Raw genomic sequence first — 230,686 nt, 5'->3', positions numbered from 1 at the left:
CTCTAACGGTGCAAACATTGCTGGTAGCCTTCTGTTTCATTATAAGGACATTTTCCGCGCGGCAGTGCTGTTGCATCCGATGGTGCCATTACGCAATGTGGAGCTTCCTTCTCTTGAAGGGGTGTCTATCTTTATTGGGGCAGGTACGAATGATCCGCTAATAACATCTACGGAAACTCAGGAGCTAGAGGGGATTCTGCAGAAAGCAGGCGCTGAGGTTACAACCCATTGGGGCAACCAAGGTCACCGCTTGAGTATGGCGGAAGCCGAAGCCGCCAAAGATTGGCTACAGGGGTTTAGTACATCTCAAAATGCATAAAACAATTAGGATAACCGCCTTTTGGCGGTTATTTTTAAGTTATTAGCCCCGAATGAGGCCTTATAAAAGGATTGATCATTTGAGTTCCTTTACGTTAGTATGAAGAATACAAAAAAAGGCCCCCGGGTTGCTTTAGAAAGGTTGACGTAAGGATCATGATTGGAATGCAAAATGCTAATAAACTTGCTGCAGATGGACCCTCAAGGAAGCAGAGATTGCAACTTGCTGTTATTCTGGGCTCCATTACAACCATTGGGCCGTTATCGATTGATATGTATTTGCCGGCGCTGCCTACACTTGTCGACGATTTCGGTACGACGGCTGCTTTGGTGCAGCTAAGTCTCACCTTCTTTTTATTGGGACTGGCCTCAGGTCAGTTAGTAGCTGGACCACTGAGTGATGTATATGGACGTCGCCGTCCACTGCTTATAGGGATGTTCATCTATGCCGTTTCCTCAGTGCTATGTGCTTTTAGTCCTTCGATTGGACTTTTAATTATTTTGCGGTTTATTCAAGGTCTTGCTGGTTCAGTGGGTGTAGTTGTCTCTAGGGCGGCTGTGCGTGATCTGTACAGTGGCTCTGAACTAACGAAATTTTTCTCTTTATTGATGATTGTTAATGGTCTGGGTCCGATTTTGGCTCCAGTCATTGGAGGCCAGCTCTTAAGAGTGACTACATGGCAGGGGATATTCCTCGTATTATTTGCTGCCGGAATTATCTTCTGCTTGACGATTCTCCTGCGCTTGCCTGAGACATTGCCGAAGGAGCGGCGCTCCAAGAGTGGGTTGAAGGGTACTCTGCTTACCTTTAAGGTGTTACTTGGCAACCGCAAGTTTATGGGTTATGCCTTGTCCCAAGGTTTTGTTACAGCGTCTATGTTCGCTTATATCTCAGGGTCATCTTTTGTTTTGCAAAATATTTTTGCAGTTACTCCGCAGGTATACAGTTTGATCTTTGCTGTGAACGGGATTGGGATTATTATTACAGGTCAAATCGCCGGCAGACTAGCTGGTAAGGTGAGTGAGACGAAGTTACTGCTTAGCGGGTTGCTGCTCTGTACAACGGGGGGCGTCTTGCTGCTGCTTACGATCCTGGTAGGGGGAGGGCTGATCCCTATTCTAATCTGTCTGTTCGCCGTTGTCTCCAGTGTGGGGATTGTCGGAGCGACCAGCTTCTCACTTGCGATGCAGGACCAAGGAGAGGCCGCAGGCAGCGCTTCGGCCTTGATAGGGCTGATCCCATTGCTGCTTGGTAGCTGTGTAGCACCGCTTGTGGGTCTTGGAGGCGTAGATTCAGCCCTTCCAATGGCGATTGTGATTGCCTGTACGGGTGTTCTCTCTATTCTGTCTTATCTTCTGTTGGTCAGACGGGAGAATTCCAATTCCTAACAGTTTATCCTTATAACCTTGAAAGAGAGCAATACTTTCAGCAAACTTTCAGCCGGTTTTAACGTTCCTTATCTGCAAAAGGATTATATTGGAGGTAAGGAAGGGAGGGATGATTATGAGTATATCCGCAGTCTCAGGTTCTACATCGTATACTACCTCAACGTCTAGTACTACAGATACCAGCGCGCTCGAGAAACAAAAAGCGAAGCTGGAAGCCGAATTGGACAAGATTGATGCCAGCTCGGATGACGCGAAGACTAAAGAAACGAAAACGAAACAAATTGAGCAGCAGATCAAGCAGATCGAGGCACAGATTTCCCAGAAGTCGCAGAGCAGTGCTTCCGCAGCAAGCAGTAGTGCAGAAGCACCTGCCAAACCTGCAAACAACGCGCTTGCTGCGGCAAGCCCGCAAGAAATCGCTACCGCAACAACGAATAGCCAAGGCAGATTTGATATTCGTGTATAAACCATACTAAGTCGTGTTACATAACAAAAAGGGCATCCTTTGCCGTGAGGGATGTCCTTTTTGTTATGTATTTTTAAGTTTAGACTACAATTTAAATGTTCTTTTATCACATTGTTGGCCAATACTAGAAAGATACCCCTAAAATAAAGTTCCGTCATATTGATCTGTCCAGCTTCGTAATATATTAACTATGCTTATCCTCATTTCCCAAAAAATCTTTAACTGTTGCAGGGGTTAGGGATTTGCTGGCAGTCTAATAGAGTAGGTGTTGATTATCACGGGTCTTCTATTCCAAGAATTGCTATAATGGACTAGTTGTAAAAATTGTCTAGCACAACGTGTGTCAGCGGTAAAGGCAGGTGGGCTCATGCATTCAAAGCAACAGACATTAGAAAGATTCAAAATTGTAAGACTGATCTTATCTATCTATCGGATCCGGGCGGTCAGAGCTCTTTTTCCAGTGGCTATCATAGCGTTCGTATACTGGGAGGGGCAACATGAGCTGAAGCAGGTTCATTTAGGACTTATAATGCGTGAACTAAGGCGAGTACCTACGTCTGCTATTTTGCAAATGATTGGTTTTGCACTTCTTTCCGTAGCTGTGATGAGTGCTTATGATTATTTGATTCGGGCACATTTTCGTTTAAAAGTAGGGCTGTGGAGTACCTTTCGGTATGCATGGATTGCTAATACATTTAATAATTTGATTGGGTTTGCAGGACTGGCTGGAGTTGGTTTAAGGACGCTGCTGTATAAAAAAAGCGGAGTGCCGACCTCCGTGCTAACACCCGCCATTGTATTTCTGTCGCCGCTTATGATTACCGGGTTATCACTACTTTCATGGGCGAATATCTTTGGTTTACTCCCGGCAACGGCTTTGCTGGAAGAACATCGCTGGCTGGTATTTGCAGTATGGGGTATGGCGCTTTATTTGCCGGTTTTTGTGTTTGTGCAGCGCTCATCGCTTTATGCGAAATGGATTAACCGGGGAAAAGGCAGAACATCCTGGCTTACAGTCGTTAACTCCGTCGGTGCTTCCTTTCTGGAATGGAGCTTTGCTGGCGTGACGTTTTGGACCATCAGCAGCCATCTCTTGGATGAGGTCCATTTTATAGCTATCTTTGGTATATTTACGATTGCTGCTATTGCCGGAATCTTGAGTATGGCACCCGGCGGTATCGGTGCATTTGACCTTATCGCCTTGCTCGGGCTGACACAGCTTGGCTACCAGACCGATAAGGCGATGGCGGTGCTTGTCATCTTTCGATTGTTTTATTATGTCATTCCTTGGTTGATTGGATTGGTGCTGGCTGCACTGGAAATTGGTCTGCAAGGAAAAAAGGATCAAGATCGTTCAGTTCCAGGGTTCGAACCCGCTCTTAACAAATGGCAGAAGATCTGGGGCTGGCCGGGTCAGTATACCTTTCTGAGCGATCTTGGGATGTGGGCTCTTGGCAAGCTGGTACTAGCTAGCGGGCTTATTCTCTTACTATCTGCAGCAGTACCCGGATTGCTGTATAGGTTGAAGATTACGGAGGAAATATTGCCGTTTCCGGTAATGCAGCTTTCTCATCATCTGTCTGTACTTATTGGTTTTATGCTGATTTTATTGTCGCGGGGCATTACATTGCGGGTCCATAGTGCATATGTATGGACTAGCATACTTCTGTTTATTGGATCATTGTTTGCAGTCACTAAGGGTTTTGATTATGAAGAGGCGCTTTTGCTACTTATAGTAGCGCTTATTCTTTGGATATCCAGATCGCGGTTTTATCGGATTAGTGCGCCAATCAGCAGACAGAGCGCGATCCGGTGGTTTGCCCTCACTTCAGTAATTGCACTAAGCTACTATCTGATGGGCTGTTATGTACATCGTGGATTTCTGAAGCATCTGCCTCCGGGAGTACAGCCTGAATGGTTGCAGCGATATAGTCATGTTGCATTTACGGCAGTGGGAGGATTGGTCTTGTCTTGGGTACTGCTCATAATGTGGGTAAACCTCAGGCCCCATCATAAGGAGAACGAGCTGTTCGGGACCTTGGATGTAGCTAAGCTGAAACATTTTCTAGATGGAGTTCAAGGCAATACCTTAACTCATACTTTGTTTTTGGGTGATAAGGGCTTCTTCTGGGCTCAGAACGATAAAGTGCTGCTCGCTTTCGCCAGGGTTAGGGATAAACTCGTTGTGCTGGGTGATCCGCTGGGAGAGAGAAGCTTAATAAGTGAAGCCGTCAGTGAATTTAGACAAGCTGCAGATCAGTATGGTCTGGTTGTAGTTTTCTATCAAGCTTCACCTGCTTTTTTATCGGTCTATCAGGAGCAGGGCTATCGCTTTTTTAAGCAGGGTGAAGAGGCAGTGATAAGCCTTGATAACTTTGCACTCAGTGATCTGAAGAATGGTGATCTGCAAAGGGTAAGCGATCGTTTTGAACGGGAAGGCATGATTGTTGAAATTACAGAAGCGCCGCATGCTGATAGTTTGCTGAGAGAACTGCGAACGATTTCGGACGAGTGGTTGAATGGCCGAGCGGAAAAGGGTTATTCGTTAGGGTGGTTTAAGGTCGAGTATCTGCAACGGGCTCCCATTGTGGTGCTGCGGAACACCAAAGGTACAATACTGGCATTTGCTTCTATTGCCCCAGGGTATGATCAAGGATTGACCCTGTCCGTAGATTTGTTGCGCCAGCGGAAGAATGTGCCAAACGGGACGGTAGATTATTTATTGGTTTGTTTGCTGGAATGGGCGAAGTCCAAGGGGTATCGGCGATTTAATCTAGGCAACACTCCTCTATCATCCAGTGGGGGTCAGGACCCCGGAGCTCTGAAGGAGGAGAAGCTGGCTCATCAAGTGTTTAATAGAGGTGGGCATGGGCATGGTTACGGTTTTGCCAGATTGCGTCGTTACAAGGAAAAGTTCAATCCGGAGTGGGAGCCGCGTTACTTGGCTTATCCAGCGTCCCTAACATTACCCGTCTTAACGCTGGATCTGGTGAGGCTTGTATCCCGCCATCCGGAGCATAAAACGAATAACTAAAAAAAGGTGCCCAACGCCAAACGGCGTTGGGCACCTTTTTAATCAGGTTTACTTCTTGTCAGCTTCTGCATCTGGCAAAGCCCAGACGGAGACGCTACCGCCATTGACCGGGAAGGTCGCCCAACCATCTTTTTCAATGGTTATGGTGGCTTTATGGTTATGGGTGAAATCCACCCATGCTTCACCGGCGCGATGTTCTCCTACGAACATTCTCTTCTGGCCATTCTCACCATTACTGATCACAACCGCACAACCGGAGTGTTCAATATCCTCCACGCCGAGCCGTGTCCAGCCAATCGTGTTAGGATGATCGAAATAATCCTTCTGTTCACCATAAGCTTTGTGATAGCGGGTATACAGCAGAGGGTCAATCGCATCTTTTTTACCTGCTACAGGTGTTGGTCCTTCGATCCCATAATAATCCCCGTAAAAGACCACAGGATATCCATCACGTCGCAGCAGGATAAGCGCGTAAGCACTTTGCTTGAACCAATCATCTACCCAGGATTCCAGGGCTTCGTGAGGCTGAGAATCATGATTGTCAACGAAGGTTACAGCATTGGTGGGATGAGTCTGCACCAGTGTGTCATCAAGAATTTTGGTCAGATCATAGTTTCTGCCCTCCAAAGAAGCTGAATGCAGCTTGTAGTGAAGGGATACATCGAAGAGGTCAATTTTATAATCGACGGTATTCAGAAATTGTCGACAGGACTCTAAGTCGGAATTCCAGAATTCACCGACGATATAGAAATCCTTCTCGCATTTATTAAACATCTCTACCGCGAATTCTTTAACAAACTCATGGTTGATATGTTTGATGGCGTCCAAGCGGAAGCCGCTGCAGTGGAGGGTGTCCACCAGCCATTTTCCCCATTGGATCATTTCTTTTTTGACTTCCGGATGGCTGTAATCAATATTAGCGAACATTAGATAATCATAGTTTCCGAACTCGTCGTCAACATTCTGATTCCACGCTTTATTCTCGCCTACTATACGGAATACGCCGGTTCGCTCTTCTTTGGCGTCAAAGTCAGTGCCGTTAAAATGATTGTGATTCCACTTAAAGGCAGAGTGTTCATTCCCGCGGCCAGGGAAGGTGAATTTTGTCCAGCCCTCAATCTCGAAAGGTTTCGAAATTTCTTTCATCCGATCATTGGGGTCGACCTCGATGACTTGGAATACTTCCTTTTCATCCGCGCCAGCCTTATGATTCATCACCAAATCAACGTAAACGGCGATGCCATTCTTTTGACATTCCGAAATTGCGTTGATCAGTGCTTGTTTGGTGCCATATTTGGTGCGTACCGTACCTTTTTGGTCATATTCGCCCAGATCGTATAGATCATACACGCCATAGCCTGTATCTTCAGCGGAGACGGCCTTTGTCACAGGAGGTACCCAAACAGAATCAATGCCTACGGCTTTTAGCGCGGGTGCAGTTTCTTTTAAGCGATCCCAGTGTTTCCCGTCCGCAGCAACATGCCATTCAAAAAACTGCATCATTGTATGGTTCCTCATTATTTCTTACGCCTCCATATCCCATCAAGCAAATTTTACTCTCAACACTCTGATTAGTTTTTCAGATAACTCTTATTAAACTTAAAAACAGACTATGAAAAATAAGGCCAGTTGTTGAATGCGCAGGAAGGGACATGATTGTCATTAAACAGGCTTGAAAAGAATGATTTCTGACCTTTGGGAGAGATGCACAGCGTTGCGTCCATTCCGTTTAGAGCTATACAGAGCATGGTCGGCTTCAGATAGCAGTTCTTCTAGAGTGGCCTCTGGATTTAGGGCCTCCACAACTCCAAAACTTGCGGTCACATTAATGGGCCCGATGACGGTAAATAAGGTACTTTGTTCAATATCCGCGCGGATAGTTTCGCAGAGCAATGCTGCTTGCTTCAGCGACGTCTCTGGCAGACAGATCACAAATTCCTCGCCACCATAACGGCCAAAGAGATCTCCCTCCCGCAGATGTCTGCTGCACACTTGGACAATATGCTGTAGAGCTTGATCTCCATATTGATGGCCATAGCGGTCATTAATGCTCTTGAAGAAGTCCACATCCAGCAAAATCATAGATAATGAGCTTCGCAGGCTGCCAGCCCGGGCAAGCAATGCTTGACTAAGCTCCAAAAAATAGGAGCGGTTATAGATACCCGTAAGGCTGTCCATCGTAGCCAATTGACGCAGCTTCTCCTGAAGCAGTATTCGTTCAGTCACGTCAATCAGCATGATCATCTGTCCTGCTATGTGCCCTTCTTGTTTCTGTACCGGAGAGGAGCGGATTTGATAATAGCAGATCTCCTCTGCTTTGTTCCAAGCCACTTCCCGTTCTTCGCGCAACAGTGGCTCGGCATCCATCACATAGGACAAGGCATCTTTGCCTGCGTTAAGAAACAATTGTGCTAGCGGTTTGCCAATCGATGAGGAGTTGAGCCCCTCTATCATATTCGCGGCTGCACGATTGTAATCGACGAGCATGTCCGAGCGGTCGGTGACAAGCACTCCCTCCCGCATGCTCTCGAACAGATTCTCACGAGCAATAGGTGCAGCCGTTAACATGCCCCGGGATAAAATAGCCCAAATATATAGGGAGGAGGTTAGGCTCATAATGATCGGGACGGGATCCATTCCGTAAGGAGTCAAGCCTATCAGATACAAAAAAGCGCCGAGGGTTGGAAGGCTTAACCCGATTATTATTGTGATGATCTGCCTGCGGTATACCCTTTTCATCCGGTTCCACTGCCATATCATGAGGCAAATGGCTGCCAGCAGACAGCCGAAAGTAAAGCTGCCGTGAACGATATACCAAGGTCCCATCACAACATCAACGAGTGGGGTGGGCGTATTTTCCCGTAAATAAATGGATTTATAGAAGAGATGATGGTAATCATTGGTCCAGACCAGCAGCGTTGTAATGAATGGAATGATAAATAACGCCGCCCGTATGCCTTTTTTAAACAGCGTCTCCAGCCCAACGAAATGGATCACCATGATTAGACTAGCCGGGGCAATAAAGGGCATCCCCAGATATTCTAACTTAATCCAGAAGCTGATTTCCTCCAGAGTTTTCCCCGATAATTCTAATGCGAAACCGAAGGTGTAAATAGCAGAGGTAAAGGAGCTTATAACAAAAGCCCTGATTCCTAAGAAATCAGTTTTTTTATAATAGGCGAAAAGGGCTAGTAAGACACTCAGCACACCTGATATAGCAACAATTACAATATAATTCGAGATTATAGATCCCATGGGTCTATTGTCACCTACTCGGGAAAGATATGGATAAATATTACCACATATCTGCGGATATAAAAAAAATACTTCGGGTTTGTGGTCAAAAAAATGTCTCCTAGACAAAATGACGCAATTTAACAGGAGCTATTTTACTAATTGTCTAGTGAGAGTCCAGTGAGCAGCGTGTAACATGTTAGTTAATACTACATGCAACAGAAGTTTTCTTTATTTTATCTAAATAGCGTCAGTTTATATAACATTATAAACATGGCTTATTTTGAAAAGGGGGGCTGAGGATGTCATCACTAGCGACAAATATTCCTGAGATTCAGCTGGAGAATGTTGAAATGCGTTATCGGACAGAAGCTGCGGAAGTGCTTGCCCTGCATCAGGTGAGTCTTGATATTGCAAAAGGGGAGTTCGTCTCCCTGCTCGGACCTTCCGGATGTGGCAAAACGACGCTGCTTAGACTGATGGCCGATCTCATAGCACCAACAGGCGGGAACATTGTGGTAGCTGGGAAAAGTGCCAGAGAAGCCAGGCTGGCGCAAAAATATGGCATTGTTTTTCAAAGTCCAGTGTTATACGACTGGCGGAAAGTGAAGCATAACATCACATTGCCACTGGAGCTGATGGGGGTAAAGAAGTCAATCCGTGAGGAAAAGGCGATGGAGCTTCTTGATCTGGTGGGGCTGCAGAGCTTTGCGGATAAATATCCGTGGCAGCTCAGCGGCGGGATGCAGCAGCGTGTAGCGATTGCCAGAGCGCTATCGATGGAGCCGGAAATTCTGCTCATGGATGAGCCGTTCTCTGCGCTGGATGAATTTACGCGTGAGCGATTGAATGAAGAGTTATTGTCTGTCTGGAGTAAAGTGCAGAACACAATTGTTTTTGTAACTCATAGTATTCCTGAATCTATATTCCTCTCTGACCGGGTGTTTGTTCTTTCCCCGCATCCAGGTCGCTTGTCCGCTGTGGTCGAAATTCCTCTGCCACGTCCGCGAACGGCGGAAATGAGAAATAGCCCAGAGTTTTTCGAACTGATCGCACGTATTCGCGACAGCTTCGAAGGGGTGTAGTGATGAAAGGGGGCAGTATCTTTGTGCGAGGTCGTCTGCTGCCGTTGTTCGTCTGGATTTTTGGCCTGCTGCTAGTCTGGGAAGGGACTTCCTGGATGCTGCTCCATGTGGTGGAGACGCCGTTAGCACAGTCCAAGCTGCCATATGTTCATGAGGTGTTAGCTACCTTATGGCAGTATGGAGGCACGCTCTTGAAGGAGGGGGCTGCGACCTTCGGTAATGCTGGTGTTGGCTTCCTGATTGGAGCGGTAGCTGGTGCCTCATTGGCGGTGCTGATGAGCTTGTCGAAGACAATAGAGCAATTAACTTTTCCTTATGCTATTGCCTCGCAGATGATTCCGATTCTGGGGTTGGCACCCATCATCTACGGGATTGTGCGCGATGAACAGACCTCACGGATTATTATTTCGGGATATATCACCTTTTTCCCGGTGGCTCTGAACATGCTGCGCGGCTTGCGGAGTGTAGATCCATCAGCGCTCGAATTGATGCATTCTTACGCGGCGAAACCTTGGGCGGTCTATTGGAAACTCAGATTCCCGGCGGCTTTGCCGGGTTTGTTCGGTGGGCTTAAGATAGCTGCCCCACTTGCTGTGACTGGAGCTATTCTGGTGGAGCTTATGGGTGCCCAGCATGGCATTGGTGTAATTATGCTGCGCAATCTCTATTATGGAAGCTCTCACACCTATATGTTCTGGTCTACGGTGATTGTGGGTGCCTTGCTGGGAATCGTAAGCTACTGGTTAATCAGTCTGATAGAACGCCTGGTAACGCGTTGGCAGCCTGAATATCGTCCGAAAGGAGGCAGCCGCTAATGGAAACTAACTCCGTTCGGGAGACCACGTTTATAGGCTCTACTGGTAAAGAAATGGCTCAGCCGGCGCTAACGGCTACACCCAAGAATGCTGTAGCCGTTCCGAAACCTGCGGAAGCTACGGCGAGTAGAGGCGGCTCACGAATGCTGAATAGGATATTTAGCGCAGGGGTGCTGCTGCCAGTACTGGCAGGTCTGTTATTTCTTGCACTATGGGAATTTCAATTTTTCCATAAGATCTTTGATCTGAAAAAATATCAACTCCCGCTGCCTACAGCCATCGCCGAAACCATGCGGGATAATTTCAGCTTGTTGCTGTCCTATACCGGATACACTCTTGCTGAAGCTGTGCTGGGAATGTTGGTTGGTTCTGCTATCGGCTTCCTGATCGCTTTAGTCGCGACAGCTTGGCCGCGCTGGGGGAGTGGAAGCTTGACGCTGGTTGCCGCCCTAAATGCTGTGCCTATCGTCGCCCTCGCGCCCATCATGAATCTGTGGTTTGGAGATGGGATAGGCTCAAGAATTGCCATAGTAACCGCAACTACAATGGCAGCGATGGCGATCAACGCCTATAAAGGTATGGCGGCGATTGATCCATTGGCGCTGGATCTGATGCATTCCTATGCGGCAGGTAAACCGGCAGTGTTCCGTTATCTGCGGATTCAGAGCAGTCTGCCCTATGTATTTACAGCACTGAAGATTAATGCTACTGCCAGTATGATTGGCGCCATTGTTGGGGAATTCTTTTTCTCCTCAAAAGGGCTTGGATATCTGCTCTCCAATTCCATTAAAGTTGCCAAAATGCCACTGGGTTGGTCCTGTATTGTGTTGGCTGCGATTGCAGGCGTGCTCTTCTATTTAGTGGTTGAGCGGCTGGAGAAAGTATTCATTAAGTGGCATCCTTCGCAGCGTACTTAATCTTCCCCTCATTACATCCGGCCATAGTGGGAATGGAAAAGAGAAACCGCCCACGGCTGTATGCATAAACGCACCACGATGATTGTCCATACTGTGCTTGTTACAAACTTAAATTACGATAGGGGGAGTTCGATTGATGAACGGGAAAAAACGCAAATTTCGTGGTGGTTTGTTGGCAATCGTGATGATGTTGAGTGTTTCTTTAATGGCGGGTTGCGGTGGCAACAATAATAACTCGGCAGCTGAAGCTACGACTGCCCCTGAAGCTTCAGCAGCTCCTGAAGCAAGTGCTGCTACTGAACCGGCTGCTGATCCAGTTACAGTGAAGCTACAGCTGAAATGGGTGCCGCAGGCGCAATTCGCTGGGTATTTTGTGGCGCAGGATAAAGGATATTACAAGGAAGAAGGCTTGGATGTAGAAATTCTGCCGGGTGGGCCTGATATCGTTCCGGAACAGCAAGTGGCAGGTGGCTCCGCAGATATCGGTGTGGGTTGGGTAGCCAGCTTGCTGCCGAGTCTTGAAGAGGGAATGCCGCTGGTGCAGATCGCGCAAATCTATCAAAAGAGCGGATTGGTCCTGGTCTCCAAAAAAACTGCTGGCATTAATTCAGCCGCTGATCTTAAGGGTAAAAAAGTCGGCAACTGGATGGGTGGCAACGAATTTGAACTATTAGCGTTATTCGATAAATATAAGTTCGATCCGAATAAGGATCTAAGCTTTACGAAGCAAGGGTTCACGATGGATCAGTTCTTGGGCGATCAGATCGATGCGGCCTCAGCGATGACTTATAACGAGTACCAAGTGGTGTTGGAGTCAGGCATTAAGGCTGAGGATCTGAATGTCATTGACATGAATACAGAAGGCGTTGCAATGCTTGAGGATAACTTGTTCGCGAATAAGGAATGGCTTGCGGAGAACAAAGAGACTGCGGCAAAGTTTGTGCGTGCCTCCCTGAAGGGCTGGAAAGATGCAATTGCTGATCCTGCAGCTGCCGTGGACAGTGTGATGAAACAAGCGGAAGACGGCAGTACGACGAAGGAACATCAGCTGACAATGATGACTGAGGTTGCCAAGCTGATTCTGCCTGAAGGCTTTGACAGTGCCAAGATGGGATATACCGATGCGGCGGCGTTCCAGCAAACCGCTGATATTTCGCTTAAATTTGGTGTCATTAAAGAACCGGTTAAGGTAGATGAGGCTTATACGAACGAAATCGTAGAAATGGCGGCAAAATAACCAATTGAGCTTAATGTTATAGTGGATGGCCGCCTGATCTGGCGGTCATCTATTATAATCAGCAGTCCATCAGTGCATCTGAAACAGAGAAAGAGGTGCGAGCTATGTCTCTCCTAGTAACGCAGGCTGAAAGAGTTAAGAATTATGTGAATGGAGCTTGGGTAGAATCGTCGTCCGGGCGAGATGAAGAGGTTTATAATCCGGCGACAGGTGAAGTGATTGCTTATGTGCCCATTTCCAGTAAGGAAGAGCTGGGTGCGGCGGTAGAAGCGGCTGCGGCGGCATTTCAAGCGTGGAAAAGGGTCGCTGTGCCGCGTCGTGCCCGCTACTTTTTTCAATATCAACAGCTGCTGGTAAAGCATTGGCATGAGCTGGCCGAGCTGATTACGCTGGAGAATGGCAAAAGTCTGGAAGAGGCGCAAGGTGAGGTGCAGCGTGGAATTGAGTGTGTGGAATTTGCCGCAGGCATCCCCACGTTGATGATGGGCAGTCAGCTTCCGGACATTGCTACCGGTATTGAATCCGGGATGTACCGTTATCCATTGGGGGTGATCGGGGGAATTGCCCCGTTTAATTTTCCAATGATGGTTCCTTGTTGGATGTTTCCGCTTGCCATCGCTTGTGGAAATACCTTTGTGCTGAAGCCTTCTGAGCGTACGCCGCTGCTGGTTAATCGACTGGCAGAGTTATTTGCCGAAGCGGGCTTTCCTCCAGGTGTACTGAATGTGATACATGGGGCGCACGAGGTTGTGAATGGGCTGCTGGAGCATGATGAAGTGAAGGCGATTTCGTTCGTGGGTTCGCAGCCGGTTGCGGAATATGTATATAAGACAGGGACAGCGCAGGGAAAACGGGTGCAGGCGCTAGCTGGAGCCAAGAATCACTCGATTGTGCTGCCTGATGCGGAGCTGGACAATACGGTCAAAAATATCATTGCGGCTTCCTTTGGTTCGGCAGGTGAGCGTTGTATGGCGTGCTCGGTTGTGGTGGTTCATGAGGATATCGCTGACGAGCTAGTGGGTCGTCTGGCTGCGGCTGCGGATGAGCTTAAGATTGGTAATGGCGCGGATGACGGGGTGTTTTTGGGTCCGGTAATTCGCCAGTCGAATAAGGAGCGGACGCTTTATTACATTGAGACTGGTGAAGCTGAGGCAGCCAAGCTTGTGAGAGATGGGCGGAAGGATGCGGCTACGGGTGGTGCGGGTTATTTTATCGGGCCGACGATATTTGATCATGTGCAGCCGGGAATGACCCTCTGGAAGGATGAAATTTTTGCGCCGGTATTGTCTGTGATTCGTGTAAAAAGTCTGAGTGAAGCGATTGCGGTAACGAATCAATCCCCATTCGCGAATGGGGCGTGTATTTATACAGATAGCGCAAAGGCGATCCGTGAATTTCGGGAAGAAATTGATGCAGGGATGTTGGGTGTGAATCTGGGTGTGCCTGCCCCCATGGCATTTTTCCCCTTCTCGGGTTATAAGAAATCGTTCTATGGAGACCTGCATGCCAATGGGCGTGATGGGGTGGAGTTCTATACGCGTAAAAAGATGATCACTGCCCGTTATTAGAGAAAATGAGCTGCTGAGAGGAGAAAATGTTATGCAGAGTCTGGGGAATGATAGTGAGCTTGCGGTGAAGAAGGATCAGAAATATTTATGGCACAACATTACACCTTATAGTGAAAAGAATCCGCCTATGATTGCCGCCTCGGCAAGTGGGTCGTGGATTACGGATATACAGGGCAATCAATTTTTGGACGGGATGTCTGGCCTGTGGTGTGTAAATGTGGGATACGGGCGCAAGGAGCTGGCGGAAGCTGCTTACAATCAATTGCTGGCCCTGCCATATTTTCCTCTGACACAAAGTCATCTCCCGGCGATTGCGCTGGCGGAGAAGCTGAATGAGTGGCTCGGAGACGATTATGTGATCTTTTTTTCCAATAGTGGATCGGAAGCCAATGAGGCTGCTTTCAAAATGGCCCGCCAGTACCAGCAGCAAATCGGCCAGCATTATCGCCATAAATTCATTGCCCGTTATCGTGGGTACCATGGCAGTTCACTTGGGGCATTATCTGCAACGGGCCAGGCCCAGCGCAAATATAAATATGAACCGTTGGCGGGTGGTTTTCTGCATGTAGCTCCCCCGGACAGCTATCGCCGCCCGGCCGGGATGACTGTGGAAGAATTCAACCTCCAGTGTGCACAGTCCATAGAGGATATGATCATCTGGGAAGGCGTGGAGACGGTAGCTGCGGTGATTATGGAGCCTGTAATTACGGGTGGTGGCGTCATTGTACCGCATCAGGTTTATTTGGATCGGGTGCAGGAAATCTGCCGTAAGCACGGTGTGTTGCTCATTATGGATGAGGTGATTTGTGGATTCGGACGTTCTGGACGTAAGTTTGGTCATCACAACTTTAATGTGAAGCCTGACATCGTAACGATGGCTAAAGGACTGACTAGCGCTTATCTTCCTCTATCTGCCACTGCTGTTCGTAAGGATATCTATGAGGTATTTAAGGACAATAGCGATGACTATGGGCATTTTCGCCATGTGAATACTTTTGGTGGTAACCCTGCTTCCTGTGCGCTGGCGCTGCGTAATCTGGAAATTATCGAGCAGGAGAAGCTGGTGGAACGTGCGGATCTTTTAGGTAAAAGAATAAATACAGAATTTACTGAGCTGCTTGATCACAAGCTTGTAGGTGATGTCCGCAGCTTTGGTTTGGTGACAGGGGTTGAGCTGGTTGAAGACAAGGTCGGTAAGAAACCGGTAGATCTGAGTATTGTGAAAGGAATTATTGCCGAATGTAAGTCCAAGGGGCTTATCATCGGCAAAAATGGCGATACCGTAGCTGGGTTCAACAACGTGCTTACCTTCGCCCCGCCGTTATCCTCCACGGATGAAGATATAGAATTTATTATCGATACCTTTAAATCTGTGCTGAACGGGGGCTAGGTAAAGTGATTTTGTCTGGATATAGAAATTGGTAAGCGCGCAGGGCGACTTGAATGGAGATCCGATTCTCTGGCTGCATGAAGTCTTCACCCAGTAGCTCTGTTATTTTGTCCAGGCGATAATAAAGGGACTGTCTGACAATGAATAGGTTTCGAGCGGCAATTTGTTTGGAACCATCATGATCCAGATAAACACGAAGGGTAAGCAGCAGCTCGCTGCCTTTGGTTTGGTCGTGGTCGATTAGCGGGCCGAGATAACTGCGAATGAAGTTCTGCAACGTTTTTCCGTCATTTAAGCTCAACAGCAACTGGAATACACCCAACTCTTCATAGAAGAGTAGTGACTTCTGGTAACAGGAGTATAACGACAATGCCTGTAGGGCTTCCTTATAACCGGAATAGGCTCGTTTTAGGCGCTTATGCGATTTGCTGACTCCAATGACGAGCTGCAAATCCTTGAGCTTCTCATCGGAGCGGATGTTCTGCAGGGCTTCAAGTGCTTGTTGAAGTCGCATTTTTCCAGGCATTTTCGATTGGATATCGAGGGCGATGACGGTGAGGCGATTGTTCTTAAGGGTGATCAGCGGACGTAAAGAATACTTCTCAAAGATGGAACGCAGGATGAGCGAAAGGTGGAAGGTAATGGACTCCCATTCGTTCTCCGAGCTGTTCCATTTTACATCTCTGGGATTCTTGATCTCTATAAGGCATACACGGTAAGGGAGCTCGTTGACCACGTTGAAATTGGAGCCGATCAGGCCCTTTAAGCGGTTATCATCTTCGATGCGGCCATTGATCAGCTCGTCGACCCATAGATTTTCTGAAAAAAGCTTACGCTCCTCCATATACCGCGTCCGCAGCAGCTCTTGTGCAATGGACAAAGAGGCGGAATCCAGCAGCAGACAGTCGAACTCCTGTGGTTTGTGATTGCATACCATCAGAATGTAAGCCCAGGTCTGATCCAGCGCACCTACAGGCTTGAGCGCGATGGTCTTCTGTCCATATTCCCGGATATAGGGGGCAACGTCAGGTTGAATTCCTTCCAGCTCGTCGCCGAAGGCGGTGAAAAAATTCAGCAATGGAGCCTGCTCTTCCGGCGGAAGTGCCGGAAAAAATAAGGGTTTGCCTTGCAGCTGCATATAGACAATTTGTGTGCGGGTACTTTTGCACAATAATTGCAGCACTTTCAGCGTTCCTTGTGAAGTTAAGGTCAGGCGGTGGAATTCACGTGAGATTTTTTCAAGTTCTTGGAGCATCCGGTGATGCCGGTTAATGATAATCGAGTGAAGATCCAACGTGATATCTACGAAACGAACCGTGCTGGTGAAGATGATTAGCGGAAAGTCATGCCTGTCGGCTAAGTCGATCATCTCTTGCGGGATGGTGCTGAAATACGTACCTAACTCAATACATAGGCAAGCTGCATTTTTGTCGATCAGGTTCTGCATAAACTCCAAGGAGGAAGGGAGATCGACACTTGCACCAATCCCCGTAGTCAAAATCATTTCTTCGCCATGAATCAGAGTCTCGAAGTTGGCACTTTCCAGCACATGCACCCAGCGAATGGCACGGCTTAGGCCGCTTTTCCCGCCGATCACCTCGGCTTCTGCGAATAGTGGTCTTTTTAAAGCGTCACGAATGGTTAATACAAGCTCCCAGTCCATAGTTACTCCCCCTCGATCTTCTGCGCTCTGGCCTTCGGCTAACGCCTTGTTATTCTCAGCCTATTCTCACACGTAAAAAATACAGTTTTGAAATTAGACAAAGTGTCTAATGCAACGAAAATTCGAAATGACTATAGTTTGATTAACGGATGTCAGTATATATAACCTAGTCAGGAAGAACGTTGAGAGATAATTTCTGTTAATGCTTATATTACTACAATAAATTAAAGATGTAAGCAAAATATTCAGACAAAACTTGAAATAATGTTATATTATATAACACTAATATGAAAAATTACCCATAAGGAGGGACTAGTGATGGAGCATTCATCTCCGTTAACAGCATTTACACCTGATATGTTCATGCGCAATTTCGCCGAGGCTGAGCCGCCTCTGACCCATAAAGGTGCCTTGGATGAGTCTAATCGCTGTCTATATTGCTACGATGCCCCATGTATAAAAGCATGTCCGACCAGCATTAATATTCCCTCCTTTATCAAACGGATCGCTACTGACAATTTGAAAGGCTCGGCACAGACGATTATGGATTCCAATCCTGTGGGTGCCAGCTGTGCTCGTGTTTGTCCTACAGATGAGCTGTGTGAAGGAGCCTGTGTGTTAAATGATGCCTCGGCGCCGATCCAAATCGGACTGCTGCAGCGTTATGCGACAGATTGGGCGATGAACAGCGGAGTTCAATTATTTAAGGCTGGCACCCCTAATGGGAAAAAGGTAGCCGTAATTGGTGGTGGTCCTGCGGGATTGTCTGCGGCTAGGGAGCTCGCCCGTGAAGGTTTTGCTGTTGTGATCTACGAAGCAAAGGCGTTAGCGGGTGGGCTGGATACACATGGGATTGTATCGTTTCGGCTCCCGCAGTCTGTATCTCTTTGGGAAGTAGAGCAGGTAGAGAAGCTGGGTGTGGAAATACGTACAGGTGTAAAAGTCGGAGTGGATGTTTCTGTAGATGAGCTGAAGTCGAATTATGATGCTATCGTTTTGGCAGCGGGTATGGGATATGTGCCTCCAATAGGGATTGAAGGTGAAAAAATGGCTGGAGTTTATGACGCTATTGCGCTTGTAGAATCTACTAAGACGGGCATTCCTCTGCTAGAGCTGATGGGTCAGCGGATCGCTGTCATTGGGGCAGGGAATACGGCTATTGATGCAGCGACTTGCTCAGTGCGGCTGGGAGCCACCAATGTGAAAATGGTCTACCGCCGGACCCGCGAAGAGATGACGGCATATGACTTTGAATATGAATTCGCGAAGCAGGAAGGTGTGGAGTTCAGCTGGCTTACCTTACCGAAACGTATCGTGGGTGATGAGCTTGGGAATGTAACCGCACTGGAATGTGTGCAGATGAAGCTGACGGAGGAGCTGGGCAAAGATGGGCGTCCAATACCTATGCCGATCGAGGGTTCTGAGTTCTTGATTCCTGTAGATGCGGTTGTAATAGCTATTGGTCAAAAGCGTCGTCTGGATCTAATAGATTCCTTAGGTCTTATGCATGACCGTGGGGTTGTTAAGGTGGATGAGGTCACCTGCCAAACCTCCGATCCGCAGATTTATGCCGCTGGGGACATTATTTTTGGTTCAGGTAAGGGTGAGGCCATGGTTGTGTCAGCGGCACAGCAGGGAAAAGATGCAGCCCATGCGATTGTTAAACAATTCTCAGGCCAGCAGGAGGTCGTTGTTAGATCAGCGGGCTGAGCGTAGAAATCAAATTGGATTTTACATGACAGGGAGGGAACATCATGGCAGATTTAAGTATTAATCTCGCAGGAATCAAATCACCGAATCCGTTCTGGCTGGCCTCCGCGCCGCCTACGAATACAGGTTATCAAGTGCAGCGGGCCTTTGAAGCAGGTTGGGGCGGTGCGGTGTGGAAGACGCTCGGCGATCCGATCATTAATACCTCATCGCGTTTTGCGGCAGTAAATTTCAATGGGCAACGGGTTGCGGGCTTTAACAATATTGAACTGATCACCGACCGTCCGCTTGAAGTTAATCTGAAGGAAATCTATGAAACGAAAAAAAGATTCCCGAATCATGCGATTATAGCCTCCCTGATGGTAGAACCATCGCAGCATAAATGGCATGAGATTGTTAAGCGGGTAGAGGATGTGGGTGTAGACGGTCTGGAGCTTAACTTTGGCTGTCCGCACGGGATGGCTGAGCGTGGAATGGGCGCTGCTTCGGGGCAGCAGCCTGATCTGGTGCAGGCACAGACCACCTGGGTAAAAGAAGTTGCAACGACCCCGGTGATTGTGAAGCTGACGCCTAATATTACGGATATCACCGTCGTTGCCCGCCATGCGGTTAAGGGTGGAGCAGACGCGATTAGTATGATCAACACGATCAACAGTCTTGCTGGTGTAGATATTCATAGCTGGAACACAATTCCGAATGTTGGGGGTCAGGGTGCACATGGCGGTTACTGCGGGCCGGCTGTGAAACCAATTGCGCTTAGTATGGTGGCCGAGTGTGCCCGTGACCGGGGAGTAGGCATTCCTATCTCCGGTATTGGAGGGATTTCGACCTGGCAGGATGTTGTTGAATTCATGCTGATGGGTGCTACGGGCATTCAAGTATGTACAGCGGTCATGCATCATGGCTTCCGGATTGTAGAGGAAATGATCGATGGCCTGAACAACTATTTGGATGACAAAGGTTTGGCTTCCGTAACAGAGTTAATCGGTAAATCGGTATCCCGTTACTCCAACTGGGGTGATCTGGATCTCAACTATAAGGTAGTTGCCCGTATTAATGAGAACAACTGCATCAACTGTAATAAATGCCATATTGCCTGCGAAGATGCTTCACATCAGTGTATTGATATGTTAACTAATGCAGATGGGAAAGCTATTCTACAGGTCCGCGAGGAAGATTGTGTAGGTTGTAATCTTTGTTCTATTGTCTGTCCAGCAGACGGCGCGATCGATATGGTTCCAGTGGATACCGGGGCAGCTCCACTGACCTGGAATCAGCGGCAGAAAGTGATCGGCAGTTTGAATGGCACCTATTCGGAAGTGGAGGTGGTGTAAGGATGAAAAAGATTATTAAAAATGGCATCATCGTTACCGCAGCAGATACTTATACAGGCGATGTGGCGATTGAAAACGGGGTTATTACGGAGATTGGCCTTCATTTGGATGCCCCTGGTGCGGAAATTATAGATGCCTCGGGGTGTTATGTTTTTCCTGGAGGCATTGATCCTCATACCCATCTGGATATGCCTTTTGGCGGCACGGTTACAGCTGATGATTTTGAGACGGGAACTATTGCGGCTGCATATGGCGGAACGACCACAGTCATTGATTTTTGCTTAACCACCAAAGGACAACCGCTACAGCAAGCCGTAGATACATGGCATCATAAGTCGCAGGATAAAGCGGTGATTGATTACAGCTTCCACCTTATGGTCTCAGAATTAAACGATAAAGTACTGGGTGAGCTTCCGGAGATAATTGAGAATGAAGGCATTACCTCGCTCAAAGTATTTATGGCTTATAAGAATACTTTTCAGGCGGATGACGGCACACTTTTTAAGACCCTTCAAGCTGCGAAAAAAGAAGGTGCACTCGTTATGGTGCATGCGGAGAATGGAGATGTCATTGAATATCTTGTTGAGCAGGCCTTGGCCGCAGGCAACACTGATCCGATCTTTCATGCGCTGACCCGCCCGCCGGAGCTGGAGGGTGAAGCTACGGGACGCGCAGCTTATCTAACCGAACTGACAGATTCTCAGCTGTATGTTGTACACGTGACCTGTGCGGAAGCTGCTTGGAAGATTGCTGAAGCGCGTAAAAAGGGACTGCGCGTCTACGGCGAGACTTGTCCACAGTATTTAGTGCTGGATCAGACGGCACTGGAAAAGCCTAATTTCGAAGGTGCTAAATACGTGTGGTCTCCGCCCCTGCGTGAGCAGTGGAATCAGGATGTTTTGTGGGATGCGTTATGGAGCGGCAGCTTGCAGACGATTGGCTCTGACCAGTGCTCGTTTGATTTCAAAGGACAAAAGGATCTGGGGCTAGGCGATTTCTCCAAAATCCCGAACGGTGGGCCGACCATTGAGGACCGGTTTACAATTCTATATTCGGAAGGTGTGCAGAAAGGCCGGATCTCATTGAACAAATTCGTAGACATTATTGCTACCTCTAGCGCCAAGCTGTTTGGCTTGTATCCGCAAAAAGGCACGGTCGCAGTAGGTAGTGACGCTGACCTGGTCATTTTTGATCCTTCTGTAGAAAGAACCCTTTCTGCGGACACGCACCATATGAACGTAGATTATAATGCGTTTGAGGGCTTTGAAGTGAAGGGAGAGCCTGTTTCTGTTCTCAGTCGAGGCGAATTTGTTATTCGTGACAAACAATTTGTCGGCAAAGCAGGTTCGGGAAAATATTTGAAACGCAAACGTTTTGCAGCGGAGGCTCCTCTTCCTTCTAAGGCAGAAATCAGCGGAGGTGTTGTCTAGTGTCTGCTTTTGCGGAATATGCCAAAGAACAGCAGGAGATTGATGGGCTGCTTTTTAAAGGATATACGATTGCCGGCATCCAAGAGGGTTTGGACGGTGCCCGAATAAAGTTTGTCAGAGGGGAGCCGGCTAAAAGCTCGGTAGAGCTGTTACTACTCACAGCGGATGCCCGTAAGTACGTGACAACCCTTGTGGTTGCGGGGCTGAAGGCGGAAGGTGAGCAGGCGGGTTGTTACAGTGGAGAGGTTTGAGGGAAATGGAATTGAAAGCTGAGTAGTGAGCCTGCGCAGGATAGGGGGGGCCTACTGCTCGGCTTTTTATTGTGCTCCTGAAAGGGGGCGAGGAAATAAATTCCCTGAAAATAGCCGATTATCATCGCGGCATACACTTTTTGGGGAAAACCTCCCTAAAAATTACTGAAATACGCCGATTTTGCTCAAATTCGCTGAATATTAGGGGAGGTTTCCCCTAATCTATTTCTGTCGCTGCTGCTCACGCTCTATATACTCATACCGTAATATGGACATGATATGCAGAGATTCAAAATGTCCCTCAACCTTCATACAATCACGTAGAGTCCCTTCCAGTGTAAAGCCACAGCTTTCATAGACATGGCGAGCCCTGTGGTTGTGATCTCTAACATCCAACCATAGCCGATGCGTCTCGGTGTGCTGGAAGATCCAGTCGCTCACGAGACGAAGCGACAGTTTGCCATACCCAAAGCCCTTGGAATGGATGACGATTCGTTTAATACAAACGGTAAGATGAATATCTTGAAGTCCTGATACGATGATATAGCCGACTCTTTTCCCGGACCTCTCCCAAATTGTAAGATGCAGGATATCTGGATCATGGATAGCCGTAATGTGCTCCTCTTTACTCCACTGTCCGATATAGGCACGATTAAGCTCACTTTGTTCAATGGCTAGAACGAACGCTAAATCCTGCTCAGTGGTAGTTTGCAGATCCAACGTTTCTGAATGAATGATCATAACCTTATGCCCCCGTCTAATATGTATTTTTGTCTATAGTAACGAAGAATTTTCTCCCTGTCATTTAATTAGTCCCGGTTGCTCACTCTATATTGGCGGCACTGTAGGAATGAACGTAACTTCGTGTATAATTGAGACCAAGTGTTAAGAATTCCAATCGGATGAGGAGATCAGCTGGTTATGTATTTTCTTGATATTATGTCTTGGCTGACAGAGGATAATCTGCGGCATCTGCTTGAACAATATCGTTCGTTTGGGCCCTTTCCGGGCATTGCGTTAACGTTTATGAAATCATTTATACCACCACTGCCAACTATTGCGATCGTAGGGTTAAATGGGGCCGTATATGGTTTATGGTTAGGTTTTTTGTATTCTTGGATCGGTCTGGTTGCAGGCTGTGTGACTACCTTTTGGATTATCCGCAAAGTAGCCTCCCATCGTTATTTACGAAAATGGGCAGCGCGGCCCAAAGTAGCCAAAAGCATGACGTGGGTGCGGCAAAGCGGATTTAGCTATGTTTTTCTGCTTAGTATATTTCCGGTAGGGCCTTTTGTTGTGATTAATATGGCAGCGGGGCTTGCCGGGATGAGGTTCCGTTCGTATCTTCTTGCGCTCACGGTAGGCAAAGCGATTATGGTATTCGCAGTTTCATACATTGGCAACGATCTGGAACGTTTCATTCGCCAGCCGTGGGAGATTATCTATGTTCTGTTGTTTATCGGGCTGTCGTTATGGGGAGTCAAAGCCATCGAAGCGCGTTTTGCTAGAACAGCACAGGATGGGAACAAGATAGCTTAGCATAGAGTCCGAATTAACTGGAATCCCTAAATTTAAATAGAATAAAGGAGGAAATGATGATGAAATATCGTAAGCTTGGCAGTACAGGAATGAATGTCTCGGTGATTGGCCTAGGGACTTGGCAGTTTGGCGGAGAGTGGGGCAAGGATTTCACTCAGGTTGAAGTCGATGCCATGCTGGATAAGGCTGGAGAGCTGGGTATTAATCTGATTGATACGGCAGAATGTTACGGAGATCACTTGTCGGAGAAGTTCATCGGGGATTATCTGGCGCGCCGCAAACGCGAGGACTGGGTTGTAGCTACGAAATTTGGCCATCATTTTCAGGGGCATTTGCAGCGGGAACAGCTATGGCGTGCTGAGGATGTGCTTAAGCAGCTGGACGACTCCCTCCGCGCACTCCAAACAGAGTATGTTGACCTTTATCAATTCCATTCCGGAACGGATGAGCAATTCGATAATGATAAGCTGTGGAGTATGCTCGACAGACAGAAGCAAGCCGGAAAAATCCGTCATTTGGGCGTGTCGATCAGTGCATCCGGCTCGGGGGTGCACCAGACCTCTGCGGCAGCGGATGTGCAAGCAGAGGCCATACAAGTAGTATATAATCGGCTGGATCGTCAACCTGAAGAAGAGATTCTTCCGCTGTGCATCGAGCATCAATTAGGTGTGTTAGCTCGCGTTCCGTTAGCCAGTGGTTATTTGAGCGGCAAGTATAAGCCAGATGCGGTTTTTGCTCAGGGTGATGTGCGAGCTAACCATAAAGAGGATGTAAGACAAAAGCAGCTGCGCGCAGTAGCAGAAATTGCTGCTAATGAAGTGCCGTCAGGTCTGGATATGGCGCAGTGGGCTTTGGCTTGGTGTCTCCAGCATTCCGCAGTAACCAGTGTAATTCCGGGCTGCAAAAATGTAGAACAGGTCATCTCCAATGCCAGTGCTGCCGATTTGGACATGGTGAAGGGCAACGTGTGATAAGTTAGATTGTTACATGGTGAAGAGTTCTTGGAGCTTCATCTCGGGTGAATGCTGCGCGTAGATATGATTCCAGCTGTTCGTGGAAGTATCGTAAAGGTAGTCCTGCTTCCATTGCTGGACATGGGTCGCAATACTCCTTACAGCGGATACAATTCTCTCTACTTCCTGATTAGTCATAATGGGATGTAGGGAGATGCGAATCCACCCTGGTCTGAAGGATTGGTCGCCGCTCATGATCGCTCCGGCAATCTGAGCGGATTGCGTCCACCCTAATCCAAGCAGGTAATGTCCGTATGGACCTGCACAAGAGCAGCCGCCTCGAGCTTGTATGCCGAAACGGTCATTCAACAGCTGAACAGCGAGGTTGTAATGGATATCACGAAGTGTAAAAGAGACGATTCCATGACGTTCTGTATGATCTCCGGCCAGCAGCGCGCATTCCGGGATGCTGCGGAGTCCTGCCATTAATTCCTGACACAGCTCGTGTTCTCTAATCACCATATATTGACCTTTTCCATTCATCTGCTCCTTCAGCTTAACGCAAAGTGCCGTGCGAAAAGCCTGTAAAAACCCCGGTGTTCCCCCGTCTTCCCGCATCTCAATCGCATTGGTGTAGCGGCGTCCTCCCCAAGGGTTGACCCAGGCTACTGTACCTCCACCCGGTTCGTCAGGAATACGTCCATTGCTCAGTGCTTCATCAAAGATTAGAACGCCATTTGTGCCCGGCCCACCCAGAAATTTATGCGGAGAAAAAAAGATCGCATCAAGCTTCTCCAGTGGAGAAGGGGGGTGCATATTGATAGGCTCGTAGGGAGCACTGGCGGCAAAATCCACAAAGCATACGCCCCCATGACGATGCATAGTAGCCGCTAGCTTTGCGTAAGGCGTCTGAATTCCAGTCACATTAGAACAAGCTGTAAATGAACCAATCTTGAAACGGCGATTGGGGTACAGTCGCAGTTGGTCTTCAAGCTGTTGAGGGTCAATATTTCCGTCCTTTCCGGCGGGAATGGTAACGACGTCACCAAGTCCCTCCTGCCAAGGAAGAATATTGGAATGATGCTCCATATGGCTGGTGAAGATAACGGGGCGGTCTTCCAGTGCACGGTTATTATGTTCCAGTAGCCATTCCGGGAGCCTTAATCCCATGATACGCTGCAGCTTGTTCACGGCTCCTGTTGTTCCATTGCCGCAGAAGAGCAGTACATCCTGAGGGCCAGCATTTACATGGTTCTTGATGATTTGGCGAGCTTCATTATAAGCCTGCGTCATGATTAGTCCGGTGGTGTTGGAATCTGTATGTGGATTGCTGACGTAGGGACCGAAGGCTTCCTGCAACTTGCGTTCGATCGGTTCATATAAGCGCCCGCTTGCGGTCCAATCGGCATACAGAAGCGGCTGTCTGCCATAAGGGGTGTTGATTTGATGCCGAATGCCGATGGTGTGACCACGAAAAGTATCAAAATGGTCTTGTAATGAAGCGGGCGTCTCTGCAGAAGAGGCGTGGATGATGTTTAGCACGGATATTCCCTCCAGCCCGTACGCCGTCAGTGTTAAGTTAATGGGGTGTATTTTCGGCGTGCCAGTAGTTTCTATGGCAACAGTATATGCCTGCATGGGGGATTGGGTTAAAGCCTAGTCAGACTTTAAATAAATAACTGTACATCACTTTCTAAAGCATCTTTTAAATATGCCGCAGCATCGATGATTTCGACCTCTGGCAGCAGTTCCTCGGGCTTAAAGCCCATGATCTCCACAGAGAGCTTGCAGGCATAGAATTTGATGTTTTTTTTACGAGCCCCTTTTAGAAAATGAATCAGCTTCGGTGCGCCTTGTTCCTCCATCATTTCCTCCAGCATCATTCGTCCCAGCCCGCTAAAGTTCAGATGAGAGAGCGGCAGCTGCCCAGGGCCCTTCGGTGTAATAACATCCATCAGCTTCTCGTAGATACTCTTGTCCTCAAGAGTCATTTTCTCCGGATCACGCACTAAAAATAGACCCCAGAATGAAAAAAACATAGTAACCTCGACATCGATATCTCTTGCGGCATTCGCTAGGATCAGTCCAGCCATCGCTTTGTCGTATTCCCCACTGAACATTAGCAGATTGATTTTTTTGCTCACCCTGATAATCCTCCCGTTACTTTTATTAGAATGTCATTAGTATGGTTGTGAGGGGGAGAACTATGCGAAGAAGCTTTCTGAAATTATAAAAAAAAGCCCCCTTTCGGGAGCTTGAGATTTACTAATGTACTTCAGGATCTTTAGATTCTGGACCTGCATTGCGACTGATGTCGTAATAACGGGCGGACAGCCAAATAGCTCCGGTAAATAACACAATGAGTCCAAGGACGATAGAAAAGCGCCAATCGCCTGCTTTAAAATTCAACTGAAGCACCGTTAGTACTAGTGAAACTTGGGTCCAAACCAGTGTTCTTTTGCGAAAAGCCGCAATATCGCCAACCATCTTCGGGATATTCCGAATGATCAGGTAGGCAATAACTGCGAGAATAAGGGCGAAAATAGCAGTTACCGCTAATTCAGAAGAGGACAGGACATGCATAGTCTCAGCATCCTTTCGGCTTGCAAAAGTATTAGTTTCAGATCAGAACAATTTCTATTTTTTGAAGATGCCCAGCGGAGCTCCAATCGGTAAGAAGCTGCGGCCGAAATGAGCGTTTAGCACGGATGCTCCACATCCGTAAAGGGACACGATACCAATACCAAGCTCAGCACAAGCAGCTAGCTTATGGAAGAATTCTGGAGCGATCCCAAAGGAATCAAAGGTTAGTCCGATAAAGAGAAAATCTATCAATACAAAAATGATAAGCAGAACTCTATTTGCCTCAACGGCACCAATCGTCATAAAGAGTGTGAAGATCAAGTAACCCAGAAATACAAATCCGAGCTGCTTAGGATCTACAGCCTCCGCAAGCGTTGGACCAAATACGCCAAGCTTGATTAGCCAGCTGCTAGCCATGCCGAACCAAAAGAAAGCGTAGGCGCCAAAGGCGGTCATACCAAAGGTATTGTTGTGCTTAGCATCCTGAATGGCGGCGAATAGCTGCGCGAATGCTCCCAGGAAGATAGCCCAAGGAATAACGTAGCTAAGTCCTGTTGTAAATTCAAGCTTCTGTGAAGAAGCGACCAATGTGACAATAGCCAGTCCGAATAGCCCGATGGCGCTAGGGTCGGCAGTGACGATTTTGACAGATTGGGTGTTAGGGGATTGCGCTGACATGACAGTAAAAGCCTCCATTATTATATATAGTTTTACGCTCTTAAAAACAGCCCGTAAGGGGCACTGTTCATAGGCTTGCCTATCATATCATATCGGTATGTGCTTGCCTATAAAACAACACTCATTTTTTGTCGTAAAATAGGGGTCCTGCGTGAAAAAAAGGAATGGTTTACATTTTTATCTTCCATTATCAAGATACTTAACCAAACAAACGGAAGTATTATGTCAAGAATAGACATTATATGCAGTGATAATCTTCACAATCTATCGAAAATTGATGTATAATAGTCAGTGATAATTATTATCAAATCATATGAAAAAGGCGGTAAGCTTGAAGTGGACAAATGGACATTATTTACCAAGGCGACCCGGTTTTGGAGTTTTTCTGTTATGCTCATCCCGATTGTTTTGGGGACCGTTGGGGCATATGTATGGGAAGGGACATTCCATCCGGTTTTATTTATTCTTACCTTAATAGGGGCGATTTCGGCGCATTTGTTCTCCAATATGGTGAATGATCTGTGGGACTTCCGCAACGGAACCGATACAGAAGCAAAGAATTCCGCTGGTGAAATCAGCACAAACTCCGGGCTACTGACAGGTGGGATTCTCTCGGAGTCTTTTTATGCAAGGATGACTTGGAGTATGCTGGCGATTGCCCTTATCTGTGGTGGGATTCTTAGTATATATAGCGGTTGGAATATCCTCTGGTTTGTACTTGTTGGTGCTTTAATCGCTTATTTCTATGTGGCTCCGCCACTGCGTTATGGCTATCGCGGCAAAGGTTATAGTGAGATGGCCATTTTTATTGCTTTTGGGATTATGCCTGTATTAGGCTCCTATTTCGTACAAACCGGTCAGTTTAGCATGAAGCCTGTAATTCTCTCGCTGCCTGTCGGATTTTTAACTACATTATTGTTGTTTAATCACCATTTCCTACATTGGAAAGCGGATGAGCAGGCGGGTAAGCTTACGCTTGTTGTAGTATGGGGAGAACAAAAGGCACTTGTATTCTCACGGGTACTTCTTTTCACTGGCTACGCTTCGGTGATAGTCTGTGTGCTGTTGGGTGTACTTCCTGTTTACGCACTGCTGGCGCTGGTTACAGCTTTCTGGCCGCTGCGCATTTACAGTAGTCTCGAGCAACATAATGCTTCGCCGGCTTATATCCCGCTGATGGGCGCTTCACAAAAAGCCTCCGTACGCTGCGGAGTAGTAATGGCAATAACTTTATTAATTCAAGGCTTGATCTGATACTAATAGATGGACTACAGAAGGAGTGAGCTTTCATGGAAAAGAAGGACAAGGAATTGATGGCAGAAGAACAACAAGTTAAAGGCAATCGCATGGTTCTTGGGGATTTCCACTCCATTTTAGAAGAAGGAAAGGTCTGGAAGACGGGTGGATTTACACTGCCTGACGGATCATTTTGGGCTTACCGTGAGCCGGAGGCTGTAGTTATCGTTCGTAATGATACCTTGTATGTACGTGCGAAGTTATCTCGTGAGAACCATCAAGTGCAAATTCTGGACAATGCCAAGCACATGTATTATTCAGCCAAGCCAGTGGAGATTCCGGAAGCTGGAGAGATTAGCATTGAGCTGCAAATTCGTTGCCGTACACAAGGAACTGCACCTGGAGATCTGTATGATGGATATGTATCGCTGAACCTGCTGGATTTCACGACAGGCGCTGCGCTCGATTTCTTCGCGGGAAATGACAAATATGCTAGTGTATATGGTATTTTGCCGTTCCCGGGTGTACAAGTGCCAGAAAGCACTGGAACGAAATATTTCTGCATCTTTAAAGAAAATACGGATTTCAAACCACGGGAATTCAATACGTACCGTATTACCTATCACCGTGGCAATGATGAGGCTGTATTCTATTTGAACGGCAAGGAAGTACGCCGCGAGAAAAATATACCGCTTAAATTCAATAACTTCACTGTAGCGCTCGGAATTATGACAGAGAAGGATCTGAGTCCTGAAGGCAGTGTGTCTGTACATGGACAAACAGTTATTGCAGAATGGTCCCCAGTGACGGTTACAACAACTGAACAGTAATGCCTTGCAGGCTCATTTGACAGATAAGGGTGTATGGTGTGAATATTAAAAGCTTTCTAAGATTTGTGGAGCTGCCGACGAAGGTAGCCAGTATTATTCCGTTTCTAATGGGAACGTTGTATGCCCTGTACCGGTTTGAGGATTTTTACGTACTGCGTTTTGGATTGATGTTCGTGTCTTTGCTTAGCTTCGATATGGCGACGACGGCGATTAACAACTATTACGATTTCAAAAAAGCCTCCAAAACCCACGGCTACGGCTACGAAACGCATAATCCGATTGTTCATTTTAAGCTAAAAGAGCGCACCGTCGTGGCGACGATTGTTATTTTGCTGGCGCTGGCAGCAGGGGGCGGGATTGCGCTTGTCACTCAGACGGGTTTGCTGGTCTTTTTGCTGGGTGGACTGTCGTTCTTGATCGGTATACTTTATTCGTTCGGGCCGATTCCCATCTCGCGTATGCCGTTAGGTGAGCTGTTCTCGGGTTTGTTTATGGGCTTTGTTATTATTTTTATCTCTGCCTATATCCATACGGATGAGCATGTGGTTTCACTGCTGCTTCAGAACGGCTGGGTCAGCTTGAATATCAACATCGTGGAAGTGCTGTACCTTTTCTGGTTTTCCGTGCCCGCTATTCTGGGGATCGCAGGGATTATGCTCGCTAATAATATTTGTGATATTGATGAGGATGTGGAGAATCGCAGGTACACGCTTCCGGTGTACATTGGCCGCCGCAATGCGCTTGTGCTTTTTAAATATCTCTACTATGTCTCTTATCTGGATCTTGTAGTGCTGCTGATCTTAGGGATTAACCCTATTCTGGTTCTGTTGATTCTACTTACGCTGATCCCGCTTCGCCGAAATATTGCCTTGTTCACAGAGAAACAGGAGAAGGCGAGTACCTTTATTCTTGCCGTCAAAAACTTCGTATTGATGAACCTTGCGCGTATAGTTGTGCTGGGTGCGGCTGTGCTGTTAAATGCACTAATATAAACATTCATATTTTATATAAAAGCAGTGTCTATCGGGGTTGGAGCTCCTTTTGGCACTGTTTTTTTGCAATTTGCAGGCTTCTTTCTGTTAGAGAAACGTTTCATTCTATGATAAGGTGGCTTTAAGTATAGTAAGTAATCTATAAGGAAGAAGGTTAGCAACGATGGTGCAAAAACTTCGCTGGGGAATCATGGGCTGTGCGCAGATTGCGACAGGTTCAGTGATGCCGGCTATAATGGATTCGGAGACGGGAATGATTACAGCGGTAGCCAGTCGCGGTTTAGAAAAAAGCAGCGCTGTAGCCGCAGAGTTCGGAATAGATAAAGCTTACGGCAGCTATGAGGAATTACTGGCGGATAAGGATATTGATGCGGTGTATATTCCACTGCCAAATCACCTCCATCGGGAATGGGTAATCCGTGCGGCGGAAGCTGGAAAACATATCTTATGTGAGAAACCGATCGCGATGAACAGTGAAGAAGCGGCTGAGATGGTAAAAGCTTGTAATGATGCTGGAGTCCATTTGGCAGAAGCTTATATGTATCGGCATCATCCTCGGATTGCGGAATTGCAAGAGATTATAGCTAGCGGTGAAATTGGCGAATTACGCTCCATTCGAGGCACTTTTACTTATAATGACGCTACAGATACCTCTAATATTCGCTTTAAATCCGCTTGGGGCGGCGGCTCGCTTTATGATATCGGCTGTTATCCGCTAAGTGCAGCACGACTGCTGTTCGGAGCTGAGCCGGAAGCCGTGACAGTACATGCTATGTTCTCTCCGGAGCATGACAACGTAGATATGATGGCTTCAGGACTGGTAGAGTTTCCGAAGGGGCTAAGCCTGATTTTTGATTGCGGGATGTGGGCATATAACCGCCAGCTGTTAGAGATTCTGGGGACCGATGGAATGGTTGAAGTGCCTATGCCTTTTAATGCTAGAGATGAGGATGCTGAATTTTTTGTGCATACGGGAGAAGGGGTAAGACGGGTTGATGCCACCGGGGCGAATCCCTATACACGGGAGGTCGATGATTTTGCCGCCGCAGTATTTACAGGAAAAAAATTCTTTGCACCTGAGGATGCAGTGCTGGGCATGCAATTGATCGAGACTTGTCTAGCTTCTGCTAAAAAGCGGGAAAGAATTAGTATGCTATAAGAAGATGAATCCAATAGGAATCTATGCAAAAAAAACCTCCGGGCGCTCTGCTTTACGCAGATTCCGGAGGTTTTTACAGTTTCAGCTTTTACACGGTGCTCAAGAGAATATCATCGTCATCATTGCTATTAAACGCTTCGCGGTCAAATTCACCTTCGGAATTAGCTACTAACAGAGCTGTTACAGCTGTTCCAGTTGCGTTTACAGCGGTACGGCCCATATCGATGAGCGCTTCAACACCTGCAACGATAGCGATTCCTTCAAGCGGCAGGCCGAGAGCAGTTAAGACTACTGTGGTGGAGATTACGGCTGGTCCAGGTACGCCAGCTACACCAATGGAAGAAATAATACTTACTAATACCAGTGTAATATAGTCGGTCCAGTTCAGATCAATACCGAATACTTGGGCGGTAAATACAGCCACAATAGCTGGCCAAATCCCACCGCACGCATTAAAGTTCACAGATGCCCCTAACGGTGCGATAAAGCTCGCGATCCGCGGGGAGACATGAAGCCGCTTCGTAATCACTTCTAGATTGACCGGTAGGGTTGCGTAGCTGCTTCTGGTTGTGAAGGCAACGGTAATGGTTGGATACACTTTGCGGAAGAAACGAATTGGATTCACCTTCGCTACTAATAGAACCAATCCGCCAAAGATAAGTACAAAATGTATAATCATTGCTACGTACGAGGTTATAATTACACTGCCTAGCTCCTGCAACGTCTCCCAGCCATAACGTGCGGTGATTCCGGCAATCAGTGCGAATACGCCATAAGGCGTCAGGCGAATAATGAATTTCACAACCTGATGCAGTATCAGTGTCAGGGATTCAATAAGATCACGTACAGGCTTGACGGCTTCCGGTTTCTTGGAGCCAATCTTGATTATAGCCACTGCTAGGAAGATCGCGAAAATGAGTAGAGGCACAACCTTACCCGTAGCTGCTTCATTAACAGGGTTAGATGGAACAAGATCGAGGATAACCTGGGAGAAGGTCGGGATTTCACGGGCTGCAAAATCTGCGGGTACATCTTGTTGTATACCTTGGCCGGGATTGAACAGCAGCGCAACGGATAGGCCGATAATAGAAGCGATGCCCGTTGTTCCGAGGAACCAGGCGAAGGTTTTGATCCCGATTTTGCGTAGATACTCCAGATTGGTTAAGGAAGAAATGCTGTTTAATACGAGTACGAATACTAAAGGAATGACGAGCATGCGGATCAAGCTGACATAAATGCTGCCGAATGTGCTAATAGCTTTGGTCTCTAAATCGAAGTACTGAAAGAATATACCGGCAATAAGTCCGATGCCAAGTCCGATGAGTACCCGGGTACCAAATCCAATTCGTTTACGTGCCAGTAGAAACAAAATTGCAAACACAAATATGGAGGCGACAAATCCATACCAGTTCGTTTCGATGGCGGATAATAAGTTGTTATCTATGTTCACTACCAATACCCCCTTAAACCTAGTTTTTTAATGTGATTAATCCTATTGAGATCAATCTATATAGAATTTATAGTAAAGTCAATGTAATTATATGTTAAAAATAATTAATTCCGATAAAAACCATGTGAAAAATAAAAATTGATTGACAAGGCACTATGGCATGAATAATATGGAACTTAATCACAAGCCAATTGGAATCGACTGGACAGCCGGAGATTCAACGAAAGACGCGTAAATTGCGTCCCGTTGAGTCTCTTTTTTTTTACTTTAGAGAAGGGAGAGTTACGGATTTAAGGTACAAGAATGTAGTGAAGGGGTTTCTTATTTTATTTGAAAAGGATGGTACACATATGAAAAAGCTTTCGATCTCTTTGGTTGCCGCCGCTATCGTCTTCTCCGCATTGACGTATGCCGCGGTATCCGCTAACAAAAAAACAGCAGAGGCAGCACCCATTCAAGAGAGTAGTAATACAGCAGTAACCGCAGCAGCTTTACCAGCAGCTACTTCTGCGGCAGCAGTTGTTGTTCAGGCAGAAGCTACTGCGGCTGCTGTAACAGAAGCTGTCCAGCCGGAAGCTTCGGCTCCAGCAGCTGAGACAGTCACGGCAGAAGCTACTGCGGCCCCAGCCGCAGCTGTTGATTCTGCGGCGAAGGTTGTGGCTTCAGCAGCTCCAGAAGCGGGTGCAGTTCAGCCTAAAGCAGCTGCATCCCCGGCTGCGGACACCGCTAAGACGGCAACAGCTGCAACAACGGTATCTGCATCTGTTAAACCGCAAACCAGCGCGGCAACGCCTGTGCCAACTGCTGCGCCTACGACTGCTCCAAAAGCAAACGTAACCGCTAAAGCCGTTCAGCCGACCGCCGCTCCTGTTTTATCTGAACAGCCTAAGGAAACCGCCGCTCCCGTATCAAAAGCAACGGAGACACCTTCCAAAAAAGCTATAACCTTCTCTACCACAGAGGTAGTTAAAGCGACCCCGGCTCCGGTAGTTGAGTCTTCTCAACCGAAAACATCGTCTTCTGCACCTGCATCCACGGTCAGCGCACCAGCTCCTGCTCCAGCGGAAACGGTTCAGGCACCCGCACCGGCACCAGCCGCTGAGGAAGAGGTTTGTCCTTGATGAGCAGCAGGCTCATTCAGGATTCCTTTCAGCCCATTCTTCCCATAAACCTATTTAAGGCGAGGTGCACATAATGATACGACCATTAACCTTCAAAAAAATTGTAACGCTGCTGCTGGCAGCCTCCCTGCTAATCCTGCCTACTCAGGCAGGAAGAGTTTATGCTAATCCGGATACCGCAGAGGCGATAACCTCTTCACAAGGCGGCGTTAACCAGTTTGACTATTTCAGTCATGTCTATGACCGTCTAAATGATGCTAACCATGTATTTAAAACAGCGACGTATGAAGATATCGTTCATCTTTTTGAGAGTGAAGGCACATACGCTGTTCTGGTTGGCGGTGCTTGGAGCGAGAATACACAGGCTGATATCGGCTTTATCAACGAGGCAGCTAAGGAATATGGCATCTCTACGATTTATAACTTTGATACTAAGCTGGACGGGGACACCCTTCAGATTGCAGACAGCAATAATAAATTTGCCTATAAATATGTTGATCTGGTCAACAAGTATTTGAAGAATTTAAATCTGTCTTCCAAAGATGATCCAGAACGCAATGTCAGCTATACCAATACAAACGGGGAAGTTGTGACTGCTAACAAGCTCGAGTCTCCATTCTTATTGGTATACAACAAGGATCACAAGGATGCACAGGGAAATAGTGCTCCTGTCGTATCCTACCTGGATAAGAGCTATTCGTGGAATGAGTTCCTGACGAACGGAACACTTGATGCGGCGAAGGTTAATGCGTATAAAACATCAGTAAGTGAGGTGCTGGGTGCCGCTACCCAATATGACACTATCGACGAGTCGGCTTATATCAAGGCGGCATTTAATAAGAACTATGAAGGGGAAAATGAGGGCAAACCTACGATCTTCAACGAAGCGGATGGCACGCTTGTTTATGAACATGTGACCTATCATCAGCTGAAGCAAATTTTAGCGAGTGAGGGAAACTATGCGATTTTGTTAGGCGGCTCGTGGTGCCCTAACACGCAAGCGGTGATTAAATATATCAACGAATATGCCAAAAAACATAATATCCATAAGATCTACTTCTTCGACACTAAGCTGGATGCTGGTGTGACCGTTGCTGAGCCTAATAACAACAGCGGCACTAAGGGCAGTGCGAATCCGCATAATAATAATGAGCTTCAGATTAGAACCACCAATCATCCGTATGCGCAGCTTTATGTTGATCTGGTTCGTACTTATCTGACCAATATCAAGACCGAAAACAATACAGCTGCTAAACCAACTGTAATTAGTTATGTAGACGGACTTGGAAACACTGTGAGCGGAGACAGACTTCAGGTTCCATATCTGTTCACTTATAACAAGGACAACAAGGATGCAGGAGGCAAAAACACACCGATTCTAGGGCATGTTGAACTTATGTACAGCTGGACGAATATCCAACCGGATTACGTGCAGGCTAATTACCCAATCGGAGCGAGATACAATAACACTACAACAGCACTGGATAAAATATTCTCCAGGCTCGAAGCTGTGCCGGCAGGACTTACGGGTGTAGCACCAACAACGGCCGACAATAAGGATGGGCAAATTGTAGGCACCAGTGCAGCATTGGAATTTAAGCTTGCTGGAGACGAGGCTTACACCCCAGTTTCGGGATCAGCTATCACAGGGCTTGCACCTGGTGTATATAAGGTAAGATATGCCGCAACATCGGGCTATCAAGGGCCAACCTCCGCAGCTGGACCCACAATCATTCCTTATAATGCTGGCGAAGACGTAAGTGTGGAAGTTCCTGCTTACACGCATCAACAAGCAGCCCCGACAGGACTGGTAGGTGTAGCGCCTACTTCTGAAGCTAATGATGATGGGCAAATTACGGGTTCTGCTGAAGGACAGGAGTATAAAGGCGTTGGAGAAGTTGATTATAAGCCTGTAACAGGTGTAGCCATCACTGGTCTTACTCCGGGCTTCTATAATGTGCGATATGCGGCAAAAGAGGGATACAGCGTTGGTAAAGACGCTACAGTTGAGGTCCCGGCATATGGTGAGCAAGCGGCACCTACAGGATTAGTAGGTGTAGCACCAACCAGTGCAGCTAATGATGACGGTAAAATTATAGGAACTACGAAAGCGCTGGAATATAAGCTGTCTACGGTTACCGATTATGTCTACGCATCAGATGTAGAGATTGTTGGACTGGTGCCGGGTATCTATCAGGTAAGATACGCAGCTAAAGAGGGATTTAACGCGGGTAGAGCAGCAGATGTAATCGTTCCAGCATTCACTGCGGAACAAGCAGCTCCAACTGGGTTACAGGGAGTTGCTCCTACCTCGGCAGCGAACAACGATGGAAGAATTACGGGAACCACGACAGCCTTAGAATATAAGCTGTCTAGTGTAACTAATTATGTGTATGCACCAGATAAAGAAATTACAGGATTAATACCGGGCACGTATCAAGTGAGATACGCAGCCAAAGAAGGTTATAAGGCAAGTCCAGCGACTGACATTGTGGTTCCGGCCTATGTGCCTATTTCAGATCCTGGAACAGGTGGATCGGGTGGCAATTCTACACCGAGCACGACTACACCAACACCATCAGCAAGCCCGCAACTGGTTGCTGCGGCAACAGCAGGGAATACCGTGAACCTATCAGCAACAGCAGTAACTAAAACGGATAAAACCACAGGAGTTACTACTGCAACGATCACAAAAGAAACGGCTGCTGAATTTGTGAGTCTCGCTAAGAAGGCAGAAGCTGATGGGAAGAAGGCTGTTCTTGAAATTAAAGTTGCAGCTACTTCGGATTCTCAAACAGCTGATCTTACTCTTCCAAGAAGCATAATTAATGAGTTAGCCGCCGGAACGAAGGTGGAGATTACCATTGATTATGAGAATGTGGGTACGATTACGTTCGATGCCAAATCATTGGCGAGCATTAGTGCAGCTTCAGATGCCGGAGACATCATTGTTAGAATCGCGAAGGTGTCATTAACGGCAGAAGGCAAGGCGGTTCTCGGAGACAGACCGGTTTATGACTTGTCGGTTATAGCGGGTGAAAGTACGATTTCCACCTTCGGTGGGGGGAGTGTTCGTATCAGCGTACCGTATGTGCTGCAAGCAGGAGAACGGTCAGATGCGGTTATTGTGTATCACATTAACAGCACTGGAAGCTTGGACAATGTACGTGGAAATTACAATGCCGCCAAGGGAACTGTAGATTTCGTAACCACACATTTCTCCCAATATATTATTGGATATAATCAGGTGAGCTTTGCAGATGTTCCAGAGGCATCATGGTATAGCCATGCAGTAGGTTTCTTGGCAGCACGCAGTATCACATCTGGTACGGATGCCGAACATTACAGTCCGAATGCTGCAATCACTAGAGGGCAGTTCATCGTCTTGTTGCTCAAGGCTTATGACATCACACCGGATGCCATTGCTGCTGATAATTTTGCAGATGCAGGCAATACGTACTATACGAATTATCTTGCTACAGCTAAGCGTCTTGGGGTAGCAACGGGTTCGGGAGATAATCAATTCCAGCCAGATATTCAGATCACTAGGCAGGAGCTATTTACACTCTTGTACCGCTCGCTTGTAGCGCTAGGTGAACTGCCATCTGAGAAGACGGCGGCCACGCTTTCTGGCTTTAGCGATGCTGGACAGATCGCTGGTTATGCACAAGAAGCCCTTCAAGCGCTGGTAGAGAGAGGCATAGTGACCGGAGCGAACGGTAAACTCAATCCGAAGGAAGTCACTACAAGAGCAGAAGCAGCACAGGTTATTTACAATTTGCTATCCAAATAATCAGCCACTAAGACATAGCGGACGTCACATAAGTAGCGTCAACTATGAATGCGGCGAATTGGTTTGACTAAGGCAGCAGAGCAGCGATTCCTCCTTTATTGGAGTATCGCTGCTCTGCTTTTTTGTTTGTTAGCTGGCTGGTTGCCCTTGCCCTGTCCGCTTGCCCTCTTGCCCTCTTGCCCGCTTGATTCAGCAGCTCATTCATTATCGGCGCGGCTTTCGGACCCGGATGACGTTATTTTCCGCTTTCCAGCCTTTGGGGCATAGTTTCGGACTCCATGGACCTCTGTCAAGAAAGTGGACAGTCACGCAACAGACATTCTAGTCAATTGCTCAGCAAAACGAACTGGAGAAAGATACCCCAGCGCGCCATGCATTCGCTTGCGGTTATAGTAAAACTCAATATATTGAAAAAGTGTTTGGTAGGCTTGCTCCTTAGTTTTGAATCGCGGATTACAATAAATGAGCTCCTTTTTCAAAATGCTGTGCCACGACTCGATACAGGCGTTATCATAACAGTTACCTCTGCGGCTCATGCTGGACTCCATGCCATACGCTTTCAACTGCTTCGTGTATTCATGAGAAGTATATTGAGAACCTCTATCGGAGTGATGTAATAGACCCTTTTCCGGTTGTTTAGCTTCGTAAGCATCTTGTAAGGCGCCCGAAATTAAGCTAGTTTCCATATGGTTCTCCAAGCGCCACCCCACGATTTCGCGCGTGCAAAGGTCCATCACACTAGCCAGGTACAAGCGCCCTCCCCGGCAAGGAATGTACGTAATGTCGGTAACCCATACTGAATTGGGTCTGCGTATTTTAAATTGCTGGTTCAGCGTATTCGGGGAAATCGGATGGTCATGATTGGAGTCAGTGGTCTGTACCCGATACGTTTTGGAGACAATGGAGCGAAGCTTCATATGTCGCATGTACACACTCACCGTGCGTTCGGTAACGGTATAACCTTCTTGATGTAACAGGCGGGTGATCTTCGGACTCCCATACCGCTTTTGATGGTCTGTAAAATGATACTGAATTCGCTTCATTATCGCAGCCTTACGAAGCATATGCGTACTGGTTTTTTCTGTCCGCCACTTGTAGTACCCGCTCCGTGACACATGTAGGGTCATGCACATCTTCTCCAAGAGAAACTCGGAGCGATGTTTTTCAATAAACTGGAATCTCAGTTCCTTGGTTTGCTGAAGATGTGCACTGCTTTTTTTACGATCGCTAATTCCTCTTCCACATCGGCAATCTTGTTATCTTTTTCTTGAAGTTGACGGCTCATTTCTTTCAACTGTGCCTCGAGTTCCCGTACTCGATCCACGCTAGCTGCCGGTTCATTCTTTAGTTCTCGATACTGGCTCATCCATTGATGCAGGGTACTTTTTGGGATGTTAAGCTCTTCCGCCAAGTCGCCCACTGTCTTTGTTTGCTCTTGAATGAACTGCACTGTCTGTTTTTTAAACTCTTCGTTATACCGTTGTCGATGTTCTCCCATGTGAACACACCTCCGTGGACTCATTATCGCCAGTCTGTTAACTACTGTCCACTTTTTATTCTAGCTTCACCAGCGACGCTATCACTTAGAAAAAGATGCGTTTAGGGTGGTTTTCATGCTGATAGCGACTATGGGGTCCTTTAGCACTCCAAATGTGGGAAAAAGCCGCGTATAAGGTCAGCTGTGTCCGCTAGCGTGCTCGCTCTCTTACTTATAAATGCTACCCGACCAAACGTACGCTGATCTTAGGCCGGTTTGCTCAAATAAAGGGGGTGCCAACAGCCATTTCGTGGCATCGGTGGCGCTGCCTTTCGCTATAAATCTCTAGTGGGTGGCCTAATGGCCACTCTTTTTTTAACTAGACATAAGATTAGCAGACTAAATCATGGAAGAGGATTCTACTAAATGATACAATTATTGTAATTACATAAAGTAGTAATATTTCACATTATTGATTAGTTACTAGAAAGGGGACTGAGATATGGGTTTAGCTGACGATCCGGTCATAGCGATTTCAGGTTTATGGATGAACTATACAGACCGAATGGTGCTAAAGGGAATTGATCTTAAGGTATATAGAGGACAAATTATTGGTTATATCGGCCCTAACGGGGCAGGCAAGAGTACAACGGTGAAGATTATGCTCGGTCTGGTAGAAGGATATAACGGTAAAGTGGAGATTTTCGGTAAGGATATTGCCGATGGAGATGTTTCTTACAAGAAACGTATAGGTTATGTGCCGGAGGTAGCCGAATTATATGATAGCCTCACTGCAAGAGAGTATCTAACCTTTGTTGGCGAGCTGTATGGGTTAGGCCGCGCGGAGGCGGACTACAAGGCCAAAAAATTAACTACACTGTTAGGTTTGGAGAAGTCTTACGATATGCGGATTTCTTCGTTCTCAAAAGGGATGAAGCAAAAGGTGCTGCTTATCTCCAGCATGCTGCATGACCCTGATATTTTATTCCTGGATGAACCGCTGAGTGGTTTGGATGCTAATAGCGTGATGATAGTGAAGGAGATTTTTGCATCGCTGGCAGCAAGGGGGAAGACCATTTTTTACTCCTCACATATCATGGATGTGGTTGAGAAAATCAGCAGCCGGATCATTTTGATTGATGGCGGGGATATTGTGGCGGACGGAAGTTTTGCAGAGCTGAAGGAGAAAGGCCGCGAAGGGACGCTTGAAGATATTTTCAATCAATTAACCGGATTTGATAAATACCGTGATATCGCTGGTGAATTTGTTGCGGTCATGCAGGAGCAAGAGGTATCCTCTTATGACTGATTTCTTCGTGCTGAGGCTGTTGGATAAGCTGCGGGGTGCCTTTATAAGATTTGGAGTCGATTACGACACCATGCGGAGTATTTTACAGATCAAACTGACCATGGACGGAAGAAGAACGCCTACAGCGCTTGCAGGTATGCAGAAAAAGGAGAACGCTAAAGAAGGTTCACCCTTGCGATTACAGTGGATTTATTTACTGTTTGGTTTAATATTAATTCCGCTAACGCTATCCAAGGATCACTATATGCTGCAAATGAGCTTAACCTTTGGGATCATTATGTTTTTTGTCTCCACAACCCTGATCTCTGACTTTTCTTCAGTAATGCTTGATTTACGTGATAAAAATATTCTTTTTTCCAAACCCGTCAACCGTACCACCTTAAATATGGCCAAAACCATCCACGTACTTCTCTACTTAGGGACAGTTACATTGTCGATCACTGGTCCATCTTTGGTATTCAGCCTATTTAAGCAGGGTATCGCTTTTTTTCTGATGTATGCGGTGACAATTGTCTTGTTAGACTGTTTTATCCTCGTAATAACTGCACTGCTCTACCTGATGATCATGCGGTTTTTTGATGGGGAGAAGCTCAAGGATATTATAAATTATACGCAAATCCTTTTGACGATCGGAATAATGGTGGGCTATCAATTCATCTCCCGGTTGTTCAACCTCACTGAGCTTGGCGCTGCTTATCATCCTGCTTGGTGGCAGTACTTTATTTTTCCGGTTTGGTTCGCGGCTCCGTTTGAACTGTTGCTTGGTGGAGCTAGAGAACCCTATTACTTCATTCTTTCAATGCTGGCTTTGATAACCCCACTTGTACTGATCGCAGCCTATATTAAGCTGATGCCGCAGTTTGAACGGAATTTGCAAAAGCTGGCGGAGCAAGGCTCCGGTGGAAAAGACAAGGGCCAGATCGCAGAGTGGCTCTCGCGCAGAGTATGCAAGGAACCGGCAGAGGGGATTTTCTTTCGGTTTACTTGGTCCATGATGAAGAATGAGCGCGATTTTAAGCTGAAGGTCTATCCTGCACTTGGCTTTTCTATCGCATTCCCGTTTATTTTTATATTTGGTATATTGCAGAATAGTTATGATGGTTCCCTTAAAGGTTCAAAAGTGTACTTGTTAATCTATTTCTGCACGATGTTAATGCAGACTGTAATACAGATGCTACGATACTCTACAAGTTATAAAGGAGCTTGGATTTATAGGCTGATTCCTTTACCCGATAGCACGCCTATTTACCGTGGGATGCTTAAGGCGGCACTGCTACGGCTAGTCTTGCCTTTATTTGCTGTAGATGCGGTATTGTTCATTCTGTTGTTCGGTGTGCACATTGTACCTGATTTAGTAGTGGTATTATTCGCCATGCTGATTTTCTCAGTCATCTGCTTTCGTGTTTATCCGCGGAGCTTACCTTTTTCAGAGCGTTATGAGGCAGCCAAACAAAAGGATTACACTGGAGTCGCCTTCATGCTTATGTTTTTGCTGATGGGGATGGCGGGTATTCATTACGTCTTCACTTTATTTACCGGAGGAATTTACATCTATCTGTTAGTTCTGGTAGTTTTGAATCAATGGTTATGGCGAAAGACCTTCCCCAAAACCCCATCAACCACAGGTCACATATCCAACTTTTCGGGGTAAGTGAATGCGTCAAATATGGACATTTTTTGCCGACATAAAAAAAGGGTATAAATTCCAGTATTTTCTTAGACAATCGGCTGAATACAAGGTAGAATACATCTAAAGTTGCTTTTCAGGGATAACCTATAATCTTTACGCACTCTTCCATTTATCTGATATTCGTGTACTGATTTTTTACTTGAGAAATACGCTGCAGCGATTACGGTATTCAAAACCGGTGAAGAGGTTAACTAATGGATAAAATGGGAATCCACTATAACGTTTGGATTGTTTTACTATCATTTGCGCTAGCGGCGACTGCAGCTTATTCCGCGCTGAATCTGATCTCGCAAGTCCCTCGTTCGTTTGGGAAAGTTCGTCGCTTATGGTTAATATCGGGGGCATGTGTACTCGGCAGTGGCATATGGTCGATACATTATGTAGGGATTATGGCGAGCCGTTTTCCTTTTAGCGTGAATTATTATCCAGGCAGGGCTGTATTATCGTTATTGGTTGGGGTGTTGTGCTGCTATTCGGCATTCCGGATTACGTTTGTGCCACGTTTAAGAAAAAGTTGTTTAATAGTTAGTGGTGTTCTTCTAGGCAGCGGAATTTCGGCTATGCATTATATCGGAATGTCCTCCATGAAGATCGCAGCGGAGATTCATTATGAGATATGGACTCAGACATGTGCTGTAATCCTCGTTATGCTCTCGTCTTTTATCGGATTATTTCTATTTCACAAGTTTAAAGACTATGTGGGTTTTAACCGCTGGAAGTTATACTCTGCTCTCTTTATCGGATTTTCGGTGACTGGATTGCATTATACGAGTGTAAGGGCGACTCATTTTGAATATAACGGTCTACTAGGCAATACAACTTTTTTTATGGAGACTGATGTTATTCTTTTAATGGGAGTGTCCTTGGTAACGCTATTTATGCTTGCGATTTCTGGTGGTGCTGTATTTCTGGACCGGCATGTGCTGGAACGGATGGCTTATTATGATCCGCTAACCGATCTTCCGAACAGGCATGGCCTGGTACGTTATTTTAAAGATGAATTTTTCGGGAGTAGATCTGGCGCCGTATTTTTTGTGGATCTGGATCGGTTTAAGTCGATTAATGATACGCTTGGACATGATATAGGGGACTTGTTACTGCGAGAGGTCGCTATAAGATTAAGACGCTCTGTAGGAAGTAAGGGCAAGGTCTTTCGTTTGGGCGGAGATGAATTCCTGATCGCTCTTCCAGATTGTACTGTGGAGGATGCGCAAGAGGAAGCAGAGCACATTTTATATGAGCTTAAGAAATATTACAGTATTCAAGGTAATGAGCTATATGTTACTGCAAGCGTTGGGATCAGTATGACCCCTATGCATGGAACTGACCGCTCAGCGTTAATGAAGGCAGCCGATACAGCTCTTTATACCTCTAAGGATTCGGGTAAGAATAAATTCAGTGTGTTCGATCAGGAGATGAACCGCCATCAGCTGCGACGGATGTCGCTGGAGAAGGATCTTCGTAAAGCGCTGGCACGCTCCGAATTTATGGTTGTGTACCAGCCAAAATGGGATTCGTATATGAACGTTACCGTGGGTCTTGAAGCACTGCTGCGTTGGCGGCACCCTGAACATGGGATAATCTCCCCGGCTGAATTCATTCCCATTGCAGAGGAAACGGGACTGATTGTCCCGATTACCTATTGGATGCTGCATGATGTATGCAGCCAGAACATGCTTTGGCATAAGGAAGAGATAGCAAATGTCGCAGTCTCTATTAATATGTCAGCACGGATGTTTGAGGGCGGGGGCTTATACGATGTTGTAGAAGAAGCACTCACACGTTCAGGTCTAGAGCCGCATTTCCTTGAACTGGAGATTACAGAGTCCATTGCGATGAATAACATGGAAGAGACGGTTGCGCAGCTCTCCAGACTTCGGGCACTTGGGGTAAGGGTATCACTGGATGACTTTGGGACAGGCTTTTCATCCCTTGGTAATTTAGATGAGATTCCAGTTAACACACTCAAGATTGATCAAGTGTTTATTCGTAAGAGCAAGATGCATTCCAAGAAAGCCATTATCAGTAATATCATTGCGATTGCCACCAATCTTAATATGGAGGTCGTGGCGGAAGGCGTGGAGACACCAGAGCAGATTGAGCTGCTGCAATCCTTAGGCTGCAGAGTGATGCAGGGTTATTATTATGGGCGGCCAATGCCGGTGCATGAGCTGGGCCAGTGGTTTATAGCGAATACAGCAGTATCGTAGCAGATGATCTCAATACATAGAATAAGGGGCTAGCGTCTAAGCAGAATATCTCTGCTTGGATGCTAGCCCCTTTGCTATTAAGAAACCTTAAATCGTTCAATCAGAATTTGCAGCTTCTCAGCTAGGGAGGACAGGAAAGCTGCTGCAGACTCAACTTCCTCCATTGCGGCAAGCTGTTCTTCTGAGGAAGCGGATAATGTCTCTGCACTGCTGGCTGTCTGATTAGCGACATTTACGATATTCTGAAGGGTTGTAACGAGACGGTCGGAGATCAGCGAAAGCTGGCGAACCGTTCCTGAGATCTGCTGGCTTTGTGAGGCCATTCCCGAGACAGACATTTCAATCTCCGAGAAGGACTGGCCTGCCGTGGCAATCATTTCTCTGCCGTGCTCCATCTCTTCTGTAGAGCGTTTCATAGTTTCTCCAGCCTGATCCATCTGGTTCACGATGATGTTGACCAGTTGGCCAATTTGTGCAGCGGAATGGGCTGAGCGCTCAGCCAGCTTACGTACGGAATGAGCAACGACCGCGAACCCTCTTCCCTCTTCTCCAGCTCTTGCGGCTTCAATCGCTGCATTCAGGGACAGGAGATTGGTTTCTTCTGCGATGCTGGCAATAGTACCCACGATATTTTCAATTTCTTTGGAATAACCACCCAAGGTTTCAATAATGAGTGCTAGGTCGGTAATACTGTCACTTACGACTCTCATCTGCTGTGTGGTGGAATCCATTGCCTCACGGCCTGTACGTGCTTTATTAGCGTTGCTGACCGCATTATTCATTGCGTTATCTACATTGCCTGCAATCTCTGTGATGAAACGAGACAGGTCTTGTACAGACTTATATTCACCCTCCATATTCTGCAGCTGTGAATTCGCGGTATCGGCAAGTTCAATCGTAACATTGACGCTATATTCACCGGCCCGGTTGGTTTCCTGCGCACTGGCGGAGAGCTCTTCGGAAGAGGAGGCTACCTGCATGGAGGTCTCATTGACCTCGGTAATAAGTAAGCGCAGGCTTTGGGTCATGTCATTGAAATTACGGGCTAATGTACCAATCTCATCCTTGCTGTTGAATAAAATAGGATTATGAGTAAGGTCGCCCTGTGCAACAAGATTGACCCCTTTGGACAGCTTCGTTAACGGACTAATCATTCGGCGGATTAACAGATAAGCTGCCACAATAGCTATAACCAGAATGGAAGCACCGATAATAAAAGGCTGAACAATGATATCTTGAGTTCGGTCTTGAATTATGGAGCCATCGAAATTAATAGCCATCAGCGCAACTATAGGTTTAGATGGATCATGATCCTGATAGATGGGGCCGTAACCTGTCTTAAGTGAGGTACCTTCGTATGTATAAACCTTGGAGTAGGAGGAATGCTTGGACTCAGTGATATGTTGCTTAACTTCAGCTGGGAAATAAAAAGTATCGCCTGCTTTATAACCTCTAGCCTGGAAGCTTGAATCTGCGGCAAGTACTTTTCCGTCTAAGGATAAGATGAATGCCTCTTTAAAAATAGCCTTATGTGCTACAATCCAACCGATTCGATCCTCTACAGCCTCCAGTTTACTTTGATCGCCTGCCAACAATGCGGAAATGTCTGCGGGGTCAATCAGGCCGGTTGTAATATTAGCGCATCCTACCAATTCGATACCTGCGGCTTCGTCTACTTGCTTATAAGCTGTACGGTATCCGAAAAACCCGATGGATGATCCTACAAGAAGTAAGACGACGAACATCATCCAAGTTAATTTAGTTGCTAATTTCATTCTTCGCACCAACCTTGACAAATTATGTTCTCAGTGATAATAGCTCTCACCTCTACGATTATATCGTATTGATATGCTTATAACCTTACATGGAATATAGTATTTCTGTGTCGGAAATTGGAGAATCGTGGAAGTTTGCGCTTTCCATCATGCTTTCAATGGTTTAGTAGACAAAACCATTGAATCATAACCAGTTCTAATGGTACGCTTGAGTTATTAAAAACGGATTGGGGTTGAACAAATATGCCACATCAAATAGATCCGTTAATAGATCGTCTAGGACTATCCATGTGGAGAGTACAGCGTAAGATTATGTCTCAAATGTCTTTGCACAAAGAACTCGGACTTACGGTGCCACAGATGGGTCTGTTAAATATGATAGCGAAAGAAAAGAAGTCGCGGGTGGTACAGCTGGCAGAATGTATGGAGGTCAAATCCAGTGCGGTGACGGTGATGCTGGACCGTTTGGAGGTGCTGGGTTATATCAAACGTGAGCCGGATGGGAAGGATCGGAGAGCGGTTGTAGTGACGATCACCGAAAAAGGTCAGCAGGTGCTCGAAGAAGGACATTTCCGGTCCAAAGAACTGCTGGCGGAGCATTTATCCATACTGAAGCCCGAAGAACTACGCAACTTTGCAGAGTATTACCGTATGATCGAGGACCAGGAGCGTTAGTCAGCTAAGCTTCGGAATGGATATCTTTATAAAAACAGCAGAGCAGCGGTTCTCCTTATTGGAGAATCGCTGCTCTGCTGTTTTTGTTCGTTGGCTGCCTACGCCCTGTAATTTATTGTTTAGGTTGTTTGTCAGGCAACTGAGTGATATAGCTGTGGGAAAGCTGTAAAAGCCTCAAGGCACGGTTATATTCGTCTTCAGTGGCACTCGGCGTTGTTCCATTGTTATAAATAGAGTACTGAGTGTTGTCTTCAAAGCTGTTACCAGGAATAAGCAATCCTGAGCTGGCAATGAATGAACCAGAAGGTAAATAATATCGTTCTGGCAGCAAATTATAAGTCTGACTGAGTAGATCTTGACCAAAATATACGTTATTCTCTAATGAAATCCCAAGCAGACTGGCTGCGGTTGGCATGATATCTACTTCCCCGCCTACTTCGTCAATGGTCTGCGATGCTACGCCAGCACCTGCATGAATAAGCAGAGGGATGTTCATCATATCCGCATAACTGTATTCATGACCATAGATTTCAGTCATCAATTCTTTATCATCATGATCGAGGGAATAAATCGGCAATCCCATATGATCTCCATAAATCATGATTACACTATTGTCCCAGACACCATTTGCTTTAAGCTCTTCTACAAAATGTCCAAAAGCATCATCCGCATAGTTCTGGGAACGGATATAGTCACCAACAAAAGTACCTTCATAACGCTCCGGCAGCTTCATGCGGTATTTTTCTTCCGGAATAGTAAAAGGGTGATGCGCTGACATTGAAATGACTTGAGCGTAAAAAGGCTGCTCCAGTTGGTCCATTTCTTTTAGTTTATCGGCTGTCTTACTGTAGAGCGTATCATCAGAAGCTCCAAAGAAGAAGACATCATCTTCACCAAAAAATTTGCGGTCATAATAATGATCGAAGCCGAGGGAGTCATACAGCTCGCCGCGGTTCCAGAATTCTACGACATTGGTGTGGAAGGTTGCTGTCTGATATCCATTTTCTTTAAGCACGCGTGGCAGACTTGGAAGTACCTTATCCACATAAGACATCGTTGCCGCTCCACGTGGAGGGATGTAGAAGGAAGTGTTAACTACGAACTCTGCATCCGACGTATTCCCTTGGCCAACCATTTGATAGAAATTAGGGAAGTAAAGACTGTCCTTCATTACCTTGTTCAGGTTCGGTGTAATTTCTTGACCGTCTAATTTAAGTCCCAGCAAGAAATTCTGGAAAGATTCCATTTGAAGAATAATAAGGTTCTTGCCTTTAGCGATGCCTTGAAGTGGAGAACTAGCCGCAGTATTAATCCCCTTCAATTTGTTGATGGCATCCTGTGTAATGTCACTTGAATCGACTAGCTCAGGCTCTTCTTTAGCGAAGATCGTATAAGCTTCATAATTAAGAATTCCCATTTCTTGAGCTTTCTTAATTTCGTTCATACTGGCCTTATTAGGCAAGATGTTGAACAAACATAAAGCAAGTGAGACTGCAAACAGAACACTATACTTAAGTTTTCCGCCACGGCGGTGGTTGATATTCTCTTTCTTATAGACCCGGCCTTTTTTATTAAAGAAGAAGTAGACGCCAAGAATAATGATGTCTGTAAAAATCAGCAGGTAGTATGGATCCATTAGTGAGAATACGCTGTTGCTGACGGCGGTGACTTGATTCACCTGCTCCGCTGCATGGTAAGTCACAATAACACCGTAATATTTAAAATACATAATGGCTGCGAAGAAAATGGCTGTCACTAATAAATTTACGGTCATGTAATATCCGAGCTTGCGCTTGGAACCAAAACGTTCAATGATACAGAAGAGCGCCCAAGCAAAGGGGATTTCAGTTAATAATGATTTCCAGGGCAATATATCGTCAAAGATTACGCCCCATGCCAAGAAAGCTTTTAGAATAAAAATTATTGTGAAAAACACAAAAGGTTTAACGATCCACTGTTTAAAGTTAAAGGATGACACAGCTTCGCCTTCTTTCTACATGATAAAACGCCATTTCCCGGCTAGGAAGAAACAGCGCCCAGACAAAATAATTCCATAGTAATTAAATTTATTATGCAGGGCTGGCTATAGAATGTCAAAAATCGAGAACCTAAGTATAAGCTTAGTGAAGCGCGTAAAGTTGAACACAAAGGGTTGAAGCTGACGCTCCTGCTCTCATGCAGGGTTATACAGCGAATTCAGGACTAAAATGGCAATTGGGAACAAAAAGGATATATGGATAATAAAAGGAGGTGATGCTGGATGAGCTCTACAGTAGCTTTATCAGTTAGAACTCTCGTTGAATATGTTTTTCGCAGCGGAAGCATTGAACCTGGCTTTCATGGAACGGGCGCTATGATCGAAGGCACAAGAATTCATCAGAAGATCCAAAAGCAATATAAGGAAGGTGACCGCAAGGAGGTTTATTTGAAAACGGAGATTCCTTATGGAAACCTGCTTTATGTTGTAGATGGGCGTTGTGATGGATTGCTTGTCTCGGAGGATGGGAGCTTTACGGTCGAAGAAATCAAATCAACCTCCGGACTGCTGGATTTACTGGATGAAGGACATGAGGTTCATTGGGCACAGGCGCTGATGTACGCATATATGGTGGCTCTGGAGCAAGAGCTTTCTTCTATTCAGGTTAAGCTTACCTATGTCCACCGGGCCACTGATGAGCAAAAAAGCTTGTACCGAACGTTGTCTTTTGAAGAACTGATTTCATTTGTGAATGACACAGTGGCTAGATATGCTCCATACGCTGAGATGATGGTTCGTCATGATGCTAAGAAGGAGCAGAGTCTTCGGGAGTTGAGCTTTCCGTTCTCCTCTTATCGAAAGGGACAACGTCATTTTGCAGGAGCTGTATACAAGTCCGTCGTGGAAAAGGTCAGTCTGTTCGCTCAAGCCCCCACAGGTATCGGGAAAACAATGTCGACGTTGTTCCCTGTCCTTAAAGCGATGGGCGAAGGACAAGCTAAAGGATTGTTCTATTTAACGGCAAAGACGGTTACCCGTTTTGCCGCGCAGGAAGCCATCTCGCTGTTGCTAACGCAGGGTCTTCAGCTGCATGTCATCACACTTACCGCTAAAGAGAAGGCCTGTTTTCGCGAAGAGGGGATATGTGGTAAGGATTCCTGTCCTTATACGGATGGTTATTATGACCGGATCAACGAGGCATTAATGGATCTGTTAGAGCATGAGACGCTGATGAGCAGAGACACCCTTGCACTGTATGCTCACAAACACAAAGTGTGCCCATTTGAGTTCTCGTTGGATGCAGCCTATGCCTGTGATGCTGTGATCTGCGATTACAATTATATATATGATCCTCGCATCAGTCTGAAACGGCTAACAGAGGAAAGAAAGAGAGAAACGGTACTTCTAGTAGATGAAGCACATAACCTGGTAGACCGGGGACGGGAGATGTTCTCCGCCTCTTTGCTGAAAGCCCCTTTCCTGGAAATCCAGCGCCAATATAAAGAAATGAACCGGAATTTGAGTACAGCCGCTAAATCGGTGAATGCTTTTTTCATCTCCCTTCGCAAAATTTGCAATGAAGAGGGGCAAGGGCAGTGGGACTCGTTCCCGGAGGAGCTGCCGGCTTTGCTTGAGATATTTTCTTTGGAGGCGGAACAGGAGCTTATTAACCCGAGCTCCAGTATTGTCTCACTGAATGGGGAAGGAGAAGGGGAAAATGTCCTCTTGGATACCTATTTTGCAGTTCAGGGCATGCTCCGCACCTTTAAGACCTATGATGAACGCTACATTACCTATGCGGAGGTTCGTAGAGGGGATGTCTATCTCAAGCTATTCAATTTGGATCCCTCGCATCTGCTACGGCAGATGTCCAAGAGCTTTCGCAGTCAGATCCTGTTCTCAGCTACACTTTCTCCATTATCTTACTACCGGGATATGATTGGTGCTGCGGAGGAAGATTACAGTTTAACCGTGTCTTCCCCTTTTCAGAAAGAGCAGTGGGAAGTAACCGTCTTACCTGTCTCCACACGTTATCATGACCGGGAAGCCTCCCTAGTTCCGTTGACTAAAGCACTGAGCCAAATGGTCTCTAAAAAGGGCAACTATCTGGTGTTTTTTCCTTCGTACCTCTATTTGCAAAACGTATATCAGGCCTTTACGGAGTATTACCCTGAAATCCGGACATTGATGCAGGATACTGGCATGAGCGAGCAAGCTAGAGAAAGTTTTTTAGCCGCATTTAGTCCAGATAATGACGAGACGTTATTGGGATTTGCTGTACTTGGAGGGATTTTTTCAGAAGGTGTGGATCTGCCAGGGGATCGCCTCAATGGGGTTATGGTTGTTGGCGTTGGCCTGCCACAGCTTGGTCTTGAACGCAATCTGCTGCGTCAATATTTTAATGCCAGAGGAAAAAATGGCTTTGATTATGCCTATGTCTATCCGGGAATGTGTAAGGTACTCCAAGCCGGAGGCAGGTTGATTCGCAGCGAGACGGATACGGGCATTATCGTGTTGGCGGATGACCGTTTTTTGCAGAGTCCATATATGCATTTGCTTCCCGAAGAATGGAGAGATTATCTTATACGCTCATAAGAGGTTATAATCTACGAAAGGGTATTCATAATCAATCGGCAGGAGGAAATAATATGACAATAAAAGTGGGTATTGTGGGTACAGGTTGGTTCTCTAAGGTACATGCTGATTTGCTGGCAGGGATGGCTGATGTCCAGTTGCAGGCAGTCTGTGGAAGCAGTAAAGCCAAAGGCGAAGATATGGCACGTCCATATGGAGCTGCTGGATATGGTAATATTACAGAGATGTTGGATGCGGAGAAGCTTGATGCTGTTTATATCTGTGTGCCTCCACAATCTCATGGTGCGATTGAACGTTCATTAATCAAGAGGGATATTCCCTTTTTTATAGAAAAGCCGCTTAGTATGACTACTGAAATTCCTGCCAGCTTGCTGCAAGATATTAAAGAACATAATTTATTGACCTCGGTAGGCTACCATTTCCGCTATCAAGAGAATGTTAAAAGGCTCAAGGAAACATTACGTGGTGACAAGATCGGTATGGTCATGGGCCAGTGGATGGGCGGCATGCCGGGCGTAGCTTGGTGGCGTGATCAGGAGCAATCTGGAGGACAGTTCACCGAGCAAACCACTCATATCGTCGATTTGGTGCGTTATCTGGCAGGAGAGGTAAAAGAAGTATACGGCATGTTCGGAAATCGAATTATGCATGAGCAGCATGAAGGTGTGAGTGTAGCCGATGTAGGTACCGTATCTCTGAAGCTTGAGAATGGGATCATAGCTAATATTTCAAATACATGTGTGCTGCCTGATCCGGTAGGAAGTGTAGGTCTTAGTTTCTATAATGATCGGGGATTGCTGGACTGGAACCCGGATCGTCTCTTGGAAGTGCGAAGTGGCAATAGCACCGAATTTGAAAACACAGGAAATCCATATTTAGTGGAAAGTGAAGCTTTTCTGTATGCTGTACGGACAGGAGATCGTTCGCGTATTCTCAGTGACTATGAGGATGGATTCAAGACGCTTAAAGTAACTTGTGCGGCTTACGAGTCCGCACAAAGTGGACTTCCGGTTAAATTCTAAGTTTGGATTCTTAAAAAAAGGACATGCCGCCTTAGATGTGCTAAAGAGACATGTCCTTGGCTCAAGCTGGGTTAGCCTAGTGGAGGAATATTGCGAGTAAAGCTGGCGCCACACCTATGGATAACAGCGCGGACAGAATCATCGCAATACTGGAGATGGTTCCGGTCAGCGAACTAAGCTCGAAGGCCTTGGATGTTCCTGTACCATGCGCAGCGGTTCCCAGCGATACACCACGCGCGATTTCATTGTCAATGCGGAAGATGCGGAGTACTGTAGGGCCCATCATTGTACCGAGTATCCCGGTAATGATGACGAAGACTGCAGTAATACTCGGTACACCGCCGATACTTTGCGAGATGCTCATAGCGATCGGTGTAGTCACCGAACGTGGAACCAGACTGGCTGCCAGATCGCCGCTGACATGCAGCCATTTGGCGAGCAGAATGGAAGAGATCACCGCTGTTATCGTCCCTGACAGCACGCCTGCCGCAATTTCGGCGGCGTGCTTTTTGAGCACCTTGAAGTTTTTATGCAGAGGGATTGCAAAGGCCATAGTTGCCGGTTGCAGCAAATCCGTCAGCCATTTGCCTCCCGCATTGTAAGAATCATAAGTAATGCCTGTGATGAGTAAGAAGATAATCATAAGCACGGGTGTAATGATCAATGGAGAGGTGTACACTTTGCCACTAGAAGCATAAATGCGTTTCGCCAGTAGATATACAGCAACCGTAAGACCGAAGAATAATAGAGCGTTTAACATGATCCTTTCCGCTCCTTTGCTTTGTAAATTCTACTGGTAAGTAATCCGGAACTGGCCATTACAACAATCGTACCCAAAATGACCACCGCGAGGATTCGTAAACCATCAGTTTCCAGAATATTGGCGTATTTCATTACGCCGATAGCAGATGGAATAAAGAACAGCAAGAGCTCAGCCAGTAGCCAAGAAGCACCAACTTCAACCCAATTCAGATGAATGACACCAAACTCAAGCAGAAGAAACAATATAATCATTCCGAGTATGCTTCCGGGAATAGGGATATGCAAAAATGGGGTTACAGCATTGATTAGTAATGAGAATAGGGTGAGTCCCGCTACCTGCAGCAAGCCTATAACAATCTTTTTCATAAGGCTTCGCTCCTTTCATGATAATGAAAGTTTACATCAATTGTTTTCATAGGTAAAATGAATAGATTGAATAAATGACATTCCTTTTGTCTATGGATCGGAGGTTGGAAAATGGATATCCGACAATTAGAATATTTCGTCCAAGCAGCACGAATGAAAAGCTTTACTCGGGCTGCCGAATCCTTATATATTTCACAACCTACGATCAGTAAAATGATCCGGAATATGGAGATCGAGCTGGAAGCTGATCTGTTTTACCGTGAAGGAAAAAGTGTCCGGCTTACAGATGCGGGGGAAATTCTATTCACCAAAGCGCAAAATATCGTGGAGTCGTTCGCCAGCTTGTCTTCTGAGCTGGATAGCTTACGAAATTTGGAGCAGGGCCACATCCGCATCGGTCTGCCTCCAATGGTAGGAGCGAGCTTTTTTCCTTCGGTGATTGGTCAATTTCATAAACGTTATCCCCAGGTTACTATTCGTCTGCATGAGGATGGCGCGAAAAAAGTGGAGGATGACGTGGAAACGGGCTTGCTGGATATCGGAATGGTTGTGCTGCCTGTAAATACAGCCAAACTTCATTGCTTCACCTTTGTTGAAGAGAAGCTGAATCTTATTTTACCTGTTGGACATAGATTGGCCGAGGCAGACCTTGTTCCGTTAAGTGAACTAGCCGAAGAGGAGTTTGTGCTGTTCCGGGAGGATTTCACGCTGCATGATCGGATTATTACGGAATGTGTGAAGGCGGGATTTCAGCCTAAGGTTATCTATGAGAGCTCCCAATGGGACTTAATTAGCCGTATGGTGGCTGCCGGAATGGGAATCGCATTGCTGCCAGAAACCATTTGCCGGGATATGGATCGTTCACGATTGGTCGTTGTGCCTTTGACGGATCCGGTAATTCCGTGGCAGCTTGCTATGGCGTGGCGTAGAGACCGTTATTTATCTTTTGCGGCACGCGAATGGATTGCTTTTGCAAAGGGACTTTTGCGAGAACAGTATCCAAATGAGCTCCCTGACGAACTTGCGGAGGACTCTGAATAAGTAGTAATTCCGTTTTTGTTAGAAGCTCTACAATTTTTCTTTTTTTTGAAAATATGTTTTTTGGTATCATGACTTATGATAGGAGAAGATGTTGATAGAGAGAAGGAGAGAGATGTGACACAAAATCCAAATTCCTCCAAGAATAATCATAGAAAAGATTATAAAGAAGATGAGCTACTTGTAACTATAGAGAGTCTTAGATGTGAATTGCTGGAGGTTGCAGAGCAACGCAGTCTTAGTGACCGTGCTGTTCTAGAGCTCAGTGAGCGATTAGACAGCTATATTTTGCTGGCACAAAATAAGATGATGGAAAATTTGCGCAACCGGAAAGCCGGCATTACATCCTATAGTAGAAGTTCCAAAACCGCCATCACTGTTAGCTAAACTACCAACAACATAGAATTATAATACTATGAAGATGTTACTGATCTAGAGGAGCGTATTAGGCTCCTCTATTTGTCGTACAATCTATTTGTTGTACAATCCATAACTTTCACCTATAATGTCAATTAATAGAATCTTTTCAAGTCAAACTTTGGGGGTGCCGAGTGGAGGGAAAGTTAACAACTATACGCTCAGAAATTGAGAAAAATTTGTCCCGCTCCGGCCATAATCTCGCCTCATTTTCAAAAATTTGTGGCCTGAATCGAGGCAGCCTCAGTGCAATTCTGCATGGAAATCCGCCGAAGCCTATGTCCTTGGGACAAGTAGATGCAATTATAAAAGCCTTTGGTTTTCCAGAAGGTTGGTTATATCCTCTATATGTTGATGAATGCTTCAATGATGAGAAGGTCTCACGCCGTAGAGTGGAGCCTTTTCTGATTCGTTGTGCTGAATTGGGCAAACAGAATTGCATTGATGAAACTATAAGCAGATTATTAGAGTCTACCAAGCCGCTGGATATCATTTATTCTGTTGCTGATAAATTATTCAATAAAGGCAAAGTTCAGGAATCCATGTTTTTTTACAAGATTGTAGTAGAGAACGAGTCGGATAGTTATAGTGAACGTCTCGCGATCAGTCATTATCGTAATTTTAAATTTTTGCAAACACTTGATATGGAGGAGAAGCTACGCGCAGTCATTAGCTTTAGTCCTTTTAGGGGGCGCCTTCCGGAAAATTTGCAATTAGATGGTTTATTGATGCTGACACAGCTATGTTTCGCCCTTCGCAGATGGGAAGAAATGGAGATCTATGCTGATGAGTTGAGAGCTTTAGCCAATGCAGTTTACCGCCAAGAACTGCGGAGGAGCGGAGACAAACGAAGAGAAGAACTCTGTACGGAACGTCCGCTCGTTGTTTATTATGGACACGGATATTTGCTTAAAGCAATTTCGTTGACGAAGCAAGGTCAATATGAAGCGGCGAAGAAATATACCGCTGGTTATGCAGACTTAGGCTGGTTTGAGATGTTGGATGAAGTAGGCCAGCAAGCTGTAGAACAATTCCGATTATTTGCAGTTGGGAACAGTTTCACACTGGAAATGTTGGAGGGAAACGTAAAGGTTGTACCGGACTATGTAGCTTTTTTGGCTGAGCACCCCGGAGAAATATTGCCAGGACTCATTATTATTATGGAATCGGCTAATCATTACAGATTTTCTGTAGACGATGTGCTTAAACGTTTTGCACGGGAAATGTTACGATTTGAACAGTTTGAAGATCCCATTAATATTGACCGATTATATCGGTTGTACTATCAAATTGCCATGTATCTAATAAACAATGGACAATATATTACGGGTGTGGACTATATCATACAGTCTTTAGAGTTATCTATTAAGACTAATAATGGAATAGACTTCATTAAGTGCGTGACCTTGTTTGAGACCAATAGGGACTATGCAACTCTGAATCAACAGGAGAAATACAGAAAGCTGATAAGGGAGGTGAGAAAAGATGAAAAAATCACTATTGATGATGGCAGGCATTTTAGCATTGTTTAGCTTCATCATTATCGGCCCAGTTGGTTCCGGAAGTAACGGACCAATCACAACTTATGAGCACGGAGCAGGATTCTAAAGGTTATCCTTGGCAATATTCTATATACAGATACATATACGCATAACTACTCCCTTGCACTCGTGCTAGGGAGTTTTCTTTTTCGTAATAATTGATAGCGCATTCATAATTTGACAAAGCAATCTGGCGAAAATATAATTAGGTAGCCTAAATAATATAGTGTTTAATAATTAGTTGACCTAACTAAAATAGAGGTGAAGGAAATTGGGATAAACGGAGGAAATACAGAAAATACTGAAAATTCAGTCGCACACGGGCTTTTTGCGGCGATGAAACGCCTGCACAAAGCTCAATGGCAAAAGGGCGTTGAAGGCCACAAGCCAAGTGAGATGACTTTAATGATATGCATTGAAAAATGGAATCATTCTGATGAAGAGGGTCTCAAGGTGTCTGAAATCAGCCGACTACTTGGATTCACTCCTCCTACCATCACGCAGCTGATTAACAGTCTTGAAGCGAAACAGATGGTGGAAAGACGCGCGGATCCTTCGGATCGAAGAGTTGTACGCGTGAAATTAACGGAAAGTGGAAAAGAACTCACACGAAAAGCAGAACATTATCGTGATGTGATGCTTGATAAGCTTGTGCAACACTTAGGCGAAAAAGACACTAAACAGCTCACAGAGCTATTGCTTAAGGTACATGAATACGTTGAGGATAATCCACCACCTGATTGGGATAGGCTACAAATGAACGGAGATGAGAAGCTTGATTAAATTATTTAAACAACTGAAGCCTTTTAGGGTAGCTATTGGTGCTGTATTAATCCTTGTATTTTTGCAGTCCATGGGCGATTTATACCTTCCTACTCTGATGTCCGACATCGTCGACAAAGGGATTGTTCAAGGAGATCGCGCTTATATTTGGAAAATAGGTAGTTTCATGCTCCTGGTTGCAGGTGGCGGTGCTTTATGTTCGGTAATTGCCAGTTACTTATCGGCAAAAGTAGCAGCCGGGTTTGGTAAGCTCACCCGTGCACGAGTATTTAACCATGTAGAAAATTTTACGCTGCATGAATTCGATAAGCTGGGTACAGCTTCCTTGATTACACGTACAACAAATGATATTACACAAGTTCAAACGGTACTTACTATGATGTTGCGCATGATGATCGGAGCACCGATGATGATGATTGGTGGTATCATCATGGCAGTATCTGAAGATGCTAAATTATCATTGATTTTTGTAGTCGTTATTCCTGTACTTGTAGGGGCGATCTTCTTTATTGGGATGAAGGGTCTGCCACTGTTTAAAGCCATTCAGATTAAGCTTGATAAATTAAACCTGGTGCTGCGTGAGCATCTGACAGGTATTCGTGTTATTCGTTCTTTTAACCGGATTGATCATGAGAATAGACGTTTCACCGAAGCTAACCGTGATCTTACGGATACAGCTATCAAGGTCAATAAAATTATGGCCGGCCTGATGCCGCTGATGATGATTGTAATGAACTTTTCTATGATTGCTATTCTTTATTTTGGTGGAATACGAATTGGTGATGGCGACTTGCAAGTTGGGTCCCTGATGGCATTTATCCAATATGCAATGCAAATTATGTTCTCTCTGATTATGGTATCGATGATGTTCGTGTTAATTCCGCGTGCTTCAGCTTCAGCCGTGCGTATCAATGAGGTACTGGATATGCAGCCTGAATTTACTGATCCTACTGAGAGTGAACTGCATACAACAGCTCAAGCTACTAAAAAAGACGGACGCGATTCTTTGCGTGGTTTTGTTGAGTTTGAGAATGTATCTTTTTCCTATCCAGGGGCAGAACAGCCTGCACTTTCGAAAATTAGCTTTAGTGCTCGTCCGGGTGAAGTTACCGCGATTATCGGGGGTACCGGATCGGGTAAATCTACACTGCTTAGCCTGATTCCAAGATTCTATGATGTTAATGAAGGTGCTGTACGCGTAGACGGAGTGGATGTACGTGAGATGACACAGGAAGAGCTGCGGAGCAAAATCGGTTACATCCCACAAAAAGCAGTATTGTTCTCGGGTACGATTAATGAGAACATCCGCTACGGTAAAGAGGATGCTACGGATGAAGAAATCATTCATGCATCTAAGGTGGCTCAAGCCTACGATTTCGTATCCGCGATGAAGGATGGGTTTGACTCGGAAATTGCTCAGGGCGGGAATAACGTCTCAGGTGGTCAGAAACAGCGGTTGTCCATTGCTCGGGCGCTTGTGAGAAAACCTGAGGTTTATCTGTTTGACGATAGCTTCTCAGCTCTTGATTTCAAGACAGATGCCAAACTTCGCGCGGCTCTCAAATCTGAAACTACGGAATCCACCGTATTGATCGTAGCTCAACGGGTTAGCACCGTTATGGATGCGGACCGGATTATTGTAATTGATGAGGGTGAAATTGCTGGAATGGGCACTCACCGTGAACTGCTCGAGAGCAGTGATGTGTACCGCGAGATCGTATCCTCGCAGCTGTCAGAGGAGGAAATAGCATGAGTGAACAAAACAGAGAACATAAACCTGCAGCTCCCCGCGGCCATAAAGGTCCGGGTGGACCGGGTGGTCCTGGAATGAGGATGCCGGCAGAAAAAGCTAAAGATTTTAAAGGTACACTTCGTCGCCTAATCAAATACTTGCGCCCGCGTATGGTTCAATTGATTATTGTACTAATTATGGCGATTGCCAGTACGGTGTTCAGTATCTTCAGTCCAAAAGTTATGGGTAAAGCTACAACCAAACTGTTCGAAGGTGCTTACGGTAAACTGATGGGTGTAGAGGGTGCCTCCATTGATTTTGGATATATTAATGATATTCTGATCCTGCTCGCGGGATTGTATCTGCTTAGTGCTCTGTTTAGTTACATTCAGCAGTATGTAATGGCTGGTGTAGCGCAGAAGGTAGTTTATGACATGCGTGAGCAGATCAACAGCAAGCTGGAGCGTTTACCTTTAAAATATTTTGACTCCCGTACACACGGGGAAATTCTTAGCCGTGCTACGAATGACGTGGATAACATCAGTACCACGTTGCAGCAAAGTTTAACGCAGCTAATTACTTCAATCGTCACTATTATTGGTGTTATTGTGATGATGCTTACCATCAGCCCATGGCTGACGTTAATCACGATTACTACGTTGCCACTCAGCTTTATTGTGATTATGGCGATCTCTAAACGTTCGCAGACTTATTTTGTGAGACAGCAGAAATCGCTTGGCCAGTTGAATGGTCATGTAGAGGAAATGTATACGGGGCACCGGATTATTAAAGCTTTCGGCCGCGAACCGCAGTCGCTTAAAGATTTTGATGAAATAAATGATAAGCTTTATGATTCTGGCTGGCGGTCTCAATTTATGTCAGGTATGATTATGCCGCTTATGATGTTTATCGGTAACTTGGGTTATGTGCTTATCTGTGTTGTGGGTGGTATTTTTGTTACTAAAAAAATGATTGATGTCGGGGATATTCAAGCCTTCATTCAATATTCACGTCAGTTCACCCAGCCGATTGCACAAACGGCTAATATTGCTAACATTATTCAATCCACCATTGCTTCCGCAGAACGTGTATTTGAACTTCTGGATGAAGAAGAGGAAGTTAAGGAAGTTAATACTACACTTGTGAAGCTTGATGAAGGTGCTCCGGAAGGTTCCGTTGAGTTCCGTCATGTGAAATTCGGCTATAAAGAGGATGCTATTCTGATTGAGGACATGAATATTGAGGTTAGTCCAGGTCAGACTATAGCGATTGTCGGTCCTACTGGTGCTGGTAAAACCACTTTGATTAACCTGCTGATGCGCTTCTACGAGCTTAACGACGGGGAAATTATCATTGATGGCGTCAACATTACCGACATGAAACGGAGTGACCTACGTAGCAAGTTTGGTATGGTGCTTCAGGATACCTGGCTCTTTAACGGTACGATTCGTGACAACATTGCTTACGGTCGTGAAGGTGCATCTGAAGCTGATGTGGTGCGGGCTGCCAAAGCTGCACATGCCGATCACTTTATCCGCACACTTCCGCTTGGCTACAATACGGTGTTAAATGAAGAAGCTTCTAATATTTCACAAGGACAGAAGCAGTTGATTACTATTGCTCGCGCTATTCTGGCCGATCCATCGATCCTTATTCTTGATGAAGCAACGAGCAGTGTCGATACACGGACTGAATTGCTGATTCAAAAAGCGATGAATGCGCTGATGCAAAACAGAACCAGCTTCGTTATTGCCCATCGTCTCTCGACGATTCGTGATGCGGATCTCATCCTTGTCATGAATCAAGGTAGTGTAATCGAGAAAGGCAACCACGAAGAACTGCTGGCCCAAGGCGGATTCTATGCGGATCTCTATAACAGTCAGTTCTCTGAAGGAGATTTGGACGTAGGCTAAATTGAAGTGAAGAAAAAAGTATAGATAACCCATAAACCCCTCTTTTCACATGTTGCTGATTTTTTATGTGAAGAGAGGGGTATTTTATATGTGATGATGTGTTTTAATTTTTTGAAAAATAAAAAAAGTTTGATTAAAAATTAAAGCATATATATGATAGAATAAAAAATGACCAGCGGCTCATTTTTAAGGCTGCAAGGTAAAGGAGAGGATGAAGGGAATGTCAGGCTACGGAAAATGGGTGGCAGGAAAAAAGACGAAGTGGATTACTCTTCTCGTATGGATAGTGCTTGTAGGTGCACTTACCCTGTTATGGCCTGCAGTGAATTCTCAGGTTGCTAATAATGCGCCTAACCTCCCAGATGATTCACAATCGGTACAGGCAGCAGCTATTGCAGAGCAAGAATTCCCTAGTGGAAGTGGAGTGCCGGCGCTGCTCGTATGGCATAGAGAAGGTGGGCTTTCACAAGATGATTTAGTACATATCACTGCTGTGTACAAGAAGTTGGAGCAGCAACCATTGCCCCATCAGAATTTTGTTCCCCCATTAGGACAACTGCCGCCACAGGCATTACAAGCCTCGTTATCTGAGGATCTTAGCACGCTGGTAACCCCGGTGCTTTTTGATAAAACGGCAGATAGTGATCAGCTCGGTGAAGCTGTGACAGAAATGAAGAAGATCATAAACACAGAGACGGGTGGAGACCCCTCCGCGGCTAAGGTAGATGGAAAAGACCTGAGTTTACGTGTTACGGGTCCAGTGGGCATCTCTATAGATGCTTCAGGCCTGTTTCAGAACGCAGACGTTTCCTTGTTAATTGCTACGGTTATGCTTGTGCTGGTGTTCTTATTGGTGATTTATCGTTCACCGATCTTGGCTTTTATTCCACTTATTGCGGTTGGATTCGCTTATGGTGTAACTAGTCCGATTCTTGGAAAAATGGCACAAGAAGGCTGGATCACAGTGGATTCACAGGCTGTCTCGATTATGACTGTTTTGCTATTCGGAGCTGGTACGGACTATTGCCTGTTCCTGATCTCACGGTTCCGGCAGTTATTGAAGGTAGAAGAGAGTAAGAGTCGTGCGCTTCTTCGCTCCATTACCGAATCTTCAGGTGCCATTGCTATGAGTGGCTTCACCGTCGTGCTCGCGCTGTTCGCGTTATTGCTGGCTAAGTATGGAGCTTATCATCGATTTGCCGTTCCATTTAGCGTGTCTATCTTCATCATGGGAATTGCCAGTCTAACTCTCGTACCAGCACTGCTGGCAATCTTCGGACGGACCTCGTTCTTCCCATTCATTCCGCGCACACCGCAAATGGAGGTAGAACGGGCTAAGGCTAAAGGCAAACCTGTTCCTGAACCCAAGGTTTCCCGTAAAAAGGGTATTGGCGGCTTGGTAGTAACCCGGCCATGGGCTATCGTGGGTGTGACCGTTATCGGACTGGGGATTCTGGCTTCATTCTCCAGTGGCATCAAATTTACCTATGATATCCTATCCTCTTTTCCTAAAAATATGGAATCCCGCGAAGGTTTCGACCTTATTGGCAAACAGTTCTCTCCCGGAGAATTAGCTCCAGCGAAGCTGATTATTGATACCCAAGGAAAAGCGAGCGGAGAGGATCTAAAGGTCATTCTTGGCGGACTCACCTATGTGGACACGGTTTCCGATCCGCAGCAGGGGGCAGTAAACAAAGATATTGTTGGTTTTGATATTGAATTTAAAAGCAATCCTTACTCACTAGAAGCGATGGGGCATATTCCCACCCTTCTTGATACCGCAGAGCAGGCATTAATCGATGTAGACGTTGCGAACCCTGCGGATCACGTGTGGGTAAGCGGACAGACGGCGACACAGCACGACACTAAAGAGATTGGGGATCGGGACACCGATCTGATTATCCCCGTAGTCATCGGAATGATCACCGTACTGTTGTTGATATATCTGCGTTCAATAGTGGCCACCATCTATCTGGTCGGCACTGTTATTCTCTCCTTCTTCTCAGCGCTTGGCTTAGGCTGGATTATCATTCACTATGTGATGGGAGCAGATGCTATTCAGGGAGCGATCCCACTGTATTCCTTTGTTTTCTTGGTGGCACTTGGAGAAGACTACAACATCTTCATGATCTCGAATATCTGGAAAAAGCGTAAAACCATGCCGCTTAAGCAGGCTATCGCGGAAGGAGTGAATGAGACCAGCTCGGTAATTACCTCTGCCGGCCTCATTCTGGCAGGTACATTTGCTGTATTGGCAAGCTTGCCGATTCAGGTGCTTGTGCAGTTCGGTATTATCACCGCTCTTGGTGTTCTGCTGGATACCTTCGTGGTTCGGCCGTTCCTTGTACCAGCTATTACAACGCTCTTTGGCCGTTGGTCGTTCTGGCCGGGTAAACATCAAGAGGTGGAGACCCCTCTGCCAGATGTAAGTAAATAATGAGTTTATAAACAAATAGGGATGTCTCAGAGCCATATTGGCTCCGGACATCCCTGTTTGTTTTAGGCTTGGGCACAGGACATCGCTGGATAATAGCGCTGCTTGTACCAACTAACTTAATTGTATCTATTAGGCTAATCAGTCTGCTAGACGATAGTTACTCTAAGTATTCACTGTGCTAATTAGTATCTAGAAGCGATAACTGTGTTGATTAGCCCGCTGATTCTCTTAGCCCAGTGGTAAAAGACAATTAGCGTGCTGCATTGGAAAGCCCAGTGGTAGAAGACAATTAGCGTGCTGCATTGGAAAGCCCAGTGGTAGAAGACAATTAGCGTGCTGCATTGGAAAGCCCAGTGGTAAAAGACAATTAGGTGGCTGCATCAATAATAGTCAATTAGCTCGTAGCACCGGTTACCTAGCAGTAATAATCAATTAGTTAACTGTACTTATCGGGCTACCATTCCGTACACACTGCTGGTTCAATCTAGCTACTGCTCTGTTTGGGTGGTCCAAATCCTTAGTTACTGGGCGTGCGGCTGATCATTAATTCATATTTATCGATGGAAGCACCCAGGATTGCGTCATTACCACCAGCACCACGGTGCGACTGACGGAAGGACTCGCTGGAGGTCCAGCCTTTGAATGCATCCTCATTCTCCCATACGGTGCAGATTTTTAATTCCTCGACACCTTCCTTGGCATTTCCACGCCAAACCTCCATACGTACAAACCCTGGCATATCCTGCACACCATTATTTCCTCCGAAACGTTGAGCAATAGCTTCGCCATGGCCTTCTTTTACTTTAATAGTATTAGTTACTACCAGCATGATAGATAAACCTCCGATCAGAAAGTTAGTATATTTTTCAGGACATTGTGAATCGAAATAATATAACATGGGAACCTCGAAAATTAGCCAATATCTCAAGGTAACATCGTGATTTTCAACTTACAAAATAAAAGACCATCCCACAAGACACAAGAGTGCGGGCGTTTAATTGCACTTTGTACACTTAAATTATCCGTAACACCAGAAACGATCGAATAAGTGTATTCTCTGCAACTAATTTATGCGAATCTGGTGAATCGCCGAGATTAGCCTTCTTTTAACTGTATAGAGTGCAATTAAAGTATGATTTCTCCTCTAATTGCGCTGAATAGATGTACAAAGTGCAACTATTATCTATTTAAACGTTAAGTATTGTGCAAACTCAGGTACCTGCGGAAAATCAAAGTGTCTACTGCAAGTAAAGTGGCTATAGCAAGTTAAAGTAACTACTGCACGTTAAAGTAACTACCGCAAGTAAAGTGCCACCTCAACCGTAATGTTACTCTTAGCCAAAGTGCCAACCCAACTCCAAAGTTTTTACTCAAAACCACCATTACAGCTAGCACCTAATTCCAGTCCCAGTTCCCTAATAAAGCCCCCAAATGAAGTTGCATTGCAGAATGTGCAACAGAATGGACTGAATGTTATCTGAATAAGGCAGTCTGTTGCATTCTGTACAATAGAATCAAGCCCAAATCGCCTAAAAAGGAGGGGAGCCACTAAACTGATTGCACAAAGTGCAATCACCCAAGGTTTCGCCCTCAACTAGAGGGATTCAATTGCACAAAGTGCAATTAGAAAACGGAGCAGAGCAATCCTGAAGCGTTATCCCGCACAAAGTGCAATCACCCCAGATCACCCGGCTCCCCCGCGTCCAGCGCGATTTTATTGCGGATTGGTGGTCCATAGTCCTGCTGTTTTTAGGAAGACGCGATCCGGCAGCTTCAAAGCTGTCAGTGCCAATTCAGCAACATCTTCAGGTTGCATCATGCGGTCTTCGTCACCGATTTTAAGTCCAGCATTGGAAGCTAGGCCAGTGTTGACGGTGCTTGGAGTCAAGGCTACGACGCGGATATTGTGTTTGCGCACTTCTTGTGCGAGGGCTTCGGTCATGCCCATGAGAGCGAACTTGGACGCGCAATAAGCAGAGCCTGTCGCGAAGCCGCGTTCTCCGGCTGTGGATGAAATATTGATGATATTTCCGCCATTTTTCTCAATCATCGCAGGCAGCGCAGCACGAGTTACGTAATAAGTACCGTAGAGATTAACTTGGATGTGGCGCTCCCAGTCAGCAGGGTCCATTTCTACTAAAGTGCCGAATTTTGCGATCCCGGCATTGTTGATTAATGCATCAAATGCTCCAAGCTCATTTTGCAGGGAAGCAACAGCACGTTCAGCTTCTTCGCGTACGGCGATATCGGCCACGGCAATGCTGACTTTAACGTCATATACTTCCGTTAAGGCTGATTTTAACGCTTCGAGATCACCTGAAGTTCTGGAGATCAGGCCTAAATTAGCACCTTCCTTAGCCAGTGCCATAGCCAAGGCTTTTCCGATCCCTTTGCCTGCACCAGTAATTACAACACTCTTTCCTCTCAAATCCATCTCTATCGTCACTCTCCTTCAAACTTTTTTGAAGCAGCTGCTTCATTCAAGTCTTATTATACCTGAATGCTGTAGGGCAATTACAATCGCCCCTTAGAAAATGGTCTGCAAATTTTCATGAAGCCGAACTGCCTTTTCATGAAAAGGTATTATTCATGGAGTTTCGTCAGCGGTACCGAAGCTGGGCCCTCTAAAACCTCGCCATCGTAAGAGAAGCGGGAACCATGGCAAGGGCAATCCCAAGAACGATCCCCGTTGTTCCATTCGCATTCACAGCCCATATGGGTACAGGTTCTATCCACCAGATGAAGTTTACCTTCTGTATCCTTATAAGCTCCCACACGTTTGCCATCATGGAACACAACGGCTCCTTCGTCAGCTTCCAAATCAGTTGTCTTTTTATGGACGATTTCCACTTTGCCCGCCACGAGCTCTTTTGCCACATTGGCATTTTGCACGATGAAGTTTTTTAGGCTGGTGCCAGCTTTGAAGCGGGACGGATCATACAGTTCGGTATATGGATTATCTTTGCGCTGAATCTGATCCGAGATGATCTGTGCGGCCAGCGTACCGCTTGTCATGCCCCATTTTCCAAAACCTGTGGCGATATAAATCTCTTCGTTGTCAGAAATTTTACCGATGTAGGGCACTCTGTCTAGGGTGATTAAATCCTGTGCTGCCCAGCGGTAAGGGATTGTTTTGATGCCGAGCAGATTTCCTGCGAAAAGCTCCAAATTCTCATAATGTCCTATCGTACAGATGCCCTGGCCTGTCTTATGGTTGTCTCCCCCGACAATGACCAGATTCCTGCCTTCCCACTCTACTGCACGAAGAGAACGGGTGGGTTCGCTTGCACTTAGATACATTCCACCCTCAAAATCCGTTTCAGGCTGGATCGCCAGACAGTAGGAACGTTCAGCATGCAGCCGCGAGAAATATAGTGCTCCTCCATCGTAGAATGGGAAATGAGAAGCTGAAACGGCGTAGCGGCAGGTGATCCGATGCTCGTCCTTTTCAGTAAAAAGCGTAAGCTTATCGTTCTTCTCCACCTTATCCGCCATCATCGTATGCTCATAGATTACGCCACCTTTATCCTGAATGACCTTCAGTAGCCCCTTCAGATATTGCAGCGGGTGAAAGCGGGCTTGTTCTGGTAATTTAATGGCACCACTCGCCATCAGAGGGATAGAGACGTTATCTAGCCATTCTCCGGGCAGACCCAATTGTTCATAGGCTTTATACTCTTCCTCCAGTTGTTTAAGCGTTTTATGATCTTCAGCATCCGCGTACAGAAAAGCCGCCTCATGTTTCATGCCGCAGGATACTTCAAGTTCCTCAGCCGTATTCTGGATCCAATTCATAGCCTCGCTATTCGAGCGATAATAGAGCCGGGCTTGCTCCTGCCCAAAATGCTTTATCAAATGATGATAGATTAACCCGTGCTGTGCTGAGATTTTTGCACTGGTAAAACCCGTAGTGCCACTCAGAATTTCCCCGGCTTCCAAGAGTGTGACTTTGTAGCCTGCGTTGCTGAGGAGATAGGCTGTTGTAATGCCTGTAATTCCACCGCCTACCACTGCCACATCTGTAGAAATATCTTCAGCCAGCTTTGGAAAAGCCGGTAAATCCGTGGTATCTCTCCATAATGATTCCGGAAATTGTGGAAGACTTTGCGTTATCTTACGGTTTGGGTCCATCTATTATCCCTCCATCTTTACAATCTTCATCTCATTTATTACCACAGTCCTGTGAAAAGAAACTTCCCATTCCATCGTGCTGTGCATGAATTCAGAGAAACAGTGCCAAAATAAGGTGGAAACTGGGACGTAAAGGATAAATAGGAGGGATGATGTTCCATGTCAGTTCAACAGGATAAGGACAATATTTCTCTGGAATGGATCAAAGATCAGCTGAACGGGTTCGCGGATTTAATCGATAAAACAAGCGTTGCCCCTTTTGGGCAAATCAACCTGCTATATATCAAAAGTGTTACAGATGCGCAGACACTCAGCCGCCACGTGATTGCGCCGTTTTATGAAATGGAGAGTATTAGCGCTTATCAGGATTACATTATGACTTATCCGGGCACTGAAGAGGCGACTACGAGAGAGAAGGCGATCGACCTTTTGCTCAGTGGTTATGTGCTTCTGGGTATAAAAGATATGATATATTTCTTCGATGCTATGAGTACGGAGAGCAGCGGTGTTAGTGAAACGTCTGCCGAAAGTATTTCACAGGGGCCGTCAGATGCACTGACAGAGGATATAGCGATTAATTTGAACATGATTCGGCGGCGTTATAAATCGACTAATCTCAAAATGGAGACCATGGTCATCGGCGATGTCTCTAAAACAAAGATAGCTATTTTATACGATGACAGTCGTGTTGACCATAACGTTTTAAAAGAATTAAGGGAGAAGATGGGAACGCTAAAGGTTGATATTTTGCAGGCTACAGGAGAGCTTGAGAAGTTTATAAGCAGTGACAAATTAAGAATACTCCCTAAGTCCATCATCACCGAAAGACCGGATAGAGTGGTGTTTAATTTGTCTGAAGGAAAAGTAGCGATAGTGCTGGATACAACCGGTTATGCGATAGTGCTGCCTTCTATTTTTAATGATTTCTTTACATCCATGGATGATAAAATACAATTTCCTATCGTGGGGCGATTCCTAAAGCTGCTTCGGATTATCGGTGTGTGCATGACGTTGTGGCTGCCTGCGCTCTATGTAACACTCACCTCGTATAACCCAGAGATTATTCGTGTGCAGATTGCCTTGCTTATTGCGGGCAGTCGTGCGACTGTGCCTTATCCTTCTTTTGTGGAAGTGCTTTTAATGCTCATGATGATGGAGTTTCTGACTGAGGCGAGCTTACGGCTCCCCAAGGCAATTGGTCCAACGGCCACGACGGTAGGGGGGCTTATCTTGGGGCAGGCAGCGACGGCAGCAGGACTTGTAGGAAATATCATGATCATATTGGTTTCTGCTGTTGCGATATCTAATTTTCTAATTCCGCTGAATATGATGAGCTTGTCCATACGAGTGCTGAAGTATATTTTTCTAATTGCCGCAGCTTTTTTAGGATTGGTTGGGGTAGTAGTCTGTGTCGTGGGATTCGCAATGTATTTATGCAAACAGCGTACCTTTGGACAACCTTATTTCAGATTGTTTTTTCTCGATAATCTCGGCAAGAAGAAGGGTGGAGAGCATTGATGGCCAAAAGCCGTTATTTCTACTGTCTTTTTCTGATGAACAGCCTGATCAACATCATTAATTTTGTTCCAAGGGAACTTATAGACAGACGTTTTGGTGGCGCTTTGATGTCCATACTAATCGGAACGATTTTGGGCACTTTGTTTGTCTATATATTTACTGTACTGATTGCTAAATTCCCCGGCAAGGGGTTCCCGGAAATATTTTACTCTTTGCTTCCTAAGAAGTTATCCAGAATCTTACTGGTCCTTTTTGCTGGCTTATGGTGTGTGGCCGGGGGAGTTACATTGCTTTCTTTTGTAGATATTACGCTGCGGTTTATCAGTCCGGATTCGAGTCCTTATACGGTTGTGATCAGTTTTTTAGTCTTGGTCTGCATCTGCTGTCGCTTCGATTCTCTATCACTCTTGTATGGGCTTGAAATCATTCTCAGCGTATCCTTACCTTTAATTATTTATGGCCTCGTAAAAGCATTGACCAATCCGGACTTTAATTGGGATTCTGTTCTGCAGGTCACTACATACTTCTGGCATAAGCCGGACCTAATGAGCCTTGCGGCGGCTACCTTTTCGTTTAGCGGTTACTTAAACCTGGCCATATTTAATCGGGTATTTCATGGGCTGAAGCTGAAGCATGTCTGGATTTTAGGGGTGGAGGGTCTTTTCGTATTACTCTTGACTTTTTTAGTTCCCATCGGCTATTTCGGAACCGTTGCTATTGATAGGCATGTGTATACATGGTTCTCGACGGCCGACAGTATTCGGATGGAATCCTTTATTATTGAACGGATGCTGTTTATTTTTTATTTTGCCTATTTAAGTTTATCTCTGGTGAGTGTAATCGTTCATTGGCATGGAGGTTTAGAGCTTTTTAAAGGTGCTCTTTCATCTGCAAAAAAACAGTCCCCAAAAGCAGAGCGCTGGAAAGAGTGGGGGATCCTAGGCTTGTTTAGTGCGATGGTTCTGTCCTTAATGGGGCAGGATCAGTATCAACTTAATATGTTTGGTGCCTGGTTTCTGCAAATTCGCTGGTTTGGTGAGATGTTCATCATCGCTCTGTTGTTTTATTGTTATCGCAAAGCTAGGAGGGGGAAGCTATGAGAAGAGTACTTGCTGGAATTGGAATTACCTTGCTCCTTCTTCTTCCCGGTTGTGACTTCAAGGAGATTGATTTGCGGATTTTCGTGTTAGCGATCGGCGTTGACCAAGGTACAGAAGCAGGGAATTTTAAGATTAGCTTGAAGCTTGCCATCCCTCAGGGGGATGTTACTAAGATTGATGAGAAGATGCAAATCTTGACTGAGGAGTCTCCAAGCATTTCGGAAGCCCTTCGTAGAATGAAATCCAGAGTGGAAAAGGAGCTTGATTACTCCCATTGTAAATCAATTGTTTTGGGGGAAGGGGTTGCCCGTGAAGATATTCTCCATGTTATGGATTGGGCTGTGCGACGTAGAGATATCCAGCTTATTGTCAATTTTGCAATAGGGCGTCCGGAAGCACTTCAAGTGCTGAAGGTAAGACCCGAATCGGAGCGGATCCCATCGAATTCTCTTATTCTGGCTATGAGTGGACAAGGCACAGAGTCTCCATTTATTTCTAGTGTGTATTCCTTTCAGCTGATGAGAAATATCTTTGAGGAGGGGATTGATCCAATCCTGCCGATTATTGAGGCCAAAGGGGATAAGGAGTTTTTAATTGATAAAATTGCTCTGCTGAATAATGAGAAAATCAAAATGGTTCTTACGCCAAATGAGACCCGGCTATATAATCTGCTGTCACGCCCGAATCTGCGGACTAACTTACCCGCCCATTCCGAGGGAATTATGTTTCAATATTACACAGAGAGGTCATCCTCGCACTATAAAATTGTAACACCAGAGCATGGGAAAGCTACTATTCGTTATCATATTAAGATAAAAGGTATTCTCGAAGAGAGTAGTAGCCCAGATCTGGTGACACATCACATGTTGAAGAAGATCCAGGAAGCCGGGGAAAAGGAATTGGAAGCGGATATCTTAGCATTGCTGACCAAAATACAAGCCAGTGGCTTAGATCCCTTGGGTTGGGGGCTGCATTATGGAGCAAGGCATTTTAATAACGATACGGAAATGAAAGTGTGGAAGGAGCTCTATTCTAAACTTGATTTCCAAGTGAAGGCTGATGTAAACATTAAATATTCAGGAATGATTAGGTAGCTTGTAAAGTAACATGTGGATAAAAATGGGATTGACGTTCCCATTCACAAGATTTATACTTGATCTAAAAATAAGTTAGAGGATGATAGGAATGAAAAGTCTAAATTTGACCTCCCAACGTCAAGCCGTTTACGATATCGTCCTTAATTCACATGACCATCCTACTGCTGCGGAAGTAATGAATCGGCTAGTAGAGCAGGGACATAGCTTAGCATACGGTACGGTATATAACTCTCTGCGTTATCTTTCAGATAAACAAATGATTCGTGAGCTTAAGCTTGGTGAAGCTGCCAGCAGATATGACGCACGTATGGATGATCACCAGCATATCATTTGTGAAGTTTGTGGAGCAGTGGATGAGGTTATGAATCAAGTTCCGCGTGAATGGATGAATACAGTGGCCAAGGATACCGGTTATACCATTGGTCATGCTCATGTAGTATTCGGGGGCGTCTGCCCAAACTGTAAGAACAAAAAGAATAATTAGGATAGAGGTGCCGGAGCCTGTGCTGCGGTAATAATATGTATATCCGGAGAGACCGCTTTCATTGAGGCGGCCTTTTTTGTTGCATTTATATGACAATTCTCAAAAAAAATGAGAAAAACAAAGAAAGATAGGAGGAAAATCGGTTCCTAAAACAGATTTTAAATTATATATTAAGTCTGGTAAATGTATCCTTGCCTAAGACTCAGATGAGAGAGAGATGATGACGTCTATGAAAAAAAATGCGGGTATGACTATCCGTACCAAGTTAATTCTTACATACCTAATAATACTGCTGCTGCCCAGTATTATAATAGGCTGGCGAACCTATCAAGCTGCCAGCCAGGAAGTGGAAGATCAACTGGTGAACAATGCTACCGAAAGTGTGTTGGCCGTAAATGAAATCATTAACTCTAATATTCAATCCAAAATAGATGCGATTTCTTATTTTGCCGCGGAGTTTTCATCTGAGGGGATCAACAGTGAGGGATCTGGGGGAACTTCCTCTGCTGTAAAAGCCAGATTGAAGGAATATGTAGCGCTGCATCCCGATGTACTGGACATTTATGTGGGTACAAGCAGTGGCAAGGCTATTCATGCTTTAGATGCTAAGCTGCCAGAGGGTTATGATCCAAGGCAGGAAAGCGCCTATATTAATTCTCTGAAGCAAGGAAAAGGGGCAGTGATTTCTCCGGCTTTTCAAACCGTAAATAAGGAAACCGCGATTGCGATATCGACGGTTCTTAAGGGCGGTGATGGGGTGATCACAATGAATCTTAACCTGTCTACATTAGCAGAGCTGACCTCAATTAAGGTAGGCAAGGAAGGTTATATCCTCATCGTTGATAACAGCAAGAAGTTTCTAGTTCATCCTACAGAAGCTATCGGGCAGGAATCGTCTGATGATTTTGTTAAGAAAATGTTCGATAAAGAACAAGGGGTCTTCGATTATGTCTTCAAGGATACGTCCAAAAAGATGACCTTTATGGTCAATGAACTGACGGGTTGGAGAATCGGAGGTACGATCAGCATTGACGAGGTTAACTCAGCAACTAGTGGAATCCGCGATACAGCTCTGCTTGTTATTGTAGTTTCCGTTCTGGTTGCGCTGGTTGTGATCTATTTTAATATTCAATCGATTTTGAGACCGCTTTTCCGGCTGCGGAAAGCAACTGCGGTGATAGCCAAAGGTGATCTGTCGGAAGACATGGGTGTTTTCCGTAAAGATGAAATAGGGCTGCTGGCAGAGAATTTTCAATTAATGGTTATCAGCTTGCGCGAGATGATCATTGGCGTGCAGGAGATGACAAGCAATGTCTCCTCCTCAGCGGAAGAACTGACGGCTAGTGCGGATCAGACTGCCCAAACGATTGAGCAGGTGACCATAGCGATTCAGGACGTAGCGGCAGGGACGGAGCGACAGGTGGTTAGTGTACGAAAAGGAATGGAGAGCACTGCCGCTACAGCTAGCGAGGTCGAGCAGATTTCCACATATATGGAGCAAGTATCCACAATGATGGACAAGACTTCACTCTCAGCATCAGAAGGCAATGATTCGGTTATCAGCGTGGTGGACAAAATCAATGGTATCCATGAAACGGTCGGAGAGCTGGGCAGTGTAATTGACAAGCTGAATGAAAGAACCAGTCAAATTGAGGGCATTGTTGGTGTCATCACCGGGATTGCCCGCCAGACCAACCTGCTGGCCCTCAATGCTTCCATTGAGGCAGCCAGAGCCGGGGAACAAGGGCGTGGATTTGCGGTGGTTGCTGCCGAGGTGCGTAAGCTGGCAGAGGAATCAGAGAGATCCGCACATTTGATTGCCGAACAGATTACCGCTATTAATAGTGAAATGCTGCTGGTAACTCATACGATGGAAGACACCAGACAGCGCGTATCCGAAGGTATTGAGGCTGTGGATACTTCCGGACGTTCTTTCTCCCGTATCCGAAGAGCAGTAAAGAGTGCCGCGGAGAAGATTGAAGCCATGGGTGGGGTTGTGCAGACTTTATTGGTGGAATCTAATGATATGGAGAAGGCTATTGGGGAAATTCGCGGCATATCGGAAGAGGCGGCTGTGAATACGGAAACTATCGCAACTGCCGCACAAGAGCAGCTTGCTTCTGTAGAGGAGATGGCATCCTCGTCTACCGACCTTAGCCATCTTGCAGAAGAACTGCAGAAGCTGGCGAGCCGCTTTAAGATAAACGCTTCTGGTAATAAGAATGATTTCTGATAGGAGAACCGTGCTTTTTATCTTCCCTTTTGAACTCCTTTGCAAGTATACTGATAAACAATAATGTTAGGTTAGGCAATGGAGAGAGGAGAGATAATAGGAAATGGCAGAGCAATTAAAAGGGATCACTGTCGCCTTGGCGGGTCCGCGCAAATCGGAAGAAATGGCCAAGCTGGTTCAGAATATGGGGGGGACGGCAGTAGGCCGGCCTGCTCAAGGGACTGTATTTCTTGATGACGAGGCCTTGCAGGAAGGTTTGAATGCATGGATCAATCAGCCTCCCTACTTGGCGATCCTGACTACAGGGATGGGACTTGATGCTCTCTTCGATATGGCTGAGCGAATGGGGATCGAAGAACGTTTCTTAGAAGTACTTTCTGGTTCTATTATTGCCGCACGGGGTTATAAGACAGTGAATGCTTTGAAAAAAAGAGGACTTACGCCGGAGGTTCGTGACGACGACGGAAGTACAATCGGATTGATTCGTGGGCTTCAATCCCTGAATTTGCAGGGGAAAGAAGTCGTTCTTCAGCTGCACGGCGATCCAGCTCCTCATATGCTTGCATGGCTGCAGGAGGCTGGGGCTACTACCCGCCAAGTGCTGCCGTATCGCCATACCCCACCTGAGCCGGGCGAACTGGAAAGATTGCTTCTAGAAATCATATCAGGCAAAATTGATGCCGTGGCTTTTACAAGTGCACCACAGTTTCGTTTCCTCTGTCAATTTGCCCGGGAACAGGGAAAGCTGGAAGAAATGCTGAAGTCTTTCGAGGATAAAGTGCTTGCTGTTTCTGTAGGACGGATTACCTCTGAGGCGCTTAAAGAAGAGGGCGTACAGCGTATCATTATGCCTGAGCATGAACGGATGGGAAGCATGATTGTAGAGCTAGGCAAATATGTGGCGGCGAATCGCTAAGTCACAAGTTGCGTCAGCTTTACACGAATGACGTTTTCGCACAGAAGCATTCCCGCCTGTTATCATGGCCGGGGATGCTTTTTTACCCGGAAAAATAAGCCCAAAGAGCAATATACCTGCCATCTGCATGGACATTCGCGGCAGTTTTCCTTAGAATATAGGCAACATGTGACGAATAATAACAACGAATAAGGAGGAGGATCCCATGGACAAGAGAAAATGTCTATTACTTGGTGATTACACCCATCCCCGGTTTCATCCACTTCAAGGAGTGGACCAACAAATTAGTGAGATCTTAAATGATTTATTAACCGTGCAATGTTCAGAAAATAAAAAATTAATGCGCATTGAGCATTTAGCAAGTTATGACCTATGTATTGCTTACAATGAATTGTGGAACGAAACAGTCTCCCCTCAACAAACGGCTGGTTTGCTTAGCTATGTAAGTGGAGGAGGCGGACTCATTGTTCTTCATACGGGAGCTTCGCTGACGAAACGTAACGAGCTTGCACAGCTAATCGGGGGTCGATTTAACGGACACACAGCTTACGAACCCCTGAACTTCAAAGTGCTAGAGCATGACATCACCGAAGGTGTGGAAGATTTCCAATTGGATGAGGAGCCCTATCATTTTGAATTTGACCCGTTCACAGAACGGACTATTCTACTTCAATATGAATCTGAGGGGCAATGGATTCCAGCTGCATGGTGCCATAGCTATGGTTTAGGACGAGTAGTATTCCTTATGCCTGGTCATCATGAACCCTCCTTCCGTCATCCGGCACTACGTAAACTAATTCTACAGGCGGCTACTTGGGCTGCCCGTATTCCGGTCACTAACTAAGCAATGTTGTGTTTTTTTTGAAATACGTACACAGTGGGGTATACTTTAATCATAAACTCCGTTATGTAATGAAACGGAATCTTTGGGAGGAAAGTGCCATGAGTGATTTGTTTAAAAAAGCGATCTCTTTAGGAGTGGGCCTCACCATTGTCAGTAAGGAAAAAGTAGAGAAGGTTGTTGAAGAACTAGTGAAACGCGGGGAGCTTGCTCCTTCGGAATCTAGGGCTCTCGTCGATCGGCTAATTGAACGTGGTGAGGAAGAACGAGGCATGTTCAAATCTGCTGTACAAGAGCAAGTACAACGCGTGCTGAAGGAAATGAATGTGCCTGTACAAAACGATATTGCCGAGCTGGAAGGGCGAATTGCAGTATTGGAGCGCCGGTTGGCCGAGCTAGAGGGAATTTCCCATCTAGAGGGAACATCGGCGGAAACGCGTTCGGACTAAATGGCTGTACGCATTAGACATGCCGGACGTTACCGGGCAATTGCCATGGCGCTTATGCGCCATGGTTTTGGCTATATGGTGGAAGAGCTGGGGCTCTATCACTTACTATCCCTTCCACGTCGTCTTGTAACGCAGGAAGCACACGCAAGCCTTACGCTCGGGGAGCGGATTCGGCTGGTGCTGGAGGATTTGGGTCCAACCTTTATTAAGCTGGGACAACTCGCCAGTACCCGTTCAGATCTGCTGCCTGATTCTATTATTCAGGAATTGGTAAAACTACAGGATAATGTGCCTCCTTTTCCTGTCGACCGCGTGCGCGCGATCATTGAGCAGGAACTGGACCAGCATATGGATGAAATCTTTAATTCTTTTGAGGATACGCCACTTGCTGCGGCATCCATCGGTCAGGTGCATAGGGCTGTGCTCCACAGTGGACAAGTCGTAGCTGTTAAAGTTCAACGTCCTGGTATTCTGCGAACGATGAGCAGGGATTTGGAAATTCTCAAAGATTTAAGCACGCTTGCTGAAAAGCGGCTCGCTTGGGCGAGGCAATATCAGCTGTGCCGTATGGTAGAGGAGTTCTCGAAATCGCTGCTTGGCGAGCTGGATTACAGCCAAGAGGGGCGTAATGCAGAGAAAATCGATCAGCAGATGGATTATGAGGGAGTGTACATCCCGGATATCTATTGGGACTATACGTCAACACGAGTGCTGACGATGGAATATGTGGTAGGGACAACACTGAGTCGTCGCGATGAGTTGCTGAGTAAAGGCGTTAAGCTTAAAGCCATTGCTCAGCAACTTGTGGAGATGATGCTTAGACAAATCTTCATTCATGGTTTTTTCCATGCTGATCCTCATCCGGGCAATGTTATACGGATGGGTGATGGAAAGCTGGCTTTGATTGATTTTGGCATGATGGGTCGGCTGAATGAGGAGATGAAGGAGCAGCTGTCTGCACTTATTATCGCTCTGATGCGCAAAAATACGGATGCAATGGTCCGGGCAATTTTGCGTCTTGGAGTCATTCCCGAGGATGCTGATCGAAGTGCGCTGCATGATGATATGGATCGGCTGCGGGATGAATATTATGATGTTCCATTTAGCAAAATGAGTATAGGCAAAGCCCTGAATGATCTGTTCGGCATAGCGCGAAAACACCGTCTAGTGCTGCCGCCGGATTTGACGATGTTAGGGAAGACAATGCTCACGCTGGAGGGAGTCATCAGCAACTTAGATCCAACCATCAGTATTTTGGAGATGGCGGAACCCTTTGGGCGGGAACTTGTGAAGCAGCGCTTTAGCGGCAGTCGATTGCAGCGTAAGTTCCTGGGAGGCGTAGCAGACTTAACAGAGAGTCTGCTGGAGCTTCCTGGGCAGGCAAAGCAGTTATCCGCGCTGATCAGTAAGGGGAAGATAAAGGTGGAGATTGTGGCACCTGAGATGCAGAATCTGGAGCGTAAGCTGGACCGGGTAGGTAACCGTTTAGCTTTCAGTATTGTGATGCTCGCGTTTAGCATCATCATGACAGGACTCATTATTGGTACTGCGATGCGTGGACAGCCCTCAGTGTTATGGAATTTCCCTACAGTGGAGGTTGGCAGCGTAGTGGCACTTCTGATGTTCTTGTGGCTGATCTATGCGATTTTTAAATCGGGAAGGTTCTAGCTTAAGGGATTTGAATAATTATTCTTCAGCAGTTTCACACAAATGCCTTTCTATCAAGTACAATATAAAAGATAACTTTCTAAGCTTAACTTTACTTCTATTGTATAAAGTGGAATGGAACGCAAATGGAGTGCCGTCTTAACGTCCGGTGGATCGCTGCTGCCCAGAAACCGAACTTTGACCGCACTCTTTTAACGGGTCAAGGGATACATGGGACGGAAGGATGCCGGTGACGGTGTTCTTCCGCTTTTGTTTGAATATAGCTGAATCTGAAGCATATGCCCCAGAACAGGACAGCCTATGCAGGCTGCCTCATACAGGGCTTTTGAAGACGGAAGTTAAGAAAGAGATGTAATCAAATTAAACCGAGAAAATAGTGAGGTGGAGAATTTGCCGGGATTTAAAGATTTAGGAGTTTCAGAATTACTGTGTACATTGCTTCAAAGTCAAGGCATTGTTAAACCTACGCCAGTGCAACAGGAAGCCATTCCGCCATTGGTGCAGGGATTGGACGTAATAGCTAGAGCGAAGACAGGTACAGGGAAGACTTTGGCCTTTTTGCTGCCAATTATGGACAAGATCCATACGGAGCGGGCTTATCCTCAGGCGCTGATTATGGCTCCAACACGTGAGCTGGCTTTGCAGATTACAGAAGAGGCACGCAAGCTGGCGCGTCATACGGATATCAAAATATTGGCGGTTTACGGGGGTCAGGATGTAGAGAAGCAACTGCGCAAACTGGAAGGCGGCAGACATCTTATCATCGGTACACCGGGCAGACTTTTGGATCATATGCGCCGGGAAACGCTGGATCTTAGCGGTGTAAAAATGCTCGTTCTGGACGAAGCCGATCAAATGCTGCACATGGGCTTCTTGGAGGATGTTGAGACTATCATTACGGCTGTGCCTTATCGCCGTCAGACTATGTTGTTCTCCGCGACAATGCCTGATCCGATTAAACGTCTCGCTGCTAATTACATGAAAGAGCCACTGGATATCATCATTAAGAGTGGTTCTCCGATTCCGCTGGATAATATCAAACAGCAAGTAGTGGAATGCTCGGACCGTAATAAAGAAGAAGCGCTCAAATCCCTCATTGAACGGGATCGTCCTTACTTGGCAATTATTTTCTGCCGGACGAAACGGCGGGTATCCAATCTGAACGAAGCGCTGCAAGCAGCCGGTTATGAATGTGACGAGCTGCACGGTGATTTGTCCCAAGGTAAACGTGAAGGCGTGATGAAAAGATTCCGTGATGCGAAGCTGCAGCTGCTTGTAGCGACAGACGTAGCAGCTCGGGGTCTGGATGTTGAAGGTATCACTCACATCTTTAACTATGATATGCCGCTTGATGTGGATAGCTATATTCACCGGATCGGCCGGACTGGCCGTGCTGGAGGTAAAGGGCTTGCGATTACTTTCGTATCTCCACGTGATCAAGAGGGTCTGGATTTGATCGAGCATGGCATCTCGCAGCGGCTGGATCGCCGCCGTTACGAGAAGGATGAATTCGGCGTTGGCGAATTCATCCCTGTGCAAGGCGGCGGACGCCACGGCGGTCGCCAAAGCGGCGGCGCTGAAGCAGCGCGCACGGGCCGCGGGCCGAAGACCGGCGGCTCTGGCCGCGGAGGAGCTCCGCGCGGCGAAGGCGGAGCGCGGCAAGGTGGCCGTGGCCGCGGTAAAGAAGCAGGCGGCTGGGGCGCGCCTGCAGAAGGTCGCCGCGGTCGTTCCGATGCGGCGGCGGGCAAGCGTGGCGGCAGCGGCTATGACGCTGCTGCTCCTAAGGGCGGCGGCAAGGCTGCCGGCGTAGTGCGAGTAGGCGGCGGCTATGGCGCCTTCGCCTCCCGAGGCGAAGCGTCTGCCAGCGGTAACGCGGCAACGCCTAGTGCCGGTTCGCGCGGTGCGAACCGGAAGGGCGGACCAAGCACTGGCTACAGTGAGAACGTAGCTAGAGGTGCGGACGGCGGTGCCTACACTGGAGGCACTCCACGTGGCGGCTTAGGCAGCGGCTACGGTGCAGGCCCGTCTAGAGGCGGCAAAGGTGGTAAAGGCAGCAAAGGCGGATACGCCGGTGCCAAGGGTGGCGCTGCTGGCAAAGGCGGCCGCAACAGCGGCGGCGGATCTTCACGCGGTGGCCGTAGCAATGGATCCGGTGGCTTTAAAAGCGGCGGTCGCGGCACTTCCAGATAAAGTTAGTAGAGTTTTATAGATGAAACTTGTTACCATAGGGTAGTTAGCGCTGAAGCTAATGACCTATGGTAACCTTTATTTTATAGCGTGGAACATATTGATTTTTATATTAAAAATAGGTTCTTAGTGAAACATTTATGAAGGAAAGCCTGTCTAATAGATAAATAGAATGTTCGGCTTCGAGGAGGAAGAACTTACAGATGTCAAAAAAATTTAAAATTATAATCTTGTTAATTGTCGTTATTGCTGTCGGTTGGGGAATAGGAAAGTACACGTCTCCTTCTGCTTCGGAGAGTAACGGTTCAAATATAAATGTGGGGGATAATCTTCAAGGTGAGCCTGGGGAGACGGGGGAAAGTGATGGAGGGGGGATTACAGACCCGGCAGTAGCTGATCCATCGGATACACCAGATCCATCAGAACCCTCTAGTCCGCCTGAATCAGGCGGTGATAATGCAGGTAGTGTTCCAGATCCTATATCTGCAGAGCCTGATAGTATTACAGTGATGGTAAATAAGCAGTATGGTTTGCCTGATAATTATAAACCAACGGATCTTGTCTATCCTGATGTCCGGTTTACCTTCAAAGAGAAAATCGAAAAGCGTATGATGCGCAGCGAAGCCGCTAAAGCCTTGGAGAAGATGTTCGCAGGTGCAGAGGAAGACGGAATTTATTTAGCAGGCGTTTCTGCCTACCGCTCACAGGCAACCCAGACGACTTTGTATAACCGTTATGTGGAGAGAGATGGGGAAGAAAAAGCCCGTACTTACAGTGCAGTCCCTGGCTATAGCGAGCATCAGACCGGGCTGGCTATTGATGTCTCGGGAAGTGATGGCAAGTGTGCCGCCGAGAGTTGTTTTGGTGGGACGAAGGAAGCCGAGTGGTTGGCCAAGCATGTAGGGGAATATGGTTTTATCATCAGATATCCTGAAGGTAAGCAAGACATTACCGGATATAAGTACGAGCCTTGGCATATCCGTTATGTAGGTAAGGACATTGCTGCCTATATCAATGAGAAGGATATTACGTTGGAAGAATATTATGACGCAATTCCGGTATCGAAATAACACAGACGCAGAGGGCAGTCCTATGAAATTTGTAGGGCTGCTTTTTTCTATGGCAATAAAAAAAGTTCAGAAGTTGCATTCCCTTACAGTTCGGGTAAGATACGTAGTGTAGTCTAAGTAAAAGGAAAGAAGGGGAATAAAGATGTCGATCTACAATTTTGCCGGCGTTACACCTTCGGGTAAAGAAGTGCCGTTTGCGGAGTATGAAGGTAAGGTGCTGCTGATTGCTAATACGGCTAGTAAGTGCGGACTTACGCCACAGTATGGAGATCTTCAGAAACTATACGAACAGTATAGCGATCAAGGACTTGTAGTATTAGGATTCCCCTGCAACCAGTTTGCGGGCCAGGAGCCAGGTACGAGTGAAGAGGCTGAGGAATTCTGTCAGATTAATTATGGAGTTACCTTTCCGGTATTCGCCAAAGTTGATGTTAATGGACCGGATGCCAGCCCGCTTTTCAATTATTTGAAGGAGCAGCAGCCTGGTGCTGGGGACAGCAGCGACATTAGCTGGAATTTCACGAAATTTCTAATTGATCGCAGCGGCAATGTAGTGGCTCGTGTGGAGCCCAAAGAATCGCCGGAAACGATGAAACAACATATTGAGTCACTACTGTAGATCCATTATGGGGTCAGTTGCAGAGTGATCTTCCAAGTATCCCTTCGACTCGGTTTCGACCGATGCTCGCGGGGATTTTCTTTTTTTAAAGGATTAATGGAGATTGCCTTGAATTTTTATTGTGATAAATTATACTTGACGCTTTAAAAAGACGATGTATCCTTTGAAGAGAATATAGCAACTGAGCGAACATGCATAAAAAAGCGGAGTACAGCAGGATAATAACGGCAGGAGGGTTTTATACAAGCATGAAGTTAATTACAGAGGTAGCAGCACAAGCAGGAATCGACGAGCAGCATCTGGAACTATACGGCAAATATAAAAGCAAACTCTCACCTTCCTTATGGGAGGATATGAAAAACAAGCCAGATGGCAAGCTGGTTCTGGTCACTGCGGTGAATCCGACCCCTGCTGGCGAGGGTAAGACCTTAACAACCATCGGGTTGGCGCAGGCAATGAATGCAGCAGGAGTGAAGACCGTGGCTGCTTTACGTGAGCCCTCGCTTGGGCCTTGCTTAGGGATGAAGGGCGGCGCAACAGGCGGCGGGAAGTCGCAGATTGTTCCGGCTGATGAGATTAATTTGCACTTTACCGGTGACATTCATGCGGTAACTTCTGCGCATAATTTATTGTCCGCAATGATTGACAATCATATCTTCCAAGGCAATGAGCTGGGACTGGATCCGCAGCGTATCGTTTGGAAACGTGTCATGGATATGAACGACCGCAGCCTGCGCAGTATTGTGACTGGGCTCGGGGACGGAAATGGAGCGGTACGGGAAAGTGGCTTTCAGATTACAACGGCTTCTGAGATTATGGCTGTGTTATGCTTATGCGATAACCTTATTGATCTCAAGAAGCGTTTAAACCGTATTCTGATTGGATATGACCAAGAGGGACAACCGGTAACAGCCGAGCAAATCGGGGCCGTTGAAGCGATGACAGCGCTGCTTAAGGAAGCAGTTAAGCCAAACTTGGTACAGACTCTGGAAGGTACGCCTGTTATTGTGCACGGGGGACCGTTTGCGAATATCGCTCATGGCTGCAGCAGTGTTATTGGCACTCGTTATGCCCTTAAGCTGGGAGATGTTGTAGTCACCGAAGCAGGCTTCGGAGCGGATCTTGGTGCAGAGAAATTCATGGATATCAAATGCCAACAGGCCGGGTTAACCCCTTCTGCTGCTGTTCTTGTCGTAACTGTTAAGTCCTTAAAATATAACGGTGGTGTGCCTAAAGGCGAGCTTCTAACCGAGAATCGGACGGCGCTGCGCGCGGGATTGGTGAACTTAGAACGTCATGTAGAGAATCTCGGTAAATTTGGAGTCCCTGTTTTAGTTGCCATAAATCATTTTGAAGGGGACAGTGAGGGCGAGATTAATGATGTACTGGAGGCCTGCCGCAATTTAAACGTGCCGGCTGCGATCTCAAAAGTATGGGCGGAAGGTAGTGCAGGTGGACAGGAGCTGGCTTCTGAACTGAACAAGCTCTTGGACAATAGTGGCCCGAGCCAGTTTGCTCCTCTGTATGAGAAGGATCTCGACATTTCATCCAAAATCAACAAAATTGTCCGTGAGATCTACCGCGGGGCAGAAGTGAACTTTTCCCCGGCGGCTAAGCGGAGTCTGGCGGTTATCGAGCGGCTTGGGCTAAATGATCTTCAAGTATGTTTGGCGAAGACGCCTTATTCCTTCTCCGACCAGCCTAGACTCCTCGGAGCACCGGAAGGCTTTACGATTGGTGTCCGAGATATTACCCTTTCGCTTGGTGCAGGTTTTGCGGTAGTTATTACAGGCAATATCGTTACGATGCCAGGTCTGCCAGCTAAGCCAGCCGCTGAGGGACTATGGATGGATGAGGACGGAGAGATTCACGGTTTGGTGTAAAAGTGTTTTAATAAAAGGCTTCTCCTTGTTGGTATTAGAGGGGAGGCTTTTTTTTATGCTTCCTTTGGATTCCTGCAAATGCGGATCATAATGTACCTCCCACGTGGCAAAGCTAACGGAGTCGCATTCGGCAGCAGTGGCGGAAAAAAACTTAAAATTGTGAACAATATGAGGATATAGGTAAAAAAGACTTGTAATGTGATAAATATCACAATATAATCAGTTTATAAAGTGAAATAAATCACAACTAACCCATTGTTGATCAGATTCCATCATTGATCGGTCATGCAAGTCAAATATATAACCCGATTGTCCATTTGAAGGAGGAAGAAATAATGAAAGTAGCTGTCATTGGATGTACCCATGCCGGAACCGCCGCAATTGTGAATACTGCTCAACTTTACCCGGATGCCGAGATTACTGTATATGAGCGTAATGATAATATTTCCTTCTTATCCTGTGGGATTGCCTTGTATGTAGGTGGAGTGGTTAAAGACCCAGAGGGGCTATTCTATTCTTCACCAGAAAAGCTTGCAGAGCTTGGCGTAAAGACCAATATGCGTCATGAAGTAACTGCAGTGGATACGAAGTCCAAAACATTGCGTGTACGCAATCTGGAGACAGGCCACGAGTTCGCTGACACCTACGATAAGCTGATTATGACTACAGGTTCATGGCCGATTGTACCGAAGCTTGAAGGATTTGAACTCGAGGGGATTTTACTTTCCAAGAACTATGATCATTCCAACACTATTATAGAAAAAGCTAAACAAGCAAATAAAATCACCGTCGTCGGCGCTGGATATATCGGCGTAGAACTGGTGGAAGCTTTTCAAATGAATGGCAAGCAAGTTACACTAATTGATGGTGAAGATCGCATTCTGAGTAAATACCTGGATCAAGAATTTACTGCACCGATCGAACAATCTTTTCAGGATCATGGGATTAAATTGGCACTGAATGAGAAGGTTAGCTCTTTTGCAGGCAAAGACGGTAAGGTAACAAAGGTTATTACAAGCAAAGGTGAGCATGAGACAGATCTGGTCATTCTCTGCATTGGTTTCCGTCCTAATACTGAACTCTTAAAAGGTCAAGTCGATATGCTGCCCAATGGTGCCATTGTAGTCAATAACTATATGCAGACTAGCTGCCCGGATGTATATGCCGCTGGCGACAGCTGTGCGATTCATTACAACCCTACAGGCAAACACGCCTATATCCCACTGGCAACCAATGCCGTACGGATGGGAACCTTAGTTGCGCGCAACTTGGTAACAGAGACCATTCCTTATATGGGTACACAAGGAACTTCGGGCATTAAGATTTATGAAGACAATATCGCTGCAACAGGGCTTACTGAAGAAGGAGCTAAGGCTGAAGGAATGGACGTAGAAACCGCCATGATTATTGATAACTACCGTCCAGAATTTATGCCCACCTTTGAGCAGGTTCAGTTAAAAGTAGTGTTTGATCGCGCCACACGCCGTATTCTCGGGGCTCAAATTATGTCCAAGATGGATCTGACGCAATCGATCAACACAGTGTCTGTATGTATTCAAAATCATATGACAATCGACCAACTAGCCTTTATCGATTTCTTCTTCCAACCGCATTACAACAAACCTTGGAACTTCCTGAATACAGTAGGTCTTCAAGCGCTGCCGACAACAGTACCAAGCAAAGAGGCTGTAACGGTTTAAAAAGAAACGTTTGTTTCTGAGTGATTTATCGAAGAATTAGACAGCCTTGTAAAGCTAGAGAAGCAGTGATCCATCTGTTACGGGAGGATCACTGCTTTTTTTTGTTAGGTGCATAATGATTAGCTGCATGGGTAGGTGCAATCCAATGGCTTCGGTGATGGTAGCAAGTCAAATGTGCTCGAAAGTTACGAATAAGGTCAACTGAGTCCGATCGTGCTGAGTCATCGCCCCCCGCAGAAGCTTTCGGACTCAGAAGCCGCTAATTAGCAAATAATCGCCTTTTGAGCGTGGTTTCGGACACCGGTGCAGCTATTACATAGAATGAGGTGCAACTAGTGTGTTTTTGGTGCCAATAGCGACTATGGGGTCCGATAGCGAGCCAAATATGCTCGAAAGTTACGAATAGGGTCAACTGAGTCCGATTGTGCTGAGTTTTCACCCTCCGCAGAAGCTTTCGGACTCAGAAGCCGTTAATTAGCAAATAATCGCCTTTTGAGCGTGGTTTCGGACTCCAGTGCAGCTATTGCATAGAATGAGGTGCAACTAGTGTGTTTTTGGTGCCAATAGCGACTATGGGGTCCGATAGCAAGCCAAATGTGCTCGAAAGCTACGAATAGGGTCAACTGAGTCCGATTGTGCTGAGTTTTCACCCTCCGCAGAAGCTTTCGGACTCAGAAGCCGCTATTTAGCAAATAATCGCCGTTTGAGCGTGGTTTCGGGCTCCAGTGCAGCTATTACATAGAATGAGGTGCAACTAGTGTGTTTTTCGTGCCAATAGCGACAATGGGGTCCGATAGCAAGCCAAATGTGCTCGAAAGCTACGAATAGGGTCAACTGAGTCCGATTGTGCTGAGTTTTCACCCTCCGCAGAAGCTTTCGGACTCAGAAGCCGCTATTTAGCAATTAATCACTTTTTGAGTCTGGTTTCGGACTCCAATGCAGCTATTACATAGAATGAGGTACAAATAGAGTGTTTTTCGTGCCAATAGCGACAATGGGGTCCGATAGCAAGCCAAATGTGCTCGAAAGCTACGAATAGGGTCATCTGAGTCCGATGTCCGGTTGTGGGCCAAATGTGCTCGAAAGTTACGATTAGAGTCAATTGAGTCCGATAGCTGCTGCGTACGCTCAAATGTAATCCAACGAAACAAGATATGCTGGCTTAGCCGGTCATACACAAACTTCTATTTGTGCACAGGTCGCAGTAAATTTGACATGTCAGTGAAAACTTTCACTTAGTTTTCTCAAAGTGATAATTATCACGTTAATGTGTTTTACGACACGCTACAATGGTCATAAAGGAACAAATTTGAAGTAAATAGATGAAGGGGATAGGAACCATGGCTTATAGCAAACCGCAGCAAATTGCCGAAGTAACTGTAGAGAACGGCATAAAAAAAGCTCATAATCCGCTAAGTACCGTACTTATTCTGGGCTTTTTGGGAGGAGCGTTTATTGCGCTCGGGTTTTTATTAGATATTCGCGTCATTGCTGGCGCACCACAGGAATGGGGTTCCATTGCTAACTTTATCGGAGCCGCAGTCTTCCCCGTTGGGCTGATCATGGTACTCCTTGCAGGTGGAGAACTGCTGACAGGGAATATGATGGCCGTGCCGCTCGCTTTTATGGCTAAGAAGATTTCTTTCTGGGAAGTTGTGAAGAATCTTTTGCTCATTACGATTAGTAATCTGGCAGGGGCATTATTTGTAGCTTATTTCTTCGGTCATGTGGTGGGTTTAACTTCAGAGGGTGTGTATTTAGAAAAATTGGTGGATATGGCTGGTCATAAAATCGATGCAGAATTCTTTCCGGCATTTGTTTCGGGTATCGGCTGTAACTGGCTCGTTGCGCTGGCCGTATGGCTCTCCTATGGAGCAGATAACTTCAGCGGCAAAATCCTTGGTATTTGGTTTCCAACGATGGCCTTTGTTGCGATCGGATTCCAGCACGTTGTAGCTAACATGTTCCTAATTCCAGCAGCTATTTTTGAAGGTTATTATTCATGGGGGCAATACTTCACTAACTTTGTTCCCGTCTGGCTCGGCAATCTAACGGGTGGGGCAATATTTGTCGCAGCTGCCTATTGGATGGCATACTTGCGTAAAGCACCTACGGCTATTCAATCCGTAGATAGCATGTCCGGCAGCAGTGTCAAGAAACACGCTTAAGCTCGTCTTATAGAGCACTCCATAGAACATTCAAGGTCTGCCTTATTGGTGGCGTTAATGTTTTAGGGGTGCTTTTTGTTATGTAGACACAAAAAAAATCCGCCGTGATATATCCGCGCTCGGGGGAACGAAATCGGATCACGGCGAATTTTGAAGGGGGAGTGTTTCTAGGCTCTATTACCCCGTCTTTCTAAAAGCGAATCAGTTTCTTCTTGTTTAGTTTGCTTTACGGACGACAGCCACGGCTTTAAAATAAGAATAGATATTAGAACTAGAGAGGACTGCGGACGTGAACCCCAAGGGAGACGGGATATTTCATGCGATATGTGCGTTTTATCCTCTAGATTTCATGCGCACTTTATCACGATAAAACGTCAATGTGTATGCTTGCTCATAGCCCTGTTTTGGGATGATACTGGATGAATTAATGACACATATATAACAGGGGATGTACACTACTTATGAAGTTTTTACAGGCATATCCAAAAGAAGTGAAAATATTTCTCATTGCCAGCCTAATTAACGCAACAGGTAGTGCGCTGATGTGGCCGCTCGTTACGATGTATGTATTTGATGAGCTTGGACGCAGCATGTCAGATGCTGGACTGGTGATTCTTATTCAATCGGTTGGTGGGATCGTGGGTCAACTACTCGGGGGCTCACTCTATCATAAGGTAGGCGTGAACCGGCTGATTGTCGGAGCGCTCGCCATGAATGCTTTGGCACTGTTCACCTTGCCGGCAGCTAGTAACAACTGGACGTTATTTATGGTTGCAATGGGACTAGTGGGATTATTTAATTCCTTATCATTACCTGCCATTCAGGCATTTATCGGCTTTCGTTTCACGAAGCAGCGTGGTGAGCTGTTTAATGTTATTTATGTCGCCAATAATATTGGTGTAGCACTGGGGACGGCATTAAGTGGTTTTTTGGCCGATATTTCCTATATGCTAAGCTTTGTAATGAATGGTGTAACCTCGGCGGTATTTGCGGGTTTCTTTTTTATATATCTGAAGAAAATCGGTGGAGAACCTGCGCATGAGGTAATGGGGCATCAGAAGAATGAACCAGAGAAACAATCCACGTGGAAGCTAATGGGGCATACTCGTATTTATCTTTATATGGGGATCGGTTCTTTGTTCCTGCTTCTCGGTAACTCTATCTGGAATACAGGGGTATCTCCGTTCATTATTTCAGAGGGCTGGCCTAAGAAAACTTATGGTTTTCTCTGGACACTGAACGGTATTTTGATTTTTGCAGCTCAGCCATTGGTAACAATGATTAAGCGCTGGTTCGCGTCTACCTCAACGGCGCAAATGACTGCAAGTGCCCTGTTTTATTTGGGTGGCTATGCGTTTCTTTTGTGGATGCCTAATTATCCTGGCTTAGTGCTTGGAATGGTGCTTGCTACACTGGGAGAAATGCTGATTTCTCCAGCGATGCCATCCTTTATCTCGGATCATGCGGGGCGCAGCGCACCGTTTTATTTGGGACTAAGCGGAGGGATTGGTGCAGTCGGGAGAGTCATTGGCCCTTACTTCATGGGCAGACTGTATGATAGCGGTGGTTTGGCACCAACAGCCTGGCTGGCCTGTGCGATGGCGCTGCTGTCGGTAGGGTTTTTCGTCATCCATGCTTTAGTCAATCGTAAAGGCCATTCGTTAGAGCGGTCCGTAGGATAACTATACACAGTGGATTCCAACATCTGCTGTGAATTCTATAGAGGTGCAAGGCAAGGGGTGTACATCTTATGAAACAAATCAACAAGGCAAGGTTAACTATTAGACCCTCAGAGATTAAAGACGTGCGAGAACTGATTGATCTGGACCATCTGATTTGGACAGAGGACACTAGCCCGGGACCTATGTTGTGGCGCTCACAAGAAGATTTCTTACTGAATGCTCCCCCGGGCTCACAGCTCGTCGCGCTGCAAGATGACAAGCTATGTGGATATGTCGGGTTTGGCTGCCCTAGTAGAATGGAGAGCAACCGGCATGTGTGCGAGGTTAATATTGCTGTTCATCCGAACTATCAACGTTTAGGCATCGGCCGGCAGCTCATGGAAGCCATTAAGGGACATGCTGCGGCGCATGCTATTCGTAAGCTTCGCCTGCGTGTATTATCCTGCAATGAATCAGCGATTTCTTTTTACCGGGAATGCGGTTTTGTGGAAGAGGGGCGTCTGCGGGAGGAGTTTTATCTTGGCGGCCGTTATGTAGATGAGATATTTATGAGCTGCATGCTGACAGGAGGAAATGAATATGGAGATCATCTCGCTTAATGTCGGTCGGCCGGTGACGGTGGATTATCGGGGAAAACCTTTGGAGACCGGAATTTATAAAACACCTGTAGAAGGACCAGTTCAGCTACATACCAATGGATTTGTTGGAGATGGCCAGGCAGATCTTAAACATCATGGAGGTCCTGACAAGGCGGTATGCGCCTATCCCATTGAGCACTATCCTTATTGGGAACAGCAGCTGGGAAAGAAACTGGAGTACTCGGCTTTTGGAGAAAATATCACCATCACAGGTCTGCTGGAGACAGAGGTATGTATTGGCGATGTATATGAAATAGGAACCACTTTGCTTCAGGTTAGCCAACCACGATACCCTTGCTTCAAAATCTCACAAAAGCATGGACCCGCAGATCTACCGGCTCAAGTTCTGGATACAAGGTATAGCGGATTTTACTTGCGTGTACTTCGTGAAGGAAAGATTTCAACCGGTGATGCAATTGTCAAAAAAGAAAACGGAGACAGCAATGCGTCCGTGGCGCATGTACTGTATTTAATGCAGGTTGGGCTGCAAGAGAAGGCTGCTCTGGCAGAGCTTGTGGAGCTGGAAGCTCTCTCAGCCGTAGTACGGAACAAGTTTCGAAAACAACTGGGTATGCCAGAGATCTAATCTTGGTCTGCTCAAAAAAAAACCTGGAGGCGTATGCCAGCCAGGTTTTTTTTTGCTTGCGTGTTTGTTTAACTTTGCTTTGCTTGTAACTTAGCCGAGCAGCTGCCACTCACTACGCAATAAACCATATACGGCGTGATTCACGTAGCCATCGGGCAGCTTTTCTGCCTGTCTGATCACACCTTCGAGCACAAAACCAAGCCGTTCAGGAATTGCCCGGCTAGTTACGTTGGCGGTTGCGCAGCGAATTTCTACCCGCTGCAGCTCCATTTCAAGCAGGGCGTAGTCTACTAGAACTCGGCAGGCACTGGTCATATAACCTTTGCCTTCATATCCATCACCAAGCCAATAACCAATCCCTACGGAACGGTTATGCCAGTCAATCTGGTGATACCCAATGACGCCAGCGAGCTCGCCGCGGACCCAAAGTCCAGCAGTGAAGGCGCCATTGTCGGTGCCTTGTTTTATAGCATTTTTAATGAAATTAAGGGTGTGATCCTGTTCCGTAACGGCATCAACCCAAGGAAGCCATTGCCTAAGTCGTTCCCGCGAGCGCTCCACTAACGCGAATATGTGCCTAGCATGCTCAGGCATGAGTGGCTTTAAGATAAGCTCTTCGTCGATGACATAATTAAACAAGTGGTTGCCTCCTTTCGGCACAAGGCCTTATGTATGATTATGGATTTTTTCTTATGATTATCATGCTACTCTATCGCCCGCAGAGAAGTCAAAAGGTCTAAAGATGCTAAAAATTGATCCAGGCCATGTGCCCCCTTTTATTGAACAATCTACAGTTAACGGGTATATTAGTAGGAAACATGTTTATACAAGAAGTAGTGTAACACTACAGAACGAAAGGTTGATAGCTGTGGAGAACCGTACTACCCCCTCCAATTTTATTAAAAATGTTATTACCGAAGACCTCCGTACGGGTAAAGTAAAAGAAGTTGTCACACGCTTTCCGCCGGAGCCGAACGGTTACTTACATATCGGACATGCCAAGGCGATTTGGATTAACTTTACACTGGCGGACGAGTTCGGTGGCAAGACTAACCTAAGATTTGACGACACGAATCCTGCCAAAGAAGATACGGAATATGTGAACTCCATTCAGGAAGATGTAAAGTGGCTGGGCTATGAATGGGAAGAGCTGCGTTTTGCATCGGATTATTTTGAGGAAATGTACAAACGTGCCGAATTATTAATTACTAAAGGCAAAGCTTATGTAGATGACCTCAGCGCGGATGAAATTCGCCAATTGCGGGGAACGCTGACAGAGCCAGGACAGAACAGTCCACATCGTGAGCGCAGCATCGAAGAGAATTTGGATCTGTTCCGCCGTATGCGGGCAGGGGAATTCAAAGATGGTGAGAAGGTTCTTCGTGCCAAGATCGATATGGCATCACCAAATATTAATCTGCGTGATCCTGTCATCTATCGGATTACTCATGCGCATCACCATAATACAGGGGATAAATGGTGCATCTACCCGATGTACACGTTCGCTCATCCACTTGAGGACGCCATTGAAGGAGTAACTCACTCCCTTTGTTCGCTTGAGTTTGAAGATCAACGCCCATTTTATGATTGGGTCGTAGCGGAATGTGAGATGCCTTCTGTTCCGCATCAATATGAATTCGGCCGTCTGAATCTCGCTCAAACCATGACTAGTAAACGTAAGCTGAAGCTGCTGGTAGACGAAAAACATGTGGATGGCTGGGACGATCCGCGGATGCCAACGATCTCCGGCCTGCGCCGCAGAGGATATACGCCGGAAGCGATTCGTAAATTCGTGTACGAAGCAGGGATCTCCAAGAGTCAGGGTCTAGTGGACCTGCAAATGCTGGAGCACTTTATCCGGGAAGACCTTAAGTTAACTGTGCCTCGCACCATGGCTATACTTCGTCCGCTTAAGGTTGTTATCACCAATTATCCGGAAGGCCAAACAGAATGGCTTGAAGCGGAGAATAATACAGAGAATGAAGAAATGGGTGTACGCCAAATTCCGTTCTCTCGTGAGATTTATGTTGAGCGCGACGACTTTATGGAGAATCCGCCCAATAAATATTTCCGCTTGTTCCCCGGCAATGAAGTACGCCTGAAGCATGCTTATTTCATCAAATGTAATGAAGTCATTAAAGATGAGAATGGCGAGGTTGTTGAACTGCATTGTACGTATGATCCGGAAACAAAGAGTGGCAGTGGATTTACAGGCCGTAAGGTAAAAGGTACTCTGCACTGGGTAGAAGCTAGTCAAGCTGTGCCTGCAGAATTCCGTTTATACGAGCCACTGATTTCTGCTGAAGAAGTAGATGAAGCTGCAGAAGTTGAAGGTCTGGATTCCACGGTAGAGAAAGCGGAGCCTAGCTTCTTGGATCAGCTTAATCCTAAATCCATTGAAATCTTACAAGGTTTTGTGGAACCCGCGCTTAAGGACAGTGTGGCTCAGGATAAATTCCAGTTCTTCCGTCATGGCTATTTTAATGTAGATAGCAAATACTCGGCGCCTGGGCATCTCGTATTCAATCTTATCGTTTCACTGAAGAGTTCATTTCAGCCTCCAAAACAAGGCTAACACTTGATTCGTTCAGGTTCTTTATAATAAAACAGGCACAAACGTCCCGTTTAGGTACGTTTGTGCCTGTTTTTTATGTTTTCGCTTATAATATTTCGATGTGAGAGAGTTCTTCCTCATCCTCTGTAGGGGGCCGGTAGCCTCCACGGTTTACAAAGAGCCACATGAAAGTAAAGCCTAGCGTTCCAAACAGTGTCAAGAAGACACCCGCTTGATACATGCTCTGTGCCCCTAGATTTTGATACATCCATCCGCCGAGAACTCCTCCAACAATACCGGCTATACCGCTCCAAGTCAGTGTGTAGAGCGCTTGTCCTGAAGCACGGTAAGGTCTTGGAATAAGAAGCATGGTCAGTTGAGTGCCTACATAGAAGAAACCACCAAATGTTATGCAGTGTAAAATTTGAATGAGCACTACTTGGAGGGCTGTAGTCGCGTCCGCCATGAACCACCATCGTAGTACGAATAAAGCGCTAACCAGCGCAAGCCAGCCGAGCAGAACAGATATTTTACGTTTAAGGAATCGGTCGCAGAGAACAAATACACCCACTTCCAAAATAGAGGAGAGGAATACTGCGAGACCAATCATTCCCTTGGAGCCGCCTAGGTCCGTAATATACAAAGACATGAATGTAGTGTTCATGGTGTTCGGTATGGAAACTAGGATACCAAACAATATGAAACACAAGAAAAAGGGATTATAAATTAGTTTGCTGAAGCCTCTATACGGCATAGGAGCCATGCCAATGGTATGGTTAAGTTTCGGTAATGCAAGAATGGATAACATTGATGCACATAGTAAGCCTGCAAACAGATAGGACAAGATAGATACACCAGCCCAATCAAGGACCAATCCGGCGGCAATTGCAATTAGTGCCCACCCCAATGAACCCCAAAGCCGAAAAGAACGGAAGCGATAGTTAGTTCCGTCAATATAGCTGAGAATCATCGTATTGCTCTGAGCAAATAACGGTCCTTGGAAGAAATAGAACAAAAGAATGGAGATGTAGATCATCTCATATGTATTTGCCCGAAACATAAGCTGGGATAACACTAACGTTCCGATTAACATAAGCAAAACGATTCTCCGGATATTCTGGTATCGGTCAGTCCAGATTGCCCAGAATGGATTTGCAAAGATGGATACTAGCGCACCCATAGAAAATACGGCACCGATCTCTAATTTGTTCATCCCTACATCCAGCAGGTATAGTTGAAAGAAGCTGGAGAAGAGGACCATGGTTCCGTATACAAAAAAATTGAACCATTTTAAAGACGTGAAAGAAGATGGATAGTTAACGCCTTTCCGCAAATGCGTCACTCCTTTCCCACTAGATGTCTTGCATGGATATACTGACCAATATTAGGCCCTTCTATCACTGTAACACGTGTTGAAAAGGGATACAAACTTCCTTTTTTACTTTTTTACATTTTTTTAACGTTTATTTAAATTTGATCCGCTAAGTGACAAAAAACGCATATAACAAGTTTGCAGGTGGCAGAAATGTTAGGCGTTTGCTCTTCCTTACTAGGAATATACCTGAGGATTACCCTATCTACGTTTGTATAAAAGAGAATCAATGGGTTTAACTTCAGTTTACAATTCAGGGCTAGGATAGGGTTAAGCGAAACAGAGATGATACATTCTTCTCGCAGATTCACCAAGAAAAGGGGAGCTTTTGCATGAAAAAATCCGAAGCTAAGGGGAAAACGGCGCTGAAGCCATTCCTCACATTATTAAAAGAAACCAAGCCTTCATACGGCTTATTGGCAATAGCCATTGCACTAAGCATGATCTCGACATTGGTTAGTCTAGTGATCCCAATGTTTACCAAAAATCTGGTGGATGGCTTTTCTTTGGCTTCTGTCAGCAAGCTGCAAATTGCAGGCATAGCGGGTGCTTTTATCGCGCAGACGATCGCCGGGGGAATCTCTATCTATCTGCTGAATTATGTAGGCCAGAAGATGGTTGCAGGTCTTCGTGACCGGTTATGGCGTAAATTTTTAGTGTTGCCAATAGCTTATTACAATGATAATCGGACAGGAGAAAGCGTCAGCCGGATGACGAATGATACAGGGATCATCAAAACGCTGATCTCTGAACATCTGGCCAGCTTATTTACCGGAGTGATTTCCATTGTGGGCTCCATTGCTGTGCTGTTATTTTTAAACTGGAAGATGACGCTTGTTCTGTTCACCGTTCTTCCACTATCTGCGTTGATTTTGGTGCCGCTTGGACGGCAGATGTACAAAATCTCCAAAGGCATGCAGGACGAAACAGCTTCTTTTACCGCCACACTTAGTGGTGTATTGTCAGAGATCCGTCTGGTGAAATCCTCGGGTGCAGAGAAAAAAGAGTACGAAGCAGGCAAAACCGGAATTATGAACCTGCTCTCCTTTGGCATTCGTGAAGGCAAAATCAGCGCTATGATCAGTCCACTTGTCTCTTTTGTCTTTATGATGTTACTTGTGGTCATTATCGGTTATGGCGGAATGCAGGTATCTTCCGGTGCTTTGACAGCTGGAGAGCTGGTAGCCTTTATCCTGTATCTTATTCAGATTATTATGCCGCTTACTCAATTGACCACGTTCTTTACACAGATTCAGAAAGCTAAAGGGGCATCAGAGCGCATTATTGAAACTCTGGCAGCAGAAGAGGAGGTATATGAGGGCCAGGAAGAGGCGAACGGTGCAGAGGGTCCTATCTCGGTAGAAGATCTAAGCTTTGGATATAAAAATGGTGAGAATGTGCTAACCGATGTAAGCTTCCGGATGCTTCCGGGTCAGGTGACGGCTATTGTTGGACCGAGCGGGGGAGGCAAGACTACATTATTTTCACTGCTCGAACGATTCTATGAGCCTCAGAAAGGTATGGTTAAGTTAGGCGATAAACCAGTGTCAACCTTCTCATTACGCTCATGGCGGAAACTGATCGGGTACGTCTCACAGGAAAGCCCATTGTTGGCAGGTACGATTGCTGAGAATTTAACCTATGGATTGGATCGAGACGTTAGCATGGAGGAGATGCGCGCAGCAGCAGCAATGGCTTATGCAGATGGCTTTATCGATGAGCTTCCTGAAGGATATAATACGGATGTTGGTGAGAGAGGTGTGAAGCTCTCGGGTGGACAGCGGCAACGGATTGCTATTGCTAGAGCGCTGCTGCGGAATCCAAAGATTCTTATGCTTGATGAGGCGACCTCCAGTCTGGATAGCCAATCAGAGGCCGTAGTGCAGAAGGCACTGTCCAATTTGATGAAGGGCCGGACTACGATTGTAATTGCGCACCGTTTGGCTACTGTTGTAAATGCTGAGCAGATTATTTTTATGGAAAAGGGCCAGATTACCGGGATGGGAAGACATGAAGAACTGCTGGAAAACCATGAGCTATATCGTGAATTTGCCACCCAGCAGCTGCAGATGAATAACCTTGAGATTCAAGACAATAAAGAGGAGGCTCCAGTGATACATGACAAAAATACTAGTAGCGGACGACGATCCGCACATCCGCGAATTGGTAGAAGTATTTCTGAGAGCTGAGGGGATGGATGACATCTATGGAGCTTCTGATGGACTGGAGGCTCTTCAGATTCTGGAGAGCCATAACATAGACTTAGCCATTATTGATGTGATGATGCCCAATTTGGATGGCTGGGAGCTGTGCCGGAAGATGCGCCAAACCTATGATTTTCCGATATTGATGCTGACGGCTAAGGGAGAGACCTCACAAATTGTGAAGGGCTTTGAGCTGGGAAGTGATGACTATCTCGTCAAACCCTTTGAGCCAGTGGTGCTTATTGCGCGAGTAAAGGCGCTGCTCAAACGCTACCAAATCTCTGCTGCACAAAGTGTGGGGATTGGCCGGCTGCGAATGAATCGTAAAACCTACGAGGTATCCTCAGAGTATGGAGAAGTCACTTTGCCGCTTAAGGAATTTGAGCTGTTATTTAAGCTGGGCAGCTATCCGGGGCAGACATTGACTAGAGACAGGCTAATCGAAGAGATATGGGGTTATGATTTTGAAGGGAATGAGCGGACGCTCGATGTGCATATCAACCGTTTACGCGAACGGTTCGCTCCTGATAAATACGGGTTTGTTATTCGTACCATCCGCGGATTAGGCTATCGGCTGGAGGCAGAGGCATGAACCGGTTTAAGGAGCTTCTTAAGCGGATTGGGATGACTTTTATTTACTTCGGTGGTGTTGGGATTAGCTGGAGTGCAGCTTATTTCTTGATGAACTGGATATATGGCAGGGTTGGACGCCCCTCTTCGGAGTATTTGACCCAGTTAATCGGCGTGATGGTCGGAATTGTGATTTTGTTTTTGATGGCATTGGTAACCTCCAAGTTATTCCGGGGCTGGGAACGTGTTTTTTATAAATCAATTATCGAAGGTTTAGGGCGGATTGCTAAGGGTGATTTCAATGTGGTACTTGATAATACAAAGGACTACGGTGATTTCGGTGAGATTGTAGAGAGTATCAACGTAATGGCCAGCGAACTGAGCCAGATGGAGACCATGCGTCAGGATTTTATCTCTAATGTATCGCATGAAATTCAATCTCCGCTAACCTCTATTCGGGGGTTTGCTCTTGCACTGCAGGATGAAACTCTGAGTGTGAAGAGCAGGAGGCACTACCTTAATATTATAGTGGCTGAGAGTACCCGTGTATCTGGGCTTAGTGATAATTTATTGAAGCTGTCCGCGCTTGAATCGGGCAATTTTCCGTTTGAAAATCAGATTTACCGCCTGGATAAGCAGCTTAGAGATACGATTCTGGCTTCTGAACCACAGTGGTTGGAGAAAAAAATAGAGGTAGAGGCTGAACTGGAAGAAGTGAATGTATCTGCTGTAAAAGATTTAATGAGTCAGGTTTGGACTAATCTGCTGCATAACAGTATCAAGTTTACTCCGCAGAACGGTTGCATCCATATTAGCCTTCGCATGGTGGATGAGCAGGTAGAGGTGGAGATTCAAGATAGTGGGATTGGCATCTCGGAGGAAGATCTGCCTCGGATCTTCGAGCGTTTCTATAAGGCAGATAAAGCTAGAACCGCAAGTGGTGGCGGTAGTGGACTAGGTCTGTCATTGGTTAAAAAAATCGTTGAGCTGCATGAAGGTAAGGTAACTGCAAATAGTCGCCCGGGGGATGGGACAGCGTTCAAGGTGAGCTTGCCAGTACGAATGAAATAAACTTGCTGTATGTGAAAAACAGCTGAAGCCGGTATTCTGGGTGGATTCGAAGACAATACCTTCCGTCCTGAGAATAAGGCTACAAGAGCCGAGGCGGCGGCGACTATTTCTAAGCTGCTCGAAGCTCTATCTCTCTAATAGTGATTGAATAGCTCATCGCTAAGCTTTAAGCACAACGCCGCTTTCCCAGATCGTTCAGTGGGAAAGCGGCGTTTTTTGTATTTATGCAATTAAAAGAGGAACTATAATACCGGGATGGACGTTTATCCACCAATTTGAGACATGCGCCGAGCTGTCGGCGTGTGGCTCTGTGCTTTTTTCTCCAGAGCTAAGGCCATTTCATGATTATGGGGTTTGTTGCCCAGCGCTTTCCGGAATAAGGCCTGCACAGCAACAGGATCGCTTATCAAAGGGCGGACATTGTATTCATCTGCCCAATACAGGCAAGCTTTGATGTGCCCATCTGCGGTAAGTCTCAGGCGGTTGCAATTATCGCAGAAGTGCTCGCTCACCGGATGAATCAGGCCGAATGTACCAGGGGCTCCGACAACCCGCCGATTCTGGGAAGGGCCATTCCCGGAGGGCATTTCTGCCGCTTCCGTTTCCCAACCAGCCTCAGTACAAGCTTCTACAACCCTTTCCAGAGGCAGATAAGTTTGGCGCCAAGCATCAGTAGCACTGCCAATCGGCATGTATTCTATAAAGCGTACATTTAGAGGACTCTCCAGCGTAAGGGAGATGAAGTCTTTGATTTCGTCGTCATTAATTCCTTTCATCAATACAACGTTAAGCTTTATCGGTTGAAGTCCGGCGGCTTGTGCGGCCTCGATCCCCTTTAATACCTTGGCGACTTCGCCGCCACGAGTAATCATAGAAAATCGATCCTGCCGTAAGGAGTCTAGGCTGATGTTTACCCGTGACAGACCGGCTTCTTTTAGCTGTGCTGCTTTGGCTGGAAGCATTAAACCATTTGTAGTCAGCGAAATATCTTCTATACCTGGGATCGCAGATATCATAGCAACAAGCTTTTCCAGATCTTTGCGGACAAGAGGTTCTCCACCAGTTAGTCGTACTTTACGTAATCCAAGAGGGGCTAGCGACTTAACGACTGCGGTAATTTCCTCGTAACTCAGAATCTCGTCCTGCGGTTGGAATTGCATCCCTTCCGCTGGCATACAATAGATGCAACGCAGGTTGCAGCGGTCGGTAACCGAAATGCGGATGTAATCGTGTAAACGTCCAAAAGGGTCCGTCAGCGGCTCCATGGCGTTGCTCCCTTCCTTTAAATCTGGCTGATAAATTGCTCTTATACTTTCTCGTATACACGCATAACGTCCCTAATAGGACAGAACGCGAAGATGTTTATACTTGTTTAGAATTTTAAAGATCGCTTGGATTCACGTCAATGAGCAAAGTTCTGGACGACAGGGTTTCATTACATAAAACTGGACAAACTAGATAAGAAGATAACGCATATTGAACAACGGAAAGTGTGACAAAAGTACGACAAATAAAGTTTTTAGACATAGAATGCTCACGGAAAGCGCTTTTAATATCCGATATAATCTAGGTGCGGATTAGTTTTAACGTTCACTTTTGCGAAAACAGATAGGATACCGGAAACCGCACGTCGGTAATGTGACGGAGAGTGACCGGGAAACCATTGAGGAGGATTTGCAAAATGAGTACACATACTGTTCCATCGCTCACCGTTCCGGAGGCTTTTAGCCGTTGGTTGGAAAGTCGGGGATTAATATATCAGCTTTTAGTGGATTTTTTGGGTAGAAAACCATCACTCTCTCTAGTGGCTCAATGGAGCCGCAATCGCCAGATGAGTGTAGCGGCTGAGATGACGGAAGGCGGTCGGGAGCTGAAGCGCTATTTGAGTCAGGAACCGAACAAGCTGCCAATGATATGCGAGAAAGAGAGCAAAGAATATAAACGGCTTATGCAAGAACAGTCCGTTAGTTCTTTTAAATTGCGCGAAGCAGCGATTTTAGGACGCTCGGAGGATTTCTGTAACGTGCTTGCGGATGTGTACACCTCCGCTGGAATTGTATTCAATAAGTGTAATGGTGAAGCCGATGATCATATTGCTATTGAGCTCGAATTTATGGCAGTCATGCATGAGCGTATGCTTTACAATAGCTTTTCAATAAGAAGTGCTATGGAGCTGCTTGATATTCAGGAGTCCTTTTTGGAAAAGCATCTACTGCAATGGACACCGCAGTTCTGTCAGAAACTGAATGCAGCAACGGATAGTCCGCTATATCTAGGCCTCTCACATATGCTTGAGGAATTTCTGCCACTTGATCTGCAAATGCTTCGTTCCTGGAGAGCTTCACTGGAGAGCAGTGCAGCTACAAGCATTTAATATTAGAAAGCCCGGCCTAATTGATAGGTCGGGCTTTTGCGTGCTATTCAAGTAGATATGAAGCTTTAATAGAAGCTCTGTAGCAAATAGAAGTACCGTGTGAAGCATCCTAGTGATGATCTAATTAAACTCCGATAGAAGTAGAGGCTGAAGCACCAACCGAAGCATTAATTGAAGTACCAATCGAAGCGCAGTCTTGTTGCCCAACTGAAGCACCGACAGACTAATTGGGGAATTTCTCCCTGAAATTCAAGAGTTTCTGGTCATCAGACTAAAAATGAGGGAAAACCTCCCTAAAGTATAGCTGTTTCGGTGGTAATTAAAGAAATCCCCCTTATTATCAGGGAGTTTTTCCCTAATTAGTTTAAGATCCACTCCGCACATCGCCCAAACACAGAACGTAGTAAACACAAATGTACGCCGTCCAAACGACCAACGCAGATCACCCGCCGTATACCGCATATCGCAAACGCCCACCATAAATCGCACATGGTTCACCGCACATTGTATATCATCCAGCGCCCACTGCACATCAGCTATCACTCATCACGTATTTTTCACCGCTCAACTCTCCCTACTCACCACCCAACCTAATGGCGTTGAACAATTGGCACAGCACACAGTCTATTGGCTAAGGCAAGAATCCGCTGTGCAGCCTTTTACTAAAAAAAAAGAAGCTGCCTCATAAGTAGAATTCACTACTTTGGAGACAGCCTCTCGTTTGAGCCTATTTACTTGTTCACATCATAGTTCTAATCAATTACCTTTTTGCTGCGGAATTTCATCAGGAATTCATACACGACTGGTACTACTACAAGTGTCAGCAGCGTGGAACTGACCAAACCACCGATTACGGTCACACCGAGCCCCTTAGAGATAATTCCAGCACTGTTTTCAAGTCCAGTAACCAATGGCAGCAATGCACCAATCGTTGCAAGTGCAGTCATCAGGATTGGACGTAAACGTGTGCCACCTGCTTCAAGCAAGGCTTGACGCGTAGTGAGGCCTTCTTTTTCCTTATGAATAACGCGGTCGATAAGGACAATCGCATTCGTTACTACGATACCAATCAACATCAGCGCACCCATGAGCGAGGACACGTTTAAGGTTTCCCCAGCGATCAGAAGGGCAACGAGTACCCCGATCACTGTGAAAGGAAGTGAGAACAGGATAGCGAATGGTGCTAATCCACCGCCAAATGTAACCACAAGCACGAAGTATACGATGGCAATAGCAGCCGCCATAGCAATTCCTAATTGACCAAACGTATCATTGATCTGCTCGGTTACACCGCCGAAGGAAACAGTTACACCATCAGGCAATTCCATAGCGTCTATTTTTTCTTTCACGCTGTTCGAAGCGCTATTCACGTCACTCGAAATAATTTCGGCAGTAACATCTACCTTCATTTTACCGTCCATACGAGTAATCGAGTCAGGGGAGGAGCCATTTTCAATTTTAGCGACTTGCCCGATTGGCACGGAGATGCCTAGTGGGGAAGTCAAAGTAGCCTCTTCCATTTCTTTAATGCTCTTATACGTTTCTTTATCTGTTTCGATATAGACTTTGTAGTTCTTGCCGTCCAATTCTACTTCTGTGAGCACTGGACGTGTGCCTGCTGGACTCAGCTTCATCGCAATTTGTCCGGCTGTAAGTCCAAGGGAGCTAAGCTTCTGTTGATCCGCTACAATCGTATATTGATCGTAAGCTTCCTTGAGACTTGTTTCTGCGTCTTTGAAATTAGTGGTGTCAGCCTGTACGATTGAGGCAATCTCATCCGCGACTGGCTTCAGCTGATCCAGTTCATCTCCGAATACATTCACGGTCAGAGTGCTTCCACCCATGCCTCCACTCATCAGAGCGGACATGTCACCCCATACACCATCTGGCACTTCTGCGGTCAAACCTTCAATAAGCTTCTCTTTAACAGCTTCAAAATCAGGAGTGTCACTATCATAAACGATGAAAAATAGTCCTGAATTGCTGGATCCACCCATACCCATCGGGCTTCCGCCGCCAATGGAATATTGCATTTTGTCTATATGCTTCTGCGCTAAAATGTATTTTTCAGCTTTCAGACCTTGCTCTTGAACTTCCTCAATCCGTTGTCCAGCCTTTGGTGAATAAGTAAGCATTACGGTTTTATCCTCTTGGGATGGCATAAAGCTTACACCAATAGGTTTGATTAAGAACAAGCTGCCTGCAAGGAGAAGAACGGCAACTCCAAAAGTAACGAGCTTATGAGAAAGACACCAGTTCAGAATCTTTTGATAGCCAGCAGATAGTTTGTCTGGTTTCTCGCTGTGAGTTTTTTTACCTTTCAATCCATTACGGAACAACGAGTGAGCCATTGCAGGAACTAGGGTAATCGCAACTACTAATGAAGCGAGCAGGGCGAAGACCATGGTTAGAGCGAAAGGCAAGAACAGCTCACCAACCATACCACTAACCAAAGCAAGTGGTAAGAACACCGCGATGGTTACAATTGTAGAGGACATGATAGGCACGAACATTTCACGTGTGGCCGCACTGATTAATTCTCTGCCCTTCAGCTTCTCACCAGATAAGGAGAGTCGTCGATATATGTTCTCTATGACTACAATCGAGTCATCGACTACCCGCCCGATCGCGACCGTCATCGCTCCCAGTGTCATCATATTAAGCGTAATGTCCATCTGCCGCAGACACAGCACTGCGATCAGCAGGGATAATGGAATAGAGATGATGGAAATAATCGTCGAACGAATATTCCGCAGGAACACCAAAATGATAATTACTGCGAATAAGGCACCAAATACCGCTTTGGACAACATCGTATTTACGGAGTCCTCAATGGGCTTACCTTGGTCAAGTAGAACAGTAAGGTCAATGCCTTTATATTGTGCTTTTAATTCTTCAGTTTTGTCTTTAACGCCATTTACAACATCAACAGTGTTGGCATCATTGGCTTTGACAATCTGAATACCGATCGATTCTTTACCATTTGTACGGGAGATGGATTCAGAATTGCCCACAACTTCAATCGTGGCCAGCTCTCCCAGCTTCACGGTTGGAAGTCCCATACTTGCAGCTCCGCCAGGAGCTACATTTCCAGCGCCTGCGCCAGCAGCTCCGTTAGCAGCACCAGCATCAATGCCGGCAGCTCCAGTAGCTCCAGTAGCACCAGCAGCGTTAGCGCCAGTTGGCATTACCGGAATGGTTACATTTTTAAGATCCTCAACGGTAGTGATGTTGCCGTCCACGACAACTGCCTTTTGAGCTTTGTCCATTTCGAACAATCCGAGTGGAACACGGAGGGAAGAGCCTTGAATGATACCTTTAACGGTATCTTCGGTCAGTCCATATTGGCTGAGCTTATCTTGATTGAATTTAAGTGATACTTCTTTGACGTATTGACCAGAGATTTGAATAGAAGCGACACCCTCAACATCCTCTAGGGCCGGGCGAATATCGTTCTCAGCAATGCGGGTCAGTTCCTCAAGATCCTGGGTATCCCCGTTAGAAAGACTGAGGGAGACAACAGGCATTGAGCTAAGACTAAAGCGGGAAATGGAAGGCTTCTGCACATTGTCAGGTAATGAGACTTCATTTAATGATTCGCGCACTGCTGCTGTAGCATTATCCAGATTTGTTCCATAATCGAATTCAATTTGGATACTGGAGGCATTCTCCAGAGAAGTGGAGGTGATCGTCTTTACACCATCCACATTGCGGAGCTTTTGCTCCAACGGTTTGCTGACATCATTAACGACGCCTTCTGGTGCGGCCCCCGGATAAATGGTTGTTACGCTAAGATAGGGTATACTAATATTAGGCAAGGTTTCTTGCTTCATCGTCAGTCCGCTATATAAACCGGCAAACACAATAATTATCGTCAGAAGCCAAATGGCAAATTTGTTCCTGAGCGAGAAATTAATTAAGCTTTTCATAAGTTTCGTTTCTGCTCCTCTCGGCCCTTTTCTTTACGAAATAAGGCGCCATTATAAAAAATCATAATACTCACTATCCATGACTTTCTCTCTACCGAACTCTTCTTAGAGTCAATTAACGAAATACACATGAATTGTGCGGAATTGAGGCAATTAGCTTCCTCAGCTCTTCCAATTCTGCTGTGAGCTCAGAGCAGGATTGGAGGTTGGACAGCATCCCCTGAATGATTGCTTTTCGCGGGTGAGGGATAAGGACTTCACCTTCCAGAATGTTGAGCGATTCCAGCAGATCGGCTGCTTCTTCGGATGCTATACTATCTAGTTTACTGATCGCAGTCTTCATTTCTTTAATGAGCTGTAATGGATTTTTTCGTTTGTTCTCCTCATTCTCCGCCATCCAGTTTGCTAAAGTAGCAGAGTTGATTAGCGGAGCCTGTTTACTAGTAAGCAAGCCAGACACGATCATATCCATTAAATTCATTAGATGATCTGCCATATCGGCAATAGGTACCTGCGTATCCTTACGAAAAATAACCGCAATATAAGATTTGATGAGACCATGTCCGATCATACATAAATCTCCGGTATAGGGAACGACGTCTTTTCCGTAGAGCAACTCCATTTTCACCTGGAACCATCTTAAGAAGGAAGCGTTGTTTCTACGCAGCCAGTCCGGGACTTCAGTATCAAATCCTTTGCCCGCAACCTCCTGAATTTGACGCTGCAAGAACTCACGTAATTCGTACACATGACTTAGCAGAATTTCTATCTGATTCCTAAGCTTCTCACGTGGTGTTCGTCGGGTTTCCTGTTCTTCACGTAACAAGGGGTCCCGAATCATCCGATAACAATAAAGGAAGATACTGCGCTCCAGTTCTTCTTTTGATTTAAATACCAGATATAAACTGCCCTTCGAAATCCCGCATAATTCAGCTATCTCTTGCATGGATGTGGACGAGGAGCCTTTTACAGCGAATAACTGCATAGCAATCTTAATAATCTGCTCCTGCTTATCAACAGTTTTATCATTCATTAAAGGATTAACCTCCTTTCTGACTACCCGGTTCTATAATTGACTAGTTGGTCAGAATAATTATATTCTATACAACCAGGCATTACAAATATCGGAACAGAAGGGTTACAGTTTTGTCGTAAATAGACTTTAAACAGTAATTTGCTAGGAAGAAATGTGTTCTTCATGTAATATATAAAATGTGTCAATTTCGTGTTGCTTGTATGAATAAGAAGGTAGGTAGAGTATGAGAAGAGGACTTCAATCTATAATTATCATTGGGGCATTCATAGCATTTTATTATTTTGGTTTCGGCATTTTTGGGAGTACTGCGGGAACGATTATTAGTATCTTCTCCACTCTGACAGTCATTTCGATTAGCTTGGCTATTTTTATGGAGAACCGTAATCCTTCTACAACAATGTCATGGATCTTATTGCTTGCGTTGATCCCGGTGCTGGGACTGGTCTTCTATTTTCTATTTGGGCAAAATGTGTTCAAACGCCGTAAATATGATAAAAAGGCACAAAGAGACCTTATGGCCTACGAAAGAATTGAGAATGACGCTTTACGTACGCACCAAGATTGGTCAGTCTTTGATCCCTCGCGCCAAAAACTGCTGCTGTTATCCAAAACTTTAGCACGTACTCCTATTTCCTTTGCATCAGAAACACGTATCCTCACTAATGGTGAAGAGACGTTTGGTACGTTATTGTTGGAGCTCCGTCAAGCTAAACATCACATTCATATGGAGTATTACATCTTCCGGGCGGACCACATTGGAACACGCATTAAACAAATTCTGATCGATAAAGCTCGCGCCGGTGTTGCAGTCAGATTTATGTATGATGCCGTTGGCAGTTTTCAGCTTTCCAAAGCTTTTTTGAAGGAAATGAGTGATGCCGGGGTTCAGGTGGCTTCGTACGGAAATTCAACATCCTTTTTTTCCAGCCGTGTGAATTACCGGAATCACCGTAAGATTGTTGTGATCGACGGTGATGTCGGATTCATGGGGGGTCTCAATGTAGGCGATGAATATTTAAGCCGCAGTAAGACTTATGGGTTTTGGCGTGACACACATATGTTGGTTAGAGGCGAAGCGGTACGGACGATGCAAATTATTTTTCTGCAAGATTGGATGCACACTACGGGTGAAAAAATACTGGAGCAAGACTATCTCACTCCGCAGCTTCGCTTTATGACAGGTGATGGTGCCGTACAGATTATTGCTAGTGGGCCGGATAACGAACGTCGTGCGCTCAAAAACATTTTCTTCTCCATGATCACTTCTGCCGAGAAATCGGTGTGGATTGCCAGTCCATATTTTATTCCTGATGAGGACATCTTAACTGCACTGCGTGTAGCTGCTGTTTCTGGTTTAGATGTGCGATTGTTATTCCCGGCTAAGCCGGATAAATGGATTCCGTTTCTGGCTTCACACTCTTATTTTCCGGCGTTGCTGGAAGCTGGCGTGAAGATTTATGAATATGAAAAGGGATTTATCCACTCGAAGCTGCTTATCGTTGATGGTGAAATAGCGACCATTGGCACGGCCAATATGGATATGCGCAGCTTCCACCTTAACTTTGAAGTGAATGCACTACTGATTCAGACGGAGAGCGTTGCTCGTATTGTTGCTGATTTTGAACGGGATTTATTATCTACCAGCTTAATTGAGCATGAGGAATTTATGAATAAGCGTATGGTGATCCGTATACTGGAATCTGCTGCTCGGCTTATGTCACCGTTACTATAACCCAAAAACCACCGCAGAGGGTGTTATGCCTCATCTGCGGTGGTTTTTGCTTTAAAAAGTGGTTAAACCCAAGGTGGTCTGCAACCGGAACAGAATGTACTTGAACCAAGTCACTTCGCCCTGATAAGCCTCAAGAGGCAGAGTATACTCATGGTCCTCGTTATTCCACAGTCGATTGAAGTAGGTTTCCATCTCGGCATAAAGAGGCTGGTCTTGTTTTACAGATACCCACAGATTATTCTCCAGGTTGTAGTCATCCAGATTGCGTGTCGTAAAATTGGTGGAACCGCCAAGTATGATGGAACTTCCAGTCTGTTTGGCAATGAAGAGCAACTTTGGATGATATTGCTCTTTGGTCGTATTGTACCAGCGAATAGAGATCTCTCCGTTTGTACGCTTGTTCAAGTTCATGGCAACTGGACGGTTAGGAATGCCGATTTTATCACGGCCGAAGGCGTTCTGATTGGGGTCCAGTATCAATTTTACCGTAGCGCCTCGTCCGGTAGCCTCTACCAATTCATCGAGAATGGCATCATCGGCAAGGTAGAACATACCCATCCAAATGGTGTCACCCTTCTGCGCAGATTGGAGGGCTTGCCGTGCATATTTATATATCTTTCCTTCCGTTAAATAGCGGACCTCCATAGATTCTTCAGAGTGCTGATCCTTCTCCTTGGTGAAGTCTGGCTCATAAGTGAGTAGTGGCCCTGCATCCGAAAGATTGGCCGCGGCTTGTTCCGTCTGGAGAATATCAGCAATAATTGGGCCTTGTACTTCCAGAGCGATATTGGAATGATAGGCGCTGGCATCATGGATATTTCCTGAGGAGACTAGAGCGGTATTCTCACTAACAACCACCTTACGGTGGTTAGCCTTCACATTAAGTAGCTTCAAATAAGAACGTGCGGTAATATCCGGTCCTCCGCTGGCCATAAGATTGGGAATCCGGCCTTCGCCCGACTGTCCGAACCATTGAATAAAGGTACGCCAGACAGCGGAATAAGCAGGCGTAGAATCGCGTAGAGCATTTACATCGGTCAAAATCACTTTAATCCCCGCAGCCTTCAATTCTTCCAGAAGATGATTGGGTGCAGAGTTGTAATTGGTATTAACCTCATCTGTAATGAAGACGATCTCCATCTTAGGATAAGTTGTTTTTTGTAAAATAAGCTTGTCCGTCAACATTCGGCTGACCGGAGGAAAGGACTGATCTTTATGGGTATAATCATTGAAAAGAAAGAGGTCAATCACCAAAAATTCTTTGGACTCCTCGATAATTTGTAGAATCCTCGAAAGAATCTGACTCTCTTGAGTGCCCGTGGCTGTACCGTCCGAATAGGTCAGGTCGTGCCAGAAGGATACATGATTCGTTTTGTATATAGGGCTTTCATAGGAAATGCCGCTGGGTAGAGATTTGTGTGTCTGATAAATCATTACGCCGGTTAACCAGAGGATTAGAATGACGAAAGCCCATAACACCCGTGTACGGCGGCGTGTACCGGAACGTTTCTTCGTAGTTAAACCGGGAGTGTAGTTTATTTCTTTAGGTTTATAGGGGTGAACGGGTTGCTGACGATCTGAATTCATGGAAGTTCCTCCTGAAATTATTGCAGAGCACTTCCTTGTGATTGTTATGCTCCGGTGTATTACCAACCTATTAACACCTAGTGGAGCGAAATGAAGCAGCCCAAATATCCTTAACAGTAATGAAATAACATTCGGCTAGCTATAATGAGTTTGAGCGATTAGTACGATGTTTATGAAATTAATGATTACGAAACCGGAGAATTGTAATCGCTAACCTCATATTGTAAATTCATCTGTAGGGATATGTTATAATAAATCGAGTTTGGAAATAGGAGGAACGCAGCATGAATCATACGCCAGAAGAGGCCGTGCCATATGATGCGACTAGGCAGTCTGGCGCAGATCATGGCAAGGACCTACCGGCTGCAGAGGCTTCTGACAAAAGATCTTTATTGCCTACATCGAAGACAGGCGAACGCAAAATTGAACATGTACGCCTTTGCCTAAATGAGGAAGTAGGTGGCGTCGGTGTGACTACAGGGTTTGAACATTACAGATTTCAGCATAATGCTCTGCCAGAGCTGAATTTCGACGATATATCATTGCAGACTACGTTTTTGGATCGTAAGCTGCGTACGCCGCTGCTCATCAGCTCGATGACAGGTGGCAGTGCAGCTACAGGAGCGATTAATGCCCGGTTAGCCGCAGCTGCGCAGCGTCGGGGTTGGGCGCTGGGTGTAGGTTCGGTTCGGGCGGCAGTGGAGCGTTCTGAGCTTACGGCAACCTTTTATGTGCGGGATCAAGCGCCTGATATTCCGGTTATCGCCAATATTGGTGCTGTACAGCTGTCCTATGGTTTTGGGATTGAGGAATGTCGCCGGGCTGTGGATATCGCAGGTGCTGATTTTCTTGTACTACATCTGAATGGCCTGCAAGAGGTCTTTCAACCGGAAGGGAACACTGGTTTTGCCTCTTTGCTATCGCAGATAGAGAAGGTATGCCGGGCACTTGAAGTCCCTGTAGGTGTGAAAGAAGTAGGCTGGGGCATTGATGGAGATGCAGCTGCACGTCTTTATAATGCAGGAGCGGCTTTTATTGATGTTGCGGGTGCAGGCGGGACATCCTGGAGTCAGGTGGAGAAGTTCCGCAGTGTAGATCCTATACGGCGGGCAGCGGCGGAGGTTTTCGCGGATTGGGGCACTCCAACAGCTGATTGTATCACAGAGGTGCGTGCAGTTTCTCCGCAGGGCGCTTTGATTGGCAGCGGCGGACTGAAACATGGCGTGGATGCAGCGAAAGCATTGGCACTTGGAGCTGATCTGGCAGGCTTTGGCCGCAATCTGTTAGGGCCGGCTGTCGATTCTGAAGAGGCGCTGGATGCTGCATTAGCACAGGTAGAACTGGAGCTAAAAATAGCAATGTTTGGTATTGGCGCTCCAGATTTAGCAACTTTACGTGGAACTTCCCGTTTAATACGTAAATAGGATGGTAAATATTGAAGCGAGGAAGTGAGTAAGATTATGATTAAACTGATCCATATGGATGAGTCGGCCTTTCAATTTTTCTTAGGTCAAGCTACCCGGGATTATGCGGAAGATAAGATCAGCGCCGGTGCTTGGGATCCAGAGATCGCGATGAAGCTGTCTGAGGAAGCTATAACACGCTCTTTGCCAAAAGGGCTGCACACAGATGGTGCTTATCTATATTCCATAGTAGAAATAAGCAGTGATGAACAGGTGGGTTATATCTGGTTTAACGTAAGTGAAGGCCGTGGTGGCCGCGAGGCTTTCATTTATGATTTTTATGTTTTTGAACCGTTCCAGAGTAAGGGTTATGGCAAGCAGGCTATGATCGCACTCGATGAAGAAGCCCGGGAGATGAATGTTACCAAAATCGGGTTGCACGTCTTCGGCCAGAACAATCGTGCATTTGAGCTATACAAAAAAATGGGGTATATCGTAACTGACATCACGATGTCTAAAGATCTATAGTCCATAAGGTGAGGACCTCGAAAGAGGTCTTTTTTTGTTGTTCTACTGAATTATTATGTAAATAATTGTGATAAATATATTTGATTTAGGATGATTAGGAAAATATGATTAAAAAATAAATTCCTGAAAATGGATTAAGTCATAAAGAGAGAAAAGGGGGGATTAAGGTGAGGCCAAGGACTGTATCGTGGGTGGTTGTTTCCGCAGTAGTATTACTATTACTGGTTAGCTGCAACAGTGGCAATTTACCAGGAAAGAAGAAATCTGAGTCTGAGCAAGTTCAGGCAAGTCCGGTTGCACCGCTAGCCTCTTCAGCTGTAGTTGAAGAACAATCGAAAGTAGCGTTGCCTTCATTGACAGTGGAAAAAAGGCTAGAAGATTTTGATTACATGTGGAAGATTATTGAGGAGAACTATCCTTTCCTAGAGGTGAATAAACGTCTCAATGGAGAGGATTGGCTTGCTAAAAAAGAGGAATACCGCAATAAAATAGCAGCCGTGAAATCGGATGATGAGTTTTTGAGACGAATGAGATTTGTCCTTAGCAGATTAAACAATGGGCATACGAATTTTATATCCAAGGAGGAATATCCTTGGTACCTACATACCTATGTTCAGGCAGGTTTTGGTTATGAACCTTGGATCGACGTGGTTCAACAGCCTAACGTATTGGCCCGTTACAACCAGAAACCTTTAACGGAGCAGCAAAACTCTAATGAACTCAATAACGATATACATAATGGTGGAGATGGAGTAGGAGATGTAACAAAAAAGACTTCTGGGAATGTAAAAAAAGTCATTATAGAGCCCGATCGAATCGCTTATCTCGGCATGCAAAGCTTTGACGGGAGTCTCATGGAGATGGACAGCTCCGAGATCCATGATTTTTTAATAGAGGTAAAGGACTATAAGACCTTAATATTAGATATCCGTGGAAATGGGGGAGGAAACAGTAATTATTGGAGAATTCATATTGTTCCTCTGTTGATTAATAAACCTATCGAATATAATACATACTTCCTTTATACAAGAGGCAAATATGCGGAGACTTTTATGCAGGCACGTCAGATCACAGCCGGGCAACAACCTATTTCCGGCATCAAAGATGAGCAACTGCCTAATCTGCCATCTGAGGCTTTAAAGATGTTCAAGACATATAGAAAAATAAATGATGTAGTAACTCCTAATAAATCTGTTGGATTTGAAGGGAAAATCTATTTGCTGGTAGATAGCTCTGTGTATTCATCAGCGGAAGGTCTTGCAGCCTTTGCAAAAGGCACCGGGTTTGCAACGGTTGTAGGCGGCAGGACAGGTGGGGATGGACTAGGGATAGATCCGCTTGTTGTTGCATTGCCAAATAGCGGTTATGTATTCAGGTTTTCCTTTGAAATGGGTCTGAATTCTGATGGAAGTTGTAATGAAGAGGTAAAGACTGTGCCTGATGTGGAGGTTGATCCAGATAAATCTAAGCCATTACTGGACCAGCCGGCGATAAAAAAGGTATTAGAGCTTGCGCGTTCGGACACATCTGCTTGACATCCGGTGTTGCTGGCGAATATGTTCTAATATATAATGGTTTAGATCGTATAGCTTATTCGGATGATCAATTTAGCTGAAAATAGGAGTTGTCATATAAATGGCTTTGAAAGCTGGAATCGTCGGTCTTCCTAACGTAGGAAAATCCACATTGTTTAATGCGATAACGCAAGCGGGAGCAGAATCCGCTAACTACCCTTTTTGTACCATTGACCCTAACGTTGGTGTTGTTGAAGTTCCAGACGAACGTCTTGATAAACTGACTGAGCTGGTACAGCCGAACAAGACCGTACCTACTGCTTTTGAATTTGTGGATATTGCTGGTCTCGTGCGTGGTGCGAGTAAAGGAGAAGGACTAGGCAACAAGTTCCTGGCCCATATCCGTGAAGTAGATGCTATCGTGCATGTGGTTCGTTGTTTTGAAGATGAGAACGTTACCCACGTTGATGGAAAAGTAAATCCGATCAGCGACATCCAGACCATTAATCTGGAGCTGATTCTTGCTGATATTGAGAGCATTGAGAAGCGGATTGAGCGTTCCCGTAAGAATATCAAAGGCGGCGACAAGAAATACGCTCAAGAAGTTGAACTGCTAGAACGCGTCAAAGAAGTGCTCTACGAAGATAAACCTGCACGCAGTATAGAATTGTCTGATGACGAGAAGCTTATTATCCGTGATCTTCATTTGTTAACATTGAAGCCAGTGCTGTATGCGGCGAATGTAAGTGAAGATGAAGTGGCAAGTGCTGAGGACAATCCTTATGTACAGCAAGTTCGTGATTTCGCAGCTACTGAAGGTGCAGAAGTGGTTCCGATCAGTGCTAAGGTGGAAGCAGAAATTGCTGAGCTTGAAGGCGAAGATAAAGCTATGTTCCTGGAAGAGCTGGGACTGGAAGAATCCGGCCTTAACCGGTTGATTAAAGCGGCTTATAAACTGCTTGGCTTGTATACGTATTTCACAGCAGGCGTTCAGGAAGTTCGGGCGTGGACGATTCGCCGCGGCACCAAAGCACCTGGAGCTGCCGGTGTGATTCATACAGATTTCGAACGCGGATTTATCCGTGCTGAAGTAGTGGCTTACGCGGATCTTGTGGCAGCTGGTTCCATGAACGGTGCGAAGGAACGTGGTCAACTACGTCTTGAAGGTAAAGAATATTTGGTGCAAGACGGCGACGTAATGCATTTCCGTTTTAACGTTTAAGAAGTTTTAAGTGTACGAATGATAAAGGGGTCATCTCGAGCAGTGGGAGTTTCTATTGCTGGGATGATCCTTTTTAAAAATATAAGCTTTTTATTAAGGTATTGTGCGTACGGAACTGTAGCCATTTCACAATATCTTTGGTATAATATAAAGTCGTATATCTATTTTTATGACAGTACAAATTTGATGTTATATTTGCGAATTTGAAATTGAATCAGGAGAGGTGAATTCCCTTGTTGGACCGATTGCAATCCCTGGCGGACCGCTATGAGAAGCTCAGTGAACTGCTTTGTGATCCGGATGTTGCAAACGACAGTAAGAAACTGAGGGACTATTCCAAAGAACAATCAGACCTACAGCCCGCATTTGAGGCGTATACTGAATATAAGAGTGTAATGGAAGAGCTTGAAGCTGCTAAGCAGATGCAAGGCGAAAAGCTTGATGATGAGATGAAAGAAATGGTCAAGATGGAAATTGATGACCTTTCCAAACGTCAAGTGGAGCTGGAAGAGAGAATCCGCGTATTGCTGCTGCCTAAAGACCCGAATGATGATAAGAACGTAATCGTTGAAATTCGTGGTGCAGCGGGTGGAGATGAAGCAGCATTGTTCGCTTCAGACCTTTACCGGATGTACACTCGTTATGCTGATGCACAAGGATGGCGCGTTGAGTTAATGGATGTTAACGCGAGTGATCTTGGTGGATTCAAAGAGGTAATCTTCCTTATTAACGGCCGTGGTGCATACAGTAAGCTGAAATACGAAAGTGGTGCGCATCGCGTACAACGTATCCCAGCGACCGAATCCGGAGGTCGTATTCACACCTCTACTTCTACGGTGTCTGTGATGCCGGAAGCTGAGGCTTTTGAGATCGAGATCCATGATAAAGATATTCGCGTGGATACCTTCTGTTCTAGTGGTGCAGGCGGACAGTCTGTAAATACGACCAAGTCTGCAGTACGTGTAACCCATGTACCTACAGGCATCGTTGCTACCTGTCAGGACGGTAAGTCACAGAACTCCAATAAAGAAAAAGCGCTGCAAGTGCTTCGTGCCCGTATCTCTGATATGAAACGGCAGGAAGAAGAAGCGAAGTATGCCGGTGAACGGAAGAGCAAAGTAGGTACGGGTGACCGTAGTGAGCGCATTCGGACGTATAACTTCCCGCAGAGCCGGGTTACAGACCATCGTATTGGCCTGACACTGCACCGTTTGGAGCAGGTTATGAACGGAGAAATCACTGAAATTATCTCAGCCCTTTCAATCGCTGAACAAGCTGACTTGATGGATAATATGGATAATGGAGAATAATGCTTTGAACGATGGCGTATATGTCATGTCGGAAGTCAAAAGCATCCGGGAAGCCTTTGCGGAGGCTTCTTCTTTTTTGAGCCGGAGCGGCTGCAATGAACCGCAGCGCAGTGCACAATTGCTGCTGGAGCATGTGCTTGGAGTGTCTGGCGCAGCTTATTACATGGCGCTGGCAGATCCTTTTCCAGCTGCGGTTAAGGAAGCATTTGAGGCGGGAGTTACCCGCCGGGGTGCTGGTGAGCCGGTGCAGTATATCATCGGTGAGCAGGAATTTTACGGGCGGCCTTTTGAGGTGTCGCCTGACGTGCTTATTCCGCGGCCGGAGACGGAGCTGCTTGTCGAGGCGATTTTACGTTACGGTGCGGAGCTTTGGCCGGAAGGCGTCGTAACGCCGGGCGAAGCGGCGTTGGATAGCGCGGGCGGCGCTGCGGCCCGCAACGGAGGCGGCGCGGGGGACGCGCGCACCGCAAGACCGCTGACCGCCGTCGATATCGGCGCCGGCAGCGGTGCGATCTCCGTCACGTTGGCGGCGGAAGCGCCGGCGTGGCGGGTCTGCGCCGGCGATATTTCGCCGGCGGCTCTGGCTGTGGCCGAGCGCAACGCTTTGCGCAATGGCACAGCTGTGGACTTTCGGCTCGGCGATCTGCTCGAGCCGTTCGCGGGGATGGAGACGGATATTCTCGTCTCCAACCCGCCATACATCCCCGGCGAGGATATCGCCGGGCTGCAGCGTGAGGTGCGCGACCATGAGCCGCGCACTGCGCTGGATGGCGGAGCGGACGGGCTGGACCCGTACCGCCGCATGATGGAGCAGCTGATGCTGCTCCCGGCACCGCCGCGCCTGATCGGCTTTGAGCTTGGCTTCGGTCAAGCTGAGCAAGTCGCTGCACTCCTTGCGGCAGCGGGCCATTGGACCGAGATTATCACCATTAATGATCTGGCTGGAATCCCGCGTCATGTGCTAGGCATAACGAGATAATATTGCCTGCTATGCAGAGGGTTCATTTTGTCCGGAGTAGAGAAATTGTATTTTCAATCCGACTTCCTTTACAATAGAATTTAGCAGGATTTCTTAGGGGATCATAAAGAAAGCCCAGATATAGAGTAGGGAGGCAGAGCGTGCTTCAGAAGATTAAAAAGATTGATGGTGCTATTGTAGTCGTTCTGTTATTACTCATGGTGGTCAGCATCTTCGCCATATATAGCGTTACTCATGGAAGAGAGAAGCTGGACGGACATCATATTCGTATGATGATGTATTATGCTATTGGTTTTGTAGCTTTTATTGGAATGACCTTTTTGGATTACAGAATATTAGTGAAATATGCGATATATATTTATTTGTTTGGGATAGGGATGCTGGTGCTCGTCAGCTTTTTGGGCGAGACCAAAAATAATGCGCAAGGTTGGTTGACCCTGCCGGGGGGCCTGAGTCTGCAGCCTGCAGAGCTGTTCAAGCTGATATTAATTCTTTTTCTGGCAGCCATGCTTGTCCGCAAGAATAAGAGTAAGCTTCTGTTCTGGCGGGATGTTGTACCGCTCGGCCTTCTGACCTTGTTTCCGTTCCTTATTGTCCTTACCCAAAATGACCTTGGGAATGCCTTGTCTTACGTTGTGATTCTTGCGGGTCTGTTGTGGATTGGCAATATTAAATACACGCATGCATTAATCGGGCTGGTCATCGTGGCTAGTTCTGCGATTGCAGGAATTATGAGTTATATCCATTATCACGATGAAATTAAAACCTTCCTAACGGATATTGGACGATCTCACTGGATTGAACGTTTTGATCCTTGGCTTGTTCCAGACAAAGCGACATCCAAAGCCCTTTATCATACTAAAAACGCCAAGCTGGCGATTGCATCAGGTGGAATGAGCGGCGAAGGCTACATGAACGGCAGCTCCGTTCAGACGGATCGGGTGCCATATACGTATTCAGATTCTATCTTTGTGCAGATTGCCGAAGAATTTGGGTTTGTAGGTTCGGCGTTTGTGTTGCTGCTGTACTTTATTTTGATTCACCGGATGATTCTGATTGCGCTGGAGTCTAGGGATAGAGCTGGCCCTTTCCTGATTGTCGGTGTTGTCGCGATGATGTTGTATCAGATTTTTGAGAATATCGGCGCATTTATCGGCTTGATGCCCTTGACTGGTATTACGTTACCTTTCATCAGCTTCGGGGGTACATCACTGCTCATTAATATGGCCAGCATCGGGCTGGTAATGAGTGTGCGCCTGCACGGGCAAGAAGTGGAAGAGGATTTTCCTAAACCTACTCCTTATGCAGCTGCCAAACAGGTGTAACCACGAAATAAAGTAGAACCGTCAGGTCCTTATTGTTTAATAGGGGTGCTGGCGGTTCTTTTTGATGGAGGACGGCTTCGTCGGATTGGTGTAATACGTAATACGGGCCGTTTCAGGTAAGCAGGCTGGAAGTAATTCGTATTCGTATTTGTATCCTGACTCGGACTCAGATGCCCTTATACTCGAATATTAACTACGTATTGGATAGTATCGGACCGCAAAGACGTTATTTGATCAAAAAGACTGGATTTACTGCAAAATGGCAAGTAATAACGACTCTGGAGTCCGCAAAAGTTCCCGTGAAGCAATAAATCCATAAATAAAGTCTGCGGAGTCCGTTAGGTTTGGATCATAGAGTAAAATCACGTCAGAGTGTAATTTTAATAGAAAGATATTTTATAGATTGGCTACATAAATTTGGAATTATATTCACGAATGTTCTACAATAGAAAGGAACGACTTTCCCTGAGAGAGGAGAGTTGAAACCTTAACAGAGTAAGGGGCTTGCAGATGCTTCAAAAGTTCAAAAAGATTGATAAGGTAATCGTTACTGTTCTGATTATGTTGATGGTGATTAGTATTTTTTCAATATACAGTGTAACCAATGGAAGAATAACGCCTCCGATGAAATTGGATGGATTTCATTTACAAATGCTTAAATACTATATTTTAGGTTTTGTAGTTTTTATTGTGCTCGCTTTTGTGGACTTTAAGATATTTGTTAAACATGCACTTTATATTTATCTCTTGGGCTTAGTCTTGTTAGTGTCGGTTAGTTTTATTGGTAAAGTAGAGAACGGTGCTCAATTGGGACTTGAGATCGGTGGACTTAGGTTTCAGCCTGCCGAGCTGTTTAAATTGGTATTGATTCTTTTTTTATCATCGATCTTAATTCGAAAACAAGGGTCTACCTTAACCTTCTGGAAAGGGATTGTTCCTCTCACCATTCTTACGTTCATTCCATTTGGTATAGTGATTATGCAAAATGATTTGGGGAATGCCCTTAGCTACATCGTAATATTAATTGGACTTTTATGGATTGGGAATATCAAATTGTCGCATGCGCTCATCGGCTTGCTTATAGTGGGTGGGATTGGTCTTGCTGGGATTTTGAGCTATATAAACTATCATGATGAAGCAGTCAATTTTTTTGAAGGCATTGGTAAGGATCATTTAGTGGAGCGGTTTGACCCTTGGCTGGTACCTGATTTAGCGACAGAGAAGGCGAGCTATCACACGAAAAATGCCAAAATAGCTATAGCCTCCGGGGGAATGAGTGGGGAGGGATATATGCAGGGCAGCTCTGTGCAGAATAATCGTGTCCCATATACCTATTCGGATGCGATATTCGTGCAGATTGCCGAGGAGTTTGGATTTGTGGGGTCTGCGCTGCTGCTCTTGCTCTTTTTTATTTTGCTGCATCGGATGATATTGATTGCTCTCGAGAGTAAGGAGCGTAGCGGACCATTTCTAATCATTGGAATTACGGCTATGCTGTTGTATCAAATTCTTGAGAATGTTGGAGCTTTTATCGGCCTGATGCCGTTGACAGGAATAACACTTCCGTTTATCAGTTATGGAGGCACGTCTCTTCTGATTAATATGGCCAGCATGGGGGTCGTGATGAGCGTGCATCTTTATGGGCAGGATGTAGAGGAAGATTTGCAGCTGCATAAGGAGCTGGCATTGAAGTTATAAATTTAATAGATTCATAGGTTTGCAGTCTCTTATCTCCGGGCATACTACTAGCATGAGAGTTAAGAGGAGAGGGGCTGCAACAAATGAACGATAATCATATGGATAAAAGAGATTCCTTACGTGTAACTTTTAAGTATACTGCCATTTTAATTTGTTTTTTTATGGTCCTCATGATGGCTTGGGAAGGTCAAAAAACCGATGCTGCAGTAGCTGAAGTATCTATTCCCCAAGAATCTATCCGGTTACGTATTCTGGCTAATTCTGACGGAGCGCAAGATCAGCTGGTGAAGCGGCAAATTCGCGATAAAATTGTGGAGCAAATGAACCAGTGGGTATCTGCTCTTGAGGATCCACAGAGCTTGGAGCAGGCACGTGCTCTGATTAGAAATCATCTGCCGGAGCTTAACGCGTTGGTTGGATCAGAGCTGGAGAAACGGGGCATTGAATATTCCTATAAAGTGGAGCTGGGCGTAGTCCCTTTTCCAACCAAATTATACGGTGGCACCGTCTATCCTGCTGGGGAGTATGAAGCTGTTCGGGTCACACTTGGTGCGGGCAAGGGGCAAAATTGGTGGTGTGTACTGTTTCCTCCGCTTTGCTTTATCGATGCAGGCTCTGGAGATGCGGCAGCACCTGCTGCTGACAAAGGTACAAAAACAGTGTCCGCTGCTGGTGCGGATAACAGTGCTAAGGTGAAATCAGCAGCTGCAAAAACAGTGCAGGCTGATTCCTCGGCAGGAAGTGCTTCATCAGGAGAAACTGCTGCTGAGCCAGAGGTACGGTTCTTCGTCTGGGAGCTGCTGCAGAACCTTTGGAACTGGATCAGTGGATTATGGTCGTAAGACCCCAGATATGTTACTATTTTATAAGCAGATCTATCACGGCTCCCTACTGGGGCCGTTTTTTTGCTAAGCTAAATTATATCTTCTAGAAAGCCTGTGATGAGAATGAGTGAACACAATAATCCTTTATTCGCCGTTCAGCGGCGGAGTGGAAATAGAGATGAGACTGTATACTGGAAGTTGAATTCCGCTGAGGGAACGAACTCTGAGGTATTTCAGCCGAATGAAGCTGACAAGCTGGCGATAGCGGAGGCAGCAACAATGCTTCGTGAAGGCGGAACAGTGGCTTTTACAACCGAAACCGTCTACGGGCTAGGGGCGGATGCCCGAAATACGGCGGCAGTTGAGGCTGTTTTTGCGGCAAAAGGACGGCCCTCTGACAATCCGTTAATTGTGCATATTGCGGATACGGCAGCTTTGGACGAGCTTGTTGCAGAGGTGCATCCTAAGGCGGCCGCGTTGATGGCAGCTTATTGGCCTGGTCCGCTGACAGTTGTGCTTCCTGTTCGTGAAGGTGTACTGTCGCCCTGTGTGACGGCGGGTTTGGATACGGTTGGTGTGCGGATGCCGGATCATCCGGTAGCTCTAGCACTGATAAGTGCCGCAGGTTGTCCAGTTGCGGCGCCCAGTGCTAATCGTTCGGGTCGCCCGAGCCCGACATTAGCTTCGCATGTGATGGAAGATTTGGCTGGATACATTGATGGCGTCCTTGATGGTGGTGCTGCTGGAGTTGGACTAGAGTCAACAGTCGTGCAGGTACAGCCTGACGGAAAAGTTGCTGTGCTGCGCCCCGGCGGGATTACTTCGGAACAATTGGCTGCAGTGGTGGGAGCAGAAGCTGTAAGCTCAGAGCCCGGTAATGCTGAGACAACTGCTGCCGCAACCGCAACCGCTACTGTCTTGGCTGATTCGGGGACGACAAACTCTGTTATTGATTTCAGTACTGCTGAGCCAATCACAGCTAAAGCAACTACCGCGCAATCTTCAGCGGATTGCCTGAATGTTAACAATCGTGAGCCTTTCGAAAGGGCTTCCGCATCTATTGAGAAGCATGGTGCGGATGCTGCTGGCGATATTTCGGCGCCGCGCGCGCCGGGCATGAAGTACACGCACTACGCGCCGCGCGGCTGGCTTGCTGTAGTGCGCGGCTCTTCCCCGCAGCGCGTGGCGGACGAAGCCGCAAGTCAACTTCAGGCGGCGCAGCTAAACGGCGAGGTCACGGGCTTACTCCTCTTCGAGGAGCATAAGGCCCTTTATCCCGCCGACCCTGCCGCCTGTGTCCTTTCCCTCGGCTCGTTATCCTCGCCGGAGGAAGGGGCTCGCTCCCTATATGCCGCCTTGCGGCGCTTCGATGAAGCGGGAGCGACTTACATCTTAGCCGAGGCTTGCCCGTATACCGGCCTCGGCGCTGCCATTATGAACCGGCTTATGAAAGCCGCCGGCGGATCTGTCATCGACGCCGGATGACCACGGCATTGCTTTTTCGTATATGACTCCCATATGAAGTCATGAATACCCCCTTGTCCGCATATCGTTGTTGTACAAGATATTTCGGACTTGGGGGGTTAAGCATGGGCTTAGGAGATGTATATACCGAATGGGGGCAGATTGTTACCATTACTATAATGGCGGTTGCATTAGGGATGGATGCCTTTTCGCTCGGTGTAGGGATCGGGATGAAAGGTATTCGTCTGCTGCATGTTCTGCAAATGAGTCTGCTCATTGCTGTTTTTCATATGCTGATGCCTCTCCTGGGTTTATTGACAGGAAGTTATGTCGGACACCTGTTAGGTCAAGTAACGACTTATGCTGCTGGAGGTCTTCTAGTTCTTTTGGGCGGGCATATGGTGTACAACTCCTTTCGTCCGGATACAGGAAGCTCACGAGCTATGGATCATCGAACCTTGTGGGGGATGATACTTCTTTCGCTCAGTGTCAGTATTGACTCTTTCTCCGTGGGGGTATCACTGGGGATGTTTGTGAATGGAGTACTTTTGACCATCTTAGCCTTCGGTGCTTGCGGGGGACTAATGTCGATTCTAGGGTTGCTAATTGGACGGCATGTCAGTCGTGGTCTCGGGGATTATGGAGAAGCGCTAGGCGGTGCAATACTTTTGGGGTTTGGCTTGCTATTCATCTTTTGATACAATAACGGCATTAGAATATTTAATTTCATGGGGGTGCAAAACATGCTGCATATTTTATTCGTCTGCACCGGGAATACATGCCGAAGTCCTATGGCTGAGGGGCTTTTACGAAAGCTCGCGAAGGAACGTGGAATCGACCTGGAAGTGCGGTCTGCAGGTGTATCCGCCATTTCCGGTACTTCTATATCAAGACATGCTGCAGCTATACTGCAGGAAGAAGGAATTCATGATTCAATGGAGTCGTCACAATTGACAGGTCAAGCTGTCGCTTGGGCCGACCTTGTGCTGACCTTGACGGGTGGGCATAAGCAGCATTTGCTGCAGTATTTTCCGGATGCTGTAACGAAAACCTATACATTGAAGGAATACGTGCATAATGAAGATGCGGTGACGGAAGATATCAAGGAATTGGACAGCCTTTACGCAGATGCGGAGTTGAGCTTAGCCCTTGGTGGTGAACCGAATGCAACGGATCTGCAGCGGATGATTGAGATTCGCCAGCGTATTCCGAGCTTCGATATTTCTGATCCATTTGGTGGCACGCGTGAGGACTATGAGCTAACTGCTGCTGAGATTCGCACTGCGCTATTCAGTTTGCTGGATAAGCTGGAAACCTTCCGCCATTTGTAAATGGTTGATTTTCAGTTCACTTTGCTTTAAGATGAAGTTACAAATAATCGGTTCCGATGTAACTGGCGACAAATGTGGATCAAACCACGATGGAGCATCGGAATAAACGGCCGGTCGCCTGGGCAAAAGAGCAAATCCGCAGCTACCTGCGGACTGCTCTTTTTTGTTTAAAATAAGCTTGTTTGAAGTTTGAGGAGGTAGAGTGATGGACGAAGTTGTGGAGCTATCATTAACTGAAGCCACCGTCACTGTGTTAAGGGAGTTGGCGGAGGCTGGTAACCTTGGGTCAGGCAAAATTGTTGTCGTCGGAGTGAGCACAAGTGAGGTTGCTGGTGTCCGGATTGGAACTGGTGGTGCACTTGAAGTTGCAGAACAACTGCTTGAAGGTGTTCGTTTAGTAGCAGCGGAAAAAGGATTTCATCCGGTGTATCAGTGCTGCGAGCATTTAAATCGTGCACTTGTCATGGAACGCTCTCTGCTAGAGTCACTTGGTCTGAAGGAAGTATCAGCTGTACCTATACGAGGTGCTGGAGGTTCGATGGCTACGGCTGCTTATCACGCTATGAAAGATCCTGTTTTGGCGGAAACGATAGAAGCTCATGCTGGTTTAGATATTGGCGAGACACTGATAGGAATGCATTTACGGCGGGTAGCCGTTCCTTTCCGTCCGACTCTACGATACATTGGAGCAGCCAGAGTGAATGCGGCATGGACCAGACCCCCACTAATTGGCGGGGAACGTGCGGTATATCGTGCTCCAGAACAAAGTGGTTCACAGTTTTGTGATTAACGAACTTTAGTTTTTATATTTTTTGCAGAAACGTAGACCTAAGTCTCTTTATGGCGGGCAAATCGTTTCTACTTAAATACAACATTTCTACACACACTAGGGAGGAAATAAGAACATGGAACAATTGCGTAAGAGTGACCCGGCAGTACTGGAAGCGATGGAACTGGAACTGAAACGTCAGCGTGCCAACATTGAGCTTATTGCCTCAGAGAATATCGTTAGCGAAGCCGTAATGGAAGCTATGGGCTCCGTGCTTACGAACAAATATGCAGAAGGTTATCCAGGCAAACGTTATTATGGCGGCTGTGAAGATGTAGATATCGTTGAGAACCTTGCTCGTGATCGGGCAAAAGAATTGTTTGGCGCGGATCATGTCAACGTACAACCACATTCCGGCGCTCAAGCAAATATGGCAGTTTATCTGGCTGCACTTAAGCCTGGCGACACCGTTCTTGGAATGAATTTGGCGCACGGTGGTCATTTGACACATGGTAGCCCAGTTAATGCTTCTGGATTGCTTTATAACTTCGTTGCTTATGGAGTACAAGAAGATACTTTCCTAATTGATTATGATGAAGTACGTAAAGCAGCCTTCAAACACCGTCCAAAAATGATTGTAGCTGGTGCTAGTGCCTATCCGCGTATTATTGATTTCGAAAAACTTGGCGCTATCGCCAATGATGTGGGTGCGCTATTTATGGTAGATATGGCCCATATCGCAGGATTGGTTGCTGCTGGTCTTCATCCGAGCCCGGTTCCTCATGCTCATTTCGTTACAACTACTACGCATAAGACTTTGCGCGGTCCCCGCGGAGGTATGATTATGTGCAGACAGCCATGGGCAGCTGCTATTGATAAAGCGGTATTCCCTGGTTCCCAAGGTGGACCTCTGATGCATGTAATTGCTTCAAAAGCAGTCGCATTTGGTGAAGCATTGCAGCCATCCTTTAAGACTTATGCTCAAAATGTAGTGAAGAACGCTAATGTTCTTGCAGAAACGTTGATCAGCGAAGGGGTTAACATTGTATCCGGAGGTACAGATAACCACTTGATGCTGCTGGATACCCGTAATCTGAACATTACCGGAAAAGATGCGGAAAAAGTACTAGATTCCATCGGGATTACTGTGAATAAAAACGCAATTCCATTTGATCCTACAAGTCCTTTCGTAACAAGCGGTATTCGTATTGGTACACCTGCAGTCACATCCCGTGGTATGGACGAGCAGGCGATGGTCACTATTGGACGTATCATTGCTAATGTTCTAAAGAATCCGAAGGATGAGGCAAACTTGGCAGAATCTGCGCGTCAAGTGGCTGAGTTGACTGACCAATACCCTCTTTATCCAGAGTTGAAATACTAATTCTTTGCTTCTAATAAGAAATGATTCTGCCTCCATCCATACCCTCTTCCGGGTTTGATGGAGGCTTTTTTGTTGCATATTGTTCACAAATATCACTGTAGGTAATAGATGAAATTGAATGAAATTAATCATGAAAGTTCATGGAATTTTCAATAAAATTAGTGAAAATAATGTGAATAGTATGAAAAAGCCAAAGTTGCACAACATAATCTAGGTTTTATAAGTGATTGGTTTCCTAATTAAGCCAATCATTACCTTTAAAAACAAGGAAATACAAAGGAATATGTTCAATGTGAGTTCAAGTACCATTCTGAGGTGAAATGCAGCGGCGGGAGTGCTATAATAGACAGGATTTAGCCACTGAGAAGCAAAGCGCTTTCTATGGCTATAGACAAGACTTACAATTACCGGAGGGACAGTAAATGGGAAAATTGGTGATTTGCGATCATCCTTTAATTCAACACAAACTAACATTTATTCGCGACGTTAGAACAAACACGAAGGATTTCAGAGAACATGTTGACGAAGTTGCCACATTGATGGCTTATGAGATTACACGTGATATTCCACTAGAGACCATTACGGTACAAACACCGGTCACTGAGACGGAAAGCAAAGTGATTTCGGGAAGAATGCTGGGGCTTATTCCTATTCTTCGTGCGGGTTTAGGTATGCTTGAAGGTGTACTGAAGCTTCTACCTGCGGCTAAAGTAGGACATGTAGGGCTTTTCCGTGATCCAGACACTCTTCAACCAGTGGAGTATTATATCAAGCTTCCAACGGACGTACAGGAACGTGAATTGATAGTAATTGATCCGATGCTTGCTACAGGCGGATCCGCAATTGCTGCGATTACCTCACTGAAGAACCGTGGCTGTACACAGATCAAAATGATGAACTTGATTGCAGCGCCAGAAGGTGTTGCTGCAGTTCAGGAAGCTCATCCGGATGTTGATATTTATGTAGCAGCGCTTGATGATCATTTGAATGAACATGGTTACATCGTGCCAGGTCTTGGTGATGCTGGTGACCGTCTTTATGGAACCAAGTAATAAGTAATTAAGTATTAAGTATAGTAATGCGAGAATATTTGATGAGAGGGTAGGGGTTATGTCCAAAATCAAAGTAATGACTATTTTCGGAGTGCGCCCCGAGGCGATCAAGATGGCTCCTCTGGTTCTTGAACTGAAGAAGCATCCTGAGCATATCGAATCAATAGTATGTGTAACAGCACAGCATAGAGAACTGCTCGATCAAGTGTTGGAAGTGTTTAATATCACCCCTGATTACGATTTGGACGTGATGAAGGACCGTCAGACCTTGAATGAGATTACTATTCGTGTGCTTGAAGGTTTGGAACCTGTACTGAAAGAAGTTAAACCTGACCTCGTGCTGGTGCATGGGGACACCTTAACAACGTTTTTAGCTAGTTACGCTTCCTTCCTGCAGCAAATTCAGGTTGGGCACGTAGAAGCAGGACTTAGGACATGGAACAAATTGTCTCCGTATCCTGAAGAAATGAACCGTCAACTCACAGGTGTGTTAGCTGATCTGCATTTCGCTCCAACCGATTTGTCAGCTAACAATCTGAGACACGAGAACAAAAAAGAATCAAGTATTTATATCACAGGCAACACCGTAACTGATGTGTTTCAATATACCGTACAGCCGGATTACCGGCATCCTGTTTTGGATTTTGCTTCAGGAAAAAGACTTATTTTGATGACCGCTCACCGCAGAGAATCTCAAGGTGAACCGCATCGTAATATCTTCCGAGCTATTAAAAGAATCGCTGATGAATTCGAAGATGTCGCCATTGTTTATCCTGTGCATCCGAGTCCTGCCGTTAAGGAACCTGCGCATGAGATACTGGGAGGACATCCGAGAATTAAGCTGATTGATCCGCTGGATGTCGTGGACCTGCATAATTTTTATCCGCATACCCACTTGATATTGACCGATTCCGGCGGTCTGCAAGAGGAAGCTCCTTCTTATGGAGTGCCTGTTCTTGTGCTTCGTGATACAACGGAGCGTCCCGAAGGGATAGAGGCTGGAACGCTGGAACTTGTGGGCACGGACGAGGAGAAGGTGTATCAACGGACACATGCTCTTTTGACTGATAATGAGCTCTATCAGTCGATGAGTCGGGCCGCCAACCCGTATGGAGATGGCAAGGCTTCCCAACGGATTGTCAATGCGATTTTGCACCATTTTGGTGTTAATAAGGAACGTCCTGAAGAGTTTCACAGAATGTTCACAAAAAATAAATAATTTCAATTAAACTAATATCTGATCTGATTAAAATCAACATACAGTGAAACTGTACGGTTTATATGGTTTTGGAACGTTTTGCTGTGATTATTTTCATGTTTTCAAGGGTTTTTAGGCAATGTTCAATGAATTGACAAAGACTCAGGAAATTCAGTAAAATTAGTTGGGATTGTAGCCCATGAAAGAACAAAATAGCAAGGACAGCTTGTTACAGACCGCGCTTGTCATTGGAAGTGCAGGCACTTTGCTTGCCGCTTACATTCTTATTGGTTTTTTTGCGGCAAGATGGCTGAAAGACCTGATGGAGGGGCCGAAATATTGGCTCGCCATTGGCACTATAACTGGAATGATTCTGGGAATTGTGAATGTCGCCTTGTTAATTAAAAAATTTTTGGGGGAGCAGAATGGATAATATGACTCCCATGATCAATACCGTCACTAGAGTTACGCTCGTCCTTATGGCAGGACTCTTAATGGGCTGGGTGCTTCATCATGAGACCCGGGCAATTACACTGGGCATGACTCTGGGTCTGGTGGCGGGATTGGTAAACTTTCGTTATCTGGCCGTCAAGGTTCGACGGGTTACGCAGTCGATTGCGAGCAACGAAGGGAATGCCTTCAGCCTCGGTTTTGTTACACGGATTAGCTTCGCAATTTTGGTCACCATGTTCTCGGTCAAGATTGAGCATTTCTCCCTGGTAGCAACTGTTTCGGGCGTATTCATTCCTCAGCTTCTCGCCATTCCTGCGGGGATATATCTGAGTGTGAAGAATAAGCTTTAACCAGATTAAAGAGAAAGGGGGATGATACTATGCATGACATGCCGAAAATATTTGTCGGGGGAATACCGATAGATTTATCCGCCGTGTTGATGCTTCTGATCAGTTGTACAGTGGTATTTGTTCTGGTTATGCTTTCGGTTCGTAAGCTTTCCGTTGAAAATCCATCCAAGCTTCAGAACTTCATGGAATGGGTTGTGGAATTTGTAGAGGGTGTCATAAGCAGTGCCATGGATCTGAAGAAAGGAAAACCTTACATATCTTTAGGGTTGACATTGATTCTGTTTATCTTTGTTTCCAATCTACTTGGATTGCCTTTCTCCGTTGTAACTGAGGCGCATGGACCTGTAACAGTGTTTGGCCACGTGATTGAAGCAACTAAGAACTTGGCGAATGGTGAGCATGCAGAAATTTTATGGTACAAGTCGCCAACTGCTGACATTAATGTCACTGCAGGATTGGCAATCATAGTATTTGTACTGATGAACTTTCTGGGCATTAAGCTCAACGGCAAACATTATTTCAAACACTACATCGAGCCGTTTCCAATCTTTTTGCCACTGAACATTATCGAAAACCTGGCAAAACCTGTAGCGTTGGCTATTCGTCTATTCGCTAACATTTTCGCCGGAGAAGTACTAATTACAGTCATTTTGAAGCTGGGGATTCTCAGTATTCCGTTCCTGGCTGTATGGCAGGGCTTCAGTATTTTCGTCGGGGCGCTACAAGCATTTATCTTTACGATTCTGACGATGGTTTATATCGCACAGATGACGATTCACGAAGAAGAAGCACATTAATGAACTGCTGCGAAGAGAACGGCTATCGTCTGATTTTCCTTCGTGGGAGATATCTTATATCATTAAACACAAATATGAACCGAAATTAAAGGAGGATATTTACAAATGGAATTTTTAGCAGCAGCAATAGCGGTTGGATTGGGTGCACTTGGCGCAGGTCTTGGTAACGGTATGATCGTTAGTAGAACAGTTGAGTCCATCGCTCGTCAACCAGAAGCGAAAAATGCTTTGCAAACAACAATGTTTATTGGTGTAGGTATCGTCGAAGTTATTCCGTTGGCAGCAACAGTTATCGCATTCCTGATTATGTTTACTTAATAAACCGTAGTTACGGTTTGGCGGGGACGGCCGATGCCATCCGCGCCTTACTTTTGTATACGTCCGCATGACGCGGTAACGGAAGGGAGTGACCTCAGTGGATATTGTTTGGACAAACATAGTATTTTCAATTGTCGCCTTTGGGATTTTATATTTCTTGCTTAGCAAGTATGCGTTCAGCAAACTTTTTGCAGTTATGGAGAAACGCCGTGAGCTGGTAATGCAGCAAATGGACGAAGCTGCGAAGACTAGAGAACAAGCGGTCGCGTATGTGGAAGAGCAGAAGCAAGCGCTGAACAGTGCACGCCAGGAAGCTCAACAGATTATTCAACAATCGCAAATCACAAGCAATCTACAGGTAGAACAAACTTTGGCACAAGCCAAAGCAGATGCAGCACGTGTCAAAGAAGAGGCCGTGCGTGATATCGAGAACGAAAAGAACAAAGCAGTGGAAGAGTTGCGCAGCGAAATTGGAACGGCATCTGTTCGTATTGCTTCTAAACTTCTTAAGAAAGAAGTTAGTGCTAACGGCGAGCAGGAGCAACTTGTGAACCAATACCTCAAAGAGGTAGGAGGCCAATCATGAGCCGCGATACGGTAGTTGCCAAGCGCTACGCTAGAGCATTGTACAGTGCAGCGGTAGAGAAAGGGATTACCCTTGAAGTAGAAGAAGAGCTCAAGGCAGTGGTTGGATTATTACATTCCGACCAAGAGATAAAGCGGTTTATTCTTGCACCGCGCATCTCGGAGTCCGACAAGCTGAAAGTGCTGCGCACAGCGCTTCAAGATAAGCTCTCTCCCATCGTGATGAACATTGTAGAATTGTTAGTAGAGCGAGGCAGAACCGATATTTTTGCCGATCTGCTGGATACGTATATCAAGATTGAAGGAGACGCTCTTGGCATTGGTGATGCTAAGGTATACTCTGTTTATTCTTTAAGTGAAGAAGAAAAAGCAGCTGTAGCTGCAGAATTCGGCCAACTCGTAAACCGTAAAATCCGGATTACGAATGTGGTGGACCCAAGCCTGTTGGGAGGACTGAAAGTTTATATCGGCGATACGCTGTATGACGGCAGTCTGTCTAACAAATTGGAGCGTCTCGAGAAATCCTTTAATGATAAGCATAGAAGATAGGGGTGAGGATATTGGGCATCAGACCTGAAGAGATCAGCACTTTGATCAAAAGTCAAATTGAGGAATATAAAGCCGATATCGAAGTTGCCGAAGTCGGCACCGTCATTCAAGTCGGCGACGGTATCGCCCGTGTCTACGGTCTGGAAAACGCAATGGCAGGCGAATTGCTAGAGTTCTCCAACGGAGTAGTGGGCATGGCGCTCAATCTGGAAGAAAGCAACGTCGGTGTTGTTATTCTGGGTGAGTACAAGGAAATTCGTGAAGGCGATCAAGTAAAACGTACAGGACAAATTATGCAAGTTCCTGTTGGTGAAGCTCTGCTCGGTCGTGTAGTTAACGCACTTGGTATGCCGCTTGACGGCAAAGGCCCAATTGCTACAACTGAATTCCGTCCTGTAGAAAATAATGCACCAGGTGTTATCGATCGTAAATCGGTACATGAACCGATGCAAACAGGTCTTAAAGCCATTGATGCGATGGTACCAATCGGTCGTGGACAACGCGAACTTATCATTGGTGACCGTCAAACAGGTAAGACTGCAATCGCAATTGACGCGATTATCAACCAAAAAGGCAACGGCATGAAATGTATTTATGTTGCCATTGGTCAAAAGCAATCCACAGTAGCACAGGTTGTAGAAACTCTTCGCCGTCATGGCGCTTTGGAATATACAATCGTTGTAACTGCATCGGCTTCCGAGCCGTCCCCATTGTTGTATATTGCTCCATACGCAGGTTGCGCAATGGGCGAATACTTCATGTACAAGGGCGAGCACGTACTGATCATTTACGATGACCTTTCGAAACAAGCTTCGGCTTATCGCGAATTGTCCTTGCTGCTTCGTCGTCCACCGGGTCGTGAAGCATTCCCGGGTGACGTATTCTACTTGCACTCCCGTCTTTTGGAGCGTGCAGCTAAGCTTAGTGATGAGCTCGGTGGTGGTTCATTAACCGCACTTCCATTTATCGAAACACAGGCATCTGACGTATCAGCTTACATTCCTACGAACGTAATCTCGATTACAGATGGTCAAATCTTCCTTGAATCCGATCTGTTCTACTCTGGTCAACGTCCGGCAATCAACGTCGGTATCTCCGTTTCCCGTGTAGGGGGCTCCGCTCAAATCAAAGCGATGAAGAAGGTAGCCGGCTCGCTCCGTTTGGATCTTGCCCAATATCGCGAACTTCAAGCCTTCTCACAGTTCGGCTCAGATCTTGATAAATCTACACTTGCCCGTCTGAATCGCGGGGCACGTATGATGGAAGTTCTGAAACAAGGTGTGAATCAGCCGTTGTCTGTTGAGCATCAAGTGCTTAGCTTGTACACAGCTGTAAAAGGATATTTGGATGATATTCCAGTTAAAGACGTAAAACGTTTTGAAAAGGAATTCCTTGCTTACATGGATAGCAGTGCAGCTGATGTAGCTCAATCCATCAGGGATACAAAAGATTTGACAGCTGATAACGAAGCCGCTCTTAAAGCAGCGATTGATACCTTTAAAAGAGGTTTCGCTACTAGCTAATATAGATAGACTTTAACGGATTTTACTAAGTGAGCTTTGGCTCTGCCGAAGCTCAGGCTGTGCTTATGAAGTAGCTTTGACTTCGTCAAAGTTAAGAGAATGCTTACGAAGTTAGCTTTGACTCCGTCAAAGCTAAGATGATGCTTACGAAGTTAGCTTTGACTCCGTCAAAGCTCTAAGGTGGTGAAATCATGGCAAGAAGCATGCGTGATATTAAACGTCAAATTAAGAGTGTTCAAAACACAAGACAGATCACAAAAGCGATGGAAATGGTAGCCGCATCCAAGCTGAGAAAAGCTCAGGAGAAGGCAATTGCCGCCCGTCCTTATGCTGAGAAGCTAAAAGAGGTTGTATCGAGCATTGCGGCTGGCACAGAAGGTGTTCAACACCCTATGCTGGTTAGCCGCCCTGTGAAGAAGACTGGTTATCTAATCGTTACCTCTGATAGAGGGCTTGCAGGTGGTTACAACGCTAATATTTTGCGTAAGGTGACGATGCTCATCGCGGAGAAGCATAAGTCCAAAGATGAGTACGCATTGTTTGTTATTGGTCGTAAGGGCCGTGACTTTCTACGTCGCCGTGAATATCCGATTGTACAGGAAGTTACTGAGCTATCGGATGCGCCGAAGTTTGCTGACATCAAGTCTATCGCGAATTCGGCAGTACAGCAGTTTGTAGATGGTACGTATGATGAGTTGTATGTTTGTTACAATCAATTCGTCAATGCTATCACCCAGATCCCGACCGTTGAGCGACTGTTGCCTATGGATGGAGTAGGGAATCAAGAGCATCATGAAGCTTCTGCAAACTACGAATATGAACCTTCACCGGAAGGCGTGCTAGAAGTATTGCTTCCAAAGTACGCTGAAACTTTGATTTATAGCGCTATTCTGGATGGCAAGGCCAGTGAGCTGGGTGCGAAAATGACAGCTATGGGCAGTGCAACGAAGAACGCGTCGAAAATGATCGGAGAACTTACCCTTACGTACAACCGTGCCCGTCAGGCGGCAATTACGCAGGAAATTACCGAGATCGTGGCCGGAGCGAACGCGCAGTCTTAAAATACAAGAAAAGTTAAACTAAGTGCTTAACTTGTCTTGTGTTTTACGAGAAACAGTGTCGCTTGCTTAGGGTGCATAGCTCCTTAAGAACGGCACTGTAAGTTCTTCTTAAAATATAAGAAAGTATGGTTTTACACTATACAAAATGCTTATATTTCTACGAGAAACGGTTGTCATCTTTATATGACGACAACGTCGTTTCTTCTTGATGTAACAGCTTTCGAGGAGGGAAAAGAAGATGAACAAAGGACGCGTTGTAAGCATTATGGGTCCGGTTGTCGATATTGAATTTGAACGCGGCCAGTTGCCCGAGATTTTCAACGCTATCAAAATTGAAACCGTCTTGGACAATGGTCGTCAGCTTAACCTAACACTTGAGGTTTCCAATCACTTGGGAGACAATCTGGTACGTTGTATCGCGATGTCTTCTACTGATGGTCTGGTTCGTGGACTGGATGCGATCGATCAAGGAGGTCCAATCTCGGTTCCTGTAGGGGAAGCGACATTAGGCCGTGTATTTAACGTACTTGGCAATCCAATTGATAACGCTGGTGAAGTTCTTGCTGAGAAAAAGAACCCGATTCACCGTCTCGCACCAACATTTGATGAATTGTCAACACAAGCGGAAATCTTGGAAACAGGTATTAAAGTTATCGACTTGCTCGCACCTTATGCTAAGGGTGGTAAAGTCGGCCTCTTCGGCGGTGCCGGCGTAGGTAAAACAGTAACAATCCAGGAATTGATTAATAACATTGCCCAAGAGCACGGTGGTATTTCCGTATTCGCAGGTGTCGGTGAACGTACTCGTGAAGGTAATGACCTTTATCACGAAATGACGGATTCCGGCGTTATTAAGAAGACAGCAATGGTCTTCGGACAAATGAACGAGCCTCCAGGTGCACGTCTTCGTGTAGCTTTGACCGGTTTGACCATGGCGGAATATTTCCGTGATGTGGAAGGCCGCGATACGCTGCTCTTTATCGATAATATATTCCGCTTTACCCAAGCGGGTTCCGAAGTATCCGCTCTTCTCGGCCGTATGCCATCTGCGGTTGGTTATCAGCCGACTCTGGCTACTGAAATGGGCCAGCTGCAAGAGCGTATCACATCGACTAAAAAAGGTTCAGTTACATCGATTCAAGCAATCTACGTACCGGCGGATGACTACACTGACCCTGCTCCGGCTACAGCGTTTGCTCACTTGGATGCAACAACTAACCTTGAGCGTAAAATTTCCGAGAAGGGGATTTTCCCAGCGGTTGACCCACTGGCTTCCAGCTCGCGTTTGCTCGCTCCAGAAATTGTTGGTGAAGAACATTACAACGTGGCACAAGGTGTTAAACAATTGCTGCAACGTTATACCGAGCTTCAAGACATCATTGCCATCTTGGGTATGGATGAATTGAGTGAGGATGATAAGGTTATCGTAGCTCGTGCTCGTAAAGTTGAACGCTTCCTGTCGCAGCCATTCCACGTGGCTGAACAGTTCACTGGCTTTAAGGGTAAATATGTACCAATCAAAGAAACTGTACGCAGCTTTAAGGAAATCCTGGATGGTAAGCATGATGATCTTCCAGAAGCAGCTTTCCTATTTGTAGGTACGATTGAAGAAGCAGTAGAAAAAGCGAAATCGATGTAACCTGAGCTTAGCTAATGCTTTCGATGCAAGCTTTACTTCGTAAAGCTTAGTGCATGCTTTCGAAGCGAGCTTTACAATGTAAAGCTTTAAGGAGGAATGGAAGTGAATACCTTTTTGTTGGAAATTGTCACGCCGGAGCATCTCGTTTACTCCAAGCAAGTGAATAGCTTGATTGTAAGAGGGGTCGAAGGCGAGTTGGGTATTTTGCCGGGACACATTCCGCTTGTGACTCCACTTCAGGTTGCTCCGTTATCCGTCAAATCGGACGGTGTTACGATCTCCATCGCTGTTCATGGCGGGTTCGTTGAAGTGCATAAGGACAAAGTAACCGTGCTGGCTGAAAGTGCCGAGCTGCCGACAGATATCGATGTTGAGCGCGCCGAAGCGGCTAGAGAACGGGCTCAACGCCGTCTCCAGACTCGGAGCAAACAAGATGATATCGATCACCGCCGTGCGGAATTGGCGCTGCAACGCGCTGTTACACGGATTAAAGTGTCCACTGGAAAAGGACAACAGTAGGATAAAAGCAGTCAAGCCTTAGGGTTTGACTGCTTTTTATTATAGTAATCTATTGAAAAAAGGTTAAAATTTCTTCATTATTTTGGATAATGGCGTTGAATTGTTTAAAAATTTGTAAAAGTACTGGATTCTTTTGCCCTTCACAAGTATGATATAAGAGTCGATTTCCGAGTAATACGAACACGGAGGGTTAGCATGGAGGATATATTGTCGGGTGGGTTGTCTAGCGCAGTTGGAACCAGCAGTATGGTCTCAATGATTGTATCTTTGCTCAGTGTTGTATTATCTTGGTGGGCATTGCAGAACCTTAAGCTCGATTTGGTCATAAGATATCCCAAGAGTCCTCAGGGAAGGCTGCTGCACTTGCTGTTGGCCATTGTACTTGGTCGTTTTGTAGCGGGGTTCTTCCTGGATTACCTGAGCTGGAGTGGGATGATCCGATATATGTTTTAAGGGGATGTAGTTTGGTTATAAGTGTCTTAGGTCGCAGTGGTCAAAAGGTGTCGAATAATAAGGTTTTATTATGTCAACACTGAACTTTAAGGAACATGCCCGAGTAAATGGGCGTATTGATGGAGTAGAGAACTTTTTTGCAATTACTTTAATCTAAAAAAATAATTTAAGAAATAATGGACGCGGAGGGAAACCGAAAATGAGCAAATTTATCGTCCGCGGTGGCAACAGATTGACCGGGAGCGTGAAAGTTAGCGGCGCAAAAAATTCCGTATTACCGATCATAGCCGCCTCTCTATTGGCAGAAGAAGGAGTAAGCGTCATTGTAGACGCACCTCCGCTTGATGATGTGATGACGATATCAAAAATGCTGGAATCTCTGGGTGCAGGGGTTACATATCAGAACGATATTATCCAAGTGGATGCTACAAATATCACATCCTGTGAAGCACCTTATGAATGGGTTCGAAAAATGCGGGCGTCTTTTTTAGTCATGGGCCCACTGTTATCTAGACTTGGTCAGACAAGAATTTCCCTGCCAGGCGGCTGTGCCATTGGTACACGACCGATTGATCAGCATTTGAAAGGGTTTGAAGCACTGGGTGCGGAGATTAGTCTCGGCCAGGGCTACATTGAAGCGAAAAGCAACGGACGCCTGCGCGGTGCCAAAGTGTATTTGGATGTAGCAAGCGTAGGTGCGACCGAAAATATAATGATGGCAGCTACACTAGCCGAAGGCGTGACCGTTATCGAGAATGCGGCTAAGGAGCCTGAGATTGTCGACCTGGCCAATTACTTGAATGGTATGGGCGCAATCGTACGCGGTGCGGGAACAGGCGTTATCCGTATTGAAGGGGTAGAACGTCTGCATGGGGTCAAACATCATGTAATCCCTGACCGTATCGAAGCAGGTACGTACATGGCGGCTGCAGCAATTACCGGTGGCGATGTATATGTGGAAGGCGCAATTGCTGATCACTTAGGTCCTGTTATTGCTAAGATGGAAGAAATGGGTGTAACCATTATTCCTGACGAGAACGGTATTCGTGTAATCAGTGACAAGCCTCTCAAAGCTGTTGATTTGAAGACTTTGCCGTATCCAGGTTTTCCTACGGATATGCAGTCGCAAATGATGGCATTATTGCTGCGTTCTGAAGGTACCAGTGTCGTTACAGAAACTGTATTTGAGAACCGGTTTATGCATGTGGATGAATTCCACAACATGAACGCTGAGATTAAAATCGAAGGTCGCTCGGCGATCGTTACAGGTAATGCACAATTGGTCGGAGCTAAGGTTTGTGCTACGGATCTGCGTGCGGGAGCTGCGCTTATTTTGGCAGGTCTGGTTGCTGAAGGCACTACTGAAGTAAGCGGAACTCATCATATTGACCGCGGGTATGTTCATTTGGCTGAGAAACTGTCCGGACTGGGTGCGGAAATTTGGCGCATCTCCATGGAAGACACTTCAGCGCAAACCGTGAAGGATGAAGTTCTTAAACCGGAAGTATCCAAGAGTGAATCGACTAAAAACGAAGAGGTTAAACCACGCTTTCAGGTTCAACCAACTTGGGTATAATATCAATCATTAGGAGAGACCAGGCTGCAGTTTGCAGCTTGGTCTTTTTTTATGGAATCCTCATTTGATGGGGATTTTTTTGTATGCAATTTAATAGCCTGTGGTCTAGTAATAGATTGAGGACAGGAACTCTCTTTCTCTCAAATTGTGTTCTAGCAGTTGCTGCAAATTCATATCTATAAGAATCACCAGTGATTCACGGAAGGAGCCATAGAGATGAAAGATTTCCGCTACTTGCGAAGAAACAAGACAACGCGCTGGCACTCGCGTCCCCTTGCTCCCCGGCGCAGGCGACTCATCCCCGTCGCCTGGCTCGCAGCGCCTTTCCTGGCGGCGCTGCTGATTCCGCTGGCGGTTGTCCCACTACACCGGGGACAACCGGCGCCTGTGGCCGTGCCGGCGGTCACGGCCCCTCCGGCGGCGCCGGAGACGGCTGCGCAGGAAGCGCCGCAGCCGAACGTCTCTGTCTATTTGTCGCACAGCGGACAAATAGAGACATTGCCGCTGGAGGACTACGTCCGCGGCGTGCTTGCGGCCGAGATGCCGGCCGACTTTGAGCTTGAAGCGCTCAAAGCGCAGGCCGTAGCGGCCCGCACCTTTATCATGCGCCGCCTGGTGGCTGGCGACAGAAGCGGCGTACCCGTTCCGGAGGCGGATGTAACCGATACGGTAAGCCATCAGGCTTACATATCTAAGGACACGCTGGAACGGCAATGGAAGCTCGGCGGAAGAAGCGCCGACCTTGCAAAGCTGCAGCGCGCGGTCCTTGAGACGCGCGGAGTGATCATGACTTATAAAGGGCAGCCGATAACGGCCTCCTTTTTCGCCTCCAGTGGAGGATATACTGAGAACTCAGAAGAGTATTGGAATGCAGCGATTCCCTATCTGCGCAGCGTGACGAGTCCTTGGGAGAAAGAGATTACCCCAAACTATGCAGTGACTAACACCTTTACTGTTGCTGAAATACTTACTAGATTGGGTCTGAACGATAAAGTCATTCCAGCCTCCAAAGAAACTACCAATTCAGGAACTACAACGAAGATTTCATCATCTTCGAGATTACCTATGGAAGTGTTGTCTCTTACCACTGGACATCGGATTAAAGAGGTCTCAATTGGAGGCTCTATATTTACTGGACGTGAAGTGAGAGAGAAGCTGGGCCTACGATCCAGCCAATTCAGTTGGAGTCGTAAGGGGAATAAGATCTTAATCACGACCTTCGGAAATGGGCATGGAGTAGGGATGAGCCAGTGGGGGGCAAATGGTATGGCTAAAGAGGGTGGAACTGCTACCCAAATTCTCAAACACTATTATAGTGGTATCTCATTTACACAAATCTCAACTCTTCTGAAAAAATAACTTGAAAGATACGTATAAAAGAGAAAACCCCGGTAACACTGGTTACTGAGGTGATAACCATATGAATGAACAAGACAAAAACAAAACAAACCAAGATGAATCTCTCAAAAAAACTCAGGGAGATTTACCTGGCGCAAAACCTTCTTCATGGAACAGACTGGTATCTAAACGTTGGGTATTCCCAGCAGTCTACACGGCGGCAGCGGCAATTATACTAACCTTGGTGTGGGTCTATCAGGATGCCGGCCAGAAGCCGCTCAACCAGGACACTGCCGCCACTTCGCATCAAGTAGGAACTTCCGCTAACGAAGCTGGTACAACAACCGGTGGTCCAGATGCACTTGAAGTTGTTGCTTCAACGGAAAGTATGACTTGGCCAGTAGCTAATCCAGGTGAAGTAGAAGTAGTTAAGCCGTATTATGATGAGAATGGTACAGAGGACAATCACGTTGCCGCTATGGTGCAATATAACGACAAATTTATTCCTAATGTCGGAATCGATATTGCCCGTGAAGACAACAATACGTTCGATGTTAAAGCAGCGCTCAGCGGTGAAGTGACCAGAGTGGAAGATGTTGCGGTATTAGGTAAAGTGATTGAAATTACCCATCAAGGTAATTTGAAGACTGTATACCAAAGTCTTGGTGAAACAAAAGTTAAACAAGGCGATGTAGTGAAGCAAGGAGATACTCTTGCCACAGCTGGTCGCAGTGAGATCGAAAAGGACCTTGGAAATCATGTACACTTTGAAGTGTACGAAGATGGCAAAGTAGTCAATCCATCGGATTTACTGCCACAGCGATAAAAATTTCTATAGCAGGGGGCGAAAGCCCCCTATTTTTTTGTGTATATAAGGATTTTTAAGGTTGTGTTTGTGATGAGCCTTTTGTTTACGCGGGAAACGGTTGTTGACCTAAAGGGAGAACGACGGCTTTTCATCATGCTAATAACACGGGTTATTAGGTTGTCCATTAAATAAAATGAGCCCTCCATAGCTTGTCATGTCTTGAAAGCGCGAATATATAAGCCCGCCCCTCATATAATGTACCAAACTATCCACAGTTGGGAGGCGGGAGCGTGCACGATTACATCAAGGAACGTACGATCAAAATCGGACGCTGCATCGTGGAAACCAGGCATACGGTCCGGACCATAGCCAAGGAATTTGGCGTTTCAAAGAGCACGGTGCATAAAGATTTAACTGAGCGTCTGCCAGAGATCAACCCTGATCTGGCCGATCAGGTGAAGCACATTCTCGAATATCACAAGTCCATCCGACATCTTCGGGGGGGAGAAGCCACAAAAATCAAATATAAAAAATCGACGGGGAAAAAACGTGAGGTTGCTGTAGCATCAAAGCCATGAGATTTTCGGAAATTTAAGGAAATATTCAGCTTTAATACATTGTGTACTTCCCCTAAAGTATGGTATTTTTAAATTTAGTACTAACTGCTGTTTTTTCAATTAAAATAACACTTTGGGGGCTCTTTCATTATGTTTAGCAAGGATATCGGAATCGACCTCGGCACGGCCAATGTGCTCATACATGTTAAAGGAAGGGGAGTCGTTCTGGATGAACCTTCCGTGGTCACACTTGAAAGTGATACGAAGAGAGTCCTTGCGGTGGGAGAACAGGCACGTCGCATGGTTGGACGTACACCTGGAAATATTATAACAATCCGTCCTCTACGGGATGGTGTCATTGCAGATTTTGAAATCACAGAAATGATGCTCAAGTATTTTATCGACCGCGTTGGCGGCCGGTCCTGGTACGCACGGCCCCGTATTCTGATTTGCGCCCCTACAAATATTACATCTGTGGAACAGAAGTCCATACGGGAAGCGGCAGAGCGGAGCGGGGCTAAGGAAGTTTTTATGGAGGAAGAGCCAAAAGCCGCTGCAATCGGAGCGGGAATGGATATTTATCAGCCTAGTGGGAACATGGTCGTCGATATCGGTGGCGGAACGACGGATGTAGCCGTACTTTCTATGGGCGACGTCGTTACCGCTTCTTCGATTAAAGTCGCAGGAGACAAGTTCGATGAGGCCATTTTAAGATATATTAAACAAAAGTATAAGCTGTTAATCGGTGAACGTACGGCAGAGGATATTAAGGTTACAATTGGCACCGTGCGTCCAGGCCTGATGCAGGCTGAAATGGATATTCGTGGTCGTGATATGGTAAGTGGACTCCCTCAGACGCTCACTATTACTTCAGGCGAGGTAAAAGAAGCACTATGGGATCCGGTTTCTTCTATTGTGGCAGCTGCTAAGTCCGTTCTGGAACGTACACCGCCTGAGCTATCAGCAGATATTATTGACCGGGGTGTTGTTCTAACTGGTGGTGGCGCTTTACTTAATGGATTGGACGAGCTCCTCTCAGAAGAATTACATGTTCCGGTGTGGATAGCGGAAGACCCGATGCATTGTGTAGTTAAGGGAACCGGAATAATGCTAGATAATTTGGACAAGGTCGTTAAGAAAAAGTTCTAAGCAGCCGATATAAAAGGTAGCAAAAGATTCGGAAGGGGACTACCTTCATGATAAGAGGATTATATACAGCCGCTGCAGGTATGGTTACACAGCAGCGTAGACATGATACGGCAACACAGAACATCGCTAACTTGAATACAACGGGGTACAAGCAGGTTGACAGTGTCAATCATGCTTTTCCGGATGTATTGATCTCTGCTATGAGTAATGGCAATACAAAGCCAGTGGGGCGCCTTAACACTGGGGTTTTTGCAGAACAATCGATATCCCAATATTTACAGGGTGATTTAAGGGAGAGCGGCAAGACCATGGATTTTGCTTTATCTACGGATTTGCAAGTAGCTGATCCTGTGACAGGTCAAAATATCTCCTTTGATGGTTCAGGCAAATATGTAAGCCCTGAGGGTGAGGTTGTTTATCGTCCACAGGCCTTCTTTACTGTACAGGATGCTGAAGGGAATAATCTGTATACGCGAAATGGGAGCTTCTCAATAAACGCGGCTACAGGAGAGGTACTGAGCAGTGGTGGCTTCAAGGTTCTTGATTCCACAGGCAAGCCCCTTGTCTTGACAGGAAATCAGGACACCCTTAAAGTGGACGGGCAGGGTAATTTGCTTAATCCAGTAACAGGACTTCCGACAGGGACCAAGCTTGGTGTGAGTGTAGTAACAAAGCCACAGGAGCTTGTACGTGACGGTAATGGTGTATTTCACGCTGATGATGTAGAGGCGGCAGATATCCGTTTCTCTAACGGAACAGATAACATGCAAGTACGCCAAGGTTACCTGGAAAGCTCCAATGTAGATCCTACTCAGGTTACTGTGGATTTGAATGCCGCCTATCGGGCTTATGAAGCGAACCAGAAGATTGTTCAATATTATGATGGCAGCTTGCAGAAGGCTGTAAGTGAAGTTGGCAGGGTATAGGCAGTGCTTAGGAATGAGCTTTACAGGTAGAGCTTATAGGAGGTTTGATCTATGAACAACTCAACGATTAGTGCAGCAGTCTCCATGTCGAGCCTTCAGCAGCGGCTTGATATTATAGCGGATAATCTAGCCAACATGGATACCAATGGTTATAAGAGCAAGCAGGGCTCTTTTGAGGACGTGCTGACTCGTGTACAACAGCAATCAGATGATTATGACCAACCGGGCCGTTCTACACCTCTAGGCTTTAATATGGGTTTTGGGACTTATGTGCCTTCGATCTCAACGAATTGGGAAGAGGGACCCCTTAAAGAAACAGGGAGTCCGACCGACTTAGCCATTCAGGGCAACGGGCTTTTTGGTGTTCAGGTCAATGGTACTACGGCGTACACACGTCAGGGTGATTTTCACTTTATTCCTGATACGACTGATGCTAAAAAGATGGTATTGGTTGATAACACTGGAAACTCTGTTTTAAATACAGAGGGCAAACCTCTAACGGTTCCTGTAGGTGTGAATGCTGCTATCGATGAATCCGGTCGTGTGTTAACGAAAAAGACAGAGAATGGACCTGTTCAGGTAGCGGGTACTATAATGATAGTAGAACCTAAGACACAGAATGCCTTAAAGGCTGTCGACGGGAATTTCTATATGCTTGCAGATGGAGTTACAGCACAGCAGGCTTTTGTACAAAGAGCGGCAGGCGAGGCATCTGGAATTGGAGTGCGCTCAGGATGGCTGGAGCAGTCGAATGTCGATATGACCTCAGAAATGACAGAAATGATGCAGATTCAACGCACGTATCAACTCGTAGCTCGGGCACTTTCGTCCAGTGATCAGATGTTTGGTCTAGCCAATAACATGCGCGCGTAGAGGTGAAGGAATGGATCGACAGGAAAAAGTTAAATCGGAAGAGAAGAAAGAACCCTCTCCACGAGGGATCTCCAAATGGACCATGATACAATGGGTTCTTATTCCCTTGCTTCTCGTAGCTGCACTTGGAGGCGGCCTGGCCGTCGGTTACGTTGTCCTGGGTAAGAAAGAGTTAAGCGATGCTCTGCAGTGGAGCACGTGGAGACATGTATATGATTTGGTTTTTGCTCCATAAATGAAGATGATTTAACCACTCCCTTGTTATACAAGGGAGTTTTCTTTTTTATGCTGAAAAATGTATAATGGTGGGGGGCCTCGGGCAGCAAAAAGGGCCCTCTCCGCCATGCTGCCGCATCCGGTGGAGAAAGCCCCTTATCTCAACCTCCACTTCTGCAGTTGGTGAAGGATAAATATAGTTTTTACCGAACCTGCCTAATTTTATGCATTTCGGCAAAGAATAAAAGAAAATGTGCAACATCCGAAAGGAGTTTTGTCATAATGCTGGATATCAACCAAATTCAAGAAATCATCCCCCATCGGCCTCCATTTCTGCTGGTGGACAAAATTATCGAGATTGAAATGGGCAAAAAAGCTGTAGGAATCAAAAATGTAACGATCAATGAACCGTTCTTTGTAGGTCACTTTCCGGGCTATCCGGTAATGCCGGGTGTACTGATTACAGAAGCCCTTGCACAAGTGGGTGCGGTTGCTATCCTGGGAGTAGAGGCTAATCGCGGCCGAATCGGTTTTTTAGCTGGGCTGGACGGATTCCGTTTCCGCGGTCAAGTAGTACCGGGCGATACACTTACTCTTGAAGTAGAGATCACCCGCCTTAAGGGCAGCATCGGAAAAGGACAAGCTACTGCTTCCGTTGAAGGTAAGGTTGTAGCCTCTGGAGAAATTATGTTTGCTCTGAGCTAAATATTTTATTTTTCTATAAATATATCTAAAGGAGAGATTCATATGACTCAATTAAGTGCGAAAGCGGCAGACACATTATCCCGCTGGTTGCAGGACCCTTCTGTTGACGAGGCTACAAAGGCAGAGCTTCGCGCTCTGGAGAATGAGCCACAGGAGCTTGAAGAGCGTTTTTACAGAGACTTAGAGTTTGGTACAGGCGGCTTGCGTGGGGTTATTGGTGCGGGCAGCAATCGTATCAATCGTTATACTGTTGGCAGAGCTACACAAGGCTTCGCTAATTATATTCTAGAAAAGCATACTGGAGAAGGCAGACCTTCGGTTGTTATCGCGCATGACTCTCGTCGCTTCTCGCCTGAATTCACACTTGAGGCTGCTCTTGTACTGGCTGCTAATGGCATCGAGGCGCATTTGTTTACCTCCCTTCGATCAACACCACAGCTGTCATTCAGCGTGCGTTATTTGAAAGCAACGGGTGGTATTGTAATCACCGCGAGCCATAACCCTCCTGAATACAATGGTTATAAGGTCTATAATTCGGAAGGCGGACAGCTTGTACCACACGAAGCCGAAAAGGTCATTTCTTACATACTAGAGGTTGACACTTTTGATGGTGTAAAGCGGATTTCGCAAGAAGAAGCTGAAGCTCAAGGGCTGTTGCACTGGCTAGGAGAGAAGGATGACGAAGCGTTTACCGATACTGTTGCTGCGGTCAGTCTTGCAAGTGAAGAGATTGCCTCTACGCTTGGAAAAGACTTCAAAATCGTATACACTCCGCTGCATGGTACAGGTAATTTGCCAGTCCGCCGTGTACTTGAGAAAATCGGGTTCACCCAGGTACATGTTGTACCTGAGCAAGAACAGCCGGATTCTGAATTCTCTACAGTGAAATCGCCGAACCCGGAGGAGCGTGAAGCTTTTACGCTGGCTATGAAGCTGGGCGAAGAGTTGAATGCTGACCTTTTGATTGGTACAGATCCTGATGCAGACCGTATGGGTGCGGTAGTTCGCGACAATGAAGGTAAATTTGTTGTTCTGTCCGGTAATCAATCCGGAGCACTGATGATTCATTACTATTTGAGTCGTTTGCAGGAACAAGGAAAGCTGCCTAGCAATGGTGCGGTTGTAAAGACTATCGTTACTAGTGAAATGGGGGCTGCTGTAGCTTCTCATTATGGTGCAACTGTATTTAATACGCTGACTGGCTTCAAATATATTGGAGAAAAGATGACCCAGTTCGAACAATCCGGAGAATACACATATCTTTTCGGATATGAAGAAAGCTATGGTTATCTTGCAGGCAATTATGCTCGCGATAAGGATGCTGTTCTTGCTGCTATGCTTATCGCTGAAGCAGGTGCTTATTATAAAGCTCAAGGCAAAACATTATATGATGTTCTTCAGGAATTGTACAAGCAGTTCGGATACTTCTTGGAAAGCTTGGAGTCCCGTACGCTGAAAGGCAAAGATGGCGTTGCGCAAATTCAAGGAATCATGAATGATTGGCGTTCTAATGCACCACAAGAAATTGCTGGATCTGCCGTAACAGAAATTCAGGATTATTCCCTGGGCTTAAATGGACTGCCGAAGGAAAATGTACTGAAGTATTTGCTGGCTGACGGATCTTGGTTCTGCCTGCGCCCTTCCGGCACAGAACCTAAGATTAAGGTTTATTTTGCAGTAGTGGGTGACTCCCTGCAGAATGCTAAGGATAAGGTTGCTGCACTGTCGAAACAGGTTATGGCTCGCGTTGACGGGGGACAATAATAAATATAGAGTGCTTTCTATATTGTGAATTATATTTTACGTAGAAACGGGTACCGTCTCTAAAAGGATGACGATCCGTTTCTACTTTTGTTAAAAGAGTTTTTAAAGCGAAAGAGGAGGTACTTTTGGTGCGGCAAAAATGGCAACGTTGGAATATTACTTCCCGAAAGTGGCTGTGGATCATAGTTGTGGTTGGCGTTATAGCAGCCTTGCCTGTGGTCTATGATCGACTGCAGACGGAGAAGTCTTCCAAGACAGTAGAATTTGTATTTGATTATCGTGATCTGGTTGATGTAGCCAGCTATCGTGCAAATCCACAAGATTATATTTCCGAACAGTTAGATCGCCTTAAAGACGCTGGTGTACAGAGCATGGCGATTTACGAAAGCACATTGGAAGATTACCGTAAGGCGCGTCGTCTAATGATATGGGGTGCGGCTGATATAGCTAATCTTACGGACACGATCATTCCTGAAAATGAAAACTATACCTATATTCTTTTTACCAGTGCTGATTACAGCGATACTTTAGCGCCTGTAATTAAAGAAGCATTTAGTAATCTTGGGATTAATTCAAGAGACTGGAGTTTCCGCGGACAGCAGGGTCTTATCATCGAGACCCCGCTAGAAGACGCTACATTGAAGCCGCTGCAGCCCGATCCATTTACACTGGACATGCTGCATAACAAGGGATTCAGTATTGTACCTCGTCTTGTGGATTCTCTGACTTATAATGAAGCCACGGTAAAGAAGCTGTTGGATCGTTATGAGGAATTGGGTGTTAAACGGATTCTATTTGAAGGTGAGTCTGTTAAAGGGTTTAATGATGATGCCGATACTGGCAGTATCACTGACTTTGCTAATCTCCTTAAGGAACGTGGAATGGGGATTGCAGCAATTGAGAATATTAAAAAACAGCAAAAGGGCTTTAACAGGCTCGCTTATTTGCTGGATTATAATGTGACACGTTTATATTCCCTTAGTGAGGGAGATTCTGCCTTAGATCCAAAAGTAATTTCGGACCGTTTCGCTCTGGCAACAAAGGATCGGAATATCCGCATGATCTACTTAAACACGATTCCTGCAAGAAATACTGCTAAGGCACAGGTTACAGATACATTAGATAACCTTATTACCAGCCTAAGCGAACCAGGCGGAGCAGTTGAGCAGATTAAAGACAATGGATTTAAACTGGGACAAGCTACGGCATTTGAGGTTGTAGATTCCTCTTATCAACGTTACTTTAAGCTAGTTGCGGTGGTTGGGGCAGTGTCTTTAGTGGCTCTGCTGGTCTCTTACTTCATTCCACAGCTCACGCTTGCTGCTTGGGTGTTAGGTCTGATTGGAAGTGCAGGCCTGATGCTAGTGAAGCCTGAAATGTTTGAACAAGCGCTCGCGCTTGCCGCTGCGATAAGTGCACCAACGCTTGCCGTTGTGCTTGCCATTCGTAAGGTTAATGAAATGGGGCCACCTCTACGGAGCAATCCCCTTACCTATAAGGCTATGAGCCCGCAACGCCGGTTTACACATAGCTTAGTGCTTTATTTTAAGACTTCACTGATCTCTTTGAGCGCTGTGCCGTTTATGATAGCACTGCTTAATAATGTTACTTATAGCCTGGTTCTCAACCAGTTCCGTGGTGTCAGTCTGCTTCATATGGCGCCTATCGGTCTTGTGGCACTTTACGTGCTTTTGTATCGCGGGGATTTTGTTTTTAACAAGACAGGTAAGCTGCTGCGGACACCAATCACATTTGCGATGATTATTATTGCCTTTGTTTTGGCGGTTGTTGGCTATTATTACATGACCCGTACAGGTAACGGTGGCAGTGTGAGTCCGTTGGAAATGGTTTTACGTACATTCTTGGAAAATACGGTTGGCGTTCGACCGCGTAATAAAGAGTTTTTGCTAGCGCATCCGTTATTAATTCTTGGCGCATTCTTGGCCTTTAGATATCGGAATGCAGCGTTTATCATGATTATTGCTGTAATCGGTCAGCTCTCGATGGTAGATACCTTTGCTCATATTCACTCGCCAGTTCTGATCTCGCTCATTCGTGGCTTGCTCGGTCTTGGATTAGGACTGATCATTGGTGTGATTGCCGTAATCGTATGGCAAATTGCAGAAGGGTGTTGGAAACGATGGTCGCCACTCCTAAAAAGATAGTTATTTCCGGTTATTACGGTTTCCATAACAGCGGGGATGAGGCGGTACTGCAATCTATATTGATTGCACTGCAACAACATGCTCAAGCTGCAGGAATAGAGATAGAACCCATTGTCTTGTCCATCGATCCTGAGTGGACTAGCGCCACATATGGAGTGAAATCTGTGCACCGGATGAAGCTGGTTGAAGTCCGTCAAGCTATTTATGAGAGTTCTGGTCTGATCAGCGGTGGAGGCAGCTTGCTGCAAGATGTAACAGGAAGCAAGAGTATTCCTTACTATTTAGGTATTATCAAGCTTGCGCAGTGGATGGGTAAACCGACCTTTATTTATGCTCAAGGAATCGGTCCTGTGAATCGTAAGCTTTTCCACCCATTAATCAAATCAGTGTTTCGCAAATGTACCTATATCTCTGTGCGGGATGAACAATCCCGCGAGCTTTTACTTTCTATGGGATTAGAACAGAAGAACATAGAGGTTGTTCCTGACCCGGTGATGGGCTTATCTTTACCTGAAGATACTGATGCTGCTGAATTACCAGAGTCTTCAGATTCACTTCCGGTAGTAGGTATTTCGGTACGTTATTGGGAACAAGATCACAAGGAGCTGAACGCTCTTGCTCAAGGCTTGATTAAGGCGAATCTTGAAAAACCATTGCATTTAAGATTCCTTCCGTTTCATCTTCCATCTGATATTGAAGCCTCACGTTATGTGATGGAGAAGCTGGAAGAAAATATAAGCCAGCATGGGGGGCAGGTCAGTATTTGTGAAGATGCCAGTCATCCGCAACACATGCTGCGGGAAGTAGGGCAATGTGAAGTGCTGATCGGAATGCGTCTTCATAGCCTGATTTATGCCGCAGGGCGGCGAGTTCCGCTGATTGGTATCTCTTATGATCCGAAAATTGATCATTTTCTAGACAGAGTTCGGTGTCAGCCTGTGGGCACGACCCAATCATTAGATGCTGGACAAGTTGCTGCTGAGATAGGCCATCTTTTGGAAACAGCAGAGGGATGGAAAAATGAGCGGGAGACGATCCTCTCCTCGTTGATTCAAGAAGCAGGGGCTCCAGCACGGCAAATCGTAGAATATTTCCACCATAAAGGATGATCTAAAGTGAAAGCAGAAAGCGCGGTACCTACAGTTCCTATTTTTGGGATTAGAGTCTCCAAGGTTGATATGGCAGCAACTGTTGCTTATTTGACAGAGGCGGTTCATACCCGTATCCCGCATCAAGTGATTACAGCTAATCCGATCATGGTTATGGCTGCTTTGGAAGATCCAGCTTATATGGAGATAATGAAGTCAGCTGAATTGGTTGTCCCAGATGGAACCGGTGTGGTATGGGCTGCTAATTATTGTAAGGAGCCTGTAACCGAACGGGTAGCTGGTTTTGACCTGTTACATGAATTGATGCAACAGGGTGAAAGATATGGTTGGAAGGTATATCTCCTTGGTTCTACACCTGAGGTGATTCAGGAAACCGCTGAAAGGTTACAATTGCAATATCCGCGTGTTATTATTGCAGGATATCATGACGGTTATTTTGGTCCGGAATCGGACGATGAAATTATTGCTGGAATTGTTAAAACCAATCCTGACTTATTATTTGTGGCCAGAGGCGCGGATAGTCAGGAACCATGGATTGCAAAACACAAATCCAATTTAGGTGTTCCGATCATGATGGGGGTCGGCGGCAGCTTTGATGTAATTTCTGGCAAGAGCAAGAGAGCACCAAAAGTTTTCCAAAAAATGAGAATTGAATGGTTGTACCGTTTATTAAAAGAGCCTACGCGGTACAAAAGAATGCTTGCGTTGCCGAAATTCGCATTAAAAGTGGCGCGTGAGAAAGATAAAGTAACAAAAGTCTAGTCAAATGCCGATATTCACCTAGAAAATCAGATGAATAGCCTAAAAAAGGGATTGGAATTTGTTTTTGTAACAGCGTATAATTCAATGCGGTAGAGAAATGGGGGTCGACTGATCAAATGTTAATCATATACATCGCTGGATTTATCGTATGCATGGGACTCGCACTTGGCCTCACACCTTTGGTGAAGAAATTCGCCATTAAGATTGGTGCGACAGATGTGCCGAATGCTCGTAAAGTGCACACGAAAATTATGCCCCGCCTTGGCGGATTAGCTATTTTTCTGGCGTTTGTGTTAGGCCTGCTTGCCGTATTGCCGATTATTCCATATGAGTTCACTCCGCGGGAGGCCAACTTCATCAAAGCGCTGCTGTGTGGCGGCGGACTGATTGTACTTATCGGAGGGTTGGATGACCGATTTGAATTATCAGCAAAGTTGAAGCTGCTGGGCCAAATTGTTGCAGCATGTATTGTAGTTTTCGGTTTTGGTATTACTGTAGATTTTGTGAATATTCCATTTAACAATACGTATTCTTCATTGGAAAGCTGGATTGCTATCCCGCTTACGATTTTCTGGATTGTTGGTGTCACCAATGCTGTTAACCTGATTGACGGGTTGGACGGGCTTGCTGCTGGTGTATCAGGGATTGCGATTGCTACGATTGCGGTAATGGCTTTCTTGATGGGTAACACGATGGTTGCCATGTTATGCCTGTTGCTTCTGGGTAGCATAATCGGATTCTTGTTCTTCAACTTCCATCCCGCCAAGATTTTTATGGGGGATACGGGATCGCTGTTCTTAGGCTTCTGCTTAGCTTTACTTGCTTTGCTAGGGTTTAAACAGATTGCCGTGGTTTCGTTTATTACACCTTTGCTTATTATTGGTGTACCGTTGTCGGACACGTTCTTTGCGATCGTGCGCCGTAAGCTGCAGAAGAAACCAATCTTTGCACCAGACAAAGGTCACTTGCATCATTGCCTTCGCGAGCTAGGCTTTAGTCATCGTCAGACTGTGCTCATTATTTATGGTATTGCTGCATTTTTTGGAGTTTTAGCTGTTATTCAATCCTCTGCCGCTCTTTACGAGGCGAACTGGGTTACCTTCGTAGTCATCTGCATCATGCTCTTCTTCTTGCAGATCGGTGCGGAAGTTACAGGTTTGATCGGTAAGACTAAACGTCCGCTGATTGATTTCTTTTTAAGAATTCGTATGAAGGCTAATCCGGAAAGAGGTTCCAAATCTTAATTTATTAATGGTATTATTCTAATATTTTCTATAACTAACAAAACTCATCCCTTTTCGGATGAGTTTTTTGTTGTTTTCCCTAAAAATATCGCTTCCTATGACCGATAAAGAACAAAGTGAAGGTTTACGAGAATTTATACTCAAAGGAGAGATATAACACATGCAACGCTTTAAGAGACCGTTCGTTTGGCTGATGCTGGCGGCTTTGATCGTTTCTATGTTCCCAGGTAAATACACGCCCATAGCGGCAGCGGCTACCACAACATACTTCAGTCCGGATGATCTCACGCTGCGGAATACAATTGAGCTGAAACAGGAGATTGTGCCGGATAATGATTCGAATGCCAAATATAATATTTCTAGACAAACTGTCTACAAGACAAGCAACCCAAATTTCTCAATTACTGGTACGTATGCTCAAGTAACAACTTCTACAATGAAGGTCACTGTGCAGCAATTGACTCAGGATGGTAGCAAGTGGGTTACTGATGCTACTCACTCAACAACAGGTGCGGTTACAACTGATACTACGAATCCTACTAACCGTTTTATTGCTAGCGGTCTCACATTGTTTACTGGTTATAATAAAATTACTTTCTCAGGGATGCAGGGTACTTTAGAACGCTCAGAGTCGTTTTATGTCCTCTATGACAAGGTTCCTTATATATCGTCTCTGCAAGTGCTCGGAGGTGGACCTTCTGCGATTAATCTGAATGAGGGAACTAAGGTTGTTGTTCCTAATCAACAGATCACGCTTCAAGGTAATGTGACCAATGCCACTCGAGTTGGCGTTTCTCTGAATGGAGGATCATCGCTGCAAACCTCATTGCTTGAGGATGGTACGTTTTTCACACCAGCATTAACGTTGAAATCAGGAGAAAATACCTTGGAGATCGTTGTGCAGAATGCAGCGGACTCGATTACTATTAAACGCTCAATTTATTACTTTGATACAAATAGACCTTTTACTGATTTGCAGATTTATCATGGGGATGGAACGAATTATAGAGCCCACAGTATTCTTGATAATGTTCCTACACTAACTGCTTCAGATACTACTGCAAATATCATAGGACAAGTTCTCCTACCTTATAGTGCAAGTGATAAATCTTTTGAAGATGATCATACAGTCAAAATTAATGATCAGGTTGTTCCGGTTAAAGTGTTAAAGTCATATACGATTTCGGCAGATGGTGTTTATGTATCAGTGGCGGGGAATGCTGGAGAGCAGAAGGAAATAGTTATTCCGGGCCCAGACGGTGTGACGCCTCAATACCGACTGGTTTCTTTTGAGACTACATCACCGTTTACCCTTGCTACAGGTTCTGGCAATGTAGTGTTATCTATTAAATATGGATCTTACGAAACCTCAACCAAGGAAAGTTATAAATATCTGAAAGATGAGACCGTGATTACAGATATGTTCTATCTTTCTGGATATACAGAACCTACATCGGGAAGTGTAGACATTTCTTCCGTTTCTAAACTAGCGTTAAATGGTTCTCAGGTCGAAAAACCGGATTTCTACATTCTGGTGAAAACAAATGTTGCTGCAAAAGCTGCAGCGAAATTGCAGGCCTCTTACCTGCCTTTAGGTGCTTCATTAGTGTTAACAGAACAAACTAATGTTACAAACTTAAAGGATAATGAAAAGGTTTATAAAGTTGAAGGCTTCTCGAATGGACAGCAAAAGGTTAAATTTCAATTTTCGGGGTCTCAGTCTTTTTATAATGCCGATATTGCCTATGTTTCGAAGAACTATATTTATGTAGCTAATTTGAATGACGGGCAGACTTATACCTTTAATTCAGCTACTGGCTCTAATAGTATGACTATTGCTGGTGAATATATTGGATTTGAAAGTATCGGTAATCCTCAATTCTTCATTAATGGGATTTCGAATGAAAAAATAATTACAGATGCACATAAAGATGGATACAAATTTGATGTAACGCTCGCTAATCCAAAGTTTTCATTTGATTTACCTATATCCTCTTCCGGTCCACTAGTTTATGGCGAGAACAAGATTGTATTTGTTGGAACCTCGATGGATAAGGCAAATAATAAAAGAGAAATTCGAAAAGAACTACGAATTTATATTATCGATACGAATGTCTCGAATTTGTCGCAATTCCATCCGGCTATATCAAAGGGGCGAGTTGATTTTACCCATGATTTAGTGAAGGACTACAATGAAAAAGAGCTTAATGACATTTTAGGGTTAACTTCAGAGTTTATTTATAAAGATGAAAAGTTCGTTACAAGTCAAACCAAATATGATTTGGTACTAAGGGGTGGAGCTGCAACTAAGCTTAACTTGTACCAAGGATCAGATCTCTTTCTCTCTTTTGGTAGTGAAGTTTTAACAGCAGATGCTGCCGGACATAGAAAGTTGAATGAATTCACTTATAATAAACAAAAATATTATTATGATTTCTCGGGTAACAGCACAGAATTTATGCTTCGTATTCGTGATATCCCAGCTGAAACCGCTGGAAGCATTGTTTATAATCTCGAATTAATTAATGATACAGGTGCACGTACGAATCAACGTCTAGAAGTTGTTCGGGAAGTATCTCCATATCGCATACTGTCTCCAGTGGCAACAGTAGGTGAACAGATTGTAGTTAACAAAAACTTTGTTCGCTTTGATATTGAAGCAGAAGGTGCGACTAAAGTCATCATTGATAAATATGAGGCTGAAAAGCGTACAGATTTGCCAAATCGCTTCACATTGGACTATGTGGGGTTAAAAGCAGATAAAGCAACAACAATTAAAATTCAAATTGTACGAGCAGATTCTACTCTCAGTGATACGGTAAGTGTGTATTATGCAAGTGCGGTTCAAGTAGATACGCAATATATGGCCGAGAAAGTTGCAACGAAGTATAGTGCGTTTAATAAAGGACTTGAGCTAAGCTTCCCTAAAGGAACACTTATGAAAGGTTACACTACCTCAGGGGCAGCTAAGTATTATCCAGATACAAAGCTATTGTTCGGAATAGCTGATCCTGTAGATGGTGTTGTTGAACGTAAAAATGATTATGGGAATACTATCAACGTTGATTCTGATGCCCGGACACCAGGGGGCTTGAGTACACTGTTGATTCCCTCAGATCTAGTATTGCGGTTTAACTCAACAGTAGAAACTAATAACTTCTCACGTGTGTCTGATATTTATTGGCTCAGCGGTGGACTTGGAGAGAAGGGTGCGAAAGGTACGGCTCTTTATAAACCAGCAACTAATGGGATCGCTCCATATTCTATAGAAGGTAATTTCACGCAAATTGAAGCTGAACGCAAAATTGTACCTTCTCAGCGGGGTGAACTTACACTAACCTTTAATCCAAATATTGTTGATGAGGTTGGCACAACGATTACAGTTTTCCGTTATACAGATTCCGGTCAATGGGAGAATATTGGCGGAGAAGTAGATACAAAGAAGCACACGATTACAGTCCCATTTGATCAATTTGGGTATTATACTGTAATGAAGCTTCGTCGTGGATATACGGATATTACTAATCATCCATGGGCAAGAAATGTTCTGAATGGCCTTTATTCTAAAGGCATTATGAAAAATTTGCGTTTTGACCAATTTGGCGCGGATAATACAACTACTCGGGGCGAGTTTGCTACATTGTTAGTGAAGGGCTTGAGTCTTCCGTTAAACTATAATAACAATCAGCAGACTTTCTTCGATATTGTTCCGGAGGCAGTTTCTACCACTTGGGACTTCAAGCATATTGAGACTGCAGCAAGAGCAGGTATTATTACTGGATTAAGCGATGGGTTCTTTGGTCCTGACCAACCTGTTACACGCGAACAGGCGGCTGTGATGATCGCTCGGGCACTTAAGCTAAAGATGGCTACAAATGACAACAAGCTGTTAACTAGTCTATCCAAATCTTTTGTAGACACCGGTAATATGGATTTCTACTCTCGACCAGCCATTGAGGCAGTTTCCAAGGCAAAGATCATGGAAGGCAGTGCAGTGACGATTACAGGGCAGAAGAAGCCTATATATAATTTCAATCCAAAGGGCAAGCTTACTCGTGCAGAGGCTGGTAAGATTGCTGTAGAGCTACTTAAAAAGAGCACAAGTATTTTCCCAAAAACATTTAACTAATTGATTAGAATTAAAAAACGGCCAATCTCGCGAGAACTTTTGCGGATTGGTCGTTCTTCTTACTACTTTAGTGGAGCAGCTACAACCCGCATTTCCATTTGTGTATAAGGCGGTGGAGGAAAAAGCGTAAACTTACCAGCGACATAAATTTTGTAATCTGCACCGATTTACGATACAATAATGTAGAAAATATTATTTTCTGAAAGGTGAAAGCCATCGATGAAACCGATTTTATCAAAAGCACAGCTGGATTACATGAAAGCCAAGAATATGTTTGAGAATAGAGCAAAAGTGTTGGAAAAGGAAATTGCAGCTAAGCGCGCATTACAGGAAATTACTCAGGAGGTCATGGAAGAGCTTGTGCAAGCAACAGGATTCCATGATTCGTACAACGAGCTTGTTGTTACTGAGAACGCTCTGATCGAATGGTCTCATACTACAATCAAGCATGAAAAGAGCTATCGCGAGAACCGCGCAGCTATTGATGCAATGTATGACAATGTGAACTCGAGTCCTGAGAAACGTCAGGAATTGATCCAGTTATCTATGAAGATTCGTTAGAAACAACGTAATAGAAGCAAGCGCCGATACCGGCGCTTTTTTGTTTTATTTGTAGGAATGTTTAAATTATTAGCACTAGTGTTAATGATTCTTAGTAAATATTGCATAATGACGTTTAGAAAGCGACTATGATATACTATTTTCCGTAGGCGCCCATGATTAGCAATAGTTAGTAGAACATACATATGTATCTTCTAATGGGATCTCACCGGAAAATATAAAAAGAAGATTTTTTTTTGAGAAACCGCAACTTTTTCAAATCTTCTGCGTTTAAGGTGTAGAGTCATTTACACAGGGGCTGAAATTAACCGCTGGTAAAGCCAATTTGAACAAATGGAAAAATTAGCTTTACGTGACTTGAGGCACATTGTATAATACTTAGGTATAATTAGGAATCTAGTATTGTCATGTCCTAAAATCGTTTACCAGTTTCTGTGATACCCGTCACAGACATTATTTATACTTAATTTGCTCAACTCTGGAAAGGGGGTGCATCGGCTAATGAGTGATATGAGCTACTCAACTAAAGAAAAATCTCAGTTTATGAACGTCCAAGGAGGAGAAAAAAAGGTTATGAAGAAAATTTTATCCGTAGCATTATCTACAGCAATGGCATTCTCGATGTTTGCCTCTGTAGCGTTTGGTGACGCAGCAACAACTCCGCAACAAAAATTTGATGCTTTGGCAGCGAAAGGTATTCTTAACGGATACCCAGATGGTCAAGCTCACCTTGAAAAAGATCTTACTCGCGCTGAATTCGCGAAGATCGTTACTAAATTGTTTGATCTTACAGAAGTAACTAACAAATTGTCTTACAAAGACAAAGGTTACAATGCTTCTAACTGGGCAGTTCCTTACATCGAAGCTGTTACTGCAGCTAACTTGATGCAAGGTAAAGATACTGTTAAAGGTATCTTTGATTACAACGGTAAAGTGACTGTTGAAGAAGTATCGGCTGTATTGTTCCGTGCTTTGAAACTGGAACAACCAACTACAACTGACAACTCTGCATCCGCATGGGCTAAAGGTTACGCTCAAGCAGTAATCGACGCAGGTTTGGTTGCTAAAGACACTAACTTCAAAGCTAACGCTAGCCGTTCTTTGGTAGTTGAAACAGCTTATGCTGTTGACCAAAAGCTTACAGTACCACAATTGACTGTAGCTTCTGCTGAAGCAGTAAGCCCAACTAGCGTAGTTGTGACTTTCTCTGACAAAACTACTACTACTGTAACTTTGACTACTGCACTAGTAGAAGGTGTTGAAACTCCAATTACCTTCAAACACAATGATCGTGATTACACAACTAAAGTAACTTTGGCAGCTCCAAAAGTACTTGCTGCAACAGCTCCAAATGCTAAACAATTGGTACTGAAATTCAACCGTGCCATTGATGCTTCTTCACTGATTTCCAGTGACAAAATCAAATCAGGCGTTGTGCAAGTAGTTCCAGTGAACGGTGCACCAGCAGTTGCTGTTGACGGATCTTACGTTTCCTTGAACACAACTACTAACGAAGCAACAATTACTTTCCCTAACACAGATTATTTGAAGGGCCAATATACTGTGGTTGTTACAGACGCTGTTAAAACAGCAAGCGGAACATCTTTCGCTACTTATACTAACCTTATAACTGTTGCTGATACTGTTGCTCCTACTGTAGTGAGTGCAACAGCTGTAGCTAAAACAACAACTAATACGGTTACTATTCAAGTAAGCGAACCTGTTAAGAGAGCTGGAATCATTGCTTATGTTAACGGTGTAGCTTCCACTGCAACAGTATCTAACGATACTTATGACACTATTACTTTGACTACTGGAACTCTTGACAGTGGAAAAACTTATGATGTTTCCTTGTTGAATCTAACTGACTTTGCAGGTAATGTAGCTAATCCTAACCCGATTAAAACTACTGTAACTGTAACTTCTGATACTGCAGCTCCAACAATTGCAAGCATCACACCAGTAAGTGATAAGTACCTTGATGTTAAATTCAATAAAAAAGTGAATTATGAGTCCTTTATTGCTAATGTGAAATTGCTTGATGCTTATGGCGAAAGCAAAGGTACATTGAGCGTAGAAACTAAACAAAATAGTGATACTATCAGACTGCAAGTTCCAGCTGGATTTAAACTTCCAGAATCCGGTACTTTCACTGGTACACTTTCGTTTGGCGCAACAATTAAAGATACTCTAGGTAACACTTTGGGTGCTGTTGTTACTCAACCAGTAACTCTTACTAAGGACGCTACAGCTCCTACAGTTGTAAGTGCTGTGTTCACAAGTGGTAAAGGATTGGTAGTAACATTCTCCGAAAATATCGATAGTACTTTCGGTACTACTGAAACTCCAACTTTGGTCAACGATACTACTGGTAAGTTGGTTAAATTTGAAGATGGTGCTAACTTTAGCGGTGCTAAAATTGACGGTGCTACTGTAACTTATCCAAATGTTGCTCTAAGTGGTCCGTACACTTTGCGTCTGCCAGCAAAATTGGTTAAAGATATTTCTCTTGCTGGAAACACTCTTGCAGCAAGTTCTGTTACAGTGACTGCAGCAGCAGCTTCCTCAACTGATACTACTAGACCAACAGTTGGTGAAATCACTTATACAGACAGCGTTAAAAACGGTGCTGATATTAAAGTGGTTGTGAATGCATCTGACGATAAAGGCTTGAATGTATCATCATTGCGTGACTTGAACAGCTATACTTTGGCTGGTAAAGCACTTCCAGCTGGTTCAACCACAGTAATTACTAATTCCACTGGTTCTGATCTTACTAAGCCGCTTACTGCAACAGTTGAAATTACAATTCCTAAATCTGCAATTAGCAAAAATGATACCTATAACTTTGTAGCAGTTGGTATTACTGATGCTGCTGGTAACGGTAGCTATGCTAAAGATAAGGATCTTGTTCTGACTGACAGAGTAGCTCCTACATTTACTGGTGCTGCTGTATCTTCAGGCGATAACTCAATCTTGGTATTGAGCTTCTCTGAAAATGTTAAGAACGTTAAAGTTGATGGATCTGACTTCAGTTTCATTATCAACTCTAGCCCTGTAACATCTGGCATTACAATTACTAAAGGTGCAGGAAGTGACGCTGGTAAATACTATGCTTCATTTACTCAATACCCTAACTTGAATGCTAATAACATCAATACTATTGAAGTTAAAGTACTTGATTCCAGTAAGATTACTGATGAAGCTTCCAACGACATCACAACTGGTACAGTACAGTACGCTAAGTAATCTCCGATTACTGAAGCACAGAATAGCCTCTTCGGAGGCTATTCTTTTTTTTATAGGTTTTTATCCCCAATAATGAGGAGGAACTTCTTTGAAATCGGTATGGAAAGTAACAACCGCTGCTGTATTACTAGCTGGTGGTGTATGGGCTGGTTCTTTGTTAAACATTACCGCTGAAGGTGCAGGTGTTGGTTCTCAACCCGGTACATCGGATGATCCTGTAGTTACGAAAAGCTACGTAGATCAGCAAATTCAGAAAGCACTTTCGGGTGGCACAGTAACGACTCCGATCGCGACTGCTACACCTGCGCCTAGTGCAACCACAGCACCCGTAGCTACACCTGGCCAAAATAGCAGTGATGAATCTGTAATTGTCGATGTGAAGCCTGGCCAAACTTTAATTGCTTCGGCAGGTGCTGAATTTATAGTTCGCGCGGGTAAAGCAGTCATCGTATCACAGGATGCGAATGGAGTGGCCGATTTAACAGATGGTAAAGATCTTACAAATGGACTAGCTGCACCATCTAACCACTTATTGTCCTTCCCTCGTGATGGTCGTGGAATAGCTGTTCAAGAGGGTCAAAAGCTAGGTCTTGTTGTGATGGTTCGTGGTGGATATACCTTGAAATAATCTGTAATGATATATATTCATAATGCCCGTAAACGGACTTAATCATACCTTTAAACTGTTTTCCAAAGTTACAAATCATTGGCGCGATTGAAGATTAAGTGATGGACGCACAATATTCCTGTAATCTTACAAATTCACAGGAGGTGCTGTAACATGGCACGTAATAATCGTACAGTCGTACCTGAAAGTCGGACAATGCTGAAACAAATGCAATATGAAATTGCAGCTGAATTTGGTTTATATGGGGCTCATTATGGAGGCGGGGCAGACACGGAATTTGCTTCTGAGTTAGGCGCAGTCGGAGGCAGTGGTTCTGGCCGTAGTCAGTACCTTGGACATCTGAGTTCAAGGGATAATGGGTCTGTTGGAGGAGAAATTACGAAGAGACTCATTAAGCAAGCTGAACAGTCTCTTTTTCAATAATATCAGGGGGTAGAATGCCCTTATTTCCTTAACTGATATTGCTTTTTATAGCGTAAAATCAATATTCATACTGTCACGGGGGGGCTTGTGTTTAATTGACACCACCCCCTAAATAAGATAATATGACTTTTGAGGAAAGCCTTAAACCTTTTCCATATGGAAAAGGTTCATTTTTTGAAGAGTTTAGTGAATATAGACATCAAATTTTGCGAAAATCCTTCATAAAAAGAAATCAGGCAAACCTGAATTTATTTATATTATGTAGTTTTATTATTTGGCCTGTGATCATTAAGGAATCCCTTATACAGTGTCAGACTAACCATATGGGAGGTTGTTATACTTGTCTATTAAAGGGCGTCATTTGTTTACTTCTGAGTCCGTTACGGAAGGGCATCCGGATAAAATCTGTGACCAGATTTCCGATGCGGTATTGGATGCATTTTTAGTTAATGATCCAAATGCACGTGTAGCCTGCGAAGTAGCAGTAGCAACAGGTCTTGTATTGGTGATCGGGGAAATCAGTACCAAATCAGAGTATGTTGATATTCCTGCCATCGTACGCAATACCATTAAAGAGATTGGTTACACACGTGCAAAATATGGATTCGACTATAATACTTGTGCTGTGTTGAGTTCTCTTAACGAGCAATCCGCTGATATTGCTCAAGGCGTTAACTCTGCTCTTGAGCACCGTGATCCTGCTCAAGTGGCTGAAGAAACAGCTAATATTGGTGCGGGCGATCAAGGGCTCATGTTTGGTTTTGCTACGAACGAGACACCTGAACTGATGCCGCTACCGATTGCTTTATCACATCGTATTGCACGTCGTTTATCTGAAGTTCGTAAGAACGGAACCTTGGACTATCTTCGTCCAGACGGCAAAACACAAGTTACAATTGAGTATCAAGATGAAAAACCTGTACGCGTAGACGCTATCGTAGTATCTACACAACATGCTGAGGAAATTTCTCTTGAACAAATTCAGGCGGATATTAAAGAACATGTTATTCTGCCTGTTGTTCCTGCGGAACTGCTTGATGCAGAAACCAAATACTTTATTAACCCAACCGGACGTTTTGTTATTGGAGGTCCTCAGGGGGATGCAGGTCTGACTGGTCGGAAGATTATCGTCGATACATACGGCGGATATGCCCGTCATGGTGGCGGAGCATTCTCGGGTAAGGATCCAACTAAAGTGGACCGTTCAGCAGCTTACGCGGCTCGTTATGTAGCTAAGAATCTTGTAGCTGCTGGTTTAGCCGACAAATGTGAGATCCAACTCGCCTATGCAATTGGTGTAGCTACTCCTGTCTCGATTAATGTGGATACATACGGAACAGGTAAAATCAGTGAAGAGAAAATGGTTCAACTGATCAGCGACAACTTTGATCTTCGCCCTGCGGGCATCATTTCTATGCTTGATTTGCGTAAACCGATTTATAGACAAACTGCAGCTTACGGTCATTTCGGACGTACTGATGTTGATCTTCCATGGGAACGCGTAGATAAGGCAGAATTGCTAAGAGATCAAGCTGGATTGTAATTCATCATACGGTCTTATAATATGTTAGCCCGCAAGTTGGCACCTACTGTCAGCTCTGCGGGCTATTTTTGCGTGCGAACACGAGCAAGGCTAGCGAATCTAGCCATAGGGAAGTAGACTACTAAACTTTGCCAGCCTTTTAGCCGAAATATAAGAATATACATAAAGACGTTAGTATGGCTTGAGAGGAGTCTATCACGGAATGAAAAGAAAAATTTCAATATGGACGGCACTTATTCTAGCGGGAGAGTTAGTACTTGGTTCGGGATATCCTGCTATTGGAGTAGGGAATTCAGCAGTGTATGCTGCATCAGAGTTTGGTATAACAGTCTCACCAGCGCCTGGAGCAAGTTATGTAAATATCGGATCATCTCTTAGACTGAGCTTTGATCGTCAAGTAAACCCACAGTCTGGTGAAATTACCATCACGGGTCAGGGTGATAGTTCACCTTTTTTAACGATTCCTATTGGTAGTTACGGTCTAATTGGTAGTTCAAAAGATTACGAGCTTAAGCTAAATCAACAGTTTACTTCAAACAAGACCTATACAGTGACAATCCCTAAGGGGTTGTTCAAGGATAATGATGGTAATGAGTCAGGAGATACTTCATGGGCATTTACCACCGCACCTGAGAGTAATGCAGCGATTACGGCAGGCAACTTTACACCTGCTAATAATACAAGAGTGGATGCTGGAGCCCTTAAAGAGCTAAGTCTAACCTTAAATAAAAACCTGAAAAAAGGTGGAGGTTCCATCCGAATTTTGTCGTCTGCAGATAACGCAACCGTGCAGGAGTTCAAAATAAAGGATGACGAATCTAGAGTAAACGTTCAGACTGATGCTAACTCTACTACAGTTAAATTAACATTGGATAAAGCATTGGCTACCGGAGCTAATTATTATATTCTTATTGATTCCTACGCTTTTAAGGATGTTGATAATCGAACTTATTCTGGCATTTCTAGCGGTAATGTATGGAGCTTTTCTACTAAGGGTGTGGCTGAGATTCCAGTGACTCCCGCACCAGTAAATGGAGCAGGTGGGGTATCTACCACTGGAGGACTGCAACTTACTTTTGATCGTCCTATGATGCCTGCAGGCGGAGTAATTACAGTATCTCCAGGGGCCGCTAACGATGCTAGAACGAGATGGCTTAATGTAAACTCCCCAGCCGTTACAGGAGGAAGCAGCAGGACTATTACCTTGATTCCGGCATCAACAGCGTCACCCCTGCTAAACAGTACGCAATATACGGTGACGATTCCGCAGGGAGCTTTTTACGATCAAGATGGGAATGTATTTCCAGCTTCGGGTGTGTATACCTGGACATTTACAACGGCTTCTTTGACAGGACTTAACGTAAGCGCGCTAAATCCAGCTGACCGGAGCGAATCCATAGCTAACAACCGATCATTATCTATCACATTCAATCGTGATGTGAATTATAACAGTGCTGTGGCAAATAGTGTAGCGCTTTATAAAAATGGTGGAGCACAGGTTCCAGTTACTGTTAACCGGAGTACAACTGCAGTAAACGAATATGTAATTACGCCTAAAACAGCTTTAGATAGCGACTCAACCTATTATATTGATATCGCTAAAGGGGCTTTTGTAGACGCTATTGATGCTAATGTTATCTATGATGGACTAAATGGCAAAAATTCATGGAGCTTCCGGACCTTGTCTCAGGACAAGACAGCTCCACAGCTCACATCTGCATCGCTCGAGAACAATCGGACCATTCGTTTAAAATACAATGAGACGCTTAACTCTTCCATTGCATTGTTGAGCTCCAGTTTTAGTGCTACGGTGAATGATGAGAGTCGTACAATTGAAAGTGTTTATATCCAGGGAGACAGCGCCTATGTGGTGCTCAGTACAGGGGTAGCGGTTGGACAAATCGTGAAGGTTAGCTATACAGGTGGTCTGCGGACTATTCAAGATCCAAGTGGAAATGCAGCCAGCACTTTTAGCTCAAAGCAGGTCACTAACACTATCGAGTCCTCCATGCCTACACCAAAGGATGGGCGGATCACAGGTAGAACCGTAGCATTGAATTTCAATGACACCTTAAAGGCTGTTTCCACTTACGCACATAGTCAGTTTCTAGTGACTTCAGATGGGGGATCCCTAGGGGTTAACTCCATAAGCTCCAGCGGGAACACAGTATATTTAGGGTTAAACAGCGACGCATATAACGGCCAGGCCGTTCGTGTCTCCTATTATGCAGGCTCTTATCCTTTGCAGAATTCTTTTGGACAAAATATTGCGGATTTCACAGATTTCTATATTCGCAACAGCAACGATACAATTCCACCCGTGTTCCAAAGTGCAACCGGAGGTGGAAATAAAATCCTTCTGAATTACAATGAAGGCTTGTCAACAACTAACCTCCCGATGAACAGTCAGTTCTCTGTACTTGTTGGCAGCACTCCTAACTATGTTACGAATGTATCGGTCAGTGGCTCACAGGTTACGCTGACGCTCCAGAGTGCTTTGACGGTGAATCAGAATGTTACTGTCTCCTATGTTCCGGGAACTACCGGAATAAGCGATTTAAATGGAAACCGTGCAGCTTATATTAACCTGCAGCCTGTGTCCATCTCGGAAAATAGCGGTACTAGCATTCCTGAAATTAGTTCTGCTACCATCAATGGCGACGAGCTTACGGTTACATTCAGTAAAAACATGCAGGCATCCGGTTCCCTCTATGCTAATCAGTTCGGAGTTAGAGCAGATGGAAGCAGTATGGGCGTACAAAATTACTCTTTGTCAGGGGATATTTTAAAAATAACAACCTCTTCACTAGTAAAGACTGGGCAAACTATCGATTTGTCCTATATGTCAGGTTCAGGTACGATCAAGGATTTGAACGGTAATATACTGTCCTCATTCTCTTCTCTCTCTGTTAAGAACCTAACCGGCGTGAGCACCGGAACGGGAAATCGTCCATCCTATCTAGGGACGCTTGCAACAAGTGAGTTTGGAAAAGAATACGCGTTGCTGAAGAGTGACTCTTCACAAATCGTGGATGACCGTTCGTTATACAATCAATCTGTAAAAAGATATACCTTAAACGCAGATCGCCTGGCGGCCAGTTATGAATATCTGTATAAGGCGAGTAGTGATACATTAGCTTTTGAGGTGCCTGCTACAGAACAATCGGCCTATGTGACTATTCCTTTAAAGCCTATGCTTGATGCTGTTAACCGTAGTAAAGCCACTAAATTTATGATTCGTTATGGCGATCACTTATATAGCGTTGGATTAGACGATATCGATATGAACGGATTAGCGAGTAGCTTGATTGCAGACAGTAAAAATATCTCGTTGGTGTTCCGATTAGAAAAGGTTCCGGCAGGTACGTTCTCCCCATTTGAACAAAAGCTAAAAACTATGGGGATGCAGAGCGTTACAAGTCTTATGGATGTCCGGGTGACTGCGATAGTTAGCAGTAATTATTCTAATGCTAAGGCATTATCTGTACCTGGAGAATACACGGTGCGTACAACTTCTTCATTAAATAGTGCGCAGACATCTGCCGCTAGACTGGATCTTTCCTATTACGATGCAGCCTATCTGCCAACAAAAGTAAGTACGGTTGGTAGCTATACAATTATTCGTGCTCGTACAGAGGGTAATCAGGTGTTAGGAACCTTTTTATCAACCCGGGCCTTCTCAGATATGAGTAGGCATTGGAGTAATTCGATTGTAGCTGAGCTTAGTGCAAAAACTATCATTGATAGCAGCTACGGGACTACATTTAGTCCAGAAAAAAAGATTACCCGTGCAGAGTTTGCAGTAATGCTTAGCCGGGGACTTGGTTTGCTGGGCGATCGTGAGACCGCACAGCGCTTCCGGGATGTGCAACCTTCCACACAAACGGGAGACTATATTGGTGCAGCAGCTAAGGCTGGTATTATTACAGGGAACACGGATGGCTCCTTCCGGCCTAATGATAATATCACTCGTGAGCAAATGGCAATCATGATGATTCGGGCAATGGAATACACCAAACATCCTATTACTTTAAGCGGCACTTCTGCCTCAACACTGGCTCGCTTTAAGGATAAGTCCAAAATTCAGAATCAAAGTGCAGAATTCGTAGCTAAAGCTGTGCAATCGGGGATTATTTTGGGAATGACCACAAGTGAGTTCCAACCTCAGGGTAATGCCACTCGTGCACAAGCTGCTGTGATGCTGCATCGGATGCTGAAGCAAACAGATTATTTGTAGAATTAATAGATTGGTAAAGCCTGGCATTCTGCTGGGCTTTTTTTTATGTTAATAGTTTGTGTAACGTGACTCTATAAAGCTTGAAATCTCTCAATTTCGCAACTTTTTCGCTTATTTTCAGTCTATTAAAAGAGTACTAGAAAAATAGGAACCAGTTTCCAAACTTTTGATAACGGACTTGAAGAGTAAAAAAGAGATGGGAGAGTTACGTCGAAATGAATGAAGTTTTCATGGAGAAGAAGAGTAGAGAAATTGTTCGGGGAATGAAATTATCATCTACTAAAAAATGGGTTGCCGCTTCATTAGCAGGTGTGTTGTGGATTATGCCGGTAATTGGCAGTGAAGGCTTAGCTATGTTTGGTCATAGTTCCACACCAATTGCTGCCGCAGCCACATCTAATTTTAAAGTAAGCAAGCTGGGAGAAGAAGTAATTACTTCGGGCGCCATTATGATGAAATACAAATATACGGCTACGCGTTCAGGAGCGAGCGCTTCTGGCTTGGCGGATGTTATTCGCGTTGACCTCAACAATCCATATGTATCTTTAGATGTTATGACAGGTAAAGGTGGAAACCTGACAACACGTCAAAGTACTGGCGGGATGGCTAAGGAAACTGGAGCCGTGGCTGCAGTAAACGGAGATTATTTTAATACAGGCGGGGAAGGCGCTCCGATTGGTGGACAAGTATCCAGTGGAGTCTTGGTTTCCACCCCTTCGCAATTGGATGGCATGTATGCCTTTGCAGTGACTAAGGATCGCAAGCCTCTTATTGATGAGTTCAGTTTTGAAGGAATGGTAACCGCACCTGACGGCGCACAGTTTGAGATATCCGGTATCAATAAAGGTGCTTATAGTCCTGAAGGTGGAAGCTCTACTTATAGCCATGCTAATGCAATGTATATCTATACGGATGTATGGACCGCACTCGATCGTCCCAAAAACAGCTCAACCACACCGACAGAGGTGCTCGTTGAAAACGGCGTAGTTACTCAAATATCTGAAAATGCTGCGCTTCCTACAGCGGTTCCAAAGGGAGCTTATATTTTGCGGGCCCATGGCTTAGCCGCACGGTATGTTACTGCCCATCTGACTGTAGGACAACCGGTAACAAGTGTGTACTCCCTGAAATCCAAGACTACACAGCAATCGCTAGATCCTGCTAATCTGCAAACAATGATTGGTGGACATACGATTCTTGTAAATAACGGAAAAGCAGCAACGTTCTCTCGCTCGACTAGCAGTATTGGCGGTTATCGTGCACGTACGGCTTTAGGATATTCTCAGGATGGACGTTATGTATATATCATAGCTACTGAAAAAAATGGCAACAGCTCAGGAATGTCATTGACCGAGCTGCAATCTTTTATGACCAATATTGGAGTCTGGAAAGGGCTTAACTTAGACGGAGGCGGCTCTACAACGATGGTAGACCGGCCTCTTGGTGAAAGCTCAGCCACACTAACCTTTAATACAGAGTATGGCACAGAGCAGCGCAGCATTGTTAACGCGCTTGGTGTTTATACTAACGCACCACAAGGTGAAGTAAAAGGAATTAAAATTAGCGGAAGCACTTCGCTATTAGTTGGACAAAAGGCTACTTATTCATTAAAAGGTTATGACACTTACTATAACCCTATAGATGTAGCAGCAGGCAATCCTACTTGGACATCAAGCGGAGGAAGCGCAACTGTAAGTGCAGGAGAAGTAACGGCAGTGAAGCCAGGCACCGTTACCTTAACGGCTAAAAGCGGCGTAGCAAGTGCTTCTACAACCCTTACAGTCTTGGGTGGAGATGATCTATCCAGCATGAGTGTAGGCACTGCTACAGCGCCACTGACAGCTGGGACAACTGTATCTGTCCCTGTAAAGGCCTCTACGAAGAGTGGAGCAACCATAAGCGTTCCAGATTCAGCGCTGAAGTGGGAGTTTGTAGGCTTTAAGGGAGTCGTGCAAAATGGCAAGCTTACTGTAAACTCTGTGGATGCAGGGGTTACTACAGGTTACGCTATTGCTCGTTATGATGGATTTAGCACAGCGGTTGTATTATCGACAGCAGCAGCTACAACATGGGAAGATTTCGAGAAGGTAAGTTATCCAGTCAACTTTACTACCAATGTGCCAGCGGTACAGGGGACTGCAACAATCGTAGACGGATCGGCTGAAAGAGTAGGCTCCAAGGTGCTGTCACTCAGTTATGATATGACGGCTGGCAGCGGTAAAATGTACGCTTATGCTCAACTTAACGGCACAAGTGGAAAAGCCGTTCCAGCGCTTGCAACTTCGATGTCAGTTGATGTGATGGGCGATATGAGCTTAAATTGGCTGCGTGCTGAGTTTGTAGACAATAGTGGAGCTACAGCCTATGTAGATCTTGCGAAGATTATCGATTGGAACGGTTGGAAGAACATAAACATCGACTTGTCAGGATCAGGGATTAAATTCCCGGCTACGCTGAAGAGACTTTATGTAGTCAACGTAGAGGAAGGCCAAGATGAACGGGCGAAGACAGGTACCGTTGCTTTTGATAATATCACCTTCACAATGCCTTCACTTTCCAGTGATGCAGGGTTACCAAAGGGTACAGCTTCGATGAGCATCGGCTCCAAAGCAATGACTGTAAATGGAAATAAGAAGGCTATTGATGTAGCTCCAATTGTGAAAGACGGCAGTACTTATGTGCCGATCCGTTATGTGCTGGATGCTTTTGGAGGGAATGCTACCTGGGATCAGGTGAATAAGAAGATCATGGTGTTGCGCGGAGCCAAGGCACTGGATCTGACGGTAAATAAAAAGGAATACCTGTTAAATGGTAAGCGACAAAGTGCTGAAGTAGCACCTATTATTTTACAGGGTAGGACTTTAGTACCTCTGAGACTGGTTTCTGAACAGTTAGGATTAACTGTAAAATGGGAACAGAAAACGAAGACCGTAACTATCGAATCGTGATATGTTAATATATAAGGAAAACCTTAATACGATCCGATAGAAAAGGGGCAAGCATCCGTGGAATTTCAAGCCGATGCGATTGATCGCGTTATTAAAAATACCATCGACGTGATGGAGAGCAGCAAGTATCAGATTTTTGAAATATTGCAGGTTGCACGTGATGAACTTGCTGCACTCAACAAGGAACTGCAGCGGGTCATGGACGAAACGGATGAAACGTTGAAAAAGGTAGACAAGCTGGAGCTACAGTATCACCGCTCCAGAATCCGGCTGACAGAGGTCAGCCGGGACTTTGTCCGCTACTCAGAGAAGGATATCCGTATTGCTTATGAGAAGGCTACGGAGCTTCAGCTCGAACTCATGATGACGCGTGAGCGAGAGGTCTATCTTCGAAGCAGACGTGATGAATTACAAATGCGAGTGCGCAGTGTCGAAAATTCTGTAGAGCGTGCAGAGTCAATTGGTTCGCAAATGAGCGTAGTGCTCGAATATTTGTCGGGAGAACTAGGCCAAGTGACGAGAATTGTCGAATCTGCGAAGAACAGACAGATGATCGGACTCAAAATTATCCTGGCTCAAGAAGAAGAACGGAAGAGAATTGCCCGGGAAATTCATGATGGTCCCGCTCAAATGCTGGCAAATCTAGTCCTTAGGACGGAAATTGTAGAAAGAATGCTGGTAAAGCAGGAATTTGGGCTGGTGCAGGACGAAGTAGTAGATTTAAAAGGGCAGGTTCGTAACAGCCTGGAAGAAATGCGTAAGGTTATTTTTAATTTACGACCGATGGCTCTCGATGATTTGGGCTTGATTCCGACTTTGCGGAAATATGTGCATGATTTTGAAGAGAAGACGAAACTGCGGACGACTCTGGAAACCCGGGGACAGGAACACCGACTATCCTCAGCGATGGAGGCGGCGGTATATCGTCTGGTTCAGGAAGCATTGTCTAATGCAGCAAAACATGCCTACCCAAGCTTCGTATTGGTGGAGATTACATACCAAGCGCAGTTAATTAAGATTGTGATTAAAGATAACGGATTAGGCTTTAATGTACAAAAGTTAAAAAATCAGCAAGGTAATCGGGAAAGCTTCGGGCTAGTAGGTATGCGGGAACGTGTAGAACTGCTTGAAGGAAGAATGGAAATTGTATCAGCCGAGAATCAGGGGACAACAATCGTGATCCATATTCCGACGAATGTGGAGAAGGGGAAGGAGTAGTGTGATGGAGAACTTAAACTCTAGTAAAACGCCCATTAAGGTTCTTTTGGCGGATGATCATCAGCTTTTTCGTGAAGGGCTGAAACGCATTTTGAATATGGAGGAGGATATCGAGGTCATAGGGGAGTGCGGCGACGGTATTCAGGTATTAGAGTTTTGTAACGGGACTAAACCGGACATCGTATTGATGGACATCAATATGCCTGTTGAGAACGGCGTAGAAGCCACTCAAAAACTTCGGGAAATGTTCCCGGAGGTTAAGGTAATTATTTTATCCATTCATGATGATGAGAGTTATGTATTTGAGACCCTTCGTAAGGGCGCCAATGGTTATTTATTGAAGGATATGGAGGCCGAATCCCTTATTAATGCCATTCGTTCGGTCTGTGAAGGACATGCCTTTATCCATCCAAAGGTTACTGGAAAGCTTATCAATCAATTGCGGCGTATGACTTACCTTAACGAGACTGGTGTAACTACAGATACAGTGGTGAAGGAAGCTGGTGTTAAATTTATTGCTGGCGACAACAATCCTCTAACCCGTCGTGAAGCAGAAGTGCTGCGTCTAATGGCTGAAGGTAAGAGCAACAAAATGATTGGTGAATATTTATTCATTAGTGAAAAAACAGTTAAAAACCATGTTAGCAGTATATTGCAAAAAATGGAAGTGGATGATCGGACTCAAGCCGTTATTAATTCGATTAAATATGGCTGGGTAACCTTGTAGAAGCTTCACAGTAATACGTTACATATAGGAAAGAAATTAAGTAGACACAGCTTGCTTCCCTGATGGGTGTTCTAGGCAGTCACCGACCTTTTAATGCCGGCATATAGTGTTGGTATACAGAGGAGGTGCATCTCCATGGTAGCCCAGTTGATATGGATTGCGGTTGTTTATGTATCCGCTGCAGTGATGATTCATATGTTGCATAACCGGCAGAAGGTGCGTAAAACACCGCAGTCCGGAAAATGGATTCATTATATTTTTATTACCCGCAATCATGAATCTGTTGTGGAATGGTACATTCGGGCACTGACATTTCAAGCTCTTCTAACCGGAAAACGATTGCGAGTAACGTTCATGGATGATGGTTCGAGCGATGGAACACTTGGGATTGTTTCCAAAATGGCCGCTAGCGGCTGCTCTATCGATCTTGCAACATCTATGTACTCTCTTCAGATGAGTGAAGAATTGCAGCATGAAGGAATTGTAGTAGACTTGCGGCTGTCAGGGCAGTCTGTATCGCTGCCTTTTATGGGGATGGCAGGAAGTAGGGGATGCGAATCAAAGCGCAACAGATCTTAAGTAAATATGTAAGTAACGGGTGAAGCACACTCTCCAAGAACTGGGGGAGTGTGCTTTTTGCGTTTGGGGAGACGGATTCGTGAATTTGGGATCAAATATGGAGTTGCTAAGTACAAGCGAGAGGTAGGAGGGATTATTATGCAAGTCGCTGTATATGCTGTGGAATGCAAGGGGAGCTGGAGGTTTGAAATTTCATTAGATCTTAGCGTGGATAGATGGTGGTGGTCTGTAGCTAGACCGGAGAAGAAAGCTGGGAGTTCCTTAGCGGCGAATAGTTTGGTTCTGCTTTCTTCTGCGTTGCCGCTAGGTTGGGCTGTGAAGCTCCGGGACAACTTTAAACAAAGAAGCGCAATGGGCACCTGGGGGATTAAGGAGTGGGGGCAATATATTAATAGTATGCTTGAGGCTGAGTTGAGAGAGGAGAAAGAGGCAGGGGGACTGTGGGAGGCACAGTGGTTAAATGATGGAATATTCATATGGAAGCCTAATGAATCAAGTTTCGGAATAGAACAGGACAATAAGAAGAACGAAAGATACGATTGGTGTGAAAAAGAGGATTTTGAATCTGGATTACTAGAATCGGATTCAGAACAATTATTGCGGGCTGTGGCCGGGCGCTCTTTATTGGAGCCGGAAGTAGAAGCGCTGCTGGCAGAAGAATTGCCAGAGCTAGGGGGTTGCTGGCGCCAGGCGGCACAACTGGCGTATCTGCAGGGGCGGCTGTTGCTTACAGCCGCCGTAGGCATTGCGACCCCGGCTACGCACGGGGCGCGGGCCCGCCAGCTCCCTGCGGGTGCTGGCGTTATGATGCGTGCGGCGGCTAAGCTGCCGCACATGTTGCGGCGCGGCGCTGTCGCTCGCCGCGCGGTTTCGCGCTGCCTGCGTTGCGGCAGCGTGCCCACCGGTCGCACGGCATGCGCTGCGTGCGGGCTTATGGGCTGCGCCTATTGCGAGGCCTGCCTCGCGCTTGGGCGCAGCCGGGCTTGTGCGCTGCTGCTGCGCAGCGCAGCACTTCCGGCCGTGCGGTGCACGGCCGCCCTTGACCCCGCCGCGGCCGCAGGCCGGTGGGGGCTGAGCCCAGCGCAGGCGGGAGCCGCTGGCGCTGCGCTGGGTTTTCTGGCGGAGCCGCGCAAGCGCTCCGCCACTTCATGCCCAGAGCGGTTTCTGCTCTGGGCGGTAACGGGAGCGGGGAAGACGGAGATGATCTTCCCGCTCCTAGAGGCTGTGCTCGCCGCCGGAGGGCGGGCGCTGGTAGCGACGCCGCGCCGCGACGTCGTACTTGAGCTCGCGCCGCGGCTCGCCCGGGCTTTTCCGGCGGAGGTCATCGCCGTACTTTATGGCGGCAGCACAGATCGCTGGGTGAGCGGTCGCTTAACGCTCGCAACCACCCATCAGCTCCTGCGCTTCCATCAAGGTTTTGATCTCGTAATCATCGACGAGCTGGATGCGTTTCCATACCACAATGATCCTATGTTGGCCTATGCTGCTGAACAAGCCTGTAAAGTGGACGGCTCTTTCATTTATTTATCAGCTACGCCGCCACAAGAAATGCAGCGTTTGGTTCGGTTAGGCAAACTTCCACATGCCAGAGTGCCTGTCCGCTTCCATGGTCATCCCTTGCCTATCCCGCAGCATTTGAGTATACCCTCGGTTCTAACCTGTTTAAAGCGTGGGAGTTTGCCAAGATCGCTTATACAAAATCTTCAAAAGTCATTGGAGCGAAAAGCACAAATTTTTCTATTTGTGTCTCGAATAGCTCATATCGAAGGATTGCTGATACTACTTCGTCGTAGCTTTCCCGGCGTGGTTATTGAAGGCACCTCGTCCAAGGATTCATTTCGGGCAGAAAAGGTGACTGCTTTTCGCAACCGTATCATCTCTTTGTTAGTGACTACTACGATCCTGGAACGGGGAGTTACCGTGCCACGCAGTGACGTATTTATTTTGGATGCAGACAGTGGTCTTTTTGACGAAGCCTCTTTGGTACAGATGGCAGGACGTGCTGGTCGTTCTAAAGATGATCCTGATGGCCATGTTGTATTTGCCTCCCCTCAGTGGAGCCGATCCCAGCGTGGAGCGATTGCTCAGATTCGTACTATGAATATCATTGCTCGCCGCCAAGGATATATTCGTAAAGGTGGGGCTATATGAATACCAAGCTTACAAGGTTCCCAAAATCTCTGTCTTTCCTCCTTACCCCCTCCGTGCCTCAATGTCTAACCTGCGGGAAGCACAGCCCACAGTCCTCACAGCTGCCGGGTATCTGTAAGAATTGTGCGGAATCCATTCCTTGGATACGCGCTCCACGTTGCTTGATATGTGGGCGGCATGTAGGTTGTCCAGACTGCACTCGCAGCGCTGAGCCCTCCCCCATTGTATGTAACCGGAGTGCGGTAGCCTACACTAATGAGATGAGAGAATGGCTCGGTCAATATAAATATCGCGGGAATGAACGATATGCCCCTCTGCTTGGACTCATGCTGGATAGGGCATATTTAACCCTAAAGGAGGAAAAGCAACAGGGGGCTCTTTTATCTCAGAAAGCATCTTTTTTTCATCTTATTCAACATAAAAGGTACATAAAAAACAGCCTTTGGTCAGCTGATTTATTAGTTCCGGTACCTGTCAGTGATTCAAGGCTTCTAGAACGGGGCTTCAATCAAGCCGAAAGATTGGCCGATGTTCTATCTCGTCATAGGAAGATTCCTCAGCTACCGCTACTGATTCGTACGCATCACACGGGTAAGCAGAGCTTTAAAGGGCGTGCAGAGCGACTGGCGGATATGAAACATGCTTTTGGAGCGAATCAGGCAGTCTCCATACCATTTAAGGATTGGCTGAAAGAAAACTCACCTCTAAGCCGTCCTATCCGAATCATTATTGTTGATGATATCTACACAACGGGGAGCACGATTCGTGCTTGCGCTGAAATTCTAAAACAAATGGTTTCAAACTATGATTATGCTGCAGAAATCTATAGCCTAACCTGGGCGCGTTCCTAAAAAACGAAAAAATGCATGATTGTGAATAGCTATATCCATTCCATTAAGGATTAGTTACGGTTGGTAGCGTTTCTTCTGTCCCATAGACGAATTCCTTGCAATCATGTAATCTAGGAGCATAAGAATATTATGCATTGCACAGAATGTACGGAGAGGAGCGGCTGCTTGTTATGAATCTAGACAATTGTCCAAGGTGCGGCCGGTTGTTTGTCAAGAATCTTATGGGGTTGTGCCAGTCCTGTATCAAAGAGCTGGAGCATGAATATGAGATCTGCGTGAATTATTTACGGGAGAACAAAGGAACCAACATTCAGGAGCTCTCCGATGCTACGGGGATTTCTATTAAAGAGATTACCCGCTTTATTCGAGAAGGCCGGATTTCTATAGCTAATGCACCCAATATGATGTACCCTTGCGAAGTGTGTGGTACACTGATTCGGGATGGCCATATGTGTGACAGCTGTCGTAGTCGGCTCAGGAAAGATCTAACGAATGCTGTCAAGGAAAATTCTGCTGAGGATACTACCAAAAAGACATCTGATGGTGCATATCGTGCCATAGATAAGCTGCGTGACCTATAAAATCTGCAAAAAAACGTTTGCAGCTATAAAGAATGTTTCAGTCTACGCCGATAAACTTAGTAAAGATTATCGGCTTTTTTATATTAGAAGGAAGGTGGAAGTTATGAAAATTAACGAGACCGGACGAATTAACGCGATTAATCCGTATCAACGCAGCGCGGAAGCGCAAAGGCAGGAACAAATGAAGAAAAGCACACGCAAGGATGAGGTTTCGATCTCTGATGAAGCGATTCAACTCTTGCAAGCACAAAACACTGGCAAGAATGATCCAGAACGCGCACTTAAGATCGACAATCTAAAGCAGCAGGTCTCCGCAGGTACCTATCAAGTTGATGCATCTAAGCTAGCAGAGAAACTCGCCCCTTACTTTAAGCAATCCTCCGAGAATTAGGTGAAAACATCCATGGCATTGACGACATTAATAGAACTATTGGAGCGGCTAGATGGAGTGCATGTTCAAATGCTGGATCTGGCCGCTGAGAAGAAACAGACGATTATGGATAACAAGGTGGATGCGTTAATAGACATCCTTAACCGTGAGTCCAAACTAATGAAGGTAATTGGGCAGCTCGAGGAAGAGCGAATATTAGCCGCATATACCGTTTTACAAGGTGTGGGTATTCGTTCCAACCTGAACCTGAACCTAACGGAGCTTTCCAGGCTTATATTTGACCCTGAAGACAAGGCACGACTGCTGCATATTCAGCAGAAGCTTTCAGGCACTTTGCATCGCCTGAAAGAAGCCAATGACCTAAATCAGAAGCTGATAGAGCAGTCGCTTACATTTATAGATTATTCTTTGGATCTGTTGGTCGGAAGACCAAATCAGGATATTACTTATCATCGTCCGTCCGACAAAGGCAACAACGTAAATCGGTCGGGGATTTTTGATGCACGAGGTTAGAATTGTACTGATGAAGTGTTCTGCCAGAGCAGAACATAAGGAGGAGTAAGAAGCATGACATCCACATTTCACTCGATAGAGACGGCGAGACGCAGCCTTTTTACTCAGACCGCAGCTCTTAATACAACTGGACACAATATCGCTAATGCGAATACCGAAGGTTATACTCGTCAACGTGTTAATATGCAAGCCTCTTTACCTATTGAAGCGTACGGGTTGTTTAAATCTACCGTTCCAGGTCAAATGGGTACAGGGGTGGAATTCTCATCTATCGATCGGATTCGAGAAATGTTTCTGGATGATCAGTACCGTGGCGAGAACTCTGCTTTCGGCAACTGGAGTCTTCAAGCAGATACGCTCTCTAAGCTGGAAGCTATCGTTAATGAACCATCGGATACAGGCATTCGTACAGTTCTGGATAACTTCTGGAAATCATGGTCGGATCTGAGTAAGAACCCTGAAGATCCAACGGCCCGTAAGATTGTAGTGCAAACTGCACAATCTTTGACAGATGCCATGAACTATATGAGCACGCAACTGAATAATCTGGAGCGGGATCTAACCACTAATATAGATGTTAAGGCAAAAGAAGCTCAGGGTTACCTAACCGCGATCGCAGATTTAAATAAATCTATCTATAAGATTGAGGGTATGGGGGATCATGCGAACGATCTACGTGATCAACGCGACCTGATGGCGGACAAACTCTCCAAAATTGCTAATATTACTGTTGTAGAGACGGAAGCGGGTTATAACATTTCTTTGGGTGGACAACCTCTCGTAGAGGGTGGAGAAGTTACTGCAACCGTAGATGGCGCGTTTCTTAATAATGCTTATGCCTCCGGAACCTTGAAGGGCGGCGAGGCTTACGGAATGATTTTTTCCAATAATACCTATGTTGCCGATTATAAGAAACAGCTCAATGATTTGGCGAGCACTATTGCTACAGGTGACGTTGAAATTACAGTGCCAGCTGGCTCCAATCTTCCTGAGGGCACAGTGTTGACTAGTGATGTCAAGATTACACAAGCTGACGGTACCGTTGTTACCTTGGCTGCTGGTCAGGCTATGCCTAAGGGCGCAACAATGTATGAAGACGCCAAGACCATTGTCAAAGGGTTAAACGGACTTCACAAGTTAGGTTATGCGATGGATGGAAGCGTCGGACGTGATTTCTTTGTAACCTCAGGTGAGGCTGGAACGATCAAGCTGAATCCGGAAATTGCAGCTGACGTAAACCTATTTGCAACTTCGTTACGTACAACTGTTGATGCGAACGGAAATACGCAAGTCGTTAAAGGAAACAACACCTTGGCTCTTTTATTGACGAACCTGAAGGATAGTAAATTTACTAAGCCAGACGGTAGTGTGAGCAACACTGTTGGTGGGCTTTTTAGCTCTATGGTTGGTCAGCTGGGTATTCAATCCCAAGAGGCTGCACGTCAGACGGATAACTCAGATTATCTCGTAGAGCAAGTTAACTCCCGTCGTCAATCAGTCAGCGGTGTATCACTGGATGAAGAAATGTCGAATATGCTAGTATTCCAGCATGCTTATAGTGCCGCAGCGCGTTTTATGACTACTTTTGATGAACTGCTCGACAAATTGATCAATTCCACCGGCACAGTCGGCAGATAAAAGGAGATATAGCGTATGTTGAGAGTAACCTCTAACATGATGAATTCACAGCTTCTGCTTAACTTAAACCGCAATGCACGTACAATGAATGATACACAATTACAGCTTTCCAGCGGACGCAAAATAAACAAGCCCTCCGATGATCCGGTAGGGATCACATATTCCCTGCGCTACCGTGCGGAGCTTTCCTCTAATGAACAATATACTAAGAATGTAGATAGCGCACTTTCATGGCTTGATTACAATGACACAGTTTTGGGTCAAGCTGGGGATGTCGTTCAAAAAATTCGTGAATTGACTGTACAAGCTTCGACAGGTAGTAACCCACAGTCCGCACTCGATAGTATTAATGAAGAAGTGATGCAGTTAAAAGAGCAGCTTGTCGATATCGCTAACAGTACATTGAACGGTAAATATATCTTTAATGGTGAGCAATATACGACCAAGCCTTATGACTTTGCTAAAGGAGCAGATGGTACATATGATGTATCTAAGCCAATTACTACGGATATAGGTCAGATTCAGTTTATAGTAGGTGAAGGTGTACGTATGCCAATCAGTACGACTGGAAATGACGTATTTGGCAACACTGGAGATGCGGATAATTTGTTTGCAATTATTAACAAATTATCTGCTGGATTAAAAGCTGGAGATCTAACGGCTATATCCGGCCAACTTGATGTAATTGATACGCGTATGGAGTCTATATTGTCTGCTCGTTCGGAGATAGGAGCCAAAACTAACCGTGTTGAATTGCTGAAGGATCGGCTTAGTGATTTGAATGTGAATTTAACGGATCTCCAGGCTAAGACAGAGGATGCTGATTACGAAGGTTTGATTATGAATTCTAAGATTCAAGAGAATATCTATAATGCTTCCTTGTCTGTGGGTGCAAAGATTATTTCCACAACTCTCGTGGATTTTATAAGATAATGGAGGCGGTTCTCGTTGTTACAGCCGATATTGCAAATTCGTCAGACGCCTGCAGTGCTCGGGATTGATGCTGACCCGGGCACATATTCGATTACCCAGCCTAAGGCTGAGGTAAATGTAACAACCACTCCAGGGCAACTGACGGTTCAATCGACTCGGCCTGAGCTTACCATAGATCAATCAAGAGCATGGGAAGCATACAATGGCGGGAAGATGCTAGATATGAACAAGCGTATCTATTCCGGCATTCAGCAGTTATATCTTCAAGCGATCGCGAGAAAGGTTGAACAAGGGAATCGGATGGCACAGTTTTTCAGACCTGGTAATACGATTGCAGAAGTGTATGGTACAGATACTGAGCCTAATTCTTTTCCAGAGGTATGCGGTCCAGCATCGTACGACAATGTTGATGTTCATATAGAAACGAAAGCACCACAGATCGATTTTAAAGCTGCGTCAGTGGATATTCAGGTGGAAAGACGTAATCCGGAAATTGAATACACCCGTGGCAAGCTAAATATTTACATGCAGCAATATGCTTCTATACAGTTTATTCCACCCGAATTAAATGTTCAATTGTAGCTTCTTAAGCTATAGACGTGCCACAATGCGCCTCTATAGCTTTTGTGCTATATATATTGTAGTAGAAATCGTAAGAAGTTGGTTTTGCATAGCAAAACTTTTGAGGAGTGAGCAACTTGATTATAGAAACACTATCTTGGGGAAAACTGGAAGTAAATGAAGAGCAGTTATATCATTTTCCCAAAGGATTACCGGGCTTTGATGAAGAAACAGAATTTGCATTGATCGCAATGGCGGAGGCACCTTTTTGGTATCTACAGTCAATTAAGAACAAGGGATTATCCTTTCTGTTGGGTGATCCGTTTGCTTTTTATCTAGCGTATGAATTTGAATTACCTGATGATGAAGCAGAAGAGCTAGAAATTAAATCTGATGTGGTCGTTCGTTGCATTATTACATTAAAAGAAAATGTTGAGCAGTCTACGATTAATCTTCTTGCGCCCGTTGTATTGAATCCTGTAAATCGTTATGGAAAACAAATCATTCTACATAAGGCGCCTTATCATACGAAGCATAACCTACTGCAGGAAGTGTCGGTTATCGATGGAAAGGATGGTGGATGATATGCTCGTGCTTTCTCGCAAAAAAGGGGAGTCTATCGTTATTCAAGATCAGATAGAACTGACGATCTTGAGTATAGATGGTGAGACGATAAAGGTTGGTATCTCTGCGCCTAAGCATGTCGATATTTTTCGTAAAGAAGTATATCTCTCAATCCAAGAAGCTAACCGTGAGTCCGTAGCTCCCCAGCAGTCTGATCTGAATGCCTTGATCCATCGACTTCGAGGTGTAAATAAGAACGAATAATTGACATGTAAAACTCAAAAAATACAAAACCTGGGACTGTTTAATCGCGGATTCAGGTTTTTTATTTTATTTTGGAGAATTTAACCAAGAAATTTCAAAAAAACTTCGATTTGCTCTAAACAGTTGGGTGCATACCGTCGATATATGTATTAGACGCTGAACCGGCAGGGCGGCCGACCTTAATGGTACGGCGTTTACCACATGGATGTGGAACTAACTTAATTTCAGGGAGGAAATATCAAATGATTATCAACCACAATATCGCGGCGTTGAACACTCACCGCCAACTGACTGCTAACACTGCAAACACTAACAAAAATATCGAGAAATTGTCATCCGGTCTTCGTATTAACCGTGCTGGTGACGACGCTGCTGGTTTGGCAATCTCCGAAAAAATGCGCGGTCAAATCCGCGGTCTAGACCAAGCTTCCCGTAACTCTCAAGATGGTATCTCTTTGATTCAAACAGCTGAAGGTGCTTTGAACGAAACACACAGCATTCTGCAACGTATGCGTGAACTTGCTGTACAATCCGGAAATGACACTAACACTGCTCAAGACCGTACCAATCTTCAAGATGAAATGGACCAACTGAACAAAGAAATCGATCGTATTCAGTCCACAACACAATTCAATACTAAAAACTTGCTTGATGGTTCGATGGATAAAACAACAACTGCAACAGCAAATGTGAATTCAAACACTGCATTGAAAGTTGCAGGTGCTACTCCTACTGATCCAATAGCAGGGACACTTTTCTCTGCTTTGGGTGATTCTAATGGTAATAGTTTGGGGATTGTTGCTGGCGACAGTGTCACTGTAGAATATGTAATGAATGGTAAGAACTATTCAATATCCCTTACTGGAGCCGACTCACTTGATAAGATTACTGATACAAATATTAAAGCAGCAACAGTTACAGGTGGTTCTGTAGACCTTGAAGCCAACGCATCGGGTTATACTGGGGCTATTAATGGTTTGACATTTACAGTTAAAGATGCAACCGGGAATGTTAAAACAGGTGCTTCAAACGCATTATCTAGCTTCTCTGAAACACAACAAGCAGCAGTAGCACATGCTGATAGTCAAGCTACGTTCCAAATCGGAGCAAATACTGGACAAAATATTCAATTGTCGATTAAAGACATGGGTACTTCCGCTCTTGGTGTAAAAGATCTTAGAATTAGCAATCAAGGTCAAGCTAACGTAGCGATCAAAGTTATTGATGCTGCTACTCAAAAGGTTTCTGCTGAACGTTCTAAGCTAGGTGCTGTACAAAACCGTCTTGAGCACACTATCAATAACTTGGGAACTGCTTCTGAGAACCTGACAGCTGCTGAATCCCGCGTACGTGATGTTGACATGGCTAAGGAAATGATGGAACAAACTAAGAACAACATTCTTGCGCAAGCTTCCCAAGCAATGTTGGCTCAAGCTAACCAACAACCACAAGGTGTTCTGCAATTGCTTCGTTAATTTTAAAAAGATTACCTATAGTTTCGTAAAGAAAAGGCCTTGGAATTATCCAAGGCCTTTTTTTTATATTTAGAAACAGGGAAATTTAATGTGTTGTCGGAAATCCCTAGAGAAATCAGGATTTTTTTCAGTTTATCTTTGACTATTCCTAAATTATCCTTGAGTTTAACCGATATATAAATTATAAAATGAGCGTTGGTGGAGGTCGGGGGTTATGAATATACAGTTGTCACTCACTGCTAATTCTACATCAGGCGGACAGAGCAAAAACGAAGTAACACCAAGTACTGAAGTTATATCATCCGTGAGTCAAGCTCCAACTATTCGAAATGCTAGGGATATGAGCTCGAAAGAGAATCAGGGAATCAACGTATCTGTTGCTGAAGAACAACTCATCCGAACGATAGAACGGGCTGTTAAGTCTCTACAAGGGCCCCAGACTACACTGCAAATCAGCATCCATGAGAAAACACATGATATTATGGTCAAGGTTCTTAATAAGGATACAGGTGAGCTTATTCGTGAGGTGCCACCTGAGAAGACTTTGGATTTAGTAGCTAATATGATGGAGATCGCTGGTATTTTAATAGACGAAAAAATTTAAGAGCGGAGGTGTCTTTTTTGGTTACAAGAATTAATGGGTTTTCGGGAATGGATATCGATTCGATGGTTAAAAACTTAATGGCAGCTAAACGTATACCGATGGATAAATTGACCCAGCAGAAGCAATTAGTACAATGGCAAAGGGATAGCTATCGAGAGGTAAATAGTAAGCTTGTTGATTTCCAATCAAATAAGCTTACTAGAACGTATGGAATCTCCTCAGCAATGAATGCATACAAAGCTGTAACAACTGGAAATACCGAGGCGCTTAAGGCTGTCGCTAATGCTAATGCAAACGGTATTGATATGAAGGTAAGTATTACCCAATTAGCATCAAAGGGGAAGATGGAGACTAACGGGATTGGCGTTGGTTCTAAATTTACTACATCATCAACACTTGCTGACTTGGGGGCAACTTCAACCGACCCGTATAAACTTAAAGTAAATGACCAGACTTTCAGTTTTAGTTCAGATACAGAAATTTCTACGATTATCTCCAAAATAAATGCTAATACAGATGCAAAGGTCACTGCTAGTTTTGATGAAATTAAAGGTAAACTTATTATTACATCTAATAGCATGGGATCTAAAAGTGAAGTTAAGCTTGGAACAGCTGCGGGAGATAACACTTTACTAGAAGTCTTTGGTGGCATGAAACAGAACGATATGGGAAAAGATTCAGTTGTGTATATTAATAATACACAATTAATAAAGGATACCAATTCGTTCACAGTTAATGGAGTTTCACTTACACTTTCGGCGACTACATCAACAACATCAACACCTATGAAAGACCCTGCTATCTCAGGTGATAAAGATGATCCAGTGAATATTACGATTCAATCTGATCCAACAAAAGCAATAGATACGATTAAAGCTTTCGTCGAAGATTATAATAGCCTTGTGAGTTTATTGAATAGTAAAACAGCAGAAGCAAAATATCGTGATTTTGCTCCATTGACTGATGAGCAAAAGGCTGATATGAAAGAAGCGGATATCACAGCTTGGACAGAAAAAGCAAAAAGTGGTCTGCTAAAGAATGATGATATTCTAAAAACAACAATTTCATCGTTGCGCGCTGTCATTTCTGAGAAACTTGGAAGTCTTAGTTCTATTGGAATCACTACCGGACAATATTTTGAGAATGGAAAGTTGTATGTAGATGAGGAGAAACTAACAAAAGCACTGAATAATAATCCACAAGCAGTCACTGAACTGTTTCAGGGCACTGAAAGTGCACCTAAATCGGGGATTTTCTCTATAATGGCTACCAAAGTTGATAAAAGCTTGGATAGCTTAGTAAAGAGAGTAGGAACAAATAAGTTTTCAGCAGATATTACGAGTACCTTTAAAGAAGAAAGTGTTATGGGGAAGAAACTTAAAGAGTATACCACTCGTATAAGTGACATGTTGACCATGTTAAACAATGCCGAAACACGGTACTACAAACAGTTTTCAGCAATGGAAACGGCAATGAACAAGTTACAGGCACAGTCTAACAGTCTCTTCTCCACTTCCAGTTAAGATAATTTTAAAATAGAGGGTGACATTATTGCTTACATCTCCTTATGACAAATATCGCCAATCTTCTGTCAAAACCTCAACACCCGCACAGTTGGTGGTCATGCTTTATGATGGAGCCATTCGCTTCGTGAGAACAGCAATGGATGGACTCAGTAAACAGGACTACGAGAAGACAAGTCTTAATTTTGGCAAAGCCCAATCTATAGTTAGTGAATTAATGAGCACATTGGATTACTCTTATGAGATATCAAAAAACCTCTATTCACTTTACGAATATACTAATTTCTTGCTAGTAGAAGCCAACATACGTAAAAGCCAAGAAAAAGCGGAAGAGGCCATTGGCTATTTAACAGACCTTCGGGAAACTTGGCTACAGGCATCCAAAATCGCTGTGGGTCAGGGACAGGCTGAAAGTGCTCATGGATGAATTAATCCGGAGCTTAGATCAACTCACTCGGGAGATCGAAGAGCGTCTTCAAGAGACTACCTATGAGGAGTTGGAGGCTTTTGTAGACGAACGTCAGGAACTTGTCGATTCTATTGCAGAAGTAGCAACGATTTGTCGAACGACGCTTGCACAGAAGCAAGAAATAAATCGAATTTTGGAACACGATAATGTGATCTTAGATAGAATGAACACTTTACGTTTGGAAGCTCAAGACTGGCTACAGAAGCGGAATCAGGCCAAAGCCCAACGCAACGCCTACGAGGCCGCCTACACTCCAGACAGTTTTCTTATGGATCGCAAAAAATAATTTTATCGGTGTTTCACTATAGGAGTAGACGGGTATTAAATACCGTCTGCTCCTTTTTTTGATCATTGTACCGAATCTATTTCTTGTTTATGGAAAATTTAATAGTTTATTTTACGTGGTAAATTATTGAATGTAAACATTTTCTTTTCCAATTGACAATAAATAAGTTACGGTGGTATAGTCGAATTGTGAGCAAGACTCACGTTCATCTGATGACGAAGGGAATGTTTAATCAATGGAAGGTAAAGTAAAATGGTTTAACGCAGAAAAAGGTTATGGTTTTATCGAGACTGCAGACGGTGGCGACGTATTCGTACACTTTTCCGCGATTCAAACTGATGGTTTCAAGACATTGGATGAAGGTCAATCCGTAGAATTCGATATCGTTGAAGGTGCACGTGGACCACAAGCAGCTAACGTAATCAAATTATAATCATCCGGCGAAGCCGAACTACATATAAGTAGATGGTTAGCAATTTAGACAGCGCTAGCAGGGATCTTGGAATCTTCCAGGATCCTTTTTTTGTGCGTTCATATGTGTCTAGTATAGCCAATCCTAGTAAAGAAAATAGCATACTTTGTAAATTCATTTTATGGAAAATGTTAGAACTCTGCGAAAGGTGGGTAATAGATATACGTTGAGCTGTTTATCTTACCTCGACACACACTATGTTAGCCTAGGTTATTACATTCACCAAAAAAATCAATATAGCCTAAGCTATCAAAACAATTAGGAGGGTGATTAGCAGGATGAAGAAGATGTGGCGCGGTCTTATGACCGGAATATTAGGTACTAGTATGTTATTAGGGTCTCTCGGCAGCGTATCTGCTGCAACTGTACCTAAGGATATTCAAGGCCACTGGGCGCAAGGTCAGCTGCAGGAATGGCTAGATAGAGGATACCTTGGAGGCTACCCAGATGGAACGGTGAAACCAAATAAGGCAATTACGCGTGGTGAGTATGTGACTATGGTAAATCGCCTGTTAGGGTTTACATCTAAAGCAACAGTAACTTTTAAAGATATGAAAAGCACAAACTGGAATTACAGTGAAGTGGCTAAAGCCGTGGAAGCTGGATATATCGGAGGATACGAGGATAATACGTTCCGTCCTAATAATCCGCTCACAAGACAAGAGGCAGCTGTGATTACTGCAAAATTACTTAAATTGAGCACCAATACGACTTCGAACAAATTTAAAGACAATGCACAAATTGCAGCATGGGCAAAAGGTGCTGTAGCAGCTGCAGTGGAAAAGAAGATTGTTAACGGTTATCCAGATGGAACCTTTGGTCCTAAGAGATCGTTAACACGTGCTGAGGCTGTAGGCATTATCAATACTTCAGCTGTTTATTATCCTGGTAGCGGCACAGGTGGTGGTGTAACACCTACACCAACTCCAACGGCTACTCCGACACCAACAGCTACACCAACCCCAACTGCTGCTCCAGGTGGGAGTACTGGCGGAGGTTCTGGTGGTGGTAACGGTGGTGGCGGAACTGTCATAACGCCAACAGTAAGTGGGGCAACCTATGGTAACGTTGGTTCGGTTACAGCGGATGTATATCTGACCCCTTCCGTAACTGGTGCCGTGTACTATGTTGTAGCTCCTTATAATGCTGATGTAACTGCTCCAACTGCATTGCAGGTGGAAAAAGGACAAATTAGTAACGGGACTGCAAGTGGTATTCATGGTAGTGTTGCGACTGTAGCCAACACAAAGGTTACATTCTCTGTTTATGGATTGAATCCTGGCACAGAATATGCAACATATATCGCGCTTGCGGATGCAACTGGTAACTTGTCTACTGTAACGACAGTTCGCTTAACTACTGCTCAAGCTACAACGAGTTCGATTTCGCTTTTTGAACCGGGACAAGTGGGTACAGTTACAGCAGATGTATATGTTAAATATGGTGTGACAGGTGGCGATACAACTCCAGTTAGATATGTAGTATTGCCAGCAAATGAAAAGGCACCTACTGCAACGCAGATTGCTTTAGGTCAAAATGGTAGCGGTACTGCATTGGCTGCTCCATGGACTAACACGCTTACGTTTACTCCAGGTGTAAAGCATACACAGACTTTAACTGGGTTAGCAGCAAATACTGCCTATAAGGTATATGTTATTGCAGGATCTGATTCACAATGGTCCCCTGTAGAAATCATTCAAATTCATACCAAATAGCCTGACCTTATGTGATTTCATTCGGAGAATATAAGAGTGGGATTCGTACTATAATAACGACAGGTTTACTTTTGGTCCGGTAGGGCGATGGGTTGCTCTTACCGGACTTGTTTTATTTGTGAACGCTATGACAACATTTGTTATCTAAATGTAAGGGCTGTAAGGAATTGCTTTTTACTTAGCGCTTACAATTTGGTATAATGAAGGTGTAACTAAAGGAGGAGTGGCCATGCAATTCACCATTCGAGGTCAACAAATTGACGTGACCGACGCTTTGAGAGAGTATGTTGATAAGAAGCTCAGCAAACTTGAGAAGTATTTCGAAGCACCCCCTACCTCTGAAGGGTCTGTGACGCTTGGCGTAGTTCGCGGCCTTCATACGGTGGAAGTAACCATTCCGCTTGCTGGCGTGACGCTTCGTGCGGAAGATCGCAGCGATGATATGTATGCTTCCATAGACGCCGTTGTGGACAAGCTGGAACGCCAAATTCGCAAACACAAAACGAAGCTGAATCGGAAGTTCCGTCAAGAGGGACTCAAGACGCTGTTTGTGGATGGAGCTAGTGCCGCTGTTGCTGTAGAAGAACAAGATTATGATGATTTAGAAGTAGTGAGGAACAAACGCTTTACGATGAAGCCGATGGATGTAGAAGAAGCGATTCTGCAAATGAACATGGTAGGACATAATTTCTTTGTGTTTTCCAATATCGACACCTCGGAAGTTAGCGTAGTTTACAAACGTGATGATGGTAAATATGGACTGATTGAACAGGGCTAAGATACGATGATGCCAGTTATGCTCTAAGTATAAAGGGCCTCGAGAGTTAGTCAGGACTTAAGAATTTTAAACCGAGCCCCTATTCGCTTATAGCGAATAGGGCTCTTGTGCGTATATATGAAAAATGTGGCTGTTACACCTTGTATTGCGGCATCTCTTACAAACTGTTACAATTTATGAAGCAGCGGAATCGAATTTATAAATGGCCCTTTCAATTTTGTGAGGATGGGCTCGGTTCCACCATCTGTGTTGCATGAAAGGGGTTAACCATGCTAGGACTTGTAAAGAAAATATTCGGAGACACAAACGATCGTGACGTTAAACGTCTCATGAAGACAGTCGATGTAATTAATGGATTGGAGCCGGAATTTGTAGCACTATCCGATGAAGCTTTAAAAGCTAAGACGGAAGAGTTCCGCGCCCGTATTGAGAAAGGCGAAACCTTGGAAGAAATTCTTCCTGAGGCGTTTGCAACCGTACGTGAAGCTTCCAAACGGACGCTTGGCATGCGGCATTTTGATGTACAGTTAATTGGTGGTATGGCCCTGCATGAAGGCCGAATCTCCGAGATGAAGACTGGTGAAGGTAAGACTCTAGTAGGAACATTGCCGGTGTACTTAAATGCTTTGCTTGGTAAAGGCGTACACGTAGTAACGGTCAATGACTATTTGGCTCAGCGCGACAGCGCACAAATGGCACAAATCTATAACTTCCTGGGCATGACGGTTGGGGTTAACCTAAGCGGTATGGACCATGCTGATAAACAAGATGCTTACGCCTGCGATATTACGTATGGCACGAACAACGAATTTGGTTTCGATTATTTGCGTGATAACATGGTGCTTTATAAAGAACAAATGGTTCAGCGCCCTCTTTATTTCTGTATTATTGATGAAGTGGACTCCATTCTTATTGATGAAGCACGTACGCCTCTTATCATTTCCGGACAAGCTGAGAAGTCTACTGAATTGTACTTTGCAGCAGACCGTTTTGTGAAAAAGCTTAAAGCTGAAGAAGACTACACAGTTGATATCAAAGTGAAGTCCGTAGCCTTGACTGAAAAAGGTGTAGCTACTGCTGAACGTGCTTTTGGGATTGAGAACTTGTATGATCACAGTCATGTAACCTTGAATCACCATATCGTCCAAGCCCTGAAAGCAAACGTAATTATGCGTCGTGACGTAGATTACGTTGTTAACGAGGGTGAGGTCGTTATTGTTGATGAATTTACGGGACGTTTAATGTCAGGCCGTCGTTATAGTGACGGTTTGCACCAAGCGATTGAAGCGAAGGAAGAAATCGAAGTACAGAATGAGAGCATGACGCTTGCTACGATTACTTTCCAGAACTATTTCCGTATGTATCGCAAATTGGGTGGTATGACAGGTACAGCTAAAACTGAGGAAGAAGAGTTCAAGAAGATTTATGGTCTTGAAGTTCTTCAAGTCCCTACGAATAAACCGAATCAGCGCATAGATATGCCGGATGTTGTCTACAAGAGTGAGAACGGTAAGTTCAACGCTGTTGTGGCAGAAATTGTAGAGCGTCACAAAAAGAACCAACCTGTACTTGTGGGTACAGTGTCGATTGAGAATTCAGAGCTCGTATCTGAAATGCTGAAGCGCAAAGGCGTTAGACACCAAGTGCTTAACGCGAAACATCATGCTGCGGAAGCTGAAATCATTACACATGCAGGTCAGCCAGGTACAGTTACGATTGCTACCAACATGGCAGGTCGTGGTACGGACATCGTTCTGGGCGAAGGTGTGACAGATCTTGGTGGTCTGCATATCATTGGTACAGAGCGTCATGAATCGCGCCGGATTGATAACCAGCTGCGTGGTCGTGCGGGTCGTCAAGGGGACCCAGGTTCTACACAATTCTACTTATCCCTTGGGGATGAATTGATGAAGCGTTTCGGCGCTGACAACGTTTTGAGTATGATGGATCGCCTTGGGTTTGAGGAAGATCAGCCGATTGAGAGCCGCATGATTACGCGTGCTGTGGAATCTGCTCAGAAACGTGTTGAAGGTAATAACTTTGATATTCGTAAAGTCGTATTGCAATATGATGACGTGATGAATCAACAGCGTGAAATTATTTATAAACAACGCCGTGAGATTCTGGAGTCTGAAAATATTAAAGATATCGTACTTGAGATGATCAAGCCGGTTATTGAACGTATTGTTCACGCACACTGCAGTGACGATATTCCTGAAAACTGGGAGCTGCAAGAAGTTGCTGATTACGTAAACAGCAAGCTGCTTGAAGAAGGTGCTTTGACTCGCGATATTCTGTGGGGCAAAGAAGCAGAAGAGATCATTGAGTACATCTTCGAACGTGTACTTGAGAAATATGCTGCTCGTGAAGAACGCCTGGGTTCAGAATTGGTACGTGAATTCGAGAAGGTAATTGTGCTGCGCTCCGTGGACAGCAAGTGGATGGATCATATCGATGCGATGGATCAATTGCGTCAAGGGATTCACCTGCGTGCTTACGGTGGTACAGATCCACTTCGCGAGTATCAATTCGAAGGTTTCGAAATGTTTAATACTATGACGGCTACGATTCAAGAAGAAGTAGCTACTTATATTATGAAGGCTCACATCGAGACAAATCAGGAGCGTCAATCCGTGGTAGAGGAAAATAAAATTTCCACTAACAGCGAACCTGCTGAGAAACGTCCGGTACATGTTGAGGCGGCAGCTGGTCGTAATGATCTTTGCCCTTGCGGAAGCGGCAAGAAGTACAAGAACTGCCACGGTCAAAACGCATAAGACAAACGTTTAGTAGCGCTCATATTCAGGTGTTGAAGATGTAAGTCTTTAGCCCTGATCTCTATGGGTATACTAACCATAAAGAGCGGCTGGGCCCGGGGGTATCCCCCGTTTACGGCCCAGTCGCTTTTTTGGATATTTAGTACTTGAGTGAATGTGGAATGGAAAGAAGGTTTGGAACTGGAGAAACGGAGTGTTCGCTTTTGTTTCGGGATTCCAACCGTTATGCGGTTATCAATTCAAGGAATCTGGAAACAACAGCGATCGGAAGACCAATCCTTCTCGGAATGGCTGAACATTCACTCATTACTAACTTTCCAATAGCGACGACCGTAACAACCTATTTTGAAAGGTGAAGTGACCATATGATTGAAGCTAATGTAAAGCAGGATCTGCGTGAAATAGGCAAGAAACTAACTGACCTTAGGGGGTCTCTTTGACTTAGATCTTAAGCAAGAGATGATCTCGAACTTTGAAGAAAAAATGGCTGCTCCAGGTTTCTGGGATAATCCAGAGCAGGCACAGAGTGTGATCGGCGAGATGAATGCCGTGAAATCGTCCGTGGATCAATACGAGAAGCTGCAACAAGAATACGACGATGCTGCGATGATGGCGGAGCTTGCGGATGAAGAGGGCGATGAAGGTCTTGCGGCAGAGATTGGGGAGACGATCAGCAGTTTAGGCAGCAAAGTGGATGAATTCGAGCTGCAATTGCTACTTAACCAGCCGTATGACAAGCTGAATGCTATTCTTGAGCTCCATCCGGGTGCGGGCGGTACGGAATCCCAAGACTGGGGCCAGATGCTGCTGCGGATGTATACCCGTTGGGCTGAAAAACGTGGATTCAAGGTTGAGGTGCTGGACTACTTACCGGGTGATGAAGCGGGAATCAAGAGTGTCACATTACTTATTAAAGGCTTCAACGCCTACGGATATCTGAAAGCTGAAAAAGGTGTACATCGGCTAGTACGGATTTCTCCGTTTGACTCTTCGGGCAGACGGCATACCTCTTTTGTATCCTGTGATGTCGTTCCGGAAATTGCCGATGATGTAGAAGTTGAAATTCGTACTGAGGATTTGAAGATCGATACGTATCGGGCGAGCGGCGCGGGTGGACAGCATATTAATACCACAGACTCTGCGGTGCGGATTACCCACTTACCTACGGGTGTGGTGGTAACCTGTCAGAACGAACGTTCACAGATCAAAAACCGCGAGCAAGCAATGAAGATGCTGCGTTCCAAGTTGTATGAGCGTAAACTGCAAGAACAGCAACAGCATTTGGATGAGATTCGCGGCGAGCAATCCGATATTGCTTGGGGCAGTCAGATCCGTTCCTATGTATTCCATCCGTATAATATGGTTAAGGATCACCGTACTTCCGTGGAAACGGGGAATGTGGGTTCTGTGATGGACGGAGATATTGATGTATTCATTGATGGTTACTTGCGTAGCCAGATCAAGATTGAGGCAGAATAAAAGAGAGAGTTTCGGGGGAAACGGATACCATTCATGGATTAGGATGGGATGGCCGTTTCTTCTTTCGTAGAGCAAGATGACACTTTAAGGAGAGCCTTTGAAATGCAAAAAGTCAATTCACGTAATAAACCCCCACTGATTCCTCTGAATGGGCCACTCCGACATGTGGTGGATACGATGTTAATTTTGCTCGGATCGCTAGTTACAGCGCTGGGGTTTAATCTTTTTTTTCTGCCTAGTCATATTGCTTCTGGTGGTGTATCCGGTCTGTCGGTATTGGCTGAAGCTTGGTTTGGAGCTGAACCGGCATTTACGCAATGGGCGCTTAATATTCCGTTGTTTATACTCGGGGTAATCTTCTTGGGTAAACAATACGGAGTTCGCTCGCTCCTTGGGAGCTTTGTGTTGCCGCTCTTTATCTTGTTAACAAAAGATTTGCCTGCACCTACCACCAATCCACTCTTAGCCTCCATTTATGGCGGTATCTGTGTGGGGGTGGGGTTAGGTCTTGTGTTCCGCGGACGGGGCTCGACAGGTGGACTTACTATTTTGGCGCAGATTATTCAAAAGATATCCGGTCTCAGCTTCTCGATTTCTGTAGTACTGCTGGACGGGACGGTCATTGTGCTGGCTGCTTTTATACTCGGTATGGAACAAGCACTGTATGCACTGATCGGTCTGTTTGTTACAGGTAAGGCCATTAATGCGATAGAGGTAGGCTTCCGTTATACAAAGGTGGCTTACATAATCTCGGACAAGACGGAAGAAATATCTGAGGCGATTTTGAATGATCTGGATCGGGGTCTGACGAAGCTGGATGCACATGGCGGTTATACTGGTGATGAGCGTACGGTGCTAATGGTTGTAGTAGGTCAGAATGAGGTTTCCAGATTAAAAGCGATTGTTCAATCGGTAGATACTAGTGCTTTTGTGATTATAACTGAGGCGCATGAGGTGCTGGGTGAAGGCTTTAAAAGAGAAGTGTAATTTCTCCGAAAGGAGAAGCTACGCTTCTCTTTTTTTGTAAATAGAATTATATTTAAGAATAAAGAAAGTTAACACTATGTGTTGTATTTATATTAATTGAGTCGTATAATAATACATATTTCTAAGACGGTATGCATTATATTATTTATTATAATTCATGATAAGCAGGAAGTGGGGATGACAGTGGAAAGCAAGCTGAGAGCGGCGATTGTTGGATCAACGGGTTATGGGGGCGTAGAGCTGATTCGGCTGCTACAAAGTCATCCTAAGGTAGAGATTACTTCGGTAATTTCCTCATCAAGTGCAGGGGATGCTATAGAGGAAGGTTTTCCGCATTTGACGGGCATCATTGATCGAAGGCTGGATGGCGTTGACCCGGCTCAGATGGCTGAGCGGGCGGATGTGGTATTTACGGCAACGCCGTCGGGTGTGAGCGCAAAGCTGGTGCCGCAGCTGCTGGAAGCTGGACTTAAGGTCGTGGATCTGTCCGGTGATTTCCGATTGAAGGATGGTGCAGAGTATGAGCACTGGTATAAACATCCCGCTCCGGCTGATGAATATCTAGAGCAGGCTGTATACGGACTTTGTGAGGTGTTTGGAGAGCGTGCGGCTGGGGTTGATTTTATATCTAATCCAGGCTGTTACCCTACAGCTACACTTCTTGGAATAATTCCTGCAATTCAGGCAGGTTGGATTAAGCACGACAGTATTATTATTGATGCGAAATCAGGAGTTACTGGAGCAGGACGCGGAACAAGCCTGATGGTACATTATGCAGAGATTAATGAGAACTTTAAAGCTTATAAAATCAATAAGCATCAACATATACCAGAAATTGAGCAGACACTCACAGAGGTTGCTGGAGAAAAGGTAACGGTAACGTTCACCACACATCTCGTGCCGATGAGCCGGGGAATTATGAGTACGATGTATGCAGGGATGACGGACAATTATACGGAGCAGGATTTTGTGAATTTATACCGTGAATATTATGCGGGCCGGCCATATGTGCGGGTGCGTGATGTAGGTGTGATTCCGGCGACAAAAGAAGTTAGCGGCTCTAACTATTGTGATATCGGATTTGCAACAGATGCTCGTACAGGGCGGGTGACCATAGTTTCCGTTATTGATAACGTTGTAAAAGGTGCGGCAGGGCAGGCAATACAGAACCTTAATTTAATGATGGGATGGGAGGAAACCCTTGGCCTCGGCTACACACCTGTGTATCCATAAGGATCAGCGGTACAAATAATATGAGCGAGATTGAGTTATTTACCACCTTGGAGGGTGGAAGCATCACTTCACCTAAGGGTTTTAAGTCCGGAGGATTGCATTGTGGATTGAAAAAAACAGATCGCAACGATCTCGGAGTGATTCTGTGTGAAGTTCCGGCAACGGCTGCGGCCGTGTATACGACGAATGTTTTTCAAGCGGCTCCGCTTAAAGTGACTCGGGAAAGCCTTTCGAACGGAGTATTGCAGGCGGTTATCGTGAACAGCGGGAATGCCAATGCCTGCACAGGTGAACAAGGCGAAGCAGATGCTTATGAGATGCGCGCTGCTGCGGCTCAGCATTTAGGTGTGGCCGTTAATGATGTGGCTGTTGCTTCGACTGGAGTTATCGGTGAACTGTTGAAGATGGACTGCGTACGTAGCGGAATTACTGCAATACCAGAGAAGCTGGATGGAGGAGCTATTGGCGCGGAGGAATTCTGCCAAGCTATACTTACCACTGATTTAGTTAAAAAAGAGATCGCCGTGAAGGTGCTCGTTGGCGGTGTAGAAGTTACAATTGCCGGAGCTGCAAAGGGCTCAGGGATGATCCATCCTAACATGGCTACCATGCTTGGCTTTATGACTACGGATGCTGATATTGCAGCGGAGGATTTACTTAGTCTTTTGCGTTCAGCTACGAATGTTACTTTTAATATGATTACAGTCGATGGAGATACTAGCACCAATGATATGTTAGTGTCGATGGCGAGTGGGCTTGCCGGTAATGAGAAGCTGACACGGCTGCATCCGGATTGGGACGCTTTTGCTGCTGGATTCACTTATGTGTGCCAGACGCTTGCCAAAGCGATTGCTCGAGATGGCGAAGGTGCAACTCACCTGATTGAGGTTCAAGTGAATGGGGCTGTTCATGATGAGGCGGCGGCAGCGATTGCTAAGACAGTGGTTGGTTCTAGTCTAGTGAAATCTGCTATTTTTGGAGCGGATGCGAACTGGGGGCGGATTATTGCTGCGGTTGGACGCGCGGGTGTTCCGGTATCGCCGGAGCATGTGAACATTTCGTTAGGGGATATTGAGGTGCTTTTGCACTCGAAGCCAGTTGCTTTTGACGAGGAAAAGGCTTTGGCCTATTTGCAAAAAAGTGAAACTGTGCTGATCACTGTAGATCTGCATGATGGAAGCGGAAAAGCAACGGCTTGGGGCTGTGACCTAACTTACGATTATGTGCGTATTAACGCCGCATATCGCACTTAATTTATGGCGTGTTAAGCCCATAAGGGAAGGATACCGATCATATGACGCTAAATAGCGAGCTTGAACTTATAGATGCTTTAGATGGTAGTGGATTGTTTGTAATGAAATGCGGCGGCAGTACGCTTGCCGCTCTACCTGATTCTTTTTTTGAGGATTTGCGAGATTTGCAGGAGGAGGGCATTCAGCCAGTAATTGTTCATGGTGGAGGGCCAGCCATTTCCGAGAATCTAGCGAAACTGGGCATTGAAAGCAGCTTTGTGAATGGCCTGCGAGTAACCACCGAGGAAGTACTAGATGTTGTAGAGATGACGCTGGCAGGGAGTATAAACAAGGCGATTGTCCGGAGAATTCAAGGGAGTGGCGGTCTGGCTCTGGGGCTTTCGGGCATCGATGGCAATATGATTATTGCTAAACCAGTGGCGAACAGTGCCGAAGTAGGTTTGGTAGGAGAAGTAATGGAAGTTAAGGCTGAGATCATAACTGGGATTGTTGGGATGGGTTATATTCCTGTCATTGCACCTATCGGAGTAGATGCGGCAGGCCAGCGCTACAATATTAATGCAGATACGGCAGCAGGGGCAGTTGCTTCCTACGTGGAGTCTCCCAAAATGATCGTCGTCACAGATGTGCCAGGCATCATGAGTACAGTGGAAGGTGAAAAGATTGTGCTTCCCTCCGTTACTGTACAGGAAATCGAAGCCTTGATCGAAAGTGGGGAAATCTACGGTGGCATGATCCCCAAAGTGCGGGCAGCTATCGATTGCATTCAGGGCAGCGTATCAGAGGTTATCATTGTGGATGGAAAAGAACCGCGGGTGCTTAGTCGAGTACTGCAAGGTGAAGCGATAGGTACACGTATTATTCGTTCGTAGAATCATAGATGAATACAAATTAGAGGCGCAGCCTGTTCACAGGAGCAGCCGATGGGAGAGTGACTTAGAATGAGCAAGCTTACACAAGCAGAGTTGGATTCGCAAGCAGGGGCACAGCAGACTGATACAGTAGGATCAGGTACACCGGATGTTGCAACAAGCAAGCTGAGTGCAGTGTTCCCTTCTTACGCCAGATATGATCTCAGCTTAGTTAAAGGCAAGGGTACCTGGGTATGGGATGATAAAGGCAATAAGTATCTCGATTTCACCAGTGGATTGGCTGTGACCAGTCTAGGTCATGCTCCTGAAAAAGTCGGCGCTAAGCTGAAGGAACAGATTGATACGCTCTGGCATGTCTCGAATCTGTTTCATATTCCGGGACAAGACAAAGTTGCCAACCTTCTGACAGAGAATAGCTGCGCTGATCAAGTGTTTTTCTGCAATAGCGGGGCAGAAGCGAATGAGGCTGCTATTAAGCTGGCCCGTCGTTACCATCAGAAGATTAAAGGTGTCGACCGTTATGAGGTTATCACATTCGAACAATCCTTCCATGGACGTACACTGGCAACACTAACAGCTACAGGCCAGCAAAAGGTGAAAGAAGGCTTCCTGCCGCTTCCAGCAGGTTTCAAGACTGTACCCTTGCATGATCTCCCAGCGTTAGAAGCTGCTATCGGGGATCATACAGCTGCTATCATGCTGGAGATGGTGCTTGCAGAGGGTGGCGTGCTTGAGGTAGAACCTGAGTTCTTGAACGCTGTAGTGGCCTTGTGTAAGAAACACGGATTGCTTCTGATTGTAGATGAAGTACAGACAGGCATGGGACGTACAGGCAAGCTGTTCGCTCATCAGCATTATGGAATTGAACCGGATATTTTCACCTTGGCTAAGGGGATTGCTAGCGGGTTCCCGGCAGGTTTAATGCTTGGCAAAGGGTATTTGCGTGAAGCCTTCTCAGCGGGCAGCCATGCGTCCACCTTCGGGGGAACACCGCTAGCAACAGCTGTTATGGCAGCGACGATTGAGACGATGCTGGAAGATGAGCTTCCACAGCGCGCCGAAGATATGGGTAAGTATCTGACCGGTCTTTTGAAAGAGAAGCTGGCGGACTGTTCTTTTGTGAAGGATATCCGTGGTAAAGGACTGTTGATCGGGATTGAATGTCAAACTCCAGTGGGCGATATTGTGCTGGCTGGACAAAAGAAAGGCCTGTTGTTCGTGACAGCCGGTCCTAATGTCCTTCGTCTGCTGCCTAATCTATATGTAAGCAAAGAGGAGATCGACCAAGCGGTGGACATCCTATGCGAACTCATTCATACTTATGCTAAACAAGCAAACGGGGAGGTAAGCTCATGAGTCAGGGCATACAGAGTAACAAACACACCATTGCGCAGCAACTGAAAGGCCGTGATTTACTGGAGCTGAACGACTACAGCCCGGAAGAAATTACGTATCTGATTGATTCGGCGATTGAGCTGAAGAAGAAGCAGAAAAATGGCGAAGAATTTCAGCCGCTGAAGGGAAAGACGATTGGACTTATTTTTGAAAAATCCTCTACACGTACACGTGTGTCGTTTGAAGTTGGAATGTATCAGCTGGGAGGGCATGCCCTTTTCTTGAGCAAAAATGATATCCAGCTTGGACGCGGAGAAACTGTTGGAGATACCGCGCAAGTAATGTCGCGTTATCTCGATGGAATTATGATCCGTACCTTCGGCCATGACAAGGTTGAAGATCTCGCTCGTTATGCTTCTATTCCCGTAATCAACGGTCTTAGTGACCTGGCACATCCTTGCCAAGTGCTGGCCGATTATCAAACGATTTATGAGCACAAAGGAAAGCTCAAGGGCCTGAAGCTGGCTTACATCGGCGATGGCAACAATATGGCGCATTCCTTAATGATTGGCGGAGCTAAGCTGGGCGTGGACGTATCTATCGCCGGACCGGAAGGTTATGAGCCAGATGCAGCGGTTGTCGCAGAAGCTCGTGAGATCGCTAAAGAAACCGGAGCGAAGATTGTGGTCACTCGCAGCCCGCAAGAAGCTGTACAAGACGCTGACGTCATCTATACAGACGTATGGGCGAGTATGGGCTTCGAGGAGGAGCAAAAGGCACGTGAAGCGGCATTCAAGGACTATCAGGTTAATGAGGGGCTTGTAAAAGGCGCTAAGAGCGATTATCTCTTCCTGCACTGCCTGCCAGCCCACCGTGAGGAAGAAGTCAGCACAGGCGTGATTGACGGCCCTAACTCGGTGATCTTTGATCAGGCTGAGAACCGCCTGCATGCGCAAAAAGCTTTAATGGCTGCGTTGATGAGTTAAGGAATTTAAAAAATATAAAATATAAATCACTATATAAATTGAATTAATGTTGGGCGAAGTTAGACTTTGGACGATGGAGTAATGGAGCGGAATTTTTGGAACTGTAGGAGCGTAGCGTTCGCCTTTATCATCAGATTTTATCCGCACAATGCGGTTTGAAATAAAAGAAATCTGATGATAACAGCGACCGGAAGTCCAAATATTCAGTGTAATTGCGATTTATCGTCAGAGTGCTGGCAAAGGCACGTTTATTTTAATTTATATAGCCCACACGAAAGGAAGTTGCCACACCATGGCTAAAGAAAAAATTGTACTCGCCTATTCCGGCGGATTGGATACATCTGTTATTTTAAAATGGCTTAAAGAAACTTATGACGCGGAGATCATTGCCTTCACTGCTGATATCGGCCAAAAGGAAGAGCTCGACGGTTTGGAGGAAAAAGCACTCGCTACTGGCGCATCGAAAGTATACATTGACGACCTGCGCGATGAGTTCGCTAGCGATTTCATCTATCCAATGTTCCAATCTGGTGCCCTTTATGAAGGCCAATACTTGCTCGGAACTAGTATTGCTCGTCCATTGATCGCCAAGCGCATGGTAGATATCGCCATCGCTGAGGGCGCAACGGCTATCGCGCACGGCGCGACAGGCAAAGGGAACGACCAAGTCCGTTTCGAGCTTGGCGTAGCTGCATTGGCTCCGAACATCAAGGTGATTGCACCTTGGCGTCTGGAAGAGTTCCGCAATCAATTCCCAGGTCGTGCGGAAATGATCGCTTATGCGGAAGCTAATGATATTCCGGTACAAGCCTCTGCGGCGAAGCCGTATTCGATGGACCGTAACCTGCTGCACATCAGCTATGAGAGCGGCGTACTGGAAGATCCTTGGTTCGATCCAAGTGCACCAGAGAACAAAGGAATGTTCCTGCTGAGCAACGCTCCTGAGGATGCTCCGGATGAAGCGGAATATTTGGAGCTCGAATTCGTTAAGGGAGACTGCGTAGCCCTGAATGGTGAATCCTTAAACCCACTTCAAGTGATGGAGAAACTCAATGAGCTAGGTGGTAAACACGGTATCGGGCGTGTGGATATGGTTGAGAACCGTTTTGTCGGCATGAAGAGCCGCGGCGTGTATGAGACTCCAGGTGGAACAATCCTGTTCGTCGCTCATCGCAAAATGGAATCCATCACGATGGACCGTGAAGTGATGAACCTGCGTGACAGCCTGATCACTCGTTACAGCACTTTGGTGTATAACGGTTTCTGGTTCGCTCCAGAGCGTATCGCACTGCAAGCTCTGGTAACACAGAGCCAACAAAATGTAACGGGTACTGTTCGTCTTAAACTGTACAAAGGCAACATCATCGGCGCTGGAGTGAAGAGCCCAGTCAGCCTGTACAATCCAGAGATTGCAACGATGGAAGCTGATCCTACACAAGCTTATGATCAAGGGGATGCAACTGGTTTTATTCACTTGAACGCATTGCGCCTTAAAGTTTCTACAGGTGTAAATGGAGCTTCTAAATAGTACGATAACATAAACTTAAACGGGCAACCCCGAAGGCCGTTCCTCCCGTCAGGATAGGAGCGGCCCTCTGGCGTCCAAGAGGAGGAAACAACAGGTGAGCAAGCTTTGGGGCGGACGGTTTACTAAAGGAACGAACAAGCTGGTTGAGGAATATACGGCTTCCATTGGCTTTGATAAGGCTTTGGCCAAAGAGGATGTGCAAGGCAGTCTGGCACATGTCACGATGCTGGGCAAATGCGGAATCCTTCCACAAGAAGACGTGGAAACAATCAAACAAGGTCTGAACAAAGTGCTGGACAAGGTTAATGCTGGAGAGGTTGTTTTCTCAGTATCGGATGAAGACATCCATATGAATATTGAAAAACATCTGATCGAAGAAATCGGTCCAGTTGGTGGTAAGCTGCACACAGGACGTAGCCGTAACGATCAAGTGGCGACGGACATGCACCTTTACTTACGTGGCCGTGTAGTTGAGCTAGTTAGTTTGCTGCATGAGCTGCAGGAAGCTTTGATCGAACAAGCAAAAGACAATGTGGAGACCATCATCCCTGGTTATACGCATTTGCAACGGGCACAGCCGATCCTGTTTGCTCATCACTTGCTGGCCTACGTATCGATGTTCCGCCGCGATGCAGAACGCCTGACGGACAGCTACAAACGGATCAACGTGCTGCCACTCGGAGCAGGAGCGCTTGCTGGAACGACCTTCCCGATTGACCGTCATTTTGTAGCGGAACAACTGGGTTTTGACAGTGTGTATGAGAACAGTCTGGATGCTGTCAGCGATCGCGATTTCATCGTGGAGTTCTTGGCGAATGCTTCCCTTATCATGACACATCTATCCAGACTCAGTGAGGAACTGGTGCTGTGGAGCAGCACAGAGTTTAGCTTTGTAGAACTGGATGATGCTTTCTGTACAGGCAGCAGCATTATGCCGCAGAAGAAGAACCCTGACGTACCAGAACTGGTACGGGGCAAAACAGGCCGCGTTTACGGCAACCTGATTGGCTTGCTGACGGTGCTGAAATCATTGCCACTGGCGTACAACAAGGATATGCAGGAAGACAAAGAAGGCATGTTCGATACGGTTACTACGCTGACTGGTGCACTGCAATTGTTCGCGCCGATGATCTCCACTATGAAAGTGAACAAAGGTCGTATGCGTGAAGCTGTGAACACGGATTTCTCGAATGCAACGGATATCGCCGACTTCTTGGTAGGCAAGGGGCTTCCTTTCCGCCAAGCGCATGAGGTAATCGGGAAAACGGTACTCTACTGCATCAACGAAGGCAAATTCTTGTTGGATTTGACGCTGGAAGAGTTCAAGCAATTCTCACCGCTTTTCGACGAGAATATCTATGCTGTTCTTCAACCGGAAGCTGTAGTTAACGCTCGTAACGTTTATGGCGGCACAGCCACCGTTCAGGTGAAGGCTGCAATTGAACGGGCAGAGCTGGCATTGCACGAAGCTAATGAATGGGTTGTACAACACGGAGACGCTATATTGTAAACCGTATCAATATCAAATCTCGCCTCAGACCTTTATAGGTGGCAGGCGGGATTTTTTTATTATCTAAACGAACTATGACTGGATTAGCAGTGTTCTTTACGGTTATCCTTAGGTTAGGATAGGAGGGTTCGTAGGTATGAACAGAGAGCAAATCCTAGACGAGCTTAGATCGGAATTAAAAGTAGGCAATCATATTATTGGAGTAGCCACCGGTGCTGGTATAACGGCAAAGTATGCGAAGCAAGGTGGAGCTGATTTCATTCTGATGTTAAACTCGGGTAAATTTCGCCAGATGGGGAGGAGCTCTCTCGCTGGTATTTTACCATTTTGTAATAGCAATGATATGGTGATGGACTTTGCATCTAGAGAGATCATACCGTTGGTCAGAGATATCCCTATTATTTTTGGCCTCAATGCAACTGATCCGACCAAAGATATGGAATCCTATATAAGTGAAATAAAGAATAGAGGCTTTGCCGGCATTAATAATTACCCCACGGTGGGTTTAATAGATGGTCAATTTGGAGAAGCGCTCGAAGAAGAGGGGAATGGTTATCTACTTGAAGTAGAAGCCATAAGAATAGCCCATGAGAAGGATTTGTTTACCATTGCTTTTGTATTTGACGAAATCCAGGCAGCACAGATGATTGAGGCTGGAGCGGACATTATTTGTGTACATCTAGGTCTAACAGAAGGCGGGTTATTAGGCGCTAAAAAAGTATTCTCTCTGGAAGCTGCCAAGGTTAAAGCGGACAAGATATTTAATACATGCAATGAGCTAAAGCCAGATTTAATTAAGCTGGTTTACGGTGGTCCGGTGAAAACGCCAATTGATGTGCAATATATGTACAGCAATAATCAAAACTTGATGGGATATATCGGAGGCTCTGCTTTTGAAAGAATTCCCTCGGAGAAGTCCATTACGAATATAACCAAAGCTTTTAAAGTGTCGGGGACGCTGGATGAAGATGATTTTATGGTCAAAATGTTAGACGGCATCACAAAGCACTATGATTATGTTGAATTTGTAAAAGAATACGTAGCTCAAAATTATAGGAATGAGATCTTGTTTGCAGATTTAGCTAAGGTGGCACATGTATCCCGAAGTTACTTGAGTAGTTTGTTCACCAAAAAAGTAGGCTGCAGCTTCCAAACGTATCTCGTGCAATTTCGGATGGATAAGGCGGCGGAAATATTACATAGAGACCCTATCCAGTTATCTGAGCTAGCGCCATTAGTTGGATACCAGGATTATGCGCAGTTTAGCAAAATGTTCAAGAAGTATAAAGGGTTCTCTCCAAAACAATATAAATCTAACATAAACACAAAAACATAAGACATAAAAGCGTTTTCATCGATAAATCAAAGAAGTATGATTAACTCATAAGTTGATCATGCTTTTTTTGTTGTAGATATTTGAAGAGGAGGTTGAAGAAATGAAGACGATTGCTATTGCCGGAACTTTTGACACCAAGGGTGAAGAATATCTCTACATTAAAAATTTACTGGAAAGCTTGGAGTTAGGTACGTTTACGATTCATACGGGTGTGTTTGAGCCCACTTTTACACCGGATATCTCTAATAGAGAAGTAGCAGCAGCCGCGGGTGTAAGTATAGATGAGCTCGTTGCCAAAAAAGATAGAGCACTAGCAACAGAATTATTAGCCAAAGGTATGGAAAAATTAGTACCTGAATTATATAAGCAAGGCAAATTTGATGGAATTATCTCCTTTGGGGGCACTGGAGGCACTTCACTTGTAACCCCGGGTATGAGGGCATTACCTATTGGTGTACCTAAAGTGATGGTTTCGACCGTAGCTTCAGGGAATACTGCTCCATATGTAGGCACTAGTGATATTGTCATGATGCCATCCGTAGTGGATGTTGCTGGACTAAACTCTATTTCAACAAAGATTTTTACCAATGCAGCTTTCGCCATCGCCGGTATGCTTAAATTTGAGAATAAACAAGTGATAGAGAAAAAACCATTAATAGCTACAACGATGTTTGGGGTAACAACCCCCTGTGTGACGGCAGCCCGTAACTATCTTGAAGCTAGAGGATATGAAGTGCTTGTATTCCATGCAACAGGTGTAGGCGGCCAGTCCATGGAAGCGCTAATCGAGGCTGGTTTTATTGAAGGTGTATTGGATCTGACCACAACAGAATGGGCGGACGAAATTATTGGTGGTGTGCTGAATGCTGGACCTCATCGGTTAGAAGCTGCTGGTAAACATCATATTCCACAGGTTGTATCGGTAGGCGCGCTTGATATGTGCAACTTTGGCCCTTATGATACGGTACCAGCGAAATTTGCTGGGCATAAGTTTTATAAACACAATCCAACAGTTACTCTGATGAGAACAACGGTAGAAGAAAATGAAGCCATCGGCAAAAAGCTTGTCGAGAAATTAAATATGGCCAAAGAGAATACGGTGTTAATGCTGCCGCTTAAAGGGATATCCGGCATTGATGTTGCAGGGGAAGCTTTTTATGGGGTAGAGGAAGATCAAATGTTATTTGATACCTTAAGAAATGGTGTAAACAGAAATGTTGTCGAGGTTATCGAAATGGATTGTGCCATTAATGATATGGAGTTTGCAGAAGCAGCAGCGCAGAAGCTAATAGATCTCATGAGCAAATAAGGCTTTTATAAGATAAATAAATATTTAAATGGAGGCGCTACACATGAACAAAAATACAAGAACTGAAATCATGGCGAAGTTTAGAGAAGAAGTGGCAAATGGAAAGATTCTTTTAGGCGTGGGAGCCGGCACAGGGATTACTGCAAAAAGCAGTGAAGCTGGCGGAGCAGATATGCTGATTGTTTATAATTCAGGAAGATACAGAATGGCAGGCCGTGGATCACTGGCAGGGTTATTATCTTATGGGGATGCCAACCAAATTGTAGTCGAAATGGGCTCGGAAGTATTGCCTGTTGTTAAAAACACCCCTGTATTGGCAGGCGTATGCGGAACGGACCCTTTTAGAGTAATGGAAGTTTATTTAAAACAACTTAAGGAACAAGGTTTTAGCGGCGTGCAAAACTTCCCAACCGTAGGTTTGATCGATGGCGTGTTCAGACAGAATCTAGAAGAGACCGGCATGGGATATGGTTTAGAAGTAGATATGATTAGAGCTGCGCATGAATTGGATATGCTCACCACTCCTTATGTATTTGATCCTGAGCAAGCAAAAGCCATGGCAGAAGCAGGCGCAGATATTTTGGTGGCACACATGGGCTTGACTACCAAAGGTACAATTGGAGCTAAGACCGCTCTGACATTGGATGATTGTGTAGAAAGAATCGAAGCGATTATTAAAGCAGGGAAAGCAGTAAATCCAGATATTATGGTGATTTGTCACGGCGGACCGATTGCAGAGCCGGAAGATGCGGCGTACGTAATTGAACGGACAGAAGGCATAGACGGATTCTTTGGTGCATCGAGTATTGAAAGATTTGCTGCTGAAAAAGGAATCACAGAACAGACTGGATTATTTAAAAATATCACCAAACAAGCATAATTGCCTTCGGCGTCCTTATAATTAAAAAGAACCCTCCGAAGAGGGCAATCTGAGTAGAACAGATATTAAGATGCAGCTTATGGCTGCATCTTTTTGTTGTCTATTAAGTACAGCTAGTTACTTTTTAAAGGTAGCCATGCCAGCACATCGCGGATTTTGGCATCCCAGTATCCCCATTCATGTGTCCCCGGACCTTCTTCATAGGTTAAAGAAAGTGAGGTTGCCTGGCAGGCATCGCGGAATCTCAAGTTATCGGTATATAGGAAATCTTCTGTGCCACAGCATTGATACAACGCTGGCTTTGGTCCCGTGGAGCGGTTCACTTCCTCAAGCAGCCAAAGAAGGTCTTCCGGCGTTCCGGCGGTATCTTCTTTTCCGAAGATCATTTCGTATTCTTTACTTTTAGTGGTAGCACCTTCCCCGTTCAAGAAATTATGCGCCATATCAAGTGCTCCAGACAAACTCGCTGCCGCTGCAAAAGACTCGGGTTTACGCAGTCCCAGCTTAATTGCTCCATAACCACCCATCGACAACCCGGCTACAAAGTTCTCCTCGCGTTTATCGGAAAGCGGGAAAAATGAGCGCGCCAGCATCGGCAACTCCTCACTAATGAAGGTCCAATAACGGCCTCCCATCGCCATATCTGTGTAGAAACTGCGGTGCACATTCGGCATTACCACAGCTATCCCCATCTCCGCTACATACCGTTCTATGGAAGTCCGGCGCAGCCAGATCGAATCATCGTCAGACAAGCCATGCAGTAAATACAAAGTAGGGTGAAGATCACCTCTTGTTACATTACTCATCCCGATTTGTGTAGTTGTTTTTTGCGGCAAAATTACAGTCATTGAGGTATTCAAACCTAGTACTTCAGAATAAAATTTGCACTCTATTAAAGCCATTTCATTCATCTCCTCTCTTTCCAAATCATAGCATAGACCTAAAGTGAGAGATATTGTAGAAATATCTGAATTATAAGGGTTTTGAGGATTGCTGTAGCTGGATATGAGAGAATATAATGGAAGTAGAAAATTTAGGAAAAACGTGCAAATACGAAAAGTATTTTCATAGGCGAGAGGCGGAAAGTAGGATGAAACCGGGCCTAAAGCAGGAAAAAGGATTTACATTAATCGAAGTGCTGGCAGCTATAGTTATTTTATCGATAGTTTCACTGGTGCTTACGTCTTATTTTACTAACGCCATGAGTTACTCTAAATCGAACCAGAACAAAACGATTATGGTCAATCTGGCGCGGAACGCGCTGTTTTATGTGGAGAAGCAGGATTTTAAGGCGATGAAGGAATTTTTTACGCAAGAGAAAGATGTGATAGAGGCTGAAAAATGCACCATAGTTAATTGCAGCTATAGTAATCTATTCTCAAACATGACAGCTTTGGCAAATGTTCTGAATCCAACAGTTAATGATATCCGTTATAAGATCAATATTATCTATCAACCGGAATTAGTCGATCATCCGTCCACTACTCCGATTGATAAATCAGCTGTAAATGATTATTTAATACCCGTTAAAGTTGAGGTAAGACGAGTAGAAAATAATGAACAGCCTGCTTATAACGTAATGTTGGAGGGATACATAACTGATGAAAAAATTCGCTAAACGACTTAGGTCGGAACAAGGTTTTACTTTGGTGGAATTAATTGCGGCACTGACTGTATTTGCTATGATAGTCGGTCTAATCTCTGGAGTTACTATGTATGGATTTCGCAGCTATCATAAAATCTCAGTTCAGAACGCTTTACGGGACGAAGCGGATCTGATCATGTCCTCTATTATTACTGAACTCTATACATATAGTCCTGAACGGCTACAAAATATATCTGGAGGAATTGAACTAATAAAAGACGGGAGTTCTCCGCGTGTGATTCGGGTATCAGGAAATGAAATTGTTATAAATGGTAAGGAAAGTGGAGCAGAATCTGGTTCTCCTATCGCGGTACAATCGAATATGGCAGGTTCTATCATAACTGCTTCCACATCAGATGGTAGATCATGTAATGTAGCCTCGCTATGTAATTCTGGTCTGATCCAGATTAAGTTGGTATTAAAGTATAAGGGAAATGAAACGGATAGGATGGAATTGGAAAGCCAATTTGGATTTTAGGAGGAAAACAGAGATGTTGAGGCGGGCAAGCCTTCGATCGGAACGAGGTTCGGCTTTGGTACTTGTGATGTTTATCGTCCTGTTGCTCACTATTTTAGGAGTTACGGTGCTTAGTGCTACGATTGGAGGAGCTAGGCGTACCGAAACTCGTGAGAATGATGTACAAAGCCTTCATTTAGCACAGAAATCGATTGATGAGGCGATTGCCTATATTACAGCAGATTTAAACCAGAAAATACAAGTTAGTAGTAATACTACTCAGGCACAGTTTGATCAAGAAATAGAGACATTTTTAAGGAACCTCAATTCTAATAAAGGAGCTTTTGTTACCGATACAAGCTTACAGGGAGCTAGCAATGAAATCACGGGAATAACTCTCGATGGCAGTTCTACAAGTAGTAAGCATGTAGTTACGATTAAGGCCAATGCAACAGTAAACGGCGTGTTAAGGACGTTGCAACAAAAGGTTGTGATTACGACATTCCCAGATTTTTTGAATTATTCATTAGGTTCTGAGGGAACGATCTATTTGAATGGTGCTCCTTATATTCAGGGGAATATTTATGCTGGAAATCAATTAAAAGTTAGCCAAGTGGCTAAGTATAGACATAACGCAGATTTGGAAAAACGCAGTCTATTTCCGTTAGTCGATGGAGAAGCTCTTATTCAATCAATGAACGATCTGCTTTATTCCAGAACGGGTAATATTTTTGAAAAGGTGCCGACAATTGATGATGCTGACTATTCTTCACTAGATAATAGGGTGAAGACGATCGTTGAAAAAGCAAAGATCAAAAAGAAAACGACGTTTGTCCAAGTGAATGTGGAGGATTCCTTCCTAGATAAAGTTGCTGAAGCTTCAGGGTCGGCTGGAAATAAGAAGGTATTCAGCGATAGATATTATGGAGTGGCTGTATCAAATAGTAGTGAAGAACCCACTGCTAGAGGAACAAGATTAATTAACACGCTTCAGCAACCCGGAGGCATTTCCACCTTATGGATGCCTATGTTAGAAGATTTTGAGGACATTGCAACTGGTGATACAGATGAAGAGAAGGAGCAGGAGAAACATAGACTTTTCGAAGAAGCGAAGCTATCACTGAAGCAAAACCTTGAGAGATTGGAGAGAAGCACGATCTTTATAGGGAATCTAAAGTTGGATGGAGTAATGTTAAATCAGATAAGGGATACTTCTAAGCTTAATCTAAGCACAGGGGCTCATTGGCTTATTGTAAACGGTGATTTAACAATAGATAGTTATTCAACGGCCATTGTCCAAAGCAACATTCTGGTGACAGGGAATTTATATATCAGAGGAAAAGCTGAATTTGATTCTACTATGTTTGTGCTTGGAAAAACTGATATTGTGGATGCCACGATATCAGGAATACCAACTCCAGGTAGCGGAAGTAAAGAACTTGTATTGATCTCAAAGGGAGCTATACTTATTAATCGGGTTGAAGAGTTTAAAAATGAGGCTACAAGATTAAGAGCCTTTTTTTATACGGATAGTACGGCAGAGTTGTACGGTGTGGGCTCTATATTTTCACTGGATGGTGGCTTTTTTGCTAAAGGAGATTTGATAATCAACGCGGTTGTTGGCAAAGTCAAGAAGGAGACAGGATCCGCAAACTTTAATTTTGATATCCAGACGGAGGTTGAGTCTCCTCGTTTTATTGTTAATTATAATGAACAAGTATTCGAAGATCAAAATGTGGGACTTCCACGTGTGAATCAAATAAACATTAATGTAGGTCCCATTGAATTGTTGATCTCTGGAAATTAAAGGATAATATGAATTATAAAAGCAGCCGATCAACTTCTGATCGGCTGCTTTTACATAATATAGATTTTGATGTGATCTAGTAGCGATTTTCTATAGTATCTTGTGTTCCAATAACCGTTATCGTATAAAACGCTTCAATTGTCTTCTTACTTTGGGTAAAATAATAAGCTCTAATAACAGCTTCTCCTTTACTGAGCCCACGATAGACTCCATTCTGTTCTTGCAGAACAACTGGCTTAGAAGCATCCTCACTTGATTTATTACTTACTATCTCCCATTGTAGTTTGTGTAAAATGCTATCAGGTAGATTTCCATAAGGAGTTATCCATAAGCAGGGTAGCAAATTAAGGGATTCTCCGACTGTGATTTTTCCTGATTCCGGGTGGAATAATAGTCCAGGATCAAGAGGCACACTTATTGTATGAATATTACTGATAGTACCAGCGGCTTTGGCCTGGATCTGGATATTTTCATGTGAACTTAAGCCCTTTAATATAACGTTCTTCGTGGAAGTTGTTATAGTTGAGACAGGAGTAGGATTATCCGCTGCGACAAATCCAGCATATTCAAGATCATTCTGGTTAACCAAACTCCATTCATACTGCTCTTTACTTGCGCTGTCAGGATCAGTAATTACCTCTAAATTAATTGTTTCTTCCTGGAAAACACTCTTAGATCCTTTGATTGTTAAGGACTTAAGTCCAACAGTTATTGTTTTGAAGGTATTAACGCCACCTGTATTCAAATCAGTAGTTACAGTAAGTTTTACAGTATATACCCCTGATTTTGTTGCTGTAAGATGAGCCTGGTCGTTATCACTATTAAGAGCTACATCATTAGTTGGTAATCCATTTGCATCCACGACGCTCCATGAAAATTGGGTTCCCGTTTCTTTTGTTAAGTAAGTAGCGTTGAAATCTATTTTCTCATTTACAAGAGCACTGTTAGGTCCAACAATATTTAATTGTGGATCGAGAACAGTAACAGTAGCCTTACTAATAAGATTACTTCCATCGTTAGCAGCTACTGTAATTTCAGCAGAGCCAACCTTTTTACCAGACACGACGCCTAATGGACTAACACTAACAATATTATCGTTGCTTGATGTCCAGATCAGTTGATTGAATTTCTCCAAGGGCTTAATAATCAGAGAAAGCATTTGGCTATCTCCTAATAAAAGTTGTGCTCCACTTAACTCTAAAGTAGTTATTCTGTCGATGGCAGTAATCGTCATCTCAGAAAATTTAATGATCGTACGCACTAGTGGATTAGAAGACGGCGACGGTGTCGGCGTTGGTGTTGATGTTGGTGTCAGCGACGGTGTTGGTGTTGGTACAGGAACTGGTCCCCTGTAGGGTAGGATATCAATTAAGGATGAATCATTACTAAAGGAAGATGCAATGATATTTCCATGTACTTGGCCATTGCTGAAACTCAAAGCTGCTTTGGGAGCTAGAATTGAGCCTTTAATATTTACTCCTGAAATTTTGAGTATCGTTGCATTAGGGAAGTTGTAAATTACATTGTCGCCGCTTGTTCCATTTGGTAAGCCAAAGGCTTTATTAAAGTTAACCGTCTTTCCAAAGATCGTGTAAATCATCATGGAATTATCAGGAACAGTAAGTTTAGGCCAGCCTAAAGGAAAAATATTTCTTTCGTCATCTATAGGAGTATCTTCTACTTGATTACCAACCGTGAAGTGGAATACATTAACTTCTTCAGTTCCAGTTAAGTATAAGTTGCTATCCTTTAAGCTGTATTTACCATTTGCTTGGACTAATGCTAACTGATTTGATAAATTTTCATAATATTCACGGGCAGCATTAAAATTTATAAGCTCACCCTTGCTGTATGTTCCTTCGGAAATGGTACCACTATTTACTCTAGTGAAATTCCCCTGGTGAAGAATGTTTCCAAAGATTTTACCATTAGAGAAATTTAAATCTCCACCAGTAACAAGAGCATAGGGGACCTTATTGCGGTTGGTCTCATTAATGCTTACGCTGCCAGTTGTTACATCACCTCCAGCAGCTAAATTACCTTTCAAAGAAGCAGTCACTGTGGCTTTTCCAAATATAAAAGCATTATAATCACCAGCAATTCCAAGCCCGGAGCCAGTTGCAGAAACCGATGGGTTAAAATTAGAAGTAGCGCTAGGTGATGGACTAGCCGTAACAACTGCTGTCGCCGTTGGAGTAGGAGATGCAGAAGGAACAGCATGAATATCTACGAAGTCAACTAAGGCATTATTGAATATATATCTTGCTGCTACATTTGCTGATACATTAATAGTGAATTTGATGGGTTCATTAGAATCGGGTTGGAACGTCTTCATCCCATTCACGTTCTTCAATGTATAAGTAATGTTATTAAGCGGCTTCTCTAATGTTAGTCCTGTTTCTACACTACCAGAAGGATTAGTCATCCCATCAGGTAAACCTGATGCTTCAAGTTTAATGTTCGCTGGTAGAGTATCACGGAAAATAATATTAGAAATTACTTGATGATCGTAGGCTTGATCGATAGTACTTACTTGATCAAAAGGAATAGGCTTGGCTTGAATGATATAAGTGATAGTAAAAGGTTCGTTTTTTGCTACTTCGCCGCTAGTGCTAACATTGGTTGACAATTCCCGTGATAATTCAAGATTCGATCTTGCCTCCGAAATGGTAATATCAATATTTTTGGGAGCTGCATAAGCGCCTTGCTTATCACGCGCTGTAATTTCTATTGTGAGTTCACCACCGCTCGGCAGAGGGTTTGGAAATACCTGATGAATAGTTTCTCCTGAAAGAATTGCCTTCTCTGCCATCCCTGTATTAGGTAGATAAGTATCCCCGGACTTAAAACGAATAGTTGTAAATAAATCACGATCTTTTAAATCAGGATCTTCGACAATATAATCTATTAATAGTTCATTCTGGTAAGAAGGCTTTATTTCACCTTGCTGAGGTGTTGATACAGTGACCTCTGGCGCATGATTTGCACCAATATACGCGCGATACATTGTATTGACGAAGAGCTTTTGCTCCCATTCCGGAAATTTAATGCTGGATGTTCCGAATACATGACCGGTACCTGAGTAAGTGACATTTCCTTTTGAGTATGTGTAATAGTGGTTCCAGCTATCATCGATATCGCGCGAACTCCCGGTTATGTTATACCATGGGATGACCGAAGCATCCTCCAAATCCAAAGTGTAGTATTGATTATGTGTAGTTGCTACTTGTGGTGGAATAATATTTGTCTGCTCATTATTTGCATTGATAGTACTTAAGTAGAAAGGGTACTGGGTCAGCAAACCATCATTGATTGGTTTGACTGTAGTTGAGGGACTAGGAGCGTTTAAACCTAAATTTGTTTCCGGGTCGATCTGACCCGTGATTTTTTTGAAATTTTTAACCCAATTACTTTTATTTTGATATACCGTATCATGTGTGAACATAACGCTTTGTTTAGTAACCTCGGTAAAATCAATAACAGCCTGGGTTGCAAGGTCACTTAACGGGGCTTTGTCATTATAAACATCGCGAAATCCAAAAATGAGCATATCATATACGCCGTTTAATCCATATTTATTATCTTTGGCATACTGAGCCGTAATATCGGTGTTGAATTCGGAAATGGTCTTGGTTGTAATTTTTAACTCGTAGCTGCTATTACTTAGGAAGCTTTGCGTCATATTTTCAGGATTGCGTAAACTACTGCTTCTTTCATTAGCAGCGATAGTAGGCAACACCTGAAGAATATTAACGATTGTTTTCTTGCCAAGGAATTGAATCGTACCGCTATCAAAGTCTTTTAATTTGTTCGGATTTAAGTTATCTACGATTTCTAGCTTCCAATATAGAAGCCCGGAGTATGTATTAGGAAGCTTGTATACAATTTCACCATTAGGATCTTGATTTAAAGTCTGTACAGCTACGACGTCATTTTCAGTCATTTTAATCGACTTATCTACACTGACATACAATTTAGCTAGAATGGGACGATCGTTGAGATTATTTACATTTGAAACGTTGAATTTAAAACTAAGATTATTTCCGGGTTTATAAACATGTTCCTGGTTCTGGCTGTAATCAATAATGTTAGCTTTATTAGTAATTTGAATACGAGGACGTTGCTTTAAAAGATCCTTCTGAGCAGAAGGCTCTTTCTTCAAATTTTCGATCCATGTATTTAACTCATTGTTATCGACGAACTTAACATTTGATTTTGGTGTTAATGTCCGGTAGGTATTGAAGGTGTTGTACAATATTCCTCGCTGGTTAGTTGTTTGCGTATCAAACGGCTCTTTGTTGAGTAATACGTAAAGTCCTTTATTAATAAAATAGTCGGTAATTTCTTTGGCTTTCAGGGCAGTTATGTCATTCATAACTGCTTTGGTATTATGATCTTTTCCGGAGACCCCACTTGTACTGTAAGTCCCCTTCCCGATATATACCGCATCATATCTCCCGTCCAGATCATCCCGCAGCGCCACAAAGCGCTTCATACTCATCGTGTCAACAGTAAGGTTAGATATTCCCGTTTTTAGAGACGCAAGCTCACTAACCCCACTCTCTGTAACCTCCAGCATACGAATTTGGTATTCATTAGAACTGGCATCGACATTCATAAAGTGATTTTTGATTGGCAGAACAAGCAGAAGGAGAAGCAGGGTAGTTACTGTAAAAATAAAAACTTTTTTGTTGCTGGCAAGTTTCATTGTCATCTCTCCCTGATTGTTAACTATTGGCAGATATGGTCGTATTCCGTCTCGTATATGCTAGATTCCGACAGCCTTTTTCATTCCGTGTCGTTGTAAAATTATCCAATCTATGTTATATACATTCTAGGACATTCAGCATTGATAGACAACATAAATCTATTGAAATATACCTATTAAATTATAACTAAAGTCCTAGTTAGATTGAAAAATACTCAAAATTGACAAAATTATGGAAGGTCTATTTATGGTAATTATATCTTTCGTTTTTGAGCGAATTTTGCTGGCAGTTTGATTTCTATTTCTATAAAAAATATCCATTATTTCAGCCGGCATAATAACGGCATACGGAGATGAATAGACTTGGCTATCGCGAAAAAGAGACTGGGCGACTTGCTGGTAGAAAATAATATTATTTCGCAGGACCAGTTGCTTGAGGCTCTCGCGGAACAGCGTAAGAGTAAACGTAAGCTCGGCGATCTGCTAATCTCTCAAGGTTATATCACGGAGCAGCAGCTGATTGAAGTGCTTGAATTTCAACTCGGCATCCCGCATGTCAGTTTATTTAAATACCAGATAGATCCCGCAATCACGCAGATTATCCCTGAAAGTATGGCTAAGCGATATCAGGTGCTTCCATTCTTAAAAGAGGGTGGTAAGCTGATGGTTGCGATGGCGGATCCGCTGGATTATTTTGCGATAGAAGATTTACGAATGAGTACTGGTTTTCGGATCGAACCCGCTATTTCTACGAGAGATGAGCTGCAGCGGGCGATTGCGCGTCACTATGGCATGCGCGATTCTATGAATCAGATGCTGGTAGAACTTCCGACACAGGAAGAAATAGAGGAGACCGAGATTACAGATGAGGACTCTCCAATCGTACGTTTGGTCAACCAGATGATTCAGCAGGCAGTTGCCCTGCGGGCGTCTGATATACATATGGATCCAGGTGAAAATAATTTAACCATCCGCTACCGCATTGACGGAACCTTACGGACAGAGCGGATTATTCCTAAGCAGATGCAGGGCTTTATCACCGCCCGTCTGAAAATAATGGCCCGCCTGAATATCGCAGAACGGCGTTTGCCGCAGGACGGGCGGATCAAAATGCAGTTCGATTACAAAATGGTAGATATTCGTGTGTCTTCATTACCAACGATGCACGGAGAGAAGATTGTGCTGCGGCTGCTAGATTTAAGCACAGGGGTCAAATCCGTAGATGCTTTGGGATTCAGTGAGGGGAATGCAGAAGCTTTTAAGGAGATGATAGCTCGTCCTTATGGGATTTTGCTAATCACGGGCCCTACAGGTAGCGGAAAAACAACAACTTTATATTCAGCGTTAAATCAACTTAATGTAGAAAGCGCAAATATTATCACAGTCGAAGATCCAGTGGAATACCAGCTTGAAGGAGTAAATCAGGTGCACGTAAACTCGGCTATTGGACTAACCTTTGCAGCTGGGCTACGTTCGATTCTTCGACAAGATCCGAATATCGTAATGGTCGGTGAGATACGGGATGCTGAAACTGCTGAAATTGCTGTTCGCGCCTCATTAACGGGTCATCTAGTGTTGTCTACTTTACATACAAACGATGCGATTAGCTCCGTCTCCCGATTGCGGGATATGGGGGTAGAACCTTATTTGATCGCTTCTTCGCTGATTGGTGTGGTAGCACAGCGGCTGGTGCGCAAAATTTGCACTGACTGCAAAGAAACCTACAAACCATCTGAACAGGAAGCAATTATGCTACGTAGCCTAGGACTACCTGCGGAAGAGTTACAGCGTGGACGCGGCTGTGGTAGCTGTAACAATTCTGGCTATCGTGGACGAATAGCGATTCATGAAGTACTCAGTATTGATGATCACTTACGGCAGCTCATTACAAACACTGGCTCAGTAGAGGAACTGCGTGCAGCAGGTAAAGCGCGAGGGCTTGTTCAACTGATGGATGACGGACTACTCAAGGTCAGTCAAGGAATTACAACGCTTCAAGAAGTCATGCGCGAGACGGTCTCACATTAGAGGTTAACAGCGATTTAGCATTCTAACTTAGGGGGAGCGGCTAATGCCAACGTATACGCGGGATATTAGACAACTATTACAAACGGCTTACTCCTCCAAAGCTTCTGACTTACATATTTCCGTAGGATCACCGCCGGTTATTCGGATGGATGGAAAGCTGCACTCGCTTGAGGGTGAGTCCGTGGTTGCTGAAGAAGCGGCAGATATGGCCAAAATGCTACTTGGTAGTGAACGAATTGAAGCATTTCGGAATGCGGGCGAGTTGGATTTTTCATATCCGCTTGATGGTGGGGTAAGATTCCGGGTGAACGTTTATCGTCAGCGGGGCGAGGTTAGTATCGCCGCCCGGGCCATTCCTGCAGAGATTCCGAGTCTGGAACAGTTGTCGATGCCTTCGATTTTAACTACTTTGTCGCTTAAGCCACAAGGTCTAATTTTGGTTACAGGACCCACAGGCAGCGGCAAATCTTCTACGCTTGCAGCTATGCTGAATTATATTAACCAGACGGAGAGCAAGCATATAGTGACGTTGGAAGATCCGATAGAATTTCTACATCACCATGGAACCTGTCTAGTAGATCAACGTGAAGTGGGAAGTGATACGGCTAGTTTTGCTAATGGATTACGTGCTGCCTTACGTCAGGACCCGGATGTTATTCTCGTTGGTGAGATGCGGGATTTGGAGACCATTTCAGCAGCGGTTACGGCCGCAGAGACAGGCCATCTTGTGATGGCAACTTTACACACAACAGACGCACCACAGACGATTGACCGAATTATCGACGCTTTTCCGGGCCATCAGCAGGGACAGATTCGTTCACAACTAGCATCAGTGCTGCTGGCAGTAGTCAGTCAGCGGTTGTTCCCAAGGGCTGGAGGTCGGGGGCGATTATGCGCAACGGAAATTTTGGTCAATACACCAGCCGTAGCCAATCTTATTCGTACCGAAAAAACACATCAGATCAAAAATGTGATGCAAACCGGACGCTCACAAGGCATGCACACCTTGGACATGAGCATCCGTGACTATTTATCGCAGGGGCTTATTGATCCAACAGCAGCTAAGGCGTTTATGGCGGAGGTGAGCAGCTGATGCCTCTTTTTGAATATCAGGTGAAGACATCCGCAGGCAAATCTATCAAAGGAAAACTAACGGCAACCGATAAACCTACGGCGATGGAGGAGCTACGCAAGCGGGGACTTACGGTATTTTCACTGATTGAACGCAAAACCACAATTTTATCGATGGACATTTATATTGGTAATCCCGTTAAGCCGCTTCATTTCATCATTTATTGCAGGCAGTTTGCCACGCTTATGCGGGCGGGGGTATCGATTGTGGATGCAACGCGTATTTTGGCAGAGCAGACCGAGAGTAAGCCACTGCGCAAAGCGTTAGTAGATGTTAACTCTAGCCTGATGCGGGGGATATCGTTCTCACAAGCTGTTCAGGATCATAAAAAGATCTTCCCGCAGCTATTTGTCAGCATGATCCGTGCCGGTGAGGAATCTGGTGATATTGAGGGGACGTTGGACAGGTTGGCAATGTTTTTTGAGAAACAGCACACCACGACAGAGAAGATAAAATCAGCGCTTACGTACCCGATTACCGTAGGGGTTATGGCGATTGCCGCGGTTATCTATCTACTTTGGGCGATTGTGCCGCAGTTTGTAACGATGTTTGAATCGATGGATGCCGAGCTTCCGGCAATTACACAGATGGTCTTGGCACTTAGCAAAAGCATTCAAGGTCAATGGTATTTCTGGATACTCGGAGTACTTCTCCTAGTGATAGCTTTTCAGATTACAAAACGTACGGAAAAGGGTGCTTACGCCCTTGATTATGCCAAGTTAAAAATTCCTGTGTTCGGCAAGCTGAATCAAAAAGGCTCGATTGCTCAGTTTACGCGCACTTTTTCTTCTCTTTATGCCAGCTCTGTACCGATCCTACAGTCCTTGGTGATTGTTGAGGAGGTAGCAGGAAATAAGGTCATCGGGAAATTCATCCGTAGTGCAGGGGATTCGCTGAGACAAGGAAATCCACTATCTGAGCCGCTAAAAAAAGCCTGGGTCTTCCCGCCACTAGTTACGCAGATGATAGCGATTGGCGAAGAGACAGGGGCGCTCGACACGATGTTGTCCAAGGTAGCTGATTTTTATGAAATGGACGTGGAGAATACCGTTGACCGTCTGAAATCGCTGCTTGAACCACTATTGATCGCTTTTCTAGCCGCAGTTGTAGGTGTCATTGTGGCCGCCATTATGCTGCCGATGTTCAGTCTGTACGGTAATATGTGAACCTCTTGGTTCCTTGTATATATTGAGAGGGGTGACGCCGGGGAGGCGGGGCAAGATCCACGAACTTACGCTGGCGATTAGACGACGATGGACGAGCTGTTTCCGTAAGCACAAGAAAGCTGATGCTGGATTCACTGAAATGAAGGATATAGGTTTTATCACTCACACACCACTTAGAGGGGGAAATCAAATGTTAGCACAAGCGATTAAAAGAAGATTAAGTAAAGAGGAAAATCAAAAGGGGTTTACGCTGATTGAGTTGCTGGCGGTTATCGTTATTTTAGGGATTATTGCGGTTATTGCAATACCTTTGATTGGTAATGTAATCGGTAATTCGAAAAATAGTGCAGACGCAGCAACGGCACGTCAAGTTTATGATGCTGCGAGATTATATATTATCGGTGAGAAAGAGGGAGCTTTTAAAGGATATGGAAAACTAGATATTTCAACGATTCAAGGAAAAGGATACCTTGATAAAATTTATCTTCCTAGTGATAAAAAAGAAATAACTTCAGGATTTGTATTTTTTAATGCAGAAGGACAATTAGATAACACTACTACGGCTAAAACTGATGCCGTTACTTTGATAACAGGAAGTGAGACAGCAGATACTCATGAATTCAGTGCTGCTAATGTTCTAAGTTCTAAAAAATAATTATGCTGTTTTTAATATCCTAAGGAATCGGACTTCCCGATTCCTTTTTTAAAATCCAGAAGTTAATAGAGGACAGCCATGACGATATTTATCGCAAGTTACATCACATTACTGGGTCTGATTCTAGGCTCCTTCTATAACGTAGTGGCGCTGCGGGTGCCGGCCAAGGAATCCTTGCTTAATCCGCCGTCACATTGTCCGAACTGCAACACGCGGCTGAAAGCGCGGGATTTGTTTCCGGTGGTAAGCTACCTGCTGTCAGGAGGAAAATGCCGATACTGCGGCACAAGAGTATCGCCATTATATCCGCTTGGAGAAGCGGCAACGGGTTTGCTTTTTCTATGGGTGTATTTGCTATTTGGCCTGACGGGTAAGGGAATCATCGGGTTCATTCTTGTGAGTTTAGCGGTTACCGTGACGGTTGCGGATTTGAAGTACATGCTGATTCCCAACAAGGTATTGTTGTTTTTTTTACCGCTGCTGCTGATTCTTGTATTGCTATTTCCGGAAGGACCGCTATGGCATCATCTGCTAGGAGCTGTGCTTGGGGGAGGGGTTCTTATCCCTTTTGTTCTGTTAGGTGGAATGGGGGCTGGAGATGTGAAGTTATTTGCGCTGCTGGGCTTGGTGATAGGCTTTCCGAATGTGATTTTGGCTTTTTTTGTGGCTTGTCTGCTTGGGAGCGTGGTGGGCGGACTGCTGATGCTGCTTGGTGTAATCAAACGTAAACAGCCGGTACCTTTCGGCCCATGGTTAGCTATAGGAGCTTTAATTAGTTTTGGATATGGTTCACACATCATCGGCGCGTATCTCTCGCTTATCGGATAGGAGGACATCGAGCATATGCTTGGATTAGGCCCCAAAGTGGCTGGACTTTCAATTGAAGCTGCCGGAATCCGTTATATTAGTTTTAAGAATAAACAGTCATGGGAAGTCCGTAAAAAACGGTTTCTCCCGCTTCTTCCAGGCATGATCATTGAGAATCAGGTGGCGGATAGCGAGGCGCTTTATGATCGGGTAAGGCAGTGGGTGAAGAAGGAAGGGTTAAGGGGAAGTAAGGTTTCTTTGTCCATTCCACCTTCGCAGATCATTATCCGCAAAATGAGTATACCGAGTACCAATGACAAACAGGTCGAACAGCTGGTGAAGCTGGAAGTGGAGACGGGACTGCATTTACCTTTTGAAAATCCTGTCTACGACTATGTAACGCTCGAAGTGGATGAGGAGCAAAGCCATCTGCTCGTATTTGCTGCTCCGCGAAAATCGATTCAGGATTACGTAGATATACTGGAGCGGGCGGGTCTTCGGATAAGCAGTGCCGAAATTTCGGCAACCGCCTTGGCGCGTGCTATAACCACTGGGCACGGGGAGAGCTTTGCGGAGACGATGCTGATTAATATGGAGCCATCGGTAATGGACATTTATATGTTCAGAAACGGGAATCCGGTCTTCATTCGTACGATAAACTTACTTGATCTACATAAAGGAAGAAATTTAGCGGGAACGGATCTTTTGACAGACAGTGAAGCCTTGGCAGAAACAGCTGTCGCTGTAGAAGAATATTTATCACCCGAACAAATGGTTGAAATCACTGCGGAAATCTCACGTATGCTCAGCTTTTATCAATACAGCTTGCATGACGGTTCCACTCGTATCAACAATTTAGTGATTACGGGCACTCCCTCGATTCGTAAACAACTGGACCTAGAACTCCTGCAGTCCCTAGCTGAACTTGAAATAACACCAATAAATCTGGAACAGATGGCAAGTGCTGCTGTTTCTGACCCTGAGCTGAATGATTACCGTGTAGCTGCCGGGACCGCGCTAAAAAATAGTATCAACACGGATACGATTGATCTATTGCCGAGAGAAGATCGGGAGACGTTGCTATTTCCTTATGTCACGATGGGGCTTGTAGCGATCTGGCTGCTGGGGATGATCGGAACGGGGATTTATTTTTCAGCCAATAAGGGTCAGATTTCTAATGGTAAAGAAGAGCTGCAAGGCCTGCAGGATCGCAGTTTAATGCTCCAAGTAGAGCTCGCGAAGCTTAAGAACAGCGGACCTGGACAGCTAGATCGGAAAGCCGCCATCACAGTGCTTCAGGACAATAAGGTGATTGCAGTCCCTATCTTGGACGAATTAGTGGAAGGATTGCCTAAGGAGGCACTAATCCGTGATATTAACTATACCTACCGGACATCTATAGATCTGACTGTAAATGTATCCACTATGGAGGATGCGTCCAACTATTTAAGACAACTTCGCCAAATGTCTTTTACGGCTGATGCCTCTATTCAAAAGCTTACTGAAGGAGCCGCAGATGCCATTTCATACAATACGTATACGGCTATTTATAAAGTGAACTTAGCAGCGGCTAAGCAGCAAAACAGTGAAACGGATGCCAGCCATGGGGAGGTGAGCAGCGATGGAACAGATCAATAAATATCGCTCTCCCATCGTACTAGGGGTGTTAATTCTATTCCTGATATTGTTTGCGTTCTATATGCTGGGTGTTCAGCCGACCAATAAGGAAATTTCCGCACAGAGCAGCGAGATCAGTCAGTTGGAAAAGGAAGCAGAAATGCTCCAAACCAAAATCAATGAGCTGAAGGGCAGCGGCACTGAGGGAGATCTAGAACAGAAGGAATTACTGGGTGAACTCCCAAAAGGCGATGACAGCGAAGGTCTGATTGTTGATTTGCAGGAAGTTAGCACGTCCTCACAAGCGCGGCTAAAGGATCTTAGTTTTGTTTTGGATGAGGCTAATCCGATTCAGCAAATGACAGGTTCAGCGGAGGTGTTATTCCCGGCGGTCAAACAGATCAAAATGACTGCAGTGGTGGAGGGGACTTATTCGGGTATACGACAATGGATGGATGAACTACAAACCTTACCTCGTATTGTGAATGTAGACTCTTTCAATTTTCAGCAATCCTCCGAGGAGCGTACTAAGGACAATACGGAGAGTATTTTGACTGCTAACGTAGCTTTTACAGCGTATTATGAGACCACCGCACCAGCATCCAATTAGGGTTCTCGTGCAAGTTTGTTTAATTATATTACTCCGCTTTTCCTGTAAATCAGGAGGGTGGAGTTTTTTTATACTTCAAAAGAGTTGTAATACGTTTTCATTCCTCTGTTTATTGGGTATTTTAGCTTGCGGGGTGCATAAGCTGAAACAGTGGCTATTGCCTGTATTTTTCAGATGAAAGAGGAGGAACATTAGATGAACAAAAAATGGATGCTTGGTTCGTTGGCCCTTTCCATAGGCCTTTTATCAGCAGGTAGTGGAGTTATGGCAGCTTCATCATCAGTGGGAAGTTCGGCAATAAAAAATGTGGCTGTGATTGGCACGGGAAAAGAAGGTCCAGCTACTATTAACAATTTGACGGTAAAAAGTGTTGTTCCGCTTGTTGTACATGCTAGAGCAATCTATTTCTATACTAACCGTGGAGGGAACTTTTTTCCGATTGAAACCTTCATGTACAAAACGCAAGAGTACCGTTACCTTTCCAGTGATATTGGGACAAAGGTGAAGCTGATGAATTACATAAAAAAAGCCTACACGCACAATGCAGCAGCTTATTATGTGCAGACTCAATTTTTGGAACATGAAGGTAGAATGTCACAAGTGAATGCGGATCTTGGAAACTCATTAATGTATGAGAAAGCCACCGCCCGAATGCTCTCCAAAACTGCAACAACCGCTGAATTTGATTTAACTGTTCCTTATGCGAGCGGGCAGGAAGGCAGTGAGTCGGTGTATGTGAAGCTGAAAAAGGTGAATGGATACTGGAGAATAGATACTTCACCGGATATTCTTTTTTGAGGTAAGGTTAGGGTAGAAGAGGAAAGGTAAAGAGGTTCTACGCTTGGGAGCGGATAAGGTCAGAGGTATAAGCAACACCAGCGAACTTACCTTTGCGAGTGATAATGACACAATCATTTTTCATAGGATCTGGGCGGTTCATAGCGAGGCTCAATACCGTATCGAGTGGAGTGGAGATGTCAACAATGAGCGGGGTTTTGTTCATAAGCTTCATGGCAGGTTCTCTGTAGAACAGATCTACTCCGGATCTTCCTGTAGCTTTCAAAAAGAAACGTTCGCTCATCAACAGTCCGAGAGGTTCATTCATAGCATTGCAGACGACGATACATTTGGATTCTGGATGCTGAAACATGACGCGAAGAGCTTCTCTGCAAGTGCGTGAGGCAAAAATAGCAGGAGCACAGCGGACAATACCAGTAAGATCATTTACAAGAGCTGTTGTCATAGGATGTTCATCCTTTCTGATTATGGGTCTACTTCTAATGTACCCCTGAATCGTAAATTTCAAAGCCGGATAACGTAAGCTACAGGTAAAATAGATTGCTGGAACAAATAACCGATCAGACCTTAGGGGCTCTGACCGGTTATTTGTTGTTAGCTATTCACTGCGGACGCCGTCCTCCACCAGTTGCTTTCGGGGGACATCCGGGATTATGGATTTGCTCACACCTCCACGATTAATGGCGATTAATCGTTTTTGTGCGTAATATACGTCGCGGGACAGTTTATTCACCTCAGTGGATTTACCGTCAACATACTTTGTAATGTAGGTTTCTACAATATATCCGGTTTTCCCATTTTGAATAACGCGTGAGCCGCCACGAGGCAGTGAGGCATCATTTACGTATTTATCGACTGGTGGGAGCACCTCTACTGTTTTTGAATGAACTTTGTAAGTGACATTTTGCGGAAACGTGCCGAAGAGCTTTATGGTCAGTGATTTACCCTGCACAGCTGCTTTAATTATGAGATATTTGCCAGTCGTATTGCGAAAACGAAAGTTGATATAACCTTCAGCGAATGTTGCGTCCTGACCTTTGGGCAAGTAGTTGACGGGCAAGGAATGATTACGGCGTTCCACAATTTCTAGCCCTATACGCAGTGCGGCATTGTAAAGAGTGCTCGACACTTGGCAGATCCCTCCACCAACACCTGCTTGCAGCTTGCCGTTCACAATCACCGGCGCTTCACGGAAGCCGTAATTTACCTTTGCCTTTTCTATAGCTTTTCCATAATCAAAGACGGCTCCAGGCGGGAGAATGGTTCCATCCACAGCTTTGGCAGCAGCTTCCACGTTGTAGCTTCGTCCAGGTCCACTTGCACCTAGAGAGGTGCTGAACTGCATTACTTTTCGCTCGATACCTTGTTCCTTTAATTTCTTTAAAGTTATGTCAGGCTGCAGGATTAACAAAGGGACCTCCATCGTGATTCCCTTCTCCAGCAGGGCATTCAGATGATTAAAGCTGGTGGGGGCAGCTGCTCCTAAGGAAGTCTCCAGAGCTGTCCAATCAACCTCCAGGGAAGTTTTCTCAGAAGTATATACGATTCGGTCATCGCCTGTAATTCGTCGCGTAGCGTCCACTGGTTCACCAAAGGACTCCTTCTCCCAAGTGGGACTTAGAATCTTTTGAAATTGTGCGATTTCCAGATGGGTTTCAAGCTTCCACAACTTAGGGAAGTTATAGCGTGCCTTTACCCGCTCCCAAAGCGTTCCTTCGGCAAGCTCTTTTAAGCCCTGCTGAAAAGCAAAGGCTTCATAGCTCAACCCAGTCTTATTAAGGGTTAGGGAGAGATCTGCATTGCCTTCCACTTTTAGCACTAGAGGGACGGTTTCGAGGGCATGCAGCCGTTTATCCAGCTGGGAGCGGACCTCGGTGAGAGTCATGCCTCCGACCTGCCAGCCGGCAAGGGTTGTACCCTTTGGAAGCGTGGTTTTGCTGCCATATAGATGAAGCCCTCCGTAAATACAGGAGCCGATAAGGACGAGTGCGATGACCACTATGAGGGCAGCATGGATTTTTTTCATGATTAATCTCCTTTTGGGGATTTGGATTGCGCTAAGCAGGCGCGGCCCTGTAACAGAACTTAAAGAACACTTCGTGGGATACCGATAATAAATTAGTAAGAAATAAGTAGTCTCTAATAAAGGGAGTTAGGACATCTGATAACAGGCACCGCTAGGTGCTTTTTTATATGTATATGTCCAGTCACTACAAAACTTTCGAATAGTCGTGCAGTTACGGGGTACTCAATCAGTTACAGATTTGTTACAATAGATACATTGCGGAAATATTGAAGTTTATGGAAACTTGAGGTGGACAATGTCGATTCGCACAAGTGGAAAATGTCATAATTGGGAAGTGAGAAAATGATTGAAATGCAAGATGTATGGAAAACGTACCCTAACGGAACTCACGCACTGCAAGGAGTTTCAGTGAAAATCGACCGCAATGAATTCGTGTACGTTGTCGGCCCTTCCGGCGCGGGTAAATCTACTTTTATGAAATTGATTTATAGAGAAGAAGTGCCTACCAAAGGACAGATTTCGGTGGGAGGTTTCAATATAGGAAAGCTAAAACCACGCAAAATCCCTTATGTCCGCCGTAATATCGGCGTTGTATTTCAAGATTTTCGGCTTTTGCCCAGAATGACGGCATACGAGAATGTAGCTTTTGCTATGGAAGTTATTGAAGCGCCGAAAAAAGTCATCAAGAAACGTGTGAATGAGGTTCTTGATTTGGTTGGGCTGAGAAGTAAAGCGAATCGTGAGCCCTCACAGCTTTCTGGTGGTGAGCAGCAACGGATCGCTATTGCACGGGCTATCGTCAATAATCCTTCTGTTATTATTGCGGACGAGCCTACAGGTAACTTAGACCCCGAGACTTCATGGGGCATTATGCAGCTGCTTGACGAGATTAATTTTCGTGGAACAACGATTGTAATGGCTACCCATAACAGAGATATTGTGAACAAAATGCGCAAACGGGTGCTTGCGATTGAGAATGGAAACATTGTCAGAGACCAAGCGAGAGGGGAATATGGTTATGAGTTTTAAAACCTTCTTGCGACATGTGCGGGAAGGCTTCAAAAGCGTATTCCGTAATGGCTGGATGTCGATCGCCTCAATCACTTCGATTGTTGTTTCTCTTTTTGTTCTAGGTGTATTTATTCTTCTTGTTCTTAACGTAAATTCTGTAGCTGATGAGGCAGACAGTCAGGTACAGATCAAAGTGCATCTAGCTTTGAATACAGATCAGAAGATGCGCGAGACCCTGCAGACTGAAATTGGCAATATGCCGGAGGTCAGCAAGATTACGTTCATCTCCAAGGAACAGGGACTTAAAGATCTTCGCGCAGATATGGGCGAGGAGGCAGCAGAGCTTCTGGAAGGGTTCGATGAAGACAATAACCCGCTTCCAGATACCCTTCAGGTAGAGGTTATTGAACCTACTACCGTTGCTTTTGTGGCTGAGAAGATTCAAGCCCTTAACAAGACACATACCGAGCAGCCTATCTACAAAGTGAAATATGGCAAAGGATCGATAGAAACATTGTTTAAAATCACGCGTGCCGTACGCAACATTGGCTTTATTTTTGTAGCGGGGCTGGCACTTATGTCTATGTTCCTCATCTCCAATACTATTCGGGTAACGATTCTTGCCCGGCGTAAAGAGATTGGGATTATGAAGCTGGTAGGCGCGACAAATTATTTTATTCGTTGGCCTTTCTTTATAGAAGGGGCATTAATTGGACTCATTGGATCATTGATTACTTCGGGTGTTTTATATGCCGGTTACAAGGGTTTGGAATCTTCGATACAGGGAGATCCAATGCTCGGATTGCAGCTGATCCCTTTCAGTGATATTTGGCTGCTGCTCGTAGGTCTGTTAGTTGGACTAGGTGTGTTGATCGGCGTCTGGGGAAGTACGGTTTCTATTCGTAAGTTTTTGAAAGTTTAATTTAAGAGTGAAGGATGGGGAGTGCGAGTTGAAGAAGATTGCCGCCGGACTAGCCGTAATGTTACTAGCTGTCACTATATTCCAACCCTCTGATGGATATGCCAAAAAAACAAGTGTTGCCGAAATCGATAAGCAATTAAAGCAGCTGCAACAAGAGGTGCAGGAAGCTAAGGCGCAGCAAGAGAAAGCGGAGTCCCAAACGCAGGAAGCGCAGCACTATAAGAATAAGACAAATATCAATTTACAATATGTATTGCAGCAAGTGGATCAAGTTAAAGGCAAAATGACCGAAATCTCTAACAAAATTTCCGACACAGAAGAATCTCTTAATGTTACAGCAACGGAATTGGATGAAGCAGAGGCACGAGTGGCCTCAAGAGAAGAACTCTTAGGATCCCGTGTCCGGTTGATGTACACGGATGGAGCGGTATCTTACCTAGATGTTTTGCTCTCATCGACAAGCTTCTCTGATTTTCTGGGCCGCACCGATTCGCTTAAGATGATTGTGGATCAGGATCAGGAGCTGTTAGTCCAACACAAGCTGGACAAGCAGACAGTTGTAGAGAAAAAGCAGGAGCTTGAGGGGCAATATGCTCAAGCCAAGCAGTTATACACCTCCTTGGAAAATCAGAGAAGCCTGCTGAAAGAGAAGGAAGCGGAGAAGCAGGAGCTTATCGCATTTTATGATAAGCAGATTGAAGAAAGCGATGATCTAAGTGAAGAGCAGAATGAGAAGCTGGTTAAGCTGGCAAGCGAACGTTCTGCTTTGGAAACCCAAAAGGATAAGATTAAAGCTGAGGAAGCAGCGCGCAAAGCAGCAGCCGCCAAAGCAGAAGCGGCACGCCGGGCAGCAGCAGCTGCAAAGAAGGCCGCAGCTAGCAAGGCAAGCAGCAGTTCAAGCTCCAGCTCCTCAACCGCGTATGCTGGTGGAGATGGACCCTTCCTGCTCCCTGTAGGCTCGGCAAGAATTTCTTCCTCCTACGGACCACGGACACACCCAATTACGGGTGAGAAGGGGAAAGTACACACCGGGGTAGACTTTGCAGTTCCACAAGGAACCAATATTCATGCGGCTGATTCGGGAACGGTAATCGTAGCTGAATGGTATAGCGGCTATGGATATTGTGTAATTATTGATCATGGCGGCGGAGTTTGGACCCTCTACGGACATATCCGTAAAGGTGGTATCAAGGTTAGTCCTGGGGATAGAGTCAATCGTGGGGATGTGATTGCTGAATCCGGTTCTACAGGTAATTCGACGGGCCCCCATCTCCATTTTGAAGTTCGGATCGACGGCAAGACAGTAAATCCGATGCCTTATCTCTAATTTTTAAGAACTTATAACTCATATTATTTGAGCGTACGGCATATACTGGAAGAGATACCGTACCTTTCAGGACGGACTTATGGAGTTGTTTGCGAGATGGACAAGAAGGGACGGTGGGAACATCATGTTAAAAAAAAGCACAGCGGCGTTTATGATTATCGCCGCCCTGCTATGCGGTAGTCTGGTGACCTTGGGCGTGACGGGTTATAGTCATGTTATCGGACAAGCTGCAGGAGAAGGACTGGCCTCAGCATTGCAGGTTACTGGCCTTCAGCAGAAGGAATCCCAGAAGCTTGGAACGGCTCTCAGTCTGATTGAGAGCAATTACTACGAGACAGTAGATCGGGAGAAGCTGATAGACGGTGCTGTCAACGGTATGATGGAAGCGCTGGGCGATCCTTATTCCAACTATATGGGCAAAGAAACAGCTGAGAAATTCGAAGAAAGCATTGAGGGTTCCTTTTCAGGTATCGGTGCGGAGGTCTCTTCGGATAATGGCAAGGTAGTCGTGGTCTCTCCGATCAAGGGCTCACCTGCTGAGAAAGCTGGGATTCAGGCCAAAGATGTTATTCTGTCCGTTAACGGTGAATCGCTGGAAGGCATGGAGCTGAATGCAGCTGTTGCCAAGATTCGCGGTCCTAAGGGCAGTGAGGCCACTTTGAAAATACAACGTTCCGGCTCTGTAGAGCCACTCGAATTTGTTCTTACCCGGGATGATGTGAAGCTCGAAACAGTCTACGCTACCATGGAAAAAGACAATGTGGGTGTAATCGAGGTTACACAGTTCTCCCTGAATACCGCAGAACGATTCAAGGAAGAGCTGGAGAAGCTGGAGAAGCAAGGCATGAAGGGACTTGTTATTGACGTCCGTAATGATCCAGGTGGTGTTCTTCCGATTGTTATTGAAATGGCAGAGCAATTCGTTCCAGCTGGAAAATCTATAGTGCAAATAGAATATAAAGACAAAAAACGCGAAGTTAGTACCTCAAAAGGATCGAGTAAAGCTTATCCAGTGGTCGTGCTGATGAATAAAGGTAGCGCAAGTGCCTCGGAAATATTGGCGGGTGCTTTGCAGCAGTCGGCAGGAGCTAAGCTGATCGGTGACAATTCTTTCGGTAAAGGTACCGTGCAGACGAGCTTTGACAAACAGCTTGGAGACGGCAGCTTGCTGAAAGTTACCATTGCCAAATGGCTTACGCCAGACGGCACATGGATTCACGGTAAGGGCATTAAACCGGATATCGCGGTAGCGCAGCCGGATTACTTCTCGGTGGCTCCAATTAACAAGAGCGTGGCACTGCAATATAATATGAACAACGCTGATGTGAAGAGTGCACAGACGATGCTGGACGGTTTGGGTTACAAGCCTGGACGTAAAGATGGCTATTTCGATGCTGGCACTAAGGACGCAGTGAAGAAGTTCCAAAGTACAGCAAAGCTCCAAGTCACAGGCATAATTGACGCCAAGACAGCCGAGGCGCTGGAAGCGGCGCTGATCAAGGTCATTCAAGACCCTGTTCACGACAACCAACGGAATAAAGGGATTGCTGAGATTCAGAAGGAAATTAAGGCGGCAGCGTCGAAAAAGTAAGAAGGCTGAATTCAGCCTTCTTTTTTTCTTTTAGATAAGAAAATGCCAACCGGCGTAGAGGAATTAGAATATATACAAATCAGTCATCGGACGAAAAGGAGTGTGACGAACAGTTTGAATGTGATTCAGGAACTGTTAGGAAGCTTGGGCACTGCGTTCTTACACTTATTGATCCAGCCGTATTACTACATTGCTATTATATTTATTGCGTTATATTACCGTAGGCAGGTGGCATTAGAACGAAAGCTGATACATGTGAAATTACATAGCTGGGGTCAGGAAACGTGGCGGACGGTATGGAGTGGTCTAGTCATGGGTTTGGTCGTCTCTATAGCAGCCGTTCTGCTAGGAATATCATTATCAGGTACGGCTGTAGCCTGCATTTGGGTAGTTAGTCTCGTGTTGTCGCTATTGCGTGTACGGTATTTGTGCTTTGCGTATTCTATAGGCTTGTTAGGTATCATTCAGTTTGTAATTTCTTTCTTTCCAGATGCTTTAGATAGTGGAACGGTAGGGAATATTACCACCGCCATACGGGAGATGGATATTCCTGCTTTGCTAGTGTTAGCTGCGCTGCTGCACATGGCGGAGGCACTGCTGGCCCGCAGACAAGGGGCCAAGCTTGCAACGCCGCTCTTCCTGAAGGGAAAGCGCGGCATGGTCGTCGGCGGCTATCAGCTGCAGGCCTTCTGGCCGCTACCGCTGTTCCTGCTGCTCCCATCGGGAGCAGGAACGGATTTGCCATGGCACTCGCTGCTCGGCGGCAGCCTTGGCATCGTCTCTTTGCCCGTCATCATCGGCTTCAGCGAGATGACGCAGGGCATGCTGCCCGGGCGCAAGGCGGCCCGCACTGCAGGACGGCTGCTGATCTACAGCATCGTCCTGCTCGGCTTAAGCCTGCTTGCCGCTTGGTGGAGCCCGCTGACTCTGGTCGCGGCGCTCGCAGCTATTGTGCTGCACGAAGGGTTAAGCTGGTACAGCGCTCTGGAAGAGCGCAGCATCAGCCCCATCTTCGTGCATCCACCGCGCGGCCGCAAAGTGCTGGCCGTGCTGCCGGGCAGTCCCGGCCAGGAGCTGGGCATCCTGCCCGGCGAGATCTTACTGAAGGTCAACGGGGTCCTGTTGACCGATGCGGCGCAGCTACATGAGGCGCTGCGCATGAATCCAGCGTTCTGCAAGCTGGAGGTGCTGAACCGTGAAGGGGAGAGCAAATACCTTCAAAGCCCGATCTATGATGGGGATCACCATCAGCTCGGCATTATTTTGGTGCCGGAGACAGATGGGATGATTACCGCTGAGGCGAAGCCTTCCAGCATCTACAGCATCATCGGGATGAAGACAGGCATACGCAGCCGGAATCTTCCGGACGGCCAACTTAAACGAAAAAAAACCACTGAAGCCAAGCAGGAATCAGCGGAAGGATAACTAGAAGATGCCCCATAAGCCATGAAATGGTGAATGGGGTATCTTTGTTTTTGATTAGATGGTAATTTCGCGTGCGAGAAGTTGCTATCGGACCCAGTTGCCCCTAATCGCAGCATTTTCGCTTTTTTAGAATGGTAACGGACCCAAAAGGCGCTATTGGCATCAAAAACACCCCAAATGAGCCTCTTTCTGAGGAATAACGTCGCTGGGGTCCGAAACTCTGCTCAAACGCCGATAAAATTGTAAATAGCGTCGCTGGAGTCCGAACCCGCGTCCAAGGAGCAGCGCGTCACTGGAGTCCGTAAGAAAAACTAACTTTGGCAGTGGACTATTCATATGCAATATGTTACTAGTTCAATCCCGCATGTTCTTCAAATAAAAAATTGCAATTTGCGTACGATCGCGGAGCTCTAATTTGCTTAATATATCCGTTATGTAATTTTTGACGGTACCCTCGCTTAAAAAAAGTTGTCCGGCGATTTCTTTGTTGCTATGCCCCTCAGCGATAGAAGCCGCTACAGCCAGCTCTGTTTTGGTCAATCCGAAGGATTCCAGTGGCTGTACCTGTGGCAATTCTTGCCGTGCCGTAGGCTGCAGAAAGGTTGCCAGCTTGCGGGCGATATCAGGGTGGATAAGCATGTTCCCTTCAAAAACCGTTTTAATGCCCTGGATGATCCGGTCTGGCGGTATGTTTTTGAGCAAATATCCACTAGCTCCGTTACGC

General features: G+C 45.3%; 188 protein-coding genes and 1 riboswitch (2 of these 189 only partly in view). Of the genes, 159 read left to right on the top strand and 29 right to left on the bottom strand.

Annotated elements, in window-relative coordinates; genetic code table 11:
• The 4 genes from MHI51_RS29200 to mprF all read left to right on the top strand — a co-directional run.
• A protein-coding gene (locus tag MHI51_RS29200; RefSeq protein ID WP_076124044.1) for an alpha/beta hydrolase crosses the window boundary here: on the top strand, window positions 1-319 show its 3' portion. 302 nt of this gene lie to the left of the window's left edge; only the last 319 of its 621 coding nucleotides appear in the window; its start codon lies beyond the left edge, outside the window; the stop codon is at window positions 317-319.
• A 164-nt stretch (window positions 320-483) separates the two neighbouring features.
• Window positions 484-1,707 carry a multidrug effflux MFS transporter gene (locus MHI51_RS29195; protein WP_405174084.1) on the top strand — a complete coding sequence of 408 codons (1,224 nt, stop codon included), beginning with the start codon at window positions 484-486 and terminating at the stop codon, window positions 1,705-1,707.
• Window positions 1,708-1,822: 115 nt separating this feature from the next.
• The gene (locus tag MHI51_RS29190) at window positions 1,823-2,173 is read left to right on the top strand and encodes a FlxA-like family protein (RefSeq protein ID WP_076099710.1); all 351 of its coding nucleotides are present in this window, start codon (window positions 1,823-1,825) and stop codon (window positions 2,171-2,173) included.
• A gap of 367 nt (window positions 2,174-2,540) precedes the next feature.
• Window positions 2,541-5,207 carry a bifunctional lysylphosphatidylglycerol flippase/synthetase MprF gene (gene mprF / locus MHI51_RS29185; RefSeq protein ID WP_405173438.1) on the top strand — a complete coding sequence of 889 codons (2,667 nt, stop codon included), beginning with the start codon at window positions 2,541-2,543 and terminating at the stop codon, window positions 5,205-5,207.
• A gap of 48 nt (window positions 5,208-5,255) precedes the next feature.
• Here mprF and MHI51_RS29180 read toward each other — a convergent pair whose 3' ends face one another.
• Together MHI51_RS29180 and MHI51_RS29175 are read right to left on the bottom strand one after the other, a co-directional pair.
• Window positions 5,256-6,728 (bottom strand): alpha-amylase, encoded by a 1,473-nt coding sequence (locus tag MHI51_RS29180; protein ID WP_036682065.1) that lies wholly within the window; start codon window positions 6,726-6,728, stop codon window positions 5,256-5,258.
• A 141-nt stretch (window positions 6,729-6,869) separates the two neighbouring features.
• Entirely contained in the window at window positions 6,870-8,462 is a 1,593-nt protein-coding gene (locus MHI51_RS29175) for a histidine kinase N-terminal 7TM domain-containing protein (protein WP_340941143.1), read from the bottom strand.
• A gap of 281 nt (window positions 8,463-8,743) precedes the next feature.
• Here MHI51_RS29175 and MHI51_RS29170 point away from each other — a divergent pair, with 281 nt between their 5' ends.
• The 6 genes from MHI51_RS29170 to MHI51_RS29145 all read left to right on the top strand — a co-directional run bounded on the left by MHI51_RS29170 (window position 8,744) and on the right by MHI51_RS29145 (window position 15,453).
• Window positions 8,744-9,526, top strand: coding sequence for an ABC transporter ATP-binding protein (locus MHI51_RS29170; RefSeq protein WP_036682061.1), 783 nt, complete (start codon window positions 8,744-8,746; stop codon window positions 9,524-9,526).
• Between the two features lie 2 nt (window positions 9,527-9,528).
• Complete coding sequence (locus tag MHI51_RS29165; RefSeq protein WP_405173437.1) at window positions 9,529-10,341, top strand: ABC transporter permease; 813 nt, start codon at window positions 9,529-9,531, stop codon at window positions 10,339-10,341.
• Window positions 10,341-11,258, top strand: coding sequence for an ABC transporter permease (locus tag MHI51_RS29160; protein ID WP_339188843.1), 918 nt, complete (start codon window positions 10,341-10,343; stop codon window positions 11,256-11,258). Before MHI51_RS29165 ends, MHI51_RS29160 begins: the two co-directional genes overlap by 1 nt.
• Before the next feature lie 136 nt (window positions 11,259-11,394).
• Window positions 11,395-12,495 (top strand): ABC transporter substrate-binding protein, encoded by a 1,101-nt coding sequence (locus tag MHI51_RS29155; RefSeq protein WP_076181976.1) that lies wholly within the window; start codon window positions 11,395-11,397, stop codon window positions 12,493-12,495.
• A 104-nt stretch (window positions 12,496-12,599) separates the two neighbouring features.
• Complete coding sequence (locus tag MHI51_RS29150; protein WP_076191724.1) at window positions 12,600-14,063, top strand: CoA-acylating methylmalonate-semialdehyde dehydrogenase; 1,464 nt, start codon at window positions 12,600-12,602, stop codon at window positions 14,061-14,063.
• 31 nt (window positions 14,064-14,094) lie between these two features.
• The gene (locus tag MHI51_RS29145; RefSeq protein WP_342410266.1) at window positions 14,095-15,453 is read left to right on the top strand and encodes an aspartate aminotransferase family protein; all 1,359 of its coding nucleotides are present in this window, start codon (window positions 14,095-14,097) and stop codon (window positions 15,451-15,453) included.
• Here the strand turns inward: MHI51_RS29145 and MHI51_RS29140 are convergent.
• The gene (locus MHI51_RS29140) at window positions 15,428-17,116 is read right to left on the bottom strand and encodes a PucR family transcriptional regulator (protein WP_076276254.1); all 1,689 of its coding nucleotides are present in this window, start codon (window positions 17,114-17,116) and stop codon (window positions 15,428-15,430) included. The genes MHI51_RS29145 and MHI51_RS29140 overlap by 26 nt on opposite strands.
• Window positions 17,117-17,434: 318 nt before the next feature.
• Between MHI51_RS29140 and MHI51_RS29135 the strand changes: the two genes are divergently transcribed.
• Genes MHI51_RS29135 through MHI51_RS29120 form a run of 4 tightly spaced genes read left to right on the top strand, consistent with a single transcriptional unit; the run spans window position 17,435 to window position 21,841 of the window.
• Window positions 17,435-18,826: an NAD(P)-dependent oxidoreductase gene (locus MHI51_RS29135; protein WP_405173436.1), complete on the top strand. Its 1,392-nt coding sequence runs from the start codon at window positions 17,435-17,437 to the stop codon at window positions 18,824-18,826.
• Between the two features lie 44 nt (window positions 18,827-18,870).
• Entirely contained in the window at window positions 18,871-20,160 is a 1,290-nt protein-coding gene (preA, locus tag MHI51_RS29130) for an NAD-dependent dihydropyrimidine dehydrogenase subunit PreA (protein WP_076276253.1), read from the top strand.
• Window positions 20,161-20,162: 2 nt separating this feature from the next.
• Entirely contained in the window at window positions 20,163-21,590 is a 1,428-nt protein-coding gene (gene hydA, locus MHI51_RS29125; protein WP_076276252.1) for a dihydropyrimidinase, read from the top strand.
• Window positions 21,590-21,841 (top strand): hypothetical protein, encoded by a 252-nt coding sequence (locus MHI51_RS29120; protein ID WP_076219131.1) that lies wholly within the window; start codon window positions 21,590-21,592, stop codon window positions 21,839-21,841. The genes hydA and MHI51_RS29120 overlap by 1 nt, the downstream gene beginning before the upstream one ends.
• 222 nt (window positions 21,842-22,063) lie before the next feature.
• Here MHI51_RS29120 and MHI51_RS29115 read toward each other — a convergent pair whose 3' ends face one another.
• Complete coding sequence (locus tag MHI51_RS29115) at window positions 22,064-22,582, bottom strand: GNAT family N-acetyltransferase (RefSeq protein ID WP_076276251.1); 519 nt, start codon at window positions 22,580-22,582, stop codon at window positions 22,064-22,066.
• A 180-nt stretch (window positions 22,583-22,762) separates the two neighbouring features.
• On the opposite strand from MHI51_RS29115, the gene MHI51_RS29110 reads away from it, so the two are divergent.
• Window positions 22,763-23,380, top strand: coding sequence for a TVP38/TMEM64 family protein (locus MHI51_RS29110; protein ID WP_036682051.1), 618 nt, complete (start codon window positions 22,763-22,765; stop codon window positions 23,378-23,380).
• A 59-nt stretch (window positions 23,381-23,439) separates the two neighbouring features.
• Window positions 23,440-24,351 carry an aldo/keto reductase gene (locus MHI51_RS29105; protein WP_076276250.1) on the top strand — a complete coding sequence of 304 codons (912 nt, stop codon included), beginning with the start codon at window positions 23,440-23,442 and terminating at the stop codon, window positions 24,349-24,351.
• A 12-nt stretch (window positions 24,352-24,363) separates the two neighbouring features.
• Here the strand turns inward: MHI51_RS29105 and MHI51_RS29100 are convergent, their stop codons facing one another.
• From MHI51_RS29100 to MHI51_RS29085, 4 genes are all read right to left on the bottom strand, one after another.
• Window positions 24,364-25,875, bottom strand: a complete 1,512-nt coding sequence (locus MHI51_RS29100) for an aminotransferase class V-fold PLP-dependent enzyme (RefSeq protein ID WP_076219133.1) — start codon at window positions 25,873-25,875, stop codon at window positions 24,364-24,366.
• A 125-nt stretch (window positions 25,876-26,000) separates the two neighbouring features.
• The gene (locus MHI51_RS29095; RefSeq protein ID WP_036682046.1) at window positions 26,001-26,477 is read right to left on the bottom strand and encodes a DsrE/DsrF/DrsH-like family protein; all 477 of its coding nucleotides are present in this window, start codon (window positions 26,475-26,477) and stop codon (window positions 26,001-26,003) included.
• A 121-nt stretch (window positions 26,478-26,598) separates the two neighbouring features.
• A complete protein-coding gene (locus MHI51_RS29090; RefSeq protein WP_076124017.1) occupies window positions 26,599-26,916 on the bottom strand; it encodes a hypothetical protein in 318 nt (105 codons plus the stop codon).
• Between the two features lie 54 nt (window positions 26,917-26,970).
• Entirely contained in the window at window positions 26,971-27,594 is a 624-nt protein-coding gene (locus MHI51_RS29085) for an acetate uptake transporter (protein WP_036682044.1), read from the bottom strand.
• Window positions 27,595-27,930: 336 nt separating this feature from the next.
• Here MHI51_RS29085 and MHI51_RS29080 point away from each other — a divergent pair, with 336 nt between their 5' ends.
• The 4 genes from MHI51_RS29080 to MHI51_RS29065 all read left to right on the top strand — a co-directional run bounded on the left by MHI51_RS29080 (window position 27,931) and on the right by MHI51_RS29065 (window position 31,811).
• On the top strand, window positions 27,931-28,848 hold the full coding sequence (locus MHI51_RS29080; protein WP_405173435.1) for a prenyltransferase: 918 nt from the start codon (window positions 27,931-27,933) through the stop codon (window positions 28,846-28,848).
• 35 nt (window positions 28,849-28,883) lie between these two features.
• Window positions 28,884-29,660 carry a DUF6081 family protein gene (locus tag MHI51_RS29075; protein WP_256718948.1) on the top strand — a complete coding sequence of 259 codons (777 nt, stop codon included), beginning with the start codon at window positions 28,884-28,886 and terminating at the stop codon, window positions 29,658-29,660.
• Window positions 29,661-29,698: 38 nt separating this feature from the next.
• A complete protein-coding gene (menA, locus tag MHI51_RS29070) occupies window positions 29,699-30,652 on the top strand; it encodes a 1,4-dihydroxy-2-naphthoate polyprenyltransferase (protein WP_076219134.1) in 954 nt (317 codons plus the stop codon).
• A 163-nt stretch (window positions 30,653-30,815) separates the two neighbouring features.
• Entirely contained in the window at window positions 30,816-31,811 is a 996-nt protein-coding gene (locus tag MHI51_RS29065; protein ID WP_076219135.1) for a Gfo/Idh/MocA family protein, read from the top strand.
• An 88-nt stretch (window positions 31,812-31,899) separates the two neighbouring features.
• On the opposite strand, the gene MHI51_RS29060 is transcribed toward MHI51_RS29065, so the two are convergent.
• Window positions 31,900-33,255 carry a dicarboxylate/amino acid:cation symporter gene (locus MHI51_RS29060; RefSeq protein WP_036682429.1) on the bottom strand — a complete coding sequence of 452 codons (1,356 nt, stop codon included), beginning with the start codon at window positions 33,253-33,255 and terminating at the stop codon, window positions 31,900-31,902.
• 356 nt (window positions 33,256-33,611) lie between these two features.
• On the opposite strand from MHI51_RS29060, the gene MHI51_RS29055 reads away from it, so the two are divergent.
• Both MHI51_RS29055 and MHI51_RS29050 read left to right on the top strand, forming a co-directional pair.
• Window positions 33,612-34,382 (top strand): hypothetical protein, encoded by a 771-nt coding sequence (locus tag MHI51_RS29055; RefSeq protein ID WP_405173434.1) that lies wholly within the window; start codon window positions 33,612-33,614, stop codon window positions 34,380-34,382.
• Window positions 34,383-34,455: 73 nt separating this feature from the next.
• Window positions 34,456-38,175, top strand: a complete 3,720-nt coding sequence (locus MHI51_RS29050; RefSeq protein WP_405173433.1) for an S-layer homology domain-containing protein — start codon at window positions 34,456-34,458, stop codon at window positions 38,173-38,175.
• 305 nt (window positions 38,176-38,480) lie between these two features.
• Here the strand turns inward: MHI51_RS29050 and MHI51_RS29045 are convergent, their stop codons facing one another.
• Window positions 38,481-39,344, bottom strand: a complete 864-nt coding sequence (locus MHI51_RS29045) for an IS3 family transposase (RefSeq protein WP_405174048.1) — start codon at window positions 39,342-39,344, stop codon at window positions 38,481-38,483.
• 11 nt (window positions 39,345-39,355) lie between these two features.
• Window positions 39,356-39,673 carry a transposase gene (locus tag MHI51_RS29040; RefSeq protein WP_036683594.1) on the bottom strand — a complete coding sequence of 106 codons (318 nt, stop codon included), beginning with the start codon at window positions 39,671-39,673 and terminating at the stop codon, window positions 39,356-39,358.
• A gap of 481 nt (window positions 39,674-40,154) precedes the next feature.
• On the opposite strand from MHI51_RS29040, the gene MHI51_RS29035 reads away from it, so the two are divergent.
• From MHI51_RS29035 to MHI51_RS29025, 3 genes are all read left to right on the top strand, one after another.
• On the top strand, window positions 40,155-40,961 hold the full coding sequence (locus tag MHI51_RS29035) for an ABC transporter ATP-binding protein (protein WP_036682032.1): 807 nt from the start codon (window positions 40,155-40,157) through the stop codon (window positions 40,959-40,961).
• A complete protein-coding gene (locus MHI51_RS29030) occupies window positions 40,954-42,612 on the top strand; it encodes a hypothetical protein (protein WP_076220347.1) in 1,659 nt (552 codons plus the stop codon). Before MHI51_RS29035 ends, MHI51_RS29030 begins: the two co-directional genes overlap by 8 nt.
• Before the next feature lie 233 nt (window positions 42,613-42,845).
• Window positions 42,846-44,861, top strand: a complete 2,016-nt coding sequence (locus MHI51_RS29025) for an EAL domain-containing protein (protein ID WP_038573706.1) — start codon at window positions 42,846-42,848, stop codon at window positions 44,859-44,861.
• Between the two features lie 77 nt (window positions 44,862-44,938).
• Here the strand turns inward: MHI51_RS29025 and MHI51_RS29020 are convergent, their stop codons facing one another.
• Window positions 44,939-46,636, bottom strand: coding sequence for a methyl-accepting chemotaxis protein (locus tag MHI51_RS29020; protein WP_405173432.1), 1,698 nt, complete (start codon window positions 46,634-46,636; stop codon window positions 44,939-44,941).
• A gap of 243 nt (window positions 46,637-46,879) precedes the next feature.
• On the opposite strand from MHI51_RS29020, the gene MHI51_RS29015 reads away from it, so the two are divergent.
• Window positions 46,880-47,311: a MarR family winged helix-turn-helix transcriptional regulator gene (locus MHI51_RS29015; protein WP_081383619.1), complete on the top strand. Its 432-nt coding sequence runs from the start codon at window positions 46,880-46,882 to the stop codon at window positions 47,309-47,311.
• A gap of 112 nt (window positions 47,312-47,423) precedes the next feature.
• Here the strand turns inward: MHI51_RS29015 and MHI51_RS29010 are convergent, their stop codons facing one another.
• On the bottom strand, window positions 47,424-49,289 hold the full coding sequence (locus MHI51_RS29010; RefSeq protein ID WP_405173431.1) for an LTA synthase family protein: 1,866 nt from the start codon (window positions 49,287-49,289) through the stop codon (window positions 47,424-47,426).
• 282 nt (window positions 49,290-49,571) lie between these two features.
• On the opposite strand from MHI51_RS29010, the gene MHI51_RS29005 reads away from it, so the two are divergent.
• Together MHI51_RS29005 and MHI51_RS29000 are read left to right on the top strand one after the other, a co-directional pair.
• Entirely contained in the window at window positions 49,572-51,884 is a 2,313-nt protein-coding gene (locus MHI51_RS29005) for a helicase C-terminal domain-containing protein (protein ID WP_076276245.1), read from the top strand.
• 53 nt (window positions 51,885-51,937) lie between these two features.
• Window positions 51,938-52,906 (top strand): Gfo/Idh/MocA family protein, encoded by a 969-nt coding sequence (locus MHI51_RS29000; RefSeq protein WP_076276244.1) that lies wholly within the window; start codon window positions 51,938-51,940, stop codon window positions 52,904-52,906.
• 76 nt (window positions 52,907-52,982) lie between these two features.
• Here MHI51_RS29000 and MHI51_RS28995 read toward each other — a convergent pair whose 3' ends face one another.
• Both MHI51_RS28995 and MHI51_RS28990 read right to left on the bottom strand, forming a co-directional pair.
• Entirely contained in the window at window positions 52,983-53,666 is a 684-nt protein-coding gene (locus tag MHI51_RS28995) for a CidB/LrgB family autolysis modulator (RefSeq protein WP_076123999.1), read from the bottom strand.
• A complete protein-coding gene (locus MHI51_RS28990; protein ID WP_076123997.1) occupies window positions 53,660-54,034 on the bottom strand; it encodes a CidA/LrgA family protein in 375 nt (124 codons plus the stop codon). The genes MHI51_RS28995 and MHI51_RS28990 overlap by 7 nt, the downstream gene beginning before the upstream one ends.
• 111 nt (window positions 54,035-54,145) lie before the next feature.
• Between MHI51_RS28990 and cidR the strand changes: the two genes are divergently transcribed.
• From cidR to MHI51_RS28955, 7 genes are all read left to right on the top strand, one after another.
• Window positions 54,146-55,075 (top strand): cidABC operon transcriptional activator CidR, encoded by a 930-nt coding sequence (gene cidR, locus MHI51_RS28985; RefSeq protein ID WP_076219737.1) that lies wholly within the window; start codon window positions 54,146-54,148, stop codon window positions 55,073-55,075.
• Between the two features lie 114 nt (window positions 55,076-55,189).
• Window positions 55,190-55,459, top strand: a complete 270-nt coding sequence (locus tag MHI51_RS28980) for an aspartyl-phosphate phosphatase Spo0E family protein (protein ID WP_076099698.1) — start codon at window positions 55,190-55,192, stop codon at window positions 55,457-55,459.
• A 164-nt stretch (window positions 55,460-55,623) separates the two neighbouring features.
• Window positions 55,624-57,021: a DNA-binding protein gene (locus tag MHI51_RS28975; protein WP_076105042.1), complete on the top strand. Its 1,398-nt coding sequence runs from the start codon at window positions 55,624-55,626 to the stop codon at window positions 57,019-57,021.
• A 345-nt stretch (window positions 57,022-57,366) separates the two neighbouring features.
• On the top strand, window positions 57,367-57,813 hold the full coding sequence (locus MHI51_RS28970) for a MarR family winged helix-turn-helix transcriptional regulator (protein WP_076124352.1): 447 nt from the start codon (window positions 57,367-57,369) through the stop codon (window positions 57,811-57,813).
• On the top strand, window positions 57,806-59,566 hold the full coding sequence (locus MHI51_RS28965) for an ABC transporter ATP-binding protein (protein ID WP_076123992.1): 1,761 nt from the start codon (window positions 57,806-57,808) through the stop codon (window positions 59,564-59,566). Before MHI51_RS28970 ends, MHI51_RS28965 begins: the two co-directional genes overlap by 8 nt.
• Window positions 59,563-61,458, top strand: coding sequence for an ABC transporter ATP-binding protein (locus MHI51_RS28960; protein WP_076123991.1), 1,896 nt, complete (start codon window positions 59,563-59,565; stop codon window positions 61,456-61,458). The genes MHI51_RS28965 and MHI51_RS28960 overlap by 4 nt, the downstream gene beginning before the upstream one ends.
• 211 nt (window positions 61,459-61,669) lie before the next feature.
• Window positions 61,670-63,895, top strand: coding sequence for an MMPL family transporter (locus tag MHI51_RS28955; RefSeq protein ID WP_341004078.1), 2,226 nt, complete (start codon window positions 61,670-61,672; stop codon window positions 63,893-63,895).
• A gap of 517 nt (window positions 63,896-64,412) precedes the next feature.
• Here MHI51_RS28955 and MHI51_RS28950 read toward each other — a convergent pair.
• The 3 genes from MHI51_RS28950 to MHI51_RS28940 all read right to left on the bottom strand — a co-directional run bounded on the left by MHI51_RS28950 (window position 64,413) and on the right by MHI51_RS28940 (window position 68,026).
• Window positions 64,413-64,724, bottom strand: coding sequence for an antibiotic biosynthesis monooxygenase (locus tag MHI51_RS28950; RefSeq protein WP_076179209.1), 312 nt, complete (start codon window positions 64,722-64,724; stop codon window positions 64,413-64,415).
• 885 nt (window positions 64,725-65,609) lie between these two features.
• Window positions 65,610-66,329, bottom strand: a complete 720-nt coding sequence (locus MHI51_RS28945; RefSeq protein ID WP_036681981.1) for a 3-ketoacyl-ACP reductase — start codon at window positions 66,327-66,329, stop codon at window positions 65,610-65,612.
• Window positions 66,330-66,478: 149 nt separating this feature from the next.
• Window positions 66,479-68,026 (bottom strand): FAD-dependent oxidoreductase, encoded by a 1,548-nt coding sequence (locus MHI51_RS28940; protein WP_342410260.1) that lies wholly within the window; start codon window positions 68,024-68,026, stop codon window positions 66,479-66,481.
• Window positions 68,027-68,185: 159 nt separating this feature from the next.
• Here MHI51_RS28940 and MHI51_RS28935 point away from each other — a divergent pair, with 159 nt between their 5' ends.
• The 18 genes from MHI51_RS28935 to MHI51_RS28850 all read left to right on the top strand — a co-directional run bounded on the left by MHI51_RS28935 (window position 68,186) and on the right by MHI51_RS28850 (window position 90,865).
• Entirely contained in the window at window positions 68,186-69,544 is a 1,359-nt protein-coding gene (locus tag MHI51_RS28935) for a spore germination protein (RefSeq protein WP_076219509.1), read from the top strand.
• Window positions 69,544-70,644 (top strand): GerAB/ArcD/ProY family transporter, encoded by a 1,101-nt coding sequence (locus MHI51_RS28930; protein ID WP_076276240.1) that lies wholly within the window; start codon window positions 69,544-69,546, stop codon window positions 70,642-70,644. The genes MHI51_RS28935 and MHI51_RS28930 overlap by 1 nt, the downstream gene beginning before the upstream one ends.
• A complete protein-coding gene (locus MHI51_RS28925; RefSeq protein WP_076191747.1) occupies window positions 70,641-71,738 on the top strand; it encodes a Ger(x)C family spore germination protein in 1,098 nt (365 codons plus the stop codon). The genes MHI51_RS28930 and MHI51_RS28925 overlap by 4 nt, the downstream gene beginning before the upstream one ends.
• A 91-nt stretch (window positions 71,739-71,829) precedes the next feature.
• Entirely contained in the window at window positions 71,830-72,225 is a 396-nt protein-coding gene (locus MHI51_RS28920; protein ID WP_076123979.1) for a Fur family transcriptional regulator, read from the top strand.
• Between the two features lie 229 nt (window positions 72,226-72,454).
• A complete protein-coding gene (locus tag MHI51_RS28915) occupies window positions 72,455-74,458 on the top strand; it encodes a methyl-accepting chemotaxis protein (RefSeq protein WP_405173430.1) in 2,004 nt (667 codons plus the stop codon).
• A gap of 103 nt (window positions 74,459-74,561) precedes the next feature.
• The gene (locus MHI51_RS28910) at window positions 74,562-75,374 is read left to right on the top strand and encodes a uroporphyrinogen-III synthase (RefSeq protein ID WP_076123976.1); all 813 of its coding nucleotides are present in this window, start codon (window positions 74,562-74,564) and stop codon (window positions 75,372-75,374) included.
• 205 nt (window positions 75,375-75,579) lie between these two features.
• Entirely contained in the window at window positions 75,580-76,218 is a 639-nt protein-coding gene (locus MHI51_RS28905; protein WP_076123974.1) for a ThuA domain-containing protein, read from the top strand.
• Between the two features lie 98 nt (window positions 76,219-76,316).
• Window positions 76,317-76,664: a phasin family protein gene (locus tag MHI51_RS28900; protein ID WP_036681962.1), complete on the top strand. Its 348-nt coding sequence runs from the start codon at window positions 76,317-76,319 to the stop codon at window positions 76,662-76,664.
• Window positions 76,665-78,332: an AarF/ABC1/UbiB kinase family protein gene (locus tag MHI51_RS28895; protein WP_076219506.1), complete on the top strand. Its 1,668-nt coding sequence runs from the start codon at window positions 76,665-76,667 to the stop codon at window positions 78,330-78,332.
• A gap of 390 nt (window positions 78,333-78,722) precedes the next feature.
• The gene (locus MHI51_RS28890) at window positions 78,723-80,522 is read left to right on the top strand and encodes a DEAD/DEAH box helicase (RefSeq protein ID WP_081383618.1); all 1,800 of its coding nucleotides are present in this window, start codon (window positions 78,723-78,725) and stop codon (window positions 80,520-80,522) included.
• A 200-nt stretch (window positions 80,523-80,722) separates the two neighbouring features.
• Window positions 80,723-81,589, top strand: a complete 867-nt coding sequence (locus MHI51_RS28885) for a D-alanyl-D-alanine carboxypeptidase family protein (RefSeq protein WP_076179201.1) — start codon at window positions 80,723-80,725, stop codon at window positions 81,587-81,589.
• A gap of 142 nt (window positions 81,590-81,731) precedes the next feature.
• Window positions 81,732-82,208, top strand: a complete 477-nt coding sequence (locus tag MHI51_RS28880) for a glutathione peroxidase (protein ID WP_036681956.1) — start codon at window positions 81,732-81,734, stop codon at window positions 82,206-82,208.
• A 248-nt stretch (window positions 82,209-82,456) separates the two neighbouring features.
• Window positions 82,457-84,091 carry a formate--tetrahydrofolate ligase gene (locus MHI51_RS28875; RefSeq protein ID WP_076123967.1) on the top strand — a complete coding sequence of 545 codons (1,635 nt, stop codon included), beginning with the start codon at window positions 82,457-82,459 and terminating at the stop codon, window positions 84,089-84,091.
• A gap of 335 nt (window positions 84,092-84,426) precedes the next feature.
• The gene (locus MHI51_RS28870) at window positions 84,427-85,791 is read left to right on the top strand and encodes an FAD-dependent oxidoreductase (protein ID WP_038573671.1); all 1,365 of its coding nucleotides are present in this window, start codon (window positions 84,427-84,429) and stop codon (window positions 85,789-85,791) included.
• A 1,340-nt stretch (window positions 85,792-87,131) separates the two neighbouring features.
• Window positions 87,132-87,959, top strand: coding sequence for a formate/nitrite transporter family protein (locus tag MHI51_RS28865; RefSeq protein WP_036681949.1), 828 nt, complete (start codon window positions 87,132-87,134; stop codon window positions 87,957-87,959).
• Window positions 87,960-88,420: 461 nt separating this feature from the next.
• Window positions 88,421-89,641 carry an MFS transporter gene (locus MHI51_RS28860; RefSeq protein ID WP_076123961.1) on the top strand — a complete coding sequence of 407 codons (1,221 nt, stop codon included), beginning with the start codon at window positions 88,421-88,423 and terminating at the stop codon, window positions 89,639-89,641.
• 68 nt (window positions 89,642-89,709) lie between these two features.
• Window positions 89,710-90,240 (top strand): GNAT family N-acetyltransferase, encoded by a 531-nt coding sequence (locus tag MHI51_RS28855; RefSeq protein WP_076276928.1) that lies wholly within the window; start codon window positions 89,710-89,712, stop codon window positions 90,238-90,240.
• Entirely contained in the window at window positions 90,221-90,865 is a 645-nt protein-coding gene (locus MHI51_RS28850; protein WP_081387505.1) for an MOSC domain-containing protein, read from the top strand. Before MHI51_RS28855 ends, MHI51_RS28850 begins: the two co-directional genes overlap by 20 nt.
• 90 nt (window positions 90,866-90,955) lie before the next feature.
• On the opposite strand, the gene MHI51_RS28845 is transcribed toward MHI51_RS28850, so the two are convergent.
• The gene (locus MHI51_RS28845; RefSeq protein ID WP_036681941.1) at window positions 90,956-91,504 is read right to left on the bottom strand and encodes a GNAT family N-acetyltransferase; all 549 of its coding nucleotides are present in this window, start codon (window positions 91,502-91,504) and stop codon (window positions 90,956-90,958) included.
• A gap of 229 nt (window positions 91,505-91,733) precedes the next feature.
• On the opposite strand from MHI51_RS28845, the gene MHI51_RS28840 reads away from it, so the two are divergent.
• Entirely contained in the window at window positions 91,734-93,440 is a 1,707-nt protein-coding gene (locus MHI51_RS28840; RefSeq protein ID WP_038574952.1) for a glutamine--tRNA ligase/YqeY domain fusion protein, read from the top strand.
• 85 nt (window positions 93,441-93,525) lie between these two features.
• Here MHI51_RS28840 and MHI51_RS28835 read toward each other — a convergent pair whose 3' ends face one another.
• Complete coding sequence (locus tag MHI51_RS28835; protein ID WP_305953522.1) at window positions 93,526-94,761, bottom strand: MFS transporter; 1,236 nt, start codon at window positions 94,759-94,761, stop codon at window positions 93,526-93,528.
• Between the two features lie 362 nt (window positions 94,762-95,123).
• On the opposite strand from MHI51_RS28835, the gene MHI51_RS28830 reads away from it, so the two are divergent.
• From MHI51_RS28830 to MHI51_RS28815, 4 genes are read left to right on the top strand one after another with little or no spacing between them, the layout of a single operon-like run.
• The gene (locus tag MHI51_RS28830; RefSeq protein ID WP_076276926.1) at window positions 95,124-96,980 is read left to right on the top strand and encodes an ABC transporter ATP-binding protein; all 1,857 of its coding nucleotides are present in this window, start codon (window positions 95,124-95,126) and stop codon (window positions 96,978-96,980) included.
• Window positions 96,910-97,587, top strand: coding sequence for a response regulator transcription factor (locus tag MHI51_RS28825; RefSeq protein ID WP_036681932.1), 678 nt, complete (start codon window positions 96,910-96,912; stop codon window positions 97,585-97,587). The genes MHI51_RS28830 and MHI51_RS28825 overlap by 71 nt, the downstream gene beginning before the upstream one ends.
• Window positions 97,584-98,636 carry a HAMP domain-containing sensor histidine kinase gene (locus tag MHI51_RS28820; RefSeq protein ID WP_076192343.1) on the top strand — a complete coding sequence of 351 codons (1,053 nt, stop codon included), beginning with the start codon at window positions 97,584-97,586 and terminating at the stop codon, window positions 98,634-98,636. The genes MHI51_RS28825 and MHI51_RS28820 overlap by 4 nt, the downstream gene beginning before the upstream one ends.
• A gap of 33 nt (window positions 98,637-98,669) precedes the next feature.
• Window positions 98,670-98,774, top strand: coding sequence for an S-layer homology domain-containing protein (locus MHI51_RS28815; RefSeq protein ID WP_081387510.1), 105 nt, complete (start codon window positions 98,670-98,672; stop codon window positions 98,772-98,774).
• Between the two features lie 125 nt (window positions 98,775-98,899).
• On the opposite strand, the gene moaA is transcribed toward MHI51_RS28815, so the two are convergent.
• The gene (gene moaA / locus MHI51_RS28810) at window positions 98,900-99,901 is read right to left on the bottom strand and encodes a GTP 3',8-cyclase MoaA (RefSeq protein WP_341172232.1); all 1,002 of its coding nucleotides are present in this window, start codon (window positions 99,899-99,901) and stop codon (window positions 98,900-98,902) included.
• Between the two features lie 416 nt (window positions 99,902-100,317).
• Between moaA and MHI51_RS28805 the strand changes: the two genes are divergently transcribed.
• On the top strand, window positions 100,318-101,010 hold the full coding sequence (locus MHI51_RS28805; protein ID WP_076123947.1) for a molecular chaperone: 693 nt from the start codon (window positions 100,318-100,320) through the stop codon (window positions 101,008-101,010).
• Window positions 101,011-101,762: 752 nt separating this feature from the next.
• Here the strand turns inward: MHI51_RS28805 and MHI51_RS28800 are convergent.
• Window positions 101,763-104,939, bottom strand: a complete 3,177-nt coding sequence (locus tag MHI51_RS28800) for an efflux RND transporter permease subunit (protein ID WP_076276924.1) — start codon at window positions 104,937-104,939, stop codon at window positions 101,763-101,765.
• Window positions 104,940-105,054: 115 nt separating this feature from the next.
• Complete coding sequence (locus MHI51_RS28795) at window positions 105,055-105,972, bottom strand: TetR/AcrR family transcriptional regulator (RefSeq protein WP_076276923.1); 918 nt, start codon at window positions 105,970-105,972, stop codon at window positions 105,055-105,057.
• A 226-nt stretch (window positions 105,973-106,198) separates the two neighbouring features.
• Here MHI51_RS28795 and cls point away from each other — a divergent pair, with 226 nt between their 5' ends.
• The gene (gene cls / locus MHI51_RS28790; RefSeq protein ID WP_076123942.1) at window positions 106,199-107,707 is read left to right on the top strand and encodes a cardiolipin synthase; all 1,509 of its coding nucleotides are present in this window, start codon (window positions 106,199-106,201) and stop codon (window positions 107,705-107,707) included.
• A gap of 51 nt (window positions 107,708-107,758) precedes the next feature.
• Here cls and MHI51_RS28785 read toward each other — a convergent pair whose 3' ends face one another.
• Window positions 107,759-109,294 carry a phospholipase D family protein gene (locus MHI51_RS28785; protein WP_405173429.1) on the bottom strand — a complete coding sequence of 512 codons (1,536 nt, stop codon included), beginning with the start codon at window positions 109,292-109,294 and terminating at the stop codon, window positions 107,759-107,761.
• 284 nt (window positions 109,295-109,578) lie between these two features.
• Between MHI51_RS28785 and fni the strand changes: the two genes are divergently transcribed.
• The 83 genes from fni to MHI51_RS28370 all read left to right on the top strand — a co-directional run bounded on the left by fni (window position 109,579) and on the right by MHI51_RS28370 (window position 204,230).
• Entirely contained in the window at window positions 109,579-110,718 is a 1,140-nt protein-coding gene (gene fni / locus MHI51_RS28780) for a type 2 isopentenyl-diphosphate Delta-isomerase (protein ID WP_342410255.1), read from the top strand.
• A 36-nt stretch (window positions 110,719-110,754) separates the two neighbouring features.
• Complete coding sequence (locus tag MHI51_RS28775; protein ID WP_232061473.1) at window positions 110,755-111,225, top strand: N-acetyltransferase; 471 nt, start codon at window positions 110,755-110,757, stop codon at window positions 111,223-111,225.
• 167 nt (window positions 111,226-111,392) lie between these two features.
• Complete coding sequence (locus MHI51_RS28770; protein WP_143761912.1) at window positions 111,393-112,760, top strand: S41 family peptidase; 1,368 nt, start codon at window positions 111,393-111,395, stop codon at window positions 112,758-112,760.
• A 100-nt stretch (window positions 112,761-112,860) separates the two neighbouring features.
• Entirely contained in the window at window positions 112,861-113,961 is a 1,101-nt protein-coding gene (ychF, locus tag MHI51_RS28765; RefSeq protein WP_036681604.1) for a redox-regulated ATPase YchF, read from the top strand.
• Between the two features lie 233 nt (window positions 113,962-114,194).
• The gene (gene prfA / locus MHI51_RS28760; RefSeq protein WP_036681601.1) at window positions 114,195-115,271 is read left to right on the top strand and encodes a peptide chain release factor 1; all 1,077 of its coding nucleotides are present in this window, start codon (window positions 114,195-114,197) and stop codon (window positions 115,269-115,271) included.
• A gap of 25 nt (window positions 115,272-115,296) precedes the next feature.
• A complete protein-coding gene (gene prmC / locus MHI51_RS28755) occupies window positions 115,297-116,250 on the top strand; it encodes a peptide chain release factor N(5)-glutamine methyltransferase (protein WP_405174083.1) in 954 nt (317 codons plus the stop codon).
• A gap of 140 nt (window positions 116,251-116,390) precedes the next feature.
• On the top strand, window positions 116,391-117,575 hold the full coding sequence (locus MHI51_RS28750) for an FtsW/RodA/SpoVE family cell cycle protein (protein WP_076276921.1): 1,185 nt from the start codon (window positions 116,391-116,393) through the stop codon (window positions 117,573-117,575).
• Window positions 117,576-118,085: 510 nt separating this feature from the next.
• Window positions 118,086-119,273: an FtsW/RodA/SpoVE family cell cycle protein gene (locus MHI51_RS28745; RefSeq protein WP_076276920.1), complete on the top strand. Its 1,188-nt coding sequence runs from the start codon at window positions 118,086-118,088 to the stop codon at window positions 119,271-119,273.
• Between the two features lie 98 nt (window positions 119,274-119,371).
• Window positions 119,372-120,115: a stage II sporulation protein R gene (gene spoIIR / locus MHI51_RS28740; protein ID WP_076099806.1), complete on the top strand. Its 744-nt coding sequence runs from the start codon at window positions 119,372-119,374 to the stop codon at window positions 120,113-120,115.
• A 105-nt stretch (window positions 120,116-120,220) separates the two neighbouring features.
• The gene (locus MHI51_RS28735) at window positions 120,221-121,582 is read left to right on the top strand and encodes an L-threonylcarbamoyladenylate synthase (RefSeq protein ID WP_405173428.1); all 1,362 of its coding nucleotides are present in this window, start codon (window positions 120,221-120,223) and stop codon (window positions 121,580-121,582) included.
• Window positions 121,583-121,686: 104 nt separating this feature from the next.
• Window positions 121,687-122,259, top strand: a complete 573-nt coding sequence (locus tag MHI51_RS28730; RefSeq protein WP_038573646.1) for a manganese efflux pump MntP family protein — start codon at window positions 121,687-121,689, stop codon at window positions 122,257-122,259.
• 45 nt (window positions 122,260-122,304) lie between these two features.
• The gene (locus MHI51_RS28725; RefSeq protein ID WP_076123934.1) at window positions 122,305-122,892 is read left to right on the top strand and encodes a low molecular weight protein arginine phosphatase; all 588 of its coding nucleotides are present in this window, start codon (window positions 122,305-122,307) and stop codon (window positions 122,890-122,892) included.
• Between the two features lie 48 nt (window positions 122,893-122,940).
• Window positions 122,941-123,023: riboswitch (ZMP/ZTP riboswitch) on the top strand.
• Between the two features lie 74 nt (window positions 123,024-123,097).
• On the top strand, window positions 123,098-123,682 hold the full coding sequence (locus MHI51_RS28720) for a TIGR01440 family protein (RefSeq protein ID WP_076099682.1): 585 nt from the start codon (window positions 123,098-123,100) through the stop codon (window positions 123,680-123,682).
• Between the two features lie 115 nt (window positions 123,683-123,797).
• Window positions 123,798-125,045, top strand: a complete 1,248-nt coding sequence (glyA, locus tag MHI51_RS28715; protein ID WP_038573642.1) for a serine hydroxymethyltransferase — start codon at window positions 123,798-123,800, stop codon at window positions 125,043-125,045.
• Window positions 125,046-125,467: 422 nt separating this feature from the next.
• Window positions 125,468-126,097: a uracil phosphoribosyltransferase gene (gene upp, locus MHI51_RS28710; protein WP_036681583.1), complete on the top strand. Its 630-nt coding sequence runs from the start codon at window positions 125,468-125,470 to the stop codon at window positions 126,095-126,097.
• A 58-nt stretch (window positions 126,098-126,155) separates the two neighbouring features.
• On the top strand, window positions 126,156-127,316 hold the full coding sequence (gene wecB / locus MHI51_RS28705) for a non-hydrolyzing UDP-N-acetylglucosamine 2-epimerase (protein WP_076123932.1): 1,161 nt from the start codon (window positions 126,156-126,158) through the stop codon (window positions 127,314-127,316).
• Window positions 127,317-127,494: 178 nt separating this feature from the next.
• A complete protein-coding gene (locus MHI51_RS28700) occupies window positions 127,495-127,728 on the top strand; it encodes an AtpZ/AtpI family protein (protein ID WP_036681579.1) in 234 nt (77 codons plus the stop codon).
• Window positions 127,721-128,098, top strand: a complete 378-nt coding sequence (locus MHI51_RS28695) for an ATP synthase subunit I (protein ID WP_036681578.1) — start codon at window positions 127,721-127,723, stop codon at window positions 128,096-128,098. The genes MHI51_RS28700 and MHI51_RS28695 overlap by 8 nt, the downstream gene beginning before the upstream one ends.
• Window positions 128,099-128,127: 29 nt before the next feature.
• Window positions 128,128-128,895 carry a F0F1 ATP synthase subunit A gene (atpB, locus tag MHI51_RS28690; RefSeq protein WP_036681575.1) on the top strand — a complete coding sequence of 256 codons (768 nt, stop codon included), beginning with the start codon at window positions 128,128-128,130 and terminating at the stop codon, window positions 128,893-128,895.
• 105 nt (window positions 128,896-129,000) lie between these two features.
• Window positions 129,001-129,213: a F0F1 ATP synthase subunit C gene (gene atpE / locus MHI51_RS28685; RefSeq protein WP_036681574.1), complete on the top strand. Its 213-nt coding sequence runs from the start codon at window positions 129,001-129,003 to the stop codon at window positions 129,211-129,213.
• Between the two features lie 97 nt (window positions 129,214-129,310).
• The gene (gene atpF / locus MHI51_RS28680) at window positions 129,311-129,799 is read left to right on the top strand and encodes a F0F1 ATP synthase subunit B (RefSeq protein ID WP_076123930.1); all 489 of its coding nucleotides are present in this window, start codon (window positions 129,311-129,313) and stop codon (window positions 129,797-129,799) included.
• Window positions 129,796-130,347 (top strand): F0F1 ATP synthase subunit delta, encoded by a 552-nt coding sequence (locus MHI51_RS28675; RefSeq protein ID WP_076123928.1) that lies wholly within the window; start codon window positions 129,796-129,798, stop codon window positions 130,345-130,347. Before atpF ends, MHI51_RS28675 begins: the two co-directional genes overlap by 4 nt.
• A gap of 11 nt (window positions 130,348-130,358) precedes the next feature.
• The gene (atpA, locus tag MHI51_RS28670; RefSeq protein ID WP_036681566.1) at window positions 130,359-131,870 is read left to right on the top strand and encodes a F0F1 ATP synthase subunit alpha; all 1,512 of its coding nucleotides are present in this window, start codon (window positions 130,359-130,361) and stop codon (window positions 131,868-131,870) included.
• Between the two features lie 191 nt (window positions 131,871-132,061).
• Window positions 132,062-132,931 carry an ATP synthase F1 subunit gamma gene (gene atpG / locus MHI51_RS28665; protein WP_036681564.1) on the top strand — a complete coding sequence of 290 codons (870 nt, stop codon included), beginning with the start codon at window positions 132,062-132,064 and terminating at the stop codon, window positions 132,929-132,931.
• Between the two features lie 238 nt (window positions 132,932-133,169).
• Complete coding sequence (atpD, locus tag MHI51_RS28660; protein WP_036681562.1) at window positions 133,170-134,570, top strand: F0F1 ATP synthase subunit beta; 1,401 nt, start codon at window positions 133,170-133,172, stop codon at window positions 134,568-134,570.
• A gap of 102 nt (window positions 134,571-134,672) precedes the next feature.
• Window positions 134,673-135,089 carry a F0F1 ATP synthase subunit epsilon gene (locus MHI51_RS28655; protein WP_036681559.1) on the top strand — a complete coding sequence of 139 codons (417 nt, stop codon included), beginning with the start codon at window positions 134,673-134,675 and terminating at the stop codon, window positions 135,087-135,089.
• Window positions 135,090-135,284: 195 nt separating this feature from the next.
• Window positions 135,285-135,542, top strand: a complete 258-nt coding sequence (locus MHI51_RS28650; RefSeq protein ID WP_036681556.1) for a DUF1146 family protein — start codon at window positions 135,285-135,287, stop codon at window positions 135,540-135,542.
• Between the two features lie 199 nt (window positions 135,543-135,741).
• Complete coding sequence (murA, locus tag MHI51_RS28645) at window positions 135,742-137,118, top strand: UDP-N-acetylglucosamine 1-carboxyvinyltransferase (RefSeq protein ID WP_076123926.1); 1,377 nt, start codon at window positions 135,742-135,744, stop codon at window positions 137,116-137,118.
• A gap of 216 nt (window positions 137,119-137,334) precedes the next feature.
• A complete protein-coding gene (spoIID, locus tag MHI51_RS28640) occupies window positions 137,335-138,477 on the top strand; it encodes a stage II sporulation protein D (RefSeq protein ID WP_076276919.1) in 1,143 nt (380 codons plus the stop codon).
• Between the two features lie 61 nt (window positions 138,478-138,538).
• Window positions 138,539-139,282 (top strand): M23 family metallopeptidase, encoded by a 744-nt coding sequence (locus MHI51_RS28635; protein WP_341004064.1) that lies wholly within the window; start codon window positions 138,539-138,541, stop codon window positions 139,280-139,282.
• Between the two features lie 272 nt (window positions 139,283-139,554).
• A complete protein-coding gene (gene spoIIID / locus MHI51_RS28630; RefSeq protein WP_036681548.1) occupies window positions 139,555-139,842 on the top strand; it encodes a sporulation transcriptional regulator SpoIIID in 288 nt (95 codons plus the stop codon).
• A 129-nt stretch (window positions 139,843-139,971) separates the two neighbouring features.
• Window positions 139,972-140,970 (top strand): rod shape-determining protein, encoded by a 999-nt coding sequence (locus tag MHI51_RS28625; RefSeq protein ID WP_036681546.1) that lies wholly within the window; start codon window positions 139,972-139,974, stop codon window positions 140,968-140,970.
• 47 nt (window positions 140,971-141,017) lie between these two features.
• A complete protein-coding gene (locus MHI51_RS28620) occupies window positions 141,018-141,896 on the top strand; it encodes a flagellar hook-basal body protein (RefSeq protein WP_038573634.1) in 879 nt (292 codons plus the stop codon).
• A gap of 51 nt (window positions 141,897-141,947) precedes the next feature.
• Entirely contained in the window at window positions 141,948-142,769 is an 822-nt protein-coding gene (locus MHI51_RS28615; RefSeq protein WP_076099680.1) for a flagellar hook-basal body protein, read from the top strand.
• A gap of 10 nt (window positions 142,770-142,779) precedes the next feature.
• Window positions 142,780-143,004 carry a DNA-directed RNA polymerase subunit beta gene (locus MHI51_RS28610; RefSeq protein WP_036681538.1) on the top strand — a complete coding sequence of 75 codons (225 nt, stop codon included), beginning with the start codon at window positions 142,780-142,782 and terminating at the stop codon, window positions 143,002-143,004.
• 263 nt (window positions 143,005-143,267) lie between these two features.
• Complete coding sequence (gene fabZ, locus MHI51_RS28605) at window positions 143,268-143,690, top strand: 3-hydroxyacyl-ACP dehydratase FabZ (protein ID WP_036681536.1); 423 nt, start codon at window positions 143,268-143,270, stop codon at window positions 143,688-143,690.
• A 42-nt stretch (window positions 143,691-143,732) separates the two neighbouring features.
• Window positions 143,733-145,454: a phospho-sugar mutase gene (locus MHI51_RS28600; protein ID WP_076219973.1), complete on the top strand. Its 1,722-nt coding sequence runs from the start codon at window positions 143,733-143,735 to the stop codon at window positions 145,452-145,454.
• 128 nt (window positions 145,455-145,582) lie between these two features.
• Window positions 145,583-147,619: a DUF5693 family protein gene (locus MHI51_RS28595; protein ID WP_076219972.1), complete on the top strand. Its 2,037-nt coding sequence runs from the start codon at window positions 145,583-145,585 to the stop codon at window positions 147,617-147,619.
• Window positions 147,595-148,728, top strand: coding sequence for a polysaccharide pyruvyl transferase CsaB (gene csaB / locus MHI51_RS28590; RefSeq protein ID WP_339245299.1), 1,134 nt, complete (start codon window positions 147,595-147,597; stop codon window positions 148,726-148,728). Before MHI51_RS28595 ends, csaB begins: the two co-directional genes overlap by 25 nt.
• A gap of 6 nt (window positions 148,729-148,734) precedes the next feature.
• Complete coding sequence (locus MHI51_RS28585; RefSeq protein WP_076220268.1) at window positions 148,735-149,490, top strand: WecB/TagA/CpsF family glycosyltransferase; 756 nt, start codon at window positions 148,735-148,737, stop codon at window positions 149,488-149,490.
• Between the two features lie 116 nt (window positions 149,491-149,606).
• Window positions 149,607-150,734, top strand: coding sequence for a glycosyltransferase family 4 protein (locus tag MHI51_RS28580; protein ID WP_036681523.1), 1,128 nt, complete (start codon window positions 149,607-149,609; stop codon window positions 150,732-150,734).
• Window positions 150,735-150,894: 160 nt separating this feature from the next.
• Window positions 150,895-154,863 (top strand): S-layer homology domain-containing protein, encoded by a 3,969-nt coding sequence (locus MHI51_RS28575; protein WP_076276915.1) that lies wholly within the window; start codon window positions 150,895-150,897, stop codon window positions 154,861-154,863.
• 219 nt (window positions 154,864-155,082) lie between these two features.
• Window positions 155,083-155,424 carry a hypothetical protein gene (locus MHI51_RS28570; protein ID WP_036681520.1) on the top strand — a complete coding sequence of 114 codons (342 nt, stop codon included), beginning with the start codon at window positions 155,083-155,085 and terminating at the stop codon, window positions 155,422-155,424.
• A gap of 501 nt (window positions 155,425-155,925) precedes the next feature.
• Window positions 155,926-158,673, top strand: coding sequence for an S-layer homology domain-containing protein (locus tag MHI51_RS28565; RefSeq protein WP_076220030.1), 2,748 nt, complete (start codon window positions 155,926-155,928; stop codon window positions 158,671-158,673).
• A gap of 88 nt (window positions 158,674-158,761) precedes the next feature.
• On the top strand, window positions 158,762-159,301 hold the full coding sequence (locus tag MHI51_RS28560; protein ID WP_076220031.1) for a hypothetical protein: 540 nt from the start codon (window positions 158,762-158,764) through the stop codon (window positions 159,299-159,301).
• A 153-nt stretch (window positions 159,302-159,454) separates the two neighbouring features.
• Window positions 159,455-159,724: an alpha/beta-type small acid-soluble spore protein gene (locus MHI51_RS28555; RefSeq protein WP_036681516.1), complete on the top strand. Its 270-nt coding sequence runs from the start codon at window positions 159,455-159,457 to the stop codon at window positions 159,722-159,724.
• 340 nt (window positions 159,725-160,064) lie between these two features.
• Window positions 160,065-161,267, top strand: a complete 1,203-nt coding sequence (metK, locus tag MHI51_RS28550) for a methionine adenosyltransferase (RefSeq protein WP_076276914.1) — start codon at window positions 160,065-160,067, stop codon at window positions 161,265-161,267.
• Window positions 161,268-161,469: 202 nt separating this feature from the next.
• Window positions 161,470-165,504 (top strand): Ig-like domain-containing protein, encoded by a 4,035-nt coding sequence (locus tag MHI51_RS28545; protein ID WP_405173427.1) that lies wholly within the window; start codon window positions 161,470-161,472, stop codon window positions 165,502-165,504.
• A 215-nt stretch (window positions 165,505-165,719) separates the two neighbouring features.
• Entirely contained in the window at window positions 165,720-168,452 is a 2,733-nt protein-coding gene (locus MHI51_RS28540; protein WP_081387502.1) for a stalk domain-containing protein, read from the top strand.
• 57 nt (window positions 168,453-168,509) lie between these two features.
• Entirely contained in the window at window positions 168,510-169,670 is a 1,161-nt protein-coding gene (locus MHI51_RS28535; protein ID WP_036681511.1) for a sensor histidine kinase, read from the top strand.
• A gap of 4 nt (window positions 169,671-169,674) precedes the next feature.
• Entirely contained in the window at window positions 169,675-170,397 is a 723-nt protein-coding gene (locus MHI51_RS28530) for a response regulator transcription factor (RefSeq protein WP_036681509.1), read from the top strand.
• Window positions 170,398-170,532: 135 nt separating this feature from the next.
• On the top strand, window positions 170,533-170,976 hold the full coding sequence (locus tag MHI51_RS28525; RefSeq protein WP_076123908.1) for a glycosyltransferase family A protein: 444 nt from the start codon (window positions 170,533-170,535) through the stop codon (window positions 170,974-170,976).
• A 138-nt stretch (window positions 170,977-171,114) separates the two neighbouring features.
• Complete coding sequence (locus tag MHI51_RS28520; RefSeq protein ID WP_076276912.1) at window positions 171,115-173,127, top strand: DEAD/DEAH box helicase; 2,013 nt, start codon at window positions 171,115-171,117, stop codon at window positions 173,125-173,127.
• Complete coding sequence (locus tag MHI51_RS28515; protein WP_076276911.1) at window positions 173,124-173,978, top strand: ComF family protein; 855 nt, start codon at window positions 173,124-173,126, stop codon at window positions 173,976-173,978. Before MHI51_RS28520 ends, MHI51_RS28515 begins: the two co-directional genes overlap by 4 nt.
• Window positions 173,979-174,148: 170 nt before the next feature.
• Entirely contained in the window at window positions 174,149-174,559 is a 411-nt protein-coding gene (locus MHI51_RS28510; protein ID WP_036678678.1) for a TIGR03826 family flagellar region protein, read from the top strand.
• A 103-nt stretch (window positions 174,560-174,662) separates the two neighbouring features.
• Entirely contained in the window at window positions 174,663-174,950 is a 288-nt protein-coding gene (gene flgM / locus MHI51_RS28505) for a flagellar biosynthesis anti-sigma factor FlgM (RefSeq protein WP_036678454.1), read from the top strand.
• A 12-nt stretch (window positions 174,951-174,962) separates the two neighbouring features.
• Window positions 174,963-175,463 carry a flagellar protein FlgN gene (locus MHI51_RS28500; RefSeq protein ID WP_036678457.1) on the top strand — a complete coding sequence of 167 codons (501 nt, stop codon included), beginning with the start codon at window positions 174,963-174,965 and terminating at the stop codon, window positions 175,461-175,463.
• 54 nt (window positions 175,464-175,517) lie between these two features.
• Complete coding sequence (gene flgK, locus MHI51_RS28495; protein WP_076276910.1) at window positions 175,518-177,101, top strand: flagellar hook-associated protein FlgK; 1,584 nt, start codon at window positions 175,518-175,520, stop codon at window positions 177,099-177,101.
• A gap of 15 nt (window positions 177,102-177,116) precedes the next feature.
• A complete protein-coding gene (gene flgL, locus MHI51_RS28490) occupies window positions 177,117-178,034 on the top strand; it encodes a flagellar hook-associated protein FlgL (RefSeq protein WP_405173426.1) in 918 nt (305 codons plus the stop codon).
• 15 nt (window positions 178,035-178,049) lie between these two features.
• Window positions 178,050-178,616, top strand: coding sequence for a DUF6470 family protein (locus MHI51_RS28485; protein ID WP_405173425.1), 567 nt, complete (start codon window positions 178,050-178,052; stop codon window positions 178,614-178,616).
• 116 nt (window positions 178,617-178,732) lie between these two features.
• On the top strand, window positions 178,733-179,179 hold the full coding sequence (gene fliW, locus MHI51_RS28480; protein ID WP_405173424.1) for a flagellar assembly protein FliW: 447 nt from the start codon (window positions 178,733-178,735) through the stop codon (window positions 179,177-179,179).
• Between the two features lies 1 nt (window position 179,180).
• Window positions 179,181-179,423, top strand: a complete 243-nt coding sequence (gene csrA, locus MHI51_RS28475) for a carbon storage regulator CsrA (RefSeq protein ID WP_405174082.1) — start codon at window positions 179,181-179,183, stop codon at window positions 179,421-179,423.
• 242 nt (window positions 179,424-179,665) lie between these two features.
• Window positions 179,666-180,898: a flagellin gene (locus MHI51_RS28470; RefSeq protein ID WP_405173423.1), complete on the top strand. Its 1,233-nt coding sequence runs from the start codon at window positions 179,666-179,668 to the stop codon at window positions 180,896-180,898.
• Between the two features lie 214 nt (window positions 180,899-181,112).
• Window positions 181,113-181,502 (top strand): flagellar protein FlaG, encoded by a 390-nt coding sequence (locus MHI51_RS28465; RefSeq protein WP_405173422.1) that lies wholly within the window; start codon window positions 181,113-181,115, stop codon window positions 181,500-181,502.
• 17 nt (window positions 181,503-181,519) lie between these two features.
• The gene (gene fliD, locus MHI51_RS28460; protein ID WP_405173421.1) at window positions 181,520-183,025 is read left to right on the top strand and encodes a flagellar filament capping protein FliD; all 1,506 of its coding nucleotides are present in this window, start codon (window positions 181,520-181,522) and stop codon (window positions 183,023-183,025) included.
• A gap of 28 nt (window positions 183,026-183,053) precedes the next feature.
• A complete protein-coding gene (gene fliS / locus MHI51_RS28455; protein WP_405173420.1) occupies window positions 183,054-183,452 on the top strand; it encodes a flagellar export chaperone FliS in 399 nt (132 codons plus the stop codon).
• Window positions 183,445-183,780: a flagellar protein FliT gene (locus tag MHI51_RS28450; RefSeq protein ID WP_405173419.1), complete on the top strand. Its 336-nt coding sequence runs from the start codon at window positions 183,445-183,447 to the stop codon at window positions 183,778-183,780. Before fliS ends, MHI51_RS28450 begins: the two co-directional genes overlap by 8 nt.
• A 235-nt stretch (window positions 183,781-184,015) precedes the next feature.
• Window positions 184,016-184,213 (top strand): cold shock domain-containing protein, encoded by a 198-nt coding sequence (locus MHI51_RS28445; protein ID WP_019915069.1) that lies wholly within the window; start codon window positions 184,016-184,018, stop codon window positions 184,211-184,213.
• Window positions 184,214-184,530: 317 nt separating this feature from the next.
• On the top strand, window positions 184,531-185,967 hold the full coding sequence (locus tag MHI51_RS28440; protein WP_076276901.1) for an S-layer homology domain-containing protein: 1,437 nt from the start codon (window positions 184,531-184,533) through the stop codon (window positions 185,965-185,967).
• Window positions 185,968-186,196: 229 nt separating this feature from the next.
• Complete coding sequence (hpf, locus tag MHI51_RS28435) at window positions 186,197-186,745, top strand: ribosome hibernation-promoting factor, HPF/YfiA family (RefSeq protein WP_036678506.1); 549 nt, start codon at window positions 186,197-186,199, stop codon at window positions 186,743-186,745.
• A gap of 269 nt (window positions 186,746-187,014) precedes the next feature.
• Window positions 187,015-189,522, top strand: a complete 2,508-nt coding sequence (secA, locus tag MHI51_RS28430; RefSeq protein ID WP_036678509.1) for a preprotein translocase subunit SecA — start codon at window positions 187,015-187,017, stop codon at window positions 189,520-189,522.
• A gap of 365 nt (window positions 189,523-189,887) precedes the next feature.
• A protein-coding gene (gene prfB, locus MHI51_RS28425; protein WP_139330096.1) for a peptide chain release factor 2 occupies window positions 189,888-191,001 on the top strand; the annotation gives its coding sequence in 2 pieces (ribosomal slippage) (window positions 189,888-189,959 and window positions 189,961-191,001; 1,113 coding nt in all).
• 102 nt (window positions 191,002-191,103) lie between these two features.
• Window positions 191,104-191,988, top strand: a complete 885-nt coding sequence (locus MHI51_RS28420) for a YitT family protein (RefSeq protein WP_341004055.1) — start codon at window positions 191,104-191,106, stop codon at window positions 191,986-191,988.
• 183 nt (window positions 191,989-192,171) lie between these two features.
• Entirely contained in the window at window positions 192,172-193,221 is a 1,050-nt protein-coding gene (argC, locus tag MHI51_RS28415; protein WP_341004331.1) for an N-acetyl-gamma-glutamyl-phosphate reductase, read from the top strand.
• A 20-nt stretch (window positions 193,222-193,241) separates the two neighbouring features.
• Window positions 193,242-194,474, top strand: a complete 1,233-nt coding sequence (argJ, locus tag MHI51_RS28410; RefSeq protein ID WP_036678517.1) for a bifunctional ornithine acetyltransferase/N-acetylglutamate synthase — start codon at window positions 193,242-193,244, stop codon at window positions 194,472-194,474.
• A gap of 41 nt (window positions 194,475-194,515) precedes the next feature.
• On the top strand, window positions 194,516-195,346 hold the full coding sequence (argB, locus tag MHI51_RS28405; protein WP_076220545.1) for an acetylglutamate kinase: 831 nt from the start codon (window positions 194,516-194,518) through the stop codon (window positions 195,344-195,346).
• Between the two features lie 69 nt (window positions 195,347-195,415).
• Window positions 195,416-196,702 (top strand): acetylornithine transaminase, encoded by a 1,287-nt coding sequence (locus tag MHI51_RS28400; protein ID WP_076220546.1) that lies wholly within the window; start codon window positions 195,416-195,418, stop codon window positions 196,700-196,702.
• The gene (gene argF / locus MHI51_RS28395) at window positions 196,699-197,667 is read left to right on the top strand and encodes an ornithine carbamoyltransferase (RefSeq protein WP_076220547.1); all 969 of its coding nucleotides are present in this window, start codon (window positions 196,699-196,701) and stop codon (window positions 197,665-197,667) included. The genes MHI51_RS28400 and argF overlap by 4 nt, the downstream gene beginning before the upstream one ends.
• A gap of 292 nt (window positions 197,668-197,959) precedes the next feature.
• The gene (locus MHI51_RS28390) at window positions 197,960-199,195 is read left to right on the top strand and encodes an argininosuccinate synthase (RefSeq protein WP_076305768.1); all 1,236 of its coding nucleotides are present in this window, start codon (window positions 197,960-197,962) and stop codon (window positions 199,193-199,195) included.
• A 94-nt stretch (window positions 199,196-199,289) separates the two neighbouring features.
• Window positions 199,290-200,705: an argininosuccinate lyase gene (gene argH, locus MHI51_RS28385; RefSeq protein ID WP_036678523.1), complete on the top strand. Its 1,416-nt coding sequence runs from the start codon at window positions 199,290-199,292 to the stop codon at window positions 200,703-200,705.
• A gap of 136 nt (window positions 200,706-200,841) precedes the next feature.
• Window positions 200,842-202,041 carry a phosphoenolpyruvate hydrolase family protein gene (locus MHI51_RS28380; RefSeq protein WP_076220519.1) on the top strand — a complete coding sequence of 400 codons (1,200 nt, stop codon included), beginning with the start codon at window positions 200,842-200,844 and terminating at the stop codon, window positions 202,039-202,041.
• Between the two features lie 100 nt (window positions 202,042-202,141).
• Window positions 202,142-203,350: a Tm-1-like ATP-binding domain-containing protein gene (locus MHI51_RS28375; RefSeq protein WP_405173418.1), complete on the top strand. Its 1,209-nt coding sequence runs from the start codon at window positions 202,142-202,144 to the stop codon at window positions 203,348-203,350.
• A 43-nt stretch (window positions 203,351-203,393) separates the two neighbouring features.
• Complete coding sequence (locus tag MHI51_RS28370; RefSeq protein ID WP_038573568.1) at window positions 203,394-204,230, top strand: phosphoenolpyruvate hydrolase family protein; 837 nt, start codon at window positions 203,394-203,396, stop codon at window positions 204,228-204,230.
• A gap of 113 nt (window positions 204,231-204,343) precedes the next feature.
• On the opposite strand, the gene MHI51_RS28365 is transcribed toward MHI51_RS28370, so the two are convergent.
• The gene (locus MHI51_RS28365) at window positions 204,344-205,132 is read right to left on the bottom strand and encodes an alpha/beta hydrolase family protein (RefSeq protein WP_076123851.1); all 789 of its coding nucleotides are present in this window, start codon (window positions 205,130-205,132) and stop codon (window positions 204,344-204,346) included.
• 188 nt (window positions 205,133-205,320) lie between these two features.
• Here MHI51_RS28365 and MHI51_RS28360 point away from each other — a divergent pair, with 188 nt between their 5' ends.
• The 3 genes from MHI51_RS28360 to MHI51_RS28350 are packed head-to-tail and all read left to right on the top strand — an operon-like array spanning window position 205,321 to window position 208,139.
• Window positions 205,321-205,848, top strand: coding sequence for a prepilin-type N-terminal cleavage/methylation domain-containing protein (locus tag MHI51_RS28360; RefSeq protein ID WP_405173417.1), 528 nt, complete (start codon window positions 205,321-205,323; stop codon window positions 205,846-205,848).
• Window positions 205,832-206,353: a type II secretion system protein J gene (locus MHI51_RS28355; protein WP_076220211.1), complete on the top strand. Its 522-nt coding sequence runs from the start codon at window positions 205,832-205,834 to the stop codon at window positions 206,351-206,353. The genes MHI51_RS28360 and MHI51_RS28355 overlap by 17 nt, the downstream gene beginning before the upstream one ends.
• Before the next feature lie 13 nt (window positions 206,354-206,366).
• Window positions 206,367-208,139, top strand: a complete 1,773-nt coding sequence (locus MHI51_RS28350; protein ID WP_405173416.1) for a hypothetical protein — start codon at window positions 206,367-206,369, stop codon at window positions 208,137-208,139.
• A 76-nt stretch (window positions 208,140-208,215) separates the two neighbouring features.
• Here MHI51_RS28350 and MHI51_RS28345 read toward each other — a convergent pair whose 3' ends face one another.
• Window positions 208,216-212,847: a DUF5057 domain-containing protein gene (locus tag MHI51_RS28345; protein WP_405173415.1), complete on the bottom strand. Its 4,632-nt coding sequence runs from the start codon at window positions 212,845-212,847 to the stop codon at window positions 208,216-208,218.
• A 363-nt stretch (window positions 212,848-213,210) separates the two neighbouring features.
• On the opposite strand from MHI51_RS28345, the gene MHI51_RS28340 reads away from it, so the two are divergent.
• The 8 genes from MHI51_RS28340 to MHI51_RS28305 all read left to right on the top strand — a co-directional run bounded on the left by MHI51_RS28340 (window position 213,211) and on the right by MHI51_RS28305 (window position 221,660).
• Window positions 213,211-214,875: an ATPase, T2SS/T4P/T4SS family gene (locus tag MHI51_RS28340; protein ID WP_342410245.1), complete on the top strand. Its 1,665-nt coding sequence runs from the start codon at window positions 213,211-213,213 to the stop codon at window positions 214,873-214,875.
• Window positions 214,876-214,918: 43 nt separating this feature from the next.
• A complete protein-coding gene (locus tag MHI51_RS28335; protein WP_342410244.1) occupies window positions 214,919-215,968 on the top strand; it encodes a type IV pilus twitching motility protein PilT in 1,050 nt (349 codons plus the stop codon).
• A complete protein-coding gene (locus MHI51_RS28330) occupies window positions 215,968-217,173 on the top strand; it encodes a type II secretion system F family protein (protein ID WP_036678542.1) in 1,206 nt (401 codons plus the stop codon). Before MHI51_RS28335 ends, MHI51_RS28330 begins: the two co-directional genes overlap by 1 nt.
• A gap of 190 nt (window positions 217,174-217,363) precedes the next feature.
• Window positions 217,364-217,828: a type II secretion system protein gene (locus tag MHI51_RS28325; protein ID WP_076221061.1), complete on the top strand. Its 465-nt coding sequence runs from the start codon at window positions 217,364-217,366 to the stop codon at window positions 217,826-217,828.
• 78 nt (window positions 217,829-217,906) lie between these two features.
• Entirely contained in the window at window positions 217,907-218,656 is a 750-nt protein-coding gene (locus tag MHI51_RS28320) for an A24 family peptidase (protein ID WP_076221059.1), read from the top strand.
• A gap of 15 nt (window positions 218,657-218,671) precedes the next feature.
• Window positions 218,672-220,273, top strand: a complete 1,602-nt coding sequence (pilM, locus tag MHI51_RS28315; protein WP_076276897.1) for a pilus assembly protein PilM — start codon at window positions 218,672-218,674, stop codon at window positions 220,271-220,273.
• Window positions 220,257-220,862, top strand: a complete 606-nt coding sequence (pilO, locus tag MHI51_RS28310) for a type 4a pilus biogenesis protein PilO (RefSeq protein WP_076276896.1) — start codon at window positions 220,257-220,259, stop codon at window positions 220,860-220,862. Before pilM ends, pilO begins: the two co-directional genes overlap by 17 nt.
• 195 nt (window positions 220,863-221,057) lie before the next feature.
• Complete coding sequence (locus tag MHI51_RS28305) at window positions 221,058-221,660, top strand: DL-endopeptidase inhibitor IseA family protein (protein ID WP_076221075.1); 603 nt, start codon at window positions 221,058-221,060, stop codon at window positions 221,658-221,660.
• A gap of 37 nt (window positions 221,661-221,697) precedes the next feature.
• Here the strand turns inward: MHI51_RS28305 and MHI51_RS28300 are convergent, their stop codons facing one another.
• Window positions 221,698-222,105: a CBS domain-containing protein gene (locus MHI51_RS28300; RefSeq protein ID WP_076221077.1), complete on the bottom strand. Its 408-nt coding sequence runs from the start codon at window positions 222,103-222,105 to the stop codon at window positions 221,698-221,700.
• Window positions 222,106-222,258: 153 nt separating this feature from the next.
• On the bottom strand, window positions 222,259-223,686 hold the full coding sequence (locus MHI51_RS28295; protein WP_076276895.1) for a VanW family protein: 1,428 nt from the start codon (window positions 223,684-223,686) through the stop codon (window positions 222,259-222,261).
• Window positions 223,687-224,028: 342 nt separating this feature from the next.
• On the opposite strand from MHI51_RS28295, the gene ftsE reads away from it, so the two are divergent.
• The 5 genes from ftsE to MHI51_RS28270 all read left to right on the top strand — a co-directional run bounded on the left by ftsE (window position 224,029) and on the right by MHI51_RS28270 (window position 229,962).
• Window positions 224,029-224,715, top strand: coding sequence for a cell division ATP-binding protein FtsE (ftsE, locus tag MHI51_RS28290; protein WP_036678556.1), 687 nt, complete (start codon window positions 224,029-224,031; stop codon window positions 224,713-224,715).
• The gene (gene ftsX / locus MHI51_RS28285; protein WP_076182150.1) at window positions 224,705-225,619 is read left to right on the top strand and encodes a permease-like cell division protein FtsX; all 915 of its coding nucleotides are present in this window, start codon (window positions 224,705-224,707) and stop codon (window positions 225,617-225,619) included. Before ftsE ends, ftsX begins: the two co-directional genes overlap by 11 nt.
• 28 nt (window positions 225,620-225,647) lie before the next feature.
• The gene (locus MHI51_RS28280; RefSeq protein ID WP_405173414.1) at window positions 225,648-226,946 is read left to right on the top strand and encodes a murein hydrolase activator EnvC family protein; all 1,299 of its coding nucleotides are present in this window, start codon (window positions 225,648-225,650) and stop codon (window positions 226,944-226,946) included.
• Window positions 226,947-227,070: 124 nt separating this feature from the next.
• Entirely contained in the window at window positions 227,071-228,537 is a 1,467-nt protein-coding gene (locus tag MHI51_RS28275) for a S41 family peptidase (RefSeq protein WP_076123824.1), read from the top strand.
• A 399-nt stretch (window positions 228,538-228,936) separates the two neighbouring features.
• Entirely contained in the window at window positions 228,937-229,962 is a 1,026-nt protein-coding gene (locus tag MHI51_RS28270; RefSeq protein WP_341160317.1) for a PDZ domain-containing protein, read from the top strand.
• 354 nt (window positions 229,963-230,316) lie between these two features.
• On the opposite strand, the gene MHI51_RS28265 is transcribed toward MHI51_RS28270, so the two are convergent.
• Window positions 230,317-230,686, bottom strand: the 3' portion of a protein-coding gene (locus MHI51_RS28265; protein ID WP_405173413.1) for a response regulator. It continues 284 nt past the right edge of the window; the window shows 370 of its 654 coding nt (coding positions 285-654); the start codon falls outside the window, past its right edge; the stop codon is at window positions 230,317-230,319.

It is taken from the genome of Paenibacillus sp. FSL H8-0260 (assembly GCF_045040625.1).
In the GTDB taxonomy this organism is placed as follows: domain Bacteria; phylum Bacillota; class Bacilli; order Paenibacillales; family Paenibacillaceae; genus Paenibacillus_AQ; species Paenibacillus_AQ odorifer.
This window is presented reverse-complemented; position numbering and strand designations above follow the sequence as displayed.

Coding starts and splice junctions, on each gene's coding strand:
- mprF (WP_405173438.1), top strand. CDS start 2,541: ATGCATTCAAAGCAACAGACATTAGAAAGATTCAAAATTGTAAGACTG.
- MHI51_RS28870 (WP_038573671.1), top strand. CDS start 84,427: ATGAAAGTAGCTGTCATTGGATGTACCCATGCCGGAACCGCCGCAATT.
- MHI51_RS29065 (WP_076219135.1), top strand. CDS start 30,816: ATGGTGCAAAAACTTCGCTGGGGAATCATGGGCTGTGCGCAGATTGCG.
- MHI51_RS28345 (WP_405173415.1), bottom strand. CDS start 212,847: ATGAAACTTGCCAGCAACAAAAAAGTTTTTATTTTTACAGTAACTACC.
- secA (WP_036678509.1), top strand. CDS start 187,015: ATGCTAGGACTTGTAAAGAAAATATTCGGAGACACAAACGATCGTGAC.
- MHI51_RS28895 (WP_076219506.1), top strand. CDS start 76,665: ATGGCTGTACGCATTAGACATGCCGGACGTTACCGGGCAATTGCCATG.
- MHI51_RS28420 (WP_341004055.1), top strand. CDS start 191,104: ATGCAAAAAGTCAATTCACGTAATAAACCCCCACTGATTCCTCTGAAT.
- MHI51_RS28365 (WP_076123851.1), bottom strand. CDS start 205,132: ATGGCTTTAATAGAGTGCAAATTTTATTCTGAAGTACTAGGTTTGAAT.
- ychF (WP_036681604.1), top strand. CDS start 112,861: ATGGCTTTGAAAGCTGGAATCGTCGGTCTTCCTAACGTAGGAAAATCC.
- MHI51_RS28960 (WP_076123991.1), top strand. CDS start 59,563: ATGAGTGAACAAAACAGAGAACATAAACCTGCAGCTCCCCGCGGCCAT.
- MHI51_RS28795 (WP_076276923.1), bottom strand. CDS start 105,972: ATGAATGATAAAACTGTTGATAAGCAGGAGCAGATTATTAAGATTGCT.
- spoIIR (WP_076099806.1), top strand. CDS start 119,372: ATGGATAAAAGAGATTCCTTACGTGTAACTTTTAAGTATACTGCCATT.
- MHI51_RS28725 (WP_076123934.1), top strand. CDS start 122,305: ATGCTGCATATTTTATTCGTCTGCACCGGGAATACATGCCGAAGTCCT.
- MHI51_RS28945 (WP_036681981.1), bottom strand. CDS start 66,329: ATGGATTTGAGAGGAAAGAGTGTTGTAATTACTGGTGCAGGCAAAGGG.
- MHI51_RS28880 (WP_036681956.1), top strand. CDS start 81,732: ATGTCGATCTACAATTTTGCCGGCGTTACACCTTCGGGTAAAGAAGTG.
- MHI51_RS28805 (WP_076123947.1), top strand. CDS start 100,318: ATGAGTACACATACTGTTCCATCGCTCACCGTTCCGGAGGCTTTTAGC.
- MHI51_RS28555 (WP_036681516.1), top strand. CDS start 159,455: ATGGCACGTAATAATCGTACAGTCGTACCTGAAAGTCGGACAATGCTG.
- atpD (WP_036681562.1), top strand. CDS start 133,170: ATGAACAAAGGACGCGTTGTAAGCATTATGGGTCCGGTTGTCGATATT.
- MHI51_RS28520 (WP_076276912.1), top strand. CDS start 171,115: ATGCAAGTCGCTGTATATGCTGTGGAATGCAAGGGGAGCTGGAGGTTT.
- MHI51_RS28450 (WP_405173419.1), top strand. CDS start 183,445: ATGGATGAATTAATCCGGAGCTTAGATCAACTCACTCGGGAGATCGAA.
- ftsX (WP_076182150.1), top strand. CDS start 224,705: ATGAGTTTTAAAACCTTCTTGCGACATGTGCGGGAAGGCTTCAAAAGC.
- spoIID (WP_076276919.1), top strand. CDS start 137,335: ATGAAAGATTTCCGCTACTTGCGAAGAAACAAGACAACGCGCTGGCAC.
- MHI51_RS29090 (WP_076124017.1), bottom strand. CDS start 26,916: ATGCATGTCCTGTCCTCTTCTGAATTAGCGGTAACTGCTATTTTCGCC.
- MHI51_RS28940 (WP_342410260.1), bottom strand. CDS start 68,026: ATGGACCCAAACCGTAAGATAACGCAAAGTCTTCCACAATTTCCGGAA.
- MHI51_RS28355 (WP_076220211.1), top strand. CDS start 205,832: ATGAAAAAATTCGCTAAACGACTTAGGTCGGAACAAGGTTTTACTTTG.
- upp (WP_036681583.1), top strand. CDS start 125,468: ATGGGAAAATTGGTGATTTGCGATCATCCTTTAATTCAACACAAACTA.
- MHI51_RS28575 (WP_076276915.1), top strand. CDS start 150,895: ATGCAACGCTTTAAGAGACCGTTCGTTTGGCTGATGCTGGCGGCTTTG.
- MHI51_RS28860 (WP_076123961.1), top strand. CDS start 88,421: ATGAAGTTTTTACAGGCATATCCAAAAGAAGTGAAAATATTTCTCATT.
- MHI51_RS29170 (WP_036682061.1), top strand. CDS start 8,744: ATGTCATCACTAGCGACAAATATTCCTGAGATTCAGCTGGAGAATGTT.
- MHI51_RS28970 (WP_076124352.1), top strand. CDS start 57,367: ATGAAACGCCTGCACAAAGCTCAATGGCAAAAGGGCGTTGAAGGCCAC.
- MHI51_RS28875 (WP_076123967.1), top strand. CDS start 82,457: ATGAAGTTAATTACAGAGGTAGCAGCACAAGCAGGAATCGACGAGCAG.
- MHI51_RS28305 (WP_076221075.1), top strand. CDS start 221,058: ATGAACAAAAAATGGATGCTTGGTTCGTTGGCCCTTTCCATAGGCCTT.
- MHI51_RS29055 (WP_405173434.1), top strand. CDS start 33,612: ATGAAAAAGCTTTCGATCTCTTTGGTTGCCGCCGCTATCGTCTTCTCC.
- MHI51_RS29015 (WP_081383619.1), top strand. CDS start 46,880: ATGCCACATCAAATAGATCCGTTAATAGATCGTCTAGGACTATCCATG.
- MHI51_RS28615 (WP_076099680.1), top strand. CDS start 141,948: ATGAACAACTCAACGATTAGTGCAGCAGTCTCCATGTCGAGCCTTCAG.
- MHI51_RS28465 (WP_405173422.1), top strand. CDS start 181,113: ATGAATATACAGTTGTCACTCACTGCTAATTCTACATCAGGCGGACAG.
- MHI51_RS29020 (WP_405173432.1), bottom strand. CDS start 46,636: ATGAAATTAGCAACTAAATTAACTTGGATGATGTTCGTCGTCTTACTT.
- MHI51_RS28470 (WP_405173423.1), top strand. CDS start 179,666: ATGATTATCAACCACAATATCGCGGCGTTGAACACTCACCGCCAACTG.
- MHI51_RS29085 (WP_036682044.1), bottom strand. CDS start 27,594: ATGTCAGCGCAATCCCCTAACACCCAATCTGTCAAAATCGTCACTGCC.
- MHI51_RS28935 (WP_076219509.1), top strand. CDS start 68,186: ATGTCAGTTCAACAGGATAAGGACAATATTTCTCTGGAATGGATCAAA.
- MHI51_RS28360 (WP_405173417.1), top strand. CDS start 205,321: ATGAAACCGGGCCTAAAGCAGGAAAAAGGATTTACATTAATCGAAGTG.
- MHI51_RS28650 (WP_036681556.1), top strand. CDS start 135,285: ATGGAGGATATATTGTCGGGTGGGTTGTCTAGCGCAGTTGGAACCAGC.
- MHI51_RS28330 (WP_036678542.1), top strand. CDS start 215,968: ATGCCTCTTTTTGAATATCAGGTGAAGACATCCGCAGGCAAATCTATC.
- MHI51_RS28825 (WP_036681932.1), top strand. CDS start 96,910: ATGACAAAAATACTAGTAGCGGACGACGATCCGCACATCCGCGAATTG.
- MHI51_RS28635 (WP_341004064.1), top strand. CDS start 138,539: ATGAATGAACAAGACAAAAACAAAACAAACCAAGATGAATCTCTCAAA.
- MHI51_RS28320 (WP_076221059.1), top strand. CDS start 217,907: ATGACGATATTTATCGCAAGTTACATCACATTACTGGGTCTGATTCTA.
- MHI51_RS29155 (WP_076181976.1), top strand. CDS start 11,395: ATGAACGGGAAAAAACGCAAATTTCGTGGTGGTTTGTTGGCAATCGTG.
- ftsE (WP_036678556.1), top strand. CDS start 224,029: ATGATTGAAATGCAAGATGTATGGAAAACGTACCCTAACGGAACTCAC.
- MHI51_RS29110 (WP_036682051.1), top strand. CDS start 22,763: ATGTATTTTCTTGATATTATGTCTTGGCTGACAGAGGATAATCTGCGG.
- MHI51_RS28920 (WP_076123979.1), top strand. CDS start 71,830: ATGAAAAGTCTAAATTTGACCTCCCAACGTCAAGCCGTTTACGATATC.
- MHI51_RS29195 (WP_405174084.1), top strand. CDS start 484: ATGCAAAATGCTAATAAACTTGCTGCAGATGGACCCTCAAGGAAGCAG.
- atpG (WP_036681564.1), top strand. CDS start 132,062: ATGGCAAGAAGCATGCGTGATATTAAACGTCAAATTAAGAGTGTTCAA.
- MHI51_RS29000 (WP_076276244.1), top strand. CDS start 51,938: ATGACAATAAAAGTGGGTATTGTGGGTACAGGTTGGTTCTCTAAGGTA.
- wecB (WP_076123932.1), top strand. CDS start 126,156: ATGTCCAAAATCAAAGTAATGACTATTTTCGGAGTGCGCCCCGAGGCG.
- MHI51_RS28570 (WP_036681520.1), top strand. CDS start 155,083: ATGAAACCGATTTTATCAAAAGCACAGCTGGATTACATGAAAGCCAAG.
- MHI51_RS28910 (WP_076123976.1), top strand. CDS start 74,562: ATGGCAGAGCAATTAAAAGGGATCACTGTCGCCTTGGCGGGTCCGCGC.
- pilO (WP_076276896.1), top strand. CDS start 220,257: ATGGAACAGATCAATAAATATCGCTCTCCCATCGTACTAGGGGTGTTA.
- MHI51_RS28515 (WP_076276911.1), top strand. CDS start 173,124: ATGAATACCAAGCTTACAAGGTTCCCAAAATCTCTGTCTTTCCTCCTT.
- MHI51_RS28745 (WP_076276920.1), top strand. CDS start 118,086: ATGCTTCAAAAGTTCAAAAAGATTGATAAGGTAATCGTTACTGTTCTG.
- MHI51_RS28800 (WP_076276924.1), bottom strand. CDS start 104,939: ATGAAAAGCTTAATTAATTTCTCGCTCAGGAACAAATTTGCCATTTGG.
- MHI51_RS29050 (WP_405173433.1), top strand. CDS start 34,456: ATGATACGACCATTAACCTTCAAAAAAATTGTAACGCTGCTGCTGGCA.
- prmC (WP_405174083.1), top strand. CDS start 115,297: ATGTCGGAAGTCAAAAGCATCCGGGAAGCCTTTGCGGAGGCTTCTTCT.
- MHI51_RS28720 (WP_076099682.1), top strand. CDS start 123,098: ATGGACGAAGTTGTGGAGCTATCATTAACTGAAGCCACCGTCACTGTG.
- MHI51_RS29115 (WP_076276251.1), bottom strand. CDS start 22,582: ATGATCATTCATTCAGAAACGTTGGATCTGCAAACTACCACTGAGCAG.
- MHI51_RS28445 (WP_019915069.1), top strand. CDS start 184,016: ATGGAAGGTAAAGTAAAATGGTTTAACGCAGAAAAAGGTTATGGTTTT.
- MHI51_RS29075 (WP_256718948.1), top strand. CDS start 28,884: ATGGAAAAGAAGGACAAGGAATTGATGGCAGAAGAACAACAAGTTAAA.
- hydA (WP_076276252.1), top strand. CDS start 20,163: ATGAAAAAGATTATTAAAAATGGCATCATCGTTACCGCAGCAGATACT.
- csaB (WP_339245299.1), top strand. CDS start 147,595: ATGGTCGCCACTCCTAAAAAGATAGTTATTTCCGGTTATTACGGTTTC.
- MHI51_RS28950 (WP_076179209.1), bottom strand. CDS start 64,724: ATGCTGGTAGTAACTAATACTATTAAAGTAAAAGAAGGCCATGGCGAA.
- MHI51_RS28820 (WP_076192343.1), top strand. CDS start 97,584: ATGAACCGGTTTAAGGAGCTTCTTAAGCGGATTGGGATGACTTTTATT.
- MHI51_RS28500 (WP_036678457.1), top strand. CDS start 174,963: ATGGCATTGACGACATTAATAGAACTATTGGAGCGGCTAGATGGAGTG.
- MHI51_RS28735 (WP_405173428.1), top strand. CDS start 120,221: ATGAGTGAACACAATAATCCTTTATTCGCCGTTCAGCGGCGGAGTGGA.
- MHI51_RS28325 (WP_076221061.1), top strand. CDS start 217,364: ATGTTAGCACAAGCGATTAAAAGAAGATTAAGTAAAGAGGAAAATCAA.
- MHI51_RS29030 (WP_076220347.1), top strand. CDS start 40,954: ATGACTGATTTCTTCGTGCTGAGGCTGTTGGATAAGCTGCGGGGTGCC.
- argJ (WP_036678517.1), top strand. CDS start 193,242: ATGAGCGAGATTGAGTTATTTACCACCTTGGAGGGTGGAAGCATCACT.
- csrA (WP_405174082.1), top strand. CDS start 179,181: ATGCTCGTGCTTTCTCGCAAAAAAGGGGAGTCTATCGTTATTCAAGAT.
- moaA (WP_341172232.1), bottom strand. CDS start 99,901: ATGGAGCCGCTGACGGACCCTTTTGGACGTTTACACGATTACATCCGC.
- MHI51_RS28610 (WP_036681538.1), top strand. CDS start 142,780: ATGGATCGACAGGAAAAAGTTAAATCGGAAGAGAAGAAAGAACCCTCT.
- MHI51_RS28295 (WP_076276895.1), bottom strand. CDS start 223,686: ATGAAAAAAATCCATGCTGCCCTCATAGTGGTCATCGCACTCGTCCTT.
- murA (WP_076123926.1), top strand. CDS start 135,742: ATGAGCAAATTTATCGTCCGCGGTGGCAACAGATTGACCGGGAGCGTG.
- MHI51_RS28730 (WP_038573646.1), top strand. CDS start 121,687: ATGGGCTTAGGAGATGTATATACCGAATGGGGGCAGATTGTTACCATT.
- MHI51_RS28510 (WP_036678678.1), top strand. CDS start 174,149: ATGAATCTAGACAATTGTCCAAGGTGCGGCCGGTTGTTTGTCAAGAAT.
- MHI51_RS29160 (WP_339188843.1), top strand. CDS start 10,341: ATGGAAACTAACTCCGTTCGGGAGACCACGTTTATAGGCTCTACTGGT.
- MHI51_RS28400 (WP_076220546.1), top strand. CDS start 195,416: ATGAGCAAGCTTACACAAGCAGAGTTGGATTCGCAAGCAGGGGCACAG.
- MHI51_RS28785 (WP_405173429.1), bottom strand. CDS start 109,294: ATGAATTCAGATCGTCAGCAACCCGTTCACCCCTATAAACCTAAAGAA.
- MHI51_RS28925 (WP_076191747.1), top strand. CDS start 70,641: ATGAGAAGAGTACTTGCTGGAATTGGAATTACCTTGCTCCTTCTTCTT.
- MHI51_RS28525 (WP_076123908.1), top strand. CDS start 170,533: ATGGTAGCCCAGTTGATATGGATTGCGGTTGTTTATGTATCCGCTGCA.
- flgK (WP_076276910.1), top strand. CDS start 175,518: ATGACATCCACATTTCACTCGATAGAGACGGCGAGACGCAGCCTTTTT.
- MHI51_RS28855 (WP_076276928.1), top strand. CDS start 89,710: ATGAAACAAATCAACAAGGCAAGGTTAACTATTAGACCCTCAGAGATT.
- cidR (WP_076219737.1), top strand. CDS start 54,146: ATGGATATCCGACAATTAGAATATTTCGTCCAAGCAGCACGAATGAAA.
- atpB (WP_036681575.1), top strand. CDS start 128,128: ATGCATGACATGCCGAAAATATTTGTCGGGGGAATACCGATAGATTTA.
- MHI51_RS28700 (WP_036681579.1), top strand. CDS start 127,495: ATGAAAGAACAAAATAGCAAGGACAGCTTGTTACAGACCGCGCTTGTC.
- MHI51_RS28990 (WP_076123997.1), bottom strand. CDS start 54,034: ATGAAAAAGATTGTTATAGGCTTGCTGCAGGTAGCGGGACTCACCCTA.
- MHI51_RS28530 (WP_036681509.1), top strand. CDS start 169,675: ATGGAGAACTTAAACTCTAGTAAAACGCCCATTAAGGTTCTTTTGGCG.
- pilM (WP_076276897.1), top strand. CDS start 218,672: ATGCTTGGATTAGGCCCCAAAGTGGCTGGACTTTCAATTGAAGCTGCC.
- MHI51_RS29150 (WP_076191724.1), top strand. CDS start 12,600: ATGTCTCTCCTAGTAACGCAGGCTGAAAGAGTTAAGAATTATGTGAAT.
- MHI51_RS28905 (WP_076123974.1), top strand. CDS start 75,580: ATGGACAAGAGAAAATGTCTATTACTTGGTGATTACACCCATCCCCGG.
- MHI51_RS28850 (WP_081387505.1), top strand. CDS start 90,221: ATGGAGATCATCTCGCTTAATGTCGGTCGGCCGGTGACGGTGGATTAT.
- MHI51_RS29165 (WP_405173437.1), top strand. CDS start 9,529: ATGAAAGGGGGCAGTATCTTTGTGCGAGGTCGTCTGCTGCCGTTGTTC.
- MHI51_RS28900 (WP_036681962.1), top strand. CDS start 76,317: ATGAGTGATTTGTTTAAAAAAGCGATCTCTTTAGGAGTGGGCCTCACC.
- fni (WP_342410255.1), top strand. CDS start 109,579: ATGAATCATACGCCAGAAGAGGCCGTGCCATATGATGCGACTAGGCAG.
- preA (WP_076276253.1), top strand. CDS start 18,871: ATGGCAGATTTAAGTATTAATCTCGCAGGAATCAAATCACCGAATCCG.
- MHI51_RS28775 (WP_232061473.1), top strand. CDS start 110,755: ATGATTAAACTGATCCATATGGATGAGTCGGCCTTTCAATTTTTCTTA.
- MHI51_RS29140 (WP_076276254.1), bottom strand. CDS start 17,116: ATGGACTGGGAGCTTGTATTAACCATTCGTGACGCTTTAAAAAGACCA.
- MHI51_RS28600 (WP_076219973.1), top strand. CDS start 143,733: ATGACTCAATTAAGTGCGAAAGCGGCAGACACATTATCCCGCTGGTTG.
- MHI51_RS28275 (WP_076123824.1), top strand. CDS start 227,071: ATGTTAAAAAAAAGCACAGCGGCGTTTATGATTATCGCCGCCCTGCTA.
- MHI51_RS28995 (WP_076123999.1), bottom strand. CDS start 53,666: ATGTTAAACGCTCTATTATTCTTCGGTCTTACGGTTGCTGTATATCTA.
- MHI51_RS29035 (WP_036682032.1), top strand. CDS start 40,155: ATGGGTTTAGCTGACGATCCGGTCATAGCGATTTCAGGTTTATGGATG.
- MHI51_RS28675 (WP_076123928.1), top strand. CDS start 129,796: ATGAGCCGCGATACGGTAGTTGCCAAGCGCTACGCTAGAGCATTGTAC.
- MHI51_RS28545 (WP_405173427.1), top strand. CDS start 161,470: ATGAAAAGAAAAATTTCAATATGGACGGCACTTATTCTAGCGGGAGAG.
- MHI51_RS28370 (WP_038573568.1), top strand. CDS start 203,394: ATGAACAAAAATACAAGAACTGAAATCATGGCGAAGTTTAGAGAAGAA.
- MHI51_RS29025 (WP_038573706.1), top strand. CDS start 42,846: ATGGATAAAATGGGAATCCACTATAACGTTTGGATTGTTTTACTATCA.
- MHI51_RS28580 (WP_036681523.1), top strand. CDS start 149,607: ATGTTAATCATATACATCGCTGGATTTATCGTATGCATGGGACTCGCA.
- MHI51_RS29005 (WP_076276245.1), top strand. CDS start 49,572: ATGAGCTCTACAGTAGCTTTATCAGTTAGAACTCTCGTTGAATATGTT.
- hpf (WP_036678506.1), top strand. CDS start 186,197: ATGCAATTCACCATTCGAGGTCAACAAATTGACGTGACCGACGCTTTG.
- MHI51_RS28380 (WP_076220519.1), top strand. CDS start 200,842: ATGAACAGAGAGCAAATCCTAGACGAGCTTAGATCGGAATTAAAAGTA.
- MHI51_RS28930 (WP_076276240.1), top strand. CDS start 69,544: ATGGCCAAAAGCCGTTATTTCTACTGTCTTTTTCTGATGAACAGCCTG.
- glyA (WP_038573642.1), top strand. CDS start 123,798: ATGGAACAATTGCGTAAGAGTGACCCGGCAGTACTGGAAGCGATGGAA.
- fabZ (WP_036681536.1), top strand. CDS start 143,268: ATGCTGGATATCAACCAAATTCAAGAAATCATCCCCCATCGGCCTCCA.
- flgM (WP_036678454.1), top strand. CDS start 174,663: ATGAAAATTAACGAGACCGGACGAATTAACGCGATTAATCCGTATCAA.
- MHI51_RS28440 (WP_076276901.1), top strand. CDS start 184,531: ATGAAGAAGATGTGGCGCGGTCTTATGACCGGAATATTAGGTACTAGT.
- MHI51_RS28625 (WP_036681546.1), top strand. CDS start 139,972: ATGTTTAGCAAGGATATCGGAATCGACCTCGGCACGGCCAATGTGCTC.
- MHI51_RS28885 (WP_076179201.1), top strand. CDS start 80,723: ATGTCAAAAAAATTTAAAATTATAATCTTGTTAATTGTCGTTATTGCT.
- MHI51_RS29040 (WP_036683594.1), bottom strand. CDS start 39,673: ATGGGAGAACATCGACAACGGTATAACGAAGAGTTTAAAAAACAGACA.
- MHI51_RS29190 (WP_076099710.1), top strand. CDS start 1,823: ATGAGTATATCCGCAGTCTCAGGTTCTACATCGTATACTACCTCAACG.
- MHI51_RS29105 (WP_076276250.1), top strand. CDS start 23,440: ATGAAATATCGTAAGCTTGGCAGTACAGGAATGAATGTCTCGGTGATT.
- argB (WP_076220545.1), top strand. CDS start 194,516: ATGACGCTAAATAGCGAGCTTGAACTTATAGATGCTTTAGATGGTAGT.
- MHI51_RS28390 (WP_076305768.1), top strand. CDS start 197,960: ATGGCTAAAGAAAAAATTGTACTCGCCTATTCCGGCGGATTGGATACA.
- MHI51_RS28865 (WP_036681949.1), top strand. CDS start 87,132: ATGGCTTATAGCAAACCGCAGCAAATTGCCGAAGTAACTGTAGAGAAC.
- MHI51_RS28955 (WP_341004078.1), top strand. CDS start 61,670: ATGAAGGGAATGTCAGGCTACGGAAAATGGGTGGCAGGAAAAAAGACG.
- flgL (WP_405173426.1), top strand. CDS start 177,117: ATGTTGAGAGTAACCTCTAACATGATGAATTCACAGCTTCTGCTTAAC.
- MHI51_RS28915 (WP_405173430.1), top strand. CDS start 72,455: ATGAAAAAAAATGCGGGTATGACTATCCGTACCAAGTTAATTCTTACA.
- MHI51_RS28540 (WP_081387502.1), top strand. CDS start 165,720: ATGAATGAAGTTTTCATGGAGAAGAAGAGTAGAGAAATTGTTCGGGGA.
- MHI51_RS28300 (WP_076221077.1), bottom strand. CDS start 222,105: ATGACAACAGCTCTTGTAAATGATCTTACTGGTATTGTCCGCTGTGCT.
- MHI51_RS28350 (WP_405173416.1), top strand. CDS start 206,367: ATGTTGAGGCGGGCAAGCCTTCGATCGGAACGAGGTTCGGCTTTGGTA.
- MHI51_RS28375 (WP_405173418.1), top strand. CDS start 202,142: ATGAAGACGATTGCTATTGCCGGAACTTTTGACACCAAGGGTGAAGAA.
- MHI51_RS28830 (WP_076276926.1), top strand. CDS start 95,124: ATGAAAAAATCCGAAGCTAAGGGGAAAACGGCGCTGAAGCCATTCCTC.
- MHI51_RS28335 (WP_342410244.1), top strand. CDS start 214,919: ATGCCAACGTATACGCGGGATATTAGACAACTATTACAAACGGCTTAC.
- MHI51_RS28565 (WP_076220030.1), top strand. CDS start 155,926: ATGAGTGATATGAGCTACTCAACTAAAGAAAAATCTCAGTTTATGAAC.
- argF (WP_076220547.1), top strand. CDS start 196,699: ATGAGTCAGGGCATACAGAGTAACAAACACACCATTGCGCAGCAACTG.
- MHI51_RS28620 (WP_038573634.1), top strand. CDS start 141,018: ATGATAAGAGGATTATATACAGCCGCTGCAGGTATGGTTACACAGCAG.
- cls (WP_076123942.1), top strand. CDS start 106,199: ATGAGAAGAGGACTTCAATCTATAATTATCATTGGGGCATTCATAGCA.
- MHI51_RS29175 (WP_340941143.1), bottom strand. CDS start 8,462: ATGGGATCTATAATCTCGAATTATATTGTAATTGTTGCTATATCAGGT.
- MHI51_RS29135 (WP_405173436.1), top strand. CDS start 17,435: ATGGAGCATTCATCTCCGTTAACAGCATTTACACCTGATATGTTCATG.
- atpE (WP_036681574.1), top strand. CDS start 129,001: ATGGAATTTTTAGCAGCAGCAATAGCGGTTGGATTGGGTGCACTTGGC.
- MHI51_RS28695 (WP_036681578.1), top strand. CDS start 127,721: ATGGATAATATGACTCCCATGATCAATACCGTCACTAGAGTTACGCTC.
- MHI51_RS29145 (WP_342410266.1), top strand. CDS start 14,095: ATGCAGAGTCTGGGGAATGATAGTGAGCTTGCGGTGAAGAAGGATCAG.